Origin of the sequence: Neisseria sp. P0024.S006 (assembly GCF_051956595.1) — a bacterium.
Lineage (GTDB): Bacteria > Pseudomonadota > Gammaproteobacteria > Burkholderiales > Neisseriaceae > Neisseria.
The window spans coordinates 1-229,419 of the sequence record NZ_JBQCXH010000001.1 but is presented as its reverse complement, the minus strand read 5'-3'; the positions used below and the strand labels follow the sequence as shown (position 1 = coordinate 229,419).

Genomic DNA, 229,419 nt, shown 5'->3' with positions numbered 1-229,419 from the left:
AAGGCGACGGCGAGAATGTTTAAAGAACCGTTCGAGGTGTTTACCAATACCGCAGATTTCGGTGAAACCGTTTTGATTGACGGCGTGCCGGTAGCGGTGGTGTTTGACCGCGAATATCTACCCAATAATGGTTTCGGCGTGGTCATCGGCAATGCCGACCCACAGTTAATTGTTGCCGACAGTAAGCTGCCGCCTAATATCAAAGATGCCACCATCACCGCACGCGGTGTGGCGTATTCTGTGGCTGAAATTGATTATGACGGTTCTGGTATGTCGGTTATTCAGTTGAGAAAACAGCATGACAAGCCAGCTTACTGAAATCCGTTCCGCGGCGGTGGCATTGTTGAAGAAACGTTTTCTGCGTGTCTATGACAACCGTGTGACCGCGCCTGCGCATTCGCAGTTACCGTGTGTGGTGGTTTATATCGATGGGCGGCGTAGCGAAGTATTTAACGTGTCGCCTGTTGAATTAAAGCATACCGTACGCTTGGTAACGATGGTTTGTGTGCAGGCTAATGAACAGGCTGATGCGCTTGCAGAAGAAATGCTGGCTGTGGTTGAGCGGTTGTTTTACGCCAACCCAACCCTGCGGCGGTTGGATGTCAACGGCGAGCAGTGCGATATGTTGGCTGATGATTTATTACCCGACAATCTTAATATCGAATATGACGACAGCGGCGAGTATGTTTGCGCATATTATCAGCAAGGTTGGCAGGCTGTGTATCACGAGCAATGCGGCGAGTATGTCGGCGGTGCGGCGGAATATTATCCGCAAGCCGTTATTGTGCAGTCGTTTGCCGATGGCCTGACAGCATCAAACCGCTGGCAGTTGTACGGTACAGATCCCGAAATCGAAGCAGAAGACTTAATCCCGAAAGGCTGAAAATGGCTAATATTATCCAAATCAAGCCGGTGGAAGGTTATGTAGTGACCGACCCGGCAACCATGCAACCGCTGCCCGAAGAAGGCGCATCGGTGGAGTGGTCGAATTACTGGCAGCGCCGCATCAACGAAGGCGCGGTTGAGTTGTTGCAAACAACGGCGAAGAAAGGTGCTAAATAATGGCAATCGCATTTGACCAAATCCCTGGCACTTGGCGTTTACCGGGTGCAAAAACTGAATTTAACAATGAATTGGCCAACCGTGGCGCAACCCTGAAAGCCTTTCGCGGTCTGATTATCGGCCAGATGCTGGCAGGCGGAAAGGCCGAAGCGGGCAAGCTGGTTCGTATTTCGCGTGCAGAACAAGCCGCTGAATTGTTTGGGGCTGGTTCGCAAATCGGTGTGGGTGCGGCCGCATGGTTTAAAAACAACGGCGACTATATCGAAACTTGGGCACTGCCGCTTGCTGATGCGGGTGAGGGTGTGGCCGCTACGGCTAAAATCACTTTTACCGGCACGGCACAGGAATCCGGAGCGATTTACCTGTATATCGGCGGTGTTCGTGTGCCGGTTGCGGTGTTGGTAAATGATACTGCGGACGCACAGGCAACCAAAACTGCCGTCGCTATCAATGCCGCTACTGGCTTGACGGTAAGTGCGGTAGCGGCCGCCGAAGTGGTTACGCTGACAGCGAAAAACAAAGGCGCGGTAGGCAATGATGTGGATTTGCGCATTAATTACTACCCGCTGGACGAGAAAACGCCTGCTGGCATTAAAGTGGCATTTACTCCGTTTGCAGGTGGCACCGGTAATCCGGATTTAACGTCAGCTGTGGCCGCAATGGGCGATTTGCAGTTTGATGCGATTGTTCTGCCGTACACCGATGCTGCTGCGCTGAAGGCAATGGAAGACGAAATGCAAAGCCGCTGGGGTGCGATGCGTGCTATCGACGGCATGTTTTTTGCTGCGTCGGCAAAAGGTTTCAGCGCTTTAACCACGCTGGGCAACAGCCGTAACAGCCCGTTTGCCTGTATCGGCGGCTTGCCGAAAACTCCGTCACAACCGTTTGCCTTGGCGGCTGCTATGGCGGCACAGGCAGCGTTTGCCGCGCAAAATGACCCGGCGCGCCCGTTCCAAACGCTGGAACTGGTCGGCATCTTGCCACCTGCGGAAAACGACCGCTTAACCGAGCAAGAGCGCAATATTTTACTGTTTAACGGTATTTCTACCTACCGCATCAATGCGGGCGGTAGCGTGCTGATTGAAATGTTGATTAGCACCTACAAAACCGGTAAATACGGCCAAACTGACGATAGCTACCTGATGATTAACACCGTCTGGACGCTGTCTTACCTGCGCTACGACTGGAACGCGTACATTGTAAGCAAGTATCCGCGCCATAAGCTGGCTGATGATGGCAATAAGTTCGGTGCCGGGCAGCCCATCATGACGCCAAAGCAGCACAAGGCAGAAATGGTGAGCCGCGCGAAGTTGTGGATGGAATTGGGTTTGGTGGAAAATATCGACCAGTTCACCGCTGACAGCTTCAGCGAACGCAATTTGGCGAACCCTAACCGCTTAGACAGTTTGTTCGTGCCGGATTTGGTAAATCAAATGATTGTATTTGCCAACAAAGTGCAGTTTATCAGTTCATAAACCATAGGCCTGTCTGAAGCATTTTAGACAGGCCTTTAAACAAGGATTAACAACATGGCAAAACAAAACCGCCGTGCCGGTACCATTTTCTTTAAAGTGGGCGGCCGTCAGCTGGATGCCAAGGGCAATTTTACCTATAACTTAGGTAACCCAAAGCGTGAAGCGATTATCGGTGCAGATGGCGTGCATGGATATAAAGAAACTGTGCAGACTGCCTTTATCGAAGGCGAAATCACCGACAGTGCCGATTTGAAGCTGGCTGATTTAACCAATATCGACAGTGAAACCATCACCTTGGAACTGGGGAACGGTAAAACCGTGGTCTTGTCGCAAGCGTGGTTTGCCGGTGAAGGTACGGGCAACACCGAAGAAGCCAACATCGGTGTGCGTTTTGAATCGCGCCTGCCTGCGCAGGAGATTTAAAGCACAATCAGCCGCCTTTATGGCGGCTGTGTGTTGAAATTATCAATAGAGAGTAGATAAATGGAAGAATGTACTATCAAATTAACTGCGCCGATCATGCACGGTCAAAACGAAATTACTGAATTAACCCTGCGCCCCATCACCGGTAAAGATATGCTGGGTATTAAGTTTGAATTTGATACCAGCGGCAAGATGGTTGTGGATGCTGATGCATCGTTTAAGCTGGGTTACAAGCTCACGGGTATCCCTGCGCCTGTTCTGTCGCAAATGATTGCGCCTGATGTGCTGAATTTGTCGATTGAGTTGCAAAGTTTTTTAGCCAGTGGCCAGTGGACTGGCCGGAGCTAGTGGCAACAATTGGCTACACCTTTAAGGGTAGCGCCGGTAATCCGTTGGATTTGGATTTAGACGGCCTGTTGTGGTGGTATGACAGAGCAGTATGGATTAATGAGCAAATATCCGGTTAAAATAACCGTGTTTATTAACTGGATGAAATCATGAGAAAGAATGCTTTAATTTTTGCCGCTTTATTGTTATCTGCCTGTGGACAACCTGCTGAACCGACTGAAAAATCGGTGGAAGCATCTGCACCGCTTCAGGCTGCTGAATCTGAACAGAAAGTTTTGTTTGATGTCCGTGAAATTGTTTTGAAGCCAAGAAAGCAGGTCGAATTGTTTACTGGTGCGGCTTTGGGTGATTGTGAAAACAATAAAAACGGTCTTTCCTGTCATTATGAAAAAGATGGCAGTATTATTGATGTGGTTTATATTAATGGTGTTGCTGATTGGATAACAATCACGAATCCTAAATTTGAGCAGTTGGATGTGCCGTATCAGTTGGGTATGGATTATGAAAAATCTACTTCTATGACGGATGCGGTCATTGAATATAATGGAAAATTTGGTTTTCAAAGCCTAACCGTATTTAAGTCAGGTGCGGCGGTTGATTATGTTTATATCAAAGCAAAAACGCTTTAAAGTTTAGTTCTTAGGGCCGTCTGAAATTCAGACGGCTTTTTGTTTGGATAAATCATGGCTAATGCAAAGACACAAATTGAAGTCACCGTACTGGACAAAGCCAGTCGTGCGCTGGATAAAATTAAGGGTAAGTTCGCAGGGCTGAATAATGGCAAGGTGGGTGAGGCAATGGCGCATATTACCCGTGCAACTTCTCAGTCCAGTAAGATTCTGGGCGCGTATGCGGCTGCAAGTGGTGTGATTGCCGCTGGTGCGGGTGTATTTGCCAAGGGTGTGATGGATACTGCGTCTGAATTTGAGCGGTACGAAACTATTTTGACCACGCTTGAAGGTAGTGCAGAAAAGGCTAAGAAATCTATGGCTTGGATTTCAGACTTCGCCGCCCGCACACCATATGAAATGAATGAAGTGACCGATTCTTTCGTGAAATTGAAGGCTTATGGTTTAGACCCGTTGAAAGATGGGTTGTTAAATTCTCTTGGTGATACGGCGGCGGCGATGGGTAAGCCGGTGATGCAAGTGGTTGAAGCGATTGCTGATGCTGTAACGGGAGAAAATGAACGTCTAAAAGAGTTTGGTATTAAGGCTAGTAAAATCAAAGGTACTAATTTCACGGAATACAGCTACACCGACAAAAATGGTAAGCAGCAGTTGGCGAAAGTGGAATCTAACAACCGTGCGATGATTCAAGCTACTTTGCAAACCATTTGGAATGAAAAATACGGTGGTGCGATGAATAAGCTTTCCGGTACATGGGAAGGCATGATGTCGAATCTTTCCGATCAGTGGTCTAGATTTAAGCTGTTGATCGCACAAAGTGGGGTGTTTGATTTTCTGAAAGACAAGTTAAGCGGTTTTTTGGATAAAGTGAACAAAATGGCCGATGATGGCAGTTTGCAGAAGCTTGCTGAAACGATAGGTCAAAAGCTGGTAACCGGTTTTGAGCGTCTATGGGAGGTTGGCGGTAAGATTTACGATAAATTTGTTGCCATTAACGACTTTTTCGGTGGATTTGAAAATACGCTGACTGCGCTTGGCGTAGTGGCTTTACTGCCATTGGTGGCGGCCATTGCGAATATCGGGGTGGCAATCGGGTCGCTGGTGGTTGCTTTGGCACCTTTGGCTACCGCGCTTATTCCCGCTATTGCAGGTTTCGCGCCGTTTATTTTGGCGGGTATCGCCATCGGCTTGTTGGCCGGTTATATTTGGTCGAACTGGGAACCGATCAGTGGCTGGATTATGGAAAAATGGGCAGCTGTAACCGATTTTTTAAGCGGTGTTTGGGAAAGTATCAAGTCTCTGTTTGCGGCTGGTTTTGATTTGCTTAAGTCGTATTTTCTCAATTTTACCCCGCTGGGTTTGATGATTCAGGCTATGCAGCCGATTATCGGCTGGGTGGTGTCCAACTGGGAAAGCATCAAGGCGGTGTTTTCCGGTGCGATAAGCGCCATTGGGTCGATTTTGTCGTCATTCAATCCGGTGCAGTTTGTGCAGGCGGCGTTTGCGCGGTTGCAATCTTTTATCGGTGGTATTTTTGACGGAATTAAGGCTAAGGCGGCCAGTATCTTGAATCTTTCTCGGGAGGCAGGTCGGGCTGCTTCATCGTTGCCTGCACCCGGTGCGGTTGTTCGTGGTGGCGGTGGTGCAGGTCGTGTGGATGTGAGCATTAACCACAGTAACGTGCCGCGCGGTACTACCATGAAAACTACCGCCAGCAACCGCGTGAATTTGAGCAGTAAACAAGGTTATGCATTCGGCTGATAGGGTTTAGAAATGTCTTGGAAAAACAAATTGCGCCCCGCGTCTTTTCGCGGGGCTTCGTTTGGGGTGGAATCGCACCAAACGGAGCAAGGCCGTCGAACGCAGGTACACGAGTATCCGGGGCGTGATGATCCTTATGTTGAAGACTTGGGATTAAAGGCGGGTACGTTTTCGGTGCGTGGCTTTTGTATCGGTGCGGATTATATGGCTGCCCGCGATAAGCTGCTGGAAGCATGTAACCAGCCGGGCGCAGGACAGTTGGTGCATCCGTATCTGGGCACGCAGAATGTTGTCTGTACGGCGGTATCGCTGTCTGAAACCGCCGATGAAGGTGGCATGGCGCGGTTTGATTTATCTTTTGTGGTGGCGGGTAAGAATCAGTACCCGGCGCAAACAGAAGATTTAATCGGTAGCTTGCTGGAAAAATCCGATTTTCTGGATTCGGCATTAGGCGATTGGTTCAGTGAAGTGTTCAGTCTGAATGGTGTACCGGATTTTCTAAGTGTACAGGCGATAAATGATCTAACCGCGCGGCTCAATAAGCTGTCCGATTTATCCAGTTTGCTGGATTTGGGTAAACAGTCCGAATTTTTGCAGTCGGTAACAGGGTTGCTTGGGTCAGTTAAAAAGCTGGCAAATGTGCCTGCTGATTTGGCTTTTCAGGTCTTGGGTGCCTTCACCCAGCTTTCCGGTGGTTTTGGCCGCCCGTTGGCCGGTATCCAGGCGCTGAAATTGGCGTTTAAGAAGAAGCCGGATTACAGCGCAAAGCGCATCAATGACACGCATTTGTTGGCAGCGCCATTGCAACAGGGGATTAAAAACCGTGAAGCGGTGGCATCACTATTTGAAATTGCGGCATTAAATGCGGCGGTTGCCACGGCAGTATTGATGCCTGATGACGTGCGTATTGAATTGCCGCAAGTCGGCGGCGATTTTTCAGACGGCAAGCCCGGCAGTAGCAACAGCCGGATTGCGGCGAAAAACGAACGCGAAAGCCTGTTTGAAAGTTTGGATGAAGCCATTATCACCCGCCGCGATTTATTGGCATGGATTGATGCGGTTGCGCCAGATGTCCCTGATACGGTTTATTCTGCCTTGCAGGATGTACGGCGTGCGGTAGTTCAGGCAGTACCTGATGCACAAAATGAGTTGCCAAGATTGCGTGAAATCACCCCGAAAGCAAGCCTGCCTGTGTTGGTGCTGGCTTATTCGGTGCATGGTGATGCCGCGCGATCTGGCGAAATGCTGCGGCACAATGTAGTGGCGCATCCGGGGTTTATGCCGGTTGCTCCGCTGCGGGTATTGAGTGATTAAAAATGTCTGAAATCGTATTGCAGGTAAACGGCGCTAACTATGGCGGCTGGACGGGAGTATCGGTATCGCGCAGCATTGAAACCGTGGCTGGGGCATTTGATTTGACGTGTACCGAGAATGTGGGCGGCGATGCGGCGCAATGGCCGTTGCGCCCGAATCAAAAATGTAAGATTTTGGTAAACGGGCAAACTGTGATTGACGGCTACATCGATAAAGTGAGTATAGACGTTTCGGACAGCGCTCACGGTATCGCGGTTTCCGGCCGCGATAAAACGGGCGATTTGGTCGATTGCGCGGCGGTGCATAGCCCGGCGCAATGGCGAAACATCAAGCTGCTGGATTTGGTGAAGATTCTTGTTGCGCCGTTTGGACTTGAAGTGATTTTGGAAACGGTAGCCGATACGCCGTTGGCGGTGTTTAAGCTGGAGCCTGCTGAAACCGCTTTTGCCGCGATTGAACGGGCGTGTAAGTTGCGTGGGGTGTTGCCGGTACAGGCGCGTGGTGCATTAGTTCTTACCCATGTTGGGACCGAACGCACCGCTACGCCGCTGGTTTATGGTGGAAATATTAAGTCCGCTACAGCAGATTTCGATTTTTCCGACCGCTTTTCTACTTATACCGTATCTGGCCAGCGTGCTGGCAATGATACTGATAACGGCAAGGCGGTGGCTCATGTTAAAGAGCAGGTAGCCGATACAGGTATCACCCGTTACCGCCCTTTTGTGAAGCAGGCAGACGGGCAGGCTACCGCTGCCGTGGCAAGGCGTCAGGCAGAGTGGGAAAAGCAGGTGCGTGAAGCGCGTAGCACTACATTGTCTTGTACGGTGGCTGGTTGGACGCAGCAAAATGGCCAAGTTTGGGATATTAACCTGCTTGCGGCGGTTGAAGCTGCGATTTTGGGCGTTACAGGCGATTTACTAATTTCGGCCGTTGAATACAGCTACGATGACAGCGGCGAGATTACTAAAATGGAATTAAAGCGACCTGATGCCTACCTGCCGGACCCGGAGGACGTGAAAAAGGCGGAAGGCAAACCGGAAAAGGCAGTCAAAGCAAAAGCATCGGGTAAGGCAAAGGCCGAAAGTAAAACCAAAACCAAGCCGAAAGGTGGTAAGGCGGCCAAGCGTGGAACAGGAAAAAACAGTGCGGCCGGTGGCTGGGATGGCGGTGGAGCGATGGAGTTGCAGAAAAATGCCGATGGCAGTTATACCGTGGGGAATTGGAAAAAATGATTGAGAAGCTTAAGGCCATGATAGGGCGCTGCATCATTGCGGCGGTTTCAGACGGCCATAAAACCCAGTCAGTGCAAATTGAAGCATTTAGCGGCGATATGCATGACGATGTAGAGCGCTTACAGCAATTTGGCTTTACCGGCGTACCAGTGGTAGGAGCAGAGGGTATTGTGCTGTTTGTGGCGGGAAATCATGATCATCCGGTTTTAATCTGTGCTGAAAATCGCGGTATTCGGGTGAGCGGTTTGAAAGAAGGCGAATCGGCGCAGTATAACAGCAGCGGGCATAAGATCGTGCTTTACCATGACCGCTGCGAAATAAATACGCCGCAATTTGTAGTGAACGCGGAAAGCGAAGCAGTGATTAATGCCCCGCTGATTGAGTTGAACGGTAATGTTATCGGCACGGAATCGGCGGTATTTGCCAAAGAGGTAAAAGATATGGGCGGCGGGTACTCTATGTCTGGTATGCGCAGCACTTATAACGGCCATACTCACCACGAAAATGACGAGCAGTCCGAAACCAATTCGCCTACGCAAACCATGTGAGAAACAAACCATGCTTGGATTAATTCCGTCTGAAATCGGTGGCAGTGATTTGCTGTTGAATGATACCGACTGGTTGCGTTCGGCAGTTTGGATGTCTTTGGGTACCGATGCCCGTGCCAGATCTGATGATGTATTGCCGGATGGCGCAGGGGATAAGCGTGGGTGGTGGGGCGATACCTACCGCCCACAAATTATTGGCAGCCGATTATGGTTATTGAGCCGTGAAAAGCAATTACCTGAAACGCTTGCGCGGGCTGAAGAATATACCCGTGAAGCTTTGCAGTGGCTGATTGATAAAAATATAGCCGAATCAGTAGAGGTGAGCGGCTCATGGGCAGGTGTTAGCCGTCTGAATTTGGCGGTGGCGATAACCAGCCCGGAAGGTCAAATCTACCGATACAGTTATTTATGGAGCGCACAAAATGCCGTTTAGTCGACCAAACCTGAAAGAGATTATTGAGCGCGTCGAAACCGATATAACCAGCCGTACCAGCGAAAACGAATATCCGCAGGCAGGCAGTGTTGCAGGGGTGTTTGCGGCCGCTTTGGGCGGTGCGTCCCATCTGCTGCATGCGCATTTGGATTGGGGTATTAAACAAATGCTGCCGTCCACGGCCACAGGGGAACAGCTTGAAGAGCACGCCCGGATTTGGTTGAAAGTGCCGCGTAAACCGGCAGCTTTTGCCGAAGGTGAAATCACGGTAACGGGTGCGCCCGGCGCGGTATTGCCGGCGGGTACATTGTTTGCCCGTGGTGACGGTATCCGTTTTGTTACAACAGCCGATTTAACTCTGTCTGCATCAAGCGGTGCAGTAACAGTGGCAGCTGAAACGGCTGGAGAAATCGGCAATACAAAAGCCGGTACGGTGTTCACAATGGTATCGCCTGTTTTGGGCATACAGTCATCCGCGCCTGTTGGGTTATCCGGTATTTCCGGCGGTAGTGATGTTGAGAGCGACGCCGATTTGCGTAGTCGACTGATCCGCCGTATCCAAGGGTCGGCGCAAGGTGGTGCGGATTATGATTACGAAACTTGGGCGCTGGAGGTGCCTGGTATTACCCGCGCCTGGGTGTTGCCGCTGCATAACGGCTTGGGTACGGTTTCGGTTGCGGTTGTGCGTGATAACGATGAAAGTATTATCCCAGATGAACGCGAAATCGCGCGGGTGCAGGAACATATCGAAGAAGTGCGTCCGGTGACGGCGCGGGTAACGGTGATCGCGCCTGTGGAAAAGAAGGTGCAATACCGCATCAATCTTGCGCCTGATACTGCTGAGAACAGGGCAGGGGTGGAAGCAGCGTTAAAGTCATTCCATCTGCGTGAATCGTCTATGGGTGGTACGCTGTATTTGTCACGCATTTCTGAGGCAATCAGTTTGGCGCCAAACGAATTTATGCACGTTATGTCAGAACCTGCTAAAGATGTGACCTGTGCACCAAATGAAATCCTGACGTTTGGAGGGGTGGTATGGCCAAGCTGAATCCATATACAGCCGATCAATACCGGCAGCAGCTGATTGCATTGTTGCCGACCGGAGCGGCATGGCAGTTTGAGCCAGGAACGCGGCTTTGGGAGTTTGTCGATGCGTTGGCGCAGGAGTTAGCCCGCATTGATGCGCGTGTGTCAGATATGGTTGGGGAATCCCATCCACGAAACGCTTATGAAATGCTGAACGAGTGGGAGGCGGTTGCAGGCTTGCCTGATATTTGCACTGGGACTTTGGACAGTATTCCGGAGCGGCAACGGGCATTGGTGGCAAAACTCACATCAACCGGCGGTCAGTCAATACCGTATTACTTAAGCGTAATCGAAAATATGGGCTATTCCGGCGCGACGATTGACGAGCCGGAGCCGATGACCTGCAACGATAATTGTGCAGATTATTTGTGGGATGAGAGCAGTATTTTTTGCTGGATAGTCAATATCCCTGCGGATACTGCCATTGAGCAGATGACCTGTGCGGATGACTGTACCAGTTTTTTAAGTAATTACGGCATTAATGCGCTTGAGTGTGTTTTAAACCGCATTAAGCCAAGCCATACCCACGTTAGTTTTCACTACGAATAATTTACTTTTAATCAATAAAGGCCGTCTGAAATTCAGACGGCCTTAGCTTTTGGAGCATAAGAATGAGACGTATTGATACCAGTACCGCCGCACAGGATTTATTCGGCAAAGGTAAGCACGGATGGCGCAACGGCAACCCGCAAGCCGGTGTTCGTCCCACCCAGTTTAATGCGGAATTTGTAAATGCGTTGCAGGAAGAAATTGCAAATGCCATCGAAAATGCGGGTATTAATCTTAATCCCGAAGATAATCAGCAGCTTTTTAAGGCAATTAGTTCTTTGGCTGGTGGCTCAGGGAAAATCGAAAGTGTAGACGCTTTGCGCCAGTTGAAAGGTGAGTATCCTGCGGTATTGTTAAATGCTTATTACACCGGTGGAACTACGGGTGGCGGTGTATTTGTGGCAGATGCTCAAGATAAAACCACTGCTGATAATGGCGGCACGGTTATTGTTGATACGTCTGGTATGCGCTGGAAACGGGTATTTAAAGCGTTAAGCCTTTATGATTTTGGCTATGATAAGTCAAAAAATAATGCTACCTCAATTTTGAATGCTGTGGAAAATGCGGCGATTGGTGTAGTAGTAGATTGCTTAGGATTATCTATCGATACTGGCAATCAATATCCGAAAAATAATAAGTACGCAAACGGTCAATTTGTTATCAATGGCAAAGCGGTTGATGTTCAGTATCAAATCATTCGTAGCGGCCTTGGCCGTTTTATTTCCGGTAGTGGTGCGGCATCTAATCTTAAGTCAAATGAGTGGACAGGTGCTGGATTGGTGGTTATCGGTGAAAAGGCAATGGGACAGGTGGAGCGCTGTGTTTCTGCTATTGCTATTGGCGATCGTTCGCAGGGATTTTCACGTATTAGCCGCGATAATATTTCAATCGGGGCGGATAGTTTGATTAATGTTCAGGCCGATACGGAGTGGTATGACCAGTCCAAAATGTCCGGAACTCGAAACATCGGTATCGGTGGTAATGCAGGGCGCGGTATTACGAGCGGTTATTCAAATATTGCGATAGGACGTAACTCTGGCCAGGGTTTGGGTACTGGCTTTTCTAATATTGCTTTAGGTTCGGCGGCGTTGGCCGGTGTTGGACCAATTGGGCTGAGCGGCGATATTGAAGTTTTTTGGCCGTCGCCAACATCTCGTACCGTGGCTGTCGGCGAATCCGTATTGCAGATGTATCAAGGGCGCGATGCGCAAACGGCAATTGGTGGTGGCGCGGCAAAAAATACAAAGGTCGCCGGAAAAGTAACTGCGTTGGGGGCAAATGCCCTTGAAAACTTGGAACGTAATCTTGCGCCAAACGGTGGTGATGTGCTGTGGAGCGGAACGGAGACGGGTAGTTATATTCAAAGCGGCCATAATATTACGTTGAACTTTGGCAATATTCGAGGCGCTCAAGTCGGTTACTGGGTAGGCATCCGTCTGACTTCAGGCGATGCGGCCACCGTGCAGGGTGATGTTGTACCAGTAGAAGTAACAGCAGCGGCAGGCAACAGTCTCACCATCCGCAGCCCGAAAGAGCTTAACGCATCGGGTAACGCAGAACTTAAATATGTTTATTCGACATCATCGGCGGCCGCGAAAAACGAAGAATTGACAGTAATCGGTACCAATGCACTTAAGAATGCGGTAAGCGGCGCATATACAACAGTAATTGGTGCGGATGCAATGCTGTCCAGTGATAACCCGCAGAAGACGGTGGCAGTTGGTGCTTCAGCGCTGCGGAGTGGAGCACATGTATCTAGCGTCGCTGTTGGGTATTGGTGTGCGCCCACAATTAGCAGTGAGCAAAGTGTATTTATTGGTGATTCATGTGGGTACCGAAACGTACAAGGTGATGTATTAAGCGGAAAAATTACCAATTCCATTGCCATTGGTTATGGTGCGCGTTTGGGTGGAAGTAATGAAATTCAGCTTGGGATGTATGGCCAGACGCTTTATGCACCCTCAGCCGTGAATATTCGGTCAGATGCCCGTGATAAGGCTGATATTGAGCCATTGGATTTTGGTTTGGATTTTGTTCGTAAACTCAAGCCTGTTACAGGGGTTTGGGATCGTCGAGATGCTTATACTGACGAGTTGTTCACAAACCTTCCGCCTCATGAGCGTTCGGAAAAACTTCGTGAGTGGTGGGCAAATCCGTCAAAGGATGGACGTCATAAAGAAAGTCTCCGTCAGCATTGGTTTATTGCTCAAGATGTTGTAGCGCTTGAAGAAGAATATGGCAAATTGCCAATGATTAACTTTAGACAGGATACCTACACAATTGAGTATGAGATGTTTGTCCCAGTATTGGTTAAGGCGTTGCAAGAAATGGCTGATGAACTGGAGAGCATGAAAAAACAAATGCAGGAGTTAAAGAAATGACACGTTGTGTAATTGATTCGGATGGATTGTTTATCGAAGAACAGTATTTTGATGACTGTCGCCAAAGTATTGAAGCTGAAGTTCCTATGCTTGAACAACATCAGGCAGCGAAGTGGGTTGGGGAAGGTTGGGAAATTGTCCCTGATTATCGCGGGTGTATGGTTGTCATTGGTGGTGATGTGCAGGTTTGGAATGAGTTGGGCAACCTTCCTGTCGATGCTGTTTTGATTTGTGCTGATTAGTTTAAGTACACCATGCAGTTGTATGGTGTACTTAAAGCTATCGGTCGATTCAGTGGAGTTTTTATGGCTGATTTAATTCATATCAGGGCGGATATTCCAACAGTAAACATTGAAATGCCAGTCGGAAACGCCCGGCGTTTTGAAGTAACGGTAACGGTGGATGGGCAACCTTTCGATTTATCTGCCGCAGAACTGAAGATGATGGTTGCTCCTAGCGTTGGTTTGGCATTTGAGACTACAGGAAATATTCAGGTAGTCGGCAACGTCCTAACGCTGGATTTCCCGCCTGATTTTTCCCGAGACGCAAAGTGGCGCCGCGCAAAGTATGACATTTTGAATGTATCAACGCGCCACACGTTGATACGTGGCGAAATCTGTTTGCTGGAGGTTGTAACGCGATGACTATATATATGTTTACCCTGTCAGACAAAACGCCGGCGGTCGAAATTGACGTTAAGGAAACGGCAATTGTCCAGGGCGCTGGGCAGGATTTGTACGACCGCGCCAAAAAGGAGCTTGGCTTTACTGGCACTTTTGATGAATTTCTCGCTACATTCAAGGGCGAGCGAGGGGCTGACGGCTTGCCTGGTACGAAAGGCGACACTGGAGCGACAGGCGCAACGGGCGCGGATGGTTTTCCTGGAGCAAAAGGCGAGCGTGGGCAAGACGGCGAGAACGGTAAGTCTGCTTATGAAATCGCGGTTCTGAATGGTTATGTTGGCAATGAGGAGCAATGGCTGGCAAGCTTAAAAGGCCGTGATGGTTCGCCTGGGCGAGATGGACGAAATGGACTTTCCGCGTATGAGCTTGCGGATGGCGAGCTGATGTATGGCACGGTCGAAAAATGGCTAAACTCGCTCAAAGGTGCGAAAGGCGACACTGGGCAGAAAGGTTTAGACGGTAAATCGGCGACTGTTACCATTGGCGCGGTAACGACAGGCGAGACGGCGAGCGTAACCAACACCGGCACGGCGACAGAGGCCGTCTTGAATTTCGTCCTGCCTGCTGGTGGAGGCGGTTATAACGGACTTCACACCGAAATTCGCACTATTCCCGTTACTGTCAACGCTCAACAGATTCAGACGGTCGAGTTTGAGGCGAAGTTTTCCGAAACACCCACGCTTCACGGCCAGCCCGCATTGATGGGCGCTGGTGAAAACCGTTTCCTGTATCTGTTATCCGTAGATAAAAACGGCTTCACTTGTCGCTCAAACTACTTCAGCGCCGGGATTCAAACTATTCATTATGCTGTCACCGGCAAACTTGCGTAACAGGCCATCTTTCAGATGGCCTTTTTTCTTGGAGGTAAAAAATGAGTAACTCACTCAAATGGGTTAAATATATTCTTGAATGGCGTTTTCTTCCTGTACGGTTTCAGCAGTGGTTGTTTGGTACGGGCACGCGTGCGGTTGAATTTGTCAGTGGTTGTTCGATGATTGGTTATGCGTTGGTCTTCGCATTTTCGCCGAACGACATCTATAGTTGGCCAATATATTATAAATTCAAGGATATTTCAGAGTTTACGCTGATATTGGTATTTGGCGGTGTCGGAGTGCTGCAACTGATGGCAATGTACTGGCAGACATTCAAGGGGGAAGTGCTGTCGGGTTATATGCTTTTGGTATCAGCATTTATCTGGTATTTAACGGCGTATGCGTTTTGGGCGGCCTATCCGCCGGCGCATACAGGCATGGTTATTCCGCCTGTCTTGGCGTTCCTTTGCTTACTTGCTGGAAATAACTCACTTAAATTCTTGTTTTCGGAGGTTAAATTCAAACGGAAACAAAAGGGGGAATAATGCACGATTTTTTTCAAATCGGCTATCTGTTCGCGATAGGGGGCGGCGTCATTGGTAGCGTGTGGTCAAGCATGAAAGACCATGACGCACCGGTATCAAGCCTGTTTGAAGCTTTGATTTCGGCGGTTGCGGCGGCGGCAGTAGCGGAACGGTTTTTAATGCTAAACCAAGTATGGACTTGTGCGATTGCGGGCGCATTCATCGGCATCTTGACAGGTCATGCGATGGATACCGTGCAGGCCATTGCCCCGGGACTAATGAAAAAATGGCTCAGAAAAACAGCTAACAAATTTATCGATAGTAAAGACTAGCAAAGGCCGTCTGAATATTCAGACGGCCTTTTTATTTCGAAAGGTAGAATATGACACAAGTAACACAAAATTTTAGTTTGCGTGAATTAACGCGTAGCGAAACCGCCCGACGTATGGGTGTTGAAAACATTCCGACTGAAAAGGAAATGCAGAATATCCGCAAGACAGCTGAGAAGTTGGAAGAAATTCGTGAATACGTTGGCCGTGGCATCATTGTTACAAGCTGTTTTCGCAGCGAGCGTGTGAATAAGTTGGTTGGTGGTAGCCCAACATCGGCACATCGTTTCGGTTCGGCGGCTGATTGTGACGCTATCGGCATGACTTCTTTTGCTTTTGCGCAAAAGCTGATTGAAATGCGTGATGTTGGAAAGCTGGTATTTGACCAGTTGATCTTGGAATTCCCGGAGCGTGGGGATGGTGCATGGGTGCACATCGGTTTCCGACACAATGGTGCCCAACGTAATCAGGTTATGACCTCCGTTAAACGCGGTGGGAAAACCGTTTATTTACAGGGATTGGTGCCATGATTCCGTGGATACTTAAAAACAGAATCATCACGGCCCTAATTGTGTTGGTGGTGGTTTTAGTGTGTTGGCTTGGCTTTGTTTATGGTGTCGCCATTCCTGATGCTGAAAAGCGCGGTGCAGCAGTCGCTACGGCAAAAATCAGCCAAGATTTTGCTGTTGCCCAAGGCCGGCGTGTTGCTGAAACATTGGAAAAAGAACGGGCGCGCACCGCTGAATTTGCTGCGATGCAAGCCAAAATAGAAAAGGAGAGAATCCATGCGAAAACTGTTATTAATAGCCTTCGCAGCGAGCTTGACCGCGTGCAGCAGTACGCCCGAAATCAAGGTGGCCGCCGAAACCTGCCCACAACCGATAGCACCGCCGGCGCATCTGATGAATCAGTTGCCAAAGGCTGGGCATTATTCGGAAAATGCACGGCTGAATATGCTGGAATGGCAGAAGTAGCAGACCAGCAAAGAAATGATTTGGCTGAATGGCAGGCTTATGGCCGTATTGTTTCTGGTGAATGAAAAAGCCCCCTTGCGGGGGCTTGCTCTATAAAAAAAGCGTACTGTATGGAAAGAGTAGGTTAAGAGAAGCTGATATTCAGATTTTTGCCAAGCTTTTCAGCGGCTTTTTCCAAAAAATCAAGTTTTGTATTGTGACGCAAATTCAGTAAGCGGTCAATTTGCGGCATGTGCACGTCTAATCTTCTTGCCATTTCGGCTTTCTTTACATTTTGTTGTACCATTTCATTAAGTAGCAGGATTTTAGCTGTTTCTAATGCCGGTAAAACGACAACATGCTCACCATCATTTTCTGAAGGCAGTGGGACTGCTTTCCTGTCTTCAAAGTATCCTTCTAATGCGCAAATCAGGCCGTCAATCGCTTCGATTTTTGCTGTATCTTCGTCTTCTCCGACTGCGACAGCTTCCGGAATATCTGGGAATGTTACTAATAAAGTACCATTATCGTCTGGCGTTAGAATATAGGGGTAAGCTAACATATAAACCTTTCATAGTAATCCAGTATAGTTATTAGGTAGCAAGCTCCTCCGAGCTTGCTCCTTTTTATTTCTTATTTATTTAAGATCTAAGTCTTTTTTGATTTTTTGAACCAATCCCGTACCGATTTCTTTGCTGCCGTGGTTTGGGAAAACTGATGTTTTATTACCAAGTTTTATTAATTGATGGCTTCCGCGTTTTAGCGTGGTAAACTCTACACCTTGAGAGAGCAGCCATTTCCTGAATTCGCTGTATTTCATCATTCACCTCCTTTCCATACAGTAAGGGTATAATACAACAAAAATGTTGTGATTGCAATACTAAATACAACAATTTTGTTGTATTTAGTATTGCTCAAGATGATTTTACTTTGTGGGTATATATGGGGGTATATAAATTAGTAAAAAATAAAAATGTATTTATATACATATGTTTATTATTGAAAGGATTATCATGATGGAAAATGGTTTTTAACAGATAAATGGTCAAAGGCCGTCTGAAAGTTTCAGACGGCCTTCAATATTAAATATAAACCGAAAAACAGAGAAAATATGAATATCAAACAACTTATCCAAGCCCTGCCCAAAGCCGAGCTGCACGTCCATATCGAAGGGACGTTCGAGCCGGAATTGATGTTTGAAATCGCCAAGCGCAACCGTATAGCGATTCCTTATGAAAATGTCGATGCGGTACGGCAGGCTTATGATTTTCAAAATTTGCAGTCGTTTTTGGATATTTATTATGCCGGTGCCGGCGTATTGTTGCACGAGGCGGATTTTTACGATTTGACCCGCGCGTATATTGAGCGTTGTCGCGAAGACAATGTCGTGCATACGGAAATATTTTTCGATCCGCAAACCCATACTGCGCGGGGCGTGGTATTTGAAACCGTGATTAACGGCATTGTCCGCGCCTGCCGTGAAGCCGGGCAGCAATGGGGCATAAGTACGCGTTTGATTATGTGTTTCCTGCGACATTTGTCGGAAGAAAGCGCATTTGAAACGTTAAATCAGGCTTTGCCTTATAAAGAACACATCATTGGCGTAGGCTTGGATTCGAGCGAACTGGGGCATCCGCCGTCCAAGTTTGAGCGCGTGTTTGCACAGGCGCGGGCGGAGGGTTTGTTGACGGTGGCGCATGCCGGAGAAGAAGGCCCGCCGGAATATGTTTACGAGGCTTTGGACTTGCTGCATGTCCGCCGTATCGATCATGGCGTACGGGCAGAAGAAGACGAGGCATTGATGACGCGTTTGATTAAAGAACAAATGCCGTTGACCGTTTGCCCGTTGAGCAATTTGAAATTGAAAGTATTTCCGGAGATGGCGAAACACAATTTGCGCCGTATGTTGCAACGCGGCGTGTTGGTAACCGTCAATTCCGATGATCCGGCGTATTTCGGCGGCTATATGAACCGCAATTTTGAAGCGCTTGCCGAGGCTTTGGATTTGAGTGCGGAAGAAATCAAAACCTTGTGCGCCAATTCGTTCCGAGCTTCGTTTTTGAGCGAGGCGGAAAAGGAAAAATGGATACGGAAGATTGAAGGTTTTCATGTTGAATCATGATAAAAGGCCGTCTGAAAGTTTCAGACGGCCTTTTATTATGGCGGTTAATAGTCGACTTTAATTTTAGGCGTTTCCTGCGCGGCTTTGTATTCTTCTTCCAATTCAAAGCGCAGCGGATACAAATTCAATTTTTCCATCAGCAGGCGGTCGCCGTCTTCGTCCGGATTGCCCGTAGTCAGCAGTTTGTCGCCGTAGAAAATCGAGTTTGCGCCAGCCATGAAACACATGGCCTGCATGGATTCCGGCATATTGCTGCGGCCAGCGGACAGGCGGACGTAACTGTGCGGCATGGTAATGCGCGCGACGGCGATGGTACGGACAAATTCCGTCCAGTCCAAATCTTCGGCATCGGCCAGCGGCGTGCCTTCCACTTTGACCAACTGGTTAATCGGCACGCTTTCGGGCTGCGGGTCGAGGTTGGCAAGGCTGGCAATCAGGCCTGCGCGTTCGGCGCGGGTCTCGTTCATGCCGACGATGCCGCCGCAGCAGACTTTCAAACCGGCATTGCGGACTTTGCCTAAAGTATCCATGCGGTCTTCGTGTTTGCGGGTGTGGATGATGTCGTTGTAGCGGTCGGGGTCGGTGTCGAGGTTGTGGTTGTAGTAGTCCAGGCCGGCTTTTTTGAAGTCTTCAGCCATGCCGTCTTCGAGCATGCCGAAGGTACCGCACACTTCCATGCCCAAGCTTTTCACCGCGCTGATGATTTCGGAAACGACAGCCACGTCTTTAGGTTTAGGGCCGCGCCATGCCGCACCCATGCAGAAACGGCTGGCGCCGCGCGATTGGGCAATTTTGGCTTTTTCGACGATTTCGTCCACGTCCATCATCTGCTCTTTGCCCAGATTGGTGTTGTGGTGTGCCGATTGCGGACAGTAGGCGCAGTCTTCGGGGCAACCGCCGGTTTTGATGGAGAGCAGGGTGGAGAGTTGGATTTCGCGCGGATTGAAGTTTTGGCGGTGGATTTCGGCGGCTTGGAAAACGAGGTCGAGAAAAGGCAGTCCAAACAAAGCCTCGACATCGCATTTTTTCCAATAACGCGCAGTCGGATGCGGCTTGCGCTCGGTTTGACGGCGCAAGGCTACGGGAGATACGGTCATAGTGTGTTCTTTCGTGTTTACAGCGGCGCAGTGTCGCTGATGGCTTGACTGCCGGCGCAATGACGGCAGCAGCAGGTTTGAAATCAATATAAAAGGCCGTCTGAAACGGCGCAGCAAGTGTAACGCTTTTGATAATGTAGGGCAAATGTTTCAGACGGCCTGAAATATGGTCTGCCCGGGTTTGCTATAATCGCATTTTTAATTTTTCCGTTTTCTTATGAACGCGCCCAAAGCCTTCGCCGTACTCGGCCCGACTGCCGGCGGTAAAACCGCACTGGCCTTAAATATTGCCCAATCGTTGCCGGTAGAAATCATCAGTTTGGATTCCGCGCTGGTGTATCGCGGCATGGATATCGGTACGGCCAAGCCGACTGCCGAAGAGCTTGCCGCCGTACCGCATTATTTGATTGATATTATCTCGCCGCTGGAAAGTTACAGCGCGGCGGATTTTGTCGGCGACTGCGTGCGCTTGGTGAACGAAATACATGCGCGCGGACGCTATCCGCTGATTGTCGGCGGTACGATGATGTATTTCCACGCACTGACGGAAGGTTTGAACGATTTGCCCGGCGCGGATGCGGCGGTGCGCGCACAGCTTCAGGCGGAAAAGAACGAACACGGTCTGGCAGGCCTGTATCGCCGTTTGCAGGAAGTTGACCCGATTACGGCAGGCCGTCTGAAAGCCAATGACAGCCAGCGTATTGAACGCGCTTTGGAAGTCTATCTTCTGACCGGCAAGCCTTTGAGCGAACATTTCACAGAGCAGAAGCAGGCCGCGCCTTTATTGGATTTATGCACGGTTGCCCTGATTCCCGAAGACCGTCATTTATTACACCGCCAAATCGAAAAACGCTTTTTAAATATGTTGGAACACGGTTTCCTCAATGAAATGCACGCCTTACGCCGCAATTATCCGCAGCTACATGCCGACATGCCGTCTATGCGCTGCGTGGGCTACCGTCAGGCTTGGGATTATCTCGAAGGCGAAACCGATTATGAAAGCTTTGTCGAAAAAGGCATTGTCGCCACGCGCCAGCTTGCCAAACGCCAGTTGACCTGGCTGCGGAAAATTCCTTTGGCGCACACGTTAGACCCTTATGCAGACAGCGATTATATTCAGACGGCCTTGGCCTTGGCGCGTCGGCATTTTCAGGAATAATCCATGCTGACCACGCCACCACTCGCGCCTAAAACATTGGCTGCATTAAAAGAATTAGGTATTTACACACTGGAAGATTTGCAAAAAATCGGCGCAGTCCGCGCATTTCTATTGCTGAAAGCATCGGGTTTGACCATAACCAAAAGCACCTTGTGGCAACTGGATGCGTTGGTTTCAGGTGTGGATGTCCGGCATATTTCCGAGGAGAGAAAGACGGAGCTGGGCGAAGCATTAAAAAACCATCCGCCTGTTGCCGTTTTCCCTTCGCAAAACGATATGGAAGCCTTTATGCGGCTGGCAATAGAACAGGCCAGACAATCGGCAGCATTGGGCGAAGTGCCCGTTGGCGCGGTCATCGTATATCAAGGCGAGGTAATCGCAGCGGCACACAATACCTGCATTGGCGACCACAATGTCAGTCACCACGCCGAAATCAACGTGCTTGCCGCCGCAGGAAAAGCCTTGCAAAACTACCGCTTGGAAGATTGCGACGTGTACATCACCTTAGAACCTTGCACCATGTGCGCCTCTGCCTTGATACAGGCACGGGTCGGGCGCGTGATTTATGGTGTGGCCGAACCCAAAACCGGCGCGGCAGGCAGCGTGGTTGATTTGTTTGCCGACAAACGTCTGAACAAGCATACCGCAATTTTGGGCGGCATATTGGCAGAAGAATGCCAAAGCGTATTGCAGGATTTCTTTGCGGTCAAACGTAAGGCCGTCTGAATTTTAGACGGCCTGTCAGCAAAAATACTTTATTTTAAATTTTCGGATTTCCCATGTCAGTCAATCATTACGAAAATTTCCCAGTCGGCTCCATTGTGCTGCCGCGCCGTTTGCGTAAGCCGGTTCACGCCGTTTACGCTTTTGCACGGACGGCGGACGATATTGCCGACGAAGGCAATGCCGAAGCAGCCGAACGCCTGCGCCAACTGGACGAACTAAAGGCAGAGTTAGACCGTATTGCACAAGGAGGGAAACCGCAAACGGCTTTGATGCAGCGTTTGTATAACGAAGCGATTGTGCCGTTTCAATTGCCGTTGCAGCCGTTTTACGATCTGCTGGCGGCGTTCAGTCAGGATGTGGTCAAAACCCGTTATGAAAACTTTGGCGAATTGATTGCCTATTGCCGCTTGTCCGCCAATCCGGTGGGGCGCATTATGCTGCATTTGTACGGGCAAACCGATGAAGTGAGTATGGCGCAAAGCGACGGCATTTGCACTGCCTTGCAGCTGATTAATTTCTGGCAGGACGTGGCGGTAGATTGGCAGAAAGGTCGCGTGTACATCCCTCAGGAAGATTTGCAGAAGTTCAAAGTCAGCGAAGAGCAGATTGCGGCCGGCAAAGCCGACTTTGCTTTTCAACGATTGATGGCGCATGAGTGTCAACGTGCTTTTCAAATGCTGAAGGCCGGCTCGCCGTTGGGCAAAACCCTCAAAGGACGAATCGGTTTTGAGTTGCGCATGATTATTGTCGGCGGCCAGTTGATTTTGCAGAAGCTGGACGGTTGCAAATATGATGTGTTTAACCAGCGGCCGTTGTTGGATAAGAAAGACTGGATGATTATCATCAAACGGGCTTTGCTGAAGAAATAAAAAAAAAGGCCGTCTGAACTTAATGTTTCAGACGGCCTTGATGTTTTCGATTAGCGGTTTTTCAAACGGCTGATACGGTTGTCCAAAGAAGGATGGGTGCTGAACCAAGAGTCTTTGGCATCGCTGGCAATGCCCATTGCCGTCATGGTTTGCGGCAAATCGCTGGGGTTGCCTTTCAAGCGTTGCAGGGCGGCAATCATTTTCGGCGCGCCCACCAGTTTTGCAGCACCCGCATCGGCGCGGTATTCGCGTTGGCGGCTGAACCACATCACAATAATGCTGGCAAGGAAGCCGAATACAACCTGCAAGACCATGCTGACCATGAAATATGTGCTTTGAGAAGTGCTGCCGTCATTGTTGCGCGCCACCATGCTGGAAACGATACGCGCCAAGAAGACGACAAAAGTATTCACAATACCTTGAATCAGCGTCAGCGTTACCATATCGCCGTTGCCGACGTGTGCCATTTCATGCGCCAAAACGGCTTCGACTTCATCGCGGGTCATGTGGTCGAGCAGGCCGGTACTGACAGCGACGAGCGAGCTGTTTTTGGTGGCACCGGTTGCGAAGGCGTTAGGCTCGGGCGAGTTGTAAATGGCGACTTCCGGCGTTTTCAGATTCCATTGGCGGGCTTGCGCTTCAACAGTTGCCAACAGCCAAGCTTCTTCTTCACTTTGGGGTTGGTCGATGACGACGGCGCCGACCGAATGTTTGGCGATGGTTTTCGACATCAGCAGGGAGACAATCGAGCCGCTGAAGCCGACAACTGCGGAATACGCCAACAGGCTGCCGACTTGGTCGGTACTGTTGATGCCCAAGATGGCCAAAACAACACGGATGACAACCAAAACGGCGATATTGGTTGCGATAAACAAGAAAATGCGTTTCACCGATTATTCCTTTTTAGTGTGGTTTGTGAGGTGATTTTTATATGGGCGCATTGTCTCAAAAACTCTATAGAGATGAAACAGCATGATAGGCAAAGGTATGCAAATTCAAAGCAATTGAAGCAAAGGCCGTCTGAAAAGGCAGTCTCAACCAGTGAGAATCGCTTTTCAGACGGCCTTTGATAGGTAAAACTATCTGCCGGCTTCTTTCAGCCAGTTGCGCGGTATGAGGAATTGATTGAGGCGTGCTTCGGGTGAACCTTCTTCCGGCGCATATTGATACTCAAAGCGTACCAAAGGTGGCATGGACATCAAAATGCTTTCCGTGCGTCCGCCGCTTTGCAGGCCGAACAGCGTGCCTCTGTCCCAAACCAAGTTAAATTCGACATAGCGTCCGCGGCGGTAGAGTTGGAAGTCGCGTTCACGTTCCCCATAAGGCGTGTTTTTGCGTTTGGCCACAATCGGCAGATACGCTGTGATATAGCCTTCTCCGACCGCCTTGATAAAATTCAGGCAGGTATCGAAATCCCAGCGGTTTAAATCGTCAAAAAACAGACCGCCCACGCCGCGTGTTTCGTTACGGTGTTTCAAGTAGAAATATTCGTCACACCATTGTTTGAATTCAGGATAAACCGATTCGCCAAATGGCGCGCATACGTCTCGCGCTACGGTGTGCCAATGCACAATATCTTCTTCAAAAGGATAAAACGGCGTCAAATCAAAGCCGCCGCCGAACCACCAAACCGGTTCGGCATTTTCAGGATAGGCAATAAAAAAGCGCACGTTCGCATGGCTGGTCGGCACATAAGGATTTTTTGGATGAATGACCAGCGACACGCCCATGGCTTCAAACGCCACGCCTGCCAATTCAGGACGGTGCGCCGTCGCCGAAGCGGGCATTTTGCTTCCCTTTACATGCGAAAAATTCACACCGGCCTGCTCGAATACCGCGCCGTTTTTCAATACGCGTGTTTCGCCGATGCCCAGTTTCCCCGTCCATGCTTCATGCACAAATTCGGCTTCGCCATCTTCTTGCTCCAACGCGGCGCAGATTTGGTTTTGCAGGGTTTTGAGGAGGGTTAGAACAGATTCTGTGTGCATGATATTTCCTTGATGGTGTTTTGTTATGGGCAAATTTTTGCACAGGCCTATCTTGTAACCAAGCTTCATTCATCAGCAATAGGTTGAAAGGTATCGATGATGCTGCGATACCTTTCAGACGGCCTTGATTTATTCAGTAAAAAAGGTATGTGCGCCCAAATAGTTTTTGGCGTAAAACGGGGTGGAAAGTTTTTCGGTTTTGATGGTTTTGCCGCTGCTGGGGGCGTGGATGAATTCGCCGTTGCCGATGTAGAGGCCGACATGGGAATATTTGTGTGCGCCGCCGGTGTTGAAAAAGACCAGGTCGCCGGCTTTTAATTTGTCATCGGAAATTTTACGGCTGGCGGCGGCCATATCGCGTGCGGTGCGTGGCAGATTAACATTGAGGGCGTTTTTATAGACGAATTGGATCATGCCGCTGCAGTCAAAGCCTGTGGCTGTAGTGCTGCCGCCCCATTTGTAGGGCGTGCCGATCAGACCCATGCTGTGAAGCATTAATTCCTGCGAACCTTGTGTGCGGTCGATATGGGAAATGCGGACAGGTTGGACTTTTCTGGCGGTTGTTTGCGGCTTGTGGGATTTGTGTTTGCCAGTGGTGCCGCAGGAGGCCAACAATAGGCCGGCGGTACAAACAAATAGGGTTTTGCAGATGAGTCGAGACATGATGAATTCCTCCGGCCGCATGATTTATGTTTTCAGACGGCCTCTATAATAATCCTTCTATGGGCAGGATGGACAGGATTTTTGAAGTAACCCGTTTCCAGAATTTGGCTTCTGGTTCTTGTGCGTAAGTTCGTTTTTCACTAGGGTCATACCAGTATAGTTTATTGTAATTGCCAAGCGTTACCTGATAGGCGTAGTTTGGGGTGGTTGTAACGAGGGTGCGCTGCATTTGGCCTGCGATTTCGGGACTTTCGATGACGACACCCATTTCGGTATTGAGCCGTGCGGAACGTGGGTCAAGGTTGAATGAACCGATGAAAATGCGTTTTTCATCCACGATGAATGTTTTGGCGTGCAAGCTGGTGGCGGAGCTACCGGTCAAGCCGCGGTCTTTGGTGGTCGGAACGGCATGATTGGGTTGGAGTTCGTATAGTTTGACCCCGGCTTTGAGCAAGGGCTTGCGGTATTTGACGTAGCCCGAATGGACGGCGGCAACGTCGGTTGCTTGGAGCGAATTGGTCAGGACGGTAACGTCCACGCCGTTGTGTATCAGTTTTTCTATGGCTTTGACACCTGATTTTGTGGGTACAAAATAGGGCGAGACAAGGTAAACGCTTTTTTCGGGTTGCTTGAGGGCGTCTTGCAGGCGTTCGGAAATAGGCGGTTTATGCCGGTCACGGTCTAAGCCTTTGGCCGGATCATCGCTGATCAAGCGTGTGCTGACGCTTTGCCACTCCATAAGGTTGCTCTGCATTTTTTGATAGAGGCTGGAGTGTTCGATGCTTTGGCGATAGCGGATGAGCGTTTGATTTTTATCTTGGTCGGTGTAATTAAGTTCGGCCAGTCCTTTTTGCAGGTTTCCCCGTTTGATGACACTGGTCGCGTTATAGGCGGAATGGCTTGACCAGTAGCGGTCGAAGTCTTGGGAAACTTCGGTTACTACGCGGCCTGTGGCGAGGATATCGAGGTCGGCAAAGATGGTATCGTCGTTAACCTTAAAATATTCGTCGCCGATATTGCGGCCGCCTAAAATGGTGGCACGGTTGTCGGCGGTAAACGATTTGTTGTGCATCCGGCGGTTGAGCCGTGGGAAGTCGGCAATATAGCCGAGTGCACGCCATTTTCTGAAAATAAAGGGATTAAACAGACGGACTTCGATATTGGGATGATTGTCGAGTGCCAGCAGGAGATCATCCATGCCGTTGGTGTTGTTGTCGTCCAGAAGTAAACGCACACGGACACCGCGTTCGGCCGCGCGATGAATCAGGTTGAACAAAAGCTTGCCGGAGATGTCGTTGTGCCAGATATAGTACTGTAAATCAAGGGTATGGTCGGCGGATTCAATCAGGGCAGCTCGGGCGACAAAGGCTTCATGGGCATCGTTCAGCAGATAGATATGGGAAATATCGGCCTTGGAAGGGGTAGGAGGAATACCCAAGGCGCTGTCCAGTCGCGGCGTTGAAGGGATGTCAAGATAACTGCTTTGGGTGCGTTCGTCCAATGATGGCAAAAACGCGGCGCAACCGCCCAATAGCAGGGTATAAAGAAGAGGAAGATGAAATTTCATGGGAAACCGGTACAAACAATCCCTACCTAAATGACATTTAGGCAGGGATTGAATTGAAATTAGGTTGCTTGAATCAGCTTAGAAGGCAACATAATTTGCCGGATTGACCGGTTTGCCGTTTTGACGGATCTCAAAGTGCAACTGGGTGCGGGATGCATCGGTATTACCCATGTGCGCAATGGTTTGACCGCGTTTCACGGTTTGATTTTCATTAACCAGCAGGCGTTGGTTGTGGCCGTATGCGCTCAAGAATGAGGAATTGTGTTGAATGATGACCAAGTTGCCGTAACCGCGCAAGCCTGAGCCTGCGTAAACGACTTTACCGTCTGCCGCTGCAACGACAGGCTGGCCTTGTGTACCGGCAATATCCACGCCTTTGTTGCTGCCGCCGAAGTTGGCAATAACGTTACCGGTAGTTGGACGTTGCCATGTAATGCCGCTGACGTTGCGGCTGCTGCCGGTAGACACGGTCGGTGTATTGGCAGGCGTGCTTGGAGTCGGAGCAGTGGTTGTAGTTGTTGGGGTAGAAGGTTTGCTTGCAGAAGCTGCCGGTGCAACGTAGCCTTCAGGTTTTACGCGCAGGGTTTGGCCAACGCTAATGGTGTTGTCGGCCAAGTTATTCCATGCACGCAGATTGTCTTGGGTAATGTTGTAGCGTTTGGAGATGTTGTAAACGGTATCACCGCGAACGACGGTATGTGTCGCTGCATTAATATCGACAGGCGCATAAGAAGGCGTATAAGTGCCAGTGCTGCCGCTGTTGTACGTTGGAGCAGGTGTACTTGCCGGCGGAGTGTATGGCGCATCTGCCGCAGGGCTGGTGTTGGTATTGTAAGGCGCGGCACCGTAAGGATTGTCAGCAGTAGAGCTTGTTGTTGAACCACCGCTTTGTGTGCCGACGACTACAGGAGCCGGTTGTTGGCTGGCACAGGCTGCAAGTAATAAAACCAAAGCTGCCGATCCGGCATAAGATACACTTTTTTTCAACATGTTAATGACTTTCGTATTCGGGTAATTGTTCTCGTCGGGGCATATCATAATAAAAATATGCTTGTTTCTCAAGTGTTCGGCTGTTAGGGACTGTTAAGGCGTAGGGATTTCTGACCAAAAGGAAGCGGTTTGCTCCATTTGTCCGTAGGCAGTCAAATCGACTTGCAGGGGGGTAATTGTGATGAAGCCGGCCGCGCATTCGCCAAAGTCGGTACCTTCTTCGCTGTCGGAAACATCGCCGACCGGCCCAATCCAATAAATTTGTTCGCCACGTGGATTATACATGGGAACAATGCTTTGTTCATGATGGCGACGGCCGAGCCGTGTTATTTTTATGCCTTGGATATCCTCAGGTGCGACGGCAGGGATATTGATATTCCATAAGATGGGTTTGGAAATAGGGCGTTTGAGAAAGTAGGAAAGCAGCATCCAAGCGGCTTTTTCCGCGGTTTCCCAATAACGGCCGCTGGAATCGGCAAGCGAAAAGGCAATAGCGGGAATGCCCATCAGAAAGGCTTCCGTTGCGGCGGCAACCGTACCGGAATAAAGCGTATCGTCGCCCATGTTTGCGCCGTTGTTAATGCCGGATAAGACTAAGTCGGGTTTGAAATCGGCAAGGGCATGCTGGCCGACATGAATGCAGTCGGTGGGCGTGCCATTCACATAGTAAAACCCGTTTCCCGCCTGTTTCAGTTGTAAAGGGCGGTCTAAAGTCAGGGAATTACTGACGCCGCTGCGATCGCGTTCGGGTGCAACCACCCTGACATTGGCAAATTCTGCACATACTCTTGCCAAAACAGCCAAACCGGGCGCAAGATAACCATCGTCGTTTGAGATTAATATGTTCATGTGACAATATTGTGTCTATCAGTAAGATGGGCGGTATTGTACTGGTTTGCTTGAGCGATTGTCCATGAATCGGCAACGTTTGGGCGGAAAGGATAATAATGAAACATTATGAATTAAACCCCAAAGCTTTATTGGGCGGCGTGATTGCTTCAGACGGCAATCAGGAGATTGTTCAGCTTTCACTGCAGAAGAATAATGAAATTCCGGCATATGAGACGGATGCGATTATTTTGCTTTTGGTTTTAAACGGCAAAGCCGAAATCAAAACGGTGGATCAAGTTTTGCAAACCGAAGGCTTGCAAGTTATCCGACTTGAGCCGATGGAGGCGCACAGCATTCGCGCGTTGTCCGATAACACCAATATTTTGGTTATCAAACAATTGATTCATGAAACCGGTCTCAGCAAACGTTTGAGATTTGGAAGTTGCTGCCTGTAATGCAATAAAGGCCGTCTGAAAAATTTCAGGCGGCCTTTTTAAAATCAACTAGATTTATTTCAAACCTTTTTTCACCAAGTCTTCATAACCGCCATGGTTGGTTACGTTGGTGTAACCGGCTTTTTTCAGTTCGGTCAGCGCGGCTTCTGCTCGGCGGCCGCTGCGGCAGTAGAGGTTGACCGGTGCGTTTTTATCCGGGCTGACGGATTTGATGCGTTCAACGATTTGGTCGTGTGGAATATTGAGCGCACCTTGCAAATGGCCTTCTTTGAATTCTTCAGCAGAGCGGACATCAATCCAAACGCCTTTTGCTTTTGCAGGTTGTGCCGCGCTTTTTTCAACTTTAGGCATAGAGGCAGCGGAAGCGGCCAAAGGAGTGGCGATAGCGGCGGCAAAAAGTACGGCGGTCAGCAGTTTCTTCATGATTCAATCTCCTGTTAGATAGAAAATAATATAATAACTATATCAGTTTAGCATTTCATCAGGCCGTCTGAAAGGGGAGTTGTCTTTCAGACGGCCTGATTTTACAAGCTGATTAGCGCTGGGTTTCTACTGCTTCTAAGGCGCGCAAAGCGTATGTATAAGCAGCACCTGCGTTCAGGGCGATAGCGGTGGCCAATGCGCCGGCGATTTCGCTTTCGGTTGCACCTGCTTTGGCGGCGGCGGCGGCGTGCACGCTGATGCAGCTTTCGCAACGTGTGGTAATGGCAACGGCAATGGCGATCAGTTCGCGTGTTTTGGCATCCAGTGCTTCGGCAGCGGCTGCTTGTTCCAGCGCGCCGTAGGCTTGCAGCATTTTAGGATGGCTTTTGCCCAATTCGCCGAATGATTTTTTTACCAAGGCTGTGTGTTCAGGCCAATCTTTAAACATGATATTTCCTTTCTTGATGTATTCGGATAAGAATCAAAAAATCCTATCCGTTTGTGTTTAGTATGTGTATTATTGCAATAATCAGATGAATTAAATCGTCAAAACATCTCATTTATTGGTAAAAAACACTATGGATATTTTAGATAGACTGGTCGAATTGGCGCAGATAAAGGGCAGTGTGGATGTTCAGTGCCTGTTTCAAGGGGAGTGGTATGTGCGGCATGAGCCCAAGCGTGCGCATGGTTTGGTGCATATCGTAACCGCCGGTTCGGGCTATATCCGAATTGATGGGGAGCAAGAGGCCAGGCTGCTGAGTGCGGGGGATATTATTTTCTTTCCGCGCAGCGTTGGGCATACTTTGAGCAGCGACAGCAGTTGTGAAAATTTCGGTGTTCGCGTGCTGACGGCTGAGAATGGTGCATTTAAAGTCAAGCAAAGTCATGCCGGTGGGGAGGCGGCTTTGCATCTTTTTTGCGCACGGTTTGAATATGAAGCGCAGGCGGATATGATGACGGGACTGCCTGATACCGTTTTATTGAACATCAACCATCCGTCTTTGCAGTATTTGGTGACCTTATTGCAATATGAGAGCAGTCAGGCTTTATCCGGCTCGGTAGCGGTTGTGAATGCATTGGCTTCGGTGTTGCTGGTATTTCTGCTTCGTGCCTGTTTGGAGAAAAATGAGGAAGCGCAATTAAGCGGTTTGCTGAATGGTTGGCAGGATAAACGTTTGCGGAATTTGCTTCAGGCAGTCGTCGAAAAACCGGAAGAAGAATGGAATATTGAGAAAATGACTGCGATGGCCAATTTGTCCCGCGCCCAATTGATGCGGGTATTTAAACAGCAGACGGGAACAAGCCCGCATGCCTTTGTTAACAGCATCCGCTTGCAGCAGGGGGCGTTATTGTTGAAGCAGACGGCGGATTCGGTTTTATCGGTTGCTCTTTCGGTCGGTTTTCAATCGGAAACGCATTTTGGTAAGGCATTTAAAAAGCAATATGGGATATCGCCGGGGCAATATCGTAAAAATGACCGACCTGATGAAGCGGCGGTGCAGGCGGAAGAAATGTCGATTTATTTTATTTGAGCAAATTATAAAAGATAAAAGGCCGTCTGAAAGTGTAAAAATGAAATCTAAGATTTCTAAAACACTTTTCAGACGGCCTCAATTTTAAAACGTATCAATCAAACAGAATTAGTCCAGTTTTTTGAAATGGCGGCGGCGTTCCAACTCGCTCAGGTAGCGTTTACGCAGGCGGATTGATTGTGGCGTGATTTCAACCAGTTCGTCATCGTCGATAAACTCAACTGCGCCTTCCAAAGTCAATTTGATAGGTGTGGTTAGGCGGACGGCTTCATCTGTACCGCTGGCACGAATGTTGGTCAGTTTTTTGCCTTTCAGAGGGTTTACCACCAAGTCGTTATCACGGCTGTGGATACCGATAATCATGCCTTCGTAGACTTTATCGTTTGGAGAAACGAACATACGGCCGCGGTCTTCCAAGTTCCACAGGGCGTAAGCAACGGCTTCACCTTGCTCTTGAGAAACCAATACACCATTGTGTCGGCCGGGCATATCAGGTTTAACCGGAGCATAGTCGTCAAAAACGTGGCTCATCAAGCCGGTACCGCGGGTCAAGGTCATAAATTCACCTTGGAAACCGATCAGGCCGCGTGCAGGAATATGGTATTCCAAACGTGTACGACCGTTACCGTCGCTTTCCATATTGGTCAATTCGCCACGGCGGCGGCCGAGTTCTTCCATGACCGCGCCTTGGTTTTCATCCGGCACATCCACAGTCAGGTTTTCGTAAGGCTCGCATTTTTGACCGTCAATTTCACGGAATACCACGCGCGGTTTGCCGACTGCCAATTCAAAACCTTCGCGGCGCATGTTTTCCAACAAAATGGTTAAGTGCAATTCGCCGCGGCCGGAAACGCGGAAGACGTCGGCATCGGCAGTGTCTTCAACACGCAGGGCAACGTTGGTCAGCAATTCTTTTTGCAGGCGGTCGCGGATTTGGCGGGAAGTTACGAATTTGCCTTCAGTGCCGGCCAAAGGAGAAGTATTGACCATAAAGTCCATGGTCAGTGTCGGCTCGTCCACGCTCAACATCGGCAAGCCTTTAGGGTTGTCTTTGTCGGTAATGGTTACACCGATACCGATGTCTTCGATACCGGAAATAATCACGATGTCGCCGGCTTCAGCTTCCTCCAAAGGTACGCGTTCCAAGCCTTGGAAGCCCAACAGCTGATTGATACGGCCTTGGGCGACTTGTTCTTCATGATTCATGACGGCAACGACTTGGCCGGGTTTGATGCGGCCGTTCAGGATGCGGCCGATACCGAGGCGGCCGGTGTAGTTGTCGTAGTCCAGTTGGGAAATTTGCAGTTGCAGCGTTTCGTCCGCGCTGCCGCTTGGTGCAGGCGTGTGTTTTAAGATGGTCTCAAACAGAGGACGCATATCGTTGCTCTCGTCGGTTTCTTCCAATTTGGCAAAACCGGAGAGGCCGGAAGCATAAACGATAGGGAAGTCCAATTGTTCGTCTGTTGCACCTAAGCTGTCGAACAATTCGAATGTTTGGTCGATAACCCAGCTTGGACGGGCGGACGGTTTGTCGATTTTATTGATGACGACGATCGGTTTCAGACCCAAAGCCAAGGCTTTTTTGGTCACGAAACGGGTTTGCGGCATAGGGCCTTCTTGTGCGTCAACCAACAGCACGACGCAGTCGACCATGCCCAATACACGTTCCACTTCGCCACCAAAATCGGCGTGTCCCGGGGTATCTACGATGTTGATGTGGTAGCCTTCGTATTCGATGGCGGTATTTTTAGCGAGAATGGTAATGCCGCGTTCTTTTTCAAGATCGTTGCTGTCCATGACGCGTTCTTCGACTTGTTGGTTGGAACGGAATGTACCGGACTGGCGCAGCAATTGGTCAACTAATGTGGTTTTGCCATGGTCGACGTGGGCGATGATGGCAATATTGCGGATTTGTTTCATGATAATTTATAAGGTTTAGCTGGTTGCTTAAAAAAAAGATAACTGGCAATTATAGCACGATTCGCAAGTGATGACGGAATGGGTGATTTAAAAAAATAAGGCAAAAGCAGTTGAGAATAATTCATAATTAAATTTGATTGATTTTGCCGGATTATTTGCTTTTATTTATGGTTAACGAATGTAAATGTTTTTGAATAATGCAATGGATTCTTAATACTAATGTCAAAAAAATATTATTAAAAACAGGGGATTAATTTTTCAGACGGCCTTTGGGGTGGGTTAAATTTTTTGATAATTGTTTGTATTTTAAATAAAAAATTTGTCAAAACCGCTACTTGTGCATACAATTCGCTCATTCCGTAACTACACACGAATCTTCATTTCGTGATCGTCAACTTTTAAAAGAAAGAGAAAGAATTATGCAAGGCAACCAAGCAGTTATTGATTACATGAATGAATTGTTGTCCGGTGAACTGGCTGCTCGCGACCAATACTTTATCCACTCTCGTCTGTACTCTGAATGGGGTTACAACAAACTGTTCGAACGTTTGAACCACGAGATGGAAGAAGAAACTACTCACGCCGAAGACTTCATCCGTCGTATCCTGATGTTGGGCGGTACTCCTAAAATGACTCGTGCCGAACTGAACATCGGTACTGACGTAATCTCTTGCCTGAAAGCAGACTTGAACACTGAATATGAAGTGCGCGATGCGCTGAAAAAAGGCATCAAACTGTGTGAAGAAGCTCAAGACTACGTTACTCGCGATTTGATGGTTGCTCAACTGAAAGACACTGAAGAAGATCACGCTCACTGGTTGGAACAACAACTGCGTCTGATCGAATTGGTTGGCGAAGGCAACTACTACCAAAGCCAACTGTAATCTAGCGTATAACATACAAGGAGCTGAATATGAAAGGCGATCGCTTAGTTATTCGCGAACTGAATAAAAACTTAGGTTTGTTGCTGATTACCATTAACCAATACTTCCTGCATGCCCGCATTTTGAAAAACTGGGGCTTTGAAGAATTAGGCGAACATTTCTACAAACAGTCCATCCGCGAAATGAAATCTGCAGACGATTTAATCGAGCGTATTTTGTTCTTGGAAGGCCTGCCTAATCTGCAAGAATTGGGTAAATTGTTGATCGGTGAATCTACCGAAGAAATCATTGCTTGCGATCTGAAAAAAGAGTATGAAAAACATGATGCTCTGGTTGCAGCCATCGCCCTTGCAGAAGAGCAACAAGACTACGTCAGCCGTGATTTGTTGGAAAAACAAAAAGACATCAACGAAGAACACATCGACTGGCTTGAAACTCAGCAGGAATTGATTGGCAAAGTTGGTCTGCCAAACTACCTGCAAACAGCGGCGCAAGAGGACTAAAACACAAACCACTGCCAAATATAGCAGTCCCTGCTCCCATCAACGGCATATCTTTACGGATATGCCGTTTTCTTTTATGAAAATGCTTAAAGGCCGTCTGAATGTTCAGACGGCCTTGATTTTATTTTGTTTTCAAACGGTACAGATAGGTAGTTTCCTTGTTTCTGGCAAATGCCAAAGGATCGGATTCATCAATTGCTTTTTTATGCTGTGGCTTGGTTTTCAGAATATCGACGACATCGAGTGAGGCCGTCTGAAAGCATTGGTTTAGGAAGTCTTTATCGCGTAAATGCAAGTGTTCTGCCAGGTCGGAAATAATCAGCCAGGCTTCGCCGTTTGGATTTAAGTGCTGGTGTACGCCGTTGAGGAAGGCTGTCAACATGGCATTGTTTGGGTCGTAAAGTGCAGTTTCAATGGTGGAGGTCGGTTTTGCCGGCAGCCAAGGCGGATTGCAGACGATAAGGTCGGCACAAGTTTCGGGAAATAAATCAACCGATTGGATGCTGACAGCTTTATCCAGGTTTAGACGCTCAAGGTTTGCTGTGGCGCAGGCAATTGCTTTGGAGTTGGTGTCTGTGGCAATGATGTCGGATATGCCTCGTTTGGCCAAAATTGCGGCAATAACGCCTGAGCCGGTACCAATGTCAAAGGCCGTCTGAATATTGGGAGAGATTGGCGCTTGTGCGATTAAATCCAAATACTCGCCGCGCAGTGGCGAGAATACGCCGAAAGGAACATGGATTTTTCCGTTAAGCTGCGGAATGTCTATGCCTTTTTTGTGCCATTCGTGTGCGCCGATAAAACCCAGCAGTTGATTCAGCGGTAAGAGAAACGGTTTGTCGTTTGGTGTGTCGTAAACATCGCACAGGGCGGCGTAGATGTCGGGTGCGCGTGCATTGTCCAGTTGAAAATTCGGTTGGATTTCAACGGCAAGCATATTGAGCAAACGGCTTTGTTGTGCCTGTTTCATACGGTGGGCATGAAAGGCCGTCTGAATATCGGCAGGTACGCCTTTCTTTTTTTCAGACGGCCTGCGGATACGTTTTTTCATTGCGGCCAAGACTTGCTTGGCATTGTGAAAATCGCCAGTCCAAACGGTTGCAGTTTGCGCGTGGGCATTTTTTAAGATTTCTGCTGCGCCTGCTTCTTGTATGTAAACCGCCTGCTTAGGCGGCTTTTGTGTGCTTTCGTTGCGCCATTCGATGTCGGCGCGGTCGGTAGGGATGGTGTGGGGCATAGTGTGTTTCAAATCGGGGAAATAGGGGATTAGTTTACTATATTTAGGATGTGTTCGGTTTGAGAGAGGCTTTTAATAGTCTAAATTAGACAAAATGTATAAAAATTTCTCAATTTTTAAAATTTACACCAATATTTTGATAAAAATAGATTGTCGTTTTGTCTAAAATGAGTATAATGCAAAACCAGAACACAATAATCTTAATCAGATTTGGACAAGGAACATCATGCAATTAGACATTGACCGTTTGGTTGCCTATTTTGGAGGCGTAAACGCGCTGGCCGAAGCCCTGAAACAGCATGACCCGGAAAATGCTGCAACGACGTCGGCTATCTATAAATGGCGTACACGCGGTTCCCTGCCTTTGGCTCAGTTGCAAAAACTGACCGCTTTGGCGGAAGCGCAAGGCAGACCGCTTGATTTGAATGCTTTTTTACAAAAAAACGAATCTCTGGAGAGAACAGAAATGACACAAACCAACCGCGTTATCATTTTCGATACCACCATGCGCGACGGCGAGCAGTCGCCCGGTGCATCCATGACCAAAGAGGAGAAAATCCGTATTGCCCGCCAGTTGGAAAAGATGGGTGTCGATGTGATTGAAGCAGGTTTTGCCGCAGCCAGCCCGGGCGATTTCGAGTCGGTTAATGCGATTGCCAAAATCATCACCAAATCCACAGTCTGTTCGTTGGCGCGTGCCGTTGAAAACGATGTGCGCAAAGCGGGCGAAGCCGTTTCCCCCGCTCCGAAAAAACGTATCCACACTTTTATCGCCACCAGCCCCATCCACATGGAGCACAAACTGAAAATGAAGCCGCAGCAAGTTATCGATGCGGCGGTCAAAGCGGTGAAAATTGCCAAAGAATACACTGACGATGTGGAATTTTCTGCCGAAGACGCCGTGCGTTCGGATTTGGACTTCCTCGCCAAAATCTTTACGGCGGTTATCGAGGCAGGCGCGACTACCATCAATATTCCCGATACTGTCGGCTACTCCATCCCTTCCGTATGGTACGAGCGTATCAGCAACATCATCAAAAGCGTGCCCAACGGCGACAAAGTAGTCTGGTCGACCCACTGCCACAACGACTTGGGTATGGCGGTTGCCAACTCGCTGGCCGCTGTTCAGGCAGGCGTGCGCCAGGTGGAATGTACCATCAACGGCTTGGGCGAACGTGCGGGCAATGCCAGCCTTGAAGAAATCGTGATGGCGTTGAAAGTGCGCCACGACCTTTTCGGCTTGGAAACCGGCATCGATACCACGCAAATCGTGCCGGTATCCAAACTGGTATCTACTATTACCGGCTATCCGATTCAGCCAAACAAAGCAGTAGTCGGCGCAAACGCCTTTGCACACGAATCAGGCATCCACCAAGACGGCGTGTTGAAACACCCTGAAACCTATGAAATCATGACTGCCGAATCAGTCGGCTGGTCAACCAACCGCCTGACTTTGGGCAAATTGTCCGGTCGCAGCGCATTCCGCAGCAAGCTGGCAGATTTGGGCATCGAGTTGGAAAGCGAAGAGGCGTTGAATGCGGCATTTGCACGCTTCAAAGAGCTGGCGGATAAGAAACGCGAAATCTTTGATGAAGACCTGCACGCTTTGGTGTCTGACGAAATGGGCAATATGAATACCGAAAGCTACAAATTCATTTCCCAAAAAATCAGCACTGAAACCGGCGAAGAGCCGCGCGCCGATATTGTGTTCAGTATTCGCGGTGAAGAAAAACACGCTTCCGCTAGCGGCTCAGGCCCTGTTGATGCCATCTTCAAAGCCATTGAAAGTGTGGCGCAAAGTGGCGCAACCTTGCAGATTTACTCTGTCAATGCGGTAACTCAAGGCACGGAAAGCCAAGGCGAAACTTCCGTCCGCCTGCAACGCGGTGACCGTGTGGTCAACGGCCAAGGTGCGGATACCGACGTGTTGGTGGCAACTGCCAAAGCCTATCTCTCCGCATTGAGCAAACTGGAATTCGGCCAAGCCAAGCCAAAAGCGCAAGGCAGAGGCATGATTTAATGTTTTGAACAAGTAAAAGGCCGTCTGAAAACGTTGTAATACGTTTCAGACGGCTTTTTTATTAGACCGAAGAACCAGCTCGATTATTGAAGTTTCAGCAGCCTATCTTGTTCGACGGACAATACGCCGTTTACCTTTTTGAAATAGGCAATGGCATCTTCAATCTTGGTCTTGGAAGACGGACGAATAGCAATGCCGTTCAGATTTTTGTATTCATAAATCAAACTTGCGCCGGAGGCTTTCACTGCTTTTAACAATGGCGCAGAACCGGTTTGTGCATCATAGAAGATAATCAGGTTTCCGGTAGTATCTTGGGCTTGTTGCTGAGATGGAGTAGCGTTTGATTGAGCAGGAATACTTGGGTTTTGGCAGGCACAAAGCAGGGTGGAGAGTAGGACGAATAGCAGCGTTTTCATGATGTTGATTTAATCAATAAACAAGGCCGTCTGAAAAGCGTAAAACGAAATCTAAGTTTCCTTTTACAATTTCAGACGGCCTTAGTCCGTTATGCTTCAGGCAATTCCATGGCTAGAACGGTTTGTTCTTGTTTGGCACGGAAAGCTGCCAATTTTTCAGCCAATTCAGGATTTTCATTGGCCAAAAGTGAAATGGCAAACAGCGCTGCATTGGCTGCGCCTGCTTCGCCAATGGCAAATGTGGCAACTGGAACGCCTTTAGGCATTTGTACAATCGAAAGCAGGGAATCTTCTCCGCGCAGGTATTTGCTGGGAACGGGAACGCCCAAGACGGGGACGGTGGTTTTGGCTGCGACCATGCCCGGCAAGTGCGCTGCACCGCCTGCGCCGGCAATAATGGCTTTGATGCCGCGTGTGCGTGCGGTTTCGGCGTATTCAAACATCAAATCAGGCGTACGGTGTGCCGAGACGACACGCGCTTCGTATTCAACGCCGAATTCTTTGAGAAATTGTGCTGCCTGCTGCATCACCGGCCAATCGCTGTTGCTGCCCATAATAATGCCGACTTGGATCATGAGGAGTTCCTTTTGCTTGAATGGATTAAGGGTAAAAAATATTCAGACGGCCTTAAGGATGACAAGGCCGTCTGAACGTTTATCTTTGTTTCAGGCTGATTGCAGCGCGTTTTGCCGCTTCGCTGTTGGGGAAGCTTTGCATCAGTTTGCGCCATGTGCTGCGGGCAATGTCTTTTTGTTGCAGTTTGTATTGGCACTGGCCGATGCTGTACATGGCGTCAGGGGCTTGCGGGCTGTTTCGGAATCGATTTGCATAGCGGCTGCCGATTTCGATAACGGATTCGCAGTTGCCCAGACGCTGTTGGCTTTGCAGAAGTAGATACATATTGCGGCGGGCAATTTCGCTGCCGTTGCCGCCGTCGGCTTCTTTCAAAATGGCCACTGCGGCGGAGAAGTTGTTGCGCTGATAGTATTTTTGCGCCTGGTTATAAAGGCGCAGCTCGTTTTGTGCGGCTGAATCTGTTTCAGACGGCACGCCGCCGCCATTGGCCAAATAGTTTATTTTCAGCTTGCGGTCGTCCAAACGCTGGGCTTTGGGTTTGGGAGCTAAAGGGGTTGAACGTTTGATGGTTCGCTGTTGTTCCAATGTGTGCAGGCGTTGATTTAATTCTTCAACGGTGCGTTCCAGTCGGGCGATTTGTATGCCCAAGTGGTCAATCTGGGTTTGTTCGTCCAAGCGCGGATAAGGAATATTTTTTTCAGGCAAAGGCTTGCGCGGAATATCCGGCAGGACAAAGTTGGCATTGTCGGCAGGTTGACGGGGATGGGAAACGGCGCATGATGCGGCCAATAGAGTAAGCGGTAAAAGAAACAGGGAATGTGATAATGTTTTCATCAGATTGTGTCGTTTTATTTTTTTAGCAGCAGTGTCAAACCGTCGCCGATAGGCAGGGTAATGGGGACGATGCGTGTATCGTGCGGTAGGTTTTGGTTGAAATGGCGCAGGATATCCAAGCTGGGCGGATCGTTTTCGGCAGCTTCATTCATGACGCGCCCACCCAACAAGATATTGTCGATGGCAATCACGCCGCCACTCCGTACCAGTTGCAAACAGCGTTCGAAATATTTCGGCGTAGGCGGTTTGTCGGCATCGATAAGCGCCAAGTCGTAGCTTTCCGATTCGCCTTGCGCTATCAAATCGTCCAAAGTCAGCAAAGCCGGCTGCAGATGAAGCGAGATTTTATGCGCTACGCCTGCTGCCTGCCATGTTTCGCGGGCAATATCGGTAAAGGTTACATTGATGTCGCAAGCCGTGATTTTGCCGTCTTCGGGTAGGGCGAGCGCCATGGCGGTGCTGCTGTAACCGGTAAAGACGCCAACTTCCAAATATTTTTTGGCATTCAATAACTTGGCCAACCACACCAACATGGCTGCCTGCTCTTGGGCGATGGCCATCTTTCCCAGACGATGTGATTGGGTACGCTCACGCAATGCGGTCAAAACGGGATGTTCGTGCTGACCGATGCTGTTGAGGTACTGCTGTAACGCCGGATCGGTATTGTGGGTGTTGGTCGTCATATCGATACGGGTTAGTCTTGATAGTAGGTGTAAGGTTTTTTGTTGACTTTGGCCGCTTCAAATTCAGCCTGTTCGGCCGGATTAAGGGTTACATCCCACAGTAAATGGCGGTTTTCGAGGCGTTGCGCTTCTAATTCGGGATGGTCGGCCATGAGTTTGTCGAGGAATTGGGTAGCTTCGGATTTGTAGTGGTACATGATGTTTTGCCTGAATCGTTGTCAGACCGTCATTATAGCCGATATTTTTTGTCAATACGCTAATTAATCGAACTTCCATAAGGTATAATGGCACGTCTTTTTTAGGCCGTCTGAAGCCTTTGCTCAATGTTTTGTTCTTTCTACGGCAGTATATTGTGCAAAGGCTTAAGCCGGACAAGTTTCAGACGGCCTTTTTTATTGTGAAAAGAGCTGCTTATGTTAAAAAAATGGCTGCATAAAGTGTTGCCTAAAAAACACGTCAAGTCGTTGCCCGAAAAGGAGATTATTCCGCTTGAGCAACATGGTATCCATGCGGATATGTTGAGCTTTGCCGCTGAGAAAATTGCCAAACGCCTGCATGAAGCCGGTTTTCAGGCTTATGTTGTAGGGGGAGCCGTTCGGGATTTGTTGCTCGGGGTTGAGCCCAAAGATTTTGATATTGCAACCGATGCCACACCGGAGCAAATCCGTAAAATATTCCGCCGCAGCCGCATTATCGGCCGTCGCTTTCAAATCGTTCATGTGATGATTGGCCCCGAAACTATTGAAGTGACGACGTTTCGCGGTGGCGATAAGGTTCAGCAGAATGCGCAAGGCCGCATTATGAAGGACAATACTTACGGCAGCATTGAAGAAGATGCCATGCGCCGCGACTTTACTTGCAATGCGCTGTATTACGACCCGATTAAAGGGGAAGTTTGGGATTTCCATCAAGGCGTGGCTGATGTTGCCGATAAGAAATTGGTGATGATAGGTAATCCTGCCGAACGCTATCAGGAAGATCCCGTCCGTATTCTTCGCGCCGTCCGTTTGTCGGGCAAGTTGGGCTTTGAAATGGAAGAGCAAACGGCTTTGCCGATTGCCGAATACGCAGGCCGTCTGAAAAATGAGCCGGTGGCCCGTCTTTTTGACGAAATCATGAAAATCCTGTTTTCCGGCCATTCCCGTGCCTGTTTGAAACGGTTGAACGAGTTGGGTATTCCCGAAGGCATCCATCCGCTTTTAGATGCCTTGAAAACTGCCGAAGCAGCCGACAAACGTATGATTATGTTGGCTTTGAAAAATACCGATGAGCGTCTTCGTGCGGATAAGTCCGTTTCTGTCGGTTTTGTATTGGCGGCGGTATTATGGCCGACACTAAACGCTATTTGGCAACGCAATCAAAGCCATGGTCAAAAACCTGTCCCTGCGCTGATGGATGCGATGAACACCATGCGCGATACGGTGGAGAAAGGTTGGGGCGTACCGCAAAGATTCTCCGCAACCATGCGTGAAATCTGGCAATTTCAGCCGCAATTTGACAATATGCGTGGCGCGCGCCCGTATCGTCTGTTGGCTCAAGCCCGTTTCCGTGCCGCTTATGACTTCCTGATTTTGCGTAGCGAAGTTGGCGAGGTTGATAAAGAGATGGCTTCTTGGTGGACAACTTTCCAGCATGCCGATGAGGAAACTCGTCAACAAATGACTGCGGCCAATGAGCGCAAACGTCAGAAACAAAGTGGATCAACCGATGGCAAGCCCAAACGTCGTCGCCGCCGTCCGAAAAAGAAAACCACTGAGGCTGAATAAAATTTAAGGCCGTCTGAAACGATTAAATCTTTTGAGATTTGGCTTTCAGACGGCCTTTTTGTATTTCAATAAAAACCGCAGGTCTTTCAACCTGCGGTTTGCTTTTATGATTTGTTTTCTTCGCTGTCGAGGAAGCTGCGGAGGCGGTCGCTGCGGGTCGGATGACGCAGCTTGCGCAGGGCTTTGGCTTCGATTTGACGGATACGTTCGCGGGTTACGTCAAATTGTTTGCCGACTTCTTCGAGCGTGTGGTCGGTATTCATATCGATACCGAAACGCATACGCAACACTTTGGCTTCGCGCGGTGTCAGGCTTTCGAGGATTTCTTTGGTTACTTCGTGCAGGCTGGTGTACATCGCAGCTTCTGCCGGCGCAACGTTGTTGGCATCCTCGATGAAGTCGCCCAAGTGCGAATCGTCGTCGTCGCCAATCGGTGTTTCCATGGAAATCGGCTCTTTGGCGATTTTCATGATTTTGCGGATTTTGTCCTCCGGCATTTCCATCAGCTCGGCCAGTTTGGCGGAATCAGGTTCTTCACCGGTTTCTTGCAGGTATTGGCGCGAGATACGGTTCATTTTGTTGATGGTTTCAATCATGTGAACCGGAATGCGGATGGTACGTGCTTGGTCGGCGATGGAACGGGTAATCGCTTGACGGATCCACCATGTGGCGTAAGTCGAGAACTTGTAGCCGCGGCGGTATTCGAATTTGTCTACCGCCTTCATCAGGCCGATATTGCCTTCTTGAATCAAATCAAGGAACTGCAAGCCACGGTTGGTGTATTTTTTGGCAATGGAAATAACCAAACGCAAGTTGGCCTGAATCATTTCCTGTTTGGCGGCTGAGGTTTCTTTTTCGCTCAACACCATGTTTTTGTTGATTTCTTTCAACTCTTCAATGGAAATGCGGGTTTCGGTTTCCATATTGGCCAGCTCGGCTTGTTTTTCGAGGATGGCGTGGCGGAAACGATCTAAAGCATTTGCCCATACTCGGCCTTTGGCTACTTCTTTTTCAACCCATTCCAAATCAGTAATGGCAGGTAGGAAGTTTTCGATGAAGTAGTCGCGATCCATGCGGACGCGGTCGATACAGATGTCGCGGATTTCGCGTTCGAGTTTGCGGATATTTTCAACGCGACTGCGCAGGTTGCTGCTCAAATTTTCGATTTGGCGTGTGGCAAAACGGACTTCCAGCAGTTTGTTGGCAATGGCATCGCGGTGTTTCAGGTAGTTGGCGTGTTGGCTGCCGTGTTTTTCCAGCTGCTTGATCATTTTGCCGTATTCGCTCTCGATAAAGGCGAAATGTTCCAACACTTTTTGTTTCAGTTCGGCCAAATGGGCGGCGGACATGGCTTCGGAATCGCTGCCAGAGTCATCTTCATCATCTTCGTCGTCATCTTCGACTTCGCTGTCGGTCTCGCCTTCTTCATCGTCAGGTTTGGCATTTTCCAAATGACCCAGACCCAATTCGTTTAATAAAACTTCATTAGGGTCGATGATGGCTTCAACCACTTCATCCACACGAATTTCGTCGTTGCGGACTTGTTCGATCAAAGCCAAAATCTCAGCAATTGAACCCGGGCAGGCGGAAATGGCCTGCACCATGTTTTTCAATGCATTTTCGATTTTTTTGGCAATGATGATTTCGTCTTCGCGTGTCAACAAATCGACTTGGCCCATTTCACGCATATACATGCGCACAGGGTCGGTTGTACGGCCGAATTCGGAATCTGCGCTGGAAAGTGCTGCTTCGGCTTCTTCAACGGCATCGTCGTCGGTCAGGGCGGCGGCATTGTCGCTCAAGAGGATGTCTTCAGCATCAGGAGCCTGCTCGGTTACCTGGATACCCAAGCCGGAAATCATGCTGACGATGTTGTCGATTTGCTCGGCGTCGGACATATCGTCGGGCAGCGCGTCGTTAATTTCGGAATAAGTGATGTAGCCGCGTTCTTTACCCATAATAATGAGTTGACGCAGACGGGCGCGCTGCTCTTCGATACTCAAGGGACGGTTGTCATCTTGGTCTTGGTATTCTTCGTAGTTTTGGTTTTTAGACATGGATTGCTCTCTAGGTTGATAGGATGCCGACGGTTTACGGTGATGTGGCCGTACCTGAAGGCGGAGCAGAGCTTTTTGTTGTGAAATCAGATTTCACTTTAATACTCTGAGGCCGTCTGAAAATATTACGGATGGAGTGTTCTGCGTGTCATGCTTCGCAGCGTGTGTTTAGATTGTTCAGACGGCCTGAGGGGTTAGTTTTGCTTTGCCGTCAAAAGCGACAGCAATAGTCTTTTTTCATTTTCGGTCAAACCGGTTTGAATACTTTTTTGCTTTAAAGTTTCGATTTGACTGTATTTTAATTCATTTAACAACTTTTTCATGCCAATTTGGAAACTTTCGCAATCTTCTTCGTCATCCCCTTCCATTTCTTCAGAGTGAAGGGTCGATAAAAAGATTTGATTGACGGTTTCCTCATAGGGCGAACCGCGCATATATTCAAGCACTTGTGCCGTTGCCGGAATCGTGGCGTGATTCTTGATGGTTTCGGCCAGATTGGCAAGGCAGGCAAAGTCGCCGCTTAACGCCAGATAATCGGGCAGGTCTATATATGAAGCCCAAGCCGGATTTATCAAGAGGCTGCGTATCTGTCTTTGCACCAGTGTCAGCATGGTTGGCTGCTTGACAGAAATGGGCGGCAGTTTGTAACTTTTTTGTTTGACGTGCCGCTTCGGCGCTTCTTGTCCGAGTAACTGGGCGAGGTTGTCAGGATCAATACCCACCAACTCGCTGAGTTTTTGTTTCAGGAGATAGCCCAATGCCGGCGCGGTAATTTGCGCTAAAAGCGGAGAACTGGTTTTGACCAATTCTGCTTTGCCTTCTTGCGTATTGAGGTTGAGGCCGTCTGAAAGATGTTCCCAAAAGTATTCCGATAGGGGCTTGCTTTGGTTTAACAAGGCATCTTCAAATTGCGTCTTACCGTAGGCGCGGATGTAGCTGTCGGGGTCGTGTTCTTCGGGTAAGAATAAAAAATGCAGCGATTTATCATCTTTTAATTGCGGCAATGCATTTTCCAGCGCGCGCCAAGCCGCTTTACGTCCCGCACTGTCGCCATCAAAACAAAAATAAATACTGTCTGCCTGACGCATCAGGATTTTGACGTGTTCCGCCGTGGTTGCCGTACCTAAAGCCGCTACGCCGTAGCCGACGCCGAACTGAGCCAATGCGACCACGTCCATGTAGCCTTCGACCACCAAAATCCGTCCGGCCTCTTTTACGGCAGCACGCCCTTCATATAGTCCGTAAAGGTTTTTCCCTTTGTCAAACAAAGGCGTATCCGGCGAGTTCAGGTATTTGGGTTTGGAGTCGTCCAATACGCGGCCGCCAAATCCGATAACCTGCCCACGCGGATTACGGATAGGGAACATAATCCGATGGCGAAAGCGGTCGTAATGTTTGCCTTCGTTGTTGATGACCATGCCCGTATCCACCAATGCAGTATTAGGATAGGGTTGGAACACTTGCGCCAAAGGCTGCCAACCGTCAGGCGCATAGCCTAAACCATAATGCGCGATGACTTCCGCACTCAAGCCGCGTTTGTCTAAATAAGCCTTCGCTGCCGGATTGAATTTCAACTGTTGCGCATAAAAATCCGCTGCCGCTGCCGTTGTTTCTTCCAAAGTCTGCTGTTTTTTCTTACGGTCGGCACGGATTTCGGGGTTGTCTTCCTGCCCGCGAACTTTAGGCACCGTCATGCCCACACGGTCGGCAAGAAACTGTACCGCCTCCGGAAACGACAGCCCCTGATGTTCCATCACGAAACCAATTGCCGAACCATGCGCCCCGCAACTGAAGCAATGGTAAAACTGCTTGGTCGGGCTGACCGAAAACGACGGCGTCTTTTCCTTGTGAAACGGACAGCAGGCCATATAGTTCGCCCCGCCTTTCTTCAGCGGAACCTGCTCGTCGATAATATCGACAATATCGACTTTGGACAAAAGCTCGTCAATGAAATCAGATGGAATCATGGCTCGGCAGAAGAGGATGGACGGAAAACATTTCAGACGGCCTTATAAACAGACAAAGGCCGTCTGAAAATGGAATTTCGAATGAGGGTCGAAATGAGTTTTGTATTATAGCAAATTGTTGTCATATATGTGTCCTATCCTTTTGAGGTAGAGTATTAATCATCGTATTTCATTCGTAATTAAGATGGATATGATGTCGCTAAAGCAAAGGCCGTCTGTAAGATATTCAGACGGCCTTTGCTGTTGTCTTATTTTGCGATTCAGTTGCGCTTTCATGGTATGAATATGATAATGAACACATATTCCAGATTTTAGAAAGCTAGTTTCTTATGAAAGATTTTGCCCACTTGCTCAACCATCCCGATATTTCCTTTTCTCTGATTCCAGATGCTATTAAAGTTGATAATCCTGCAACAGGTGAGGCTTTGGCGTTTGTCCGTAAGACTGATTCAGACGGCCTGAAGCTTTTGATTCAAAAGGCGGAGGCGGCACAAAAATTGTGGGCGGCAAAAACTGCGTTGGAACGCGCCGATGTGTTGTGGCGTTGGTATTTCTTAATTAAGGAAAACAAAGAAGAACTGGCGCGCATCATGACGATGGAGCAGGGCAAAAGCCTGACCGAGGCGCGCGGCGAAATCGATTATGCGGCTTCGTTTGTGCGCTGGTTTGCGGAAGAGGCGCGGCGGATTGACGGCGATGTGCTGACAAGTGTGAAAGCATCGCAAAAACTGGTTGTGTTGAAACAGCCTATCGGTGTTACCGCTGCGATTACGCCGTGGAATTTCCCGTCCGCAATGATTGCGCGTAAGGCTGCACCTGCTTTGGCGGTGGGCTGCGCGATGATCGTCAAACCTGCATCGCTCACGCCTTTGAGTGCGTATGCGTTGGCCGTACTGGCTTATGAAGCGGGTGTGCCTCAGGATTTATTGCCTGTTGTCAGCGGTCATGCTTCGGAAATCAGCCATGAATTTGCTACGAACCCGACCGTGCGCAAAATCAGCTTCACCGGCTCGACTGAAGTCGGCGCGAAAATTTTTGCCGACAGCGCGGCGGACATTAAAAAACTCAGTTTGGAACTGGGCGGCAACGCGCCGTTTATCGTGTTTGACGATGCCGATTTGGACAAAGCCGTCGAAGGCGCGCTCGCCAGCAAGTTCCGCAACAGCGGCCAGACCTGCGTCTGCACCAACCGCGTTTACGCTCAATCCGGCATTTACGACGAATTTTGCCGCAAATTAAGCGAAAAAGTAGCCGCGCTCAAATTGGGCAACGGCTTGGATGAAGGCGTCAACCAAGGGCCGCTGATTGAGGAAAAAGCGGTAGAAAAAGTTGAGCAACACATCGCCGACGCATTAGCTAAAGGTGCAAGTTGTCTGACCGGCGGTAAACGCAGCGCGTTGGGAGGAACGTTTTTCGAGCCGACTGTTTTAAGCGGCGTTACGGCGCAAATGGCGGTGGCGCGCGAAGAAACCTTCGGGCCGTTGTGTCCAGTATTCCGTTTTGAAACCGAAGCCGAAGTCATCGCGGCTGCTAACAATACAGAATACGGTTTGGCAGCTTACCTTTTTACCTCCGACACCGCCCGTCAATGGCGCGTCGGAGAAGCCTTGGAATACGGCATGGTCGGCATCAATACGGGCTTAATCAGTAATGAAGTAGCACCGTTTGGCGGTGTGAAACGCAGCGGTTTGGGACGTGAAGGCAGTAAATACGGTGCGGACGAGTATTTAGAATTGAAATATTTGTGCATTGATGTAGCGGAATAAGGCTGCACAGTAAAGGCCGTCTGAAATTTGGTTTTCAGACGGCCTTTGTTTTAGAGTAGATCCTGGATGGCTGAACGTTCTTCTTCCAATTCGGCCAGTGTGGCGGCAATACGGTTTTGGCTGAATTCGTCCGACAAGTCCAAGCCTTGGACGATGCGGTAGCTGCCTTCGTCGCAAATGACGGGGAAGCCGAAAACCAAACCTTCGGGAATGCCGTAAGAGCCGTCTGACGGAACGCCCATCGTTACCCATTTACCGCTGCTGCCGAGCAGCCAGTCGCGCAGGTGGTAGATGGCGGCATTGGCGGCGGAGGCTGCGGATGATGAGCCGCGCGCGGCGATAATGGCGGCACCGCGTCCGGCGATTTTCGGCATGAAGACTTCGGTGTTCCAGTCGGGTTCGGTAATCATGTCTTGGACGGACTCGCCGTTGCTGGTGGCATAGCGGTAGTCGGCGTACATGGTCGGGCTGTGGTTGCCCCAGACGCACATTTGCTCGATGGAAGTAATCGGGCGGTTGATTTTTTCGGCAATTTGGCTGACGGCGCGGTGGTGGTCGAGACGCATCAGGGCGGTGAAGTTTTCCGGCGGGATATCGGGTGCGGACTTCATGGCGATGTAGGCGTTGGTGTTGGCGGGGTTGCCGACGACGAGGACTTTGACGTTGCGATGGGCAACTTTGTTCAACGCCGCACCTTGTATTTTGAAAATTTCGGCGTTGGCGTGCAGCAGGTCGGCGCGTTCCATGCCTTGTGTACGCGGGCGTGCACCAATCAAGAGGGCGATGTCGGCATCTTTGAAGGCGACTTCAGGATCGTCTGTGGCGAAGATGTCGGCTAAGAGGGGGAAGGCGCAATCCTGCATTTCCATAATCACGCCGCGCAATGCTTGTTGCGCCTGTGGCAGGTCAAGCAGTTGCAGAATAACGGGTTGGTCGCGTCCGAGCATGATGCCGCCGGCGATACGGAAGAGGGTGGCGTAGGCGATTTGCCCTGCCGCGCCGGTTACGGCGATTCGGACGGGTGGCTTGAGGGTCATATTTTTCCTTTTGAAGTCGTTGTTTTACTTGGTTTTCGGATTATAGCAGTATTATGTGCCGAATGATGTAGGAAGGCCGTCTGAAATTTGATTTTCAGACGGCCTTAAGTATTTGAAAAGATTATTCGTCGTTTTTCTTGTCAGCTTGTTCTTCGGCAGCTTCATAGGCTTCGACGATTTTTTGCACCAAAGGATGGCGGACAACGTCTTCGCTGGTGAAGGTGTGGAAATACAGGCCTTCTACGTCGCGCAGTTTTTCGCGTGCATCTTTCAAGCCGGATTTGATGTTGCGCGGCAGGTCGATTTGGCTGATGTCGCCGGTAATGACTGCTTTGGCACCGAAGCCGATACGGGTCAGGAACATTTTCATTTGTTCGGGGGTGGTGTTTTGCGCTTCGTCCAAAATGACATATGCGCCATTTAAGGTGCGGCCGCGCATATAGGCCAGCGGCGCAATTTCAATCAAACCTTTTTCCATCAGTTTGGTCACGCGGTCGAAACCCATCAAGTCATAAAGCGCATCATAAAGCGGTCGCAGGTAGGGATCGACTTTTTGTGCTAAATCGCCCGGCAGGAAGCCTAATTTTTCGCCTGCTTCGACTGCAGGGCGCACCAAAACAATGCGTTCGATTTGGTGTTTTTCCATGGCATCGACGGCGGCGGCAACGGCAAGATAGGTTTTGCCCGTACCGGCCGGGCCTAAGCCGAACACGACATCGTGGTTGAGCAAGGCGCGGATATAGCCGTTTTGGCGCGGTGTGCGGCCGCCGATGCTGCCGCGTTTGGTGCGGAAATAGTATTGTTGGTCGTGGTGTTTTTCTTCGTGTTTCTCATCTGCGGTTTTGGCTTCGACGGCCGCGAGGCTGATGGCGTTGTCGTCCAAGTCGCCTTTTTCTGCGGCTTCGGCAAGCGACAGCAAGGCACGACGACCGGCGTGTGCCAGTTCGCCCATGAAGGTGAAATGTTCGAAGCGGCGGCTGATTTGGATATCAAGGGCTTTGCCTAAGGCTTCAAGATTGCTGTCGAGCGCGCCGCACAGGCGTTGCAATACGGTATTGTCAATTTCTTCAAACTGCAGATGGACGGTGTGGGTCATATCGGTTTCCGTAATAAATCTATTTTTCCGTATTATACCCTTGTTCAGACGGCATGCTTTATAATACGTCGCTTCTTTTTAATAAACCGTTTCAATTAAAATGAATCACACTGCTTCTCCCCAATCTGAATTTCTGCGTGGTATCAAAGAAACCTCGCCCATGTTGATCGGTCTGTTGCCGTGGGCGCTGATTTTGGGTATGCAGGGTGGGCAGAAGGGCATGAGTTGGCTGGAAATGCTGCTGATGACGGGCATGAATTTTGCCGGAGGTTCGGAATTCGCCGCAGTCAATTTGTGGGCAAATCCTTTGCCGATTCTGCTGATTGCAACGGTAACGTTTATGATCAATTCGCGCCATATTCTGATGGGTGCGGCGATTGCTCCGTATATGAGGGATATGCCGCTGAAAAAGGCGATGCCCGCGCTGTTTGTAATGTGTGATGAAAGCTGGGCAATGGCGTTTGCTGAAATTCAAAAGCGTAAGGCGGCAGGTTTACCTGCGTTCAATATGCCGTTTTATGCCGGCGTGTGCTTTATTTTGTATGTAACTTGGATTGGTTTTGCGGCATTTGGCGCGGCAGTCGGTCCGATGTTCGGCGATGTAGCTGCTTGGGGCTTCGGAATGGCGTTTCCTGCGGTGTTTTTGGTGTTGCTGCGCGGTATGTGGAAGAGCTTTGCGGCTTCACGCCCTTGGTTTGTCAGCCTGATTGTGGCGTGCGCAATCTATTTGACCGTGGACGGCGCATGGTATGTTCCGGCCGGAGCGTTGTCGGGTTTGTTGGCGGCGTATTTGTGGGGAGAGCAAAAATGAAGGATTTGTTGTCGCTGCAATCGTTTCTGCTGTTTTTAAGCATGTTGGCCGTTACCTATTCAACCCGATTAATCGGCTTTTTTGCATTGCGCAACCGTACGTTGAGCCGTCGCGCGCAAGTGGTGATGGAGGCCGCGCCGGGTTGCGTGTTGATTTCTGTGATTGCGCCTTATTTTGTGTCGGACAAACCGCATGAGCTGATTGCCATTGCTTTGACGGTATTGGCCGCCAGCCGGTTTTCGATGTTGGTGACGGTATTAATCGGCGTTGGTACTTCGGGCATACTCGGTTATTTGATGAAATAAAAAATTTTCAGACGGCCTTACTTGTTATAATGGCCGTCTGAATTTTTTGATAAAGCAAAAACATGGCAAACCAACGACTCATCTATGGCTTTCACGCCGTCAATGCCCGTTTGTGGCAAAACCCGAAATCGATTACCGAACTCTATATCCAAGAGGGCAAATCCGATGCGCGCACCCGCGATGTATTGGATAAAGCGGCCTCTGAAAACGTACGCGTGCATTTTGCTGATGCCGACCGCCTGAATGCCATCAGCAAAGGGGCGCGTCATCAGGGCGTGGTCGGGTTTATCGATGCTTCCAAAAACCATGTTCACTTGGAAGATGTATTGGAAAACCTGAGCGAACCGCCGTTTTTGCTGGTATTGGACGGCATTACCGATCCGCACAACCTCGGCGCGTGTCTGCGTACTGCCGATGCGATGGGTGTACATGCCGTGATTGCACCTAAAGACAAAAGTGCCGGCCTGAATGCGACCGTCAGCAAAGTTGCCTGTGGCGCAGCGGAAACTGTGCCGTATATTACTGTAACCAATCTTGCCCGTACTTTGCGTGAGCTGAAAGAATACGGCATTTGGATTGTCGGCACGGACATGGGCGGCGACTCTGACCTTTACCACTGCGACTTGCCCGACAGTGTGGCCTGGGTAATGGGCAACGAAGGCGAAGGCATGCGCCGTCTGACGCGCGAACATTGCGATATGCTGGTATCGATTCCGATGTTTGGCACAGTTGAAAGCATGAACGTTTCCGTCAGTGCAGGCATGGTATTGAGCGAAACCCGCCGTCAACGCGTGTTGAAATCGGAAAAATAAAAAGTGTAATTAAAAGGCCGTCTGAATGTTTTTCAGACAGCCTTTTTCAGGTTTATTCTTTAACCAAAGGACCTGATTGCTTTTCATTACCGGCGGCAATGCGTACCAATTGGAGAAATTCCGATTTCAGCTCAAACGGATCATCACCTTGGACTTGCTGTACCATTTTTTCAATGTCGCTCCAGCCAAGTTTGCCGTTGTATTCGCCGCCGCGCAGGGCTTGGGCATAGGAAGCCGCGGCAAGGGCGAGCAGGGTGTCTTTATCGGCTTGCTCCAGCGGTTTGCTACCAACGGGAATTGCTTGTTCCATCAGCTTGCTGTCTTTTGCCCCAGGCAGTTTGTAGCGTACTTTGACAAAGGCGTATTCGTTTTTACTGCCTTTGGCGGCCGGGGCTTTTTGATAGCGTGATTCGTTCAGCCAACCGTTTTTGCCTGCCGGAATGATTTCATAAATGGCGGTCACGCTGTGGCCTGAGCCGATATCACCCGCATCTACTTTGTCATTATTGAAGTCTTCATTGCGCAGGGTGCGGTTGGTGTAGCCGACCAAGCGGTATTCTTTGACGGTGGCAAGATTGAATTCAACTTGGATTTTGACATCCTGCGCAACGGTGGCGAGTGTGGAGGTCAGCTGCTGTTGCAGGACTTTTTTCGCTTCTTTTTCGTTGTCGATGTAGCTGTAATTGCCGTCGCCTGCATCGGCAATTTGTTCCATCATGTCTTCGTTGTAATTGTCCGTACCGAAGCCTAGCGTACTGAGTGAAACGCCGGTTTTACGTTTTTCGGCAACCATGGATTTGAGCGTTTCGGTATCAGATACGCCAACGTTAAAGTCGCCATCGGTCGCCAGCAGGATGCGGTTGATGCCGTTGGGTACAAAGGCCTTTTGCGCTTCTTCGTAGGCCATGCGTAAAGCGGATTCACCCGAAGTCGAGCCTGCGGCTTTCAGCTTGTCGATGGCCTTCAGGATGGTTTCTTTATCTGAACCTGATGTGGGCGGAAGCACCAGCTCTTCGCCTGATGAATAGGTAATCAGGGTAACTTTGTCCTGCGGGCGTAATTGTTGGGTCAAGATACGCAACGTTTTTTGAACCAACGGAAGTTTATTTTCTGCAGCCATACTGCCGGATACGTCCACGAGGAACACAAGATTGGCGGGCGGCAGGTCTTTCTTTGCCGTGTCTTGTGCTTGAATGCCGATTTTGATCAGCTTGGCTTCCGGTTGCCATGGAGAATCAATGGTTTCAGTGTGAACGGCAAATGGGCGGCCATCAGTAGGCAGTGGATAGTTGTAAGGGAAATAATTGACGATTTCCTCAATGCGCACGGCATCTTTGGGCGGCTGTTTGCCGTTGTTCAGAAATCGGCGGACGTTGGCGTAGCTGCCGGTATCGACATCAATGCTGAATGTGGAAACAGGTTCTTGAGCAACGGATTTAACCGGTTGGTCGGGTTGGTCTTGGTAGCGTTCGGTGTTTTGAACCTTGACAGCAGGTATTTTAACCTTCTGTATGGCAACAATTTGGCTTTCCTTGAATCCTAGAGAGGGACCAAAAGAGGGATTTGAGTATTCTTTTGATTCAGAACACGCGGTTAAAGCTGCCAAAGTGAGTATGGAAACGGTTTTTAGGAAAAAACGGGGCATGATTCGAGCTCCATAGAAATATCTCTTGCTGATTGTTGAAAGTGTTGATGGCAGTGTATTGGCAGATTCAACGAGAGCGCAGAGTCACTTTTTATTTAGATTTTAATGTGTGAATAGTGGGTTAAGTTTAAATCAGGACAAGGCGGAGCAATGCGGTACTGGTCTAAACTTAACCCACTATGTTTATGACTTAGGCAAGATTTTGTCGGGCTGAGACGATTTTGTAAAGGCCTCAGCCCCGATTTATCTTACATTAACTTTTCTTTCTGCGACGTTCGCCAGGCAGCAGCATATCCGCCCATTTGATGATGTTGGCGACTTCTGCCGGATTGAGTTCGTAGAACTGGCCGCGTTTGAGGCGGTTTGGCAGGCCGATAGGGCCGAAGCCTACGCGGACGAGGCGGCTGACGGTCAGGCCTTGGCTTTCAAAAATGCGGCGTACTTCGCGGTTGCGGCCTTCTTTGATGACGACGTTGTACCATTTGTTTGCGCCTTCGCCGCCTTGTTCGTAGATGCGTTCGACTTTTGCCAAACCGTCTTCGAGCATGACGCCTTCTTCGGTCAGGATGCGCATTTGTTCGGTGGTCAACTCGCCCAATACGCGCACGGCGTATTCGCGTTCGACTTCAAAGCTGGGGTGGGCAAAGCGTTGAACCAGTTCGCCTGAAGTGGTCAGGATCAAAAGGCCGCTGGTATTGATGTCCAAACGGCCGATGGCCACCCAGCGGCTGCTGGCTGCTTGCGGCAGGCGGTCGAAAATGCTGATGCGGCCTTGCGGATCGTCGCGGGAAACGATTTCGCCTTCTTGTTTGTAGTAGAGGATGATGCGCGGCAGGCGGTCGGCCCATTTGAGTTTGATGATGCTGCCTTTGACGGTAACGTGGTCATCGGGCGTAACTTTTTCGCCCAGTTGGGCGACGCGGCCGTTGACCGTTACCCAGCCGTTGCTGATCCATTCTTCCATTTCGCGGCGTGAGCCGACGCCGGAAGCGGCCAGGACTTTTTGCAGGCGCTCGGGTTCGAAGCGAGAAAGGTCGCTGCGGCGTTCTTTCAAATCGCGGGCGTGTTCCATGATTTTTTGGTTGGGGTTGCGGACCACCAGTTTTTTGGCTTTGGCGGCACGTTGTTTTGGCACGGTATTTTGAGCTTTAGGGCCGTCTGAAACTTTTTGGCCGTAAGGTTTGCCTGATGTTTTGCGTTCGTTGTCTGGACGTTTTTTATTGGCAAAGGATTTGGCCGGTTTGGAAGGTTTTTTGGCGGTAGATGATACGCCGTCGCGCCATTGGCGTTTGCTGGAAGGCTGTTTGGACATGATTTTTCCTAACTCGCTTGACAAAGCGGTTCTTCTGCGGCGGTTGCGGCAGGGGTTGGATTGGGGGAAAAGGCCGTCTGAAAATCAGATTCAGACGGCCTGCCGATGAAAGGCTGTATTGTAACTCAACCAGTAAATTTTTGTTTGAAAATCCGAAAATTATGGCGAAAGGCGTTCGCGTATCCAGTTGCCGTCAACCAGGCGGTATTGGATGCGGTCATGCAGGCGGCTCGGGCGGCCTTGCCAGAATTCGATACGGTCGGGAATAACGAGGTATCCGCCCCAATGCGGCGGGCGGGGAACATGCAGAGGATGTTTGACGCCGACGGCTGCGGCTTTGGCCACTAAAACGGCTTTGCTGGAAATCACTTCGCTTTGTTCGCTTGCCCATGCGCCGATACGGCTGGTGTAGGGGCGGCTTTCAAAATATTCGTCCGAAGCGGCGGCGTCGAGTTTTTCGATGCGTCCTTCAATGCGCACTTGGCGCTCGAGTTCCGGCCAGAAAAAAGTCATGGCGGCAAAAGGGTGTGCCGTATAGGAGCGGCCTTTGCGGCTGTGGTAATTGGTAAAGAAAACAAAGCCTTTGGGGTTGACTTCTTTCAGCAGCACCATGCGGCTGTTGGGTCTGCCGTCTTCACCTACGGCGGCAACGTTGACCGCAGTCGGCTCGTTGACTTCGGCGTGAATCGCTTCGTTCAGCCATTGCTCGAATTGGACAATCGGGTCGGCATGGCACTCGGCTTCAGAAAGCTCGCGTTTGCTGTAATCTTCGCGGATATTGTGCAGATCCATGATTTTTCTCCTTAGGTCTGACTGAATCATACTCCGTTTTTTCAGACGGCCTCAAGGGCATTGTGTATAATCGTAGCCCTTTCCAATATAGAACAATACGGAGTTCTGTCATGCAAACCGAAGTCGAACTGAAAATCTTAAATCCGAAAATGGCCGATTCCCTGCCTGCATATGCAACGCCTGGTTCTGCCGGTTTGGACTTGCGTGCCTGCCTGGATGAAGCCGTTGTGTTGCAGCCGGGTGATGTGTATCTCGTGCCGACCGGTTTGGCGGTGCATTTGGCCAACCCTGCGTATGCAGCCGTTTTGTTGCCGCGTTCCGGTTTGGGTCATAAACACGGTATTGTTTTGGGTAATTTGGTCGGTTTGATTGACTCGGATTATCAAGGCGAATTAAAGGTTTCTTTGTGGAACCGTGGTAAAGAAGCGTTTACCATCGAGCCGATGGAGCGTATCGCGCAAATGGTGATTGTGCCGGTTGTCCAAGCTGCGTTTAAGGTTGTGGACGAGTTTGCCGCCAGCGAGCGCGGTGAAGGCGGATTCGGCAGCACCGGCAAAGCCTGATGATTTGAAAGGCCGTCTGGAACAGGATAAATTGAAATATTTGATTTCGGTTTGCCGTTGTTCAGACGGCCTTTTTGTTGTGCCAACCTTTGCATAATTACACACAAGATTGCATTTTTATATCTTGTCTGTATGACCGGCGCACCCAATAATACAGGCCGTCTGAAACCTTTACGGAGCGTTGTTATGTCCCGTCCTTCACTTTTTCTGCCTTTATTTTTGATTATCTTTGGCGCAGTTTGGTTTTTACGCGCCACGGATATTTTGCCTGCAACATCGACAATGATTGCCGGTGCATTAATTATTTTGGGCTTTGCCGTGTTGATTATGGACGGCATCAACAAACAGTCCATCGTTTCCGGCCCGATGCTGGTTTATATCGGTACAGCTATTTATCTGCACATGAGCTACTGGATTTACCTCTCGCCGTTGCTGGCCATCGGCATGGTCGTGTTGGGTTGTCTGCTGTTACTCTCGCGCAGCGATATGATTCCTGAGAAACACACAAAATAGAAAGATGAGAGATTTAGGTTTTACCCTATAAAGGCCGTCTGAACAATGGTATAATCCGCCGATTCAGACGGTCTTTTTTATTGTGGTTTAAATTTGAAATTTACCCTCCCGGCCGCACCGTTTTCTTACATTTTGCAAAGTTTCCGCCATGACTCAAGACAAAATCCTCATCCTCGACTTCGGCTCGCAAGTTACCCAGCTGATCGCCCGCCGCGTGCGCGAAGCCCACGTTTACTGCGAACTGCATTCTTTCGACATGCCTTTGGAAGAAATCAAAGCCTTCAACCCGAAAGGCATCATCCTCTCCGGCGGTCCTAATTCTGTTTACGAATCCGATTATCAAGCCGATACCGGTATTTTTGATTTGGGCATTCCGGTTTTGGGCATTTGCTACGGTATGCAATTTATGGCGCACCACTTGGGCGGCGAAGTTAGCCCGGGCAACCAACGCGAATTCGGTTATGCGCAAGTTAAAACCATCGACAGCGAGCTGACACACGGCATTCAAGACGATGCGCCAAACACGCTCGACGTTTGGATGAGCCATGGCGATAAAGTTTCCAAACTGCCTACCGGCTTCTCCGTCATCGGCGATACGCCGTCTTGCCCGATTGCCATGATGGAAAACGCTGAGAAACAATTCTACGGCATCCAATTCCACCCTGAAGTGACCCACACCAAACAAGGCCGCGCGCTGTTGAACCGCTTTGTCTTGGATATTTGCGGCGCACAACCAAGCTGGACCATGCCGAACTACATAGAAGAAGCCGTTGCCAAAATCCGCGAACAAGTCGGCAGCGACGAAGTGATTTTGGGTTTGTCCGGCGGCGTGGACTCTTCCGTAGCGGCGGCGCTGATTCACCGTGCCATCGGCGATCAACTGACCTGCGTGTTTGTTGACCACGGTCTGTTGCGTCTGAACGAAGGCAAAATGGTGATGGATATGTTTGCTCGCAACTTGGGCGTACGCGTGATTCACGTTGATGCCGAAGAGCAGTTTTTGGCGAAACTTGCCGGCGTGACCGATCCAGAGAAAAAACGCAAAATCATCGGCGCGGAATTTATCGAAGTATTTGACGCTGAAGAGAAAAAACTCACCAACGCCAAATGGTTGGCGCAAGGTACAATTTACCCCGACGTAATCGAATCCGCAGGCGCGAAAACCAAAAAAGCCCACGCCATCAAATCGCACCACAACGTCGGCGGCCTGCCTGAAAACATGAAACTCAAGCTGCTTGAGCCGTTGCGTGATTTGTTCAAAGACGAAGTACGCGAACTGGGCGTCGCTTTGGGTCTGCCGCGTGAAATGGTGTACCGTCATCCGTTCCCGGGCCCTGGTTTAGGCGTGCGTATCTTGGGCGAAGTGAAAAAAGAATACGCCGACTTACTCCGTCAAGCAGACGATATTTTCATTCAAGAATTGCGCAATACTACCGACGAAAACGGCACATCTTGGTACGACCTGACCAGCCAAGCCTTTGCCGTATTCCTGCCTGTAAAATCCGTCGGCGTAATGGGCGACGGACGCACTTACGACTACGTCGTCGCGCTGCGCGCAGTCATCACCAGCGACTTCATGACCGCACACTGGGCAGAACTGCCGTACTCGCTACTCGGCCGCGTGTCCAACCGCATCATCAACGAAGTCAAAGGCATCAACCGCGTGGTTTATGATGTCAGCGGCAAACCACCTGCCACGATTGAGTGGGAATAATCCCTAAATAATAAAGGCCGTCTGAACAGATATTGTTCAGACGGCCTTTTTTGCACTGATGAGCTTGGTTAACGCATACAATGAAATCAATCAGCAAACTTTCCGTTAGCGGTTTAAGCAAATATCTTAATCAATACGGCCGAATTTGCCGCTTTTGAAATCGCTGATGGCTTGTCGGATTTCTTCGGCAGTATTCATCACAAATGGGCCGTAGCCGACTACGGGTTCATCAATCGGAACGCCGGAAAGCAGCAAGATTTTGACTTCTTCGCTACCGGCTTTTACGCGCACTTTACCGCCGGTTTGCTCAAAATTGACCAATTCTCCGGCTGTCGCCTGTTCTTTGTCATTAAACGTCACCGCTCCGCGCAGGACAACCATAGACAGATTGTGATTGTCGGGTACTTCCAATTCGACTTCTTTATCGGCATGGAGCACAATATCCCAAACATTCATTTCGGTGAACGTGTCCGCCGCGCCTTTTACGCCGTCATGTTCGCCTGCAATCAGACGTAAGTAGCCGGCTTCGTCGGGAAATTCGACGACGGGAATATTTGCTTTGGCAAGATGCTGATAGCGTGGCGGCGTGTTTTTGTCTTTGGCGGGCAGGTTGACCCAAAGTTGGACCATTTCAAAGAGTCCGCCTTTTTTGCTGAAGTTTTCAGAGTGGAATTCTTCATGAATAATGCCTGAACCCGCGGTCATCCATTGCACGTCGCCTTCGTAAATAATGCCGCCTCCGCCGCTGGAGTCGCGGTGTGCTACTTCGCCGTGGTAGGCGATGGTAACGGTTTCAAAGCCTTTGTGCGGATGTTGTCCGACACCGCGCGGACCGTGCGTTTCGTTGGGTGCAAATTCATACGGTGCGGCATAGTCCAGCATCAGGAACGGGTTGGTGCCGCGGTCGTCAGCCATGTGGGAGAACAAAGGTTGCACGAGGAATCCATTGCCTACCCAGTGTTGGCCGTCGGCTCGGTAGATTTGTTTGATGTTGCGCATGATAAAGTTCCTTCTTTTTATGGCCGTCTGAAGCCTTTCAGATGGCCTTTTGTTACAGAATGCTTGTATTATAGGGGGTACAAACTTTATAACAAGTACGCACATTTTTTATACTGTTGTTTGGAGATTTTGTATGTCGGAAACAGAACACGCACACGGCTCTTGCTGTCCGGTTGTCAATACTTTGGATATTATCGGCGGTAAATGGAAGGTATTGATTTTATATTATTTAAATGAAAAAACCCGACGTTTCAATGAGTTGCAGCGTTTGCTTGCGGGCATTACCCAGCGGATGTTGACGCTGCAGCTGCGCGAATTGGAAAACGACGGTATCGTTCATCGGGAAGTGTATCCGCAGGTACCGCCGAAGGTGGAATACTCGCTGACTGAGTTTGGGCGGACGCTGATGCCTGTGATCGAAGCAATGCACCGTTGGGGCGAGCAATATGCTGCGGAATGTGTGAAACATCAAAAGTAGCCGTAGGCTTTTATGGTTATGATATTGATAAAGGCTTTAAGGCCGTCTGAACAGGCGTGATTCATGGTTTCACGCTTATTCAGACGGCCTTATTCTTTAGGGACTAAGCCCAATCAAAATTGATTTTTCAATTCACGCAAAGCGGCGAAGACTTCGAGTTCGCTGTTTAATTTTCGTCCGCTCAATTCTTCGGCGCGTACCCGAACTTGGGGCAGGTGTACGCGGAAAAACGGATTGACTTTGCGTTCGTGCGCCAGGCTGACAGGCAGTGTCGGCGTGTGTTCGGCTGTGGCCAAGGCCGTCTGAATATCGGTGTTGTCCGGCTCGATATGTTGGGCAAAGCGCAGGTTGGAGGTGGTGTATTCGTGCGCCGGATAAAACAGCGTTTCTTCGGGCAGTTGGTTGAATCGGTGGAAGCTGTCGTAAAGCTGCTCGATTGTGCCGGTGAATACGCGGCCGCAACCGGCGGAGAACAAGGTATCGCCGCAGAAAACGTGCAGACCGTCTGAATTTTCCAACAGATAGCTGATGTGGTGGTCGGTATGGCCGGGAGTAGCCCAGACGGTAACCAAGCCTTCACCAAACGGGAACTGCGTGCCTGCTGTGACGGTATGCGTCGCCACGTCGATGTCGCTTTCGCCATAGATTGGGGATTCTAAGAAGCCGTTGTGCAGCGCTTTTGCGCCGCCGATATGGTCATGATGAGGATGGGTAATCCATGTTTGCGCCAGCATCAAGTGGTTGTGAACAAGGAATTTTAAGACCGGCGTGGCATCGGACGGATCGACGCAGACGGCATGGTTGCCTTCTTGAATCATCCAGATGTAGTTGTCGTTTAGGGCTTGGATTGGTGTGATTTTCATATGCTTTCTTCTGGTTTGGGGTTTCAGACGGCCTCTAAATAATCTTTGATATTCGGGCTTTGGCCGAATACGGCTTCATGGGCTTGCTGGATGCTCAGTCGGTTGAACAGCAATCTTTGGGTTTGGTCGCCGTCGATAATCCGCACTTGGCCTTGCAGTTTGGGCGCGTCGTGATGAAAGGTGTTTTTAAACGCGTGCCAACGGTCAGCTTGCAGATGGACGACGGCAAACATATCGTGCGAAATATTGACGCCGACGCTCAATAGCTTGGTCGAGGCTTGCAGGCAGAAACTGCTGTCGCCAAACAGGCACAGCCCCGTGTTTTCCGGATAGCGGAACAATTCGATTTTCACGGCTTCGGGTTCGGCAAAGATATTGCAAAACAACCGTTCAAACAACGACGGCTGCGCCACGCCTTCGCTCAACATACCGTAAAGCCCGCCCAGCCAATCGACATAACCGAGAAAAGTGAAACGGTAGTCCTGCATAATGGCTTCGATGCGCTTGGGATCGCGTTTGCTGATCAAGCGGACAAATTCAAAACCGACTTCCGGCAGCAGCGCCCGAAGCGTTTGGTGCAGGCGGTGGACAAACAGGTTTTTATGGTTGTGCGGATTGCGCAGAATACCGAGGAATTTCAGCCGCAATATCCGCCACAAGGCATCCGGTACTTTGACGGTGTCGGCATTTGCCGTAGGTGTTTTCAGACGGCCTGCAGGCAGGGTACGCAGGTGGTTGCAGGCATCTTCGTAGCCGCTTTCATGACGGTTGAACCAGCTTTCCAGATTGTATTGGTTGGCGGAGTCTTCGACAAAGGTCAGTGTATAGAGGTTTTTTGCCGCCAAATTGCCGATGATGTTAACGCTTATCGCTTCGCTGCGGTTTTGTTCTTTGCCGCGGGCTTTTTCGCCAGGATGGAACATGGACAAAGACAGCTTGTAAACATTCTGATTTTGCGGGCTGACCTGCGGATTATGCGCGTGCTGCCGTTGCTCGGTCTGGGCGACGAAGTGGTGCTCCTTAGTCGGATTCGCGGTCAACAGGGCGTAAGGCTTTTCGCCACATTCGGGAAATTCGCAATCGCTGAGGATAAAGGCTTGTCGAGTCATAATGTCGGGAAAGACCGTCTGAATATGTCGATTATAGTTTAAAAGTGGGAATTATACAGAAGGACGGCGACGGGTTTGGTCTTTATACGCAAAAGGACGCAAAAAGGTCGTCTGAGAACGGATATAGCGAGGTTCGCTAAATCGTTTTCAGACAACCTTAAATCAACGGACTGTTCAACACTATTTATTCTTCTTTTTGGAAAACATGGTTGCGGTGATACTCGAAATATTTTTCGCTTTCAGGTTCGATTTTTAATTTCATATCGCGAGAAATTCCAAGCCGCTCTTGATTTTCCGAATCGATTGTCGGGCTGATTTTTATCGTACCGTCGGTATCAAACGTAATCAGACCGCTATCGAATAATGCGTCGACATTGGGTGCGAGCATCAGACCATTGAAGGGATCTAACCTCTCTTCATTATTGCACTTGCTCCAAGGTTTGATATGGCTGGCAATAAGTAAAGACCGAACATCTAGGCCTGTTAGCGGGCAGTTCGGATACAGTTCGAGTAGTTTTTGCCGGAATCTGCCTTGCCCTTGACGAGCTTTTATTAAGGTTTCGATTTCAGTTCGCTTTTCTGGGTCAGTCTTGGATGATAAACATTTTTTGAGTTCGTCTATATCAGATTTTAAGGATAGGGCAGAAGCTGCCTGAAAATTTTGTATTCCTGTGAGCTGTTCTACCGGTAATCCTTTTTCCTTACAGATTCTGCATGGATTTAGCCCTTTTTGATATTTGACCCAGCTCCATTGTTCAAGTTCTTCAATTGAGTTTGAGCAAACTTTGAAATATTTTCCAGTTGTGCGCCCCGGTCTTTTATTCAGTTGGCTACAATTAGCAAAATGTATTTTGGGAAAATCTTTATAAATCTTAGAAGGGTCTTTAGTTTGATCTATATTTAATACAAATCCATTTGAGTTTTCTTCAATCCATTCAATAAATTCATCATCATTCGGCCTGTTTTTAAAAATTACTATGTCAGACATAAGCCTCTCCAAATCTTTTCTATAAATTCAATTAAGTTTGTTTGTATATATAGGTTCGGGACAAAAAATCTAGGCTGTCATTCCCGCGTAGACGGGAATCCAGAAGTTTGGATTTGCAGTAATTTTTAAATATTTTTGAAATGCAGAGGTCTGGATTCCCGCCTGCGCGGGAATGACGGCGGTTGGTTCGGTCTTCATACGCATTGGTTCGGTCTTATACGTAAAAGAATATATAAAGGTCGTCTGAAAACAGATATAACAGAATCCGCTAAATCGTTTTCAGACGACCTTTTCTTTAAACCTGAATCAAATCAAGCTTTTCATTAGCCCAAAGCTTTTCTTGCACCGGCAAAGAGGCGGTACCAGCCGGACAGTTCCGTCCAGTCTTCCGGTTTCCAGCTCATTTGTGCGGCACGGTACACGCGTTCCGGATGCGGCATCATGATGGTAACGCGGCCGTCGGTGTTGGTCACACCGGCGATGCCTTGCGGCGAGCCGTTAGGGTTGAGCGGATAAGTTTGGGTCACTTGGTTTTGACCGTCCACATATTGCAGCGCAATGCCCAAATCGGCAGAAATATTGCCGCCGTGAAGCGCGAAGTCGGCGCGGCCTTCGCCGTGGCTGACCACGACAGGCAGGCTGGAGCCTTGCATTTCATTCAGAATCAGCGACGCAGATTTTGGAACATGAACCATGCTCAGGCGCGCTTCAAACTGTTCGCTCAAGTTGCGTTTGAATTTAGGCCATGCTTCTGCGCCCGGGATAATCTCGGCAAGGTTGCTGACCATTTGACAGCCATTGCACACGCCCAATGTCAGCGTGTCCGGGTCGGCGAAGAAGGCGGCAAATTGGTCGCGCAGAGCAGGGTGGAACAGAATCGATTTCGCCCAACCTTCGCCCGCACCGAGTACGTCGCCGTAGCTGAAGCCGCCGCAAGCCGCCAGCATTTTGAAGTCGGCAAGGTGGACGCGGCCTGCCATCAGGTCGGACATATGTACGTCGTAGGCATCGAAACCGGCGCGGGTAAACGCGGCAGCCATTTCGATTTGTCCGTTTACGCCCTGTTCGCGCAGGATGGCGATTTTGGGTTTCGCGCCACTGTTGATAAACGGCGCGGCAATGTCTTCTTTTACGTCAAACTTCACGTCGGCAAACAATGCGCTGCGGTCGTTGTCGCTAATCAGGGCGAACTCGCTGTCTGCGCAGGCAGGGTTGTCGCGCAGGCGTTGGATGGCGTGGCTGGTTTCCTGCCATGCGCGTTGCAGGTCGGCGCGGTTTTGTTCCAATACGATGCCTGCTTGGTTGCGGATAACAATTTTCTCGTCAGTACCGATGGTGGCAACGGTATGCAGTGCCAAATCAGCTTCTTTAAACAAGGCTTCTACTGCCGCAACATCTTGTTTGGCGATTTGAATCACTGCGCCCAGCTCTTCATTGAACAATGCGCAGATGCTGGCTTCGTTGACATCGGTTTGATTGGCAACCAGTGAGGTCAAATCCACGTTCAAGCCGCATCGTGCAGCAAACGCCATTTCCACCAACGTCGCAAACAAACCGCCGTCGCTGCGGTCGTGGTATGCCAAGAGTTTGTCTTCGGCGACAAGCTGCTGAATCACGTTGTAAAACGCTTTCAGACGGCCTGTGTCGTCCAAATCAGGCGCATCGCCGGTCATGTTGTTATAAACCTGACCGAATGCCGAGCCACCCATGCGCGCTTTGCCGAAGCCCAAATCGATAAACAGCAATACGCTGTCTTCGACGTTTTTCAACTCAGGCGTAACAGTCTTGCGTACGTCTTCCACTGGCGCAAACGCAGAAATAATCAGGCTTAGCGGCGAAACGACGGATTTTTTCTCTTCGCCGTCCTGCCAAACGGTTTTCATCGACAGGCTGTCTTTGCCTACGGGAATGCTCAAATCCAATGCCTGACAGGCTTTAGAAACCGCTTCGACGGTGCGGTAGAGTTTTTCGTCTTCGCCTTCGTTGCCGCACGCCGCCATCCAGTTGGCGGAGAGCTTGATGTTGCCGATATCGCCGATGTTGACTGCCGCGATGTTGGTAATGGCTTCGCCGACGCACATTCTGCCCGAGGCAGGTGCGTCAAACAGGGCGACGGTCGGTTTTTCACCCATAGACATCGCCTCGCCGCGATAGGTGTTGAAGCCCATCATGGTCACGGCGCAGTCGGCTACCGGAGTTTGGTATTTGCCGACCATTTGGTCGCGGTGGGTCATGCCGCCGACGCTGCGGTCGCCGATGGTAATCAGGAAGTTTTTGGCGGCTACGGTAGGCAGGCGCAAAACGCGGTAGGCGGCTTCGGTAATGTCGATATTGCCGGCGTTAAACGGTTTTTCAGACGGCGTAACTGTTTTGTCGGTACGCGTGGTTTTGGGCGGTTTGCCGAGTAAAACGTTCAATGGCAAATCGACAGGATTGTTGGAGAACAAATCGTCGCGCACTTTCAAATGGCCGTCGTCGGTCGCCGTGCCGACCACGGCAAACGGACAGCGTTCGCGTTCGCAGATGGAGCGGAAGATGCCCAAATCTTTCTCCAAAATCGATAATACATAACGCTCTTGCGATTCGTTACACCAAATCTGCAATGGGCTGAGGCCGTGTTCTTCCAGCGGTACTTCGCGCAGCTTGAATACCGCGCCGCGTCCGGCATCGTTGACCAATTCGGGGAAGGCGTTGGACAAGCCGCCCGCGCCGACGTCGTGGATGGAGATAATCGGGTTCTTATCGCCGAGCTGCCAGCAGCGGTCGATGACTTCTTGCGCGCGGCGTTCGATTTCGGGATTGCCGCGTTGTACGGAGTTGAAGTCCAAAGACGCGTCGTTCGTACCGGTATTCATGGAGGAAGCCGCGCCACCACCCAAGCCGATAAGCATACCCGGGCCGCCCAGTTGGATCAGCAATGCGCCTTCGGGGATTTCGTCTTTGTGCGTCTGCTGAGCCTGAATGCTGCCCAAGCCACCGGCAATCATAATCGGTTTGTGGTAGCCGCGAACTTGGCCGTCAAACTTCTCTTCAAAGGTGCGGAAGTAGCCCAAGAGGTTCGGGCGGCCGAATTCGTTGTTGAACGCTGCGCCACCGATCGGGCCTTCGATCATGATGTCTAAAGGGGAAGCAATATGGCCGGGTTTGCCGTAGGCTTGTTCCCAAGGCTGCTCCAAGCCAGGGATATTTAGGTTGGAGACGGTAAAGCCGGTCAAGCCCGCTTTCGGACGCGAACCTTTGCCTGTTGCGCCTTCATCGCGGATTTCACCGCCCGCACCCGTTGCCGCACCCGCAAACGGTGCGATGGCGGTCGGGTGGTTGTGCGTTTCCACTTTCATGATGATATGCGTGTCTTCCTCGTGGAAACGGTAGCCTTGGTTTTCCGCCGCATTCGGATAGAAACGCTCGATTTTCGCGCCTTCGATCACGGACGAATTGTCTTTATAGGCAACGACCGTGCCTTCGGGATGCGCGTTGTGCGTGTCGCGAATCATGCCGAAAAGCGATTTTGGTTGTTTTTCGCCATTGAGGATGAAATCGGCGTTGAAGATTTTGTGGCGGCAGTGTTCGCTGTTTGCCTGCGCGAACATCATCAGCTCCACATCGGACGGATTGCGGTTTAAAGCCTGATAGTTTTCAACCAGATAATCGATTTCGTCGGCTGAAAGCGCCAAGCCCATTTCGGTATTGGCTTTGACCAATGCCTCTTTACCGCCGCCCAATACATCTACGCTGGAGAAGGTTTCCGATTGGATGTGGTGGAACAGTTGCGCCGCTGCATCGATGTCGGTCAACACGCTTTCGGTCATGCGGTCGTGCAACAGGGCTGCCCATTGTTGTTTTTGCCCGTCGGTAAGCGCACCTTCCAGCCATACGGCCATGCCGCGTTCGATACGCTCAATACCTTCCAAACCGCAGTTTTCGGCGATATTGGTTGCTTTGGAAGCCCAAGGCGAAATGGTGCCCAAACGGGGCGTTACCAAAAATAAATGCAAGCCCTCGCGCGCTTTGGGCGTTTGTTCAACGCTTTGCGCCGCCAGTAAGGCTTGCAGTTTTTCGACTGTCGCGGCATCAAGTGCTTTTTCGCTACCGACAAAATACCAAAATTCGCTGCTTAATTTGACTTCGGGCAGGCCGAGTGCGGCTGCTTTTTGAAAGAGTTTTTCAACACGGAAATCGGAAAGGGCGGTTACACCGCGCAAGGGCAGAACAACAGACATGGATTCAGCTCACAAAATGCAGTTGGGGAATTCGTTATTATACCTGAAAAATGCGATTTTGCTTGTGAATTTATACTTAAAATGTTGACAATTTTTACTTATGAACAGAAGGCGGAAGAAGCCGTCTTTCCGTCCTTTTGTTTATTTTATATCTGATTATTCAGTTATTTTTGTTTATTTTTGAAGGATTGGGCGAAATGGGGTCGGATAGGTGCGACGACATAAAGTGAGGATTATTGGATGGTTGTTTGTGATTTTTTGCTGACAATAAGGCCGTCTGAAACCTTGTTTTCAGACGGCCTTGCCTTATCCTTTTCTTTTGTTTCCCAGCATATCCAGCAGACCTGCCAGATTGCTTTTTCCTTCTTCCTTGCTCACAATCGGCTCGCCGCCTTTGCGGCCTAAAATCTTGATGTCTTCCTGCGGCATTTCGTCTATGAAACGGCTCGGCTCAGGGAATTGCCATGTGCCTTGCTTTTTACGTTTGAGGCAGTGGGTCAGTGTAAGCTGGCGTTTGGCGCGGGTAATGCCGACATACATCAGGCGGCGTTCTTCTTCGACATTGTCTTCTTCGATGCTGTCGTTGTGCGGCAAGATACCTTCTTCGCAACCGACAAGGAAAACGTAGGGATATTCCAAACCTTTGGAAGCGTGCAGGGTGGAGAGTTTGACGGCATCGACTTCTTCTTCGCCCTTACCTTCCAAAAGCGTCATCAGAGCGATGGTTTGGGCAAGCTCGATGATGTTTTTGCCGTCTTGTTCGCCTTTGCGTTCCAGCCAGCCGGTCAGGTCGGTAACGTTGCGCCATTTGATTTCGCCTGCTTTGCCTTCTTCGTTGGCCAACAGGTGGTTTTCGTAGTCGATTTCTTTCAGTAGGTTATGAATAAGCTCGCCTGCTTCGCTGGTTTCGGCTTTGGTTCGATAGCTTTCAATCATATCCATGAAGGCTTGCAGGTGTTGGCGGTTGGTATGGTTCAACAGGGCAAGTGCTTCTTCGGTTTGCGCGGCTTCATATAGGCTGCATTCGTGTTCGTGCGCGTAGGTGTTGAGTTTGCCCAACGTTACATCGCCGATGCCGCGTTTGGGTGTGGTAACGGCGCGCAAGAAGGCAGGATCGTCGTTGGGGTTGGCAAGCAGGCGCAAATAGGACAAAACGTCTTTGATTTCGGCTTTGTCGAAAAAGCTTTGCCCGCCGGAGAGTTGATAAGGAACGCGCGCGCTGCGCAAGGCTTCTTCAAAAATCCGCGCCTGATGGTTGCCGCGGTATAACACGGCGAAATCGGCGTATTGGGTTTTGTCGCCGCCGACCAGTTTCTGCTTGACGATTTGGCTGACAACCCAGTCGGCTTCGTGCTGCTCGCTTTGACAGGCAACGACTTTGACAATTTCGCCTTCGCCAAACTGAGACCAAAGTTTTTTGGTGAACAGCTTGGGGTTGTTTTCGATCACTTTGTTGGCGATTTTGAGAATCCGCGCAGTGGAGCGGTAGTTTTGCTCCAGTTTGATGACTTTCATCTGCGGATAGTCTTCCTGCATTTTGCGCAGGTTTTCCATGTTTGCGCCGCGCCATGCGTAGATGGACTGGTCGTCGTCGCCGACGGCGGTAAACATGCCTTCCGCGCCGGTCAAGAGCTTCATCAGGGTAAATTGGCAGGTGTTGGTGTCCTGACATTCGTCAACCAACAGATAACGCAGCCGCCGCTGCCATTTGTTGCGCGCTTCGCTGTTTTGCTGCAACAGTACGGCGGGCAGGCGGATTAAGTCGTCGAAGTCCACCGCCTGATAGCTTTGCAGGGTTTCCTGATAGCTCGCATACACGCGCGCGATTTGTTCTTCCCAAGCGTTGGAGGTCGTCTGAAGTACGTCTTCGGGCGTTTTCAAATCGTTTTTCCACAGGGAAATCTGATGCTGCGCTTTGAATAAGGCTTCTTTTCCCGTACCGCCCAAAAGTTCGCCGATGATTTTCGCGCTGTCGGTGGAATCGAGGATGGAAAAGTTTTTTTTGTAACCGATATGGTTCGCCTCTTCGCGCAGAATTTTCATGCCCAAAGAGTGGAACGTGCAAATCGTCAGCCCGCGCGTTTGCGACTTGGGCAGCATTTTAGAGACGCGCTCCTGCATTTCCGTGGCAGCTTTATTGGTAAAGGTAATCGCGGCGACGGTATGCGGCAGATAGCCGACATTGACAATCAAATGCTTGATTTTTTGCGTAATCACGCCGGTTTTGCCGCTGCCTGCGCCGGCAAGGACGAGCAGGGGGCCGCCTAGATATTTGACCGCGGCTTGCTGTTGTGGGTTGAGTTTCATTGAAGGGGAAGACGGGTAATGTGGGGAGCAATTATACAATAAGGCCGTCTGAAATTTTCAGACGGCCTTGGGCGTTTTTTAGAGTAAACCTTATGCAAAATATTTCAATTTGCCTTTGAAGTCTTCCAGTTTTTCGTAGCCTTTTTGCGCCATGATGGCTTTTAATTCAAGGGAAACCCGTTCAAAAATGTCTACGCCTTGCTGGTGTAGCGCCGTGCCGATCTGCACCATGCTGGCGCCGCACAAGATGTGTTCAAACGCATCACGGCCGCTGTAAACGCCGCCTGTTCCAATGACTTGGATAGACGGATCCAGTCTTTGATAGAACGCGTGGACATTGGCAAGAGCGGTCGGTTTGATGTATTGGCCGCCAATGCCGCCAAAGCCGTTTTTCGGGCGGATGACGACGGATTCATCTTCGATATACATGCCGTTGCCGATGGAGTTGACACAGTTGACGAATTTTAAGGGATGGCGGTTGAACACTTCCGCCGCTTGATCGAAATGGACGATATCGAAATATGGCGGTAATTTGATACCTAAAGGTTTATCGAAGTAGCTGAAGGCTTCGCTCAAAATCCGCTCGGTGGTTTCAAAATCATAGGCGATTTGCGGCTTGCCGGGGACGTTTGGGCAGGAAAGATTGAGTTCGGTAATGCCGTTGAACCCGCTGTTTTGCACTTTTTTTAACAACATATGCGTTTCATCGGGCGACATACCGACCAGCGAGAGGAAAAAAGCCCTTTTGGGATGAGACTCTTGAAGGGTAAGCAGGTAATCCAGATAGTAATCAATGCCTTGATTCGGCAATCCCATCGAATTGATACTGCCGAGAGGAACATCATGATAGCGTGGCTCGGGGTTGCCTTGACGCGGGGTAAGCGTTGCGGTTTTGGTAACGAAAGTGCCTGCCGAAGACTGTCTGACGGCTTCCAATTCCTCAACAGTCATACACGCCACGCCTGCCGCATTCATCAGGCAGTTGTCAAAAGAAAAACCGGCGATTTGGGTTTTCAACGATACCATCTCCTGCTCCTTTTCTTCGCAAAATCAAAATGTTTGACAAGCGTAGCACGAAGAGGCAGTACGATTTTTAACAAACATCAAATGACAAAGCATGTAGGCGGATGTTGTTTTCAATATTGAAAAAAGGCCGTCTGAAAAACTTAAACGGTCTTTCAGACGGCCTTCGCTAAGCTGTCGGCTGATTTGGCTATTGGGTTTTAAAAATCAGGCCAACCATTCGGCTAAGGCCGCTTCAAAACGTTTCAAGCCTTCGGCCATGTCTTCATCGTTCAGCAGCAGGCTGGGGGCGAAACGCACCACATTGGCACCGGCAACCAGTACCATCAGGCCGTGTTTTAAAGCGGCGGCGGTAATTTCCGATGCCTTGCCTTCGTATTTGTCTGCCAACACGCAGCCAAGCAGCAAGCCCATGCCGCGGACTTCTTTAAATACGCCGGTCTTTTCGCCTATTTCACGCAAGGCTGTCTGAAGTTTTTGGCCTTGTTGCTGAACGTGTGCCAATGTTTCGGGCGCATTGATGATGTCAAACGCACGGCTGCCGACCGCACACGCCATCGGATTGCCACCGAAGGTTGAACCATGTGTTCCGGGGCCGAAGGTTGGGGCGATTTTATCGGTGGTCAGTATCGCGCCAATCGGGAAGCCGCAACCCAAGGCTTTGGCAGAGCTGAGAATATCGGGTGTCACGCCGTAATGCTCGTAGGCAAACAGTTTGCCTGTATGGCCCATGCCGGTTTGCACTTCGTCCAAAATCAGCAAGGCGCCGTGTTTGTCGCACAAACGGTGCGCGGCTTGCAGATATTCTTGGGTGGCAGGCAGGATGCCGCTTTCGCCTTGAATCGGCTCGATAATCACGGCGCAGGTTTTGTCGCCGACGGCTGCTTCCAATGCGGCAATATCATTAAATGGAACATGGGTAATATCTGACGGCAGCGGCGCGTAGTCTTTGCTGTATTTGGGCTGGCCACCGACGGATACGGTAAACAGGGTGCGGCCGTGGAAGCTGTTGAGGCAGGAGATGATTTCGGTTTTGTGTTCGCCAAAATGATCGCGGCCGTATTTGCGCGCCAGTTTCAACGCGGCTTCATTGGCTTCTGCGCCGGAATTGCAGAAAAACACTTTATCGGCAAAGGTGTTTTCGACCAGTTTTTTAGCTAATTCTTGCGCCGGTTGGGTGGTGTAGATATTAGAAATGTGCCAGAGTTTTTGCGATTGTTCGGCCAAGGCCGCGACCAAATCGGGATGACAATGCCCCAGCGCGTTCACTGCAATACCGCCTGACAGGTCAATGTACTCTCGTCCTTCGGTATCCCAAACCCGGCTGCCGAGCGCACGTTCCGGAATCATGGGGGCGAATGAGAAATTGGGCGTCAGGTAGTTTTGCATGTTCTTTTCCTTTTGATATTGTCAACAATTTCTTGAATTATGCGCCTATTGATTGAGAGATTCAATATGGCAATCAGGCCGTTTGAAAACTGGCTTTCAGACGGCCTAATGCTTATTTATGCTTGATTTCCCAGCATTGATGGATTTTTTTGTTGCGGAAATCGTCGGGAACGGACTGTTTGGAAATGTCTTTGACGGCGTATTGTTCCGATACCGAGTTGTCCAAGACGAAGCTGCGTAAGTTGTTGGAGAAGTACAAAATGCCGTCTGAAGCGAGCAGGTTCATTGCGTCGTCAATCAGCTTTTTATGGTCGCGCTGGATGTCGAGGATGTCGAGCATCTTTTTGCTGTTGGAAAAGCTGGGAGGATCCATGACGATCAGGTCGAACTTTTTGCCTTTGTCTGCGGCGTTTTGCAGGTATTGGAACACGTCGGCGCGGACGATTTTGTGTTGTTCGGTGTCGATGCCGTTGAGTTTGAAATTGCGTTTCGCCCAATCGAGATAAGTGTTGGACAAATCGACGGTTTCGCTGGATGCCGCGCCGCCGGTGGCGGCATAGACGGTGAAGCTGCCGGTGTAGGAAAACAGGTTGAGGAAGCGTTTGCCCGCCGCGGTGTCGCCGACTTTTTTGCGCGTGTTGCGGTGATCGAGGAAAAGGCCGGTGTCGAGGTATTTGTCGAGGTTGACCCAAAACTTGCGGCCGTTTTCCGTGATGACGAAATCGTCGCCGGTTTTGCCGGTTTTTTCGTACTGTTGCAAGCCTTTTTGGCGTTCTCGGCGCTTGAGGTGGATTTGTTCGGGCGCAAAACCGGTCACAAAACCAATGGCTTCCAATACTTCGGCAAGCCATGCTTCGTATTCTTCAGGCTGCATCAGCCAGCCGGTATCGTATTCCTGAAGGTGGATTTGGTTGCCGTAAACATCGACGGCAAAGGGAAATTGGGGAATATCGCGGTCGTAAATGCGCCAGGCTTCGATGCCGTTGCGTTTGGCCCATTTCATAAGATGTTTGATATTTTTGCCCAAGCGGTTGGCAAATGGGGTAATGTCGGTCATGGTTTCAGACGGCCTTATTGGGGAAGTTTCCAGAATTGATCAGCAGGGACGTAGGCGTGGCGGTCAAGCATATAGAGAATTGTATCGTCAGGCGCAACCATGGTGGCGCGGTCAGTCTTGCCTTTAAAGGGGAACACGATTCGTGCTTCTGAGGCGTTTTTGATGTCGATACCGTAGCTGGTTCTGCCGCTTTCTAGTTTGTATTGGTTTTGAGTGTATTCGTAAACGGTTTCTTTGCCTTTTTCGTCTTTGACGGTAAAGCTTTTTTCGGCAAAGGTGATTTCGGCTTTGCTACCGTCGGATGCAACGGCCTTCCATTCGCCGCGATAACTCTCCGATCCGCTGCACGCGCCGAGCAACAAAGCGGCAGCAAGTGCAGGTAATAAGGCGGCAGTTTTGAAAAACTTCATGTCGGATTCATCCGTGCTGATTCAATAAAACGGCATTATAGCTTGATTTTGCAGTTGCAGCCTGTTTTGCTTGACCTGGGCAGTTTTCTCCTTTATTATCCGCCGTTCGCCTTTTGATACGAAGCCATCGTCATCCAACCTAAACCGCCGTTTCGGGCGCGTTTCTTTTATTGCTTGCATATTTGCAAAGCCTTTTCTGTGCAGGTTGTCGTCGATGTTAACCACAAGCAAGATGCTTGCGACAACCCTGTAACTTCACATTTCCCGTATCGTTACTTTCCTTTGCTTCAGGTCGTCTGAAATTGTTCAGGCGTGCGCGTTGTTGTCTCTTTAGGATAGCCATGTCTATTAAATTTGCCGATTTGAACCTTGATAAAAACATTTTGTCTGCGGTACGCAGCGAGGGTTACGAAAGCCCGACACCGATTCAGGCGCAAGCGATTCCGTTTGCTTTGGACGGCCGCGACATTATGGCTTCTGCACAAACCGGTTCAGGCAAAACCGCCGCCTTCCTGCTGCCGACGTTGCAGCGGCTGACCAAGCGCAGCGAAAAACCGGGCAAAGGCCCGCGCGCTTTGGTGTTGACGCCGACCCGCGAACTGGCGGCGCAAGTGGAAAAAAACGCGCTGGCGTATGCTAAAAATATGCGTTGGTTCCGTACTGTCAGCATTGTCGGCGGCGCATCTTTCGGCTACCAAACCCGTGCTTTGAGCAAACCGGTTGACCTGATTGTGGCTACTCCGGGCCGTCTGATGGACTTGATGCAGAGCGGCAAAGTTGATTTTGAACGTTTAGAAGTGCTGATTCTGGACGAAGCCGACCGTATGCTGGACATGGGCTTTATCGACGACATCGAAACCATCGTGGAAGCGACACCGAGCGATCGTCAGACTTTGTTGTTCTCCGCCACTTGGGACGGCGCGGTGGGTAAACTGGCGCGCAAACTGACCAAAGACCCTGAAACCATCGAAGTTGAGCGTGTGGACGATCAAGGCAAAATCGAAGAGCAACTGCTGTACTGTGACGATATGCGCCATAAAAACCGCCTGCTCGACCACATCTTGCGCGATGCCAATATCGATCAATGCGTGATCTTCACATCCACTAAAGCCATGACCGAAGTCATCGCGGATGAATTGTACGAAAAAGGTTTTGCCGCCAACTGCCTGCACGGCGATATGCCGCAAGGCTGGCGTAACCGCACGCTGATGGACTTGCGCAAAGGCCGCTGCAAAATTTTGGTTGCCACCGATGTAGCCGCACGCGGTATCGATGTGCCTACCATTACCCACGTTATCAACTATGACTTGCCAAAACAGGCAGAAGATTACGTTCACCGCATCGGCCGTACTGGCCGCGCAGGCCGTACCGGTATTGCGATTACTTTTGCCGAAGTGAACGAATATGTCAAAGTACACAAAATTGAAAAATACATCGGCCGTAAATTGCCTGAGCTGACCATTGAAGGCATGGAGCCGACACGCAAACGCAAATCTGCCGGCGGCAAACCGAAAGGTAAAGGCGGCTGGGGCGATCGTAAATCCGGCGGTTGGCGCGGCGATAAGAAACCGGCTAAAGAAGGTTTCGGCGGTAAAGCTCGTGGCGAAGGTCATAAAAAAGACGGTTTCAAGAAAGATGGCTTTAAGAAAGACGGTTTCAAAAAAGCTGACGGTTTCAAAAAAGGCGGCGAAGGCTTTAAAGGCAAGCGCAAGTCTAACGACAGCTTTGGCGGCAAACACAAAAGAGGTTGATTTTTTCAATCTTAAGGCCGTCTGAAAAAGACATAAGGGCGTGTGAAGACACGCCCTTTTTTATGGTTTCAAGTTTTCGCGTATAAAAAAGCGTGGGATTGGTCCCACGCTTTTTTTCAGACGGCCTTCTTACAAAGCAGCCAATACGGCATCGCCCATTTCGGAGCAGGAAACCAGTTTGGTACCTTCTTCGTAAATGTCGCCGGTACGCAAGCCTTGTTGCAGTACTTTTTGTACGGCGTTTTCAACTTGTTGCGCGCGGGCTTCGTCGTTCAAGCTGTAACGCAGCAACATGGCGAGGGATAAAACGGTTGCCAGCGGATTGGCTTTGTTTTGACCGGCAATGTCTGGAGCGGAGCCGTGAGACGGTTCGTACAGGCCTTTGCCGTTTTCGTCCAAAGAAGCGGAAGGCAGCATACCGATGGAGCCAGTCAGCATGGAGGCTTCGTCAGAGAGGATGTCGCCGAAGATGTTGCCGGTGGCAATCACGTCAAATTGTTTGGGCGCGCGTACCAACTGCATGGCTGCGTTATCAACGTACATATGGGAAAGCTCGACATCAGGGTATTCTTTGCCGATTTCTTCAAAGATTTCGCGCCACAGTTCTGTGGTTTCCAATACGTTGGCCTTGCCGACGGAGCAGACTTTTTTGCTGCGTTTTTGGGCAGATTGGAAGGCAACGTGGGCGATGCGGCGGATTTCGCTTTCGCTGTATTTCATGGTGTTGTAGCCTTCGCGTTCGCCGTTTTCCAAAACACGGATGCCGCGCGGTTCGCCAAAGTAAATATCGCCGGTCAGTTCGCGTACGATAAGGATGTCGAGGCCGGCGACGATTTCCGGTTTCAAAGTAGAAGCATTGGCCAGCTCTTTATACAAAATGGCAGGGCGCAAATTGGCAAACAGATTCAAGTCTTTACGGATGGCCAACAAGCCGCGCTCAGGGCGCAGCGGACGGTCGAGATTGTCGTATTGAGGAGAACCGACTGCACCAAGCAGGACCGCATCGGCTTTGCGGCAAAGGTTTTGCGTGAATTCTGGATAAGGATGGCCGTATTCGTCATAGGCTTCGCCGCCCAAAGGCGCGTATTCGTAGCTGACATCCAAACCTTGTTCGATAAGTTTGTCGAGTACGCGGACGGTTTCTGCAACGATTTCAGGGCCGATGCCGTCGCCGCGCAAGATAGCGATATGTTTGGTCATTTATAACCTCTTTCTAAGTAAAAGTAATTTATAAATATGTGGATAGAATTTAAGTTTTTGCCAGTTTTTTCATAACCTCTATTCTAATTTTCATAAAGTTATTTAAATCTTCTGAAACTCCTTCTTCCCCATAAAATCTCATACTATCAATACCATTTTCAGGAGTTAAATTTAATAATTTTCTTAGTTTTGATATATATTGTGGATCAAAATCTTCTTTTCCATTTTTCCCTTTCTTTTTGACTGTAACCCCTTTTATTGTTTTATTAGTATCTTGATTCCTAATCTTACAAACTTTGCCATAGTCAATAAGGGTAAAACCAAACTCATTTAATATTGCTTCAAGTTTCCTGAATTTTAGTGGTCTATCTCCTTTACTTTGAGTACGAGAAAATTTCTCAAGTTGTTCTGCTATGATAGCAACCTCATCAATCCTATTTTCACAAATCTCATGAGCGGCAACACGTCTTGTAAATTCATATAGTTCTTCATCTGAGCATCGTTCAATTAGAATGCCAAATTCTCCTAAATAATAAATTGTGGATAATAAAGCCGTTCTTTTATTGCCATTATGAAATGGGTGATTGTTAATTATACTATGAAATAAAGCAGCTCCCTTTAAGTAGGGTGAGTCATACTCGGGATTTAAGTCAGGGCGACTTGCTGCTGATTCAATGCCTCCCCTATTTTTTATGCCAGGAGGCTGAATTGGATCTTCTAGATCTTTAAAGTAATTAGTTAAGTAATCATGTATATAAATAATTGTATTTGTATTTATCATTTATTAATAACCTAGTAATTTAAATAAATCTATTTAGATAGTTACGCTTTCAGACGGCCTTAAATCAATTTGCTCTGAAAACGCTGATTGTACCATTATGGTACTGGTAAAGCTGGGTAGAAATCGCGTAGGCAGAGTCTTCAAATGCCTGCAGGACGATATTCGCCATCGCCTGCAAAGCCTCTTCATCGGACGGGCTGCAAACGAGCAGGGCGTTGCGCGCTGGGACTGCAAAAACAGGATTGGCCGGCAGCATAGGATCATCTTTAAGTACTTCGTCTAAAAGCAAAATCAGGGAAGCATCATAGTCGTTGTCCAAATGGATTTGAGCCAATGACCAACCTTCGGCATGATGAATTTGGACAAGTCCATTCATCCGTTGGCGCAAATTATCCATGGCGGTACGATATAAGGCGTCTTCATCTTCAATACCGGCCTCTTCCATATGCTCACGATTGAGCGTATGCATGGATTCTTCCGTATCTACCATATAAAGCACCATGATATCGCCCGCAATCGGTTTGTATACCAGATAATCGGCAGGTTCGGCTTCGTCCGTATTTGTAATCAGTCTGGCGTTTTCCAGATAAATCGTATTTTTAATCGTCGGGAGAATTTGTTGTGCTGAAACACTGGCATCAGTATCTTGAATCTTATCGATAACCGCTAAATTGGCAGCAACAATAGCTTCCAAGGCCTCGGGATTTTGCAGATAACTTGTGTAATGGTTGCTCAAATATGTGCTGAACGATGCTTCATCGTCTTCGGAAAAATGGACGATGATAGGCGAAGACGTAATAGTTTCGCCCCAGTCGATTTTTGCCTCAAGATGCAATTCTTCTTGAATGCGACGAGCAAAGTATTCGACAAATTCCTGCCAAGTCATTAATTTAGGTTTGGAGCGGAACAACCTGCTGAAAAAAGACATATTTTGTCCTGAATAAGGGGATAAGACCGTCTGAAAAATTATAGACGTTCGGTTTCAACACGGATTTTAAAAACAACTTTGCGTATGTTTGCCCTGTCGCCAACCAATGGGGCATGCGCATCATTCGGGAAAAATAGCGCAAATTCGCCTGGCTCCAAGGTCAGCCAGGTTTCAGGCTCGCAGTCGAAAAACTCGATATCGCGCTTTTCGTTGTAGCCTAAACCGTTTTTCAGACGGCCTCTGTCTATCCAGCCATATGTTTCGCTGCCATCAATCGGCGTTTGAATATCAATATGTTTTAAGTGCGCTTCAGGCCGGGCTTCTCCCTTCGTCCTCATCGGCTCGCTACCGATAAAAATACGGATATTGGGATTCTCACATGGCACTTGGCCGTCCGGCAGCTTGGCAAAATCCAAGGTTTGCAACAGATGGAAGGCTTCGGCAAAGTCGGGATGCAAGGCAGCGTAGCGGGTGGCATTGCTTATGGTGTCGGTAATCATGGTGTGGTTAGGTAGAAATTAAACTTCAGGATGTGAAGAATACGTTTTAAGGACGCTTTATTGGGATTCTGACAACAAGGCCGTCTGAAAAGGCTTTTTATGGAGTTGTGTTTTGCAGATCCAAAGTGGAAGCATAATGTTCCGCGATAGGAATATGTTTGCGGCTGACTTGGTTTATATCGCTGCCTTCTTCAGTCCATAAAAACGGAAAGAACGTGTAAACGCTGTCGCCATTCAAATCACGGATTTCTTTGCGCCAATTTTCCCAACGCAGGTTTTCGTAAAACAACTGCAAATCGCCGGTCAATGCCCAATTTAAGAAGTCACCATAACCTTTACCGCAATCTTCCCATTCCAAGGTATCCGGCGGCAGGTAGAAAACATTACCTACTTTGCCATCTAATCCCCCACCATTAATTGCAAAGTAGCCGCCCGCGGCATCATCGGCAAACAGATAATAGGGAGCAGGGCCTGCTGGCTCGGATTGTGTGCGGCCCAGATTCCAACTTCCCAAACCACGGGGTAGCTTCGTACTGCCGGAACCCAGTATCCGCAACCAGCCGTCATCAATTAGGATGCCGCCGGTTTCATAAACGACAGCACCCATAAACGAACGTATCGTTACTTGGGTTTTGACAAGTTCTTCCTGTACCTTTTCAAGTGTACGAGGCAGGACTTCAACGCTGTTTGTCGCTTCCGCAAGCCACTCTTGAATCAATGGCCATGCAGGGTCTTGGGTTTGGATTAATTCGTCGAATGATCTCATGGACTATCCCAAAACATTCAGTAAAGGCCGTCTGAAACACTTAAATTTTTCAGACGGCCTTTGGTATATCAACCGTTAAACAGCCAAGGCTGGCTTTGGCGGCGTTTTTCTTCGAAATCGCGGATTTCGTCGGCGTGTTGAAGGGTCAGGCCGATTTCGTCCAAGCCGTTTAAGAGGCAGTGTTTGCGGTGTTCGGTAATGTCGAATGTGAATGTCTCGCCACTAGGAGTGGTCACGGTTTGCTCGGCAAGGTCGATGGAGAGTTGATAGCCTTCGTTGGCTTCAACTTCTTTGAAAAGCTGGTCAACCTGTTCTTCTGTCAAAACGATAGGCAAAAGGCCGTTTTTGTAGCAGTTGTTGAAGAAGATGTCGGCAAAACTGGGGGCGATGACGGCGCGGAAGCCATAGTCGTCCAATGCCCAAGGGGCGTGTTCGCGTGAAGAGCCGCAACCAAAGTTTTTACGCGTCAACAGGATTTGCGCGCCTTGATAGCGTGGTTGGTTTAGGGAGAAATCCGGATTTAACGGGCGTTTGCTGTTGTCCATGCCCGGTTCGCCGTGGTCGAGGTAACGCCATTCGTCAAAGGCATTAGGGCCGAAGCCGCTGCGTTTGATGGATTTTAAAAATTGTTTGGGGATGATGGCGTCGGTATCGACATTGCTGCGGTCGAGCGGGGCGACGATAGCAGTAATTTTGGTAAAGGCTTTCATGTCAGATTCTTATAGTAATAATGGGAAATTTTATGGCTATTCGGCTTAGCGCGTGCTGTGCAAACCGATTCGGTTGCCTTCTGTATCTTCGATAAATGCGGCAAAGCCGTTGGCAATGCGGAATTTCTCTTGTAACAGTTTGCCGCCTGCTGCAACGGCTTTTTCTGCGGTTTCGGCACAATCCGGGCAATTGAAGAAAATGGTCGTTCCACCGTGGCCGGGTTGGGCATTGCTGTCGTGCCAAATCATGCCGGCCGTGCCGTGTTGGGTGTAATCGGCCGGAAAAATGATGAAACGGAATCCGTTGCCGCCAACGTCTTGCAAGGGCTTGTCAAATACGGATTCGTAAAAGGCCTTAGCGCGATCCAAATCTTGAGCGTGGATGCCGAACCAGCTTGACGGATTACTCATTGCTTCTTCTTTCGCAGGGAATCTTAGGATGTCTGAATAGTAGGGAAACAGGCCGTCTGAAACGGATTTCAGGAGGATCAGACGGCCCACCTTACCGAATTATTCGGTAGCTGCTTCAATTTTGTTGCCGACATGGCTGACGCCGCGGCCTACTGCATTGCCGCCTTTTTTAACGGCTTCTTCAGTTTTATCGGCTACGCGTTCAGCGGTTTCTTTGGTTTTGTCGGCTACACGTTCTGCAGTTTCTTTGGTTTTATCCCAGTTGCGGTTGGTGTCTTCTTTTGCGCCGAACCAAGTGCTGGAACAAGCGGTCAGGATGAAGGCTGCGGCAGCCAATGCAAACAGTTTTTTCATAGTAGATTCCTTTCAAGGTATCGATTGATTGAGAAGGTTTTCAAACGTTTTGCGCAATGGGAAAACTTAATTGGGCAATGTATTGTTTCAGACGGCCTGATGAATAAAGGCCGTCTGAACATGTTTTAAGCCATAGTGCGGATGTCGGTAAAACGGCCGGTTACCGCGGCTGCGGCTGCCATAGCCGGGCTGACGAGATGGGTGCGTCCGCCGTTGCCTTGACGGCCTTCGAAGTTACGGTTGGAAGTGGAGGCGCAACGTTGTCCCGGGGTCAGGCGGTCGGCATTCATGGCGAGGCACATCGAGCAGCCCGGTTCTCGCCATTCAAAGCCGGCATCGATGAAAATTTTGTCTAAGCCTTCTTTTTCGGCTTGTTCTTTAACCAAGCCGGAGCCGGGAACGATTAACACGCGTTGTACATTGTCCGCTTTTTTGCGGCCTTTGGCGATAGCGGCGGCTTCACGCAAATCTTCGATACGGCTGTTGGTACAAGAGCCGATAAAGACGATATCGACGGGGATTTCGTTTAATGGCGTACCCGCTTCCAAGCCCATGTATTCTAGGGCGCGTTCCATGCCACTGCGTTTGACCGGATCGGTTTCTTCGGCAGGGTTCGGCACTTTGCCGCTGATGTCCAAAACCATTTCGGGCGATGTGCCCCAGGTTACTTGAGGCTCGATGTCTTCGGCTTTGAAGTGGTATTCCTTATCAAAAACTGCGCCTTCGTCAGACACCAGCGTGCGCCAGTATTCAACGGCTTTGTCCCATGCTTCGCCTTTAGGTGCGAAAGGTTTGCCTTTTACATAGTCGATGGTGGTTTGGTCGACGGCAACCATGCCTGAGCGCGCACCGGCTTCAATCGCCATATTGCACAAGGTCATGCGGCCTTCCATAGAAAGGCTGCGGATGGCTTCGCCGCCAAACTCGATGGCGTAACCTGTACCGCCGGCCGTACCGATTTGGCCAATGATATAAAGCGCTACGTCTTTAGCGGTAACACCGGGTTTCAGACGGCCTTCAACGGAAATCAGCATGGATTTGGATTTTTTTGCGGTAATGCACTGGGTTGCCATGGTATGTTCGACTTCGGAAGTACCGATACCGTGAGCCAATGCACCGAATGCGCCGTGGGTAGAGGTGTGCGAGTCGCCGCAAACGACGGTCATGCCAGGCAGGGTGGCACCTTGTTCCGGGCCCATAACGTGCACAATGCCTTGGCCTTTATCCATGAACGGGAAGTAGGCGAGTGCGCCAAACTCTTTGATGTTTTTGTCCAAAGTATCGACTTGCAGTTTGGAAATCGGGTCTTGGATACCTTTGTCCCAGTCGCCGGTCGGGGTATTGTGGTCGGCGGTGGAAACCACGCTGTCGATACGCCAGAGTTTGCGGCCGGCCATTTTCAAGCCTTCAAATGCCTGCGGGCTGGTAACTTCGTGAACCAAATGACGGTCGATGTAAAGCAGGACAGTGCCGTCTTCTTCTTCGCGGACGACGTGGCTGTTCCAAAGTTTATCGTAAAGGGTTTGTGCGCTCATGATGAGTTTCTTTGCTAATTGGTAAGTATGAATGATGGTTTGTGTTTATGGGCGGATTTTAGGCTTTTTATAGGGGCTGTGCAATAGAAATTTGTCCAATTTTTAAAATTTGTCGTAAAGTTTCAAAAATTCTTATCGAGAATTAGACAAATTGTAGAATTGTTGACAAAAAGATGCATTTTATCTGAAAGAATGCTTGTCGAAATGCACTAAAAAGTTCTATCATTCTCACTCAATATCCACATTTACCAAGAGGTATAGAGAATGAAATTACCGGTTCTGGCTCCTGAGTACCTGACTCAATTTCAGGAATTCGAGAGAAAAATTCTTGCCAATCATGCCAAAATCGAAGCATGGTTTCGTTCGCATTGGAACGAACACCGTCCGCCGTTTTATGGTTCGGTTGACATCCGCAATGCCGGTTACAAAATTTCATCTATCGATATGAATTTGTTTCCGGGCGGCTTCAATAATTTGAATCCAAACTTTATCCCGCTGGCGGCGGTTGCCGCGCAAGATGCGGTACAGCGTGCCTGCGAAACGGCCAAATCTGTATTGATTATTCCTGAAAACCACACACGTAACACATTCTATCTGCAAAACGTTTACGCCCTCAGCGAGATTTTGCGTTCGGCAGGATACGAAGTGCGCTTGGGTAGCTTGAATCCTGAAGTGACTGAGCCAACCGAGTTTGAAACCGCATTAGGCGACAAAATTTTGCTTGAGCCTTTATTGCGTACCCGTGAGCGTGTACATCTTGCAGACGGCTTTTCGCCTTGCGTTGTTTTGTTGAATAACGACTTGTCCGCCGGCGTTCCCGATATTCTCAAAGGCATCAGCCAAACCGTATTGCCGCCATTGCACGGCGGTTGGACGACTCGCCGTAAAACTGAGCATTTCGGTGCATACAACCAAGTTGCCGCCGAATTTGCCAAGCTGATTGACGTCGATGAATGGCAGATTAACCCGTATTTCGAAAAAATCGGCGGTTTGGACTTCCAAGAGCGCGAAGGCGAGGACGCGTTGGCAGGCGCGGTAGAGCGCGTATTGGCGAAAATTCAAGCCAAATACGATGAATTGGGTATTACCGACCAGCCTTTCGTGATTGTCAAAGCCGACGCAGGCACTTACGGCATGGGCGTGATGAGTGTTAAATCCGCCGATGAAGTTCGCGGATTGAACCGTAAAAACCGCAATAAAATGGCAAAAGTCAAAGAAGGTTTGGAAGTCAGCGAAGTCATTGTCCAAGAAGGTATTTATACCTATGAAACCATGAACGGCGCCGTCAGTGAACCTGTCGTGTATATGATGGACCGTTTCGTCATCGGCGGCTTCTTCCGTGTACACGAAGGACGCGGCGCGGATGAAAACCTCAACGCCGGCGGCATGGTGTTCGTCCCGCTGTCCAACAGCATTCCCACCGGCAGCGGCGACAACTCCCAAGAAGCCCCCGAAGCCTGCAAACGCGTATTCGAACAATGGGATTCGCTCGGTATGCCACGCTCCGAGAAAGACTGCGACGTGGACAACGAACACAACCGCCTCTACGTTTACGGCGTAATGGCACGCTTGTCCTTACTCGCCGCCGCATTAGAGTTGGAACAAACAGCGCCTCAAGCCTAATAAAACATTAATCAATGTCATCAGGCCGTCTGAAAATCAGTTTTCAGACGGCCTTTTATGTCTGTACAATCCATTCAAACCAATAAACATGATTTCTTTTTATGAATAAACCAGCCAATCCTGTTGAGACAAACGACAATCTGCAAGAGCAGGCCATGCAGCGCAGCAATACGGATAATGCGCCGCGTTCTGCCATTCATCAAACCTTATATTCCGCCGATACCTTTGTTCAGCATGATTATCTTGCCGGAAAGGCTTTGCCCGATATTGCACACCCGCAAGAAGGCCAAATCAACTGGCTGCATTTTGTCGGCATCAACGATGCTGCTTTGCTCAAACACGCGCTTGAGCCTTACGGCATCCATGAGCTGGTTATTGAAGACATTCTCAGCCGCAAGCAGCGTCCGAAAATCGAAGACTACGGCAACTATGTGTTTACTGCCGCACAGGTTTACCATTACACCACCACAGGCAAGCTCCATTCCGACCAAGTGTATGTGATTATCGGCAAAGATTTTGTGTTGTCTTTCCAACAAAAACCGCTGGGCTTGTTCAGCCAGCTGCGCCGGCAGATGCACGAAAATCCGCACGACATTTTGAACAAAAACACAGCGTTTCTGGCGTATTGCCTGCTTGACCGCATTGTGGACGACTATTTTATCGTTTTGGAATCGTACAACAACCGTTTTGAAACCATAGACAAGTCCCTGTTTAAAAATGAAAACAGCGATATTCTCAGTAAGATTCACCGCCTCAAGCGCGATGCCGTCCGCCTGCGTCGAACGCTTTTGCCCTTGCGCGATGTGTTTTACCAGCTGGCCGTACGCGGCGATTTCGCCATTTTCAAAGGCGAATCGACCGTCTATCTGCGCGACGTGTACGACCACAATATGCAGCTTATCGAATCGCTTGATGCCTCTCGAGATATGGTGTTGAGCATGATGGACATTTATCTTTCTTTCCAATCCAACCGCATGAACCAGCAAATGCGCGTGTTGACGGTTATTACCATCATCTTCATGCCGCTGACCGTCATCACCGGCATCTACGGCATGAACTTCGACAATATGCCCGAGCTGCATTGGCATTACGGCTATTTCATGGTTTTGGGTGTGATGCTGTGCATCATCATCTGCCTGTTGATATTCTTCTCCCGTAGAAAATGGCTATGATCATGTGTGTCAGATTGAATTTTTCCACTCAAAAACGGTAGAATCAAAATTCCTTCAAAACATGCCGTCTGAAATAACAGGCGGCCTTAAAAACAAACCACTTCAAGAGGCCAAACCATGGAACAAGTACGCCAACTTCCTTCTCACGAACTCATCATGTCCGAACTGATGATGCCGGATACGGCAAACTTCAGCGGCAACGTCCACGGCGGCGAATTATTACGCCTGCTCGACCAAGTCGCTTATTCCTGCGCCAGCCGATACAGCGGCAACTACTGCGTTACCTTGTCTGTCGATAAAGTTTTGTTTAAAGAGCCTATCCATGTCGGCGAACTGGTAACCTTTTACGCCAGCATCAACTACACCGGCCGCACTTCTATGGAAGTCGGCATCCGCGTTGAAGCGCAAAACATCCGCACCGGCGAAGTGCGCCATACCAACAGCTGCTACTTCACCATGGTTGCCGTAGAAGACGGCAAACCGGTTGCCGTACCGCCATTGGAAATCAATACACCGCGCCAACGCTGCCGTTATGAAAAGGCCAAAAAACGCAAAGCGTTGAGCCTTCAGGCTTCCAACGAAGTTTCTTGCAGCCTTTAAATGATTGCTTAGAAAGAATAAAGGCCGTCTGAAACCCTGTTTCAGACGGCCTTCACGCAAAAGCCATAAACCGCTTGTTTTGTGGTAAAATCAAAAAGATTTTTGCCATAAGAAATTACAGATAATCATGACCGACGCAACCATCCGCAACGACCATAAATTTGCACTCGAAACCCTGCCTGTCAGCCTTGAAGACGAAATGCGCAAGAGCTACCTCGATTACGCCATGAGCGTGATTGTGGGTCGAGCCCTGCCGGATGTCCGCGACGGTCTCAAGCCGGTACACCGCCGCGTGTTGTACGCGATGCACGAGTTGAAAAACAACTGGAATTCCGCCTATAAAAAATCGGCGCGTATCGTCGGCGACGTTATCGGTAAATACCATCCCCACGGCGATACGGCCGTTTACGACACCATCGTCCGCATGGCGCAAGACTTCTCCATGCGTTATGTACTGATCGACGGTCAGGGCAATTTCGGTTCCGTTGACGGATTGGCCGCGGCAGCCATGCGTTATACCGAAATCCGCATGGAAAAAATTTCCCATGAAATGCTGGCGGATATTGAAGAAGAAACCGTCAACTTCGGCCCCAACTATGACGGCAGCGAACATGAGCCGCTGGTGTTGCCGACCCGTTTCCCAGCATTGTTGGTAAACGGTTCATCCGGTATTGCCGTCGGTATGGCGACCAATATCCCTCCACACAATTTGGGCGATACCATCAATGCCTGCCTGCGTTTGTTGGATGAGCCTGAAACTGAAATCGACGAGCTGATTAACATCATCCAAGCGCCCGATTTCCCGACCGGCGCGACTATTTACGGCTTGAGCGGCGTGCGCGAAGGCTATAAAACCGGCCGCGGCCGCGTGGTCATGCGCGGTAAAACCCATATCGAGCCTATCGGCAAAAACGGCGAGCGCGAAGCCATTGTAATCGATGAAATCCCATATCAAGTAAACAAAGCCAAGCTGGTTGAGAAAATCGGCGAATTGGTGCGCGAAAAAACGTTGGAAGGCGTATCCGATCTGCGCGACGAGTCCGACAAATCCGGTATGCGTGTTGTAATCGAATTAAAACGCAATGAAAATGCCGAAGTTGTTTTGAACCAACTCTACAAACTGACCCAGCTGCAAGACAGCTTCGGTATCAACATGGTGGCCTTGGTTGACGGCCAGCCGCGTTTGCTGAACCTGAAACAAATTCTGTCAGAATTCCTGCGCCACCGTCGCGAAGTCGTTACCCGCCGTACCCTGTTCCGCCTGAAAAAAGCGCGTCATGAAGGCCATATTGCCGAAGGTAAAGCGGTGGCCTTGTCCAACATCGACGAAATCATCCGTCTGATCAAAGAATCTGCCAATGCGCCGGAAGCCAAAGAAAAATTGCTGTCCCGCCCATGGCGCAGCAGCTTGGTTGAAGATATGCTCAGCCGCACGGATTTGGACCTGCACATGATGCGCCCTGAAGGCTTGCCTGAAAATTTGGGTCTGCACAGTCAAGGCTATTATCTGAGCGAATTGCAAGCCGATGCCATCCTGCGCATGAGCCTGCGCAACCTGACCGGCCTCGATCAGGAAGAAATTGTCGGCGAATATAAAAATCTGATGAGCAAAATCATTGATTTCGTGGATATTCTTTCCAAACCTGAACGCGTTACCCAAATCATCCGCGAAGAATTGACAGACATTAAAGCCAACTTCGGCGATGAGCGTCGCAGCGAAATCAATCCGTTTGGTGGCGATATTGCCGATGAAGACCTGATTCCGCAGCGCGAAATGGTCGTTACCCTGACTCATGGCGGCTACATTAAAACCCAGCCGACTACCGATTATCAGGCGCAGCGTCGCGGCGGTCGCGGCAAACAGGCAGCGGCCACCAAAGACGAAGACTTTATCGAAACCCTGTTTGTTGCCAACACGCATGATTATTTGATGTGCTTCACCAATTTGGGTAAATGCCATTGGATTAAGGTTTACAAACTGCCGGAAGGCGGCCGTAATAGCCGCGGTCGTCCGATTAACAACGTTATCCAATTGGAAGAGGGCGAAAAAGTCAGCGCCATCTTGGCCGTCCGCGAGTTCCCGGAAGACCAATACGTCTTCTTCGCCACTGCACAAGGCATGGTGAAAAAAGTCCAGCTGTCTGCGTTTAAAAACGTCCGCAGTCAAGGCATCAAAGCCATCGCGCTTAAAGAAGGCGATTACTTGGTCGGCGCAGCGCAAACCGGCGGTGCGGACGATATTATGTTGTTCTCCAACTTGGGCAAAGCCATCCGCTTTAACGAATATTGGGAAAAATCTGGCAGCGACGAAGCAGAAGATGCCGATATCGAAACCGAAAATGAAGATTCAGACGGCATGGATGATGAAAATGCCGAAAACGCATTGCCAAGCGGCAAACACGGTGTCCGTCCGTCCGGTCGCGGCAGCGGCGGCCTGCGCGGTATGCGCCTACCGACCGATGGCAAGATTGTCAGCCTGATTACTTTCGCCCCTGAAGCCGAGCAAAGCGATCTACAAGTATTGACCGCTACGGCAAACGGCTATGGTAAACGTACGCCGATTGCCGATTACAGCCGTAAAAACAAAGGTGGCCAAGGCAATATCGCCATCAATACCGGCGAGCGCAACGGAGATTTGGTTGCCGCGACTTTGGTCAGCGAAACCGACGACCTGATGCTGATTACCAGTGGCGGGGTCTTAATTCGTACCAAAGTTGAGCAAATCCGTGAGACCGGCCGTGCTGCCGCAGGTGTCCGCCTGATTAATCTGGATGAGGGCGAAACCTTGGTCAGCTTGGAACGCGTGGCTGAAGAGGCTGAAGATGAAGCCGCTTTGGAAAGCGATGCAGCTGAAAACCAAGTGGTAGAAACTGAAGATACTCCGTCTCAAGAATCTTAAACGTCAATGAAAAAGGCCGTCTGAAAAGTTTTCAGACGGCCTGCTTATTCCAAAAGAAAATCCCGTGAGCGCAACCGAACCGTTCGATTTACCTCTTTTTCTGAAAAATCTGCCCAATCTACCGGGCGTGTACCGTTTTTTTGACGAAGACAATAATGTTTTGTATGTCGGCAAAGCGGTCAATCTCAAGCGGCGCGTTTCCAGCTATTTCCAAAAAAACGACCATTCTCCGCGCATCGCATTGATGGTAAAACAGGTTCACCATATCGAAACCACCATCACGCGTTCCGAAGCCGAAGCGCTGATTCTCGAAAACAACTTCATTAAAGCCTTGTCGCCGAAATACAATATCCTTTTCCGCGATGACAAAAGCTATCCTTATTTGATGCTCAGCGGCCATCAATATCCGCAAATGGCGTATTACCGCGGCACGCTGAAAAAGCCTAATCAATATTTCGGCCCGTATCCCAACAGCAACGCCGTGCGCGACAGCATTCAGGTGTTGCAAAAAGTTTTTATGCTGCGTACCTGCGAAGACAGCGTATTCGAGCATCGCGACCGTCCTTGTCTGCTGTACCAAATCAAACGCTGTACCGCGCCTTGCGTCGGCTACATCAGCGAAGAAGATTATCGCGACAGCGTGCGTGAAGCCGCGACTTTCCTTAATGGCAAAACCGACGAACTGACACGCACCTTGCAACACAAAATGCAAACCGCCGCCGCGAATTTGCAATTTGAAGAAGCTGCCCGTTACCGCGATCAAATCCAAGCGCTCGGCATCATGCAGAGTAATCAGTTTATCGACAGCAAAAATCCGAACAACCCCAACGATATCGATTTACTTGCGTTGGCGGTTTCAGACGGCCTGGTCTGTGTGCACTGGGTCAGCATACGCGGCGGGCGGCACGTCGGCGATAAAAGCTTTTTCCCCGACACCAAAAACGATCCCGAGCCAAACGGACAAGATTACGCCGAAGCCTTTGTCGCCCAACACTATCTGGGCAAAAGCAAACCCGACATCATCATCAGCAACTTTCCCGTTCCCGATGCGCTGAAAGAGGCTTTGGAAGGCGAACACGGCAAGCAGATGCAGTTCGTGACCAAAACCATAGGCGAACGCAAAGTCTGGTTGAAAATGGCGGAGCAAAATGCACAAATGGCGATTGCACAACGCCGACTACAACAAAGCAGCCAGCAACACCGCATCGACGAACTGGCCAAAATCCTCGGCATGGATTCAGACAGCCTCAACCGCCTTGAATGTTTCGATATCAGCCACACGCAAGGTGAGGCTACTATTGCGTCTTGTGTTGTGTACGATGAACAAAACATCCAGCCTTCGCAATACCGCCGCTACAACATCACGACCGCCAAACCCGGCGATGACTACGCCGCTATGCGCGAAGTGTTGACGCGCCGTTACGGCAAAATGCAGGAAGCCGAAGCCAACGGCGAAGCCGTCAAATGGCCGGATGTCGTGTTGATTGACGGCGGTAAAGGGCAAATCGGCGTAGCCGTATCGGTATGGGAAGAACTCGGGCTGCACATCCCTCTGGTCGGTATCGCCAAAGGCCCAGAACGCAAAGCCGGTATGGAAGAACTCATATTGCCTTTTACCGGCGAAGTTTTCCACCTGCCGCCCAACAGCCCGGCTTTACATTTATTGCAAACCGTACGCGATGAATCGCACCGCTTTGCGATTACAGGCCACCGCAAAAAACGCGACAAAGCACGCGTTACCTCCTCACTCAGCGAAATCCCCGGTATCGGCAGCAAACGCCGCCAAGCATTGCTCACCCGATTCGGCGGCCTGCGCGGCGTGATTGCAGCCAGCCGCGAGGATTTGGAAAAAGTGGAAGGTATCAGCAAAGCCTTGGCGGAAACCATTTACGATCATCTGCACTGATTGGCTTGAACAGCAAAAAGGAACAATATGAAATCTGTCATCATCAAAAATATCGAGATCGGCAAAGGCCTGCCTAAAATTGCCGTACCGCTGGTGGCCGCCAATACGCAGGAATTGGCGCAGGCTTTGCACGTATTGAAAGAGACGGCTTTTGACATTATTGAATTTCGTGCGGATTTTTTTCAAGAGGCGCTTGATGCCGAATTTATTGCCGAGCAATTAGGCATTGTCCGACAGGCTTTTCCTGCCAAGCCTTTGCTGTTTACGTTTAGAAGGGCGCAAGAGGGCGGCAATACGCCTTGTTCGGACGACTATTATTTTGAATTATTGGAAAAAATTATCTGTTCCAAACAAGCCGATATTATCGACATCGAGCTTTTTGCCGAGGAAAGCGGCGTAAAACAAACCATTGCTTTGGCGCATGAGTATCAAGCTGCCGCCTTGCTTTGCAATCACGATTTTCAAGCCACGCCGTCTTTGGCAGACATTACAGGCCGTCTGAAAATAATGGCCGAGTGGGGCGCGGATATCTGCAAAATTGCCGTTATGCCGCAATCGCCGCAAGATGTATTGACTTTATTGCAGGCAACATATGATGTTTCACAAATTATCGACCGCCCGATTATTACTATGTCCATGGGTAAAACCGGAGTTGTCAGCCGCTTGGCCGGCTCGACTTTCGGCTCGGCTGTTACCTTTGGTGCAGCACAAAAAACGTCGGCGCCCGGCCAAATTGATGCCAACGAATTAAGGAAAATCTTGGCAATTTTGGGATAGTTTAATTATTAATATTCAAGGCCGTCTGAAAAATATTTTTCAGACGGCCTGATTTTTTTGAATTTATTTCTTTTAATTTTAAATAAAACCTGTAACAATGGGCTTCCTATTTTAATAACTAGAGGAGAAATAAAATGACTACTACTACTACTAAAGAAAACCTGGCGAACCCAGGTCCAGTAGGCTTGTGTGGCTTTGCATTGACAACTTGGCTGCTCAGCCTGATTAACGGCGGCTTTTTTACTGCTCAAGAGGGTGTCGGCTTAGTTTTGGGCATGGCTCTCGCCTTTGGTGGTATCGCCCAAGTTATTGCCGGTATGTTTGAGTTCAAGAAAGGCAATACGTTTGGCTTTACCGCTTTTATCAGCTATGGCGCCTTCTGGTGGACATGGGCTTTGTTTACCATCTTTTTTAAAGGTGAAACAGCCCCGGCATTTATCGGCTGGTATCTTTGCGCATGGGGTATGTTTTCGCTGATGATGTTTGTGGCCACCTTGACCAAGCCTAAAGTATTGAGCGGTATTTTCTTTTTCTTGACACTGACTTTCTTTGCCCTGGGCATTGGCGATGGCATGGAAAATCATAGCATCGTCCATATCGGCGGTTGCTTAGGCTTGGTAACTGCACTTGGTGCGTTCTACTTGGCAGCGGCAGAGGTCATCAACGAATCTTTCGGCAAGACGGTTTTGCCGATTGGCGAACGTAAATAAGGTTGCTTAAACAAAATGCCGTCTGAACAGTGGAAATGAAATTAAAGATTTCGGCCACAATGTTCAGACGGCATTTTTTATTTGTCTTCAAATAAATCGACATCAAATAAATCCGGCTCTTTGATGCGCTCACGACAATCAAGCTTGATGTCTTCAGTAACCCGGCAGCAGCACGGCAAAATTTCTCCGGGCGCGACAAAAGCGAGTGGAAAATTATCATAAGAGACTTTCCCATCCAAGATTTTAACCCGGCATGAACCGCAATAACCGCTGCGACATTGGTATTCAACTTCGTGTCCAGTGCGCTCCAAGCCCTCCAATAAGGTTTCGCCTTGTTGGAGTTGGAAGGTTTTGTCGTGTGTGCTAATGAGTACCATGTGTGTTTTAGGGCATAGAGGCCGTCTGAACAATGTTTCAGACGGCCTTAAATATATAAATTCAAATAATCAAGCCTTTTTCCCACAAGGCCAAAACGACATGAAGCTGGCTGTTATATTTTTTTTCATTACCCACAATTTCGCGCCAGAAAACGGATTTTTTCTGATTTGCCCATTCGGGATCATTTTTTAAAAGGCTGACCGCTGCAACGGCATATTCTCCGTTTTTGGAATGCTTGGTTTTGACTTTTTCCGGGTTGATTCCTTTAACCAACCCCGCACGACACAATCCCAAAAATGCATTCTTTGGGCATCCTTTTTTTCTAATTGACTCCTTGATGGGAAATGATGCCGCAATCTCTGTCCAAGCTTGTTCCATATCTTCATATTTAGAATATGATTCAACTGCTTTTACCGCAATGTCGCCATAAATCTTCATTTTTGGTTATACCTTGAGGATTGAAAAGAGATTTTCAGACGGCCGGTTACGCCCAAAGGCCGTCTGAAACGCGGTTTACAGCTCGAAATCGCCCAAATCGTCCGCGCTGACTTCCGAATCAATCTGACCGATTAAGTAAGAAGAAATTTCCACTTCCTGCGGCGCAACCTGTACATTGTCAGAAGACAGCCATGCGTTGATCCAAGGAATCGGATTTTGGGTCGCACCTTCAAATCCGGCAGGCAGGCCAACCGCCTGCATACGCAGATTGGTAATGTATTCAACGTATTGAGCCAAAATTTCTTTATTCAGGCCAATCATTGAGCCGTCTTTAAACAGATAGGCAGCCCATTCTTTTTCCTGCTCGGCTGCTTTTTTGAAGAGTTTGAAACACTCCTCCTGCAATTCATTCGCGATTTCCGCCATTTCAGGATCATCGGCACCGGCACGCATCAGGTTGAGCATATGCTGGGTGCTGGTCAAATGCAGGGCTTCATCGCGGGCAATCAGCTTGATGATTTTGGCGTTGCCTTCCATCAATTCGCGCTCGGCAAAGGCGAACGAACAGGCGAATGAAACGTAGAAGCGGATGGCTTCCAATACGTTGACGCACATCAGGCAGAGATAGAGTTTTTTCTTCAACTCGCGCAAAGATACGGTAACAAGCTTGCCGCCGATATTGTGCGAACCTTCTCCCAACAGATTGTAATACTGAGTGTATTCAATCAAATCATCGTAATAGCAGGCAATGTCTTCAGCACGGGCGATGATGTATTTGTTTTGCACAATATCATCGAACACGACTGACGGATCATTCACGATATTACGGATAATATGAGTGTAGCTGCGCGAGTGGATGGTTTCACTGAAGCTCCACGTTTCAATCCACGTTTCCAGCTCGGGAATAGACACCAAAGGCAAGAACGCAACATTCGGGCTGCGGCCTTGGATCGAATCGAGCAGGGTTTGGTATTTCAGATTGCTGATGAAAATATGTTTTTCGTGTTCGGGCAGATTGGCGTAGTCGATACGGTCGCGCGACACGTCGATTTCTTCCGGGCGCCAGAAAAACGACAGTTGCTTTTCAATCAGTTTCTCAAATACTTCGTATTTCTGCTGGTCATAGCGGGCGACATTTACCGGCTGACCAAAAAACATCGGCTCTTTAAGTGCGTCGTTTTTAGTCTTGGAAAAAGTACTATATGACATAGATAAATGTTCGCATGACATTGTAGAAATCCTTTAAATATAAAAAAACCAGCCCGCAGTTAAAAAACTGCGAACTGGTTATTATAACCGATTACCGTAATGGTGGTCGGCGAAAATGCTTGCGAACATGTTCGAAGTTGCCATTACGGAAACGACGATAAGCTCTTACAGGAACAGTTTTCCCGCGCATTCAAGCTCCCTTCGTAAAACACAAAGTGTATTTTTTATGTAGAAAACTAAACTCTACAAAAAATAAACACTTATATTGAGCTCACGAGAATTAGCTTGTACTAACCTTAAAATCGCAGTATCATTCGAATTCTAGCAATAAATCTAATGAAATCATACGATTGAGTTAGGTCTTTAGGTTTCTCATGAATGACCTAAAGAAATTTTTAACGTATTGGCGTACGTTAAAAATCTTTCAATAGCTTGATACATTGGCGTGTATCAAGCTATTTTCATTTTTTAGAAAACTTCTTATGTTCAGACGGCAGTTTAAATGCAAAAGGCCGTCTGAACTCCTTCTTTATCAAATCTTACAAGCCCCACCAGCGCAGCCGTCATCTTGAATATCGGCCTGCGTATCGTCCGCGCCGTCGCGGGTGTTATGGTAGTACAGGGTTTTGACGCCGTATTTGTAGGCGGTCAGCAGGTCTTTGAGCATTTGTTTCATGGAAACTTTGCTGCCTTCAAATTTGTTCGGGTCGTAGGCGGTATTGGCGGAAATCGATTGATCGACGAATTTTTGCATTACGCCGACGAGTTTCAGGTAGCCTTCGTTGCCGGGAAGCTGCCACAGGGTTTCGTAGGCATCTTTCAGGGTTTCAAATTCCGGTACGACTTGTTTCAAAATACCGTCTTTTGATGCTTTAACGCTGACCAGGCCGCGTGGGGGTTCGATGCCGTTGGTGGCGTTGGCAATTTGCGAGCTGGTTTCAGACGGCATGAGTGCAGTCAGGGTAGAGTTGCGCAAGCCGTATTTAACGATGTCGGCGCGCAGGCTTTCCCAGTCGTAGTGCAAAGGCTCGTTGCACACGGCGTCCAAGTCTTTTTTGTAGGTGTCGATAGGCAGTTTGCCTTGCGAATAAACGGTTTGATTGAACAGAGGGCATGCGCCGTATTCTTTGGCAAGGTTTACCGATGCTTTGAGCAGGTAATACTGCATGGCTTCAAAGGTACGGTGGGTCAGGCCGAGCGCGGAATCGTCGCTGTAACGTACGCCGTTTTTTGCCAGATAGTAGGCGTAGTTGATGACGCCGATGCCGAGTGTACGGCGGTTCATGGTTGCGGTGCGTGCTGCTGCAACCGGATAGTCTTGATAATCCAACAGGGCATCAAGTGCGCGTACGGTCAGATCGGCGAGTTCTTCCAGTTCGTCCAAGTTGTTCAACGCGCCCAAGTTGAAGGCGGACAAGGTACATAGGGCGATTTCGCCGTTCGGATCGTTGATGTTGTCCAAAGGTTTGGTCGGCAGAGCGATTTCCATGCACAAGTTGGACTGGTGCACGGGCGCGACGCGTGGATCAAAAGGGCTGTGCGTGTTGCAGTGGTCAACGTTTTGGATGTAGATACGACCGGTACCGGCGCGCTCCTGCATCAGGGTGGAGAACAGTTCTGTTGCCGGCAAAGTGCGTTTGCGGATGTTTGGATCTTGCTCGTATTGGGTGTAGAGGCGCTCGAATTCGTCTTGATCGGCGAAGAAGGCATCATACAAACCCGGAACTTCATTCGGCGAGAACAGGGTAATGTTGCCGCCTTTAATCAAGCGGGTGTACAGCAGGCGGTTGATTTGTACGCCGTAGTCCAGCTGACGGATACGGTTGTCTTCTACGCCGCGATTGTTTTTCAATACCAACAGGCTTTCGGCTTCGATATGCCACAAGGGGTAGAACAAGGTTGCCGCGCCGCCGCGTACCCCGCCTTGCGAGCAGGATTTAACGGCTGCTTGGAACATTTTGAAAAACGGAATACAGCCGGTGTGTTGCGCTTCGCCACCACGGATTTCGCTGCCCAAGCCGCGGATACGGCCGGCGTTGATGCCGATGCCCGCACGTTGGGAAACGTATTTCACAATTGCGCTGGTGGTGGCGTTGATGGAATCGAGACTGTCGTCGCATTCAATCAATACGCAGCTTGAGAATTGACGGGTAGGCGTGCGCACGCCGCTCATGATAGGCGTAGGCAGCGATACTTTGAATGTGGAAACGGCGTCGTAAAAGCGTTTGACGTAATCCAAACGGGTCTCTTTCGGATATTTACTGAAGAGACACATGGCCACCAAAATGTATAAAAATTGCGGCGTTTCATAAATTTGGCGGGTAACACGGTTTTGAACCAGATATTTGCCTTCCAGCTGTTTCACGGCAGCATAAGAGAAGGTCATATCGCGACTGTGGTCGATATAGGCGTTCAGCTCGTCGAATTCTTCGCGGCTGTAATCTTCGATGATGTGGCGATCGTATTTGCCTGCTTCGGTCAGTTTTTTAACGTGATCGTAGAGGTGAGGCGGTTCGAACTCGCCGTAAGCGATTTTGCGCAGATGGAAAATGGCGAGGCGGGCAGCCAGATATTGATAATCAGGCGTGTCTTGTGAGATCAGGTCGGCCGCGGCCTTGATGATGGTCTCATGGATGTCGTCGGTACGGATACCGTTGTAAAACTGAATATGTGATTTGAGCTCGACTTGCGATACGGAGACGTTTTGTAAGCCTTCCGCCGCCCAAGTAACAACACGGTGGATTTTGTCTAAATCGATATCTTCCAAGCGTCCGTCGCGTTTGGTTACTTTAATATTCGTTGCTGCATTCATTATTCAGTCTTCCCATTAAAAAACACAAGATACGGTATTTGATTGCTTTGAACGGCACAATATAATGTATTTTTCTTTGTTTAACTAGACTTGACAATGCGCTTTTTTCGGGGGTTGATTAAAGAGGGGAATGGCTCAGGCTAGGTTTTATGTGGGTTTGTGGCGGTCAGGCATTATTTTGTGTTTGCATCACATTTGTTTAAAATTTTTCTAGAGGCTTATGAAATAAAGAAATTTATATTCAGGTTTCGTCTAAATGGAAGGAGTGTTAAATTTTGCAAAGCAAGTAGTATGATGTAGTAATTAACCACATTTTTGTCATGTAAAAAATGGGCGTTTTGCCGGTGCCCTGGCGAAACATATAATGGAAAAACTATTTAGGAGGCGAATCATGTTAATGTTGAAAAATTTAGGTTCCGCACTGACGGCGGTTGCCGTATTGAGCTTGGGTACTTATTCTGCCGAAGTTGCGGCCAAACCGCATGGCCATCATGTGAGCAAACACCAGCAGGCAAAGAAAAACAAATTGCATCCTGCTTGTAAGAGATACCTTGAGCGCCGTGCCGCTTGGTATCGCTACAAAGGCAATAAGGCCGAGTTGAGGGAAAACCGTAAAGCGGCAAAAGCGTTCCGCGGTTTGTCTTATGCCGAGCAAAAAATTCAATGCCAAGCTGCTTATCAGGCATTTGATGATTTTGATCACGGCAAATTCCGCCGCCGTTAATCGTCTGATTTAAACAAAGGCCGTCTGAATGTTTCAGACGGCCTTTGATATTTATTTCTCAACAATGATTTTGTTTTCGGCTTGAGGCTCGTATTGGGTGGATTCATCACCGTAATACAACACGCCCAGCTTGATGGGGATGCGGCCTTGCGATTTGCGGTGGGCATTGGAGTCACGCAGGGAGTAGGCGCAACCGCAATATTCTTGTTGGTAGAAATGCTCGCGCTTGCTGATTTCAATCATGCGTGCGCTGCCGCCGCCTTTGCGCCAGTTGAAATCCCAATAAACCAAGTCATCGTACGGCTCGGCAGCGCGATGGCCGCAGCCGTTAATTTGTTTCATGTCTTTCCAGCGTGAAATGCCCAGTGAGCTGGTGAAGACATGAAAGCCGTTTTCATGGGCGTATTGCGCCGCTTTTTCAAAACGCATGTCGAAACACATGGTGCAGCGGATACCGCGTTCGGGTTCGAATTCCATGCCTTTGGCTTTGGCGAACCATTCTTTACGGTCGTTTTCGTAGTCATCGTCTTTATCGACAAAAGGGATGCCAAATTTGTCCGCAAAGCGCATATTTTCTTCTTTGCGCAACATATATTCTTTGTGTGGATGGATATTGGGGTTGTAAAAATAAATGGTGTATTCGATGCCGCTGGCAAGCATGGCTTCCATCACTTCGCCGGAACATGGGGCGCAGCAGGAATGCAGCAGGACTTTTTTATGGCCGCCGGGCGGAACGAGAATAGGGCGGTCAATATCGGTAACGATAGGCGTGGTTTTTTCGGTCATGGTTGTATTCTGTTTTTGATATTTTTTCAGACGGCCTTTATCTCTGAGGCCGTCTGAAGGGGTTGAAATCTATTTGTCTATTTTAACAGAGCAATACTTTATGGAACAGTTTGTTACTGCTTTTTCTTTTCGTTCAATGGCTTGAACTCTTGTTCATCCAGAGGCGGGGCTGCGAAGATGGTGTCTGGATTGGGGTGTGCCGCAAATTCTGCCAGCAGGTTGCGATAGTCCAGCGACTGCTTCATCAGTTCGGCCGCGGCGGTGCGCAGGTTGTCCACATCTTCTGGTGGCAGATAAAAACTGGTCGGAATGTTCAATACTTTTTCCCTCAACTCGGAAGGAGGGAGGTCTTTGAGGTTGAGGCTGACGAAGGAGAAGCTGATGCCGTCGGTTTGTTTGTCTTTATTCCACTGATCGACGAAGGCACGGAAACGGCGCAGGGATTCTTGCGAGTTTTGGTCAATGGGGATATTGACGATGGAGGAGACGACGTCGCGGAAACCGGGAACGGCCGCAGTTTTGTCCAAATTGCTGCTGACTTGGTTTTGCGCATTGACGTTGATGACGACGATATGGCGGATGTTGTTTTGCAGGATTTTGTTTGTCAGGATTTTTTCCGGGTACATTTCCGTCATATCCAAAAGGCTACGCATACCCAGATTGTCGGTCAGGCCGCCGTCTATCAGGTGGATGTAGGGTCGGTTTTTCCCGTCTGCGTATTTTTGGAAGCGCTCGTAAAATTCTTTTATGGTGCGGCTTTGTTGTCTGCCTGTTTCGCTGTCGTCTGCATCTTCGATTTTGATCGGCGGCGTGTAGTTGCAGCGTCCGCCGTTGTTGTTTAGGGTGATCGGTGCAAAGACCATGGAGACGGAACTGGATGCGGCGACGGCGCGGGCAAGTCGCAAGTCGCCCAAGTCGATACACATCGGGTCGAAATATTCCTGCGTGAAATTGAAACGCTCGCCTATGCCCATATCGGTGGCGGAAATGATGGCAAACGGGCCCTTGGCATTTTTTTCCAAATCGCGGAAAGTGGTTTTGCCGAAAAGGTAGTTTTCAAACTGCTCCTGCAACAGATCGCCGCGTCCGTATTCAGGCGAGGCCAGTCGGGGCAGGTTGGACATGGAAAACGCTTGTTTGACGACTTGGCGTTGGAAGTTTTGGTGTAGGAAACGTTTATAAAACAAGGGAATGGTTTCTTCGCCCTTGAGTGCAAAATAAGCTGCCAAAACCGAGCCGCCGGATACGCCGACCACTACATCGACATTCGACATCAAAGACTGTTTTTTGCCTCCGATAGTAATCTGCTGCTTATGAAGCTGCTCCAACACGCCATAACCCAAGGCCGCCGCGCGCGTACCACCGCCGGAGAACATCAACACAATAAGCGTATCGTCTTCGTCGTTGCGCTGAAGCCGGCTGGTTTCAAAGCGGTAGCCGCGTTGCAGGTCGACCGTATCAATACCGGCGATAGGTTGATATTTTACCAGCGAGCAGGCGGATAATAGGGCTGCGGAGAGCAGGGAAAGGGCGGATTTAAAAGGGAATTTCGGCATAAACACAGGAAAGTCGGTTATTCATTCAAAACGGATTATAAAGGTTTTCAGACGGCCTTTATAGAAGGTAGACTTTCAGACGGCCTTTTTGCATCGATTTTCCGTTATAATCGACACAATCTTTATCTTTCCAAACCCTTATGGCGCAACCAAACCGCATCAACCACGAACCTATCTTTCTGCTTGCCTCCGCCCCGTGGCGCGAGAGCAGCTTGTGGGTGGAGGCTTTCAGCCGCCGTTATGGGCGGGTGGCTTTGTTGGCCAGAAGCGCACGCAAACGGCAGAGCGAGTTGCGCGGCGTGTTGGTGCCGTTTGTGCCGGTGAGCGCGTCTTGGTATGGCTCGCAAGAGTTGAAGACCCTGCATCGCGCCGAATGGATAGGCGGTTGGCCGCAGCCGCAGGGCAGGGCTTTGTTCAGCGGATTGTATGTGAACGAGTTGATGCTGAAATTGACCGTCCGCGAAGATCCGTTGCCCGAGCTTTACGATGTTTTGGCGGAAACCATGAAAACCATTTGTTGCGAGGCCAACCACATTGCCGCTTTGCGCCGTTTTGAATGGATGCTGTTGACACGCTTGGGCTTTGCCCCCGATTTGTTCCATGACGGCAACGGCAATGAAATCAATGGCGAAGAAACGTATTGGCTCACACCTGAAGAGGCTGTGGTTCCCCTGGCCGAGGCCGACCGTTTCTATGCGCTTAATAAGGGCGTTGCCGTATTGGGCGCGACGTTAATCGATTTGAGGGAAGGTAGTTTCGTTCATCAGGAAAGTCTGGGGCAGGCTTTGAAAGTAACGCGACTTTTGATTGACAACCTTCTCCCCGAGGGCATCAAGTCTCGGCAGGTTTTGCAACAGTTGCAGCAGTTTGGTTTGGGCAGTTGAATTTTTCAGACGGCCTGTGAATATGAGCAGGCTCAGGCCGTCTGAAACTTTAAAGAAAGGACATTATTATGTTGTTAGGTGTAAACATCGACCATATTGCCACCGTCCGCAATGCGCGCGGTACGATTTATCCCAGCCCTGTCGAGGCGGCGCTGATTGCGGAAACCCACGGCGCAGATTTGATTACCATGCACTTGCGTGAAGACCGCCGCCATATTAAAGATGCGGACGTGTTTGCTGTTAAAAACGCCATCCGCACGCGCCTGAATTTAGAAATGGCACTGACGGAAGAAATGCTGGAAAACGCGCTCAACGTGATGCCGGAAGATGTGTGCATCGTGCCTGAAAAACGCCAAGAAGTAACCACAGAAGGCGGTTTGGACGTATTGGCGCAACAGGATAAAGTGGCCGAGTTCACCAAAATCCTGACCGACGCTGGCATCCGCGTGTCCTTGTTTATCGATGCCGACAACGCGCAAATCCAAGCCGCTTATGATGTCGGCGCACCCGTTATCGAGTTGCACACCGGTGCGTATGCCGATGCACACGGCCACGCCGAGCAGATGAAACAATTCGAGCGCATTCAAAACGGTGCGCATTACGCCAGCGATTTGGGTTTGGTCGTCAATGCCGGACACGGCCTGACCATTCACAACGTTACGCCGATTGCTCAAATTCTCGCCATCCGTGAGTTGAACATCGGTCATTCGCTGATTTCCCAAGCACTCTTCCTCGGCTTGCCAGAAGCGGTCCGCCAAATGAAGGAAGTCATGTTCAGAGCCAGAATGCTGCCTTAAGGGCATCAGTCATACCGGCTAAGGCAATTTGCTTTGACCGGTAGCCGCATTTTCAGACGGCCTGACTATTTACACAAGGAGCAGACCCATGATTTACGGAATAGGCACGGATATTGTTTCCCTCAAACGCATTATCCGCCTGAACAAAAAATTCGGAATGGCATTTGCGCAACGCATTCTCAGTCCGGAAGAGCTGTTGGAGTTTCCGCAGGCAGGCAAACCGGTCAACTATCTTGCCAAACGCTTTGCCGCCAAGGAGGCTTTTGCCAAAGCCGTCGGGACGGGCATACGCGGCGTGGTGTCCTTCCGCAATATCGGTGTCGGGCATGACGCATTGGGCAAGCCTGAATTGTTTTTTGCACCGGCTTTGAGCAAATGGCTGGAAGAGCAGGGCATCCGCGGCTGTCATTTGAGCATGAGCGATGAAGAAGATACCGTCATGGCTTTTGTCATTGCGGAAAAATAAGGCCATTTAAGTATTCTGGAATAGAACATCCTTTTCAGACGGCCTGAAGGGTTAGATATTTGTTGAAGGTCGGGCGTATAAGCCCGACATCGTTTTTTTTACGCACAAATCGGCAGGTATCACTGCCTGCCGCATATTAAGAATAATCTCATGATGACTGAAGACACACGTCCATTGGTGCAGGTGGTTGCCGGAATTTTGCTCGACAAAAACGGCCGCTACCTGCTCAGTTCCCGCCCGGAGGGTAAACCGTATGCCGGTTATTGGGAATTTGCCGGCGGCAAGGTTGAGGTAGGCGAAAGCGATTTTCAAGCCTTGCAACGCGAGTTTGAAGAAGAACTCGGTATCCGTATCCTTGCCGCTACGCCGTGGCTGACTAAAGTCCATTCCTACGAACACGCACATGTACGCCTGCATTTTTTATGGGTGGAAGCCGACCAATGGACGGGCGAAATCCAATCGAGGGAAGGGCAGAAATGGGCATGGCAAAAGGCAGGGGATTTTACCGTTGCGCCGATGCTGCCTGCCAATAGCGCATTGTTACGCTCCCTATCCATTCCGCGCCGGCTTCAAGGCCGTCTGAAAAGCGGCTTCAGTGGTCAAAACAGTATGGGCGAATATCATGTTGCGCCATATGGATTGGCTCATCAAACCGCATCTGCCGTATTGCTGGAATTTGCCGATTGGCAACAAGGCAAGCTGCAAGAAGCGTCCGGCGTGTGGCCAATCATTGAAAATGCTGAACAATGGCGGCAGGTGCAAAATGCGGATGCCGTTGTTTGGAAAGTGGCTGACGAAGCGGCTGCCGGGCAAGTTGCCGATATTTTGGCGCAAGGCGTGGCGATGCCGCTGATTGTGGCAGCTCCGGAAAGTCTGGTTTCCATTTATCGCGAACAGTGGCAGAGCATGGGTGCGCATGCCGTTTTGACCGATAATGACATTGAGGCCGTCTGAAATGAGTAAAAATCAAAAGCTTTTGATTGCCGCTGTTTTACTGATTGTGTTTGCGGCGGCCAAACTGCTGCTCTTGGATTGGTGGCAGCAACAGCAATCAAAAACAAAAGTAGTCGAATGTAATTTAATACAGGGCTGCGTCCTGCCTGACGGTTCAAAAGTGCGTGCAACATCCATCAATGCGCACGAGCCGTTTGATATCGTGATAGAGAATGTTCCGCAAAATACGGGCGCGGTCAGTATCAGTTTCAGTATGAAAAACATGGACATGGGCTTCAACCGCTATAATCTGGCGCAACGATCTCCGCAAAGCTGGCAGGCTTTGCAAATCCGCTTGCCGTTTTGTGTCGAGGGCCGCCATGATTACACTGCCGATATTACCGTCGGCAAACAGACTTTTCAGACGGCATTTAGCGCGAAGTAGCCATCCGATAGAGGCCGTCTAAACGGCCATAAGCTAAAAAAATCTAATTTTTTTGATAACGTATTTAAAAATACCTTATAAATGAATCAATTATAAATTATTTTTTGATGGATTGTTTACAATCATTCTGACTATAAACCAAAAATACAAAACGGACAGAAGCCAGGCTACATCAGGGTTTGATGTAGCAGGGACTGTCCGTTTTTTATGTTTGTTGCTAAAGAATCATTTATTAGTAACTGAATTTTTTATAAAATTTTTGAAAAAAGTGTTTGACAAGACCTGTTTTATTTTTTAAATTTGTTTCCATAAATAAAAACTACATCGCACTACAAAGGAACATCATCATGAATCTGTATCAAACCACTCTCTCTTGTTATAGATTTTCTCCCCTCTCCGCCGATCCCGTCGTCGTCTGCTTATTGCCAGTCGCGGCGGTCTGAAGGCTCTCAACCCGAATCCAGTTTCCGCATTTCCACAAACACTTCGGGTTTTAAAACTTCTTGTCCCCGTTTACATTCATATACTGATTAATAATACTTAAAAAACAAATACCTCCGCTTCAGCCTTATTGTATTCAATAGTTTTGATAACTATTTGTTTTTATTAATTTTAAATTTTTAGATGGTTGATAATGGAAATTTTACAGGCCGTCTGAAAACAGTTTTTGAAACGATTGTTTCTTTTTAAACGGTTCGTTTCTGGTTTGGAGAAAACCGAGCCGTCCGATTGATACTGATAAAAGTCTATAAAGGAGAAATATGATGAGCCAACACTCTGCCGGAGCGCGTTTCCGTCAAGCCGTGAAAGAATCGAATCCTCTTGCCGTCGTCGGTTGCGTCAATGCTTATTTTGCGCGATTGGCCACCCAAAGCGGTTTCAAGGCGATTTATCTGTCCGGCGGTGGCGTGGCAGCCTGTTCTTGCGGTATCCCTGATTTGGGCATTACCACAATGGAAGATGTGCTGATCGATGCGCGGCGGATTACGGACAATGTGGATACGCCTTTGCTGGTAGACATTGATGTGGGTTGGGGCGGGGCATTCAATATCGCGCGTACGATTCGCAACTTTGAACGCGCCGGCGTTGCAGCGGTTCACATCGAAGATCAGGTAGCGCAAAAACGCTGCGGTCATCGTCCGAACAAAGCCATTGTTTCTAAAGATGAAATGGTCGACCGTATCAAAGCTGCCGTCGATGCGCGCATTGATGAGAACTTCGTGATTATGGCGCGTACCGATGCGCTGGCGGTGGAAGGTTTGGATGCCGCCATCGAATGCGCCCAAGCTTGCGTGGAAGCTGGTGCAGACATGATTTTCCCTGAAGCCATGACCGATTTGAAAATGTACCGCCAATTTGCAGATGCAGTGAAAGTACCTGTATTGGCCAACATTACCGAATTTGGTGCAACGCCGCTTTATACCCAAAGCGAGCTGGCTGAAAACGGTGTATCGCTGGTGCTGTATCCGTTGTCATCGTTCCGCGCCGCAAGCAAAGCCGCTCTGAATGTTTATGAGGCGATTATGCGCGACGGCACTCAGGCGGCGGTGGTAGATACCATGCAAACCCGTGCCGAGCTGTACGAGCATCTGAACTATCATGCCTTCGAGCAAAAACTGGATAAATTGTTTCAAAAATGATTAACCGCTTTCAGACGGCCTTTCAGCAAATCCGCATTGGCCGTCTGAAAAAATAAAACCCATAAAAATACAAAGGAGAAATACCATGACTGCAACTACGCAAACCCCGACTTTCAAACCTAAAAAATCCGTTGCGCTTTCCGGCGTTGCGGCCGGTAATACCGAATTGTGTACCGTCGGCCGTACCGGCAATGATTTGAGCTATCGCGGTTACGACATCTTGGACTTGGCACAAAAATGCGAGTTTGAAGAAGTCGCCCACCTGCTGATTCACGGCCATCTGCCCAACAAATTCGAGTTGGCCGCTTATAAAACCAAGCTCAAATCCATGCGCGGCCTGCCTATCCGTGTGATTAAAGTGTTGGAAAGCCTGCCTGCACATACCCATCCGATGGATGTGATGCGTACCGGCGTATCCATGCTGGGCTGTGTTCATCCCGAACGCGAAAGCCATCCGGAAAGTGAAGCGCGCGACATCGCCGACAAACTGATTGCCAGCCTCGGCAGCATCTTGTTGTATTGGTATCAATATTCGCACAACGGCAGACGCATTGACGTTGAAAGCGACGAAGACACCATCGGCGGCCATTTCCTGCACCTGTTGCACGGCAAACGCCCAAGCGAATCACACATCAAAGCCATGCACGTTTCACTGATTCTGTATGCGGAGCATGAGTTCAACGCCTCCACCTTCACCGCCCGCGTGATTGCCGGTACAGGCTCTGATATGTACTCCAGCATTACCGGTGCAATCGGCGCGTTGAAAGGTCCGAAACACGGCGGTGCGAACGAGGTGGCTTACGATATTCAAAAACGCTACCGCAATGCCGACGAAGCCGAAGCCGACATCCGCGAACGCATCGGCCGCAAAGAAATCGTGATTGGTTTCGGCCATCCGGTTTACACCATTTCCGACCCTCGCAACGTTGTCATTAAAGAAGTGGCACGCGGTTTGAGCAAAGAAACCGGCGATATGCGCCTCTTTGACATTGCCGAACGCTTGGAGAGCGTGATGTGGGAAGAGAAAAAAATGTTCCCGAATTTGGACTGGTTCTCCGCCGTTTCCTACCAAAAATTGGGCGTACCGACCGCTATGTTCACACCGCTGTTCGTAATTTCCCGTACAACCGGTTGGAGTGCACACGTTCTCGAGCAACGCAAAGACGGCAAAATCATCCGTCCGAGCGCAAACTACACAGGCCCTGAAGATTTGGCATTCGTGGAGATTGAAAACCGCTAATACGCGTAACAGCAGGGTGGGCCGCCAGCCCGCCCCATCTCGAAATGCCGTTTGAAAACAATGAATAAATTAAGTTTTCGTTTTTCGACGGCCTAGTGCAGTATGCGAGAGAGAGAGCCGGCCGTTTGGAAAACATGCTGCTCTGCTGTCGTCATTCCCATACAGGCAGAAATTCAAAAGTTGAAATGTTCTGCTGTAAAGAGTGCTGAAAAATTTAAGTTTGGATTTCCGTCTATACGGGAATGATGGTAGCGGAGCAGCAATTTTTTTTCATACCGCGAATAGATTTCAGACAACAAGCAATAAAACAGAATTTATGGTTTCAGACGGCCTTAAGGTCCGAATCAACAGGCCGTCTGAAACCCAAAACCAAAAAAAGAATAGATTTTAGGAGAACCGACATGACTGCCAACCAACGCTACCGCAAAGCTTTACCCGGTACGGATTTGGAATATTACGACGCGCGTCAGGCGTGTGAAGACATCAAACCAGGCTCTTACGACAAGCTGCCTTATACAAGCCGTATCTTGGCTGAGAACTTGGTCAACCGCGCAGACAAAGTCGACCTGCCTACGCTGCAAAGCTGGTTGGGTCAGCTGATTGAGGGAAAACAGGAAATCGACTTCCCTTGGTATCCGGCGCGCGTGGTGTGTCACGATATTCTGGGTCAGACAGCGTTGGTGGATTTGGCAGGCCTGCGCGATGCGATTGCTGAAAAAGGCGGCGATCCTGCCAAAGTGAATCCTGTGGTGCAAACCCAGCTCATCGTCGACCACTCTTTGGCCGTTGAATGCGGCGGCTACGACCCCGATGCCTTCCGCAAAAACCGCGAAATCGAAGACCGGCGTAACGAAGACCGTTTCCACTTTATCAACTGGACAAAAACCGCCTTTGAAAATGTGGACGTGATTCCGGCGGGCAACGGCATTATGCACCAAATCAACTTGGAAAAAATGTCGCCCGTCGTCCAAGTCAAAAACGGTGTGGCGTTCCCCGACACCTGCGTCGGTACAGACTCCCATACGCCGCACGTCGATTCATTGGGCGTGATTTCCGTAGGCGTAGGCGGTTTGGAAGCCGAAACCGTGATGTTGGGTCGTGCCTCCATGATGCGCCTGCCTGATATCGTCGGCGTTGAGCTGACCGGCAAACGCCAGCCGGGCATTACTGCCACCGACATCGTGTTGGCACTGACCGAATTCTTGCGTAAAGAGCGCGTGGTTGGCGCATTTGTCGAGTTTTTCGGTGAAGGTGCAAGAAGCCTGTCGATCGGCGACCGCGCAACCATTTCCAACATGACGCCGGAGTTCGGCGCGACTGCCGCGATGTTCGCTATTGATGAGCAAACCATTGATTATTTGAAATTGACCGGACGCGACGACGCACAAGTGAAATTGGTAGAAATCTACGCCAAAACCGCAGGCTTGTGGGCAGATGCCTTGAAAACCGCCGTTTATCCGCGCGTATTGAAATTTGATTTGAGCAGCGTAACGCGCAATATGGCAGGCCCGAGCAACCCGCACGCGCGTTTTGCCACCGTCGATTTGACGGCAAAAGGGCTGGCGAAGCCTTACGAAGAGCCTTCAGACGGCCAAATGCCTGACGGAGCAGTGATTATTGCTGCGATTACTTCCTGTACCAATACTTCCAATCCGCGCAACGTTGTCGCCGCCGCGCTCTTGGCACGCAATGCCAACCGTCTTGGATTGAAACGCAAACCTTGGGTGAAATCTTCGTTTGCCCCGGGTTCAAAAGTAGCCGAAATCTATTTGAAAGAAGCAGGTTTGTTGCCTGAAATGGAAAAACTCGGCTTCGGTATCGTCGCCTTCGCCTGCACCACCTGTAACGGCATGAGCGGCGCGCTGGATCCGAAAATCCAGAAAGAAATTATCGACCGCGATTTGTACGCCACCGCCGTATTGTCGGGCAACCGCAACTTCGACGGCCGCATCCACCCGTATGCGAAACAGGCTTTCCTCGCTTCGCCCCCGTTGGTCGTTGCCTACGCGCTGGCAGGCAGCATCCGTTTCGATATTGAAAACGACGTACTCGGCATTTCAGACGGCCGCGAAATCCGCCTGAAAGATATCTGGCCGACCGACGAAGAAATCGATGCCGTCGTTGCCGAATATGTGAAACCGCAGCAGTTCCGCGACGTGTATGTACCGATGTTCGACACCGGCAAAGCGCAAAAAGCCCCGAGCCCGCTATACGACTGGCGTCCGATGTCCACCTACATCCGCCGCCCACCTTACTGGGAAGGCGCATTGGCAGGGGAACGCACATTAAGAGGTATGCGTCCGCTGGCGATTTTGCCCGACAACATCACCACCGACCACATTTCGCCCTCCAATGCGATTTTGGCGGCGAGTGCGGCAGGCGAATATCTGGCGAAAATGGGTTTGCCCGAAGAAGACTTCAATTCCTACGCCACCCACCGCGGAGACCACCTCACCGCCCAACGCGCTACCTTCGCCAATCCGAAACTGTTTAACGAAATGGTGAGAAACGAAGACGGCAGCGTACGCCAAGGTTCGCTCGCCCGCGTTGAACCCGAAGGCCAAACCATGCGCATGTGGGAAGCCATCGAAACCTATATGAACCGCAAACAGCCGCTCATCATCATCGCCGGCGCGGACTACGGACAAGGCTCCAGCCGGGACTGGGCGGCGAAGGGCGTACGGTTGGCGGGCGTGGAAGCGATTGTTGCCGAAGGCTTCGAGCGTATCCACCGCACCAACTTGATCGGTATGGGCGTGTTGCCGTTGCAGTTCAAACCGGGTACCAACCGCCACACCCTGCAACTGGACGGTACGGAAACCTACGACGTTGTTGGCGAACGTACACCGCGCTGCGACCTGACCCTCGTGATTCATCGTAAAAACGGCGAAACCGTTGAAGTTCCGGTTACCTGCCGTCTCGATACCGCAGAAGAAGTATTAGTATATGAAGCCGGTGGCGTGTTGCAACGCTTCGCACAAGACTTCTTAGAAGGAAATGCAGCGTAAGGTAAATCGGGCATAGTTAAAATGTCCGGGCTACGCTAAAAAAGGTTTTCAGACGGCCTCGAATGTTTGAGAGGCCGTCTGAAAAAACCATACTAAAATACAAAGGAGAACCCGAAATGCCGCAAATTAAAATTCCAGCCGTTTACTACCGCGGCGGTACATCTAAAGGCATTTTCTTCAAACGCACCGATCTGCCGGCCGCTGCGCAGGAAGCAGGCGAGGCACGCGACAAAATCCTCTTGCGCGTACTCGGCAGTCCCGACCCTTACGGCAAACAGATAGACGGTTTGGGCAACGCTAGTTCGTCCACCAGTAAAGCCGTGATTTTGGACAAATCCGAACGCGCCGATCACGATGTCGATTATTTGTTCGGACAAGTTTCCATCGACAAACCTTTCGTTGATTGGAGCGGCAACTGCGGCAATCTGACCGCCGCCGTGGGCGCATTTGCCATCGAGCAAGGTTTGGTCGATAAATCCAAAATCCCTTCAGACGGCCTGTGTACCGTCAAAATCTGGCAGAAAAACATCGGCAAAACCATTATTGCCCATGTACCGATGCAAAACGGCACAGTTTTGGAAACAGGCGATTTTGAGCTTGACGGCGTAACGTTCCCGGCAGCCGAAGTACAAATCGAATTTTTAGATCCGGCCGACGGCGAAGGCAGTATGTTCCCAACCGGCAATTTGGTTGATGAAATTGATGTGCCGAATATAGGCCGTCTGAAAGCCACGCTTATCAATGCCGGTATTCCAACCATTTTCCTGAATGCCGCAGATTTGGGCTACACAGGCAAAGAGTTGCAAGACGACATCAACAACGATGCCACGGCACTGGAAAAATTTGAAACCATCCGCGCATATGGCGCGCTGAAAATGGGCTTGATCAGCGATGTATCCGAAGCCGCCACCCGCGCCCATACTCCGAAAGTCGCTTTTGTCGCCCCTGCGGCCGATTACACCGCTTCAAGCGGCAAAACCGTCAAAGCTACCGACATCGATTTATTGGTACGCGCACTGAGCATGGGCAAATTGCACCACGCCATGATGGGCACCGCTTCAGTTGCCATCGCTACCGCCGCCGCCGTGCCAGGTACGCTGGTCAACCTTGCAGCCGGAGGAGGAGCGCGTAAAGAAGTTCGTTTCGGCCATCCGTCAGGTACGCTGCGTGTCGGTGCAGCCGCCGAATGTCAGGACGGACAATGGACAGCCACCAAAGCGGTTATGAGCCGTAGCGCACGCGTGATTATGGAAGGACAAGTCCGAGTGCCGGAAGATTGCTTTTAAGTTTTCAGACGGCCGCAGCCTTAAACAAGGCCGTCTGAAAACCAAATAAGCAAATTTTAGTCAGGTAGCGATACCTGCAATGGAGATTAGGGTTGGGCATGAAGCCTGACTAAACACCAAACCAAAGGCAATCTGGAAAGCTCTCAAATGTTCGTGCTCTTTTCAGATGGCCTGAAGCCAAAAAAAAACAATCAAAAATTCAAAGGAGAAACACCATGTCCAACCAACTCATTCTTGTGCTGAACTGCGGCAGCTCTTCGCTCAAAGGTGCCGTTATCGACCGTAAAAACGGTAAAGTTCTCTTAAGCTGTCTCGGAGAACGTTTGGGTACGCCCGAAGCAGTCATTACGTTCAGCAAAGACGGCAAAAAATGCCAAACAGCCTTGACCGGGCGTAACGATCATGCCGGTGCCGTAGGTATGCTGTTGAAAGAGCTTGAAAAACACGGCCTGCACGACCGCATTAAAGCCATCGGCCACCGCATTGCCCACGGCGGCGAAAAATACAGCGAATCTGTTTTGATCGACCAAGCAGTAATGGACGAACTCAATGCCTGCATTCCGCTCGCTCCGCTGCATAACCCTGCCAATATCAACGGTATTTTGGCTGCGCAAGAGCACTTCCCGGGCCTGCCCAATGTCGGCGTGATGGATACTTCGTTCCACCAAACCATGCCGGAGCGCGCCTACACTTACGCCGTTCCACGCGAATTGCGTAAAAAATACGCTTTCCGCCGCTACGGTTTCCACGGTACCAGTATGCGTTACGTTGCCCCTGAAGCCGCACGCATCTTGGGCAAACCGCTGGAAGACATCCGTATGATTATTGCCCACTTAGGCAACGGCGCATCCATTACCGCCATTAAAAACGGCAAATCCGTTGACACCAGTATGGGCTTCACGCCGATCGAAGGTTTGGTAATGGGTACACGTTGCGGCGACATCGATCCGGGCGTATACAGCTATCTGACTTCCCATGCTGGTTTGGATGTTGCCCAAGTTGATGAAATGTTGAACAAAAAATCAGGATTGCTCGGTATTTCTGAACTTTCCAACGACTGCCGCTCTTTGGAAATCGCGGCGGACGAAGGTCATGAAGGCGCACGTTTGGCTTTGGAAGTAATGACTTACCGCCTTGCCAAATACATTGCTTCGATGGCTGTGGCTTGTGGCGGCGTTGACGCACTCGTGTTTACCGGCGGTATCGGCGAAAACTCGCGTAACATCCGTGCCAAAACCGTTTCCTATCTTGATTTCTTGGGTCTACACATCGACACCAAAGCCAATATGGAAAAACGCTACGGCAATTCAGGCATTATCAGCCCGACCGATTCCTCTCCGGCTGTTTTGGTCGTTCCAACCAATGAAGAGCTGATGATTGCCCACGATACGGCTCAGTTGGCCGGCTTTATGGAAGAAGCAGGCTAGGGCGAAGATTCCCCTAAATCATAAACAATAAAAAGTGCGGATTCATCATCCGCACTTTTTTAATTACAACTCAATCAAGCCACTTGGGTTTGATGTTCGTCGCCGTTGCGCTCACGAACAGCGCCCAAACGGTAAACGGTTTCGCCTTGTTCGCTTAAGAATGCTTGTACCGCATCGGCATCTTCTTTGGCAATGATAACGACCATACCAATACCGCAGTTGAAGGTACGGTACATTTCTTGGGTTTCCACATTGCCTGCTTTTTGCAGCCATTGGAACAGTTTAGGCAATTCCCACGCTTTGGCATCGATTTGTGCGACGGTATTTTCAGGCAAAACGCGAGGTACGTTTTCGGTAATGCCGCCGCCGGTAATATGGGCCATGCCTTTAATGGTAAATTTTTCCAAAGCGGCAAGGATAGGTTTCACATACAGGCGGGTAGGGGCGATGATGGCTTCGCGCAAGGTTTTGCCGTTGTCGAATTCCGCGTCCAAATCGGGATTGTCGCGCTCGATGATTTTGCGTACCAAAGAGTAGCCGTTGGAGTGTGCGCCGTTGGAAGCCAAGCCCAAAACAACGTCTCCGGCCTGAATACTACGGCCGTTAATCACGCGTTCTTTTTCAACCACGCCGACGGCAAAACCGGCCAAGTCGTATTCGCCTTCGGGATACATGCCCGGCATTTCGGCAGTTTCACCGCCAATCAAAGCGCAACCGGATTCTTCGCAACCTTGGGCAATACCTTTAATCACATCAGTCGCGCGGGCAACGTCCAGCTTGCCGCAAGCGAAATAGTCCAAGAAGAACAAAGGTTCTGCACCTTGAACCAAAATATCGTTGACGCTCATGGCAACCAAATCGATGCCGACGGTATCGTGTTTGTCCCAGTCGAATGCCAGTTTCAGCTTGGTGCCGACACCGTCCGTACCGGAAACCAATACCGGATTTTTGTATTTTTTGCCGATTTCGACCAAAGCGCCGAAACCGCCCAAATCACCCAACACTTCAGGGCGCATAGTACGCTTGGCAAAAGGTTTGATGTTTTCGACCAGTTGATCGCCTGCGTCGATATCCACGCCTGCGTCACGATAGCTCAAAGAAGTGCTCATTGGATTTCCTTATTCGGGTATGGGTAGATTGTCGGAGCGTATTTTATCTTAAATTAGAGGATTCAGGCTGAATTTTTTGGCGTTATTGTTAACAATTTTATTTTGCCTTGATTGGTGCCGCACTTTCAGACGGCCTTTGTGAATCTGTTATACTGCTTATTTATTTTGAAAACCTTAAACATTAATTGGGAAATACCTTTTTATGTATCAAAAGAAAGAGCGTGGCGCAAAACCGTGGGTAATTATGGCTTGCGTCGTTGCAGCCTTTATTTGGCTTTTATATGCCTTGGGCGATGTTTTGACGCCGTTTATCGTGGCCGCCGTTTTGGCCTATGTTTTGAATCCCTTGGTCGAATGGCTGCAATTGAAGCGTATCCGCCGCGCACCGGCCTCCATGATTATTATGGCGTTTGCCTTGCTGGTATTGCTGTCGTTAGTGCTGATTATTGTGCCTATGTTGTTGAACCAGTTTAACAATCTGGCCGAACGCCTGCCGCAAATCGTGGGCTTTGTTCAAAACAAACTGCTGCCGTGGCTCAACAGCGTCAGCGGGGATTATATTCAAATCGATCAAGAATCGATTATTGCATGGTTGCAGTCGCATACGGATGAGTTGAGCAATACGCTCAAAGCATGGATTCCCACCTTGATGCGTCAGAGCGGCAACGTGATCAGCGGCGTCAGCAATTTGGTATTGCTGCCTTTACTGCTGTATTACTTCTTGTTGGATTGGAAACGCTGGTCTTCCGGAATCAGCAAACTGGTTCCACGCCGTTTTATCGAGACCTACACGCGTATCAGCAGCAATATGGACGAAGTATTGGGCGAATTTCTGCGCGGTCAGCTGATGGTTATGCTGATTATGGGTTTAATCTATGGCTTGGGCTTGATGCTGGTCGGTTTGGATTCCGGTTTTGCCATCGGTATGATTGCCGGTATTTTGGTGTTTATTCCGTATTTGGGCGCATTTACCGGCCTTTTGCTGGCCACAGTTGCCGCGCTTTTGCAGTTCAACACATGGCAGGACTTGTTGATGGTCTGGGCCGTGTTCGGTGTCGGACAATTCTTGGAAAGCTTTTTCATTACGCCTAAAATCGTTGGTGACCGCATTGGTTTGTCTCCGTTCTGGGTAATTTTCTCGTTGATGGCTTTCGGGCAACTGATGGGCTTCGTTGGTATGCTTGCCGGCCTGCCGCTTGCCGCCGTTACGCTGGTTCTGTTGCGTGAAGGTGCATCTGCTTATTTCGGCAGCCATTTCTACAAACATAAATAAATCGATCATTAAGGCCGTCTGAAATGCAAGTTTCAGACGGCCATTAATAACAAAGGAAGTCTATATGTTAGCCATCATCGGCGGCAGCGGCTTGACCAAACTGCCAGAGCTCGAAATTACCGAACGAAAAATCGTCCGCACTCCATACGGCTTAACCAGCAGCCCTATTTTATTCGGCAGGTTGGGGCGTTTGGACATTGTTTTCCTTGCCCGACACGGCTTCAGCCATACCATCGCGCCGCATGAAATCAACTACCGCGCCAATATCTGGGCGCTACACTCTTTAGGCGTAGAAAACATCATTGCCATTTCTTCAGTCGTCGGCATCAATCCTGATTTTGAAAACGGCAGCCTGGTATTGCCGGACGATTTGATCGACTATACCTATGGCCGTAAAGATACTTTTTTTGAAGGCCAAGAATGTCCGGTTGTCCATACTGATTTTTTCAACCCTTATTGCGATGAATTGCGACAAGAATTATTGAATATCACGAAAGCGCACAATGTGCCGATTTACGACTCAGCCGTTTATGGCTGCCTGCAAGGCCCGCGCCGTCCAACCCGCGCAGAAATCGCCCGTTATCGCCGCGATGGCGTAGATGTACTCGGGATGACCGGTATGCCAGAAGCCGTTTTGGCCAGGGAACTAAAAATGGCCTATGCCCACTTTTGCAGCGTCAGCAGTATTGATTGTTTTGATAGCGTAGTAGGGAATGCGGGCTGTGATGAACAGACTTCTATTGCGATGACGAAAATCCGACAATTATTGAATGGTTTGTAACTGATAATGCCGTCTGAAATGATGTTTTCAGACGGCATTGTTTTATTTAAGAAGCCGTTTCACGCGCCCAATGGGGTAGGGAGGCTTTTTGTTTGCGGAACGAGGCAAGTTGCATGCCCCGACATTTTTCAAAAATCAATTCGACCCCGCTTTGTAGTTGCAAAATTAAGTTGGTATGCGTTTCCGTTTTAATAAAATCGATATTGCGTTGCACCAAGCGTTGAATGACGGCATATACATCAAGGCAGCCATTTGCAAAAAACCACGGATTCAACTTTACCCAACGGCCGCCGCTTAAGGCAGCATCAGGCTGAAAATCAGCACGAATCTGTGTCAGCCGATTATCGGAGAAATGCAGCTCGATATCGCCATAAAGCCAAATATTCCAGCCTTTTTGTACCAACAAGCCTTTAGGGACGCAATCAGGCGCAGGGAACATCTGCAAAATAGACTCCGCAGATTGTCCGATTTCCAAATAATCAAATCGGCCGGTATACAAAAAATCATAAATATCAACGGCAATAGGAAAGTGGTAACGCATGGCAATAACCATAGAAAAGCAATTAACCAAGCTATCTTAAACTTAAAATATAATGAAATCAATTCTTATTACTATTTATTCAATATAAGAAAGGCCGTCTGGAATTTCAGACGGCCTTGTAGCTTTGATTTAAACCGATACTTGGTTTACTCAGCCTTTAAATCAGCCACGCATTGCTTATCGCGTGCCTCAAAAGCTTCCGCGCCACCCAAGAGCTTGAGTTGCTCCTCAGGGCTGATTTTGCCGAAGTTTCGGATTTGCTCGTCAGAGAGTTTGCTCAAAGGCTGATCCCACATGCAGACACAATAGTCTTGAGCCAATTTCTCGTTTTGCGCATCCAAACCTTTTGCTTTCAAATCAGCTTGCCATTTTTCAGCAAAAGGAATGTTTTTCACGCAAGATTCCACCACATTTTGTTTCATCTGCGGCTTGTTCATGGCGCATTGTGAGAGCAGGGCGGTCAGAGCCAGCAAAGACAAAATTACCCATGCCCAAATGCGGATGGTACGGATTTTTGCCTTGGCTTTCTTTCTAGCCGCCAGTTGTTCTTCAGACGGCCTGTCTGTTTGTTGCTCAGTCATGCAGGCTTTCCATGCGGATCATGGTGATCGGAGCATCTACGCAGCTCAGTGCCTCAATCGCTGCGATAGCACGTTTGACATTACGTTCCACAGTTGTGTGAGTCAAAATCACGATTTCGGCAGTACTTTGATCAATCACACCTTTTTGAATCAAAGCCTCGATAGAAACATTTTCTTTAGCCAAGAGGGCGGCAATTTGACCCAAAGTACCCGGCTCGTCGGTTGCTTGAACGCGCAGATAGTAGCCGCTGGTAATTTCATCCATAGGCAGAATATTTTGCGCTCGAACTTGTGAAGGTTGGAATGCCAAGTGAGGGACACGGTGGTCAGTTCCTGCTTCAATCAGACGGGCAATATCAATAATATCGGCAACCACGGCAGAAGCAGTCGGCAATGCACCGGCGCCTGCACCATAATACAAGGTTTCACCAACCATATCGGCATTGACACGGACGGCATTCATCACACCGTTTACATTAGCCAACAGACGGCTTTCAGGAATCAGAGTAGGGTGTACGCGCAACTCAATGCCTTTGTCGGTTTTACGGGTAATGCCCAACAATTTGATACGGTAGCCGAGTTCTTCAGCATATTTGATGTCGCGGCTGTCGAGTTTGCTGATGCCCTCCAGATAGCAGGCAGAAAAGTTCATCGGCGTACCAAATGCCAATGCACTCATAATCGTAATTTTATGGCCGGCATCATGACCTTCGATATCAAAAGTAGGATCAGCTTCAGCATAGCCCAAAGCCTGAGCTTCTTTCAGTACGTCTGCAAACGCACTGCCTTTTTCGCGCATTTCAGTCAGAATGAAGTTGCTGGTACCATTAATAATACCGGCGATACTGCGAATTTGGTTCGCAGCCAAACCTTCACGCAAAGCCTTGATAATGGGGATCCCGCCGGCAACAGCAGCTTCAAACTGCACCATGACATTTTTTTCTTCCGCCAAAGGGAAAATTTCATTGCCGTATTCAGCCAGCAGTTTTTTATTGGCAGTAACAATGTGTTTGCCGTTTTCAATCGCTTTCAATACCGCATCTTTGGCAATACCGGTACCGCCAAACAATTCAACAACAACATCAACATCTTGATGTTGAACCAGCTCAAACGGATCTTTGATAAAAGCAGCATTCGGGCAAATTTGTTTGGCTTTTTCTTCGCTCAAATCGCAAACAGCAGAAATACGGACTTCACGTCCCAAACGGCGGCTGATTTCCGCAGCATTGTCCTGCAATACAGTAGCCGTACCGCCACCGACTGTACCCAAACCTAAAAGACCGATATTTACTGGCTTCATTGTGTCTCCTTTTGAGCCGATACTTTAAAATAATCACGAAAAACCAAGGCTTGTTATAATCGCTTGCAATCGTCAATTCAGAGCAAAACATCAATGCACAAGGTCAAACATTGAATCCTACCTGATATTGCTTGATTTTGCACCTTTTTTTGCAAGTTTCCAGAGGCCGTCTGAAAAATTGTTCCGCCATAAAAACAGGAATTACCATGAAAATTACAGAAAACCATCTCGCCGAAGCCACATCATTTTTTTCACCCTCGCAAGGTGTATTGCAAATTGGTGAACAAACATACTCAAAACCTATTTGCTGGCAAGATGGCAAAATTAGCATCATTCCTCAAGCGACCATCGGAGAATTAAACGAACAAATTTTTTTATCTGCAATTGAAGCAGCAGAAAACCGTCCTGAAGTCATCATTATCGGTACCGGAGCGAAACAACAATTCATACATCCCAAAATTGCCGCAGCCTTATCAGCCTACGGAATCGGCTTCGAATGCATGAACACAGCTTCAGCTTGCCGAACTTTAGTTTTACTGCAAGGCGAAGGCCGAAGCACATGGGCTTGGTTGTGGCTATAAGTGAATTGTAGAAAAGCCTTTTGATCAATCAGTCTAGATTCGCATAATTTATATTATGTTAAATTCATAATACTAGTATTTTAGCCTGCTAACTCCTGTTTTGCTCAGTAGTTCAATCACTTACAGAATTCAAAAGTAAAAGGTCGTCTGAAATTTTTCAGACGGCCTTTTATTTATATCTCCCAGTCTTTTCTCAGCAAATCCTTTATTGTTTGATCGGCTGCTAATCAATTACCTACTCCAACTTTAACAATGGAAAGTGGGCAATCTACTCAATCCGTTTATGCCGTACCAACGCTATACGTTTCGCACTTGCTGTCCGCTTGGCCGACAATAGCAGCAACGGCGGCGGCCAAGCCGTTGCGCGTCATGTATTTTTGTGGAATTTCTTGGGCGTTTTGTGTCAAGGTATAGGCATTACTTTCGCCATCGGCAAGGCCGCAGGGGCGTAAAATGGTCCAATTTAAACCGCTTTTTTTGAGATAGATTTCGGCTTCTGTTTTGGCGCGAACAGCTTCGCCGAGTGCTTGTTTGAACGGCTCGCTCATTATGTTCCATTGTTCGCCGCAACCCATGCTGGTAATCAGTACAAAGCGGGCTTGCGGATTGGCGGCTTTCGTAGCGGCAATAATGTTGATATTGCCCAACGCATCGCTGCGGATGCCCTCTTCGTTTTTACCACCGACAAAACTGATCACGGTATCGGGACGGTATTGTGCCAACGCTTTATCGAGTGCGTCGGCATCAAGTGCATCGGCGACGATGGTTTGAATATTGTGTTCGGCAAAAAAGCTGTCTTCAGACGGCTTTCTCAATATGGCGACGGCATCGGCTGAATTGGTCAATGTACGGATATAGGCGCGGCCGGATGGGCCGTTGGCTCCGAAGATGAGTTGCATGTTTGGGGTTCCTTTGTATGGTAGATGTTTGTTGTTAGAAAATCCGCTCCTCTATGCAACAAGGAACGGATTATCAGGCCGTCTGAAACCGTTTAAGCGGCATCAAACAATTTGCGCATGGCTTCGATTTGGTGTTGTTTCAACTCGCCTGCTTCATCGCGGCCGACAAAAATTTTAAACATGGCGCCGCCGTTGCGGTTGATAAAGTTGAGCGAGCAAGTAGCTTTACCCATAAACGGGCGTTCCAAAAGGTAGATGGAGGCGCAGTTTTCGTAATAGATATGACCGTGTACGCCGCCGTCGGTTTCGGGATGGTCAAAATTGTAGAAACCGCGGCCGACTTTGCCGCCGGGCAGTTTGCCGCTGACTTCGACGATGGCGTCGGGGGTGTGGGCGATGAAGGTAACGGATTCATCCCATGCTGCGATGGCTTGGAGAATTTCGACAATGCGGCTGCCTTCGGTTTGGCGCACGTTCTCTTCAGGCAGGCAGCGGATAACGTCTTCAAAACTGCATTGGTTTTGCGCGGCCAGCATTTCCAGCACTTGGCCGGGATTTTTTTCTAATGATTGGCGCAACATGGTTTGTTGTTCGGCTGAAAGTTTTTGCATGGTTTGATCCTTTTCTTGAGTCGGAAGAGTGAGCATGAGTTTGCGGATAAGGGTGGGCGACCAATAACGGCCGCTGGTATTCAAACGGATCAGGCCGTCTGAATCGGGTTCTTTAAAAAGCTGCATTTCCTGCCATTGGGCAATCAGCTTTTGCGCTGCTTTGTTGCCGTCGAACAATGATGGATTCAGACGGCCTGTTTCAATATCGTGCTGGACTTTGCTGAGAAGTGCTTTATTTGGGCTATGACCGCTCATAAATGCGATGTTTTTCTCGCCTTTCGGCGTGGCAAGATAGCTCTCTAAATCGCCCTGCACCTGATAGCTGAAACCGCCGAAGTTACCACCGGCGCCGGAGCCGAACGCCAAACAGGAAATATCGGATTTGATCAGGGTATTGTAGCGGTTGCGTTCGCCGCGGCCGGGATAGGCGAAGTGGCTGTTACTGACCTGTTCCCAGCCTTTTTCCAGCAGTGTTTCAACCGTGTAGGCATATTGGTCTGCCTGAATATCGAAACCCGGTGGTGTCGGAAATGCACCTTTTTCAATCATGCGGTTGATAGGCAGCATGGGATAAAGGTTGAACGCGTATGTATCCAAACCGGACAGCGGCAGCTCGGCGGCGCGGGCAATATCGTTTTGCCAAACTTCATCGGTTTGATTGGGTAAGCCGAACATCAAATCGGCCACAATCACGGCATCGAGTTCGCACAATTTTGCCAAATATTCAAACGCCTCGTCGCCACTGTGTTTACGGCCAAGACGGCGGCGGATGGCGGTATTGAAGGTTTGCACGCCGATGGAAATGCGGTTGGCCCCGGCTTCGAGACAAGCCTGTACTTTTTCCAAATCGAAATGGCTCATGCGCCCTTCGATGGTGAACTCGCAGTCTTCGGCAAGCGGCAGATATTGGTAGCAGGCACGAATCAGGCGGACGAGGTCTTCCGTAAGCAACGCGGTCGGCGTACCGCCCCCGAAATAAACGGCTCGGATTTTGCCCTTGCCTGTACGAACTTCGGCTTCAGCGGCCATTTCTTCGATAATTTTGTCGGTGTACACGCTGCTTTGGCTGTCCTTCCACGCATTACGGTAGAAGCCGCAAAAAACGCAATGGTTGGCGCAAAATGGAATATGCAGATAAGCAAGCGCATCCACATCGGTGGCATGGGGAAGCTTTTTCTTCCAAATGTTCTGCCACTGGGGACGCGGCATTGGAACGCCGCCCCAAACGGGCATTAATGCCTGACGTTCGGGAAATGCCTTGGGCGCGGATTGTTTCGGAGTCCAAACAAGCTGCTGTACCATGATAGTGATTAATAAAAATTATTAATAAGATTTATATATTAAATAACCATCATCATTTTCTTGTCAATATTTTTGTGTAATTAAAAATCAGTATTATTTTAAAATATTGTATTCTATAAATAATAAAATATATTTCTATTTGATGAAAATCGGCATTTTACTTGTGAAATGCGCAAAATTTGGTTCTTCAAGTCGGGAACATCCTCCCATCTCGTTTTATTTTTGAACGATAAAATAAATTTTCTTTATCGTTTTTCAGACGGCCTGTTGGCGCTCAGCTTCTGAAATAAAACCCTGCCTCATCTTCGCAACGGCGTATCTGCCAACCGTAAACCGATTCAAGCAAATCAGGGCGCATCACTTCTCCCACCTTGCCTGATGCAACTACTTTTCCCTTATTCATCAAAATAATATGTTCTGCATAACGCGCAGCGAGGTTTAAATCGTGTAATACCATTATTGATGAGGCACGGTTTGAATGCCCGACCAAATACTGCATCAGGCGGTGTTGATGGCGGATATCGAGATGGTTGCACGGTTCGTCTAAAAGCAAGACTGGCGCGTTTTGCAACAGGGCGCGGATGATGTTGGCGCGTTGCTGTTCGCCGCCTGAGAGCTTGCCGATGCGCTTATCCACCAAGACCGTCAAATCAAAATAATCGAGCAACTCGTCCGCCCATTCATGGTTCAGACGGCCTTTTTGTACGAATGACGCCAACGCAATGTATTCACGTACGGTCATCGGCATGTTGTAACGGCCATGCTGCCCGACCCATGCCACCCTGCCCGTGCGGATTTGCGGCGCAACGGCCTCATCGAAAAGCGTGATTTCCCCCTGCCCTGTTTGCCCGATTAAGGCCCGCAGCAAAGTGGATTTGCCCGCACCATTCGGACCGATAATGACGGTCATGCCTGAAGGTATATCCAGTTGGTCGATTTCAAGCAGGGTTTTGTCTTGGACGCGGACGGAGAGATTACGGATTTGAAATAAGGTGTGCATGGCAAAAGATATGGGCAATGAAGTTTCAGACGGCCTATTCAGGCATCAACGGCTTTTCAAAGGCTTGATAAACAAATACATAAAAAACGGTCCGCCCAATAAGGCAATCACGATACCGACCGGCAGATCGACAGGGTATGTCAGCCAGCGCGCCGCTCCGTCCACCACCATCAAAAACACTGCGCCCAACCAAGCCGACAGCGCAATCAGTTTGCGGCGGCTGCCGCCGACGGTTTGCGCCAGTACATTGGGGATCATCATGCCGAGAAAACCGATGATGCCCGAAAGCGATACCGCCGCCCCCGTCATCAATGCCGCGCCGATTACGGTTTGTACACGCAATGTCCCGACCGACACCCCCATACTGGCAGCCGTGTCTTCTCCCGTCATCAAAACGTCCAGCCGCCTGCCTGCGGACAGCAAAATCAGAAAACCGGGCAACATGACCGCGATTGCCGCGACAGGCGATGAGAAACCAGCTTCGGCAAGGCTGCCCGACAGCCATGTGGTCGCGCTGCGCAATACCAAATCGTCAGATAAAAACAAAATCATGCTGACCACCGCGCCCGAAAACGCGCTCAACACAAACCCCAACACCAGCAATCCCAAAGTACCGCCGCCGAGCAGTTTGTGCACCGCCAAAATTAGCAGGCACACACCCAATGCACCGAGAAAAGCCGCCGCCGGCACACCCATCGCGCCACCGCCCAAAGCCAATAGCACAATCACGCCCAAGGCCGCACCGCCCGATGTCCCGATCAAACTCGGATCGGCCAGCGGGTTCTCAAATAAAGCCTGCAATGCCGCCCCCGAAGCGGACAAACCGGCTCCGACCAAAAGCGCGGTATAGATGCGTGGTAAACGAATTTGGCGGACGGTTTCATCCATCGCCAGCGGCGACTCCCACGCGCCAAAACCGATGCCGCAGCACAAATAAACGGCGGCGGCAGTAAGCAGCAGGCAGAGGGTAAGGGTATGCGGTTTCATGACATCATGCGGTTCAAGCGGATTGAGGAACGGTTTCAGACGGCATTTTTAAGACAGCCGTTTTGCCTCCTCAACAAGAAGGAACACATCAAGGCCGTCTGAAAACAAAAATCGGGCAGTTTTTTCAAATCAGGCGCGTTTATTTCGCCAAACCGTGCAAACGCTGAATCACTTGCGGCGTATCCAGCCCGTAACGGAACATATCGTTGGCCTTCCACAAATAAATTTTGCCGTTTTTCGCGGCAGGCAAGCCGGCGATTTCGGGACGTGCGGCAAAGGTTTTGACGTTGCCTATCATGGCAGTGTTGTGGTCGGCAATAATGATGATGTCGGGTTTGGCCGCAATCCATGCCTCACGCGTCATCGGTTTGAGGCCGTCAATGGCGGCTGCGGCATTGATACCGCCGGCACGGCGGATGATTTCGTCAGCAGCAGTATTCTTGCCCGATACGATGCGCCCGTCGTAGCTGAAGAGGTAGCGTTTGCCGCTGGAAGGCTGCTGTTTCATATCCGCCTGCCACTTGCTGGCCAACCTGTCCGCCTGTGCGCTTTTGCCGATAAGCTGACCGATGTTGCGGATACTTTGCGGATAGGCGGCAATGCTGTCGTCGGGTGCGACATTGACGGCTTTAATGCCTACTTTTTGCAGGTGGGCAAAAATATCGGCAGGCTGCGCCATCCATGAACCGATGGCAATGTCGGGTTTGACGGCTACAATCGGTTCAACCGTCAGACGGCGATGAATGCCGATACTGGGCTTGTTTTTCAACGCCGGATTTTGAACGGTCTGATCGCGGCCAACGATTTCGTCCAACGCGCCGAGCGCGGCAACAATGTCTGCCGTATCGGGGGTTAATACAACGATGCGTTGCGCGTGTGCAGTGCCGGCCAACGAAATAAACGCGGAAAGCAGGAGGAGTTTAAGTTTCATTGTTTTTCCTTGTCGAATGCTTTCAGACGGCCTGCTCGCTTTCTCAGGCAGTCTGAAAACGGTTGAATCACATTAGAACTTCAGTTGTACAGTTGCGGCGAAATTGCGGCCGCTTTCGGTGTACAAGTCCATCACGCTTGAGCGGCTCATGCCGGCAACATCTGCGTGCTGCCAGTATTTTTTGTTGCCGACGTTATAAATGTTTGCACCGATTTCGAGGTTTTTAAACGGCTTATACCACGCGCCGACATCCCATACGCCGTAACCCGGCGCTTGGAAAACAGTGTCGCTGCTGACGCGGCTGTGTTTTTTCAACCAGCGCAGCTTGGTGCCGACACCCCATTTTTCCTGCGTGTAATCCAAACCCAAAACGCCGTTGAGCGGATAAGCAGAATCCAGAGGCGTGCCGTCCTGCTGCTTGCCGCGCATCCAAGCGATGCTGCCGGAAACCTGCCAGCCCGGCAGGAATTTGTAGGCGGCAGAGGCTTCTGCGCCGTAGGTTTTGACCCTATCCAGGTTTTGATATTGGTACTGGATAATTGGGCGGCCGCCTATAATGGAAGTACCGACTTCGGTGCGGTCGATGAAGTTGCGGTAACGGTTGTAGAACGCGGTAACTTGCGCGCGGGCGCGTTCGTTTTTGAACTTCATGCCCAGTTCGAAGCTGTTGGAGCGTTCAGATTTGAGATTCGCATTCGGGATGACGGCATAGCCGTAGGTCGTATTGGCAAACGCCATGGTCGCGCTGTCAAACGGCGGCGTACGGAAGCCTTGGGAATAAGTAGCAAAGCCGGTGAACTGCTCACCCATCGGTACGCTCAGGCGCAGGCTGGGCGTGAGCGCGGAATCGCTGAAGCGTGTCGCTGTTCCGCTGGGGTTGGCATTGAGATAGGCTTGATCGGTCGAAGTGTTCAGCTTGTCTTTTTCGTAACGCAGGGCCGGGGTCAGGACGATTCCGTTACCGAAAGTCAGGCTGTCTTGGGCGTAAACGCTAAACGTTTTGCGCTTGCTGTCGGGGAAGGTTTTATTCGGATAGGTGCTGCCTGCATAGACTTTGCTGACGGCGCCGGTCAGGTTGTCCACTGTCAGGCTGTCACGCGGACGGGCGGTTTCAGTGTGTTTGTATTCGGCACCGGCAACGACGCTTTGTTTGACCGCACCGTCAAATTCCCACACGCCGCGCCCGTTCAGCCCGCGTATGGTCTGATTGAAACCGTAGTCGGAATAACGGGTCGAGTTACCTAATAGACGCGCGCCCATGCGCGTCATGCTGATATCGACGGTATCGTCTTCTGTACGCAGTTTTTGCTGATAGGCAATCAGGTTTGCTTCTTTCAGACGGCCTTCGCCAGTGTAGCGGTAGCCTGCTTCGATACGTTGACGGCGGATGCGGTCTCGGGCGTTGCTCTCAGATGTTGCGATGGTTACCGGCCCGCGCGATTGCGAACCCAAGCCGTTTGCCAATACTGTATCGTTGGCGTGGTAATACTGTTCGTACAAAGTTTCAAAGCGGTGGTGTTCGTTGCCGATATTGCCTTTCGCCAAGATATTGTAGGCATTGTTTTTCTGCGGGTTGGTAGCCGTACGCGCAGTCGAGTAGCTGGTATCGCTGCCCATGTTTTCGGTTTCATGACCTTGGCGGCGCGTCAGCATCAGCAGACCTTCGGCGTTTTCATGGAAACCTGCCACAGTCGCCGTAACCCCATGGCTGCGGTCGCGGCTGCGGTAGCCGTGTTTCAAACCGAAATGACCGCGTTTGCCTTCATCGACGAAATCACTCGGAGAAAGCGTCACCATGTTCACCACACCGCCGAGCGCGTCGCTGCCGTACAGCGCTGAATAAGGGCCTTTGACAATATCGACCTGCTTGAGCGTGTCGCTTTCGACCATATCACGCCCCGAAATCGCGCCGTTGGAGCCGCCGCCTGCATAAGATTCGGGAATACGCACGCCGTCCACCATCATCAGAATGCGGTTGCCGTCTATGCCCCGGATATTAATGCCCGCATGGCCACGGCGGTTGTTGTCAGACGGCACGCTGACGCCGGGTTCGTACATTACAATATCGTCCAAATTCTGCGCCGAGGCTTGATTCAAGGTTTTGCGTCCGATAACCGACACATTCGGCGCGGCTTTATCCAAGGTTTGCACATTACGGTCAGCCGTGACCACCACAGGCTCTATTTCGGCCTGCTCTACCGGCATCTGAGCCGCATATAAATGTCCGGAAAAAACTGCCCCTACTACACAGGCAATCGCTTTCTTTTTCATTACATAACCTTATTATTTGAATAAAAATGGTTTTTATTTATAAAACAAATAGGCGGTTTTTGCAAGTTTAGAAACCGTAAGACAGCACTAACAACCATTTCGAATCGCAAAATATAGTATGACGCAGCTAAATCAGTAATTCATGAACCAGGGGCAAAGTGCCCGACCTCGTCGGCGTAGAAAACCCATCCGCCATCTTGACCAAAAATCTCACATCGACAATTGGGAAGCCGACACCTTCATCGGCAAAAATCAGAAAAGCTCATCGCCGAAAAAACATTTAGCTTACGAAACGCCAAGTATTTTATTTTTAAATATGTTCCAACCACTGGTGCCCGAGTGTTGCATTTGAAATCCGAATCAAAAGCTATCTGAAATTTTCAAACAAGTTTTTATTTGTTCCTCTTATCCCTCATCCTTCTATTTACTTCAAACTCAAAAAACATATCCATATTATTAAAAATTAGTTAGAATTTCACAAAATTATAAATAATAATCAAACTTATTTACATACATTCAGTCAGAGTGTAATCGCATCTATTTTCGGTCTGTCTTGTTCAGACGGCCTTAGCAATCAAGCTATATGGATACATTCTATGCAACCGATCAAAATTACTACCCTCTCCGCCTGTATCGCCGCCATTGGTTTTGCACCTACCGTTTATGCTGCAGATAATTCGACAGTTATTCTCGATACCATCACTGTCAAAGGCACGCGCAATAAAGACGAAATCGGTAAAAACCGAGTTTATGCCCGCGAAATCGTCAATCTTTACAAAGGCAAAAACGAAGTTGAAACCTTCAAAGGCAACACCGTATCCGACCTTTTAAGCGGTATGTCCGGCGTGTACAGCGGCGACGCGCGCAACAGCGGCGCGCTGGATCCCAATATACGCGGCGTGCAGGGGCAGGGACGGATTCCCGTTACCATCGACGGCACCGAGCAGGCGATTACCGTCTGGCGCGGCTACGCAGGCGCAAACAACCGCAACTACGTCGACCCCAACATCATCAGCAGCGTTTCCATCGAAAAAGGCCCTTCGTTCAGCCGTGATATGAAAAGCGGCATAGGCGGCTCCGTCGCCCTGAAAACCATCGATGCCGACGATATTGTCCCCGAAGAGCAGAAATACGGATTTGAAGTGAAGGCGGAGGCTGCCAATAATTCCATCACAAGGCGTGAGAACGCTTATGAACATTCAGTCGATTATCGAACCTTGCCTGTTCCCGCAGTAGCAACAGGCGGTATTTGGCGTTCGTTTTTTGACGATACCGACCGAATCGACCAGCGTTTCAACGGACGCAATAAATTTGGGGAGGATAAAGCCTACCGCATTGCCGCCGCCACCAAGCAGGACAATTTCGATGCCATGCTCGCCTATGCCTACCGCAGTAAAGGCAATTATTTTTCCGGCAAAAAAGGGGCGGAACGTTACGGTTATATCGGTCCTTGGACACAAGAAACTTTAGACGAATTAAAACGTCGTCAAGAAGAAGCCGCTGCCAAGGGCGAAAAATTTTACGGCAGTGAAAACATGCTGGGCGCGCCCGATATTGCCCGTATCGGACTTTTTTATCATCCGGGCGGAGAGGTAACCAATACTTCGCTCGAAACCAAATCATGGGTAGGTAAAACCACCTTCCGTCTGCCGAACCGCCAAACGCTCAAATTCGGCCTGCGCCATACCGATTCCACGTTCGGCGAAATCATGCCTTCGCGCATTATCGGCCCCATCAGTTGGGATGCGTCCGTCCTCAACAAAATTGCCGAATGGCCGCAGGCATGGGTAAAACAGCGTTCCTACAATATCGACTATTCGTGGAAGCCCGAGGGCAGCCGTTGGATAGATTTCGATGCCACGCTTTGGACAACTCGCACCAATTCCAAAACCAATACCGCAGGCGGCTCGCCCGGCGATACCGTTTATGAGGACAACAAATTTCAAATAGCATGGGATGAGTACGACAGATGGCAAAAAGCTACGCCCGAAGAACGTCGAGAATTGCTGGATGCAGGCTTTGAAGCCCCAAAACCGCCCAAACCCGAAACGCCCAATACCAACGGACGCTTCAACACCATTGAAGGCAATGCCTATTACGCCCGTAACAACCGTACAGGTTTTCAATTCTCCAACCGTATGAAATTGAACGACAAACTGTCGTTGACCTTGATGGGCGATTTTCAAAACGAAAAACTGACGTCGCGCAATGATTTTTCAGACGAGCTGGAGCGGGGAGGATACGACAAATATCGTGAAGAACTCGAAAACAGCACCATCAGGGCAAATTATGAATTGAACCAATATGGCGTACCTCGAAACGGCAAGCGGCGTGAATACAATCTGGGCTTCAATTTCCGCTACGAGCCGTTCCGCTGGCTGACGTTGACGGCGGGAGGACGGTACACGAATTTCCAGCTTTAGGACAAAAGCAAACGCTTGGAAAGCGGTAAGAACAAATATGGTCGCCCGCTGGAAATGAACAGGGGGATGAAATATTCGGTCGGCAGGGTGGCGACTCCGCAAGAATACGCGGATTACAAGGCAATTGACGATGCGTTGGCAGACGGCAGTTTGGATTGGGGAGACTTATATGCCAAAGATGAATATGCAGAACAATTGAAAAAATATAAGCAGATTTCGCTAAACCAGTTCAGCGTCAATTCACAATTTATTCCGACTTTGACAGTTGAACGCGAAAAATGGGTCAATCCTAATGAAAAGGTGGATTTCTATTGGTTGAAAGACGATAAAGGTCGTCTGAATATGAAAGACCATCCCCTTACCAACGGCAGCATTCCCGATCTGCACGCTCAAGTTCCAAACCCTGTTTATGATCCCACCATTCCCGACAGCCCCCAATTCGTGCCCAAATATTACGGTGTCGATGGTGCTGTTTATACAACACCAATGACCGAAGCAGAGAGACAGAGGGCAATGAAGCAGAAAGGCAGCGGTTGGGTTCCCGCATTTTCCGCCACCGTCCATTTTACCGACTCCAGCCGCGCCTATTTGCGCTATACCGAAACCCTTCGCTACCCCAGCATTTTTGAAGGGACTTACGGCTTTTCTACTGCTGCCGGTTCATTCAACCGCATGGGCTATGGCTGGCGGCCTGAACACGCCAAAAACTGGGAAGTCGGCTACATTCATGATTTGACGGGACTGTTACCGAAAATGAAAAAAGCGGATTTCCGCATTAACTACTTCCATAACAAGACCAAAAACGTTATCGACAGGGATGACAATCTCGAATTCGAACAATTCGACAGGCAAATCCGCAGTGGTGCCGAGCTGTCCACCCGCTTCGATACCGGACGCGTTTTCGGTAGCCTGAACGTATTCCGCAGTCTGAAAAACAAAATGTGCGACGAAACCTTCCAATGGTCGTCTGTAACAGTGGGAGATGTCGATGCAACATATTTTGCCGAAACAGGCAAAACCATGAGCCGCCCTGTCTGCAATCACGGAGGTTTGAGCGATTCGGGCTATCTGGCAAGCGCGCTCCAACCGCGCTGGTCGATAGATGCCGAATTGGGCAGCCGCTTTCTTGCCAACAGGCTGGAAACAGGCGTGCGCCTTCATTACCACAGCCGCGTCTATGAAAACCGCAACGATGCATGGCAGCCTCACTACAACATATTCAATCAATATAGGGGAACTAATCATAAACCCCAATATAACGATATGCGCTGGCAGCCTGTTGCGGTATGGGATGCCTACCTGCGCTACAAAATCGGCAAGAACCTGACTGCCGAACTGGTGGGCAGCAACCTGACCAACCGCTACTACCTCGACCCGATGAGCCGTTCTTACCTGCCTGCACCAGGTAGAACCATCAGGATAGGGATTACGGGCAAGTTCTAAAATAGTTTCTAGATTCAATTATCGAAATTCTGATATTAGCAAAATATAAATTCTCAGGAATGATAATAATTTATTTTTCTATTTTATAAAATAGGAACATACTTACCTTACTTTTCCAAGAGGGTAGATTTGTAAGTTTGATTCAGATTCTTCTTAAGAAAATTCGTTGATTTTGTAAATTTTTATTTTGGAGTGAATTATGAAACTCGTAAAAACCGTTGCGGTATTGAGTGTTGCGTTTGCCGCTTCTTCTGCGTTTGCTGCCAATCCAGCTTCAGGCTTCTCTTTAAATAATGTAAAAGGGGTTAAGCATATTGTCCCGACAGTGGAGACTAACCAAAACGACGCGAATTTCGGTAAAGCAGCCATTAATGTGGTTGACTCAAATGCAAAAACGACAAATAAAAATGGTCTTGCTAATAATCAGCCTGTTTCTTTTGCTAAAATTGATGCGACGGCAAATCGATTTTTTGTCAAAACGTTCGCTCACAGCATTTTGGGTAAAGACAAAAACGGCGTTACGGTCGCGAATCTGTACCGTATGAAAGGTATTGTTTGGGACAATATTCCAAGAATGCCCGACCATTCCCATTTAGGCCGTTTATCTTATTCCAAAGTCGGTAATATGGATGTTTACTTCGGCGACTGGTCTGCCGTTCCTTCCGGTGCGGCTGTCGGTACAAAAGGTACGAATTACACCGCCTTCTACAGCGGCACGGGTCGAACCACCAATCTGCCGACTACGGGTACTGCCACTTATACGGTCAAAGGTATCAACCAATACCACGCGCAAAATTCTGCCGTCTTGAACGGTACGCTGACAGCCGACTTTAGCAGCAATAAACTAAGCGGCAGTTTGAAAAACTCCGGTTTGACTATTGCCATTAACAATGCCGCTATCAAAACGGCTGAGGCTTCATTCTCAGGCAATGCTACGGCAAACGGAACAGCAGGTGCAACGCGCGGCCACTTCTTCGGCAACCAAGGCGCGGCGATTGCGGGTGTGGCTGAGTTTGGTCGAAACCATGCCTATAACACTGCCTTTGGCGGTACGAAAACCGGCAAATAATGAATCATAATGCGATAAGGCGGACGGTTTTTGTCGTTTCCCATTCCGTCCGTCTATAAAACACAAATCATCCGACACACAATACACATCGTACAGGGCCGTTCGGAAATATCGGGCTTCGCAATGCGTTTAAGCCGGTATTTTCCGAACGGCCCGTGAGTTTGAAGGCGTGCTGTTTCGATGGGCTTGAGAAGCTCATTTTCAGACGACCCGGCAGGTGCTTTCATTCAAATAAACAATGCTCTTGCTCGGTAAAGATGAAATGTCAGCTTTTCTTTGAAAAGGTCGTCTGAAAAACAAAGCCGTCCGACACACAGGAAAGAATTTTATGAAACGCCTTTTGCTCCTTCCTTTTTTTATCAGCCTGCTGCCCTACGCGTTTGCCGACGACAGGGAAGACCGCTTCATGCAGCTCAAACAGGGGACGGAACTCCGCCGCGCGCAGCAGGAAAGGAACGAAGCGGACAATACGGCGATTGTGTTCAGCGCGGGAGAAATGCAGGATGGCGAAGATTTGGCGTTGTCGCTGATGAAGGCGGTCAACGCGCAAAACGAAGAGGAAACGGCTCAGCTGTTGGACATTTATCGCCGTCAGGATGTTTACGATCCCGATATAGTGCTGTTTGCCGAGGCCAATCAGGCGGTGTTCCGCGACGATTTGAAGGCCGCGCTGGCGAAATACCGCGAGCTTTACCGCCAAAATCCCGAATTTCTGCGCGGCCGCCCGGATTTGGCGCGGCTGCTGTTTATAGACAAACAAAACAAAGAATCGGCGGCATTGTTCGACGGCATCGATATTCCCGAAGTGCCCGCCGTCAATGAGAAAATCAAAGTGTTTGCCGACGCATGGACTGTTTGGCAAACAATGAATAAAATCTGAATTGTCAATTCTAGAATATGGAACAATCAGATGAAAGGTCGTCTGAAGTCGGTTCAGGTGACATTGTTGTCTTCAGAAAAATAATGTCTTACCTAAAAATTTAGTTCTAATTGTTTTAGTGTGATAGAATTATCCAAATTTTAGGTAAAATTTACTGAAAATAGCTTTGTCTTGAGGTTTAGCCCATGTTAATTCAATTTATCTCAGAAAATTTTCGCTCCCTTAAAAAGGAGCAAACCCTGTCCTTAGTACGCAGCTCAGGAAATGAAATGCCTGACAATTTTTTCCAGACTACCGCTGCGGCAACCCCAGAATTATTAAAATCTGCGGTCATTTATGGTGCTAATGCTTCTGGTAAATCCAATGTTATTAAGGCATTGGGATCTATGCTTCATATTATTCAAAATTCGTTTAGTAAAAAGATAAATAGACCCATTGAAACGGAAAGTTTTTTATTTGATGCGCTTTCCCGTAATGAACCGACACTTTATGATATTTCTATTATTGTTCCACTGACAAATGAAGAAGGTAGTTTGCAAGAAACTCGGGTAGATTACGGATTCGTTGCCGATAAAAATATGGTTTATGAAGAATGGTTGAGCGTTTACCCCAAAGGAAAAGAGCAGAACTGGTTTCATCGTGAATACAAGCAAGAAAAATCTGACTACGATTGGAAAATGTCCACCTACTTCAAAGGAGAAAGAGAAAGCTGGAAAAATCAAACCCGTCCGGACCAGTTGTTTTTTTCTAGCGCAGTTCATTTGAATAGTGAACAATTAAAACCGATTTATGAATCACTTTCAGAAGAAATATTAATAGTTCGTACTGATAGAATTAGCAATGAACTATCTAAATCATTATGCAAAAATTCAGATAAAGAAAAAACTATTTTAATTTCTCTGCTTAAATCTGCAGGTATTGAAGTTGATGATATTACTTTTAGAAAACCTAAAATTCGACATGAAGATTTTCCAAAGGAACTCCCTGAGATTGTAAAAGATAAAATTCTTAAAGAAATAGAAGAGGCAATTGTTGCCAAAACCGAAACATTCTTTGTATATTTTGATGGTACTGACAATCCACCAGAAATTCCTTTACATGAAGAATCAGACGGGACTCAAAAATTATTTGAATTTGCCGGACTGATTTTAGCTGTTTTACATAATGGAAATGTTTTAATAATTGATGAATTAAATAAAAGTCTACATCCTGATTTAGTACGTTTCTTGGTTAAGTTATTCAACTCTCCACTCAATAAGAAAAATGCTCAGTTAATTTTTACAACGCATGAAACTTCTGTATTAAGAAAAGATTTGCTGCGTCGTGATCAAATTTGGTTTTGTGAAAAAGAGGAGGATAGAGGAACTCATTTATATCCATTAACCGACTTTAAGCCCCATATTAACCGCGAAGATATTGAAGAATATTACCTTCATGGTCGTTATGGTGCAAAACCTATGATTAGTAATTTTGAATTTCCCAAGGATTTTTGGGAGAGTGAGTAATCATGTCAAGACGTAAAAACCGTAGTTTGGAGCGTGAAGAACCAAAAAAGGAAGCCTATGACTTGGTTTTAATTGTTTGCGAAGGAGAAAAGACAGAAAAGTTTTATTTTCGCAGCCTGATTAAGTTTGAAAAGTTATCATCAGTAAACATTAAGATTATTTCAGGAACGGGGTCAGACCCAGTTTCAGTAATAAAAACTGCCCTAAAGGAAGTAGAGGATCAAAAGGAATATCTGCCTTTTAATAAGGTTTATTGTGTAGTAGATAGGGATGAACATAAGAATTTCTCTAATGCTGTGAACATGATTAAAGATAAGAATCTGGAACTTATTATTTCTTATCCCAGTTTCGAATATTGGTATTTGTGCCATTTCAAATATTCTCGGGCTCCAATAACACGAAGTGGTACAAGAAGTTCGGGGGATAACTGTGTTGCTACTTTGAACGCTGAATGGAAAAAGGTATTTGGCAATGAGTATGAAAAAAACACAGAAAATCTATATGAAATTTTACATGATAAGCTAGAAATAGCGTTAAGCAATGCCGCAAAATCGTTGAAGGCTGCTGAAAGTGAGGAGGAATCAAATCCTTCTACAAAAGTCCACATATTGGTAGATTATTTAAGAAAACTTAAGATTTGAGATTCTGCAAAATCCAAAATGGACAAACTCAACGCCCTAAAATACTTCTGCTCCGCCGCCGAGACCCTGCAATTCCGCGAGATCGCGCTGCGCCTGTCCGTTTCGCCGCAGGTGGTAACGCGTGTGATTGCCGAATTGGAACAACACCTCGGCGAACAGCTTTTTACCCGCAACACACGCAATATCCACCTGACCGAGTTTGGCGCAGCCTTCCTGCCGCGCGCGCAGCAGCTCCTTGCCGACAGCGAAAACCTGTTTTCTGCCGCCAGAGAAAAAGACGAGATACGCGGCATCGTCCGCATTACCGTACCGCAGTGGAACGATAACGGCCGCATACTCGCCCGCCTGCTGGAAAAATGCGCCGACTATCCCGAACTTTATATCGATTGGCGCAGCAACGACGCCAAACTTAACGCGGTGGAAAACCAACTCGACATCGGCATCCGCATCGGGACACAGGCGGAAGATTTGATGATTGTCCGCAAAATCTGCGACACCACCGACAAAATCGTCGCCTCCCCCGCCTATCTCGCCCGCCACGGCACGCCGCAAAGCCTAGACGAATTAACCGGCCGTTTCCCCGCATCGTCGCTCATTAACGCCAACACCAACCGCCCGTGGGGCTGGCCGCTCAACGCAGAAATGCACGTTTTTCCAAAAAACATCCGTTTCATCACAGACGACCCTGCCAACGAACTCGCCGCTGCGCTGGTTAGGCTGCGTTGCCGCCTATATCCCAGAACATCTGTGCCGAACCCACCTGCAAAACGGCAAACTGGTGGAACTCTTCCCCGAAATCCCGCGCCGCCCGTGGCAACCCTATATCTACTGCCCGCAACGCACAGTAACTTCCGGGCGCGTGTTAAAGGTGTTCAACTGGCTGACGGAGGTGTTGCTGGAAATGTATGATAAAGAGGCTACCTAAAAATCAAGAAGGCTCAAGCGACATTCATCGTCTGTTTCCGCTTGCCTTCAGGTCGTCTGAAAACTACATTTGGAAATTCAAACCGATGAAGATAAACCCTGAAAACGGCAGCATCATCCTGCCGGACTGCAATATTATTAGTGCACGAACCACGCTTGATGACTGGATTGCATGTTTCCCAAAATCAAGCCCGAATCATCTGCAAACGGGAATAACATTTTTCGGTTTGTCATTTACCAAGCAATCCGAACAATACACCCTTACCGCCCGGTTCGAGCAGCAGCGGCTGGAGCGCTTATCCATATTCTTCTACCCGATAGGCGAGGACAATAGCTGGACAGCATGGTCGGAGGAGCGCGAATTGCAACGCAGAAAACAATTTGATCGATGGCTGGATAAGCAGCTGGGCGATGCCCCTTGCTCCATTGAAACATCGGCAGCAGGCAAATGCCGCCGATTTACATGGGGCAATGCGGGCGCGTATTACTACAATAAAGACGGCAGTACGATGATCGTCATCAGTTATTGCTGAACGCCTTTCAAAGGATACCCCATGCACTACCGATCGCTCAACGCCGTTCTGGAACAATACAGCAGCAGCCTGCCCCACCATCCCTCCTCCCCAAACAGCCTCGCCCTGCATATCGACCGTCAAACGCAAGGCTACCTGAAACTCCATACACCCGACGGCATCAGCCTGACTTATCAGGACGAACCCGTGTTCTGGTCGTTCTTCAGCCACGATTTATACGACGCTTACCTCATCCGCAGCTACGCCGAAAGCTGGCAGGCATACCAGCCCGTCGCAGATGGACAAGCATTCCAAGCCGTACCGTCCCAAAGGCCGTCTGAACGCCCCTACTCCGAAGCGGGTATCTTTTCAGACGACCTTCAAAACACATTCAGCCGCCCCACCCTGCAAGCGTTCAACCAACACCATCTAGGCATTCTCCGCAACGATACCGACCTGCGCCGCGCTATCGCCCAACTGAGGCTTTGGAAACAAAACCAAGCCGAGCCGCACACCGTGTCCGAATACGAAAACCGCAACCTGCTCGAATGCAGCCTCACCGTCGCCCAAGCCGCATACAGGCGGAGACAGACTATCGGAGCACATTTTAAAAGTGATTGTTAAGGCTGATAGTGAAAACTTTTCTCCAATAAATAAAACGTCATTGACTGAAAAAGAAAAGGTTCACACATGATTAAGGAAAGATTGAAAGAAAGTAGGAGAAACGGTGGAAACTAAAATGCAGGGATTGACAGTAGTTATAAGTGATAATAACTAATCAACAATGGTCTTTGCATTTTGTGGAGAGAAAAAAGCTAGGATTAATGAAATAAGACCATCTGAACAGTTTTGAATAAGTTCAAACAAAGTTGGCACAATTCACTATCTTTACCCTACTCTATTTCACCAGGCTACAATTAATGGTAAGGTTACAGTAAAATTAACCAGCCGAATTTCTATTAAAACCTATTGATTTTATACTAAAAATTGGAGTACTATGAGCACTCTTTCTAGAGTATCATTAATTCTCATTTGACATATAGGAACAAAAAGCGAAATTTGTAGAAGAATAGGGAAAAGGAAAATAATTTATATTATGTTAAATTAAATTGATGGTATTTTAGTCTGATAATTTCTGTTTTCTCTACTTAACATATTCAAAGGAAAATAAAGCAAAGGCCGTCTGAAAAACTTAGACGACCTTCTGTTTCTCTTACGACAAAGTTATACCTCGTGTCTGTGATTGCGCCACTTGTCTTTGTTGCTCATCATATTCAAATTGCCGCGTAGCTTGTTGAATTTGATTCAAACTTTCTACTGCTGGTATAGATGCAGATTCATTTATATGCATTCCAACACGATTTAGATGGGGGTTGAGCTCACCAATTAGATATTGACCTCTTTGCACACTGAACAGAGTGGCATTAGTCATTCCTTGTGATATCCCTGAAGCAGTAAGAGCCATTACGGAATTTTGGAATTTTTCTTTATCAATAGGCAAACCGTTTTTCTCATGGTAAGCGGTCATATGCCCTTTGACAGAATCAAAAAGTTTTTGTGCCTCAGGTGGAAGAGATTGTGGGTTAAATGAAGCAACTGTCTGCATAAAATTGTACTGCTCTTCCTTATCATTCCAAGACATCAGGTTCGGATCTTCATTATTTTTCCGGACCTTATGGTACATTTCTTGGGTTTTGCTTAAACCTTTGCCTATCTTATGTAACGTGTTACGGTAGTCATTAACATCATCCCTATAATCAGTTATCAATTTTTTATTGCGTTCTGCCAATTCCAAAGCAGGCTGATAATTGCGTTCTGAGAGTATTGAATTAATACCGGTAAAATTAGCAATACCGTGTGACCACAACAGAGATCCAGCAGCTGGTGAAACAGTTTCCTTTAAGTAAGGTATACCGCCGTGATTACTGTACCCATTAAGTTTCAGCATAATTAATTCTTTTTCTTTAGCTAGAATAACCATTTTACCGTAATGAGGCGATGCAGCTGATACCGCATCTGACGCCAATGAGTAATTGATTACTTTATCCCCCCCTTTGGGAATCCCATTTAAAGATGCTGCACCATAGGCGTTAAAGGTAACTCCCTCCTGCTTGAAACGATAAGATTGAATTTGAGCTAACGTTCCACCTAAGGAATGACCAACTTGTGTGATTCTAGGGGTGTTATACTCAGGGTGATCATCGTGAAATTCCTTAGCTGCTTTTAGCGCTATCCTAGTCAGTTTTGCGGCATCTTCTGCCTGGATATTGGCCTTATGTATAACCATTTTCAGATCAACTTTGGCATCCATCAGAGATGACGTCCCCCTATGGGCGACAACAATCTCATTGGTACGGACATCTTGATAAACTACACCTTGGTAGTCTGTTGTCGGATTTTTGTGGACAGCTAGGACTCTATAATGATTTCCACCAATAAGTAAGGTTTTATTAGGAGGGGTAACCACACGGTTTTCATAGGAATCTTGTGCAAGGTCGGCATGTTGTTGTTTGCTTAGTTGGCTCATGGTTTAATTTCCTCTAAAGTAACGGTAATACTAAAAAAATCATTGTCATTATGAGGTCCCGGTCCATAACCTTCCAAAGTATTTTCTCCAAAATCAGGGGCTATTCTTTCATCTGGTAAACCGTCTTCATTTTTATGATACGGATACCCTCGCTTCCAATAATATTTGGTCAGTGTTTTTTCTTTTTCAAGATTTTCCATTACATCGCTGATATTGAATTCAGTTTCTTCCTTTTTACCTGTCGCCTTAAATGAAGCTCCAAAATTTTCAGGTTTCCATTGGCAGACACCTTCTCCAAAATAATCTTCATCCAGTACAGCATCAGCATAGAAGAGTACTTCGTATTCATCATGTCCAACCAAATTCATTTTGATTGGAATATTTTTTTCAGGAGATGCCTTTGCGCCTGCCAACCGACTAATGGTATAAGAGCAATTTCTTGCTGCATAACCAATATACATATCATTTATAGGTTTCATCGGCCCCGGTGCATTATTAATCTTAACCTTGACCCTGTATGGTTGTTTCGGCTCGGGGTTCAATTTGAAACGTGCTTCTGTTTGTTCTTGGACACTCATATTATTTCTCTCCGTACAAGCATTTAGGCTAAAAGTTGACAATAAAGCTGCAGATAGCAGCAGGATAAAAGGTTTCATCAGTAAAATCCTTATTCAATATCATGAGCAAATTAAATATTAATTTAAGATAACTTGATCAGGATACATTCTGTTTGATGCTTCAACGCATTTACCACATTACTCTAAATAGTGGTTATTGAATTATATTATAACAGCATCCAGACATCTTAACTAAGATAATGCTGAAAGGTGGATAAATAGTGATTAACGGAAAGAATACTAAATAAATATTAGGATTTAGGCAACTCAAAACTTTACTACGCCCCGTTCTATTAAGTCCCAATCAGTGATAGAGCGAGATAAAGGTACTTGGTCATACTAAGCTTCCTGCTCTTTACCCTATTCTACTACTTAACAATTAAGAAGTAGAATTACAGTAAAATTAAACAGTCTAATTTCTCTTAAAAACTATTGATTATATAATAAAATTTAAAGTACTATGCACATACTATCAGTATTATTAATTCTCATTTGAAAGATAGAAACAAAAAGCGGAATTAGTAGAAAAATAGGAAAAAGGAAAATAATTTATATTATGTTGAATTTATAATTTATTTAGATGGCCTCATCAATCAAGCGATCCTACTGATCGACTCGACCGCTCATGAAATATCTGCGCTATCTTCAATGAAATGAAATGAAATGAAATGAAATGAAATTAGCAAACATAGCTCAAATGGCTTAATTGGGGAAGCTGCTTATAAAAAATCCCCTAAATATTCTCAGTGATAATTTAGAGGATTCTTATAAAGGTTTTAGGTCAGAAAATATATCTTTTTAAACCCTTTATCAAGTTTTGATAGGGTTAAAATCAATACCTGTAATATAACGTTGTCCAGAATAAGCCTTAATATGTACTACAATATCAATGGTTTGCCTGAGTAGATTTTTTATAACTTCAAACTCTAAACCACTTCCTTCCGGTGATGCCTTTACCATTAGTGCCAGCTGATCCCAAGTCTGTTCAGTACTACCAGCATGACAACTTGTAATAGATCCTGGGTGTCCAGATGCACAATTTCGAATAAAATAAAACGATTCGTCTCCTCGTAACTCGGCCAGAATAATTCTATCTGGTTTCATACGTAAACAGGACTCCATGCAACTTTTTGCTGTGATATTTGAACTACCTTGTCCACCTTTTGAGTAAAGTAAATGAACTACATTCTCATGTGGAATAAATAGTTCCCTAGCATCTTCAATACTGATTAGTCTCTCGCTTAAAGGAATATGATTAACTAACGCTTTCATGAAAGTAGTCTTACCGCTACCAGTTGCACCTGAAACAACAATATTTTTTTTATACTCAACGGCTTTTTTAAAAAATTCCTCGTAATTCCGATTATTTTTCAGTTCAACTAATTCCTTATCTTGAGGAGACAATTCTCCATTTAATTCAATAATCTGACTAAAGAAACCATCTTTGCTATACTGGCTTAAGCTCTTAGTATGTTTTGATGGTAGACGGATTGTAATTGAAGCTTTTCCTGCATCACAGGCAGGAGGAATTACAAATTGTGCCCGTTGGCCTGTTGGAAATGTTAATGACACCATTGGCTCTGCTTCTGTAATTCGTTGACCAGTATTACTTTCATTAACAACAGCTGTACAGAACTGACGTGCCCTATCAAAGTTTAGCGTATCTACTTCTACCTTTTTCCAACCTCGAGAAGTCTCAAGAAATACCTCTCCCGGCCTATTAATACAAATTTCTGTAACATCAGGATCTTTCAGGAAAGAGGTAATTCCCAATACTTCGTATTGATAATCTAAGAAATCTGCTGAAATTGTTGAGTTTAATTCATCCATGTTTAAAATAAGTTTATTCAAAAATTTAATTACAATATATTTGAACTTTAGGTGTATTTTTCATTTTAGCCTAAGAAATACTCAGCCCTCTGGCTTGTGTTAACTGCTTTTGTTGTGTTTCTAATTCAAATTGCTGAGTTGTTGCTTGTACTTTAATAATACTCTCCTCTATCGGAGTAACCGCAGCTTTCTGCATATCCACCGAAGCAGTTCTTAATTCAGGAGCCTTATCACCAATAAGAATATGCCCATTTTCTTTAATATTAATGAGAGATGCACCTCTCATCTTGTTTGCGTACCCTTCAGCAGCCAGTGCCATAGCAATATTATCTAAGCTTCTTTCATCGTAGATAATATCTTTTTTATTACAGAATTCAGTAAAAATTTTTTTACTCTGCTGATAGATATTTTGGGCATGTTGTGGGATTGCTTCCAAATTCAAAGGCTGATTAGTGTACATATCATCCCCATTGCTAGGAGCTGGAGCATGAGCCATGTTGGTATTCCGAGGTTGACGCAAAATCTTAATACCATCTATTCCCGTAGCAGAATGTACTCTAATAACATCATTATATTGGCCTGTTTTTTGTTCTTTTAAATGAATTCCTAAATCACCATTTTTGAAATTTTCAATTTTGAGACCATTTACATCTAATGTCCCTGTATTTCTATCCCATTCATATACCATTCTAGAACTGCGGTAAACAAAACGGTCTGGCTTAGATAAATCGCGTACACCACCCTGTAATATATGGCCATTTAATGACACTTCACCCTTGCCGTCTGAATCTCGGATAATATCTGAATTGTCAGCACGATATTTGTCATGTCCTTTACCACCAAATAATTTATCTCTTCCGGAATTACCGGCTAAAACATCATTACCATTACCACCAATTAATACATCATTACCACTACCGCCTAATAAAATGTCATTTTGATTAGTACCTTTTAGAATATCATCACCGGCATCTCCATACATATATGCACCACTTTTTAAGAAAGTCTTAGATCTGCCTATTAATAAACTATCACGACTATATGATCCATCAGCAACGACTTTATTGTTACCCTTATTTCCAAAAGTGTCATAATTTGCCATATGTTTAACAAATACTTGTTTATCTTCCGGCCTTAAGAATGCCTCAGAAAAGTCTTTGGCAAAATTGGTACGAGTATCCAGGAAATATTCAATATCAGTTTCATAATAAGTCATTCCGATCGATCCAGTTCCATTACTTGGGTACATGCCATACATATTCTGACGAGCAATTAGATCTTTAACCTCTCCAAAACTCTTACCTTTAACGTATGGGTAAAGATCACCACTAATTCCTGTACTATATGCTCTACCATTATATCTTTCTTCGTAAGCGACCATACGCGCTTCGTTAAAGATCGCCTCAGCTTCTCCATAGCCTCGTGCTTGAGCATAAGCCTTAGCAGTATTGTAGTAACTCGCTGCTTTAGCTTGATGTTTACCTAATGCATGTCCTACTTCATGAGACATTATTCTAGCGGTACTGTATCGGAAACCTTGTTCAAAATGAATACTTCTATTTTCAGGATCATAATACGCTCCTTCACGGTTTTTTGGAGCAGGTTTAATATGCCCCCCTTTACTAGTGAAATGGTTAATTTGCTCCACTAATTCTGAGTTTTGTCTTATTCTATCTAGCTCAGACATTTGATTATTGAATCTTATTTTATGAAAACCAAGCGTCATCAATTCTGCTTCTGCTCTTTTATTCAGTATAATCTTTGACATTCTAAAATTCCTTATGGCATTGGGCTCATTTTAAGATTGCTACAAAACTCTAAAGCTAAAATTGCACCTCCCCCAGAATTAGTAGCAATTATTTCACGGCCTGATTCTCTCCAATAGTAATCTAGTCTTTCTTTTATTAAATCATTATCTTTTCTTTTGGCTGAATATTCAAAATCTAAATACGAACCTTCAGGCATTTTATGTGTCATAGGTTTTGGAAAAAAATTAGGAAATGCATTTTCAGGAAATATGCTACCTATTTTATCTAGGTGCTCTTTTGTTTGAGTAATATATAAACTAGATTTAATTTCAGTATGCATGAAAACGACATACATACCTATAGGTGAATTAATATCTTGATTATGTTGCATATCATCATATGCCTCAATTACGGGTATTTGCCAAATCTCTTGTAATTCACTTGCATACATCGTATAAAGGCAGTCATCTTTAAATGCCGTATCATACATCTGCTTAATTAAATCATCCCGATTTTCCACTTTGTGCAACATACTTCGGCAACGATTGCGCACCTGTTCCATAGTTGTTTCCTGTTGTATATTTTGTGTTTTAGAAGAATCCTTAATATTTTTATTGCTAATCTGAGGAGTACAGGAAGTCATCAAACATACTGTTAATATGGCTGTAATTGCCGATAGCTTCATATAAATTCCTTTTTAGTCATTTTGCAAATTTCATTTTCAGACGGCCTCAAACTTTCATTACTATTACCGTTTTCCTTTTAACGAGGCAACCTTTACTGACCCCATCAATCGTTTGGTAAATGTCCCATCTTGGTAATAACGGATTTTCCCTACTTGCGCTGGATGTGACATACCTTCGTAAAGGATAATCTCCTTATCTTGGCTCATTGCCTTTAACTCTTGCGGCAACATCAGTGCGCGACGTTCTTCGCTTTCCGATACACTACGTTCTCGTCCACGGCTGACATTTTTTCTTTTCACTGTGGTATAACCCAGCATTTCAGAGTATTCGTTTGCATCCTGCTGTTCTCTAGGAGTATAGATGATTTGCAAAGCATGGTTAGTGATAATAGTACGCGCATATTCTTTGCCATAAACAGCATCCAGCTGGGCGACTGATTGGATAATCGGAAATAGGCGAATGTTGTAACCTGCCATATAGCTGACGGAATGAGCAATAATTTCAACTTTACCAATACTTGTGAACTCATCCATCAATAGCATACATTGATGTTTCAAATCTGGGTTGTCCTGAGGTAGCTCTTTCGTATTCTGGTTGATAAGTTGAGAGAAAAATAGGTTAACAATGACCCTTGATTCAGCAAGTTTATTGGGAAGAATGCCGATATAGATGGTCATTTTCTTTTTACGTACGTCAGTTAACAGAAAATCATCAGCTGAAGTAGCGGAATCAATGACGGGATTAATCCATGGGTTTAAAGGTTCTTTAAATGTCCCCATGATAGAACCGAAAGTTTCTTTTTCTTGAGAAATTAAGCCAGAAAAAGCTGTTTTTGTAGCCTCACTGAGATATGGTTGTTGCGATAAAGATGTAAAATACTCCTTAAGCTCTGTTCCATTACCTGATGAAAGGCGGTATATTTTTCCTAATGTACAGGCTGGCTCATTTTCTTTGCCCTCCACAGAAAAATCAGCCATTGCTTCATGCTCATCAAAACAATAAAGTGAAAATGCCAAAAATGCATTTCTTGCCTGCGCCACCCAGAACTTATCACGACTATCTCCATCCGGATACAACATTGCAGCTATCGACATCAAGTCTGACACTCGTTGGTCCGGATCGGAAGAAACGTAGGTAAACGGATTCCAACGATGCGTCCTACCATCTTCGGCAAATGGATTAAATAGATATACTTCCTGGCCTAGCACCTCTTTGCGGTAGCCACTAGTCAAGTTGAAGTTTTCCTGTTTAATATCCAATACTACTACCGATCCTTTATAGCTTAATAGATTCGGTATTACGATGCCGACACCTTTACCAGATCGAGTTGGAGCCGCTAATAAGGCGAATTGCTGGCCATTGTAATGTAATAATTTACCGTTGTATTTACCAACAACAATTGAAGTATCTGTCTGTTTAAAAAATCCAGCTTTTGACAAATCAGCCATTCCGGCAAATCGTGCCTCTCCATGAAGACTTTGTGAGGCAGTACGCCAAATGGGAATTAAACCAATCAGACCAATCAAAAAGGTTAAACCAAATCCAATAATTCCTGAAGTTTTAATCTGTAACGAGTATTTGGCAACTTGAGGAATATCTAATGTATTATAGTATTTAAACCATGTTGTGAGCAGCAAAGGGGTTTTATCTAAGCCTAACCATTGCAGTAGGATAAAACCTGATAGATAACAACCCAATAACAAAGAGATTAATAATAGAAATACCGTAACAATAGATTTGTTTTTTAGAGTCATTATAATGCCTGTAAGTTAAATAATTGAATTATTTTGAATTTTTATTTAAGATGTAAATTTTCAGATAGTTTTTAGTATCTTGCATTTAAGAAAGACTATTCTTAAGACCAACGAGCGAATTCTTATGCTATCTTCTCTATACAAACTCTTATATTCTCATTTAATCATAGAGAGTTATCGACAGCAGCATGATAAAGATTTTATCCATAATTCCTCCTTATTATAAGGCCTAATAATTAGGCCGTCTGAAAAAATAGACGGCCTTTTATGGTTACTGCATTACCGAACTGAAATCAATATCCTGGGCAGTATAAATATTAATCAAAGTACCTTGATTTATTGTTACTGTATTAGGACGAGCATTATTTCGTTCAAGCTGATTGATAGCCTGTTGTTTCAATGTATTGGCTGTCTCACTTTCATAAGGGTTAGTAGTAGTTGATGTCATGGTTGAAACCGTTTGTCCTTGTGGACCATATTCAGTAGCAGCATATTTAAAAGCATCTGAAATCATACTAATCAATAAAGCCGATGCCAAACGTGATCCCCAGTGAGACTTAAATTTACCGACATGACCTGCTGCACCAAGATTATCTACTCCAGGAGATTCCAGTGTTACATCGATACCATCGGGTGTTATAACTCGATTCCAAATGACCTCCATCCGTGGGCCAGTAGGGTTACTGGAACCATATTGCCCCATTACTTTTGAACCTTTCGGCAATAAGAGATATTTTCCACTTGCAGAATATACAGGTTCAGTAATGATACAAGATGTAAATCCTTTTACCTCAGAAATAATTTTAGTTTCTAATACACAACGCAAATAAGTCCCTTGTTGAAGCAACTTATCCCTATTATGCATATAACGGACAGCATTAGCCTGAGCTGTACTTACTCCCGACTCTTTTTGAGCAGCCTCCCCGTCCTGAACAAATGCAGAATTCATATTAGCATACATATCTCCTGCTGGAATAATCGGCTGTATAGGAACATTAGGAGTTGTTGGAGTTGTTGGAGTTGATGGAGTTATAGGTGGCAAGGTCTCCACTACTGGTGGAGTAGTTACTTCTATTGTTTTTGTATTCGATGTATTATCCGTTTCTAATTCGGGCTTTTTGTCTTCTGCTAAATCAATTGAAGGGGGTTCCGTAACTTGAGGATCTGGAGCAGGTAAATCTGGTACAGTAACTACCTGAGGACGTTCTGGAGGGGGAGCTTCATCAGAACCACTAAATTGATGATAGGCAAATGCCCCTAGTCCAGCTAACCCAAAACCTGCAGCTACAATAAACGCAATAGCTTTTTTGTTGACTGTACGGTCAACAGGAGCATTTAGTTGAGGAGCATTCTCCTCAAGTCCCGCCAATTGTTCTTGTTCGTATTGACTTGAATATAAATTTTGTGATGATTCACTATCTTTGTGATGTTCATTATTTAGCTTATCAGACATTCTTAATTCCTTTTTAATCCAACTACATCATTTCCATGTCTCAAAACTAAGAATGGATAAGTCCCATGGACAATAACTACATTACCTTCAACATTACTGTTTAAAACAAACTCAGCTCCTTTCTCTGATTTTCTGCCATAAATAGTAGGAAAATCACCTGTGAACTTGCCCTTATTCAAGTAGATATAGGTAAATCTGCCATCATCATAGACTTTTAAAGGAACTAGCCAACGAGATTTTTCATTTGCAGCCACATCATAATTAGTATTATAGATTTTAGAAGAATCATATTTCAGGCTATAACCAGCCAAAGTACTAGCACGAAGACTGAAATCCGTAGAATCGGGATATCTGAATTTAACTTGATAATTTACCCCTTTGTCTGAAGCTTCTGACAAATTGCCAACAACATTCTTCAAAACCTTAAGCTCAAAAATATATTGGTGAGCCTGAGTACGAACAATAAGATTAGTATCAACTGCATCAGCCTTTGGACGCAGATAAAATACATTTTCTCTACGTACCAAATCCCATCCACCACTTAGGCCTGCACCAAAATCTTTAACCTTTTCACGAGAATCAAGTTCAATTTGTGTGACTACGCCTTGTGCCGTATGAACGGGATAAGTTGTATTTTCTTGAAACGTATACTCTTGAATAGCTGCAGCATAGACGCTTCCTTGCAACAAACATGATACTGCTGTTGCTAAAAACATTTTTCTTAACATTATTGATTTCCACTTTCAACAGATATAGGGGAAGCATTAGGAACATCATTATCTACAGATGTAGGAGCTTCTGACTGGGGCTGGGGTACACTTTGTACTTGTTGCTGAGCCTGGCTTCCAGATGATGTTCCTGCAGAAAGATAATCTGAAGATAAATCTTGAACAGGTGATTCACTAGCATCAGGATCAACACGATAAGACAATACCTGGAATCCCAGGGGATTTTTTAACCTATACTTTTCATCCATCTTCAAATTGCTATTATAAGTATAGGTCAGAGTAGCAACATTGCTATCCATAAATCTTGATATGCCAGTACTCTTATTTAATAAAAATCTTTGGAATCTTACTGTTGCGCTAGCATCACGACCATCGGCCTTTCCACTATTATTAAGGACGATACTCAAAATCTTAACGCGAATTGACTGAGCAGACCCATAAAGATTAAATGGGCTATTCGGATTACTTTTATTCATCAGATTGCGATAGCTGTCAGATACCCCTGCAACCGACATAGAATAAACTGTAGCCCAGTCATTATCATAAATAATCTGACTATCAAAAGATTCTCTAGCAATAATAAAGTGAGAAATATTACTCTTATTTACTGCTTCATTTTTAGTAATATCTAAATTATTCCAATCACCGGCTAGTTTAGCAACAGTAGCTTGTCCCGTATAGACATCAGCCATAACAAGATAAGGTTCTTTTTCTTTCAGCGGCAAAATATAAAATAATCCGCCAAGTAGACACAAAGAAGAGAAGGTAGAAATACCGGCAACAATCCATGCCCTTTTCTCACTTTTTTTGCGGATATCGACCAAGGTCGTTTCAAAATCCAAAGATCTTTTTACAGCCTTTTGGATATTGCCATCAGTACTATTTTTACTTGATTTGAACATATATTTCCATTTTAATCTTGAGTTTTTACATCAACTTTTGCTGATCTCTCATGTTTTTTCTTCCCACTGTTTTTCACAGCAACATCCATTTTCTTATGCGCCATAATGACACCATTTTGAACATAGAAAACCATCCCTTTATCTTCATAAAGTTTAGATAATTCACTCAAGGCATTATCAAGCTCGGTATTTCGTATTGTTGATACTTTCTTATACAAAGTAAAATCAAGCGTATGGTCATAAACAACAGGCATCTTTGCCTCTTCTCCCCAACGCTCCAACAAACCTTTTACAGTTGTATCAAGTTGTGTTACTTGATAAACATGAGGTTTGACAAGAGGAATCTCAGTTACCTGATCAGGTAATTCATTTAATGGCTTCCATGAACTTGGGAAATCTGGAGCAGACTGATTTGCACAACCTGCCATTAGCGCGCCCACACTAGCAGACAGCAACAGCGTTCTTAAAAGAAACATACATAGCACCTTATAAAACAACTTAAGTTACAACCAAAGCGTCTTAATTAAAAATGAAGAAAAGACAATTCATGTTTGGTTATTTTTATTGGTTAAAATCTTGTTAATTATTTTAATCTGTGCTAAATTTCACGTCAATACAAATTCATATTTCCATCTCAACATCATGTTTTTTTCCTGCGCCGACTTAGCTGTTCCGCATGATATTATGCATCATGTCGTGAGAGTTGAATCCTCAGGCAACCCATACGCCATAGGTGTTGTAGGCGGACGCTTACAAAGACAGCCTAAAAATTTAGCTGAAGCAGTCGCTACTGCTAAAATGTTGGAACAAAAGGGATTTAACTTCTCCTTAGGATTAGCTCAAGTTAACCGTTACAATTTAAAAAAATACGGGTTGCATTCCTACGAACATGCATTCCAGGTGTGCCCAAACGTCAAAGCAGGCTCGCACATATTGCGAGAATGCTACAATCGTGCAAAAGACTGGGGTAAATCTTTCAGCTGTTATTATTCCGGTAACTTTGTAACCGGTTATAAGCATGGCTATGTGCAAAAAATTTTTTCATCCATGGGGAAAGGGAGAGCAATCCCACAAAATGCCATTCCAGTCATTAGCAATACTGTGAATACCCCTCGCTCTATGGGTCAAATGCCAGCACAACAAGCTAACCGCCCAAATTTGACAGTTACCGCTAATCCACAACCACACTCGGCTACTGTCTCTAAAAACCAACATTCCCTACAAGATAATAGTACTGCACAAGCGAAAAGCAATACTTATAAAGATAGCGCAGCAGTCTTTTAGATAGTTTTTTTCCACATCAACCTGTAATAAACATAGGAAATTTCAAATGAAAAACACTCAGATTCAAAAAAAATCCCGCTTTACCGCTGAAAACGTTGCCACAGCAGCATTTGTTGCTGCAGCATTTTTAGCACCGACTGTAGGTATGGCAGCCGATGATTTTACTTCAGCTTCTGGTGGTGCCTGTAAATTCATTAAAAACATCCATACCGTATTGAACTTAATGTCCGTTGCTGTTGTAACCATCGCCATTATCTTTGCCGGTTACCAAATTGCTTTTGCACACAAACGCATTTCTGACGTCGCTCCTATTTTAATTGGTGGCGTACTGATTGGTGCGGCCGGCCAAATCGCAAAAATGCTGGTTGGTAATGCAGACTCTTGCTCTGCAGGTACAACTGCGGCAATGCTCCAAGTATTGCAATTTTTTGCATAATTAACACCATGCAGAAAAACATCGTTTTTCGAGGATGTACGCGTCCGGCGACCTTTCTCGGTGTACCCTATATACCTTTCTTTATAGGAGCTGGCTCAGGATTATTGATGGGAATGTACTTCAATATGTTTTTTTTATTGACTATTCCCTTCATCATCCTGATTATGAGGCAGATGGCAAAGCGGGATGATATGATTTTTCGTTTTCTAGGTTTACGTCTGAAATTTAGACTTAAAGCCAGAAACCGAGAGGAGTTTCCTGATACGTGGTGCTTCTCGCCTAATGAATACCGCAACAATCCTCCCAAACAATGACAACAAAACATCCGACAGACATCTTTGTCTGTCGGACGATTTCAACACAAAAAACAAATAAAATGTTTACTCCTGACGCATCAATCAGTCAATTCGTATCCCTCTCCACCCATGTTTCCCCAACCATTATTAAAACCACTGGTGGGGACTACCTGACAACATGGCATCTATCCGGCCTTCCTTTTGTGGGTCGAGAAGAATGGGAGCTCGAACACAAACACAACACATTTAATCGTTTACTCCAATCCTTACGCGCTCCGGACTATGTCAATGTTGCCTTCTGGGTACATGACATTCGCCGCCACCGCGGCATCGATTTGCGCCCAAAATTCCAAGAGTCTTTCAATCAAAGCCTCTCCGACCGCTATTTTTCCCGACTTTCTAAAGAAAAGCTCATGAACAACGAGCTTTACTTGACCATGATTTACCGTCCCGTTGTTGACGGCAAAAAGTTTGTTGATAAATCAGGCAATATCGATCGTCTGAAGGCCGAACAGGAACAAGCTATCGGTACGCTAAATGAATTAGCAACCAACCTTGAAGCCGTCCTCAAAGACTACCACCCCTACCGACTCGGTATGTACGAAGGCAAAAACGGTACTGTATTCTCAGAAACACTCGAACTTTTCGGTTACATCCTTAACCGTGTAAACGAGCCGGTTCCCGTACTGCCCGCTCCTGTTTACAACTACTTACCCCTTAGCAGACATCTTTTCTCTGCCAAAACCGGCGACTATATCGTCCGTACCCCTGAAGGTAAAAATCACTACGGTGCCATACTTAACCTTAAAGAATACCCTGACGGTACCTATCCCGGCGTGCTTAACGGGCTCAAATATTTGGATGTCGAATACGTTATCACTCATAGTTTCAGCCCCATGAGCCGATACGACGCCATGAAAACCCTTGAGCGTACCCGTGGCATGATGATCTCTTCCGGCGATAAATCCTTTACCCAAATTGCAGAACTTGATCATGCAATGGACCAACTCGCATCCGGCAATTTCGTTCTTGGCGGCTACCACTTCAGTCTTGCTATCTATGCCGACAGCCAAGAGCAGCTTTCCCAAAACATTGCCGCCGCCCGAGCAGAGCTTTCCAATGCAGGTTTTGTAACAACAAAAGAAGACTTGGCCGTCTGCGCCGCATATTATGCCCAACTTCCGGGTAACTGGAACTACCGCACCCGCATCGCCAATCTCTCATCGTTAAATTTCTTGGGTCTCTGCCCACTACACAATTTTGCCGCCGGCAAACGTGAGGGCAACCCATGGGGACAATGCGTTACCGTTCTTCAGACGACCAATGGCCAGCCCTATTACTTCAACTTCCATGCAACCCTCGAAGGCGAAGACTCCGAAGGAGAAAAAGCCATTGCCAATACTATGGTTATTGGTAAGTCCGGTACAGGTAAAACAGCCCTTATCAACTTCCTCCTCAGTCAGGTACAAAAATACGATCCCAAACCCACTATCTTTTTCTTCGACAAAGACCGTGGTGCTGAAATTTTCGTCAGAGCCTGCGGCGGTGCTTATATGGCACTGGAAAGCGGCCAACCTACCGGCTTTAACCCTTTCCAATGCGAAAATACAGAGGCAAATGTCCAATTCCTCTGCGGCCTTATGAAACAACTGGGAGGCAAAGCGCACTACTCTGCCGCAGAAGACGACGACGTCCTGCGCGCCGTTCGGGCCATGCTCGACACTCCGCCGGCGCTACGCAGCATTTCCAACTTCCAAAAATCTCTGCCCAATACAGGCGATGACTCCCTCTATGCCAATATCCGCAAATGGACCCGCGGAAACAGCCTTGGCTGGGTTTTTGATAACCCTCAGGACAAAATCGACTTCAGCGGAGCCAATATTATCGGCTTCGACTACACCGATGTGATTGAAAACCCTCAGGTACGCGATCCAGTCATCGGCTACCTTATCCACCGAATGGAAGAGCTTATCGATGGCCGCCGCTTCATCTACATCATGGACGAATTCTGGAAAATCCTTGATGGCGAAGGCGGTTTGAAAGAGTTTGCCAAAAACAAACAAAAAACCATCCGTAAGCAAAACGGTATGGGTATCTTCGCTACCCAGTCACCGGAAGACGCCCTCAAAAGCGATATTTCCGCCGCACTGATTGAGCAGACAGCTACCATGATATTGCTGCCAAATCCGAATGCAGATAAAAAAGACTATATCGACGGCTTGAAACTGACCGACTCAGAGTTTCAAGTAGTCAAAGGCCTGGATGAGCGTAGCCGCTGCTTCTTGGTCAAACAAGGTCATGCGTCAGCTGTTTGTCAGCTTAATCTGCGTGGATTTGACGACGAATTGGCTGTCATCTCCGCCAGTACCGACAACATCGACATCATGGACGGCATTATCAAGAAAACGGCCGAACGCCTTGGCATTGGCATCGATGCTGTGAAACCAGAAGATTGGTTGCAGACCTTCTACGATGAGCGTAAAGGTTCCGGCAAGAAGTCGGCTACTAATATGATGCGTAATGCAGATTAAGCCGATTTGACTAAAAATGAGATAGGGTTATCTAAAGACAGTAAGTCTTCAGGCAACCCTAAGACAGAAAATTTAAATATTTTAAAATTAACCAATTTGAAGAAAGATTGAATAGTAATGAAAACTAAAATAAAACGGATAATCGCCTCAGTTTTGGTGGGGGCGACAATGCTTACTTCCATGCCGATAGCTAATTCATATGTATTGCCTGTTGTTGATGGGGCCAAAATGATGCAAGATGCTATCAACTGGGCGATGGATGCGGCAGACCGCGCCATGACACTATCTCACTGGGCAGAGCAGCTGCAAAACTGGCGTACCCAGTTGCAACATTGGGTACGCGGTCAAATGGAACAGATTCCAGAATTGAAAGCTCTACTCGATAAAAAAGAAGAAAACGCAATCAAAAAAATGTTCCAAAACCGTAAGGATCGCTGTAATAGAATTGCTAACCAAACATCAAAAAATTTATGTATTGGTACAGTAACTCTTGAAGAGAAAAAATTCTCACTTTTAAGAGAGATGGAAACAAAAATTAATGAGACCTTTTCAGAAATAAATAAGACTTCGATTAAAAAACAAAATTCCAATGCCCAAGGACAAAGTAATACGGCAGCCTCTGCCGAAGCTGAAGTCATTGCGAAATTGCAGCAGTTGGAAATCAAACTAAAAAATTACCAATCAGCAATAAACTCTATCGACCAAATGCTTGATCAATACAAATGGGCAAGGGTGAATCTGACCAAAGACCAGCTCTCTGGCTCGAACAACAGCAACCTGACCAAAGCGTCAGCTTCGTTCGTTTTACAAAGTAAGGTAAAAAAATTCCACGATGAAGCAAAAGCAAAAAGAGCCATCAGCACTGGCTATAAACTCCGCTAATTTTAATGTTATTTTGACCCAAACTATTTAACAGGAAAACATCATCATGATGGATCTTCTCCTTTATTCCAGTATTCGTGACTATATCTATGCACGAATAAGCTTTTTTACTGAACATGTATTGTCTAAAAACCTAACGCTTGTTTTTACCATTATCGTTGCCTTATTGACTTTATGGATAATGATCCAAGGTTATCTGATTGCAACCGGCAGAAGCCAGGAAGGACTGAAAGGCTTTGTGTACGGTCTCGGCAAGACCTACCTCATTGTAGCCGTTGCACTGGGTGTGGCGGCCGGCGGCGATTTCAGCGTACGGGTTCTGACCGATACTCTTTCAGACGGCATTTCCCAAATCATGACCGGCGACAGCGATGTCGGCAGTAAGTGTCTGACACAAGACAGTAAATCCATTATTGGCTGCCGAATAGACCAAAACCTGACGGCAACCCAAAGCATGATGGGCATACTTGACGGTATCGATACCGCCGACAGCGAATATCTCGAAGGGAAAGTGACACAGGCAAGATGGTTTGTCGGCGTCGGTACCGCAGGGCCTGCCATCGTAGCAGGTACCATGCTGATCATGTTCCGCATCGCCATGGCTCTCTTTATCGGCTTTGCGCCCATCTTTATTTTATGCCTTCTGTTCAAAAAAACAGCACCCCTGTTTCAAAAATGGCTATACTATGGACTGGCAACCATCTTTTCCAGCGTGATGCTTGGCGTCATGGCGGAAATCTCTATGGATCTAGTAGGCAATATCGCCATTACCGATGCAGTATCCAATATTGCTTCGGCACTGATCGGTGGAAACGTCGGCGGTATTATGCAGACAGTTACCCAACAGCTGGGCTTGGGCCTGATGCTCTCTACCCTATTGATTACCGTACCGCCTATGGCAGGTGCCTGGTTTAACGGCATGATGGCTGGTTTCAGCGCCTACTCAGTCATTGGCAATGGAAATCGCCAAGAAGTTCCTCCGCATTTGGATGGTGGGGCAAGTCAACGGGCTAATTATAATGTTCAAAATAAAATTGACGATCTTTCCAATGATGCAAGAATAGAACCTAGTCAACGAAATATGTGGACAACCGGTGGCAGCCAACCTGGAAGCACAACCACTGATACCATAAAACAGCCTGGTCAGCCGCGTTAAAAAGATGACAAACCTTAGTATTATTGCAATAGTAGATGTGTAAAGGTTCAAATAACCAACAAATTGGACTTAAAATGAAAAAATTATTTTTTGTATTGTTAGGGCTGACAAGCTTGAATATCTATGCAGCAGATCCTACTTATGATGCAACAAGAGGTGCATTACAGAATGACCCTAGCTTGTGTCAATACGGATACAACCCTAATTGTGGTTCGGCTAGTTACCGCCAACAAAGACGACCTACGGAAATCATTAATATCAATGTCCCTTCAAAATACGGGGCTTGGGCAGCTAATCCTAAAACAGGCATATCAGGAGGGGCACTCGATATGGATTCACTTGCAGCTGCTAAAAGACAAGCGATCAGAACCTGTGAAGAAGGGGGAAGAAATAAACCGTGTAAAATTTACGCTTGGGTCCGAAATGGTTGTCTTGCCGTTGCCCAAGATCAAAATGGTACGCTTTTTTTTGGATCAACTGCTCCTGGTCTTGCTGAAGATGAAGCCTTGAAAAAATGTCAAAAGAATAAAAAAGCACAATGTAAAATTATTGCTTCAGAAGGCTGTTCGATGCCTAGATTTTAATAGACAAAGGCCGTCTGAAATTTCAGCTACTTCCCTTTCAAACTCCATTCAATAACAGAGTAAATTATGAAATTCATTTCAACAATTATTGCCTTGGTAATGGGCTTTTCTTCAGTTACCACTATGGCTGCCAATCCCCTCAATCCTCCGAAAATGGGGGGTGACGAGCGTTTGGCTTGCGAAGCGCTTATGTGCTTGGTCAATCCGGCATCTCAACCATCTGAATGTCAATCTGCTTTGAAAAAGTTCCACTCTATCAAGCATAAACATGGACACGATACGATTACCGCACGACGCAATTTCCTAAAAAAATGCCCTGCTCAGGATCGTTCTGGTTTTGATGATTTTATTGATTCAATTATCAAATAATTTTTGCTCATTAAAGAAAGGCCGTCTGATATTCAGATGGCCTTATATTTTAAGGGCCGTCTAGAATTCAGATCACCCTTTCTTTTACAAAGAGCCGCCAATTTACAAAGCCTTTTCAAATCGCCCTCAAAATCCAACCACTTTTTCTATCCAAATTGTTTACATTAAAACTTACAGGCTTAATCTCATCTTTTCCGATATAGGTTGTAGCTTTTATATAGGCATAAATGCCGTCTGAAACAACTTGACACCATCTGCAAAGTGGCTCGAACAAATAAAGAATGGTTCATTTTGTTCAGATTTTTCCCTTTTTATCCCACCAAAACTGATGTCATACTGAGCGAACCTGCAATCAAACTATCATTGAAAAATGTAATCTTGTCTTGCGGTTCGCGTAATGCCATGATGTACAGCAACGGTAAGTAATGATCCGGCGTTGGTACAGAAAACTCGGCCTTTTCGCCTAGCTGATCATAATGCACCAAAGTTTTATCATCTCGTGTCGCAATCGCCTGATTGACCGTTTCACGGAACGCAAACGCCCAGTCATACCCTGCACCGATTTGATCAATATGCTCCCAGCTTATCGCTCTTAGATTATGCACAATATTGCCGCTGCCGATAATCAGCACGCCTTGTTCACGCAAGGCAAATAATTTTTTCGCCAAATTGAAATGCCATTCTGCCGACTGCAAACGGTTAAGGCTAAGTTGCACCACAGGAATATCGGCATTGGGATAAAGAAATTTCAACACTGCCCAAGCGCCATGATCAAAACCACGCGTTGGGTTCAGCTCGACCTTTTCCGGCTGTAATAATGACTTCACTTGCGCCGCCAACTCAGGCGAACCGGGCGCAGGATATTGCACTTGGCTGAGCTCTTCAGGAAAGCCGTAGAAATCGTAAATCATTTCAGGATGTTCACCAGACGTAACCTGCAAACGACTGCTGTACCAATGCGCTGAAATCATCAAAATGGCTTTTGGTTTGGCAAACTTTTGCGTAATTAGGCTGAAATTCTGATTGAACGGGTTTTCTTTATCTAAGGCATTCATCGGGCTGCCATGCCCGACAAACAATACAGGCATTTTTTTCATGGTTTACTCCTCGTTATTTGATACAGCGGATTGTACGGACAAATTTTTATTCAAAAAATACCGGTTTATGAATAACATCTTTTCCTCATAAGAAATCATGACTGATAAGGTTTGAAGATTCTGAGAGAATATATAGAAGAAGGGGTGATTCAAAAGGCCGTCTGAACATTTTATTTCAGACGGCAAAAAAATTTCTTTATTTCTGTATTGACAGAAATAAAAGATAAAAATAGAATACCATCACTATGAAACTGAATCCGACCACTGAAAAATTTATCCTCCATTGGGGCGAAATGGGTACCAAATGGGGGGTCAACCGTACCGTTGCGCAAATTCACGCCCTGCTCTATATCTTGGGCAGACCGATGAATGCCGAGGAAATTACCGAAACGCTCGGCGTAGCGCGCTCCAATGTCAGCAACAGTATTAAAGAGTTGCAAAATCTGAGACTGGTGCATACCGTGCATATCTTGGGCGATAGGCGCGATCATTTTGAAACTTCGGATGATGTCTGGACTTTATTCCGCACCATTGCTGAAGTGCGTATGCAGCGCGAAATAGAACCGACGCGGCAATTTTTGCAAAGCCTGATCGACAGCCCTGAATTTAGTCAGGAAAATGAAACTGCCAAGCAGAGAATCCAACAAACCCATGATTTCATCAGTACGCTGACCGTGTGGGCAAATGAAATGCTGAAGCTTTCTACTTCAACCATGGTAAAAATTTTGAAAATAGGCGCTGGAATACAAAAATTTTTCCGATGATGGCAATGGACTTGTTCTCAATAAACATAGCCAATCCTATTTAGGATACGGAAACATACTCATGGCAGCCTTGCATGGGCATATTTATCTGAAGCTTGATGTTCTTTGGTAGATTTTGAATCACTGGATATGGATTTCCCACCCAAAGAAACAATCCCGGAGCCTATTTAAAATTTTTTGCCCTATAATTTCTCTTTTAACAGAAATTATAGAAATTACAGACTAATTATATATTTGAACCAAAACAAAATAGGAAACCAGCATGTCCGACAACACTACGCACACCCTACCCGCCTACCTGTCTTACTCGATGGGGCTGCTATGGCTGTGGAGCGGTACCCAACCTCTGTTTTTCGTGCCTGAAATGTCATTGGATTTGCTGCATTCGGTCGGTATTCCCAATCCGTTGCAATGGCCTACATTAATCGCCGCTTCTCTGCTGGACATTGGTTTTGCTTTTTTATGCTTCAGCCGCCTTCGTTCCCATTCCTCAGTATGGCTGCTGCAATTGATAACCGTCGCGGCATACAGCCTGATCATTGCTTTCAGACTGCCCGAAATGTGGGCTCATCCATTTGCACCTTTGTTAAAAAACCTGCCGATTATGGCTACTTTGTTTTTCCTGTATCAATCCGTAGGAGATAAAAAATGAACACTTATTTAATTGTTAAAACCCTGCATATCATCTCGGCTACCTTAATGGTCGGCACCGGTTTTGGTACAGCGTTTTACCTCTTTTGGGCAAACCGCAGCGGTTCGGTTGCCGCGCAGTCGGTCGTCTCGCATTGGGTCATTAAAGCAGATTGGTGGTTTACAACCCCCGCCGTCATTTTCCAACCATTGTCCGGCTTATGGATGCTGTATGAACGCGGCTACACTGTTGCCACCATGCTGGAACAAAATTGGGTATGGATGACGCTGGCCTTATACATTTTTTCAGGCATTTGCTGGCTGCCTGTTGTTTGGCTGCAAATCCGCATGGCCAAGATTGCCGAAAAAGCGCATAAAGAAAACGCAGACACCATTCCGGAGCCCTACTGGCGTTATGCCAGACGCTGGGAATTGCTCGGCTACCCTGCCTTTTGCGCCACTATCGTGATTTACTTCCTGATGGTGATGAAACCGATTTAAAGATTTTCAGACGGCCTCAGCAATAATATAAAGAAAAACATATGAACATCATCATTTTCGGAGGCAGCGGCTTCATCGGTAGCCGTACCGCTCAGATCCTCAAAGAACAAGGTCACCAAGTTTGCACGCCCGACCGCCGCGCCTTCGATTTTCTTCATCCCGACGAAACCGCCGCACACCGTTTATTGGAAGGGCAAGATGTCCTCATCAACTGCATCGGCATCATGAGCCGTCATGCCGAAATACTCGAAACCGTACACCACCACACGCCCAAACAGCTCGCTGCATGGGCAAAAGTAGCAGGCATAAAACGCTGGGTGCAACTATCCGCACTGGGTGCCGACCCATCTCAATCCATCAACTTTGTCGGCAGCAAAGGACGTGGAGATGATGCCGTCGCCCAAAGCGGCATACCGATTGCCATAGCCAGACCATCCGTCGTTTACGGGCGTGGGGGAATCAGCTGCGAACTGTTCATCAAATTAGCCCGCCTCCCTTTGCTTCCCCTGCCGGAAGGCGGCCGCTTTCATTTGCAGCCCGTCCATCTTGCCGATGTTGCCGAAGGCTTGGCAAAACTTGCCACCCAAACCGACACTGACCACAGCATCATCAATATGACCGGCAGCCAAACCCTGACCTTGGCGGAATACCTGACCACTCTCCGCCAAACCCTGCACCACAAACCGCCGCAACATATCCTGCCCGTTCCCCTGCGCCTGATTGACCCTGCATTGCCGTTGGCCAACCTCCTCAGCAACGGCATCATCAGCCATGACAGCTTTGCCCTGCTCAAGCAAGGTTCATGCGCCGATTATTCTGATTTTGCAGCTTTATTGGGAAGAGAACCTTTGGCAGCTGAAAACTTTGCCGACTGCCTATAAATCGGCTGATAACTGTTTAACCTTAAAATCAAGAAAGAAAGACCGTCTGTTGTTCAGACGGCCTATTCAGACATTGCTATTGACGGGTTCTAGCATCAATAAAGGTATGTTATAAGTTTCCATTTAGGAATTTGACACTATGCCGTTTCGTGCAAACTTGCTTGTCTTTAGACACACAGTAAGCATAAACAAAAAATGAAAAAAGGTGGGTAAATGCCCACCTTCCAAACCCATATTTTGCAATTAGCCAAATACTTTTTCCAAGTGGGCTTGGTAGTCTGCCAAGTACTGTTCAACTTGCGGATTTTTAATCACATCGTTACATAAGAATGTCGGCAGACGGGTCAATCCGATGAACTCGTTGAGTTTGTGGAAGTGCATGTATAAAGCATCCACGCCTTTTCCTTCGAAGAAATCGCCTTCACGGGTAAACGCTTCAATTGGCGCATTCCAAGTAAGTGAAAGCATGTGTTTTTTGCCTTGTAACAAACCGCCAGTGCCGTAGCCTTCGGTTGGATTGACACGATGACGACCATCACTTTGATAAAGCTTGCCGTGTCCCGTGGTGAATACTTCGTCTATGTATTTTTTCACTGTCCAAGGCTCGTGCATCCACCAACCTGGCATCTGCCAAATCACAGCATCCATCCATAAGAATTTTTCGATTTCTGCTTCAACATCATAGCCGGCATCAATCACGGTTTCTTTTACATTGTGTCCAAGTGCGGTCAAAACTTCTTTCGCTTTTTTATGAAGCGTGTGGTTCAACTCGCCATGTGAATGTCCGAAATCTTTACCGCCATCCAATAATAAAATATTCATTTCACTCTCCTAAACCAGGCAATTCTAACAAAAGGGGGCTGCTATTATGCCGTTTTAGCCTTTATTTTGAAAATATGGCCGTCTGCACATCTTAAGCCATGCAATGCAAAATCAGAATATCCCGTGAATTTTTTCGGTCAACTGTCTTACGAGGATTTGTTCGTAGATAATTTGAACTTAGGTAGACTAAATGACCTAAAAGAAACAGCCAATAGGGAAAAGCTAAAATTTATTGCAACGAGAAACGTATCATTCTTCCGAATACACGGATTGAATAATTTATAAGGGGACTGATTACAAGATAGTTATTACCTATTAAAAGATATTAAATAATCATCAATTTAGCATATCTCTACCTGAACATTAGTCCCCTTACCTACCCAACTACAAAGGCTGAGCCAAATCGTTTTCCGTGTTGTAGCTGATAAAATCCTGCTCATGAGGGAAAGGAACGACCCGTGCGCGTTGCTGCTGCAACCAGCCGCGTATGCTGCGCATTCCTGAATAAAGGTATGGCACGGTACTTTGTAGGATTTGCGGACGGATAAACATCACGCTGTAATGCGGTCTGGACGGGGTTTCAACGTAAAATGCATTACACAACGGTGTGCGTTTGGCGATGGTCTCAAACTGGGAAACCAAGTTTTCAGGCAGGCGGGGCATATCGCAGGAGACGATAAGCAGCCAGTCTGCAGTAGCAATTTGCAAATCGTTGGCGGCGGTACACAAGGCGGCTAAAGGGCCGTAATGTTGCCATTGGCGCGCATCGGAGAAAACGTGCGCGCTGCGTTGGGCGTAGGATTCGAGATTGCGGTTGGCACTGATGGCGATATGGCTGACTTGCGGGCGGATTTTTTCGATAACGTGGTCTATCAAGGCTTTGTTGTGCCACTGCACCAACCCTTTATCGACACCTCCCATCCGGCTTCCCTGCCCGCCGGCCAATATCAGTGCAAAAATTTTCATTTTGGTAGTCCTTTGCAAAGCAGAGTGTGTAAGTGTTATTCGCGATGTTGTATTTATGGAATAAGTTTTAAGGCTTCAGGCCGTCTGAAACCTGGTTTTGTGATTTAATTCACTTAAGATGAATTTTATCATAACATGATTTTACATTAAACCCCTGTTTTTTCTTATCATAACCATACAATTATTTTAGACAGGTTGTTTATAGGCCAAAAGAATGATATTTTTATAAGATTATCGGATTAGTCTTCCTGCGTGCTTTATGCGTTTATTCTCCGGATCTTCAGACGGCCTGAGCCTGTCCTCGCGTTTAAAACTGCTGACTGTATTATGGGTCGGCTCGGCTTTTTTATCGATTGCCTTTACCCTGCTGCTTTCTTGGCGTTTGGAAAACGCGGCCAAAACGATTGAAGATGCGGGCAGCTTGAAAATGCAGGTGTATCGCTTGGCTTATATGGCAAGCGTCCGTACGCCCAATGCACAAATTGACAACCAAATCAAAGAATTTGAACGTACGCTGGCCAATGTAACGCAAAGCGATGCCATTCATCCGCTGATTCCGTCACAAATGCCGTTGGCTTACGATTTGATCCAATCGATGCTGTTGATTGATTGGGAATCCAACATCAAGCCTTCTTTGCAACATTACGAGCGGCCGACCCAAATCGGCCTGTACCGTTTTGCCGGCAATATCGAGCTGTTTTTACAGGCGATGGAAAACGCCAACGAGCAAAATACTTTGTGGCTGCGCCGTTTTCAAATGGCGATGATGCTGATGATTTTAGTGGCTGCCGGCTTGATGATTGTTTGGCATTATTCGTGGATCATCCGGCCGCTGGAAAAATTACGCGACGGGGTGGAAACCATCAGCGAAGGCCGTTTCGGGGTACAAATCGATACAGACCAAATTCGTGAATTCGCCCAAGTCAGCAAGGGTTTCAACCAAATGAGCCGCCGTCTGAAAACGCTTTATACGGATTTGGAGGGACAGGTTGCCCAACAAACCCAAGATTTGGCCCGGCAAAACCGTGATTTGACCCTGCTCTACCAGACTACGCGCAACCTGCACCAAACCTTTACGCCGCAACAGGCCGCAGAAGAATTCTTGGCTCAGATTCTTCCAGCGTTTTCCGCCTTGGGCGGTACGGTTTATCTTTCCGATGAAGAACGCAAACGCTCTGACTTGGCGGCAAGCGTTGGTGAAACCGAAGAGGGAAATCGTGTAGAATTCCCAATCGTTTACCAAGACGAACAGCTCGGTGTATTGGCCCTGTATTTTTCAGACGGCCATATGCCCAATGAGCAAGATGAAAAATTGTTGCAGACTTTAAGCGGGCAGCTGGGGATTTCCATCGCCAACAACCGCATGGAACAAGAACGCCGCCTGCTTGCCGTCTTGCAGGAACGCAACTTGATTGCACAAGGTTTGCATGACAGCATTGCACAAGCCCTGACCTTTTTGAATTTGCAGGTGCAAATGTTGGAAAGCGCGTTTGCTTCAAACCAACGCGAGCAGGCTGAAGAAAACATCAGCTTCATTAAAGACGGCGTGCAGGAATGCTATGAAGACGTCCGCGAGCTGCTGATGAATTTCCGAACTAAAATCAGTAATAAAGATTTTCCTGAAGCGGTAGAATCGCTGCTGGCGCGTTTTGAACGGCAAACCGGTATCCCGGTTGATTTAAAATGGCAGGACGATGGACAGGCATTGAATTATGATGAACACTTGCAAATCATCTTCATCTTGCAGGAAAGCCTGTCCAACATCCGGAAACACGCGCGTGCGCAGCATGTCAGCGTCGAAATTGCCAACCATGGCGATTTTGTCATGAAGATTCAGGACGACGGCGCAGGCTTTAATCAAGAACACTTATCAAACCGGCCTTCAGGCGAACATGTCGGCTTGGGCATTATGCAGGAACGTGCCCAACGGATTAACGCACAATTGGCCATTACATCGCAGATTGGGCAAGGTACGGCAGTGATGCTGACTTTGCCGCAACAAATGAGAACAGCATCATGACGATTAAAATTACCCTTATTGACGACCACACCCTGTTTCGCAGCGGCATCAAAGCCCTGCTCTCCCGCCAGCCCGATTTTGAAGTCGTCGGCGAAGCTTCAGACGGCCTGGCCGGCGTAAAAATGGTCGAACAGCTTAAGCCTGACGTAGTTTTGCTGGACTTGGATATGCCGGTCATGAACGGCCGCGAAGCACTGGCTCAAATTTTGAGCATCAATCCGCAACTGACCGTCATCATGCTGACTGTTTCCGAAGACAGCGACGACTTGACCGAATGTATGCGTATGGGTGCAAAAGGCTTTTTGCTGAAAAACATCAACGCTGACTTCCTCTTGGAAAGCATCCGTAAAGCCGTTGATGGCGACAATGTCTTCTCCCCTGAAATGACCAGCCGCTTGGTGCAATCGCTGATTTCCCCTTCTCCTTCCCGCTCCGACCACCTGCTGGCTCAGCTGACCCCGCGCGAAATGGAAATCTTGGGCTACCTTGCCGCCGGACACAGCAATAAAATCATTGCCCGCCATTTAAACTTGGCTGAGTCTACCGTCAAAGTGCATGTTCAAAACCTGTTGCGCAAGCTGAATCTAAGCAGCCGCGTTCAAGCTGCGGTTTATGCGGTGCAACACAAAGTACCGCAACCGGAATTGTCTTAAAAAGGCCGTCTGAAACCTGAAACCTTGTTGTAGAAAGGTTTCAGATAAAGCGTTTATTCGCTATAATCACGCCGATTTGTAAGCAGGGTTGTCTGATTTTTCAGACGGCCTTTTTATTTGATTTTTCACTGATTTAAAACAATATGTCTGAAAACATTCCAGAAAATACGCCCGAAAATACCGTTCCAGAAGAACACAAACGCAGCATCCGCAGTTTCGTTTTGCGCCAAGGCCATATGACCGCGGCCCAACAGCGCGCCATCGATACGATGTGGCCGCAATTCGGTGTGGACTTCCAAGAAGCCCCTTTGGATTTGAACCGCGCTTTTGGACGGGATAACCCTAAAGTTTTGGAAATCGGTTTCGGTATGGGCGTCGCAACGGTGGAAATCGCCAAACGTTTGCCTGATACTGACTTTTTAGCGATTGATGTTCACGGCCCGGGCGTCGGTAATATCTTGAAGCTGATTGAGGAAGAACACATTTCCAATATCCGCGTGATGCGTCATGATGCGGTGGAAGTGGTGGAAAAAATGCTGGAAGACAATTCTTTAGACGGTATTCATATTTTCTTCCCTGACCCTTGGCACAAAAAACGCCACAATAAACGCCGCTTGGTACAAGTGCCGTTTGTTGAAAAGCTGCTGCCCAAACTCAAAAGCGGCGGCTATGTCCACATGGCGACCGATTGGGAAGAATACGCCGTGCAAATGCTGGAGGTTTTGAGCAGTTTCGACTCTTTGCAGAACACAGCTGCCAATTACGCCCCTACGCCTGATTATCGTCCTGAAACCAAGTTTGAAGCCCGAGGCAAGCGATTGGGTCATGGCGTTTGGGACTTGGTGTTCCGTAAAAAATAATTCAAAACTTAAAACACAAGGCCGTCTGAAAAGTTTCAGACGGCCTTTTATCTTACTGATTAAGCCAGGAAAAGTTTATAGGCCGGATTGTCGGTTTCTTCTTTATAGACATAACCCAAGCTATCCAAGAAGTCGGCAAAAGCCTCATTGTCGCTTTCCGGCACATCGATACCGACCAAAATACGGCCATAGTCTGCGCCATGGTTGCGGTAATGGAACAAAGTAATATTCCATTCGGCACGCATATGGTTCAAGAAACGGGACAACGCACCCGGGCGCTCAGGAAATTCAAAGCTGACCAAACGTTCGTTGGCTACTTTTTCCGTACGGCCGCCGACCATGTAACGGATATGGATTTTGGCAATTTCATCATTGGTCAAATCGACATTGGGCAAGCCTGCTTCAGTCAGTTGTGCGCTGATGACGGCCAAGTCTTGCGCACCGGCGGTTTGCAAGCCGACAAAAATATGCGCATTTTTATCGCTGCCGTAGCGATAGTTGAACTCAGTAATGTTCCGGCTTCCCAACAAATTGATAAACTTCAGGAAGCTACCCTTTTCTTCGGGAATGGTAACGGCGAAAATGCCTTCGTTGCCCTCGCCCAGCTCACTGCGCTCTGAAACGTGGCGTAAGCGGTGGAAGTTCATGTTGGCGCCGCTGGTAACGGCAACCAGGTTTTGGCCTTGGATATTGTTTTTCGCAACGTAAGCCTTCAGGCCGGCAAGTGCCAATGCGCCCGCAGGCTCGGTAATGCTGCGCGTATCGTCAAAAATATCTTTAATCGCGCCGCACAACATATCCGTATTGACCGTAATAATCTCGTCCAGCAGCTCTTTACACAGGCGGAAGGTTTCATCACCGACAACCTTGACCGCCGTGCCGTCTGAAAACAGGCCGACATCTTTCAAATGTACGATTTCCCCTGCTTCTACCGATTGCTTCATACAGCAAGAGTCATCGGTTTGCACGCCAATCACTTTAATCTCAGGGCAAACCTGTTTAATAAATGCCGCTACGCCTGCTGCCAAACCGCCGCCGCCAATCGGAACAAAAATCGCATTGATATTGCGGTGTTGGCGGAGAATTTCCATGCCGATGGTTCCCTGACCGGCAATCACATCCGGATCATCAAACGGCGCGATATAAGTCAGCTTTTCCTTTTCAGCCAACTCCATCGCATAATCATAGGCATCATTGTAAGACACGCCTTTCAATACCACTTCGCCACCGCGGCTCTTTACCGCGTCAATTTTGATTTTGGGCGTTGTCTCCGGCATCACGATGACGGCGCGGCAACCCAAATATTGCGCCGACAAAGCCACACCCTGCGCATGGTTACCCGCGCTGGCAGCAATCACGCCGCAATCCAAGGCTTCTTTCGGCAGCTTCGCCATTTTGTTGTACGCACCGCGGATTTTGAACGAAAACACCGGCTGCAAATCTTCGCGCTTGAGCAAAACCTGATTGTTCAGACGGCCTGACAGACTGCGCGCCAAGTCCAAAGGCGTTTCTATGGCCACATCATAAACGGAAGCGGTCAAAATACGGGTCAGATAATCGGAAAGAGGAAGAGGATGGTTCATGGTATTCAGTGTTCTAAATAAATTGTCATTCGGCCGAATCGGCCTGAGGAAAAAGTTAAAACCATACCCCTGAGGCCGTCTGAAGGCAAGAAAAATCTTAGCAAAGCCTGAATGAAACGGTATAATGTCCGCTTACTATCTATTTAGTATGCCAAACTGTTTACTCAATAACAGTATCCACCCATATTCAAATTTACAAAATGATGAAAAAAACGCTACTTAGCTTAATTTTTGCTGCCCTCCTGAATACCCACGCCCTTGCCGCCGACCCGGTTGCCTCCGCACCTGCCGTACAAGGTGAGGCACAGCCGCAGCCATTGTTGCACAGCATCAACAGCCCGACAACGCCGCCGGAAATCGCGGCGACCGCCTACATCGTTACCGACCTGCACAGCAAGCAAACCTTGGCATCCAACAATGCCGACGCGCCTATCGAACCTGCCGCGTTGACACAAATGATGACTGCCTACCTTGCCTTTAAAGCATTAGAAAACGGTACACTTGAAGCAAGCCAAATGCTGACCGTTTCCAATGCCGCATGGAAAGTCGAAGGTTCGCGTATGTTCCTCGACCCCAAAGTGCCTGTCAGCGTCAGCTCCTTAATTAAGGGGACAACCATCCAATCGGCCAACGATGCCGCCATCACCCTTGCAGAAGCCATCGGCAACGGCTCCATCGATGAATTCGTCAAACAAATGAATGAAGAAGCCAAACGCTTGGGCATGAAGCACACCCACTTCAACAACCCGACCGGCATTTCTTCTAACGGCCATGTTTCAACCGTTGGCGACCTGGCCATTTTGGCAGCCGCACTGATCAACGACTATCCAAAATACTATCCTTTGTTTGCAAACAAATCTTTCAAATACAATAATATCGAGCAGCCCAACCGAAACCTTCTGCTCTATCGCGACAGCAGTATCGACGGTTTGAAAACCGGCTATTCTGAAGGCGCAGGCTATCACCTTGCTGCTTCCAGCAAACGCAACAACCGCCGCATCGTTTCCATTCTTGCCGGTGCAGAATCCACCGAAGCGCGCGCCAGTGAAAGCAGCAAACTGCTCAACTGGGCGTTGCAGGCATTTGATACGCCCAAACTTTATAACGGCGGAGAAGTAATTTCCCAAGTCAAAGTTTACAAAGGCAGCACCAAAGCCGTAGACATCGGTTTCTTGGACGATGTTTACATTACCATCCCCCACGATACCGGCAAAAACGTCAAACCAATCTTAGAAACACTTCAGCCCGTCCTCGCCCCAATTGAAAAAGGCCAAGTATTGGGCAAACTGAAAGTCATGAAAGACGGCAAAGTCATTGCCGAAAAAGACGTCGTCGCGCTAAACGGTGTGGAAGAAGGCAGCTGGCTGCGCCGTATGTGGGATGCGATTGAGTTGTGGTTTAAAGGTTTATTCAGTTAATTCTCTTCTAAACAATCAACCATAACAAGATAAGCAACAAAAAGGCCGTCTGAAATCTGTTTTCCAGTTTTCAGACGGCCTTTATTCAGCCTAAAAGACAGCTAATTAAATGATTCCAGCGTTGGCGGCAGATGCTGCGTCATCGTGAACATCAGCCGTATTGACAGACGAGTAGCTCATGCGCTCAGTGTGCGTATTGACGGCTGACAAATGACTGATATTGCCGTTACCTGACAATCTACCCATCACCTCTTGCAGGCTCAATGTACCTTCATCGAAACGGAAGGTATCAATCACAGCATCAGTTTTACCGGAAACGAATTGGTCATTGATGGTTATGCTGTCCCCTTCTGATCCCTTGATGGTAATTTTCCAATCAGTATTGCCTCGAACATCGGTGGCAACATCAATGTGCAGGTCATTAACAGAGATATTTTGGCCGAATTGCAACGCATTGTGTTCGCCCACATTATCGATAATCGTATCCTTACCTTCTCCAAGGCTGAAAACATAAGTATCGGCACCCTTGCCGCCAACCAAGTAATCGGTTCCTTGTCCGCCGAATAAAACATCGTCGCCATCACCGCCATTCAAACGGTCATCGCCACTTTCTCCCCATAAGGTATCGTTGCCATTACCTCCATGTACAGAATCATTACCTATACCGCCATTAAGACGATCGTCTCCATCATAGCCGAAAATGACATCATCGCCTGAATCACCGTTAATCGTATCATTACCCAAACCACCTCTGATCCGGTCATTGCCATCGCCGCCACTGACAAGAGCATGGCTGCTGTCCGTAATGGTTATGATGTTATCCTCCCCTAAATGAAGCGAGGCTTGGGTAAGACTGTGATCATCTACTTCCGCTACATTTTTTGCAGAATTATTTTCTGCTACCGAAAGGCTGTGATTATTTTCGATGGTCAATGTAGTCTCGTTTACAGACTCCGGAATATTACCTTCTTTAGGATTACGGGTTTTGGTAATTTCTTGCTCGGAAAGATTATTCACAATAGTGTTATTTTCAATTTTGATATTGTTGAGTTCTCCCAAAATATCTTTTTCGGGAGTAGCATAATCCCTGCCTTCTTCCAAATCGATAGAACCTTTAACACGACCATATGTGTCGGCATTAGTCCCGTTGTTTACCAGTAAGTTATCGTGAACGGAAATACCCGTATCATTGAAATCAAAATTATGGCTGTTTTTGAATACAGTGTTTAAGCGTACGCCACCCCAATTGGCATTATCTTTGATAAGGTTATTGGCTACTTCATGACCTTTACCGCCAAAGATACCAATACCTGCTGCACGCCAGCCTAATTCAACGGTATTATTCAAAAAGCGGTTATTTTCAGCAACATGGGCATTAGTATTTTCATGAATGCTCGACCATGTTGCTAAGCCATCATCACCATTGCCACGGATATTGGAATTGATAACGGTGGAATTGCTGGTCCCTTGGGCAAAGTTAACGCCATCTGCCAAGTTATTGCGAATAGTAGCATTAGAAATAGTCAAACCATCAGTGTAGTGCATATCAGATGCTGGGGCATAATCACCAATCCAGGCACCTACTTCAAAATGTTCAATTTTGATATCGTGAATCGATGAACCGTTACCCAAAGTACCGGAAATACCTTTATAGTTCGCGCCTTCGTTATAGCGAGAAGTTAAATCCGAATCCATGGAAACATTTCCAAAATCAATTTTGTTGGTGCCGTGTTCAAACACGATACCACCGCCACCTATTTTAGTACTGGTAAAATGCAATTTAGTGTGCCATTGGCCTGCTCCGCTAATTTTTACACCTTCAGGCGCGTAAATGTGCAGTTGTTCACTAAAATCAAATTGACCTTCAGGAATGTAAACAGATTTTTTAGATGCTTTGGCAGATTCAATTGCAGCCATGAATGCTTGGTAATCATCCGAGCCATCATTGGCGACTGCGCCAAAATCAGTAATGCTGACACTGTTTTCAGGCTGTTTAATAGCATCCGGTGCCTTTTCCAAATCAACCAAGTCAATGCCTACGGGCGTGCTGTCGATATTAGTGATGGTAACCTTATCCCCTACCTTGATATTGGCCTCTTTAAATAATTGGCTGACTTCGTCAAATTGGAAGCGGGCAAGCCTATCTGCCGCAGGCGTATCATGAACTTTAATATCGCCATTCGGATGATATGTATAGTTATCCAAATATTGCCAGTTGGATTTGGAAGATAAATCCAAAGTCCCGATCACTGTATTATTGACTTTGACTTCTACTTTACCGCTTTCACCGTCAGGAACGGTATAACGGACGGTTACGGCATTGGCATCTGCTTGTGCAATAAATGAGACAGATGCATTAGTCGGCAAATCAACATATGCCTGACCACTTGCTTCACGGGCAGTTGCGTGTTCTGCCTCTGAAGAAGGGGCATTTTTAACAACACCGTTTTTCAGTTCACCTTGTTCTGCCTCATAAGTCGTATAGCCAAGTTTGGCACCATATTGAGAGGCATCGGGTACTGCTTTTTTAATGTTTACCATTTAATATATTCCTTCAAAAATGTCGTAATATTGAATTATTCTTTTGCAAAAAAGCTTTTATTAGTCATAATTTTGGCATAAAAGTTCAATATGCTATTGTTTAATTTTGAAAAGAAAATGCCGTCTGAAAATATAGAAATTTTCAGACGGCATCTCAATGCCTTATTAGATTGTGGGTAAAGATTTAAGCCAGGCTTTTTTCTCCAGATAGCTTTCAATTGCCTGTTTATATTCAGATGCATCATTCAATCCAATGATTCATATGGATATTTTCTTCTAGCAAGTACATACTATCTAGAACCTTAATTTACTGTGACTTATCCTTTTGCCATGCTTTGTATGAACGAATGGCTAAAATCAGGCAGGCAATCCAAATTATGCCCAAGAAGCCCCAAACACCGGTTGCGCCAAACTCATTAAATAACCAAGCCACTGCTCGGCCTTTACGAGAAGCATGTTCAGTGTCGACAACATTTACAGCGTCTCCAAGCGTAATGTACCAGCCCAGTACAGGCAATATGATTAGTGCAAACAGGTTTTGCAGTAGTTTTTTAAGGTTTGCATTCATGCTATTTCCTACACAATTCCTTTTTTCTCCAGATAGCTTTCGTAATCGCCCAAGTAGTGTTCATATCCGCCTTTGCCATCCAATTCAATGATTTGGGTAGCCAGTGAAGATACAAACTGACGGTCGTGCGAGACGAAAATCAGCGTACCGTTGTATTTTTCCAGCGCCATGTTCAAGGATTCGATGCTCTCCATGTCCATGTGGTTGGTCGGTTCGTCCATGACCAAGACATTGGGTTTCAACAGCAACAGTTTGCCGTAAAGCATACGGCCTTTTTCACCGCCGGAGAGAACCTTCACTTTTTTCACGACATCGTTGCTGCCGAAGAGCAAGCGGCCCAAAGTGCCGCGGATGACTTGTTCGTCATCGCCTTCCTGACCCCATTGACGCATCCATTCAGTCAAATCCATATCGACGTCGAAGTCGTTTTCATGGTCTTGCGGATAGTAGCCGACACTGGCTTTTTCCGCCCATTTGATGGTGCCTTCGTCCGGCAACAGGCCGTCTGAATATTCGGGGTTGTATGCGCCGGCCAAGAGTTTCAGCAGGGTAGATTTACCTGCGCCGTTCGGGCCGATGATGGCGAGGCGTTGGCCTGCTTCAAGGATGAAGTTCAGGTTTTTAAACAACTGGGTTTCAAAACGTTTGGCCAGTTTTTCAACTTCCACTGCCTGACGGTGCAACTTGGCTTTTTCATCGGCTTCAAAACGGATATACGGGTTTTGACGGGTAGAAGGTTTGACTTCGACCATTTCCGATTTGATTTTGTCGGCCTGCTTCAGACGGCTGGTTGCCTGACGGGCTTTGGATTTGTTCGCAGAGAAGCGGGCGACAAACTCTTGCAGCTCTTGCAGTTTCTCTTTTGCCTTGGCGTTGTCTTTCAGGGCGCGCTCACGCGATTGGGCGGAAGCGAGCATATAGTCGTCGTAGTTGCCCGGATAGATGGTGATAGTGTTGTAGTCCAAATCCGCCATGTGGGTGCAGACTTCGTTCAAAAAGTGACGGTCGTGCGAGATGATGATCATGGTGGAGTCGTATTGGTTCAACACGCCTTCCAACCAGCGAATGGTATTGATGTCCAAGTTGTTGGTCGGTTCGTCCAAAAGTAATACATCAGGTTTGGAGAACAGGGCTTGCGCCAGCAATACGCGCAGCTTGAAGCCCGGAGCGACTTCCGCCATGGTCGCATTGTGCAAATCTTCGGAAATACCCACGCCGCTCAACAGCTCGGCGGCGCGCGCTTCGGCGGTGTAGCCGTCGTATTCGGCGAACTTGGCTTCCAGTTCGGCGGCTTTCATGTAATCGTCTTCGGTGGCTTCGGGGTTGGCGTAAATCGCATCACGCTCGGTCATCGCCGCCCACATTTCCGTATGACCCATCATCACCACGTCCAGCACGCGCATGTCTTCGTAGGCAAACTGGTCTTGGCGCAATTTACCCAAACGCACGCCGTTTTCAATCGCTACTTCGCCGGCAGTCTGTTCCAAATCGCCGCCGAGGATTTTCATGAAGGTGGATTTGCCTGAGCCGTTGGCGCCGATCAAGCCGTAACGGTTGCCTTCGCCGAATTTGACGGATACGTTTTCAAACAGCGGCTTTGCGCCGAACTGCATGGTGATGCCGTTGGTAGAAATCATTATTCGTAAAACCTTTATAAATAGAATGTTATAATCGGACGCGATTGTAGCATATTTTTGCAAAGACCTCAGGATTGAGGCCATGGCAAATGTGCCCAATACCCGATGCAAGATGAAAACAGGCAACGCTTCGCGCCAAAACGCGTTGCAGTCAGCATCTCAGGCCGTCTGAAACGGAGGAACGATATGGAAACGCACAAAATCTATTACGCAGTGATTATTTTGGTATGTGCCGCCTCCATGCTGCTCAGTCCGTTTTTCTATATCCGCCGCACGCGCTCAGGCGCTGAATTGCGGCGCGCGCCCAGACAGTGGAAACCCATCCTCTTCGCCAACATCATCATGATTGCGGCTTTGTTTGTTTGGTGGAAATGGTTTTAAGGAAAAATAAAAAATGAACAAACTTTGGTTTAGCACATTACTGCTCGCTTTGACAACTGCGGTTTCTGCCGCGCCTATTTTTGAATGTACCGATTCTGCCGGCCGCAAAGTCTATACCCAAGCCGGCGGCAAAAACTGTAAAGCCAGCAATATCGGCAAACCGTCCGTATATACTTCTGCACCTGTTTCAACACCGGCAACGTCGATTTCCCCCAGCAAAATCGAGCAGGCGGAAGAAGCTGTCGCACCGGTCAATCCGGCTGACGTCGGCGCGGCCAAGCGTGCTTTGGATACTGCTAAGAAAAATTTGGAAGAAGGCAAAAAAGTGCGTTATGGCAATGAACGCAACTATGCCCGCTATCTCGAACGGATCAACGGTTTGGAAAAAGCCGTCCGCTCTGCTCAGGAAAACTACGAAGCAGCGCAACGCCAGCCTGCCTCTCAAGATCCTGTTGCCTATTGATCCTTACCACACCAGCAAGGCCGTCTGAAATTTGATGTTCAGACGGCCTTTTCATGTCTTCAATATAACAAAATCGTCTTTATACCAAACAAAGCATTCTTTCCAGTTTCCAGACGGCCTTGTTAAAGTAAGCGCGTATTAAATTTTGACGGTTGCCATTATGTTGTTACTCAAAACGCCTTCTGTATTGCCGGGTTTCAAGCTCAGCCTGGGTTTGACGGTTTTATGCCTGTCGCTTTTGGTGGTTTTGCCGTTTGCCATGATGGCGGCCAAAGCGGCGGAAATCGGCTGGAGCGGATTTTGGAACACGATTACCGAACCCAATGTCTTGGCGGCTGTCTGGCTGAGCTTGCGAATGTCATTTTATGCGATGTTGACCAATATCGTATTCGGTACATTGGTTGCCTGGGTATTGGTGCGCTATGAATTTCCGGGCAAAGGATTAGTAAACGCTTTGGTCGATTTGCCGTTTGCGCTGCCGACGGCGGTAACAGGCATTGCGTTGGCAACCCTATATGCGCCCAATGGCTGGATAGGCCGTTTTTTCGAGCCTTTGGGCATCAAAATCGCCTTTACACCTACCGGCATCTGGATTGCGCTGATTGTTGTCAGCCTGCCCTTTATCGTCCGCGCCGTGCAGCCGGTATTAGAAGAATTATCGGGCGAGTATGAAGAAGCGGCGGCAACTTTGGGCGCAAGCCGTTGGACTACGTTCCGCCGTGTCCTTTTGCCTGAAATCACGCCGGCCCTGTTGACCGGCGCAGGCATGATGTTTGCCCGCTCTACCGGCGAATACGGCTCGGTCATTTTCATCGCAGGCAATATTCCGATGGTGTCTGAAATCCTGCCCTTGATTATTACCGGCAAGCTGGAGCAATACGATGCTCAGGGCGCGTCTGCCGTTGCTCTGTTTATGCTGATGATTTCGTTTGTCATCCTGCTGATTTTAAACATTATGCAATGGACTTTAAGCCGCCGCGCCGGAGCGAGGGTTTAACAAACAACAGGCCGTCTGAAACATTAAGCAAACATTTTTCAGACGGCCCAAACAGATACAAGAATAAATCGAGACTACCCTACCATGAAAACCCATTCCACCAATCCAAATTTGAGCGAACCGCGTTGGCTGCGCGTATTGCTGACCGCTACCGCCTTGGGCTTTCTGCTGCTGATGCTGGTCGTGCCTTTGGTTGCCGTATTCTATGAAGCCTTAAAAGGCGGTTGGGATCTGTACCTGCAATCTCTGACCGATCCCGAAGCATGGTCTGCCATCAAATTAACGCTGATTACCGCGCTGATTGTCGTTCCCGTCAATGCCGTCTTGGGCGTGGCGATGGCGTGGCTGTTGACCCGCTTCGACTTTCACGGCAAGCAGTTGCTGACTACCCTGCTCGATTTGCCGTTTTCCGTATCGCCCGTGGTAGCCGGTTTGATGTTCGTCTTATTGTTCGGTGCACACACGGCGTTGGGCGGCTGGCTCGAAACGCAAGGCATACAGATTATCTTCGCCATTCCCGGCATTATTTTGGCAACCCTGTTCGTTACCTTCCCCTTTGTCGCGCGCGAAATCATTCCTTTAATGCAGGCGCAGGGCGACAGCGAAGAACAAGCCGCGCTGATACTCGGCGCAAACGGCTGGCAGATGTTTTGGCGCGTTACCCTGCCCAACATCAAATGGGCGCTGCTCTACGGCATCATTCTTACCAACGCCCGCGCGATGGGCGAGTTCGGCGCGGTCAGCGTGGTATCGGGGCACATTCGCGGCGAAACCAACACCATCCCGCTTTTGGTCGAAATCTTCTACAACGAATACAACTTCACCGGCGCATTCGCCCTCTCCGGAGTATTGGCACTTTTAGCCTTGGCCACCTTGCTGGTGCAAAACATCATTACCAAATTACAAGATAAAAAACTCGCCGCCGCCGAAAGGAACGCAGCATGAGCATCACTATTCAAAACTTAAACAAACACTTCGGCAGTTTCCACGCGCTGAAAAACATCAACCTCAACGTCCCCACCGGCAAACTTGTTTCCCTGCTCGGTCCTTCCGGCTGCGGCAAAACCACGCTCCTACGCATTATCGCCGGACTGGAAAACGCCGATGGCGGCAATATCCTCTTTGACGGCCAAGACGTCACCGCCAAGCATGTGCGCGAGCGCAAAGTCGGTTTCGTGTTCCAACACTACGCCCTCTTCCGCCACATGAACGTGTTTGACAACGTCGCCTTCGGTTTGACCGTATTGCCCAAGTCCGAACGCCCGTCCAAAGAACAAATCCGCACCAAGGTCGAAGAATTGCTGAAACTCGTGCAGCTCTCCCACCTCGCCAAATCCTATCCGCACCAACTCTCCGGCGGCCAACGCCAACGCATCGCTCTTGCCCGTGCGCTTGCGGTCGAACCGAAACTCCTGCTCTTGGACGAACCCTTCGGCGCGCTGGATGCCAAAGTGCGCAAAGAATTGCGTACCTGGCTGCGCGACATTCATCACAACCTAGGCGTAACCAGTATTTTGGTCACACATGATCAAGAAGAAGCCCTCGAAGTTTCCGACGAAATCGTCGTCATGAACCACGGTAAAATCGAACAAACCGGCAGCGCCGAAGCCATTTACCGCAAACCAGAAAACGCCTTCGTTACCGAGTTCCTCGGCGAAACCGATGCATTTGAAGGACGCATCGAAAAAGGCATCTGGCATTACCACGGTTTCGAATGGAAATTGGACACGCAATACAAATGGCAGGAACAAACCGCCATCGGCTATATCCGTCCTCACGAATGGCAGCTTGCCGCCGAAAACGAAACGCCGATGATTCGTGCCAAAATCGAAAAAATCCACGCCGTCGGGGCATTGACGCATATTCTGGTGAAACACGACAAACAAGACGTGCATATCACGCTGGCAGGCAGCGATGCCGCGCGTTACCAAATCGCCGAAGGTAAAGAATTGAACCTGATTCCGAAACAGGTTTATGTCTTCTCTCAAAACGAACTGATTGAATATTCGATTTGAGACCAAATCATAAGGCCGTCTGAAAATCTGCTTTCAGACGGCCTTTTATCTTATTTAAACCTGCCAATCAATCGGCTCTAAATCATTTGCCTGCAAATAAGCGTTTGCCTGCGAAAAATGTTTGCAGCCGAAAAAGCCGCGATATGCCGACAAGGGCGAAGGATGCGGCGCGGTCAGCACCAAATGACGGTTGCGGTCGATAAACGCGCCTTTCTTCTGCGCATGGCTGCCCCACAGCATAAAGACCAAATGCTCGCGTTCCTTATCCAATTGTCGGATGACTTCATCGGTAAACGCCTCCCAACCGAAGGTCGCATGAGAATGCGCCACACCGGCACGGACAGTCAACACCGTGTTCAACAGCAACACGCCCTGTTCCGCCCAATGCTGCAAATAGCCGTGTTGCGGAATCTGAAAGCCCTCAATATCCGTCGCCAGCTCTTTATAAATATTAACCAGCGACGGCGGCACCGCAATTTCGGGTTGCACGGAAAATGCCAAACCATGCGCCTGACCCGCGCCGTGATACGGGTCTTGTCCCAAAATCACTACTTTTACATTTCCGAATTCAGTCGTCCGAAAAGCATTGAATACATCGCGTTCAGGCGGATAAACGGTTATCCCTGCCTGCCTTTCATGGCGCACCTTCTCCAAAATCGTTTGAAAATACGCCTTTTCTTTTTCCGCACCAATTGCCTCGTGCCAAGTCTGCATTATTTGCCGCTCCATTTTTGAATGAACTTATTATAAAGGATATGCCGCATAACGATATGGTTTGTTGCCGCTGCCGGACTGAAGATTATCGACAGCAACAAGCCTAAAGCGTCATAATAGCGTTCTGACTCAGGCCGTCTGAAAACCCGATACGGCTTTTCAGACGGCCTTTTTATATCGTTCGATTTTTATATGAATACACAAACTATCAAAACCTATCTTGTCGGCGGCGCCGTCCGCGACCATCTGTTAGGCCTGCCCGTCAAAGACCGCGACTGGGTAGTCGTCGGTGCAGATGCGCAAACCATGCTGGCTCAAGGCTATCAACCTGTCGGCAAAGATTTTCCCGTCTTTCTCCATCCGGACAGCCACGAAGAATACGCCCTCGCCCGTACCGAACGCAAAACTGCCAAAGGCTATGCCGGATTCAGCTTTCATGCCGATAAAGACGTTACGCTGGAACAAGACCTGATGCGCCGCGACCTGACCATCAATGCCATGGCTCAGGATTCAGACGGCACGATCATCGATCCCTTTGGCGGACAACAAGACTTGGCGGCCGGTATCCTGCGCCACGTTTCGCCTGCCTTTGCCGAAGACCCCGTGCGTATTTTGCGTATTGCCCGTTTTGCCGCGCGTTATGGTTTTCAAATTGCCGATGAAACCATGTCGCTGATGCGGCAAATGGTAGAAAACGGCGAAGCGGATGCCTTGGTTGCCGAACGCGTCTGGCAGGAGCTGGCCAAAGGCCTGATGGAGAAAAATCCGCGCCGAATGATTGAAGTTTTGCGCGAATGCGGCGCACTCAAAGTTTTGCTGCCCGAGCTTGATGCCCTTTTCGGCGTACCGCAACGCGCCGACTATCATCCCGAAATCGACAGCGGTATTCATACGCTGATGGTTGTACAACGAGCCGCAGAAATGAACCTCTCCCTCGCCGAACGCTATGCCGCCTTATTGCACGACTTAGGCAAGGCAAAAACACCGGCCGATATCCTGCCGAAACACTACGGACACGACGTCAACGGCGTCGAACCCGTCCGCGAAGTCAATCAACGCCTGCGCGCCCCCAAACACTGCGCCGAGCTTGCCGAACTAGTCTGCCGTTGGCACATCATGCTCCATCAAGTCGGGCAGTTCAAAAGCAAAACCATTTTGAATGTTTTGAAAAAAACCGATGCATTCCGCCGCCCCGAACGTTTTCAGACGGCCTTAAACGTCTGCGTGGCCGACAAACAAGGCCGTCTGAATCTTGAAAACACGCCTTATCCGCAGCGTGAACACTGGCTGGCCTTACTTGAGGCCGCCAATCAAGTAGATGCAGGCAAAATTGCCGCCGAGTGCCGCGCACAAGGGAAAGCCCATTTAATTGCCGAACAAATCGATCATGCACGCTTAGCACAAATTACACCGCTGCAAAAAGCGTATCAGGCTGAAAAAATAGGAGGCTATTGATGGCATCTTCGCGTTATAAAATCGAGCGCATGCCCGACGGCATTACCGTATCAGCACGTGTGGTACATGACTCGCAGGAAATCGGCTTTACCGCTCTATTTCTTATATTTTCCTTTGCTCTTACATGCATCGCGCCGTTTTACCTTGAAGAGCATTATTTCACTGATCCAATAATAATTCTTACCCATATACTTTTTACTTTCTACCTAGTCGGCTCACTAATTTACGGCCTTCTTTGGCAACTTTTCGTACGTGAAAACATCAAGATCCGTAACCATACGCTGTCTCATGGTTATACCTTGTTCTCCATTGGGCGTTGGCGTAGTTTCTCGTTGTCAGAAATCTCCGAATGGCATTCTCGTGACCATATTCCCCAAGCTCCTGTTGCACAAGGAAGGAAACAGAGGTTGCCAAACGAAAACCTATACCAAAATGGTATGAAACGAAAAATTCACAATATCCCCAATATTTTACGTATCCAAAAATGTGTACAAGGCGCATGGTCTTTCGATTATCAGGGAAAAACCATACGCATCAGTGATTTTTTTGATAGCCGCGATTTTCAGGCAGTCAATACTGAATTGAACAGATTTATCCCCGCATCCGCCAAAGCCCGTCAACTTTCAGACAACCTTTGAAACAGCCGCAACAATATCCGCTATAATCCGCACCTTGACCATCTTATTTCAACAATAAAAATTATGACTATCCAGACCGATTTACTTCACGAAAAAATCAGCAACGAAGATTATCAACGCCTCATTGTCAAACACAGCGAATCTTTCAGCGACGGCGAAATCCGCCTATTAAACGAAATCCTTGAAAAATTCCGCTTTGATGTCGTACAGGCACAGGCTTTGGCGCAAGCCGTCATGCAGCAGGTGCGCTTCGATCCAAACGACTACCATATCGACAGCGACGATGAGGATACAACCGGCATCTGTCCGCACTGCATTAATCCGCCCATGCCGCCTCTGCGCGATTATTTGGTTTGGCGCGAAACACGCGGCTAAAAATTTTCCTAATCGATTTTGATAAGTTACTAACCATTCGCTATCGAACCAGGCCGTCTGAACAGGTGTCATCGTTACATTTGTTCAGACGGCCTTTTGTAAATAAATGTTCATGACTAGGATAAATCAGTATAATCTGCGCCGTTTGAATTTTCTCCGGAGCTTTTATGGACCAGCTTAAAACAGCAGTAGCCGGTGCGCAGATTTTGTTTGTCGCATTCGGTGCCATGGTGCTTGTGCCGCTTCTGACGGGACTGAACCCGGCTTTGGCATTATTGGGCGCAGGCTTGGGCACTTTGTTGTTCCAATTGGTTACCAAACGTAAAGTGCCGATTTTCCTCGGCTCTTCTTTTGCTTTTATTGCGCCGATTATCTACTCCATCGGCGAATGGGGCCTGCCTTCTACCATGTTCGGTCTGTTTGCGGCGGGTTTCATGTACTTTGTCTTTGCCGCGCTGATCAGATGGCGCGGTCTGGATGCGGTACACAAGTTGTTGCCGCCCGTGGTTATCGGCCCGGTGATTATGGTAATCGGCTTGTCCGTGGCCGCAGCAGCCAGCAGCATGGCCATGGGTCAGGCAGATGGAAAACAGGTCATCGACTATATCGACTCGCTGATTCTGTCCGGCTTTACCTTTGCGGTAACCGTCATTGTTTCCGTATTCGGCAGCAAAATGATGAAGCTGATTCCGATTCTGATCGGCGTGGCTTCCGGCTATGTATTGGCTTTGATCATGGGCTTGGTAGATACCAGCGCCATCATCAACGCTCCTTGGTTTGCCGTCCCTCATTTTGAAACGCCTCAAGTCAACTGGCAGGCTGCCTTGTTTATGTTGCCCGTTGCCATCGCCCCGGCCATCGAACACATCGGCGGCATTATGGCCATCGGTAATGTAACCGGAAAAAACTACACCAAAGACCCAGGCTTGGACAAAACCCTCGCCGGCGACGGCTTGGGCGTGTGCGTGGCCGGTTTGATCGGCGGCCCTCCTGTAACCACTTACGGCGAGGTAACCGGAGCGGTGATGATTACCAAAAACAGCAACCCCGTCATCATGACTTGGGCAGCAATTTTTGCGATTTTCATGGCGTTTTTCGGTAAATTCAACGCGTTTTTGGCTTCGATTCCTATGCCGGTTATGGGCGGCATTATGTTGCTGCTGTTCGGTACTATCGCTTCTTTGGGCATCAAAACATTGATTGATGCGAAAGTCGATTTGATGCAGCCGAAAAACCTGGTTATCGTCAGCTCCGTATTGACCACCGGTATCGGCGGCATGATTATCAAAGTAGGTACTTTGAGCTTCGCCGGTGTAGGTTTGTGCGCCGTATTGGCCATTATCCTGAACTGTGTTTTGCCCAATACAAAATCAGAAGAAGCATAAATAGTTTGCTCATAAACTCAAAGGCCGTCTGAAAATAAGATTTCAGACGGCCTTTTGATCATTACGCTTTATACAATGAAAAATGCCAGAGACTTAACCATCTCCGGCATTTTTGAATAAGGTGGCGAGCCGAACCCCCGGCACTGGCTCATCAGAGTGGGCTGCTGGCTTCCGCCCCTGACCCGGTGTTCCGAATTACCATGCGGGGAGACCCGCCGTAGAAGAAACGCATTATAGCGGTTTTACAGAAAAACTCAAGCGATAAAATCTGTCAGGCCGTCTGAAAACCAGTTACACGTCAAGATTGTAAACAATATGTTTCAATTAGAAATCATTCCCATTGAAATGTTTATTGTCTTTTACATTGAAAAATATCGAAAATTACACTACATTAACACTTCATGCCATCAAGAAGAAATCGTATTTTTCAGACGGCCTTTAATATAAAAACATTATACCTATCAACGGAACTCAACCATGACCACGACTACCGCCCCGCAGCGTATTCGGGAAATTCCCTACAACTATACTTCCTACACCGACCGCGAAATCATCATCCGACTTTTAGGCAACGAAGCATGGCAAATTTTACAAGACCTGCGAGGCCAACGTAAAACAGGACGTTCGGCGCGGATGTTGTTTGAAGTGTTGGGCGATATTTGGGTGGTCGTGCGCAATCCATATCTGGTTGATGATTTGCTGGAGCATCCGAAACGCCGTACCGCACTGGTGCGGGAAATGCGCCACCGGTTGAACGAAATCCGTAAACGCCGCGATGACAATCCGCAAGTCGATGTATTGGTTGCGGCGGCGGAAAAGGCGGTCGAGCGTTTTGACGGCAGCTTTGACGAAACGCGCCAAAAGCGGCGGCAGATTTTGGAGCGTTTGAGCAAAATCACCAAGCCGCACAATATTATGTTTGACGGGCTGGCGCGGGTAACGCACGTTACCGATGCGACCGACTGGCGCGTCGAATATCCGTTTGTCGTCGTCAATCCCGACATGGAGGCGGAAGTCGCGCCTTTGGTGCGCGCCTTAATCGAGCTGGATTTGGTCATTATTCCGCGCGGCGGCGGCACGGGTTATACCGGTGGCGCCGTACCTTTGGATGCGATGAGCGCAGTCATCAATACGGAAAAGCTGGACAAGCATCGCGGCGTGGAATTTGTCGAACTGGCGGGCTTGGACGGCAAACATCCGATTATCCATTGCGGCGCAGGCGTGGTAACGCGGCGGGTGGAAGAAACCGCGCATCAGGCGGGTTTGGTGTTCGCCGTCGATCCGACTTCTGCCGACGCGTCCTGCGTGGGCGGCAATGTGGCGATGAACGCGGGCGGCAAAAAAGCCGTGCTGTGGGGGACGGCGCTGGACAACCTCGCCTACTGGCAGATGGTCAACCCGCAGGGCGAATGGCTGCGCATCGAGCGCGTGCGCCACAATTTCGGCAAAATCCACGACGAAGAAACTGCCGTGTTCGACGTTCACACGCTGGATTCAGACGGCCTCAATATCGTTAAGACCGAACGCTTGGAAATCCCTGGCCACAAATTCCGCAAAGTTGGTTTGGGCAAAGACGTTACCGACAAATTCTTGAGCGGCCTGCCCGGCGTGCAAAAAGAAGGTACGGACGGCATCATCACCAGCGTCGCCTTCGTGTTGCACAAAATGCCGAAATACACGCGCACCGTGTGTATGGAGTTTTTCGGCACGGTCGCCACTGCAACGCCCTCTATCGTTGAAATCCGCGATTTCCTGCTCGCCCACGACAGCGTGCGGCTGGCGGGTTTGGAGCATCTGGACTGGCGTTATGTCCGAGCCGTCGGCTACGCCACCAAAGCGGCGGGTAAAGGGCGGCCGAAAATGGTCTTGCTGGCGGACGTGGTTTCAGACGACGAAGCCGCCGTAGAGGCCGCCGCCGAACACATCTGCGAACTTGCCCGCGCCCGCGACGGCGAAGGCTTTATCGCCGTGTCGCCCGAAGCGCGCAAAACCTTCTGGCTCGACCGCAGCCGCACCGCCGCCATCGCCAAGCACACCAACGCCTTTAAAATCAACGAAGACGTAGTGATTCCGCTGGAGCGGCTGGGCGAGTATTCGGACGGTATCGAACGCATCAACATCGAGCTTTCCATCCAAAACAAACTCAAACTCTGTGCTGAATTAGAGCAATATCTGTCCGGCAAACTCCCCATCGACAAAATGGGCACAGACCTGCCGACTGCCGAACTTTTAGGCGAACGCGGCAAACACGCCCTTGCCCACGTTTCCGCCGTTAAAGAACGTTGGGACTGGTTGCTCGCCAATCTCGATACGCCGCTTGCCGACTACAAAGCCCGCTACGGCGCAACCGTCCATGCCGCGCCCGAAGCCAAAGACGACGAGAGCTGTTTCACCGCATTCCGCGACTTCCGCCTGCGCGTGTCCGTCAAAGAAGACGTAATGAAACCGCTCGCCGAAATCTTCAGCGGCAAAACTGACACCAAAATCATCGAAGGTTTGGGCAAAATCCACGCCAAAACCGTGCGCAGCAGAGTCTTCGTCGCCCTGCACATGCACGCCGGCGACGGCAATGTCCACACCAACATCCCCGTCAATTCAGACGACGCCCAAATGCTTCAGACGGCCTACCGTTCGGTCGAGCGCATCATGAAACTCGCCCGCTCACTCGGCGGCGTGATTTCCGGCGAACACGGCATCGGCATCACCAAGCTCGAATTTCTGACCGATGAAGACTTGCAGCCGTTTTGGAACTACAAAAACCAAGTCGATCCCAAACACACCTTCAACCGTCACAAACTGATGAAAGGCTCGGACCTACGCAACGCCTATACGCCGTCCTTCGAGCTTTTGGGAGCGGAATCTCTGATTATGGAAAAATCAGACCTCGGCACCATCGCCGATTCCGTCAAAGACTGTCTGCGCTGCGGCAAATGCAAACCCGTCTGCTCCACCCACGTTCCGCGCGCCAACCTGCTGTACAGCCCACGCAACAAAATCCTCGGCGTGGGGCTCTTGACTGAAGCCTTTTTATACGAAGAACAAACCCGCCGCGGCGTTTCCATCAAACACTTTGAAGAACTTATGGACATCGGCGACCACTGCACCGTGTGCCACCGCTGCGTCAAACCCTGCCCGGTCAACATCGACTTCGGCGACGTAACTGTAGCCATCCGCAACTACCTTGCCGACTCCGGCCACAAACGCTTCGCGCCTGCCGCATCGATGGGTATGGCATTTTTGAACGCCACCGGCCCGAAAACCATCAAAGCCTTGCGCGCCGCCATGATACAGACCGGCTTTCCCGCGCAGAACTTTGCCTACAAAATCGGCAAGCTTCTTCCGATTGGCACTAAAAAGCAAAAAGCCGAACCGAAAGCCACCGTCGGTACCGCCTCAATCAAAGAACAGGTTATCCACTTCATCAACCGTCCTTTGCCGAAAAGCGTGCCTGCCAAAACTCCGCGCTCCATGCTGGGTATAGAAGACGACAAGAGTATTCCTATCATCCGCAATCCAGCTTCTCCGGAAGATGCTGAGGCCGTGTTCTACTTCCCCGGTTGCGGCTCTGAGCGACTGTTCAGCCAAATCGGACTCGCCGTCCAAGCCATGCTTTGGCACGTCGGCGTACAAACCGTCCTGCCGCCCGGCTATATGTGTTGCGGCTATCCGCAAGACGCAGGCGGCAACAAAGCTAAAGCCGAAGAAATGAGTACCAACAACCGCGTCGCCTTCCACCGCATGGCAAACACCCTCAACTACCTCGACATCAAAACCGTCGTCGTCAGTTGCGGCACCTGCTACGACCAGCTCGAAAAATACCGCTTCGAAGAAATCTTCCCCGGCTGCCGCATCATCGACATCCACGAATACCTGCTCGAAAAAGGCGTGAAACTGAACGGCGTGAAAGGTCAGCAATACCTCTACCACGACCCCTGCCACACACCCATCAAAACCATGAATGCCACCCAAATGGCAAGCAGCCTCATGGGGCAGAAAGTCGTCTTAAGCGACCGCTGCTGCGGCGAATCCGGCATGTTCGCCGTCAAACGCCCCGACATCGCCACCCAAGTCAAATTCCGCAAACAGGAAGAAATCGAGAAAAACCTCAAAGAGCTGCCGCAGGGCGAACCCGTCAAAATGCTCACCACCTGCCCGGCCTGCCTGCAAGGCCTGAGCCGCTACGCCGACGATAACGACATGCCTGCCGACTATATCGTCATCGAAATGGCGAAACATATCCTCGGCGAAAACTGGCTGGACGAGTTTGTGAAAAAAGCCAACAACGGCGGCGTGGAGAAAGTGTTGCTCTAAGGACTTAGACAAAAACTTTGGGCTATAATAAAGGCCGTCTGAAAATCTTTCAGACGGCCTCTTTATTCAAAAGAATCAAGATAAAACAATCAAATCAATCGCTTTTAAAAATAGCGATGCCACACCAGCGACATTCAATAAAAAATAAAACCTGAGGCTTTTATCCCCCAGGTTTTATTTTCAAGCCTTATACTTTTTCTTGCTGACGTTTTCTTTCTGCCATCATCTCATGCAATGTTTGTTTGGCAGGTTTCATCGGAACATGGTTATTGGTCCAGCTTAACTGCTTGCTTGGCGTCAATGCACGGAATTTGGTAGCAGCCCAGCCAAATGCTCGATAAGCCTTACTGCCGCTGAAAATGCCGTTAAAGGTTCGCCATGCCATTTGCTCGCCGAAGGTATGCGATGCGCCTTGACCGCGGATAGGATGAGGAACGGCTTCTGTTGGCGAACGTTGTGCTTCAACGCGCAGACGTTGCATTTGTTCGGTAATCGGAATGCGTACCGGGCAAACTTCAACACACGCGCCGCACATGGTACAGGCAGTCGGTAGATCGCGTGTCGCATCCAAGCCTAACAAATGCGGAGAGATAATCTCGCCAATCGGACCGGGATAAGTCGTACCGTATGCCGCGCCACCGATACGGGTGTAAACCGGACAGTGGTTCATACACGCGCCACAACGGATACATTGCAAGGTGCGGCGCATTTGGTCTTCTGCATACGCTTGGCTACGGCCGTTGTCGAGCAGTACCAAGTGCATTTCTTGAGGACCGTCCAGCTCTTCGCTACGGCGAGGGCCGGTAATCATATTGAAATAAGTGGTAATGTTCTGACCGATGGCGGAGCGTGGCAACAGGCTGTACAAAGGCGGTACATCCGACAGCTTCGCAACCACTTTTTCAATACCGGTAATAGCGATGTGCACGGGCGGCACGGTGGTGCTCAAGCGGCCGTTACCTTCGTTTTCCACCAGGCACAAAGTGCCTGTTTCTGCAACGGCAAAGTTCACACCGCTCAAACCGACATCGGCAGTGCTGTAAATATCGCGCAGTGCTTTACGGGCGAAGCCGGTCAGTTGGTCCACGTTGTCAGTTAACGGCGTGCCGAGGTTTTGATGGAAAAGTTCGCTCACCTGCTCTTTGGTCTTGTGAATGGCAGGCATCACGATATGGGTCGGCTTCTCGCCTGCCATTTGGACGATAAATTCGCCCAAGTCGCTTTCAATCGCTTTGATGCCCCGGTCTTGCAGATAATGGTTCAACTCAATTTCTTCGCTGACCATAGATTTGCCTTTCACCATCAGCTTACCGTTTTTATCGGTAATGATGTTGTGAATGATTTGGCAGGCTTCGGCCGGTGTTTCCGCCCAGTGGACTTTAACGCCCAACTTGGTCAGGTTTGCTTCTAATTGTTCCAATAATGCAGGCAATTTGGACAAAGAACGCTGACGGACGTGTTCACATAAATCCCGCAGGCTTTGCAGCTCTTCTTCATCTGTCAAAACAGCTTTGCGCTTGGTCATCAGCATATCCATCGCCGTACGCAAGCTTTTACGCAGAGGCTTGTCTTGCAAAGAAATCGCGGCGTTTTGCTTGAACGTTTCCGGCTTCATATGGAATTTAATGGTTTGAGAACTCATGCTTTTTCCTCCAAATCGGCAGGGGAAATGTGATCAGGCAGGATGGCCAAAACCACCAAATCGCGCGGGCCGTGTGCACCATAGGCCAAAGTCAATTGGATATCGGCAGTCTTAGACGGGCCGGAAATCAAAATAACGTTGGTAGGCATACCTTTTTCTACCAGTTTTTCGCCTTCAACAGCATTATGGAATTCATTGTACATTTTGCTGGTGTCAAAAAGGCAGAAATGCACAGGCGGAACCAAACTCAAACTACGCGGCTCCAGAGGACTGGATTCCAGCATAATCGTACCGGTACGGGCAATACCGCATTTAGAGCCGCTAAATCCGGCCTCAATATCGGCAAAGAATTCGTTTTTCCAGTCGTCGATTTTTCGCTCAAAACCGTGCGGTTCGATATCGGTATCGGCCAAAGCTGCACGAGCCAGCTGGCCGTGTTCTGTTTCCAATGGCAATAGAATATTTTTCAAACCTTTGCCTTCGGCTGCTTGGCGGAATACTTGTGGCCAATTGGTTTTGGTAACCCAATAGATTTCTGTTTTGACGGCACGCATGGCAGCCGCCCAATGTTTCAAGCGTTCGACATCGTTTGCCCAAGATACGCCCATTTCACGGTAATAATCGAAAACCGGCGGCTCTTCCATCGGTAAGGCATCGGCTTTTTTCAATTTCGCCAAAATATTTTCGCGCGCGCTCATGCTTTACCTCCGGTGCGTTCCAACAGGAAGGATGCAATGTGTTTCGGACGTGGCATATTCGGTTCGTCTTTGGCAATTTTGCCACCGATATTCATCATGCAGCCGCAGTCTGCACTAATGATTTCGGTCGCGCCGGTTTCTTTCAGTGCGGCAACTTTGTCGGTTACCATCGCGCCGGAAATATCTGCTTGTTTGACAGAGAATGTACCGCCAAAACCGCAGCATTCACTTTCATGGTCGTGAACGATACGCTCAACATTTTCCATGCCGTCAATCAGCTGCCAGCCTGACAAATGGACATTCATCTCACGACGCGCCGCGCAAGAAGTATGAACGGCCACTTTAACCGGCTCGCCTTTATCTTCAGGTTTGTAACCAATGGCCAGTAGGAAGTGGGTAAATTCAATGATACGGTTGGCGCAATCAGTGGCTTTTTGTTCGTACTCGGTACCTTTGAACAAAGTCGGCCAGTGGTGTTTCATCATGCCGCCGCAAGAACCGGACGGTACGACAATCGGCCAATTTTCCGGGAATAAATCCAATTGGGCTTTGGCCACATCAAAAGCTTCTTTCGGATGGCCGGACGAATAGGCAGGTTGGCCGCAGCAGCTTTGCTCCATTGGATAATGGACGCGGATGCCTTGTTGCTCGATTAAGGTGATGGCATCCATACCCGCTTCCGGCATAAAGATATCGAGAACACAAGTACCGAAGAAATAAACATCAGTCGGCTTGCTGTCGTATACAGTGATTTGTGGTGGTTTGATTGTGCTCATTTTTTTAGAACGGGACAACCCGTTTTCTTGTGTAAAAATTAAGATGGGTACTTTAAGTAATTGCTTGTAACGGGTCAAGTCTAATTTTAAAAAATAATATTAAACAAGCATGACAAATCAGACAGAGGGCTTTCCCTTATTAACTTGATAATCTACATAATAACCACTATCGATAAGATGAATCATGGATTCATTCAATAATAAACAAGCATTTTTTTGAGTTTCTTCTTTGCAATAAGATACTCTGCCAACCATACAATCTTGATTTACATCAGAAGTCATGAAAATAATCGATATTTCCCAAATTTCGAGAAGACAGATGACCCTCTATGCCGTGCTTATGTTTCAGACGGCCATATGAGAACAAAGGATATCTAAGGCAATAAAAATAAAAATTTTTCTTAAAAGTTCAGGCCGTCTGAAACATGACTGAGGCAAAAGGCCATATTCTTTTTATTCAACCTTACTTTCAATCAAAATCAAATACTTGAAAAATCCTGTTCATTAACCTTGAAAACCCTATGCACACTCAAGCACTTCCAGTATCATTAAGTCAGTTTCTTGACGCAAAATTACAGTCTTGGCCGCCCATAATCGGCATGGATTTGCAAAAGAAGTGAAACCAAGCTTCAAAACAATTTCACCTTAACTTCGGAGTAGGCATTATGTTGACCCAGACTCAACAGGTTGATTTGACCTTGCATCACCTTAAAGAACGCACCCTATCGATATACACTCCCGAACAGCGTGCAAGCATCGAGGCATCTGAAGACTGGAAACAGTTTGACAGACGGCTTGAAGAACACTTTCCAAAACTGATGCACGAGCTGGACAACGTCTACAACAACAACGAAGCCGTCCTCCCCATGCTGGAGCAACTGATTGCCCAAGCATGGCAAAGCTATTCCCAACGCAACTCATCTTTAAAAGATATCGATATCGCGCGCGAAAACGATCCTGACTGGATTTTGTCCAACAAACAGGTTGGCGGCGCGTGCTATGTCGATTTGTTTGCAGGCGATCTGCAAGGCTTGAAAGCCAAAATCCCTTATTTCCAAGAGTTGGGCCTGACCTATCTGCACCTGATGCCCCTGTTTAAATGCCCTGAAGGCAAAAGCGACGGTGGCTATGCAGTCAGCAGCTACCGCGATGTCAATCCGGCTTTGGGTACGATAGACGACTTGCGCGATGTCATTGCCGCTTTGCACGAAGCAGGCATTTCCGCCGTTGTCGATTTCATCTTCAACCACACTTCCAACGAACACGAATGGGCAAAACGCTGCGCCGCCGGCGACCCGCTCTACGACAATTTCTACTACATTTTCCCTGACCGTTGGATGCCCGACCAATACGACCGCACCCTGCGTGAAATCTTCCCCGACCAACACCCGGGTGGCTTCTCCCAACTGGAAGACGGACGCTGGGTATGGACAACGTTCAATTCCTTCCAGTGGGACTTGAATTACAGCAACCCGTGGGTATTCCGCGCTATGGCAGGCGAAATGATGTTCCTGGCCAACTTGGGCGTTGATATTCTGCGCATGGACGCCGTTGCCTTTATTTGGAAACAAATGGGCACAAGCTGCGAAAACCTGCCTCAGGCACACGCTCTGATTCGTGCATTTAACTCCGTCATGCGTATTGCCGCCCCGGCCGTGTTCTTCAAATCCGAAGCCATCGTTCACCCTGACCAAGTTGTCCAATACATCAGCCAAGACGAATGCCAAATCGGTTACAACCCGCTGCAAATGGCATTGTTGTGGAACACGCTTGCCACGCGCGAAGTCAACCTGCTCCATCAGGCATTGACCTACCGCCACAACCTGCCCGACCACACTGCATGGGTCAACTACGTCCGCAGCCATGACGACATCGGCTGGACATTTGCCGATGAGGACGCATGGCAGTTCGGCATCCACGGCTACGACCACCGACAATTCCTCAACCGCTTCTTCGTCAACCATTTTGACGGCAGCTTCGCGCGCGGTGTACCGTTCCAATACAACCCAAGTACAGGCGACTGCCGTGTCAGCGGTACAGCTGCAGCATTGGTCGGTTTGGCTCAAAATGACCCGTATGCCGTTGACCGCATCAAACTTTTGTACAGCATCGCCCTGAGTACCGGCGGTCTGCCGCTGATTTACTTGGGTGACGAAGTGGGTACGCTCAATGATGACGACTGGTCGCAAGACAGCAATAAGAGCGACGACAGCCGCTGGGCACACCGTCCTCGTTATAATGAGGAGTTGTACAAGCAACGCCATGACAGCTCGACCACTGCCGGTCAAATCTTCCAAGGTTTGCGCCATATGATTGCCATCCGCCAAAGCAACCCGCGCTTTGACGGCGGCAAGTTGGTTACCTTCAATACCAACAATAAACACATCATCGGCTATATGCGCAACAACGCACTATTGGCATTCGGCAACTTCAGCGAACATCCGCAAACCATCAGTGCGCATACGCTGCAAGCCATGCCGTTTAAAGCACACGATTTGATCAGCGGTCAAACCGTTTCCCTGAATCAGGATTTGGTACTGCAACCCTATCAAGTCATGTGGCTTGAAATTGCATAAGCCGAAATTTTGATACACCACTCAAGGCCGTCTGAACAAATCAGCGTTCAGACGGCCTTTTAAGAAACTAAGATGTATTTTGTATTTTGGGCAGTTTCGCTTAGAATGCATGCTTTAATACCAGATGACACACTAAAAATCAGGAGTAAAAATCCATGTTGAAAAAATTCGTACTCGGCACCATCGCTGCAGTAGTTTTGGCTGCTTGCGGCGGCGAAAGCAGCAACTCAGCTTCTTCTACACCGGCCCAATCCGGCGCGGCCTCCGGCTCACTGATTGAGCGTATCAACAACAAAGGTACCATCACTGTCGGCACAGAGGGCACTTACGCACCCTTCACCTACCATGATAAAGACGGCAAATTGACCGGCTACGATGTCGAAGTTACCCGCGCCGTTGCCGACAAATTGGGCGTAAAAGTCGAATTTAAAGAAACACAATGGGACTCCATGATGGCAGGTTTGAAAGCCGGCCGTTTCGACGTGGTTGCCAACCAAGTCGGCCTAACCAGCCCTGAACGTCAAGCAACTTTTGACAAATCCGAGCCTTACAGCTGGAGCGGTGCTGTATTGGTTGCACGCAAAGACAGCAACATCAAATCCATCGACGACATCAAAGGCGTGAAAACCGCACAATCCCTGACCAGCAACTATGGCGAAAAAGCCAAAGCGGCAGGAGCTGAACTTGTACCGGTAGACGGCTTGGCGCAATCCCTGACCTTGATTGAACAAAAACGTGCCGATGCAACTCTGAACGACGAATTGGCGGTATTGGACTACCTGAAGAAAAATCCGAATGCCGGCGTGAAAATCGTTTGGTCTGCACCGGCTAACGAAAAAGTCGGCTCCGGCTTGATTGTCAATAAAGGCAACGATGAAGCATTGGCTAAATTCAGCACAGCCATGAACGAACTGAAAGCCGACGGCACGCTGAAAAAACTGGGCGAACAATTCTTCGGAAAAGACATCAGTGTTAAATAATTTCCTTGCCTCTCTGCCGTTTATGACGGAAACACGCGCTGATATGCTCATCAGCGCGTTTTGGCCCATGGTCAAAGCCGGCTTCGCAGTATCTTTGCCTTTGGCGATCGCTTCTTTCGTTATCGGCATGATTATTGCCGTAGCAGTTGCTTTGGTGCGGATCATGCCCTCCGGTGGTGTTTTCCAAAAATGCTTGCTGAAGCTGGTAGAATTTTATATTTCCGTCATTCGCGGTACGCCGCTTTTGGTGCAGTTGGTCATCGTATTCTATGGTTTGCCTTCCGTCGGCATCTATATCGATCCGATTCCTGCCGCCATCATCGGCTTTTCGCTCAATGTCGGCGCATACGCTTCCGAAACCATACGCGCGGCAATCTTGTCCGTACCTAAAGGCCAATGGGAAGCCGGTTTCTCCATCGGTATGACCTATATGCAGACGTTCCGCCGCATTATCGCGCCACAGGCATTCCGCGTTGCCGTACCGCCTTTGAGCAACGAGTTTATCGGCTTGTTCAAAAATACCTCGCTTGCCGCCGTAGTAACGGTAACCGAGCTTTTCCGTGTTGCCCAAGAGACAGCAAACCGTACTTATGACTTTTTGCCCGTTTATATCGAAGCCGCATTGGTTTATTGGTGCTTCTGCAAAGTGCTGTTTATGATTCAGGCGCGCTTGGAAAAACGCTTTGACCGCTATGTCGCCAAATAAGGAGTTGTCATGATTAAAATCCGCAATATCCATAAAACCTTTGGCGAAAATACCATTTTGCGCGGCATCGATTTGGATGTCGGCAAAGGACAAGTGGTTGTTATCCTAGGCCCGTCCGGCTCGGGCAAAACCACGTTTTTACGCTGTTTAAACGCTTTGGAAATGCCTGAACAAGGTCAGATCGAGTTTGACAACGCACAGCCGTTAAGCATCGATTTTTCCAAAAAACCAAGCAAACACGATATTTTGGCACTGCGCCGCAAGTCCGGCATGGTGTTCCAACAATACAACCTCTTTCCGCACAAAACTGCGTTGGAAAACGTCATGGAAGGGCCGGTTGCCGTACAAGGCAAGCCTGTCGCCCAAGCGCGTGAAGAGGCTGTCAAATTGCTTGAAAAAGTCGGTTTGGGCGACAAGATCGACCTCTACCCCTACCAGCTTTCCGGCGGTCAACAGCAGCGCGTCGGTATTGCCCGAGCATTGGCGATTCAGCCTGAACTGATGCTGTTTGACGAACCGACTTCCGCGCTTGACCCCGAATTGGTGCAAGATGTTTTGGATACCATGAAGGAATTGGCACAAGAAGGCTGGACCATGGTTGTCGTTACTCATGAAATCAAGTTTGCCTTAGAAGTGGCAACCACCGTCGTCGTGATGGATGGCGGCGTTATTGTCGAGCAAGGCAGCCCGCAAGATTTGTTTAATCATCCCAAACATGAGCGGACACAAAAATTCCTGCGCCAGATCCGTGCGGACAATGCCGACCTTTAAAATTAATTGAAACGACAGACAATTTGAAAGCATTTCCGACTGTCATTTCATAAAGGCCGTCTGAATAAGTGAAATAGAAATCGCTGATTTCGTTTTCATACTTGTTCAGACGGCCTTTTATATGTCTTTTCAGGTAAAATAACGCCTTTCGTTTTACTTATCTCCTTACCCGCCATCATGATAGAAATCAAAAAACTCACCCTGCAACGCGGTTTGAAAGTCCTACTCGAGAAAGCCGATGCCGTAATCAACCCCGGCCAACGCGTTGGTTTAATCGGTAAAAACGGTACGGGAAAATCCAGCCTGTTTGCGCTGATAAAAGGTGAAATCACTCAAGATGGCGGCGAAATCCTGATTCCCAAAACATGGCGTCTTGCTTCCGTCTCTCAAGAAACGCCTGATTTAGATATTTCCGCTTTAGACTACGTTTTGCAAGGCGATGCCGAATTGCAGGCTTTTCAGACGGCCTTAGCCCAAGCAGAAGCGCAAAACGACGGCATGAAGCAAGCCGAATATCACGCCAAACTTGAAGAAATCGATGCCTATACCGCTCCGGCACGCGCCGCCAAACTGCTTAACGGCTTAGGTTTTGCACAAGAAGAACATATCCGCCCCGTCAAATCCTTCTCCGGCGGCTGGCGTATGCGCCTCAACCTTGCCCAAGCGCTGATTTGCCGTGCCGATTTGCTGCTTTTGGACGAACCGACCAACCACTTGGATTTAGAAACCGTATTGTGGCTGGAAAACCATCTTGCCTCCCTGCCCTGTACGCAAATCATCATTTCCCATGACCGCGACTTCTTAAATGCCACCACCACGCAAACCATCGAGCTGTCGCAACAAAAACTGACCCAATACGGCGGCAATTACGATTTCTATCAAGCCGAACGCGCCCAACGTCTGGCGCAACAACAAGCCGCCTACGTCAAACAGCAGGCGCAAATCAAGCATCTGCAATCCTTTATCAACCGTTTCAAAGCCAAAGCCACAAAGGCCGTACAAGCCCAAAGCCGCATGAAGGCATTAGCCAAGCTCGAGCGCATCGCCCCTGCTCATTTGGATAGCGAGTTTTCCTTTGAGTTTGCCAATCCGACCCACCTGCCCAATCCATTATTGAAACTCGACCATGCCGACTTGGGCTATGGCGACAAAACCGTTTTGCACGATATCACCTTGTCTCTGGAAAGCGGCGCACGTTACGGCCTATTGGGTGTTAACGGCAGCGGTAAATCCACATTTATCAAAGCATTGGCAGGAAAAATCGATTTGCTTTCCGGCAGCATCGTCCGCTCTGAAAAACTCAATATCGGCTATTTTGCCCAACACCAACTGGACACATTACGTGCAGACCAAAGTCCGGTTTGGCATATCCAACAGCTTTCGCCCGAAGTCCGCGAACAGGAAATCCGCAACTTTTTAGGCGGTTTCAACTTTGTCGGCGATATGGCGGTTCAAAAGACCGAGCCCTTTTCTGGCGGCGAAAAAGCGCGGCTTGCCCTTGCCATGATTATCTGGCAAAAGCCTAATCTGCTGCTGCTTGACGAGCCGACCAACCATTTGGACTTGGATATGCGCCACGCCCTGACACTTGCCCTGCAAAGTTTCCAAGGCGCATTGATTGTCGTATCGCACGACCGCAGCCTGCTTGAAGCGACTACCGACAGCTTCCTATTGATTGACAAAGGCCGTCTGAACAACTTCGACGGCGATTTGAACGACTACCGTCAATGGCGGTTGGCACAAGAAAACGCCGCAACAGCCCCCGCTGCATCTGCACAAAGCCAAAGCCGCAAGGACACCAAGCGTATCGAGGCACAAATCCGTCAGGAAAAAGCCAAACGCAGTAAACCGATTCAGCAGAAAATCGACAAAGCCGAAAAAGAAATCGCGCGTTTGACTGATATTCAGACGGCCTGTGAAGCATTTTTGGCACAAGAATCTGCTTATTCAGAAGAAAATAAACCCAAATTGCAAGAGACACTCGCACAATTAACAGAAACTAAAGTAAAATTAACGCAACTGGAAGAAAACTGGCTGCAATGGCAAGAAGAGCTTGAGCAAATCCAAGTTGATGTCGAAGCCGAGTTTTCCCAATAAAAATAGAGCCATCAGGCCGTCTGAAATAAAACACAATACGGAAAAACATGACTTCAATTATCAAACAAGCCGGATACTTCCTCGTATCCTCTTTCGTCTTGGGCATTTCTCTTCACGCAGCCGCCGCAGTTTATTCCTGCGGCAACGGCAGCTATACCTCCGAGCCCAACTCCTCTTGCGCACATGCCCAATTGCCTAAAATCAGCGGCCATCAAGGCAGCGGTTATCATCTCAACATCCGCAGCCTCAATGCCTCTGATGAACGCGTCAATGCAAAACCCAAGAAAAAGAAGCGCACGGAAAAATCGGATAAACAAGAGAAAAAAGCCGACAAACCGAGCAAAAACAAAAACAGTGCAAAAGCCAAAAAACAGCAGCCCATGCCGTCTGAACAAGAATAAAATGCTCAACTGCAACGCATCAGCCCTACCTGAATCATGAAAAAATATCTGCTTACCCTATCCCTGCTGCCGCTTGCTGTTTTCAACAGCCAAGCCTATGCCGCAAAAATCTACACTTGTGAAATCAACGGCTCGATTGTCTATACCTCACGTCCAAGCGGCAACTGCCAAGCCGTCAACGATTTGCCGATTGTCGGCAAATACAGCAGCAGCCGATACGATGCCCCGGTCAGCGATGCGCCTACACTCAACGCGCCGACATCACAAACGGCTCCGGCAAAAAGCAAAAATACGGCGGCAAAATCCAACCATAAAGCAACGCCTAAACCTGCCCCTGTCCGCACCGCTTCTGAAGCGGCTCCTCCTCCGGTTCCCAAATCCTCCGGCGTCAACAGCCGCCGCTCTATTTTGGAAACTGAGTTATCCAATGAACGCGCGGCTTTGGCCGATGCCAAAAAGCAACTGAGCCAAGCGCGGACAGCCAAAGGCGGCAGCGTCAATCAACAGGCCATCAGTACGCTGCAAGGTGCGGTTTTGGATAGGGAGAAAAACATTCAAGCCCTCCAGCGCGAACTGGGCAGAATGTAAGTTCAAATCAATCAAAACATCAGGCCGTCTGAACAGGTGGAAACGAAATCCAAAATTTTCGTCACGCCATACAGACGGCCTGAATCCCATAATGATTACGCCCGTTTCAATTTCTCGTGTCTGGTAAATACGGTATAATTTGCCCTTTACGCACATTACCTCCGGTCTTTTCAGCCGGCCTTTATCTCATGACTGCAAAATCTTCTAAAACCCAAACAAAAAAACGTGCTTCCACCAAACCGGCTACCAAACCGACCACACGCAAATCCGCCAAAACACAAACTCAAGCCGACAATAAAGTCTCCCAACGCCTGAAAGCCGCCAAAGAGCTGCAAAAAAACGAAGAAAAAAAAGCGCGCCCCGAACATGTCGTCAACTTGATTAATGATGCCTTATGGCTGTTTGGTTTGGTTATCACCATTTATCTGGCCATTTCCCTGGCCAGTTTCAGCATGGACGACCCTGCATGGTCGCGCAGCGTTCCCAAAAGCCATGATGTTGCCAACCTCGGCGGACTTTTTGGTTCCTATCTTTCCGATGTCGGGTATTATTTGTTCGGCCTGTCATTTTGGTGGTGGATCGTCGCCTCTTGCGTTTTCCTCTACAAAAACTTCCGCCCCATGAAAAAGCAGGAAAACCATAAGCCCTACAATCACGGCGTAGCCGCTTTGGCATTGTTCCTCCTGCTGGTGTGCAGCCCGATTATCGAGCACTTCCTGTTTGACAACGCATTGAGCGAATCCCTTCCCGTCGGTGCCGGCGGCTTGGTCGGCTTATTGGCCGGCTCAGGCTTGGCTTGGCTGCTGGGCAAATCAGGCAGCCTGTTGATTATGCTGGTGATGTTGCTGTTGTCCATTTCCCTGCTGGCTCAGGTGTCATGGTTGGAAGTCATGGCCAAATCCGGCAGCCATGTGGGCGGCCTGTTTGGCAGCTTGATGAAAAAATTGTCTCAATTCAAAAATAAAAAAGAAGACGTCAGCGCCGAAGCTTTGGAAACCCAAAATACGCGCCGCATGGTTAAAGAAGCCAAAACCATTACCGCTACTCCGGTTGCTCCGTTGGCCGGCAGCAGCAGCAACCGTAAAACCGTTGCCGTGTCCGTTGCACCGCCTCCTAAAATCCAAACTTCCCTGTTTGACGATACCGAACCTAAAAACAACGGCGAATACCACAAACCCAATATGAACCTGTTGCGTATGCCGTCTGAAGAACCGGTTGCCGTCAATCCGGATGAATTGCAACAGACTGCAGAATTGATTGAAACCAAACTGGCTGAATTCGGCATCGGCGTACAGGTTGTTTCCGCCACTTCCGGCCCCGTGATTACCCGTTACGAAATCGAACCGGCACAAGGTGTCAAAGGCAGCCAAATTGTCGCCCTGTCCAAAGATTTGGCACGCTCGATGTCCCTGCAAGCGGTACGCATTGTTGAGACCATTGCCGGTAAAAACACTATGGGGATTGAATTGCCCAATGAGAAACGCCAAGACGTCATGTTGAGCGAAATCCTCTCTTCGCCCGTGTTTACCGATGCCAAGTCCAAACTGACCGTTGCCTTGGGTAAAGATATTGCAGGTACGCCTGTGGTCGGCGACTTGGCAAAAATGCCGCATCTTTTGGTCGCAGGCATGACCGGATCGGGTAAATCTGTCGGCGTAAACGGCATGATTATGTCCATGCTCTTCAAAGCCACGCCCGACGAAGTCCGATTCATCATGATTGACCCGAAAATGCTGGAATTGAGCATTTACGACGGCATTCCACACCTGCTCTGCCCGGTTGTAACCGATATGCGCGAGGCAGGACAAGCGCTAAACTGGTGTGTTGCCGAAATGGAAAAACGCTATCGCCTGCTCTCACACGCCGGCGTGCGTAATCTGGACGGCTTCAACCAAAAAATTGAGCAGGCCAAAACAGCAGGCAAGCCATTACTCAATCCGTTCAGCTTAAATCCTGACGATCCTGAGCCGCTGGAAAAACTACCGTTGATTGTGGTCGTCATCGACGAGTTGGCAGACTTGATGATGACCGAACGCAAATCCGTTGAGCAACAAATCGCACGCCTTGCCCAAAAAGCGCGTGCGGCAGGCATCCACATGATTGTCGCCACCCAACGCCCAAGCGTTGATGTGGTTACCGGTCTGATTAAAGCCAATATCCCGACACGCATGGCCTTTACGGTTCAAAGCAAAATCGACAGCCGCACCATTCTTGACCAAATGGGTGCAGACGAATTGCTCAAATACGGCGACTCATTATTCCTGCAACCTGGCAGCGCAGAACCGACACGCCTGCAAGGTGCGTTTGTTTCCGATGATGAAGTGCATCAAGTCGTCAATTTCATTAAAGAACAAGCGCCGACCAATTATGTGGAAGGCTTGCTCAGCGGTGAAGCGGCCATCGAAACCACCAATATTGTCAATCCGAACGCCAACAGCGATGAACTGTTTGACCAAGCCGTTGCCTTCGTATTGGAAAGCCGGAAGACTTCCATCTCCTCCCTGCAACGCCAATTGCGCATCGGCTACAACCGCGCCGCCAATTTAGTAGATGCGCTTGAAAATGCCGGTGTGCTTTCTCCGGCAGATGTCAACGGCAGCCGACGGATTCTGGCGCAAAAAGACCAGCTTTAAAAAAACAATGTCAAGGCAAAAAGGCCGTCTGAAAAGAATTTCCCACTTTTCAGACGGCCTTTTTATGTTATTCGTGAAACATTGTGTTATACTAAGCAGCTAAATTTTGACCTTATGCATATTCCCGAAATCCTTCGGGGGATTAAGCAGAAGGATAACCGTTTAACACAACAAATTTAAGGGCTTACGATGAGCGTAACTGTTGAAACTTTAGAAAATCTGGAACGCAAAGTAGTATTGTCTCTGCCTTGGTCCAAAATCAACGCAGAAACTGAGAAAAAACTGAAACAAACCCAACGCCGCGCAAAAATTGACGGCTTCCGTCCGGGTAAAGCACCGTTCAAAATGATTGCCCAAATGTACGGCGCAAGCGCACAAAACGACGTTATCAACGAATTGGTACAACGCGAATTCTACGATGTTGCCGTTGCTCAAGAATTGAAAGTTGCCGGTTACCCACGCTTTGAAGCCGTTGAAGAACAAGACGATCAAGAGTCTTTCAAAGTTGCCGCTATTTTTGAAGTCTTCCCCGAAGTAACCATCGGCGACCTGTCTGCCCAAGAAGTAGAAAAAGTAACTGCAACCGTTGGCGATGCCGAAGTTGACCAAACCGTAGAAATCCTGCGCAAACAACGCACCCGTTTCAACCATGTTGACCGCGAAGCCCAAAACGGCGACCGCGTCATCATCGACTTCGAAGGCAAAATCGACGGCGAACCTTTCACCGGCGGCGCGTCTAAAAACTACGCTTTCGTATTGGGCGCAGGCCAAATGCTGCCTGAATTCGAAGCCGGTGTTGTCGGCATGAAAGCCGGTGAAAGCAAAGACGTTACCGTAAACTTCCCTGAAGACTACCACGGTAAAGATGTTGCCGGTAAATCTGCCGTATTCACCATCACCCTGAACAACGTTTCTGAAGCTACTTTGCCTGAAGTTGATGCTGACTTTGCTAAAGCTTTGGGTATTGAAGACGGCGACGTTGCCAAAATGCGTGAAGAAGTGAAGAAAAACGTTGGCCGCGAAGTTGAACGCCGCATTGGTGAACAAACCAAAGAATCTGTCATGAACGCCCTGCTCAAAGCGACTGACTTGCAAGTTCCTGTTGCTTTGGTCAACGAAGAAGCGGCCCGCTTGGCAAACGAAATGAAACAAAACTTCGTTAACCAAGGTATGGCTGACGCTGCCAACTTGAATCTGCCTTTGGATATGTTCAAAGAACAAGCAGAACGCCGCGTTGCTTTGGGTCTGATTTTGGCTAAATTGGTTGAAGAAAACAAACTTGAGCCAACTGAAGACCAAATCAAAGCCGTTGTTGCCAACTTCGCTGAAAGCTACGAAGATCCTCAAGAAGTTATCGACTGGTACTACGCAGAGCCTTCCCGCCTGCAAGGCCCGACTTCTTTGGCCGTAGAAAGCAACGTTGTTGATTTCGTTCTGAGCAAAGCCAAAGTAACTGAAAAAGCGCTTTCTTTTGACGAAGTAATGGGCGCACAAGCTTAATTGCTCTAAGGCCGTCTGAAACAGACAATCAAAAGCACCGAAGCGCTTTAAATGGCTTTGGTGCTTTTCCATCATTAACAGGAGACAAAAATGTCCTTCGATTTCAATAACTACCTTGTCCCTACCGTTATCGAACAAAGCGGTCGCGGCGAGCGCGCATTCGACATCTACTCACGCCTTTTGAAAGAGCGCATCGTTTTCTTGGTCGGCCCGGTAACAGACGAATCTGCCAATCTGGTTGTCGCGCAACTGCTGTTTTTGGAAAGCGAAAACCCAGATAAAGATATCTTCTTCTATATCAACTCTCCAGGCGGATCGGTTACTGCCGGGATGTCAATTTACGACACCATGAACTTCATCAAGCCTCATGTTTCTACCTTATGCTTAGGCCAAGCGGCAAGCATGGGCGCATTCTTGTTGTCTGCAGGCGAAAAAGGTAAACGCTTTGCCCTGCCCAACAGCCGCATCATGATTCACCAACCGCTCATCAGCGGCGGCTTGGCCGGTCAGGCTTCCGATATTGAAATTCACGCTAAAGAGCTGCTGAAAATCAAAGAGAAACTGAACCGCTTGCTTGCCAAACATTGTGATCGCGATTTGGCCAACTTGGAACGCGATACCGACCGCGACAATTATATGTCTGCCGATGAAGCCAAAGAATACGGTTTGATTGACCAAGTTTTGGAAAACCGCGAATCTCTACAAGCCTAATCTTTATTGGTTTAAATCAAAGGCCGTCTGAATGTATATATTCAGACGGCCTTTCTTCAATCCTACTTCGTATTGTCTTTATTATTCACTTGAACCGGATACAGCAAAATCAAAGGGTTGGCTTTTACTTGGTTCCAAAAGCTTTTCAGTAGATTGCGTATACTGCCCAAACGCGTACCGCGGGAACGGAGCGCAACAGCCAAAGCCAAAGAAAAGCTGACCACTAAATTTACCATACCGATTGCCAATACGCTTGCCAAGCCGAGTATAAACGTAAATACATCTGCATGGTCGCTGATCGCGGCATAACCTAAGTTTGCCGAAGAAAACGCCACATGACGAATATCCAGCGGCAAGCCGAAAAGATGGCCAAAATAGCCTGTCATGCCTAAAAGCATACCGAAAATAAAATTACCCATAAGCGAACCATAATGCTTATGAATATAAGCAGCCAACCGACGGCGCGGCTCCGGAGGCATGATTTTTCGTAAAAACGGATTAAACGGCAGGCGCTGACGCAGGTTCAGATAATCGGAACGATTGTCAAAAAAGCCGGCAATAATACCCGAACAAAACAACCATACGCCGGCAATAGCGGCATACCATAAGGTCGGTTGGGTAAAAATCTCAATGGATTTGAACTGATAGGCCGTAACTGCCTCATTCAGCAAGGGCTGACCATGCGTATGGGCATAGCCCAAAGCAATCCCTGCCGCCAACAATACCGCAATCGATACATTGCCAAACACGGCGACACTTTGCGAACGGCACACGTCAATCAGCAGTTTAGCCAATTTATTGTCCACCGCTTTGCTGCCTTCATTCGAGTCCACCTGTTCGGCAAAGCTCGCTGCCGTCATGGCAGGCTGCTTGGTTGCAACAGTGCAATGCAGCATATGAATCAGCATAAAGCCCAAACCATAATTGAGCCCGGCCAAGAATGCAGTAGTAAATTCGCCGAACCCCAAAGACGCAATATGGATTTTATTCAATGCCATCAAAGCAATAATTACGCCGCCGCCTGCTGCGGAATAAAACATTTTGAAATATTCGCTACGGTTGCGCGTAATGTAATGCTCGCCATGATGGCTTTTATTTTCCGTAATACTGCGTGCCAGCATTCGGATACTGCTTTTACGCAAGTGGCTGGTGCTGTATTGCTCCACCGCCGCATAAATCATCGCATTCATCAGATTGACAGTTAAGCGGGTGCGGCTGGTTTCGATTTGAATATTGGTCAACAATTTCAGGCGGTCTATGGTTTGTTGCAGGCGTTCGAGCAAGTGGGCAACTTTTACTGACGAACCAGACCCGGCTCCGGTACCACGACGGCGCAAATAGTCAATTTGATTTTCACACTGGTCAAACATAACCTCCAAGTGCGCCGTGTCATAAGTTTCTTCACTATGGCGATAATGTTCCACCATCTTCGCAACTTCGCGCTGTAAAGCGACAAATGCAGAATCCGCTTCCAACAAACGGGGGGCAATCCGTATTAAATCCGGCTCAATCGCTTCGGAAGCAATCCAGATAGACAACATTTCTACCGCACGCAAACGTGCATCTGTCAATTGTCGGCTGGCCGTCTGGAGCAAAGCGGGATCCGCCTTAGCCAACAACAATTCATACATGCCCAGCCATTGTCGCAAACTCAGTGTTTGCAACCATTTATCATCGTTTTCAGAATGAAAAAGATACAAAAATACTTCGCGTAAGTTGGAAAAATCTTTATAAGACGGACTGAACCGCTCATAAATCCGTATGCCCATTTCTCGGGTAAAACTATGGCGCGAGAAAATACCCAGCTTAATCAGCGCAGGATAAATGTGAACTTTAGACAGCCAAGTATAAAAGCGCAGGCTGAATTGATGGCATAAAGCATCGTCTTGTTTTAACGTAGATAAAATCAAATCAAAACGTTCGGAGGCCTTCTTTTTGCCTCCCCGGCGCAAAAATTTGATTAAGGCATTGAGGATAAGAACAAAGTCGGTATCGTTTAAGCGTTCCGACAAAATAATGTGAAGATTTTGATTAGTCAGTTTTTGCATTGTAGTATTATTACATTAAATTAGGTATTTAGCAAGAACCTTGGTAAACAAGTCGGATTATAGCGCATTCTTTATTGTAAGGCGGCGACGGCTTTTGCACAATTTCGCGCCAGCTTTTGCACTTTGTGAGATTTTAAAATTCTGTCAGCTTTTGCACAAGAAAGCCCGTTTAAAGATGATTTAAACGGGCTTTAAATTTAACTAGCCATTCCACTCTTCGACATACAAGTAAACGGAATAGGATACGTCGATTTTAGGCTTATCATAGTTGGTACGAATGGATACACCTTTGCCGTCTTTTGCACAAATCGCATGATTGAGAAACAAGACTACCAGGTTGTTATGCTCAAGAGAAAGCGTGACACGCGGGTCTTTATAGGTATTAGCGAAGGTAACTTTAGTCCATGTATACCCGCCATCAGCCCACATTTCCTGCGTTAAATGGATTTTCTCGCATTTCTTCATACCTAAAAGGCTTCGCAGCTCAGCGATTTCTGTTGCCTGTTTAAATTGTTTTTCGGCGACTGCTTCCAATTCGGCAATCTTCGCCCGCAATGCAGACACTTCTGCTGAAGCGGCCGCGCCCGCAGCTGCCGTTTTTGCGGCTTCCAAATCAGCGGTAACGGCAACAATTTTCTTATGCAGTGCTTCAATTTCCTCACTTTCTTCTGCTTTGGAAACTTCGGTACGCAATGCTTGAAGTTGCTCTGACAATGCGGCGACGGTTTGGTCTTTCTCTGTCAACCGCGTTAGAACGGATTCAAGATTTGCGCGCTGACTAGCCAATTCTCTCGCATGATTAGACAGCTCTTCTTTACTCGCTTCCAAAGCCAGCAAACGGCCTTCTAGTGAGCCTGCCTGCTCGATAGCACGTTGTGCAACATTCAATCGCTCTGACAATGCGGCAATCTCTTCACTCTCTTCGGCATCTTTGACAGCCGCTTCCAAACGCGTGATTTTAACGGTCAAATCGGCAATAACTTTTGAATCGACGGCAGTACCTGTTGCTGGCTGAACAATGATTGCCTGACCACTCACATCAATGGATACTGCCTCTTCATGAATCACGCCGTCTTCCACGCCAAGTTCTACACGGCTAATTGACGGCGATACCGTCACAACGCCGCGCAGATAGGTTTTAACGATATTACCGGTTACTGCGCGTAAGTCATATTCAGCACGGCTCCAAGTAATATCGGCAGTCAAACTTGCCGGGAAAAGCAACCAAACATCACTGCCATCAATAGAAATTGTCGGCTGGATGATTGAGCCGTCAGTAGCTCGGATATCCATGACAAATTTGCTCAAAGATAGATCAAGCGGCTTATTTTCGGCTGTCAAGGACACTTTAAACAGGTGCGTGTCACCACGATAAAGCGTGAAATATTGTGTTTTCGGCTGCATTTCAGACGGCCTTTCTTTTACCTTGTGACAACTCTGCCAAGTCAACCGGCGAACGTAATGACGGCTCGGTCACTCCCATTACCTCACCGCACCATTCTGAGCAGAACCATTTATCTGCAGACTGCCTCAAAAAACGACGGAAAAATGATGTCACGCATAACACACCTAATAAATCATAGCGTTTCCCCTTAGTGTTGCCCCACAAAGAAAACAGACGCTCTAGTACAATTTGTTGATTATCCAGCGCAATCAAATCCCATTTTTCGACAGACAACGGCATACGTTTGCAGCGCACACCGCCATCACGAAAAGATGATGAATAGCAGTCAAAAAGGCCGTCTGAAAACGCTACTGGCACCGCAATTTCACAGTGAGAATATTGACCGCCGGTAACTTTGCGTATTACCCATTCGACAATGCGGAAAGCTAAGTCCTTGGGTGTTTTTATCGTCTTGCGGCCTTTATATAAAGCCAAATAGACTTTTGCCATTTTCAGACGGCCTCCGGCAAGGAGAATGCAATCTCGATTTTATCCAAATCAGATTGTTTTTTAGCAGCCTCAATCTTGCTTTGCAGCGCTTGGCGCTGGCCTGCCACATGGGCGGCAAGTTGCTCATAGGCCAGCGTTTTACGCAACGCAGCAGCCTTAAGCGTATCAGCCGGGATACCACGAGCTGTGGCAATACCGTCAAGCACAGGCGTTGACGCGCTTTTATCTAACTGCCAAGCTTTTGCTTCGGAGGCCTGAATTGACCAACTTGCAAACTCAAATTCAGGTACGCTGTCGATGCCGGCATGCTTATTAATAAAAGCCTGTGCGGCAGCATTTAATGCAACGAGTTTTCCGGATTTTACGCCGTCAATATTTGCCGATTCAGGCGGGGTCAGGTTGATGCCATCGGGCAAATCACCTAACTTATCCCACACCTGCTCTTGCTCACCGACAAAAACTACGCATCCGCGATAGTCGGGAATTATCTGCCAACCTTGCCCATCCCACTGGGCAGCCTGATATTGTGCGAGATCAGGCATTTCAGCTTCGATGCTGGCGCGCCCGTCATCAAAATATTGCTCCTCTACGAACAAGCCGTCTTGGTCAATCACGCATCTTGTCATTTTTTAACTCCTCAATCTGCTTCTTAAGGTCATCAATTTGAGCAGACATTTCTTGAATCGCTTTTGTTAAAACGGGCACAAATGTCTCGTACTCAATTGTGTAAGTGTCCATCCTGCAATTCACCATCGGCAGTTTGCCGTACTCAGCTTCTAATGCAGCAACATCTTGAGCAATAAACCAATGCTGGATGCGGTCTTCTTTGTAGCGTCCGTCTTTGGTTGGGGCCCGCCACCACTCCCGCAGTTTTTCTGCGCGCTCTTCCGGCGGCAAATCGGTAAAAAGTTCGTCGGTATAGGCGTCTCGTCGGTCATATACTCCAGTTACCGGTCGCAGCTTTTTAACAAAATCCAAACCGATATCCAGTGGTGCGATATCCGTTTTGTCGCGGGCATCCGAACGAATATTTACCGCTGTCGGGGCGTACAATGTTTGTCCCGACCCGCCAAGCTGAATCTCGTTACTTCCATTGATTCGCGCACCGTAACCAATCGCAATGGCATTAGTTATTTTCCCGCTTAAAACATTTCCCTGAACATTTCGATATCCTGCTGAATCGCCAATAAAAACGCACTGCTCACTACTAATAGTAGGCGCGCACCAATATCCCACAGCAACACTTGAATAATGCGTTCCATTTCTGAATGATGATGCCCCAACCGCTACAACTTTTTGGGGGTTACTGCTTGTCACCATGGCATCTGCACCAATAACAGTAGAATATGCACCGCTGACTGCATCTTTCAGTGCATTCGTACCAATCACTGTTAACTCTTCATTCTTCGCTGCCGAAGATGATGACGAATAGACATATTTAAGCTCCGCCACTCCTGATGCGTTAAGTTCTTTAGGACTACGGACTTTAATACTACTTTCTGTTACTTCAACCACTTCAGCAGGCACTACATCACCCTGAACTGTCTTGGCTTCGCCTGAAGTGAGGCGGATTCCCACCCAATAACCGACTTCTGCGCCGCGAATATTTCCAAATGTCAAAGTAATATTACTGCCGCTTTGGGTATAATTTCCGCTCTCAGTGCCAGTCCATAGCACATCGCCTCCATTCGGAGCGCTGGTTCGTTCTAAGTTCTCTAACGCCGAAGCACCAATCGCGGTCACTTTTTCAGCTTTTTTTGTATTTTTTGCAGCACCTCCACCGATTGCGGTTTGCGCAGCTCGTCCTTGGTACATCTGTAAAACAGATTCGCCGATAGCTACGGTGCGAGATGTTGGGGACGGCCAAAATACTTCAATATCGCCAGTCAGTCCTATTGGGGCAACACCGGCCAACGCTGCCGAACCTAATACCACATTCGAATAGCCAGTTCCCAGCCCTTGACCTGAATTTCTGCCGATTGCTACATTTGAAAAGCCGCTAGTGATGCCGCGCCCAGCATTACCGCCGATACCGATGTTGCGCGTGCCGGACATCTTAGACTGGTCGTACCATTCCGTTTCGGCCTGTACATTAATAAGACTGTCTGGGCCAATAGAAATATTGTCGCGACTAATACGGGAAAAACCTTGTGAACGATCACCAATTGCGATAGCTGAAACACACTTTTCAGTTTGATTCATTGCACCTTCGCCAATCGCTACAATTCCAGCACCAGTCCACTCATTCGATTTAATGTTCTCAGCGGCCCCTGAGCCAGAAATGAATCGACCGATACCGCTTCTGATAGGCTGGTATTGAACATCGACAGTTTTGCCGTTAATCACAAACTTGCCGTTTGTGTATTTGTTTTTTTGCGGGTAGGTATTACCCGTATCAATTGACAAACCCAAGCAGTCGACAACAATGCCAAGCGCGGCGGCTTCAGCGGCATTTAAAGTTGCTAGTGCATTGTTTTTGCTGGCTACATAGCCAAAATCATGCAGGTTAAGCATCCCTGAAAACACACGCTTCCAGCGCGTGCCGTCGGTAGAAACAATAACGGTACAACCGTTATCAGCGGTAGATTTATCTGCTTTATCCGCCACAAACACGCCGCCGCCCACTGTTGTATTGGGGTGATAGGCATTAACGTTTACATAACCATCACCGCTGTATTTACGCAAAGCCTCAATACTGGCCACTTGAGAAGCATTGGCGGCCAGCGTTTTAATAGCTGATAAGACTTGGGCATGGTCGGCTTTGTTAGGCTCAATGCCAACCGCGTTTAAAATGCTGTACAACTCGCCTTGCAATTGATTTAACCACCATGCAGGCACGGGCGTACCGGGCGTGCGGCGGTCGCCGTCAATAAATTGCTTACTCGGGGTTTGGATTAAGTCCATTTTTATACCTCTTCTTCATACTCAAAACGGCAATAAGTCCATGCCGGTTTTAATTCTTCGAACATTGTTTCGATAATCGGGTCGGTGTATACACTGATGCGGTCGCCCGCACGGCTTTGTCCGGCTCTGAAAATATAGGCGGTGGCTTTTCCGTCGGCGATGTCGACGCACCAACGCCAAATAGCATCTTCAGTATTCAAACAATCTCCCGCACAGCTTTCACCGGCACGGAATTGGTCTTCTTCATAAATGTTTACGGTGTAGCCTGCCGATTCAGCAATGGCAGTAAAGTAGGCAATGCTCAAACCGCCCAAGGCGTTGAGTTTGGCCAGCACGGCATCAGTACGTTGTTGGGTATTGGCTCCGGCGGGCGGGGTGATGGCCAGCAGCTCTTCCCAGCGGTACAGGTAATCGTTTCCCGCGTCAGGGAACGGCGCATTTCTCACTCCTTCCGCATGATCGGCCACAATATCAAACACACCCGCTTCAGCTTTGATTTCTGCCGTATCTCCTACGGTGTCGTAGCTGACAGGCGGGCGCATGGCGGCAAGTAAGGCTTGATGGCTCACGTGGTGTACTCCACGCTAATACTGCCAGCACGCAGCCAGTAAATATCTTCGGCACTTTCCCGGGGCTTGATATTGCTCACGGGTGTGGTTAAGACACGGTCACGCACGCCGTACACTTCGCTGATTAAGGTTTCCAACTGGCTTTTAATTAGGGTATCGCCGGGCTTTAAAGCATCAAAATAGGCATTCACAGCTGATTTGATGGCAGCGGTGGCCGTTTCGGTATCCGTGCCGCTGCTTAAGGTAATGGTGACGGCCACATTTACGGTCTGGATACTGGGTGCAAGGGCTAAAAAACCGTTTTTACGGGTAACAGGTCGTACCGCATCGACATGAGCTTGTACGGCGGCCAGTGTTTCCGCGCTGGGAATACCGTTTTCACCCAAAATAACGGCATCGACAAAGCCGTTGCCACGACGTAAAGGGTAGATAAATGCATCAACCACACCCGGCACTTCCAAGCACCAATTGCGGAAGTCGTATTGGTTACCGCCCGCAGCAGGTCGGCGCAGGCGTTCTTCATATCGTGCCAACAGGCTCTCATCGCTTTCGGCATCTGTACCGCCAACCATCGTTAGCAAGACGGCAGAACTGTCAATCCCCGCAGGTACGCTTTGCAGCGTAGCCGCGGTTTCGGCGGTTTGATTTTGAGCGCTACCCGAAACAGTGGCGATAACGGCTATCTCGGTGCTTCCAAGCGTACCGATAACGGCAGATTCGGCGGCTAAATACACCTTATCGCCCACATTGATTTGTTGGCCAACAGGCACCGTTGCACCGACCGCGCCGCGAACACGCACCTTACCGCCCGCAAAGGTGGCAGTTTTTCGGTAAATCCCATATTTGGCAGCGTGTTTTTCGAGGTAGGCACTGTCGGCGGTATCGGCAAACGCTTGACGCAAAATCCACTCTTGATGCTGGTATTGGCCTTCACCCACAGCAGCAATAGCGGTAGCACGTACATGGTTGTCGCTGCCTGCGTGCACATGGGCGGTAGGGTTTTGGTTTTGTAGGTCGCGCAGATAATTGGCGCGGATTTGCTCGAAATTAAGTGCTTGCGTCATATCACGGCCACTTTGTGACTAAGGGTTACGGTATCGCCTGCGGCATCGACAGCTTCAATATGCAATTTCAGCCAGCCGCGCTGCGGTGTGGATGTGGTTACTTGGATGGATTGGGCGCGTTTAGACTGAAGCACAGGCTGTAATGCTTGCTCGGCGTATTGCTTGGCCAGAACTTCAATGCGCTTTAAATGCTTTTGGCGGCGTAATTCGTGCAGGCGGCTGCCGAGCGTGCGGTCTGCCCAGTAACTGCCCAAGGGCGTTACCAAGCGGATATACAGCTCGTTTTCGATGGATTGGGCGGATTGGTTGACCACATAGCCGCCCGTTTGTGGGTTGAGTAAAGCGTCCATACCTGAATTTTCGGATATGGACGCTCTTTCTTTGAGTGGATTGATGTCAGACAAATATAGAAAGGCCGTCTAAAAACCCAATAAGGATTCTTAGACGGCCTTTAAAAGCAGTTTAAATGACTTCTCCGGTTTCCGAACCGTTGGTCTCAGTGTGTTTGTGGGTGCTGCCGACATCTTTACCGTTGTTGGTTAATGCGCCGGTAGTATTCAAATCGCCGATCATATCCACGTTGCCGATAAATGTCGTACCGCTACCGCCTTGCACGGCCATACCTCCATTGCCGTTGATTTGGCCTTGCGCGGTTACTTGAGCAGAGCATTTCACATTATTTGCTGTAATATCTACACCGGCAGCAGCTTTAATATTTACACCGCCTGGAGCTTTAATATTCAGCATTTCGCAGTCTATTTCGATAACCCGGCCTTTCTTTAACACTATCTTGGCACCGTCGGCGTTATAAACAGCCGTTTCGCCATCAGACAAACCGGTAATGCGGTACGCGCCGTTTGTCGTGGTAACGATAATACCGTGGCTGGTTTTACCGCCCAAGGGCACAACAACGCAATCACTGCCGGCAGGCGGATTGCTGGTAAAGCCGAAGTTTTCGGCATGCTCCAAGTCTTGCACGGTTTCGCCGTCCAAGCCTTCGACTTGAATTTTTTGCACACCGCCACCTGCCTGGACTCTGGCAACCTTTCCGCGAAAGGCTTGCCGGACTGTGTTAAACGCCTGTTTGATACGCTTATCTATGGTTTTAATATCCATTTAAATAACCTGCAACTCCTGTTTTGGCTTTTTAGCCTGACGGCGTTTCTTCGGCTTGACTGGCGTTTGGCCGTTGGCTTTTCTATTTTCTGACGGCTTGTGTGCAGTTTTCTTGCCATCTTTTTTGCCTGCGCCTTGTTTTTTCTTAGGCGGATCGGCATCCAACACCCATGCACCGTCTTCTTTAAGCGTTAATACGGTTTCCGTGCCTTGGCCTCTGCCTCCGACAAAGGTACGCGCCATCAGGAAATACACCGCGTCGATGCCGTCCGGTTCGCTCAATACGTTGATTCGCTGACCCGGTTGCCATAAAGTACCGTCATCGGTTCGGTGTCCCTGTACCACCGCCGTGATGGTCAAGCCTTCCAAGCGGCTGTCCGCCAGGCGTTTCTTTGCTTTACGTTCCGCTTCCGCCTGACTGTCAACATCAGGCTCTGTCACAATTAAAGGCCGGCTCAGCTTAAGGGATTCATCTTTCACCGTCGCTTTGATATTGTGCTTGCCGGTATGACTTTGCCCCAATACCGTGACCTCACTGTACCGAGCGGCCATATTGCGCTCGACTTCCAAGCTCTTGATATTGTTATTGTTGCCGCTAACCCGTAAGACCAACTCGGCAACAGGTGCCGTGGTGTAGTCAGGACCACCGACAACCAACGTGCCGTCAGGCTCCATCCAAGGCCATACACCGTTGGCTTCGGCATATTGCGTCAAGGCATCCCATGCACGGCTTCCAGGCTCGATTTGAACTTTATGGGTTTTATTGGTTTTGGCTGCATCGATACGGATTTTTGACAAACCCAAAGGCTTGACGATTTTTTCAATAATTTGGTTTAAATCCATATCCTGCGCATTAAACAACGGCGCAGAACAGTCCAACAGGATACCTGCATCATCACGGCCTTGAATGGTCAGCGTTTTATTGCCTTTCCCCGTCGTAGTGTGCACACGGTCGATACGGCCGCTTAATACCGTATCCCCACCGACACGGACTTCTACTTTATCGCCTTCTTTTACTGCAGTCGGGACTGCATCTACCGGACGGCCAAGCGTGACTGAAAAGTCATCGGCGGGGGTGAGCAGGTCAGAAACGATGTCGTAGTTCGTCCATTGCCCATGAGTTTTGCCGTTAATCATCAGAGTGACGGTATTATTTGGCGTAGGCATTTAACACCTCTCCTTTACTGAGAAAGTTCGGATGACGGATTTGTGGATTCAGACGCAACAACTCGCCAAAACGGCTGTAATCGCCATACCATTCAAACGCCAACAGATGCAGGCTGGTATCACGTCCTACAATTTTCTGCACTAACGGAGGACGCATATTCAAAACGGCAAAAGCCTGTTTTTGCAGCTTGTGCGCCGTATCACGCAAACTTTCAGTCAGTTCGGCGGCAGTTTCAAGATATGGTGTTTGCGGCAACAGGCCGGCAGCCTCAATGCGGCGATACACCTCATCAGCACTGTCTGCTGGTGTTTGGTACAACCTTAGCAGGGAATAAGCCATCTTCTCGGCCTTTGTCTCATCTGCCAACATCATCGCCAAAATACGGTTTGCGGCCAGCGTGCGTTGCAAAGCAGCATGGGTATCGGATAATAGGCGTGAGATTTCCACGGGTGTCAAAGTTGGCGCATCAATTTGTGTTGCCAGAATATCTGCGGCCTGTTCTGCCAAAGCACACGCTCCAACAGTTGCGGTGAACGCTGTGAAAGCAGCGACATCTTCAACCTTTGCACGCTGAATCAAATCGATTGCCGAAACGCTGCCTTCTGTCCCGCGACTTACCTGCCACGGCGTAGTGGCGGCTTTTGACACTCCGCCAACCATATCGCGCCAGCCATCCAGCCCACTTTTACCTACGACGTGCATATTTGCCAACACACCGAATACTGATTTCAACTCGGCCACCAATACGCGCGGGTTGTTAAGAAGATTCATGGAGCCGGTGAATACGCCGTTTACCTGACCATACATAACGCCGACTGCCGTCAATACTGTGGCATGAAATGCGTTCCAACGGCTTTGCGCCTTCTGAATCTTGCCCAAGGCCGTCTGAAATACTTCAAAGCCCTGCCATGCTGCCAAATCTGCCAGCCAGTCGATTTCATCGGCCAGTGCAGACGGCAATTCACGGTCAAAGAACGGGGCGGCTTTGACACTTTGCTTAAAGGTCATCCGCACCGTACAGTAATCGGGATTTTCTTCATTATGAGCGGCTTCAAAATCAGCCACCACGCAATCGGGCACGCTGCCGTAAATCGGGTGGATCAATTCGCCCGCACCAGTCTCCCGCAAAACACCTAACAGGCTTTGCAGCCTGCTTTCATAAGCATCCCCCCACAATACCGCCGTCAGGCTCATATCCATTGCCGATACGCCCGTGTCCTCAATATCCGAACCCTGAACAAACGGGTATTCGTGTTCGGCTAAGGCGTGCGTGCCACGCAACGTATCATCGATTACATCAAAGCCGACACCCTTGAAACTGGCATCAAGCAAAGTATCTTTCCAACTCATCACGGATCCTTAATTTTTAGCTGCCGCACGCGCCGCCGCTTGATTGATATAGGCCATAATATTGCCGTTTTGAACGGTGACTGTAACAGGTATCGGCTTACCTGCCGCCGCCTGCATTTGCGCCGCCGCCGCAGTCATCTGGGAGGCCGCATTGGTAAGCTGGGCGGTTGCAGCCTGATTTTCAGTTGCCGCTGTGACATACTGTTGGCTGGCTTGCTGATTGGTTTGTGCGGATTGACTGAGCTGCGCCATACTCTCTTTGAGAACAGGGCTGTCGAGCGGAGAGTTATTCCCACCTAATTCCTCCCGTTTTCTCATGTATTCGTTTTTGGCAGACGACATAAAATCAGGCAAAAACGACTGCAAGCGGTCGGCGAAGGCCACCAACGGTTTACTCCAGTCGTCATATTTATCTCGTTGCGCCGCCAAATGTGTTACGCCGCCCATAGCGGCCAACGGAGCAGCACCTAAAGTAAAGGCCCCCATTGAGCCTGTAGAAGGCAGAAAACGGCCGGCACCGGCAACACCTTGACCGCCTTGGAAGAACCGCCATCCGCCGCTTACCATTGAGCTTGTCCCCACAGTTGCGGATACTGCCGCAGCCCCTTGACCCGCCGCCACCGCTGTCTGCGCGGCTTCCTGATTACCTCTGGCCCAGTCGGCAATACCTTTAAGCTTATTGGCCACCATGTCGGTAAAGCTTGAGAATGCGCCATATTCAGCTTCGCTGTATGCCGTTTTGAGCTGTTCTTTTTTGAACCCGGAGCCTTCGGCCACAAATTGATAAGCCCCATCTACTGCACCGGTGGCGTTGGCTTGTCCTTGCTGCAGTCGTGCGGCTTCTTGCTTGTTGTTGATGAGAGAGAGCAACGCCATCAAGGCTTGGCGGTCTGAAACCAACTGGCCGACAGCCGTACCGTCAACCAAAGCTTTCTGGTTTTCCAGTAAAGCCAACTTAGCCTCATCACCTTGCGCTGCGGCCATCTGCTTCATTAAGGCAGCACTCTTTTCATCTTTCTGCACAATTTCACTGACAATATCGACCAATGCGTCCAGCGAGTTCATGCCTGCAGCCTGACGCTTATTCATACTGGCCGTGAAGTCAAAACCCTCTTGGCCGTTAATGTCGATTTTCTTTGCCTTAGTAACGATGTCCTGACTGCTGATTTTCGCCAGCAGATTGACCAGGTTGTTACCGGCTTCGTCTGTACTGCCTGCAGTCATAAACGCCAGTTGGTTTGCATTTAACAAACTGCTGAAATTATCCAGTGTCGCGCCCATACCTGCGGACTTCATTGCTGCCAACTGTTGCGGCAACCATCGCGCCATGTCTTTCAGCTCAAAACCTCCATCCGCGCCCGATTGCATGGCTCGGTCAAGCAAAGCAGGAATATCGGCTTCTTTAAACCCTGCCTGCTTCGCTTTGGTCACAATATTGGCAATATCATCGGCATCGGCATTGGCGGCCAGTGCTGTTTTCATTACGGTTGGCAACATCTGCTTCACGGCAGCATCACTCAACGAACCGCTGGCCACCATGGTATTCATTGCCTGCAAGGCTGCTTCCTTAGATGTTCCGCCAAGATAAGCGGCATCGTTTACCGTTTTATTAATTTCCTCCATGCCGGCACGTTTTTCTGCCAAAGTCTTGCCTGCATACATGGTATTGGTCGCGTGACGCAGCTCCGTGTCATAGTCCATTGTCCGGTTGACCGGCTGGGCCAACACATAACCGCCGGCCATGACACCGGCGGCAACCGAAGTCGCACCGCGCGCCAAACTTTTACCTCCTTGGATCATTCGGTTGAAACGGCTGCCGCTGTTCATTTCGGCATTTAACTCACGAATACGGCTGCGCGTCTGTTGAGCGGCTCGCGCCAGTTCATTGTGCGAAGCACGGCCGCTTTTGGCCATTGCGTTGTAGGCCGCTTGAGTACGTTGGATTTCACGGCGGATTTCACGCTCTGTGCGAATGCCCAAGCGGGCGGCAGCTGCATGCATCAGCTGTTGTTGCCTGCCGGAAGATGATGCCGCACGGCTTTGAATCTGCATCGTACGGTTGGCCTCGGTCGCCAAGCGGCGCAGGCCGACACTTGCGTCATCTCGGAACTTGGCAACTAATTCGATTGTATTACGGCTCATTTTTTCTTCCGTTTACTGATAAAGGTTTGAGTGTGTCCGCCAGATGCAGATGGGGTTGAAGTTTTGGCAGACGGCGCAAACCAGGGCAGCACCACGGGAGCGGCACGGCCACGGTCAATCAAATCGGCCTGTTTGAGCCATCCATCAAGCTCCGGCTGAGTCATCTTGCCGATATCGTCGGCAGAGATACCGTAACTCCCCAGCTTTAAGACTGCGTATCGGTAGCGGTCGGCACGGGCTGAACGGACAGACGCTTTTTTGCCAGCAGCTCTTGGGCGAAATAAAGCGCGTCAAAATCGGTGGAGACCAACTCATCGGCCAAGAAGTCGAGCGTTAAGGCATCAGGCTGAATCGTACCGATATGGTCGAGAGAGGCTGAATAGGCTGCCAACATACGCGCCTGACCCTCCAGCGTTGGGTCAATAGCCATATCTTCGCGCACGGTCAGCAGATGCATGGAAAAATCACGATGGACAGCGCCGTCAACAGAGATACCGTACTTCAGACGGCCTGAAACGGTTTTCAGGTCAGAAGAAATAACCAGCTCATACTCTTTTGCGGCATGTTCGAGCTCTTTGGAAATTGAAGACATAATAAAAGCCTCTAAACGGTTAATCGGATAAAAATCCAATTATCGTTTAAAGGCTATTTAAACCGTCTTTAACAGGTGTCAGTTTCGGATGGCTTACTCAATCACTTTACGGGTTGCAAAGCCGGTCACATCAATGACCAATTCATTGTCCACCGTATAGCTTTCACCGGCTTCCTTCGCGCAAAAACCAAGATAGGAGGTTGGGCGCGCACCATTGATATCAGGGACCAGCGAGATTTTTGCGTCTTCGATTTTATCCCAATCGATAACCGTACCGTCTGTCGGCACGACGGCGGTAAAAGAAATATCATACTGGCCGACACCGCGCGTAAAGCCTTTGACGCGGCGTGTGCGGTTCATGGTTTTAACTTCTTTTTTGCCTGTGATGTTTTTCACATCAATCTTGGTGACCTCCACCTCGGTCGCACCGACATACAGCGTTACGCTGCCTACATATTCTGTACTCATGTTCTTTCCTTTTTACAGATACAGGTCGATAACCATGCCTACTTGGTGCAGGCCGTTAACCACATCGGACGGCACGCGGCAGTTGAGCATGCCGGTGTTTTGTGCATCGCGTTCCACAATCAGGTTGGCCAAATTGTTTTCAACGTCTTCGACGATTTCCAATTCTTCGCATTTCATCAACACGTCGATCAATTCGGAGCGGACACGGGCAATGGTGCGCTCGGTCATTTTGTCGCGCGGGAAACGCAATGCAATACGGTCGGCACACGCGCCTGATACATAAATCAATGTGCGTACGGTAGTCATATCGAGCAGACTTTCGTCTGCCGTGCCGTTGGCAGTTTTGGTATAAGTCGAAATAGCGCGGACGATTTGGGCGGATGTGCCGTCTGGGCTGGTTTCAATAGGAGTAACGCCGTTGTAGAGCGCGTTTTCCTGTTCGGTACGCATAGTCTTGTCTGCACTGTCGCACACACCGACGCCATTGAGCTTCAGGGTATTGAGCGGACGAGCCGGGTCTTCCTCGCTGGCCACAACGGCCGCAAACGCGGCTGCCAGCTCACATGGCAGGCTAGGCGTTTTACGATACCAGGCCGAATACAGATAACCGCTGTTCAGACGGCCTGCCTGTGTCGTTGTTTGCGCCAATGCACCGGTTTGGCCATAAATACCCAATGCCCAGCGTTTTTCTTCAGGCGCACCGACAGTTTCCAAATGTGTGCGCAACTTCAAGAGGTTCGCCTCATCGGTACAGCCTACCGCAATCAAATTATGGCCTTCGGCAATCACTGCATTCAACGCAGGGCCGATATCGGCATCGGCGTCACCGCCGCTCATTGCCTTGACCGCAACGGTAATCCCTTCGGCGGTATTGCCGGTACGGATACGGATATGGTTGCCGTGCGTGCCTTTATTTTTAGCCGTCAGCGTTACCAAGCCTTCAGAGGCTGTCGCCGTTACCGGCAATGATGTTTCGGCATCAATGGCGGCTTTGACGGCAGCGGCTACGGTTGCGGCAGTTGCATTGGCGGCGACACCGACGGTCAGCGTATCGGCATTGCCGATGTTGACGCGTAAAACGCCTTGCGTATCGGCAGTGCCTGTAATCGTGATACTGCCGGTGGCCGCAACGCCTGCTTCATTGTCGGCAACGGTAATCAGGCTCAAATCTGCATATGCGTAAGCCTTGATAGCGGCCAATGCCATCAAATGCGCCTGAGAGCCGGCACCATACGCAGCTGCGACATCGGCCGCAGAATAGATATTTGCCAGCGCAGTCAGCTTGCCCGCCTTGGGATTGCTGTGTTGCGCAATCAGCAGCACACGTTGCTTGTTGGTTGGCAGGTTGCGTACAGCAAGCTTGGTGTTCCATTCGACGTAAACGCCCGGCTTACGCGTACTGGTCTGAATTTTGTCGAAACTGACGTTTGCGGAAGTCATGATTTGTTGCCTTTCGGGTTGTCCTCAACAATAACCAAGTCGCCGTAGTGAATACAGCGCAGGTAATACGCGGCATTCGGCACTTCGACCGCTTCTTGGTCGGTAATATATTCATGTGGCTTTCCTGCCATAGGTACTTGCAGACCTGTGGCGGCACGAACTTTAATGGTTTCAGTCATGTTTTACCTCGGTTTTAACGGTGGCCGCCATATCGGCGGGTTGGTTTGGTTTTTTGGGCGGGATACGCAGCTCAAGGTTTGCGCCTTTCAAGTCAGGATGTTCTGGATCGGTACAGCCGTAGTATTCGGATACGTCGGCATATACTTGCGCCTGTTGAGCATCTGAAACCGTAGGCCGTGGCCAATCGCCGTCTCGCAGTGCGTCTTCAAACCAATGCGTTTCAAAATCCAGCGCAAATACGCTGATTGCGTCCAACTCCATTTGTTTAGAAAACAGGCTTTTTGCTTTGCCCGGCTTCAGACGGCCTATACACAAACCCATAGTCTGATTGATCAGCAACAGGCGCACGGCCTGCATCAGCCGGTAAGTGCCGACATCGTTTCGGTGTAAACCGCCGAAGCGGCTGTCCGCCTCGCTGCCGCTGGCACGGTCGCCGACCAAGACAGTAAAGTGACCAGTAACTTGGTAGCGTGTACGGCGCGTATCATGGGGCTCGCTATCGGTAATGCCGGCAAACATGACCCAAACAGCGGGGAACTGGTTAACCACTTGAGCCAAGCCTTCGCCGTCAAATTCGCCACCGTAGGTATGCACACCGCTGACCATTTGGCCAAGGCCGTCTGAAAGACGCTGTTTGATGGCTTGTTCAATAGACGCTATCACGGCCGAACACCTTTTCCTTGGCGGCAAACATCACCGCATCACCTTGCACGGTCGGCTTAGGGTCGGCATTTTCAGCCACACCCAAACCAGCCTTGCCTGATGCCACCAATTTAAGATACGCAATCGCCGCCTCATATCGGTGCACCATATCCTCCGTCAGCTGGCGCTTGCCCGTTGCCAAACGGTAAACGGCAATGTCGCAGCAATAAAGGCTCAACAGGCGCACAGGGGCAGGCAACGGCAATTCATAGCGCGATGCCAGATAGCCGTCGATTTCGGCGGAGGCATCATCCAAACCTTGTTGCGCAATTTCGGCATTCACGCTTCCCAAGCGCGTCAGGTCAGTCAGACCTGCAATCGTCGGCTCGGTATAACGCGCCACCAAATCGGCAACCGTTGCGTAAGCCATTAATCCTGCTCCACAGGCAAGGCTTCACAAACAACAGCCATCGGTTCGGCCAGCAGGCGCTCCCACGCTTCGGGCTCGAAATCGGCACGTTTCACAAAGGTAAAATGCGGTTGAACGTGATACCCGCTGCGCCAAAACGCATGGCCATGTTTGGATTTGATGGCAACGACTTCGGCATCTGCCGCCGCTTCACCGCCTGCCTGATAGCGTTCTTGCGTTTCTGCCGCTTCAACGGCAGGGCTTGCGGCCTGTTCCAATTGAGCTTCCAATTCGGCGATACGCACACGTGCAGCTTCAAGCTCGACGTTCAATTTTTCGACTTCAGCCTCAAGAAACGCCTGCAACTTAACGTCTTCGGGGTTTACATCCACAGTTGCGCCAACCGCTTGCTCGGTTTTCTCATCTTCGTTTTTTACTTTTGCCATTTCTTATCCTTTCGGCGGGCAGAGCCCGCCTATCTAAAGGGTTACAGCAACCAAGGAGATACGATTACCTTGCATTTGCCTTTGTTCGGGTTGTACGCACCATTCGCCAGGCGGTCGCCTTCCACCAATTCTTTAGCGGCGTTTTCCAAAGACGGAGGAACCAGCAGTACATTCGGGCGGATACCCAGCGGTCGGCCGCCGTCGCCTTTCAGGCTGACCATTGCGTTGTAAGCCTTTTCAAAACCTGCGGCATCCAGTTTTTCTTGCGACTTGGCCGCCATTTGCCAGAAGCCCAAACCAACATTACAACGGCCGTCCACGCCGTAGCGGTATTCGTTGCGCATAAATACGCCTTCGTCGGTAGCGGCGGTCATGGCAGTGAACTGCTTAGGTTTGCGTTCCTGATAAATCAGAGGTTTCAGGGCGCGTGATGTATCCAGCAAATACCAAGCGGCTTCGGTACCGGCAAAAATATTGGATACAGTGGTTGATTGACCGGTGCCATCGACTTTTTCATATACCGGGTGGTCGTTGTCGAAGAAGTTCTGACCGTCATAACACAACGTAGCGTGCGCGTTTTTCAGCAGAGCAAATACCAATTCGTCAGGATGAACGGCGGAAGCACGGCCCATCTCGGTCATCATCGGCGCGTAAATGCCGACATTGTCGTCTTCGATGTCGTTGCGGTTGACCTTGACCGAACTTTCAAAATGCTTGTTGGTGATGGCATAGCCGTGCGCCTTCATATCTTGGAATACGCGGTCGCCCACCCATTCGCGGAAGGCAGGCCATTGGCCGAGCCAACCGTAAGTATTGGAAGCCGTTGAAGACGGGATGACGGTGGCGATTTCCTTGTATTGGCTGTCCGCCATTTTCAGGCCGTCTTGGAAGTTTTTCTTAAAGCCGGTAAACAGCGCTTTCAGTGTATCTGGAGTGATAATCATGCTTTAATCCTTGTTTAAAGCCTTATTTGGCTTTTTGATAATCTTCGGCTGAAATGCCCAATTGATTGGCCACTTCGATTTCTTCCGGAGTCAACGCAGGCTCACCGCCATCCGCGCCTTTGCCACCGGTTTGTGTTTTACTCAACGCGGCCAATTTCAAACTGCCTTCCATCAGATTCTTAAATGCCTCTGGGTCTTTGGTAGCCAGTTGTCGTGCCGATGCTTCTTGATGCGGCAGCAGGCGGCCGTCTGAAAGAGCGGCACGGATCAGGCCGTCTGAAGTACCGCCCACTTCCATTGCAATCACTTTCTTGCTCAACGCGGCCACTTGGGCTTTCAGTTCGGCAACTTCGTCGTCTTCGGCATTACCGCCTTGCGGATTGTCTTCGGGCTTGCCGGCATCGCCTTTACCGCCTTCGCCGCCTTGCGGTTCGTCTTTGTGTTCGGCCAGTGCTTCGGCCAGCGTTTTACCGCCCAGCTTTTCTTGTGCTTCGGCCAAAGCCGCTTCAATGGCTTTATCGTCGGCATCTGCCGCCAAGCCCAAGAGCTTGATTAAAGCTTCCTTGTTCATACTTGTTTCCTGTTTTGGGTTGATAGAGTTTTGGCGGCTCAATGCAGCCAGAGCCATGCCGTCCAGTGCGGGCGAATTGGTCAACGCCACACTGTGCAGCCCGCGTACATTGCCCAATGTGTCGTATTCGAGTACCGGCGACAGATAGCGGTATTCGCCGCTGTCTATCATGTCTTTTGCGCGCTGTGTCCATTTCACTTCGCCCATCAGACCGCGATCGTCATCCCACACATATTTGCTGATCCAACCGGCAGCAGGATTTTGCTGTCCGGTTTCTGCGGCTTTAAGCGTGGCGTGTTCGTAGTCCACAACAAGGTCTGTTTGTCCGGCATCAAAAGCGGCAATGATTTGCTGTGCCAAAGATGCAGTCATCGTCCAGTGCGCCACGCCCGTATCGGTGCGTCCGTCAACCGGTGCAAATTGACCTTTGGGTACGATTTTGATTAGGCCGTCCGTACCTCCGACTTTGGCGGCAGATAAGGCGGCAAGAAAGGTTTTTGTATCCATTGCCGAATCATGCGCCATCAAGCCGGCACAAGAGGCTGAATCACTGTCAGTAAGGGATAAAAATGAGAAATAGCGGAGAATGGAAAAGAGAGTATGTTTAAAACCGTTTCAGAAGCCTTTTAAGCCCCTCGCAGATTGATTTAAACGTTTCGGGAAAGGGTAGATAAGGGAAAGATATATAAAAGCCGTCTGTGTGCAATTTCAGACGGCTTTTGTTTTAATTGCCGAGAGCGGCATCCAAATAATCATTTACCGCATCGACTAAAGCCTGTTCGTCGTCAGGTTGAAGAACCATAAACGGACGGGCAGGAATCTTACTGCCGGGGTGATTGACGCGTTTGGCAAACCGTCCGCCGAATTTTAAGGCTTTGCCGTTTTTCGGCAATATCGTATGCGGTGCAGTTTGTCCGCCGAAGTTATGAATGGCCGCATATTCCACATTGGTACCGACCACGGCTTCCGTGGTCGTACTGTTCTGCGTAATCGAATTGCGCAAACGCCCACTGGCCTGTAACAGCCCCGATCCCTCACGCGCGGACGGATACTTGCGCGGAGCCCACGCGGGGCGACCGCCTGCCTCGAAGTTGTCCAGCACAGCGTTGCGCATGATGCGGGCAAGCTGCGTCATCAATGGCTGGGTATTGCTTGTACGTTGCGCAATGGCGTTTAAGCTGTTTTGCAACGTGTCTGTGTTGATTTTTATCTCAATCATCAGTATATTATCCTTAATACCAAGTTGTCGGCGGGTCGCCAACTGGAATGGCCTCGGTGGTTTATCCGCTGTTTTATCCTGTTCGAATCAGGCAAAGCCGCCAACTTGGTTATTTCTTCCAGATTAATTCATATCTGTCATTTTTATAAATATCCCCATCTTCAGCATAATTCCCTGTATTAACCATATTGACGGCAACCGCTTCTTTTTTGCCGGTATAGGGGTTTCTTGCCTTAGCCTGATAATCCACAGTCACAACCAATTTCCCTTTGTTATTCACTCCCGGATACACAAACAACAGAAACTGCTGGCCATCGGCATTGCGGCCTGCCGTGCCAATGAGTATTGCCTCCGGATCTTGCAGCTGTTCTGGCAGGTCTTTCCAAAATGCCAAAGGCAACGGCTTATTTTTACTGTTACGCATCGCGTGTAATATTCGCTCATCACTCATCGCGATCACAGCCGATTGCGGATAGACATTCTTTGCGGCCAGAGCTTCTAATACCGACGGAGCCAACGCTCCGATATACAGCATTTCACCCCTGGCAAATTTCTCCATATTTACCCGATCAACCATTTCCGATGCTTGTTTAGATATGGCTGCCCTCCATTTTGGCTCTTTTAAAGCTTCCTGAATCGCCACACTTGCCAGCTTCGGCGGTAAATCCACCGCACGCTGCATCTGCAACTGCCCCAAGTTGGCCAAATGGCTTTTACCCACATTGTTCTGAAAACCTGCATCAGCATAAAAGCGGCTGCCGTCGGCCAGCTTCACCGCCTTGGCCGGGCGGGTATCGCCCTTGCGGTTGACCACCACTTCCGTATCTTCCAGTTGTGCCTTTTGCGGCAACAGATTGCGCCGCTTCAAGTCACGGTCTGAAAACGCCCGTACGGTACAGCGGCAGTTGAAGCCGTTGGGAGGATAGAAGTAATCCCAAAACGGGTCGTCGATGTGATACACCGCACCATGCGCCGCAGCGTGGCTTTGCCGGGTACGGCTGTCAAGAATGGCCGAATACTGCAACCAGGGCGCAGAGTCCCGACCGTCTTCAAGAGCCTGCCAATGCCCGGCCATATAGGCCGACTGCATTTGCGTACGGAAAATAGTTTCCAGGCGGTGTACAGTAATGCCTTTACCGTCCACTTCGCCGGTGTTTATATGCACGATGTCGCCATCTTTCAGCAGTTGCCAATCATGCTGTTTCAGTCGGCCTACCACATCATCACGGAATTTCTCAAATGACGTACCGTTTTTCAGGCTCTCGTACAAAGCACCGTGGATTTGCGCGGCAATATCCTGCTTGTGAATGCCCGCAATCGCCCGTGCCTTAGCCTGCGCTTCGTTCCACGTTACTTTCCAATCGGACGGCACATTAAAGCCCAGTCCCTCAAAATACTTGACGGCCTGTTCAGGCTCAAGGCCGAATGCGTAGCTCAAATCAGCCATTCATCCGTCCCCATAAGTCCGACACAAAAACCACACGCGCCAAGGCCGTCTGAAATTGCTCGGCAGTCAGGTCGGGATAAACGCGCAGCAGGCGCTCCTGCACATCCTCATAACTGTCGCCCTCGGCCAAAGCCTGGCCCAAGCCGCGCAAAAACGGCTCAATCATTTCAGGCAAGGCCACCTTGCTCAAGTCCGCATTATCCAAATCTGCCTGCGCCGTGCCGACAATCTCGCCAGTTTTACTCAAAGCCACACGGCGGTAGCTTAGAGAAGCGTTTTTTAAATCCGTTTTAACGTCGGTTTGAAAAGCCAATACCGGCTCGTCTTCGGAAGCCAAAGGAATGGCTAATTTTTCCTGCGCCCACGACAACGGAATCTTCATGCCGATTTTCACCAATTTAGGCAAAGAGTCGGAGTACACCGTCAAATCTTCAGGCAATTGCGTATCGAACACAAAGCGCGGCAGACGTGAAACATCGACATTGCCTTTATTGAGCTGCAACAATGGCAGGATCAATTGGCGCGTCAATGTGCCGGCCAGTTGTTTGGCATCGGACACCAGCAAATCATGGCGCACCTCGTTATGGATTTGCCCCAGCGCATTGGTAGCAGTCTTGCCGTCAGCCTGGCTGGTCAGCGTGCCGCCTAAAATCGCTTTTGAAGACGTTTTATCCGCCCAATCAATCATTGCCTGAAATGGATCCGCACTGCCATTGGCCGCGTTGAGCAGCTCAATCTGCATGGTTTCAGGAATAATCCCCGCCGCGTTATGGCCGATTTCGCGCACCGCATTCAAAAGGGTGAGCTTATCTTTGTCGTCCGCACCGGAGGCATATTTACCGATTCGGGTCGGCAGGCCGTAAATCTCCAAAAACTCGGCCAAATCACGCACCGAGTAATTCTTGAACAAATAAGGCCACACCAGCGTGCGCATCAAACCGCTTCTTGCCAAAATACCCGAACGGCATCGGTGCTTATGGACAATCCAGCCTAAATCCCACAGCTTTTCGCCATCTGGGCTGCCGTCTTTGCGCAATAACACCTCATCCATTGCATTGACCTTAAACCAAGCCTGCGGACGATGATGGAATGCCTTGGGCAACCATAACGAACCAAGGTTTTCCCATTCAATTTCCACGCAGGAGAAGCCGTGTCCGACCGCATCCAAAAGGTCAAACATCATATCCTCTAAATCGGTCATCTGATTGAGCCAGCCATCAACCTCTTCGGCCAGCTTCCGTTCCGCTTCGCTGCTGTTCGGAGGCGGAACAATATTCCAATCCAAGCCGATTACCGCGCGCTTGCGTTTGCTCATCTCCGAAAAGATATGGCCGTCCTTCTCCTCAATATCGACAAAGAGTTCGGACTGCGCCTGAATATCGCCGTTTTCCGCATCTTCCAAAATCCGATGGAGCGACTGCGGAGTCAGCCCTTTGCTCGGATGCTCATGGGTAGTGCGGTTTTTAACGATATCCGCCGTTTGGGATTGTTTATCGGGCGTTTTAGGTGCGGCTTTACTAAACAACGCACGGAGTAGGTTTTTCATGACGTAAAAAAGGGCAAGTTAAACTTGCCCCATTTTCAGCCGTGCCACTCCTTAGCAGGCTGTATCCCGTGTCAGTTTTACCATGCGCCGCTCCCCTTCCGTCCGGACAAACCGTGCTCTCTAGGCACGGCAATATAGCCGCCGACAGTCGCGCTGCTTTGAACCAAACCCCACAGCATATGCACCGCATCGGGGCCGTCGTCATGGTCTGCCATCGGAAAATGGCGGAATTGGTCAATCAGTGTGCTTTGACTGGCGTGCAAACGGATTTGACCGTTTTGCATATACGGCTGCAGGCTTTCAATACGGAGCAACTTGTCCGCACTCGGCTTGATACCGCGTGCCGGAATCGGGATACCGGCAGCCGCGCCGCGTTTGACCAGCTCAGTCTTTAAAAACTCCTGAAACTGCACCGTCTCAATGCCCCACAGCACACAGCGGTACCGCCGTTGCAGTTCGATAATGTCGGAAATAATCTTGTCCGGCAGGCGTTTCTTAATCAGAGCCTCCACCACATCCAACACACCCGTGCGGCGGTTGTACCCGCCGATACACAACGCAGACGGGTCACGGCTGTTTCCGGCCTTGCCCAAACTCGGGTCGCACGCGCCATAGAAAATCCAATCCGAATCACGGTTGACCCAAAAATTCAGGCTGTTCGCAAACGGCGCGGCATCACCGGCAACAGGGTCGTTTTGATACTCGCTGTCAAACGTCGCATGACCGTCACGGGCGCGGATTTTCATCAATGCCAATACGCCGCGAGCCGCCCAAGAAGTGACCGCGCCGCGCTCCATCTCGTCCTTGTTTGCCTGATAAAACGCCTCGGCCACCGTCTCGCCGTCGTTTCGGAAAAGTTCCTCCCAGCGGTCCCACAAATCCATGCGGTCGGGCCAGCGTTTCATCGCCTTAAACTTAATACCGTGCCAAAACGGATTATTTAAAGTGCGGTTAAGTACGCTGTCGTAATGCAAAATCGTGCCGATATAGATCACATCGTATTTCTGACCAACCCCGCCCAAAGGCAATACAGTCTTAGTCAGCCACGCATTGAGCTTGTCGCGCTGTTCCGGGTTGCGGACTTGCTCGTCATTCTCAATATCGTCCAAAACAGTTAAGTCAGGACGGTATGGGCCGTGACGCAAACCGCGCAGCTTTTTACCGCTACCGGCCACTTGCACCTTAACGTCATTGGCCGTCACAATCGTACCGGCCTGCCATACACGGCCTTGCCCGCAGACTTCTGGGAAGTCGGTTTTCAGCCGCGGATTAAACTCAAGTTCTGCCTTAATGGCCTCCAGCATCGGATACGCTTGGTCGATACTGTCCATTACGATGACCGCATAATGTTTTTGACCTGTCACAATACACCACAGCGTAAACAACTGAGTAACCTGCGTCGATTTACCCTCGCCACGCGGCGCACCTACCGCCTCATTTTCCCCTTTAGGGGAGCGGATAATCTCCGGTAGACGGCTGAATAAGAACTCATGCAGTTCGGATTTTTCAGGGGAGCGGATATAATGTGGAAAGTAGGTATTGACGAAATACTCGTAACCGCCTACCGGGTCAAATACCTTGGCACGGCGTGCAGCAATAGCCTTGGGCGACGCATCAAAGCCGTCCACTTCCGCTTCGATGACTTGGCGCAGACTGGCGGCCAGTTCGGCAAGGGATTTGAGGAATTCTTTATTTTTCATATGGAGCGCTCAAAATGGATTGGTTAGACAGAAACCTGCAACACGAAATATTAAAAGAGCTTAATAACATTTATCCTGATAGCAAGACATATGAATATTGGATAGATGCCGCTATTGCTCAAGTTGTAGGAGTTATAGAAACAGTAGGAGAGGCAGAACTATATATTGCAAAGCGATCAGCAAATCTGCGATATTTGGCAGAACATGGTTTGGTTGTTTGCAACGATAAGAATTTAAGCGCTACCGTTAAAATCACGGCCAAAGGCATAGATTTCCTTACCGATGATGGTGGTCTATCCGCCATTCTTGGTGTTGTCACGGTCAGGTTGCACAGCGACACCATTCAAGCCTTACTGGATGCCAAAATCAACGAAGCAAACATCCCTCCGGAAGAAAAAAGCAGACTAAAGGGCATCTTAAGCAAAATGGGAGATGTCGCATTGGCGAAATTTACCGAGAAAGCCATCGACGCTGTTACATCTCCTCAAATTATCAATCTGCTGCAAAGTTTATAAAGAAATACAAAGGGTCGGGTTTGATAAGCCGACCTTTTTTCAGACGGCCTTGTAATAGTGAACGACAGGTTTTTTTAGCGGTTTGGGATAAACCTTGAAACAAAAAGGAAGTGGCTCTCCCGTTTTCATTTCATGCATGGCGGACATAAAGTAAAAAAACTGGTCGGCCAGCCAAAACAACGGCTCCAGCTTATAGCGTGGTGCGACTGCAGGAGTTTCACTTTCCCAATCGGCAATCCAAATCGGGCAAAACAAAAACCAGCCCTTATGTGTATATTCGACTTTCAACTTATCCAAACTTCTTCTCCACTTCCGCCCCAAACGGCTCCAATACCTCCACAAAGGCAGGCAAATGTTTGGGGTGTTTTTCTTGCACAAACGCCATCAAGAACTCAATCAATTCCAAAGCCGTCGCCAGTTTTGACGTTTCCGGCATCACGCGGGCATTGGCTGATACGGTTTTCGTAAACGCATCGGCCAGGCTGGCCAACAGCTTCGCACGGTCCGATGGCGGCAAATCTTCGGTACTCGAATCCTGCAGCATTGTCATCGTGCTGTTGTACTGCACCATAAAACCGGCCAGCATCGCACGGCTCAAATCCTCAATACCGCCGCCGGCCAAAGTGTAGGCGGCGCGCATCTTATCCCAGTCGTCGCCTTTTTCCTTATCCGCACGTTTCCACGCACGCGCAGTGGCCTGCGGGATTTCGCACATCAAGGCCGCCGTTTCCAAAGTTTGCTCGCCGCTCACATAGAGCCGGCGTAACTTCTCACGGATTTCTTGCGGGTGAGCCATAATTACAGTCCCATTTTCGCTTTAAGCAATTCCCAGCCGACCGTAATCACGCCGCCGCCCAGTGCGCCAAATGTAATGGCCGTGCGTTTCGTGTCTTGGCGGATTTGTGCAATTTCCGCCTGCATTTCCTTCTGATTTTTCAGAGTCTGATCAGTCTTGTTTTCAATACGCGCCAAGGCTTCCAAAATCGGGTCGCTCATGATTTGTCCGCTTTCCTGTCTAATTTTTCATTCATTTTTTCAAGTTTGTCTTCGATGCGCTCCAAAGACGCTGCGATATTTTTGCGGTCGGCTTGGGCGTCCTGCTTGGTGTGATAAGAGAGCTTGACCGCGTGCAGCTCCTCTTTAAGGTCGTCGATACGCTTGTCCGCCTCTTTCAGACGGCCTGAAATGCCGTTGACCCAAAACCAAAATGCCGCCGTTGCAATCGGCCAAAGAGTTTTAAAACCAAATTCAAAGTCCATTTAAAACCCCTTTAAACCGGCACATCGCCAAATACGATACGGATGGAGTAGCCGTCAGGATGACGACTTGCCACTTCAAATTTGCCATCTCCTGAAAGAATCAGGTAATACGGCGACACCGCAGAATAGACAGCCGCTTGCGCGTTGCCGTCAAACTCCACACAAAAGGTCGTCTGAAAATCCTTATCCATGCGTACAGCGTACTCAATGCCGGCCTTATCCAACAGGTCGGAAACATGAATGACAAACGGCTCTTGTTCGCGTGCGCGGCTCAATCCCAGCTCTAAATCCGCATGGCGGCAGGCGACCGTGCGTTGTACCAACTCACGATAAGTCGTCATCGCGCGCCCTCCGAACCGTCAACTTCTGCTTGACTGTTGACCCAATCGCGCCACGCCTGATTTTGGTTTTCCAGCTCCGAAACATAGCCGCCAAACTCGGCGGCGTGTTCCAACAGCGTGGCCGTCTTGCCGTCCTTCGGCGGACTCGGGCGTACCGGAGCGACCATCAACGCAGCAGGTGGCGTCGGCATGACCGCCTTTTCGACAACCTTAATTTCCGTAGCCGAGGGCGCGGTTGTAGAGCTGCAGGCCGTGATGGCCAAAGCCGTCAATACAATTACCGCTTGCATTTTTACGGTCTTGAGTAAGGACATCTTCGATTTCCTTTTTATTTTCCGTTTTCAGACGGCTGACTTCCGCCTGTTTTTTCGCCAAAGCCATGCCGACGGCGTGCGCCTTGACTTCATATTTTTTAGCTTCCTCACGCGACTGTTCCAATTCGCGCGCATAGTTTTGAGCCGACAACAGCAGGGCTTGCGCTTTGTCTTTTTCCATTTTCTCAATGACCGCTTGCTGCTTCGCAAATGCCGACTTGTAGCCTTGATGGTGCGACACAGCCAAGCCCGTGCCGATAAGTGCGATGATGGCAATCGGTTGCCAGTTATTCGCCAGCAGTTTCACGAGATTCATTCTCGACCTCCTGACGTTTCACG

At 48.6% G+C, this 229,419-nt stretch carries 219 protein-coding genes, 1 other RNA gene and 5 pseudogenes; 108 read left to right on the top strand and 117 right to left on the bottom strand.

Translation table 11 applies throughout. The features are described 5' to 3' along the window. The 22 genes from ACTHUF_RS01125 to ACTHUF_RS01020 all read left to right on the top strand — a co-directional run. Window positions 1–318 (top strand): head-tail joining protein (locus ACTHUF_RS01125; protein WP_440406757.1); only part of this gene is annotated, 318 nt, incomplete at its 5' end. Further along, window positions 299–883, top strand: coding sequence for a hypothetical protein (locus ACTHUF_RS01120; RefSeq protein ID WP_234395569.1), 585 nt, complete (start codon window positions 299–301; stop codon window positions 881–883). The genes ACTHUF_RS01125 and ACTHUF_RS01120, both read left to right, overlap by 20 nt. A gap of 2 nt (window positions 884–885) precedes the next feature. Then, on the top strand, window positions 886–1,062 hold the full coding sequence (locus ACTHUF_RS01115; protein ID WP_107696872.1) for a DUF2635 domain-containing protein: 177 nt from the start codon (window positions 886–888) through the stop codon (window positions 1,060–1,062). Then, the gene (locus tag ACTHUF_RS01110; RefSeq protein ID WP_107696871.1) at window positions 1,062–2,537 is read left to right on the top strand and encodes a phage tail sheath subtilisin-like domain-containing protein; all 1,476 of its coding nucleotides are present in this window, start codon (window positions 1,062–1,064) and stop codon (window positions 2,535–2,537) included. The genes ACTHUF_RS01115 and ACTHUF_RS01110 overlap by 1 nt, the downstream gene beginning before the upstream one ends. 54 nt (window positions 2,538–2,591) lie before the next feature. Beyond that, window positions 2,592–2,960: a phage tail tube protein gene (locus ACTHUF_RS01105; RefSeq protein ID WP_049343649.1), complete on the top strand. Its 369-nt coding sequence runs from the start codon at window positions 2,592–2,594 to the stop codon at window positions 2,958–2,960. A gap of 60 nt (window positions 2,961–3,020) precedes the next feature. Further along, window positions 3,021–3,308: a phage tail assembly protein gene (locus ACTHUF_RS01100; protein ID WP_107696870.1), complete on the top strand. Its 288-nt coding sequence runs from the start codon at window positions 3,021–3,023 to the stop codon at window positions 3,306–3,308. Window positions 3,309–3,457: 149 nt separating this feature from the next. After that, on the top strand, window positions 3,458–3,937 hold the full coding sequence (locus tag ACTHUF_RS01095; RefSeq protein ID WP_107696869.1) for a hypothetical protein: 480 nt from the start codon (window positions 3,458–3,460) through the stop codon (window positions 3,935–3,937). 54 nt (window positions 3,938–3,991) lie between these two features. After that, window positions 3,992–5,698, top strand: coding sequence for a tape measure protein (locus ACTHUF_RS01090; RefSeq protein WP_440406753.1), 1,707 nt, complete (start codon window positions 3,992–3,994; stop codon window positions 5,696–5,698). A 12-nt stretch (window positions 5,699–5,710) separates the two neighbouring features. Further along, window positions 5,711–7,012 (top strand): DNA circularization protein, encoded by a 1,302-nt coding sequence (locus ACTHUF_RS01085; RefSeq protein WP_107696867.1) that lies wholly within the window; start codon window positions 5,711–5,713, stop codon window positions 7,010–7,012. 2 nt (window positions 7,013–7,014) lie between these two features. Continuing rightward, window positions 7,015–8,244 carry a phage baseplate assembly protein gene (locus tag ACTHUF_RS01080; protein ID WP_107696866.1) on the top strand — a complete coding sequence of 410 codons (1,230 nt, stop codon included), beginning with the start codon at window positions 7,015–7,017 and terminating at the stop codon, window positions 8,242–8,244. After that, a complete protein-coding gene (locus tag ACTHUF_RS01075) occupies window positions 8,241–8,792 on the top strand; it encodes a phage baseplate assembly protein V (protein ID WP_049343639.1) in 552 nt (183 codons plus the stop codon). The genes ACTHUF_RS01080 and ACTHUF_RS01075 overlap by 4 nt, the downstream gene beginning before the upstream one ends. A 10-nt stretch (window positions 8,793–8,802) precedes the next feature. After that, on the top strand, window positions 8,803–9,225 hold the full coding sequence (locus tag ACTHUF_RS01070) for a phage GP46 family protein (protein WP_107696865.1): 423 nt from the start codon (window positions 8,803–8,805) through the stop codon (window positions 9,223–9,225). Continuing rightward, complete coding sequence (locus ACTHUF_RS01065) at window positions 9,215–10,273, top strand: baseplate J/gp47 family protein (RefSeq protein WP_107696864.1); 1,059 nt, start codon at window positions 9,215–9,217, stop codon at window positions 10,271–10,273. The genes ACTHUF_RS01070 and ACTHUF_RS01065 overlap by 11 nt, the downstream gene beginning before the upstream one ends. Beyond that, window positions 10,261–10,860, top strand: a complete 600-nt coding sequence (locus ACTHUF_RS01060; RefSeq protein ID WP_049343635.1) for a YmfQ family protein — start codon at window positions 10,261–10,263, stop codon at window positions 10,858–10,860. Before ACTHUF_RS01065 ends, ACTHUF_RS01060 begins: the two co-directional genes overlap by 13 nt. A gap of 62 nt (window positions 10,861–10,922) precedes the next feature. Beyond that, a complete protein-coding gene (locus ACTHUF_RS01055; RefSeq protein WP_440406750.1) occupies window positions 10,923–13,241 on the top strand; it encodes a tail fiber domain-containing protein in 2,319 nt (772 codons plus the stop codon). After that, complete coding sequence (locus tag ACTHUF_RS01050) at window positions 13,238–13,483, top strand: hypothetical protein (RefSeq protein ID WP_107696862.1); 246 nt, start codon at window positions 13,238–13,240, stop codon at window positions 13,481–13,483. Before ACTHUF_RS01055 ends, ACTHUF_RS01050 begins: the two co-directional genes overlap by 4 nt. Window positions 13,484–13,546: 63 nt before the next feature. Beyond that, window positions 13,547–13,885, top strand: a complete 339-nt coding sequence (locus ACTHUF_RS01045; RefSeq protein WP_159068722.1) for a hypothetical protein — start codon at window positions 13,547–13,549, stop codon at window positions 13,883–13,885. Between the two features lie 8 nt (window positions 13,886–13,893). After that, window positions 13,894–14,754: a hypothetical protein gene (locus tag ACTHUF_RS01040; protein WP_440406747.1), complete on the top strand. Its 861-nt coding sequence runs from the start codon at window positions 13,894–13,896 to the stop codon at window positions 14,752–14,754. Window positions 14,755–14,795: 41 nt separating this feature from the next. Beyond that, complete coding sequence (locus tag ACTHUF_RS01035) at window positions 14,796–15,281, top strand: hypothetical protein (RefSeq protein ID WP_049349560.1); 486 nt, start codon at window positions 14,796–14,798, stop codon at window positions 15,279–15,281. Then, a complete protein-coding gene (locus ACTHUF_RS01030; protein WP_049343631.1) occupies window positions 15,281–15,592 on the top strand; it encodes a hypothetical protein in 312 nt (103 codons plus the stop codon). Before ACTHUF_RS01035 ends, ACTHUF_RS01030 begins: the two co-directional genes overlap by 1 nt. Before the next feature lie 50 nt (window positions 15,593–15,642). Continuing rightward, window positions 15,643–16,119, top strand: a complete 477-nt coding sequence (locus ACTHUF_RS01025) for a D-Ala-D-Ala carboxypeptidase family metallohydrolase (RefSeq protein WP_049343629.1) — start codon at window positions 15,643–15,645, stop codon at window positions 16,117–16,119. Next, window positions 16,116–16,628 (top strand): hypothetical protein, encoded by a 513-nt coding sequence (locus ACTHUF_RS01020; protein WP_107696860.1) that lies wholly within the window; start codon window positions 16,116–16,118, stop codon window positions 16,626–16,628. Before ACTHUF_RS01025 ends, ACTHUF_RS01020 begins: the two co-directional genes overlap by 4 nt. A gap of 59 nt (window positions 16,629–16,687) precedes the next feature. On the opposite strand, the gene ACTHUF_RS01015 is transcribed toward ACTHUF_RS01020, so the two are convergent. Both ACTHUF_RS01015 and ACTHUF_RS01010 read right to left on the bottom strand, forming a co-directional pair. Then, window positions 16,688–17,104 (bottom strand): type II toxin-antitoxin system HicB family antitoxin, encoded by a 417-nt coding sequence (locus ACTHUF_RS01015; protein WP_063067803.1) that lies wholly within the window; start codon window positions 17,102–17,104, stop codon window positions 16,688–16,690. A gap of 75 nt (window positions 17,105–17,179) precedes the next feature. Next, the gene (locus ACTHUF_RS01010; RefSeq protein ID WP_234395568.1) at window positions 17,180–17,365 is read right to left on the bottom strand and encodes a type II toxin-antitoxin system HicA family toxin; all 186 of its coding nucleotides are present in this window, start codon (window positions 17,363–17,365) and stop codon (window positions 17,180–17,182) included. 288 nt (window positions 17,366–17,653) lie between these two features. On the opposite strand from ACTHUF_RS01010, the gene ACTHUF_RS01005 reads away from it, so the two are divergent. Further along, window positions 17,654–18,664, top strand: a complete 1,011-nt coding sequence (locus ACTHUF_RS01005; RefSeq protein ID WP_315094806.1) for an adenosine deaminase — start codon at window positions 17,654–17,656, stop codon at window positions 18,662–18,664. 44 nt (window positions 18,665–18,708) lie between these two features. On the opposite strand, the gene bioB is transcribed toward ACTHUF_RS01005, so the two are convergent. Beyond that, window positions 18,709–19,761: a biotin synthase BioB gene (gene bioB / locus ACTHUF_RS01000; RefSeq protein WP_070814209.1), complete on the bottom strand. Its 1,053-nt coding sequence runs from the start codon at window positions 19,759–19,761 to the stop codon at window positions 18,709–18,711. Between the two features lie 217 nt (window positions 19,762–19,978). Between bioB and miaA the strand changes: the two genes are divergently transcribed. The 3 genes from miaA to hpnC are packed head-to-tail and all read left to right on the top strand — an operon-like array spanning window position 19,979 to window position 22,515. Continuing rightward, window positions 19,979–20,920, top strand: a complete 942-nt coding sequence (gene miaA / locus ACTHUF_RS00995; protein WP_315094809.1) for a tRNA (adenosine(37)-N6)-dimethylallyltransferase MiaA — start codon at window positions 19,979–19,981, stop codon at window positions 20,918–20,920. Between the two features lie 3 nt (window positions 20,921–20,923). Then, on the top strand, window positions 20,924–21,646 hold the full coding sequence (tadA, locus tag ACTHUF_RS00990) for a tRNA adenosine(34) deaminase TadA (protein WP_440406743.1): 723 nt from the start codon (window positions 20,924–20,926) through the stop codon (window positions 21,644–21,646). A 53-nt stretch (window positions 21,647–21,699) separates the two neighbouring features. Then, the gene (hpnC, locus tag ACTHUF_RS00985) at window positions 21,700–22,515 is read left to right on the top strand and encodes a squalene synthase HpnC (protein WP_314058821.1); all 816 of its coding nucleotides are present in this window, start codon (window positions 21,700–21,702) and stop codon (window positions 22,513–22,515) included. A gap of 50 nt (window positions 22,516–22,565) precedes the next feature. Here hpnC and htpX read toward each other — a convergent pair whose 3' ends face one another. The 6 genes from htpX to surE form a co-directional block, all read right to left on the bottom strand. Next, the gene (gene htpX, locus ACTHUF_RS00980; protein WP_070849897.1) at window positions 22,566–23,405 is read right to left on the bottom strand and encodes a protease HtpX; all 840 of its coding nucleotides are present in this window, start codon (window positions 23,403–23,405) and stop codon (window positions 22,566–22,568) included. A 189-nt stretch (window positions 23,406–23,594) separates the two neighbouring features. Beyond that, a complete protein-coding gene (hemF, locus tag ACTHUF_RS00975; RefSeq protein ID WP_315094816.1) occupies window positions 23,595–24,503 on the bottom strand; it encodes an oxygen-dependent coproporphyrinogen oxidase in 909 nt (302 codons plus the stop codon). A gap of 129 nt (window positions 24,504–24,632) precedes the next feature. Continuing rightward, on the bottom strand, window positions 24,633–25,166 hold the full coding sequence (locus tag ACTHUF_RS00970; protein WP_036491269.1) for a C40 family peptidase: 534 nt from the start codon (window positions 25,164–25,166) through the stop codon (window positions 24,633–24,635). 43 nt (window positions 25,167–25,209) lie between these two features. Continuing rightward, entirely contained in the window at window positions 25,210–26,733 is a 1,524-nt protein-coding gene (locus ACTHUF_RS00965; RefSeq protein WP_315094818.1) for a phospholipase D family protein, read from the bottom strand. A gap of 78 nt (window positions 26,734–26,811) precedes the next feature. Continuing rightward, entirely contained in the window at window positions 26,812–27,723 is a 912-nt protein-coding gene (locus tag ACTHUF_RS00960) for a peptidoglycan DD-metalloendopeptidase family protein (RefSeq protein WP_049343617.1), read from the bottom strand. Window positions 27,724–27,816: 93 nt separating this feature from the next. Continuing rightward, on the bottom strand, window positions 27,817–28,572 hold the full coding sequence (surE, locus tag ACTHUF_RS00955) for a 5'/3'-nucleotidase SurE (protein ID WP_315094820.1): 756 nt from the start codon (window positions 28,570–28,572) through the stop codon (window positions 27,817–27,819). 98 nt (window positions 28,573–28,670) lie between these two features. Between surE and ACTHUF_RS00950 the strand changes: the two genes are divergently transcribed. Further along, a complete protein-coding gene (locus ACTHUF_RS00950; protein WP_315094822.1) occupies window positions 28,671–29,009 on the top strand; it encodes a hypothetical protein in 339 nt (112 codons plus the stop codon). Between the two features lie 54 nt (window positions 29,010–29,063). Here the strand turns inward: ACTHUF_RS00950 and ACTHUF_RS00945 are convergent, their stop codons facing one another. Together ACTHUF_RS00945 and ACTHUF_RS00940 are read right to left on the bottom strand one after the other, a co-directional pair. After that, window positions 29,064–29,432 carry a rhodanese-like domain-containing protein gene (locus ACTHUF_RS00945; protein ID WP_003746517.1) on the bottom strand — a complete coding sequence of 123 codons (369 nt, stop codon included), beginning with the start codon at window positions 29,430–29,432 and terminating at the stop codon, window positions 29,064–29,066. 112 nt (window positions 29,433–29,544) lie between these two features. After that, on the bottom strand, window positions 29,545–29,880 hold the full coding sequence (locus ACTHUF_RS00940) for a carboxymuconolactone decarboxylase family protein (protein ID WP_315094825.1): 336 nt from the start codon (window positions 29,878–29,880) through the stop codon (window positions 29,545–29,547). A gap of 130 nt (window positions 29,881–30,010) precedes the next feature. Between ACTHUF_RS00940 and ACTHUF_RS00935 the strand changes: the two genes are divergently transcribed. Further along, window positions 30,011–30,967, top strand: coding sequence for a cupin domain-containing protein (locus ACTHUF_RS00935; RefSeq protein WP_296117560.1), 957 nt, complete (start codon window positions 30,011–30,013; stop codon window positions 30,965–30,967). Window positions 30,968–31,075: 108 nt separating this feature from the next. Here the strand turns inward: ACTHUF_RS00935 and typA are convergent, their stop codons facing one another. After that, window positions 31,076–32,887, bottom strand: coding sequence for a translational GTPase TypA (gene typA, locus ACTHUF_RS00930; protein ID WP_003746523.1), 1,812 nt, complete (start codon window positions 32,885–32,887; stop codon window positions 31,076–31,078). 419 nt (window positions 32,888–33,306) lie between these two features. On the opposite strand from typA, the gene bfr (ACTHUF_RS00925) reads away from it, so the two are divergent. Further along, window positions 33,307–33,771, top strand: coding sequence for a bacterioferritin (gene bfr / locus ACTHUF_RS00925; protein ID WP_036491023.1), 465 nt, complete (start codon window positions 33,307–33,309; stop codon window positions 33,769–33,771). A gap of 29 nt (window positions 33,772–33,800) precedes the next feature. Next, entirely contained in the window at window positions 33,801–34,274 is a 474-nt protein-coding gene (gene bfr, locus ACTHUF_RS00920) for a bacterioferritin (RefSeq protein ID WP_049349525.1), read from the top strand. Window positions 34,275–34,395: 121 nt separating this feature from the next. On the opposite strand, the gene ACTHUF_RS00915 is transcribed toward bfr (ACTHUF_RS00920), so the two are convergent. Further along, a complete protein-coding gene (locus tag ACTHUF_RS00915) occupies window positions 34,396–35,511 on the bottom strand; it encodes a methyltransferase (protein WP_440406738.1) in 1,116 nt (371 codons plus the stop codon). 226 nt (window positions 35,512–35,737) lie between these two features. On the opposite strand from ACTHUF_RS00915, the gene ACTHUF_RS00910 reads away from it, so the two are divergent. After that, the gene (locus ACTHUF_RS00910; protein WP_440406736.1) at window positions 35,738–37,531 is read left to right on the top strand and encodes a 2-isopropylmalate synthase; all 1,794 of its coding nucleotides are present in this window, start codon (window positions 35,738–35,740) and stop codon (window positions 37,529–37,531) included. A gap of 83 nt (window positions 37,532–37,614) precedes the next feature. Here the strand turns inward: ACTHUF_RS00910 and ACTHUF_RS00905 are convergent, their stop codons facing one another. From ACTHUF_RS00905 to ACTHUF_RS00885, 5 genes are all read right to left on the bottom strand, one after another. Continuing rightward, window positions 37,615–37,947 (bottom strand): hypothetical protein, encoded by a 333-nt coding sequence (locus ACTHUF_RS00905; RefSeq protein WP_440406734.1) that lies wholly within the window; start codon window positions 37,945–37,947, stop codon window positions 37,615–37,617. 89 nt (window positions 37,948–38,036) lie between these two features. Continuing rightward, the gene (gene purE / locus ACTHUF_RS00900; RefSeq protein WP_440406732.1) at window positions 38,037–38,522 is read right to left on the bottom strand and encodes a 5-(carboxyamino)imidazole ribonucleotide mutase; all 486 of its coding nucleotides are present in this window, start codon (window positions 38,520–38,522) and stop codon (window positions 38,037–38,039) included. Window positions 38,523–38,601: 79 nt separating this feature from the next. Further along, the gene (locus ACTHUF_RS00895) at window positions 38,602–39,357 is read right to left on the bottom strand and encodes a tetratricopeptide repeat protein (RefSeq protein WP_440406730.1); all 756 of its coding nucleotides are present in this window, start codon (window positions 39,355–39,357) and stop codon (window positions 38,602–38,604) included. A 14-nt stretch (window positions 39,358–39,371) separates the two neighbouring features. Further along, window positions 39,372–40,040: a class I SAM-dependent methyltransferase gene (locus tag ACTHUF_RS00890; RefSeq protein ID WP_070838069.1), complete on the bottom strand. Its 669-nt coding sequence runs from the start codon at window positions 40,038–40,040 to the stop codon at window positions 39,372–39,374. Window positions 40,041–40,051: 11 nt separating this feature from the next. Further along, complete coding sequence (locus tag ACTHUF_RS00885; RefSeq protein ID WP_003746542.1) at window positions 40,052–40,237, bottom strand: DUF3460 family protein; 186 nt, start codon at window positions 40,235–40,237, stop codon at window positions 40,052–40,054. Between the two features lie 216 nt (window positions 40,238–40,453). Here ACTHUF_RS00885 and ACTHUF_RS00880 point away from each other — a divergent pair, with 216 nt between their 5' ends. Continuing rightward, a complete protein-coding gene (locus ACTHUF_RS00880) occupies window positions 40,454–41,806 on the top strand; it encodes a polynucleotide adenylyltransferase PcnB (protein WP_440406728.1) in 1,353 nt (450 codons plus the stop codon). 104 nt (window positions 41,807–41,910) lie between these two features. Here the strand turns inward: ACTHUF_RS00880 and rpoD are convergent, their stop codons facing one another. Both rpoD and dnaG read right to left on the bottom strand, forming a co-directional pair. Then, complete coding sequence (rpoD, locus tag ACTHUF_RS00875; protein ID WP_440406726.1) at window positions 41,911–43,863, bottom strand: RNA polymerase sigma factor RpoD; 1,953 nt, start codon at window positions 43,861–43,863, stop codon at window positions 41,911–41,913. Between the two features lie 194 nt (window positions 43,864–44,057). Then, window positions 44,058–45,830: a DNA primase gene (gene dnaG / locus ACTHUF_RS00870; RefSeq protein ID WP_315094842.1), complete on the bottom strand. Its 1,773-nt coding sequence runs from the start codon at window positions 45,828–45,830 to the stop codon at window positions 44,058–44,060. A gap of 329 nt (window positions 45,831–46,159) precedes the next feature. Between dnaG and ACTHUF_RS00865 the strand changes: the two genes are divergently transcribed. Then, window positions 46,160–47,596, top strand: coding sequence for an NAD-dependent succinate-semialdehyde dehydrogenase (locus ACTHUF_RS00865; RefSeq protein ID WP_315094844.1), 1,437 nt, complete (start codon window positions 46,160–46,162; stop codon window positions 47,594–47,596). A 50-nt stretch (window positions 47,597–47,646) separates the two neighbouring features. Here ACTHUF_RS00865 and ACTHUF_RS00860 read toward each other — a convergent pair whose 3' ends face one another. Both ACTHUF_RS00860 and ACTHUF_RS00855 read right to left on the bottom strand, forming a co-directional pair. After that, entirely contained in the window at window positions 47,647–48,633 is a 987-nt protein-coding gene (locus ACTHUF_RS00860) for a malate dehydrogenase (RefSeq protein ID WP_315094846.1), read from the bottom strand. Window positions 48,634–48,754: 121 nt separating this feature from the next. Next, entirely contained in the window at window positions 48,755–49,729 is a 975-nt protein-coding gene (locus ACTHUF_RS00855; protein WP_315094848.1) for a PhoH family protein, read from the bottom strand. Between the two features lie 100 nt (window positions 49,730–49,829). On the opposite strand from ACTHUF_RS00855, the gene ACTHUF_RS00850 reads away from it, so the two are divergent. The 3 genes from ACTHUF_RS00850 (at window position 49,830) to rlmB (ending at window position 51,657) form a co-directional block, all read left to right on the top strand. Then, window positions 49,830–50,540, top strand: a complete 711-nt coding sequence (locus ACTHUF_RS00850) for an AzlC family ABC transporter permease (protein WP_440406723.1) — start codon at window positions 49,830–49,832, stop codon at window positions 50,538–50,540. Continuing rightward, window positions 50,537–50,845: an AzlD family protein gene (locus ACTHUF_RS00845; protein ID WP_003680717.1), complete on the top strand. Its 309-nt coding sequence runs from the start codon at window positions 50,537–50,539 to the stop codon at window positions 50,843–50,845. The genes ACTHUF_RS00850 and ACTHUF_RS00845 overlap by 4 nt, the downstream gene beginning before the upstream one ends. Window positions 50,846–50,907: 62 nt before the next feature. Further along, entirely contained in the window at window positions 50,908–51,657 is a 750-nt protein-coding gene (gene rlmB / locus ACTHUF_RS00840) for a 23S rRNA (guanosine(2251)-2'-O)-methyltransferase RlmB (RefSeq protein ID WP_004520319.1), read from the top strand. A 52-nt stretch (window positions 51,658–51,709) separates the two neighbouring features. On the opposite strand, the gene ACTHUF_RS00835 is transcribed toward rlmB, so the two are convergent. From ACTHUF_RS00835 to pdxH, 3 genes are all read right to left on the bottom strand, one after another. Further along, window positions 51,710–53,302 carry a vWA domain-containing protein gene (locus ACTHUF_RS00835; RefSeq protein WP_440406721.1) on the bottom strand — a complete coding sequence of 531 codons (1,593 nt, stop codon included), beginning with the start codon at window positions 53,300–53,302 and terminating at the stop codon, window positions 51,710–51,712. 253 nt (window positions 53,303–53,555) lie between these two features. Next, entirely contained in the window at window positions 53,556–54,614 is a 1,059-nt protein-coding gene (locus ACTHUF_RS00830) for a pseudouridine synthase (protein ID WP_315094862.1), read from the bottom strand. Window positions 54,615–54,773: 159 nt separating this feature from the next. Next, a complete protein-coding gene (gene pdxH / locus ACTHUF_RS00825) occupies window positions 54,774–55,406 on the bottom strand; it encodes a pyridoxamine 5'-phosphate oxidase (RefSeq protein ID WP_049335246.1) in 633 nt (210 codons plus the stop codon). 110 nt (window positions 55,407–55,516) lie between these two features. On the opposite strand from pdxH, the gene dut reads away from it, so the two are divergent. The 3 genes from dut to guaA all read left to right on the top strand — a co-directional run bounded on the left by dut (window position 55,517) and on the right by guaA (window position 58,196). Continuing rightward, entirely contained in the window at window positions 55,517–55,969 is a 453-nt protein-coding gene (gene dut / locus ACTHUF_RS00820) for a dUTP diphosphatase (RefSeq protein WP_003680707.1), read from the top strand. Between the two features lie 186 nt (window positions 55,970–56,155). Further along, on the top strand, window positions 56,156–56,482 hold the full coding sequence (locus ACTHUF_RS00815; RefSeq protein ID WP_036493628.1) for a hypothetical protein: 327 nt from the start codon (window positions 56,156–56,158) through the stop codon (window positions 56,480–56,482). Between the two features lie 148 nt (window positions 56,483–56,630). Further along, window positions 56,631–58,196 carry a glutamine-hydrolyzing GMP synthase gene (gene guaA, locus ACTHUF_RS00810; protein ID WP_150540490.1) on the top strand — a complete coding sequence of 522 codons (1,566 nt, stop codon included), beginning with the start codon at window positions 56,631–56,633 and terminating at the stop codon, window positions 58,194–58,196. Window positions 58,197–58,322: 126 nt separating this feature from the next. On the opposite strand, the gene ACTHUF_RS00805 is transcribed toward guaA, so the two are convergent. Then, on the bottom strand, window positions 58,323–59,195 hold the full coding sequence (locus tag ACTHUF_RS00805) for a pirin family protein (protein ID WP_315094866.1): 873 nt from the start codon (window positions 59,193–59,195) through the stop codon (window positions 58,323–58,325). Between the two features lie 133 nt (window positions 59,196–59,328). Between ACTHUF_RS00805 and ACTHUF_RS00800 the strand changes: the two genes are divergently transcribed. Then, window positions 59,329–59,673, top strand: coding sequence for a helix-turn-helix domain-containing protein (locus ACTHUF_RS00800; RefSeq protein WP_315094867.1), 345 nt, complete (start codon window positions 59,329–59,331; stop codon window positions 59,671–59,673). 113 nt (window positions 59,674–59,786) lie between these two features. On the opposite strand, the gene gloB is transcribed toward ACTHUF_RS00800, so the two are convergent. From gloB to ACTHUF_RS00745, 11 genes are all read right to left on the bottom strand, one after another. After that, window positions 59,787–60,536 carry a hydroxyacylglutathione hydrolase gene (gene gloB / locus ACTHUF_RS00795; RefSeq protein ID WP_440406717.1) on the bottom strand — a complete coding sequence of 250 codons (750 nt, stop codon included), beginning with the start codon at window positions 60,534–60,536 and terminating at the stop codon, window positions 59,787–59,789. A 23-nt stretch (window positions 60,537–60,559) separates the two neighbouring features. Then, entirely contained in the window at window positions 60,560–61,645 is a 1,086-nt protein-coding gene (locus ACTHUF_RS00790) for a hypothetical protein (protein WP_440406715.1), read from the bottom strand. Between the two features lie 184 nt (window positions 61,646–61,829). Continuing rightward, window positions 61,830–62,633 (bottom strand): HNH endonuclease, encoded by an 804-nt coding sequence (locus ACTHUF_RS00785; protein ID WP_440406713.1) that lies wholly within the window; start codon window positions 62,631–62,633, stop codon window positions 61,830–61,832. Window positions 62,634–62,702: 69 nt separating this feature from the next. After that, complete coding sequence (locus ACTHUF_RS00780) at window positions 62,703–62,831, bottom strand: hypothetical protein (RefSeq protein ID WP_440406711.1); 129 nt, start codon at window positions 62,829–62,831, stop codon at window positions 62,703–62,705. 125 nt (window positions 62,832–62,956) lie between these two features. Further along, entirely contained in the window at window positions 62,957–66,853 is a 3,897-nt protein-coding gene (gene purL, locus ACTHUF_RS00775) for a phosphoribosylformylglycinamidine synthase (protein WP_440406709.1), read from the bottom strand. Window positions 66,854–67,159: 306 nt separating this feature from the next. Continuing rightward, window positions 67,160–69,160, bottom strand: a complete 2,001-nt coding sequence (gene rep, locus ACTHUF_RS00770; protein ID WP_440406707.1) for a DNA helicase Rep — start codon at window positions 69,158–69,160, stop codon at window positions 67,160–67,162. Window positions 69,161–69,250: 90 nt separating this feature from the next. Beyond that, window positions 69,251–70,186 carry a dihydroorotate oxidase gene (locus ACTHUF_RS00765; protein ID WP_440406705.1) on the bottom strand — a complete coding sequence of 312 codons (936 nt, stop codon included), beginning with the start codon at window positions 70,184–70,186 and terminating at the stop codon, window positions 69,251–69,253. A 204-nt stretch (window positions 70,187–70,390) separates the two neighbouring features. Then, window positions 70,391–71,572 carry an aspartate aminotransferase family protein gene (locus ACTHUF_RS00760; RefSeq protein WP_440406703.1) on the bottom strand — a complete coding sequence of 394 codons (1,182 nt, stop codon included), beginning with the start codon at window positions 71,570–71,572 and terminating at the stop codon, window positions 70,391–70,393. A 112-nt stretch (window positions 71,573–71,684) separates the two neighbouring features. Then, window positions 71,685–72,629 (bottom strand): class I SAM-dependent methyltransferase, encoded by a 945-nt coding sequence (locus tag ACTHUF_RS00755; RefSeq protein WP_315094880.1) that lies wholly within the window; start codon window positions 72,627–72,629, stop codon window positions 71,685–71,687. A gap of 14 nt (window positions 72,630–72,643) precedes the next feature. Further along, a complete protein-coding gene (locus ACTHUF_RS00750; protein ID WP_315094882.1) occupies window positions 72,644–73,039 on the bottom strand; it encodes a glycosyl transferase in 396 nt (131 codons plus the stop codon). Window positions 73,040–73,060: 21 nt separating this feature from the next. Beyond that, on the bottom strand, window positions 73,061–73,264 hold the full coding sequence (locus ACTHUF_RS00745) for a hypothetical protein (protein ID WP_315094884.1): 204 nt from the start codon (window positions 73,262–73,264) through the stop codon (window positions 73,061–73,063). A 116-nt stretch (window positions 73,265–73,380) separates the two neighbouring features. Between ACTHUF_RS00745 and ACTHUF_RS00740 the strand changes: the two genes are divergently transcribed. Next, the gene (locus ACTHUF_RS00740; RefSeq protein ID WP_440406700.1) at window positions 73,381–74,790 is read left to right on the top strand and encodes a DEAD/DEAH box helicase; all 1,410 of its coding nucleotides are present in this window, start codon (window positions 73,381–73,383) and stop codon (window positions 74,788–74,790) included. A 129-nt stretch (window positions 74,791–74,919) separates the two neighbouring features. On the opposite strand, the gene leuB is transcribed toward ACTHUF_RS00740, so the two are convergent. The 9 genes from leuB to leuC all read right to left on the bottom strand — a co-directional run bounded on the left by leuB (window position 74,920) and on the right by leuC (window position 81,975). Then, the gene (leuB, locus tag ACTHUF_RS00735; protein ID WP_004520344.1) at window positions 74,920–75,990 is read right to left on the bottom strand and encodes a 3-isopropylmalate dehydrogenase; all 1,071 of its coding nucleotides are present in this window, start codon (window positions 75,988–75,990) and stop codon (window positions 74,920–74,922) included. Between the two features lie 49 nt (window positions 75,991–76,039). Then, window positions 76,040–76,771, bottom strand: coding sequence for a type II toxin-antitoxin system death-on-curing family toxin (locus tag ACTHUF_RS00730; RefSeq protein WP_440406698.1), 732 nt, complete (start codon window positions 76,769–76,771; stop codon window positions 76,040–76,042). Window positions 76,772–76,835: 64 nt separating this feature from the next. Further along, entirely contained in the window at window positions 76,836–77,699 is an 864-nt protein-coding gene (locus tag ACTHUF_RS00725; protein WP_440406696.1) for a DUF1444 family protein, read from the bottom strand. A gap of 38 nt (window positions 77,700–77,737) precedes the next feature. Next, window positions 77,738–78,199 (bottom strand): YhcH/YjgK/YiaL family protein, encoded by a 462-nt coding sequence (locus tag ACTHUF_RS00720; RefSeq protein ID WP_440406694.1) that lies wholly within the window; start codon window positions 78,197–78,199, stop codon window positions 77,738–77,740. Window positions 78,200–78,296: 97 nt separating this feature from the next. Continuing rightward, a complete protein-coding gene (locus ACTHUF_RS00715) occupies window positions 78,297–78,965 on the bottom strand; it encodes a DUF2625 domain-containing protein (RefSeq protein WP_440406692.1) in 669 nt (222 codons plus the stop codon). A gap of 68 nt (window positions 78,966–79,033) precedes the next feature. Then, on the bottom strand, window positions 79,034–79,675 hold the full coding sequence (gene leuD, locus ACTHUF_RS00710; RefSeq protein ID WP_315094893.1) for a 3-isopropylmalate dehydratase small subunit: 642 nt from the start codon (window positions 79,673–79,675) through the stop codon (window positions 79,034–79,036). A gap of 45 nt (window positions 79,676–79,720) precedes the next feature. Next, the gene (locus ACTHUF_RS00705; RefSeq protein ID WP_049349466.1) at window positions 79,721–80,086 is read right to left on the bottom strand and encodes a VOC family protein; all 366 of its coding nucleotides are present in this window, start codon (window positions 80,084–80,086) and stop codon (window positions 79,721–79,723) included. A 99-nt stretch (window positions 80,087–80,185) separates the two neighbouring features. Then, entirely contained in the window at window positions 80,186–80,440 is a 255-nt protein-coding gene (locus ACTHUF_RS00700; RefSeq protein WP_222571518.1) for a hypothetical protein, read from the bottom strand. 125 nt (window positions 80,441–80,565) lie between these two features. Then, entirely contained in the window at window positions 80,566–81,975 is a 1,410-nt protein-coding gene (gene leuC / locus ACTHUF_RS00695) for a 3-isopropylmalate dehydratase large subunit (RefSeq protein WP_003746610.1), read from the bottom strand. A 264-nt stretch (window positions 81,976–82,239) separates the two neighbouring features. Between leuC and gshA the strand changes: the two genes are divergently transcribed. The 7 genes from gshA (at window position 82,240) to ACTHUF_RS00660 (ending at window position 91,662) form a co-directional block, all read left to right on the top strand. Next, window positions 82,240–83,598, top strand: a complete 1,359-nt coding sequence (gshA, locus tag ACTHUF_RS00690) for a glutamate--cysteine ligase (RefSeq protein WP_315094897.1) — start codon at window positions 82,240–82,242, stop codon at window positions 83,596–83,598. Between the two features lie 101 nt (window positions 83,599–83,699). Further along, window positions 83,700–84,770, top strand: a complete 1,071-nt coding sequence (gene corA / locus ACTHUF_RS00685) for a magnesium/cobalt transporter CorA (RefSeq protein ID WP_049349460.1) — start codon at window positions 83,700–83,702, stop codon at window positions 84,768–84,770. A gap of 117 nt (window positions 84,771–84,887) precedes the next feature. Then, the gene (locus tag ACTHUF_RS00680; protein ID WP_049349458.1) at window positions 84,888–85,370 is read left to right on the top strand and encodes an acyl-CoA thioesterase; all 483 of its coding nucleotides are present in this window, start codon (window positions 84,888–84,890) and stop codon (window positions 85,368–85,370) included. 127 nt (window positions 85,371–85,497) lie between these two features. Then, window positions 85,498–88,269 (top strand): DNA gyrase subunit A, encoded by a 2,772-nt coding sequence (gene gyrA, locus ACTHUF_RS00675; RefSeq protein ID WP_440406688.1) that lies wholly within the window; start codon window positions 85,498–85,500, stop codon window positions 88,267–88,269. A gap of 64 nt (window positions 88,270–88,333) precedes the next feature. Beyond that, window positions 88,334–90,175: an excinuclease ABC subunit UvrC gene (gene uvrC / locus ACTHUF_RS00670; RefSeq protein WP_440406686.1), complete on the top strand. Its 1,842-nt coding sequence runs from the start codon at window positions 88,334–88,336 to the stop codon at window positions 90,173–90,175. Window positions 90,176–90,202: 27 nt separating this feature from the next. Next, on the top strand, window positions 90,203–90,952 hold the full coding sequence (gene aroD, locus ACTHUF_RS00665) for a type I 3-dehydroquinate dehydratase (protein ID WP_315094907.1): 750 nt from the start codon (window positions 90,203–90,205) through the stop codon (window positions 90,950–90,952). Between the two features lie 134 nt (window positions 90,953–91,086). Then, on the top strand, window positions 91,087–91,662 hold the full coding sequence (locus ACTHUF_RS00660) for an acetate uptake transporter (protein WP_440406683.1): 576 nt from the start codon (window positions 91,087–91,089) through the stop codon (window positions 91,660–91,662). A 77-nt stretch (window positions 91,663–91,739) separates the two neighbouring features. On the opposite strand, the gene yfaE is transcribed toward ACTHUF_RS00660, so the two are convergent. The 4 genes from yfaE to nrdA form a co-directional block, all read right to left on the bottom strand. Beyond that, the gene (gene yfaE / locus ACTHUF_RS00655) at window positions 91,740–92,039 is read right to left on the bottom strand and encodes a class I ribonucleotide reductase maintenance protein YfaE (RefSeq protein ID WP_314552610.1); all 300 of its coding nucleotides are present in this window, start codon (window positions 92,037–92,039) and stop codon (window positions 91,740–91,742) included. A 61-nt stretch (window positions 92,040–92,100) separates the two neighbouring features. Continuing rightward, window positions 92,101–92,478, bottom strand: coding sequence for a DUF6979 family protein (locus tag ACTHUF_RS00650; protein ID WP_314552612.1), 378 nt, complete (start codon window positions 92,476–92,478; stop codon window positions 92,101–92,103). Between the two features lie 75 nt (window positions 92,479–92,553). After that, window positions 92,554–93,687 (bottom strand): class Ia ribonucleoside-diphosphate reductase subunit beta, encoded by a 1,134-nt coding sequence (nrdB, locus tag ACTHUF_RS00645; protein ID WP_314552614.1) that lies wholly within the window; start codon window positions 93,685–93,687, stop codon window positions 92,554–92,556. Between the two features lie 532 nt (window positions 93,688–94,219). Further along, window positions 94,220–96,499, bottom strand: a complete 2,280-nt coding sequence (gene nrdA, locus ACTHUF_RS00640; RefSeq protein ID WP_440406680.1) for a class 1a ribonucleoside-diphosphate reductase subunit alpha — start codon at window positions 96,497–96,499, stop codon at window positions 94,220–94,222. A gap of 391 nt (window positions 96,500–96,890) precedes the next feature. On the opposite strand from nrdA, the gene ACTHUF_RS00635 reads away from it, so the two are divergent. Further along, complete coding sequence (locus ACTHUF_RS00635; RefSeq protein ID WP_039862332.1) at window positions 96,891–97,223, top strand: hypothetical protein; 333 nt, start codon at window positions 96,891–96,893, stop codon at window positions 97,221–97,223. Window positions 97,224–97,274: 51 nt separating this feature from the next. Here ACTHUF_RS00635 and ACTHUF_RS00630 read toward each other — a convergent pair whose 3' ends face one another. Beyond that, window positions 97,275–98,009: an epoxyqueuosine reductase QueH gene (locus ACTHUF_RS00630; protein WP_004520363.1), complete on the bottom strand. Its 735-nt coding sequence runs from the start codon at window positions 98,007–98,009 to the stop codon at window positions 97,275–97,277. A gap of 113 nt (window positions 98,010–98,122) precedes the next feature. Then, complete coding sequence (locus tag ACTHUF_RS00625; RefSeq protein WP_440406678.1) at window positions 98,123–99,565, bottom strand: patatin-like phospholipase family protein; 1,443 nt, start codon at window positions 99,563–99,565, stop codon at window positions 98,123–98,125. Window positions 99,566–99,705: 140 nt separating this feature from the next. On the opposite strand from ACTHUF_RS00625, the gene recO reads away from it, so the two are divergent. The 10 genes from recO (at window position 99,706) to ACTHUF_RS00575 (ending at window position 111,691) form a co-directional block, all read left to right on the top strand. Then, on the top strand, window positions 99,706–100,449 hold the full coding sequence (gene recO / locus ACTHUF_RS00620) for a DNA repair protein RecO (protein ID WP_107867332.1): 744 nt from the start codon (window positions 99,706–99,708) through the stop codon (window positions 100,447–100,449). 68 nt (window positions 100,450–100,517) lie between these two features. Continuing rightward, window positions 100,518–101,246, top strand: a complete 729-nt coding sequence (gene pdxJ, locus ACTHUF_RS00615) for a pyridoxine 5'-phosphate synthase (protein ID WP_440406676.1) — start codon at window positions 100,518–100,520, stop codon at window positions 101,244–101,246. An 88-nt stretch (window positions 101,247–101,334) separates the two neighbouring features. Continuing rightward, a complete protein-coding gene (gene acpS / locus ACTHUF_RS00610; protein ID WP_440406674.1) occupies window positions 101,335–101,712 on the top strand; it encodes a holo-ACP synthase in 378 nt (125 codons plus the stop codon). A gap of 153 nt (window positions 101,713–101,865) precedes the next feature. Further along, on the top strand, window positions 101,866–102,666 hold the full coding sequence (locus ACTHUF_RS00605) for an NUDIX domain-containing protein (RefSeq protein ID WP_440407108.1): 801 nt from the start codon (window positions 101,866–101,868) through the stop codon (window positions 102,664–102,666). Window position 102,667: 1 nt separating this feature from the next. Further along, window positions 102,668–103,090, top strand: a complete 423-nt coding sequence (locus ACTHUF_RS00600) for a hypothetical protein (protein WP_440406672.1) — start codon at window positions 102,668–102,670, stop codon at window positions 103,088–103,090. A gap of 764 nt (window positions 103,091–103,854) precedes the next feature. Continuing rightward, window positions 103,855–104,730 carry a methylisocitrate lyase gene (prpB, locus tag ACTHUF_RS00595; RefSeq protein ID WP_440406670.1) on the top strand — a complete coding sequence of 292 codons (876 nt, stop codon included), beginning with the start codon at window positions 103,855–103,857 and terminating at the stop codon, window positions 104,728–104,730. An 85-nt stretch (window positions 104,731–104,815) separates the two neighbouring features. Next, window positions 104,816–105,970, top strand: a complete 1,155-nt coding sequence (prpC, locus tag ACTHUF_RS00590; protein WP_315094919.1) for a bifunctional 2-methylcitrate synthase/citrate synthase — start codon at window positions 104,816–104,818, stop codon at window positions 105,968–105,970. Window positions 105,971–106,371: 401 nt separating this feature from the next. Further along, complete coding sequence (acnD, locus tag ACTHUF_RS00585; RefSeq protein WP_315094921.1) at window positions 106,372–108,978, top strand: Fe/S-dependent 2-methylisocitrate dehydratase AcnD; 2,607 nt, start codon at window positions 106,372–106,374, stop codon at window positions 108,976–108,978. A 116-nt stretch (window positions 108,979–109,094) separates the two neighbouring features. Then, window positions 109,095–110,264, top strand: coding sequence for a 2-methylaconitate cis-trans isomerase PrpF (gene prpF / locus ACTHUF_RS00580; RefSeq protein ID WP_440406667.1), 1,170 nt, complete (start codon window positions 109,095–109,097; stop codon window positions 110,262–110,264). A gap of 215 nt (window positions 110,265–110,479) precedes the next feature. Next, entirely contained in the window at window positions 110,480–111,691 is a 1,212-nt protein-coding gene (locus ACTHUF_RS00575) for an acetate kinase (RefSeq protein WP_311457626.1), read from the top strand. A 74-nt stretch (window positions 111,692–111,765) separates the two neighbouring features. Here the strand turns inward: ACTHUF_RS00575 and purM are convergent, their stop codons facing one another. After that, entirely contained in the window at window positions 111,766–112,800 is a 1,035-nt protein-coding gene (gene purM, locus ACTHUF_RS00570) for a phosphoribosylformylglycinamidine cyclo-ligase (RefSeq protein WP_003686290.1), read from the bottom strand. 202 nt (window positions 112,801–113,002) lie between these two features. Between purM and ACTHUF_RS00565 the strand changes: the two genes are divergently transcribed. Next, complete coding sequence (locus tag ACTHUF_RS00565; RefSeq protein WP_440406664.1) at window positions 113,003–114,073, top strand: AI-2E family transporter; 1,071 nt, start codon at window positions 113,003–113,005, stop codon at window positions 114,071–114,073. Between the two features lie 64 nt (window positions 114,074–114,137). Continuing rightward, window positions 114,138–114,854: an S-methyl-5'-thioinosine phosphorylase gene (locus ACTHUF_RS00560; protein ID WP_440406662.1), complete on the top strand. Its 717-nt coding sequence runs from the start codon at window positions 114,138–114,140 to the stop codon at window positions 114,852–114,854. A 46-nt stretch (window positions 114,855–114,900) separates the two neighbouring features. On the opposite strand, the gene ACTHUF_RS00555 is transcribed toward ACTHUF_RS00560, so the two are convergent. The 3 genes from ACTHUF_RS00555 to ACTHUF_RS00545 all read right to left on the bottom strand — a co-directional run bounded on the left by ACTHUF_RS00555 (window position 114,901) and on the right by ACTHUF_RS00545 (window position 117,276). Then, window positions 114,901–115,395: a hypothetical protein gene (locus tag ACTHUF_RS00555; RefSeq protein WP_049328665.1), complete on the bottom strand. Its 495-nt coding sequence runs from the start codon at window positions 115,393–115,395 to the stop codon at window positions 114,901–114,903. 146 nt (window positions 115,396–115,541) lie between these two features. Further along, entirely contained in the window at window positions 115,542–115,976 is a 435-nt protein-coding gene (locus tag ACTHUF_RS00550) for a hypothetical protein (RefSeq protein ID WP_440406660.1), read from the bottom strand. Continuing rightward, entirely contained in the window at window positions 115,969–117,276 is a 1,308-nt protein-coding gene (locus tag ACTHUF_RS00545) for a homoserine dehydrogenase (protein WP_440406658.1), read from the bottom strand. Before ACTHUF_RS00545 ends, ACTHUF_RS00550 begins: the two co-directional genes overlap by 8 nt. Window positions 117,277–117,482: 206 nt before the next feature. Here ACTHUF_RS00545 and ACTHUF_RS00540 point away from each other — a divergent pair, with 206 nt between their 5' ends. Next, window positions 117,483–117,857 (top strand): Mth938-like domain-containing protein, encoded by a 375-nt coding sequence (locus tag ACTHUF_RS00540; protein ID WP_440406656.1) that lies wholly within the window; start codon window positions 117,483–117,485, stop codon window positions 117,855–117,857. Between the two features lie 281 nt (window positions 117,858–118,138). Here the strand turns inward: ACTHUF_RS00540 and ACTHUF_RS00535 are convergent, their stop codons facing one another. From ACTHUF_RS00535 to ACTHUF_RS00510, 6 genes are all read right to left on the bottom strand, one after another. After that, entirely contained in the window at window positions 118,139–118,756 is a 618-nt protein-coding gene (locus ACTHUF_RS00535) for an NAD(P)H-binding protein (protein ID WP_440406654.1), read from the bottom strand. A 92-nt stretch (window positions 118,757–118,848) separates the two neighbouring features. Then, on the bottom strand, window positions 118,849–120,669 hold the full coding sequence (gene hutW, locus ACTHUF_RS00530) for a heme anaerobic degradation radical SAM methyltransferase ChuW/HutW (RefSeq protein WP_440406652.1): 1,821 nt from the start codon (window positions 120,667–120,669) through the stop codon (window positions 118,849–118,851). A gap of 274 nt (window positions 120,670–120,943) precedes the next feature. After that, window positions 120,944–121,669 carry an ABC transporter ATP-binding protein gene (locus ACTHUF_RS00525; RefSeq protein ID WP_222571277.1) on the bottom strand — a complete coding sequence of 242 codons (726 nt, stop codon included), beginning with the start codon at window positions 121,667–121,669 and terminating at the stop codon, window positions 120,944–120,946. Window positions 121,670–121,714: 45 nt separating this feature from the next. Beyond that, on the bottom strand, window positions 121,715–122,656 hold the full coding sequence (locus tag ACTHUF_RS00520) for a FecCD family ABC transporter permease (protein WP_440406650.1): 942 nt from the start codon (window positions 122,654–122,656) through the stop codon (window positions 121,715–121,717). Window positions 122,657–122,795: 139 nt separating this feature from the next. Then, window positions 122,796–123,587, bottom strand: coding sequence for a heme/hemin ABC transporter substrate-binding protein (locus ACTHUF_RS00515; RefSeq protein ID WP_440406648.1), 792 nt, complete (start codon window positions 123,585–123,587; stop codon window positions 122,796–122,798). A gap of 72 nt (window positions 123,588–123,659) precedes the next feature. Continuing rightward, window positions 123,660–125,858, bottom strand: coding sequence for a TonB-dependent hemoglobin/transferrin/lactoferrin family receptor (locus ACTHUF_RS00510; protein ID WP_440406646.1), 2,199 nt, complete (start codon window positions 125,856–125,858; stop codon window positions 123,660–123,662). A 146-nt stretch (window positions 125,859–126,004) separates the two neighbouring features. On the opposite strand from ACTHUF_RS00510, the pseudogene ACTHUF_RS00505 reads away from it, so the two are divergent. The 9 genes and pseudogenes from ACTHUF_RS00505 to ACTHUF_RS00465 all read left to right on the top strand — a co-directional run. Beyond that, a pseudogene (locus tag ACTHUF_RS00505) lies at window positions 126,005–126,123 on the top strand (IS30 family transposase); the annotation flags it as partial. A gap of 331 nt (window positions 126,124–126,454) precedes the next feature. Further along, window positions 126,455–129,724, top strand: a pseudogene (locus ACTHUF_RS00500) (TonB-dependent receptor domain-containing protein). Between the two features lie 199 nt (window positions 129,725–129,923). Beyond that, window positions 129,924–130,793, top strand: coding sequence for a Slam-dependent surface lipoprotein (locus tag ACTHUF_RS00495; protein WP_295701312.1), 870 nt, complete (start codon window positions 129,924–129,926; stop codon window positions 130,791–130,793). Window positions 130,794–131,121: 328 nt separating this feature from the next. Continuing rightward, window positions 131,122–131,640, top strand: a pseudogene (locus ACTHUF_RS00490) (surface lipoprotein assembly modifier); the annotation flags it as partial. A 218-nt stretch (window positions 131,641–131,858) separates the two neighbouring features. Beyond that, a complete protein-coding gene (locus tag ACTHUF_RS00485) occupies window positions 131,859–133,178 on the top strand; it encodes an AAA family ATPase (RefSeq protein ID WP_039851061.1) in 1,320 nt (439 codons plus the stop codon). A 2-nt stretch (window positions 133,179–133,180) separates the two neighbouring features. Continuing rightward, window positions 133,181–133,819: an RloB family protein gene (locus tag ACTHUF_RS00480; protein ID WP_009174877.1), complete on the top strand. Its 639-nt coding sequence runs from the start codon at window positions 133,181–133,183 to the stop codon at window positions 133,817–133,819. An 18-nt stretch (window positions 133,820–133,837) separates the two neighbouring features. Further along, the gene (locus ACTHUF_RS00475) at window positions 133,838–134,728 is read left to right on the top strand and encodes a LysR family transcriptional regulator (protein ID WP_440406643.1); all 891 of its coding nucleotides are present in this window, start codon (window positions 133,838–133,840) and stop codon (window positions 134,726–134,728) included. A 101-nt stretch (window positions 134,729–134,829) separates the two neighbouring features. Next, window positions 134,830–135,276: a hypothetical protein gene (locus ACTHUF_RS00470; RefSeq protein ID WP_314552779.1), complete on the top strand. Its 447-nt coding sequence runs from the start codon at window positions 134,830–134,832 to the stop codon at window positions 135,274–135,276. Between the two features lie 258 nt (window positions 135,277–135,534). Beyond that, window positions 135,535–135,879 (top strand): annotated as a pseudogene (locus ACTHUF_RS00465) (L-aspartate oxidase); the annotation flags it as partial. Window positions 135,880–136,468: 589 nt separating this feature from the next. Here ACTHUF_RS00465 and ACTHUF_RS00460 read toward each other — a convergent pair. From ACTHUF_RS00460 to ACTHUF_RS00415, 10 genes are all read right to left on the bottom strand, one after another. Then, the gene (locus ACTHUF_RS00460) at window positions 136,469–137,782 is read right to left on the bottom strand and encodes a lipase family protein (protein ID WP_440406641.1); all 1,314 of its coding nucleotides are present in this window, start codon (window positions 137,780–137,782) and stop codon (window positions 136,469–136,471) included. Then, the gene (locus tag ACTHUF_RS00455; protein ID WP_239667758.1) at window positions 137,779–138,438 is read right to left on the bottom strand and encodes a hypothetical protein; all 660 of its coding nucleotides are present in this window, start codon (window positions 138,436–138,438) and stop codon (window positions 137,779–137,781) included. Before ACTHUF_RS00455 ends, ACTHUF_RS00460 begins: the two co-directional genes overlap by 4 nt. A 771-nt stretch (window positions 138,439–139,209) precedes the next feature. After that, window positions 139,210–140,229, bottom strand: coding sequence for a P-type DNA transfer ATPase VirB11 (virB11, locus tag ACTHUF_RS00450; RefSeq protein ID WP_315093470.1), 1,020 nt, complete (start codon window positions 140,227–140,229; stop codon window positions 139,210–139,212). 70 nt (window positions 140,230–140,299) lie between these two features. Beyond that, window positions 140,300–141,997, bottom strand: a complete 1,698-nt coding sequence (locus ACTHUF_RS00445) for a calcium-binding protein (protein ID WP_314552648.1) — start codon at window positions 141,995–141,997, stop codon at window positions 140,300–140,302. Window positions 141,998–142,008: 11 nt separating this feature from the next. Then, window positions 142,009–142,662, bottom strand: a complete 654-nt coding sequence (locus ACTHUF_RS00440) for a hypothetical protein (RefSeq protein WP_239667757.1) — start codon at window positions 142,660–142,662, stop codon at window positions 142,009–142,011. Window positions 142,663–142,725: 63 nt separating this feature from the next. Continuing rightward, window positions 142,726–144,417: a type IV secretory system conjugative DNA transfer family protein gene (locus tag ACTHUF_RS00435; RefSeq protein ID WP_049349713.1), complete on the bottom strand. Its 1,692-nt coding sequence runs from the start codon at window positions 144,415–144,417 to the stop codon at window positions 142,726–142,728. Window positions 144,418–144,688: 271 nt separating this feature from the next. Beyond that, complete coding sequence (locus ACTHUF_RS00430) at window positions 144,689–145,870, bottom strand: TrbI/VirB10 family protein (protein WP_315093474.1); 1,182 nt, start codon at window positions 145,868–145,870, stop codon at window positions 144,689–144,691. Window positions 145,871–145,872: 2 nt separating this feature from the next. Then, window positions 145,873–146,598 carry a TrbG/VirB9 family P-type conjugative transfer protein gene (locus ACTHUF_RS00425; RefSeq protein ID WP_440406637.1) on the bottom strand — a complete coding sequence of 242 codons (726 nt, stop codon included), beginning with the start codon at window positions 146,596–146,598 and terminating at the stop codon, window positions 145,873–145,875. Beyond that, window positions 146,598–147,500, bottom strand: coding sequence for a virB8 family protein (locus ACTHUF_RS00420; RefSeq protein ID WP_049349707.1), 903 nt, complete (start codon window positions 147,498–147,500; stop codon window positions 146,598–146,600). Before ACTHUF_RS00420 ends, ACTHUF_RS00425 begins: the two co-directional genes overlap by 1 nt. Before the next feature lie 11 nt (window positions 147,501–147,511). Further along, window positions 147,512–147,976 (bottom strand): hypothetical protein, encoded by a 465-nt coding sequence (locus tag ACTHUF_RS00415; RefSeq protein ID WP_049349706.1) that lies wholly within the window; start codon window positions 147,974–147,976, stop codon window positions 147,512–147,514. Between the two features lie 100 nt (window positions 147,977–148,076). On the opposite strand from ACTHUF_RS00415, the gene ACTHUF_RS00410 reads away from it, so the two are divergent. The 8 genes from ACTHUF_RS00410 (at window position 148,077) to ACTHUF_RS00375 (ending at window position 155,038) form a co-directional block, all read left to right on the top strand. Continuing rightward, window positions 148,077–148,784, top strand: a complete 708-nt coding sequence (locus ACTHUF_RS00410; RefSeq protein WP_314552654.1) for a lytic transglycosylase domain-containing protein — start codon at window positions 148,077–148,079, stop codon at window positions 148,782–148,784. Between the two features lie 46 nt (window positions 148,785–148,830). Next, entirely contained in the window at window positions 148,831–149,220 is a 390-nt protein-coding gene (locus ACTHUF_RS00405; protein ID WP_049349704.1) for a TrbC/VirB2 family protein, read from the top strand. Window positions 149,221–149,228: 8 nt separating this feature from the next. After that, window positions 149,229–149,534 (top strand): type IV secretion system protein VirB3, encoded by a 306-nt coding sequence (locus ACTHUF_RS00400; protein WP_036490852.1) that lies wholly within the window; start codon window positions 149,229–149,231, stop codon window positions 149,532–149,534. Between the two features lie 62 nt (window positions 149,535–149,596). Then, a complete protein-coding gene (locus ACTHUF_RS00395; protein WP_315093480.1) occupies window positions 149,597–152,047 on the top strand; it encodes a VirB4 family type IV secretion/conjugal transfer ATPase in 2,451 nt (816 codons plus the stop codon). Between the two features lie 117 nt (window positions 152,048–152,164). Continuing rightward, a complete protein-coding gene (locus tag ACTHUF_RS00390; RefSeq protein ID WP_239667755.1) occupies window positions 152,165–152,929 on the top strand; it encodes a hypothetical protein in 765 nt (254 codons plus the stop codon). A 46-nt stretch (window positions 152,930–152,975) separates the two neighbouring features. After that, entirely contained in the window at window positions 152,976–154,085 is a 1,110-nt protein-coding gene (locus ACTHUF_RS00385) for a type IV secretion system protein (RefSeq protein ID WP_440406633.1), read from the top strand. 74 nt (window positions 154,086–154,159) lie between these two features. Next, complete coding sequence (locus ACTHUF_RS00380) at window positions 154,160–154,669, top strand: DUF4189 domain-containing protein (protein ID WP_440406631.1); 510 nt, start codon at window positions 154,160–154,162, stop codon at window positions 154,667–154,669. Window positions 154,670–154,735: 66 nt separating this feature from the next. Then, window positions 154,736–155,038, top strand: coding sequence for a TrbM/KikA/MpfK family conjugal transfer protein (locus ACTHUF_RS00375; RefSeq protein ID WP_371492956.1), 303 nt, complete (start codon window positions 154,736–154,738; stop codon window positions 155,036–155,038). Between the two features lie 311 nt (window positions 155,039–155,349). Here ACTHUF_RS00375 and ygiD read toward each other — a convergent pair whose 3' ends face one another. Beyond that, window positions 155,350–156,135 carry a 4,5-DOPA dioxygenase extradiol gene (gene ygiD, locus ACTHUF_RS00370; protein ID WP_440406628.1) on the bottom strand — a complete coding sequence of 262 codons (786 nt, stop codon included), beginning with the start codon at window positions 156,133–156,135 and terminating at the stop codon, window positions 155,350–155,352. Window positions 156,136–156,380: 245 nt separating this feature from the next. On the opposite strand from ygiD, the gene ACTHUF_RS00365 reads away from it, so the two are divergent. From ACTHUF_RS00365 to ACTHUF_RS00350, 4 genes are all read left to right on the top strand, one after another. Further along, entirely contained in the window at window positions 156,381–156,899 is a 519-nt protein-coding gene (locus ACTHUF_RS00365; protein ID WP_063068990.1) for a GbsR/MarR family transcriptional regulator, read from the top strand. Between the two features lie 262 nt (window positions 156,900–157,161). Beyond that, a complete protein-coding gene (locus tag ACTHUF_RS00360; RefSeq protein WP_293202858.1) occupies window positions 157,162–157,551 on the top strand; it encodes a DoxX-like family protein in 390 nt (129 codons plus the stop codon). Then, window positions 157,548–158,030, top strand: a complete 483-nt coding sequence (locus ACTHUF_RS00355; RefSeq protein WP_063075737.1) for a DUF2269 family protein — start codon at window positions 157,548–157,550, stop codon at window positions 158,028–158,030. The genes ACTHUF_RS00360 and ACTHUF_RS00355 overlap by 4 nt, the downstream gene beginning before the upstream one ends. Window positions 158,031–158,071: 41 nt before the next feature. Further along, on the top strand, window positions 158,072–158,911 hold the full coding sequence (locus ACTHUF_RS00350; protein WP_440406625.1) for an NAD-dependent epimerase/dehydratase family protein: 840 nt from the start codon (window positions 158,072–158,074) through the stop codon (window positions 158,909–158,911). Between the two features lie 243 nt (window positions 158,912–159,154). On the opposite strand, the gene ACTHUF_RS00345 is transcribed toward ACTHUF_RS00350, so the two are convergent. Both ACTHUF_RS00345 and mobA read right to left on the bottom strand, forming a co-directional pair. Continuing rightward, window positions 159,155–159,733: an NAD(P)H-dependent oxidoreductase gene (locus tag ACTHUF_RS00345; RefSeq protein ID WP_315093496.1), complete on the bottom strand. Its 579-nt coding sequence runs from the start codon at window positions 159,731–159,733 to the stop codon at window positions 159,155–159,157. Window positions 159,734–160,117: 384 nt separating this feature from the next. After that, entirely contained in the window at window positions 160,118–160,699 is a 582-nt protein-coding gene (gene mobA, locus ACTHUF_RS00340; protein ID WP_036490834.1) for a molybdenum cofactor guanylyltransferase MobA, read from the bottom strand. A gap of 259 nt (window positions 160,700–160,958) precedes the next feature. On the opposite strand from mobA, the gene ACTHUF_RS00335 reads away from it, so the two are divergent. The 3 genes from ACTHUF_RS00335 (at window position 160,959) to trmB (ending at window position 164,232) form a co-directional block, all read left to right on the top strand. Then, window positions 160,959–162,719, top strand: coding sequence for a histidine kinase (locus tag ACTHUF_RS00335; RefSeq protein ID WP_293206440.1), 1,761 nt, complete (start codon window positions 160,959–160,961; stop codon window positions 162,717–162,719). Further along, the gene (locus tag ACTHUF_RS00330) at window positions 162,716–163,372 is read left to right on the top strand and encodes a response regulator (protein ID WP_003746785.1); all 657 of its coding nucleotides are present in this window, start codon (window positions 162,716–162,718) and stop codon (window positions 163,370–163,372) included. The genes ACTHUF_RS00335 and ACTHUF_RS00330 overlap by 4 nt, the downstream gene beginning before the upstream one ends. A 143-nt stretch (window positions 163,373–163,515) precedes the next feature. Next, window positions 163,516–164,232: a tRNA (guanosine(46)-N7)-methyltransferase TrmB gene (trmB, locus tag ACTHUF_RS00325; RefSeq protein WP_440406622.1), complete on the top strand. Its 717-nt coding sequence runs from the start codon at window positions 163,516–163,518 to the stop codon at window positions 164,230–164,232. A gap of 59 nt (window positions 164,233–164,291) precedes the next feature. On the opposite strand, the gene ilvA is transcribed toward trmB, so the two are convergent. After that, window positions 164,292–165,815: a threonine ammonia-lyase, biosynthetic gene (ilvA, locus tag ACTHUF_RS00320; RefSeq protein WP_049323279.1), complete on the bottom strand. Its 1,524-nt coding sequence runs from the start codon at window positions 165,813–165,815 to the stop codon at window positions 164,292–164,294. A 200-nt stretch (window positions 165,816–166,015) separates the two neighbouring features. Between ilvA and ACTHUF_RS00315 the strand changes: the two genes are divergently transcribed. Beyond that, complete coding sequence (locus ACTHUF_RS00315; protein WP_440406620.1) at window positions 166,016–167,233, top strand: D-alanyl-D-alanine carboxypeptidase family protein; 1,218 nt, start codon at window positions 166,016–166,018, stop codon at window positions 167,231–167,233. A 105-nt stretch (window positions 167,234–167,338) separates the two neighbouring features. Here ACTHUF_RS00315 and ACTHUF_RS00310 read toward each other — a convergent pair whose 3' ends face one another. From ACTHUF_RS00310 to ACTHUF_RS00300, 3 genes are all read right to left on the bottom strand, one after another. Next, window positions 167,339–169,774, bottom strand: a complete 2,436-nt coding sequence (locus tag ACTHUF_RS00310; protein WP_440406618.1) for a calcium-binding protein — start codon at window positions 169,772–169,774, stop codon at window positions 167,339–167,341. Window positions 169,775–170,081: 307 nt separating this feature from the next. Beyond that, window positions 170,082–170,342 (bottom strand): hypothetical protein, encoded by a 261-nt coding sequence (locus tag ACTHUF_RS00305; RefSeq protein WP_204788047.1) that lies wholly within the window; start codon window positions 170,340–170,342, stop codon window positions 170,082–170,084. 8 nt (window positions 170,343–170,350) lie between these two features. After that, a complete protein-coding gene (locus ACTHUF_RS00300; RefSeq protein ID WP_003746799.1) occupies window positions 170,351–171,979 on the bottom strand; it encodes an ABC-F family ATPase in 1,629 nt (542 codons plus the stop codon). Between the two features lie 186 nt (window positions 171,980–172,165). On the opposite strand from ACTHUF_RS00300, the gene ACTHUF_RS00295 reads away from it, so the two are divergent. From ACTHUF_RS00295 to ACTHUF_RS00275, 5 genes are all read left to right on the top strand, one after another. Next, the gene (locus ACTHUF_RS00295; protein ID WP_036491242.1) at window positions 172,166–172,360 is read left to right on the top strand and encodes a hypothetical protein; all 195 of its coding nucleotides are present in this window, start codon (window positions 172,166–172,168) and stop codon (window positions 172,358–172,360) included. Window positions 172,361–172,373: 13 nt separating this feature from the next. Further along, window positions 172,374–172,823, top strand: a complete 450-nt coding sequence (locus ACTHUF_RS00290; RefSeq protein ID WP_315093511.1) for a DUF4124 domain-containing protein — start codon at window positions 172,374–172,376, stop codon at window positions 172,821–172,823. Window positions 172,824–172,983: 160 nt separating this feature from the next. Further along, on the top strand, window positions 172,984–173,820 hold the full coding sequence (gene cysT, locus ACTHUF_RS00285) for a sulfate ABC transporter permease subunit CysT (RefSeq protein ID WP_004520580.1): 837 nt from the start codon (window positions 172,984–172,986) through the stop codon (window positions 173,818–173,820). 84 nt (window positions 173,821–173,904) lie between these two features. Beyond that, window positions 173,905–174,765: a sulfate ABC transporter permease subunit CysW gene (gene cysW, locus ACTHUF_RS00280; RefSeq protein WP_440406615.1), complete on the top strand. Its 861-nt coding sequence runs from the start codon at window positions 173,905–173,907 to the stop codon at window positions 174,763–174,765. Beyond that, on the top strand, window positions 174,762–175,835 hold the full coding sequence (locus ACTHUF_RS00275; protein WP_315093515.1) for a sulfate/molybdate ABC transporter ATP-binding protein: 1,074 nt from the start codon (window positions 174,762–174,764) through the stop codon (window positions 175,833–175,835). The genes cysW and ACTHUF_RS00275 overlap by 4 nt, the downstream gene beginning before the upstream one ends. A gap of 54 nt (window positions 175,836–175,889) precedes the next feature. Here ACTHUF_RS00275 and ung read toward each other — a convergent pair whose 3' ends face one another. After that, complete coding sequence (gene ung, locus ACTHUF_RS00270) at window positions 175,890–176,549, bottom strand: uracil-DNA glycosylase (RefSeq protein ID WP_315093518.1); 660 nt, start codon at window positions 176,547–176,549, stop codon at window positions 175,890–175,892. 192 nt (window positions 176,550–176,741) lie between these two features. Here ung and ACTHUF_RS00265 point away from each other — a divergent pair, with 192 nt between their 5' ends. The 4 genes from ACTHUF_RS00265 to ACTHUF_RS00250 all read left to right on the top strand — a co-directional run bounded on the left by ACTHUF_RS00265 (window position 176,742) and on the right by ACTHUF_RS00250 (window position 180,402). Then, complete coding sequence (locus ACTHUF_RS00265; RefSeq protein ID WP_315093520.1) at window positions 176,742–178,004, top strand: multifunctional CCA addition/repair protein; 1,263 nt, start codon at window positions 176,742–176,744, stop codon at window positions 178,002–178,004. Then, window positions 178,004–178,642, top strand: coding sequence for a hypothetical protein (locus ACTHUF_RS00260; protein ID WP_315093522.1), 639 nt, complete (start codon window positions 178,004–178,006; stop codon window positions 178,640–178,642). The genes ACTHUF_RS00265 and ACTHUF_RS00260 overlap by 1 nt, the downstream gene beginning before the upstream one ends. 63 nt (window positions 178,643–178,705) lie before the next feature. After that, entirely contained in the window at window positions 178,706–179,017 is a 312-nt protein-coding gene (locus tag ACTHUF_RS00255) for a hypothetical protein (RefSeq protein WP_003679235.1), read from the top strand. Window positions 179,018–179,184: 167 nt separating this feature from the next. Continuing rightward, on the top strand, window positions 179,185–180,402 hold the full coding sequence (locus tag ACTHUF_RS00250; protein ID WP_315093526.1) for a uracil-xanthine permease family protein: 1,218 nt from the start codon (window positions 179,185–179,187) through the stop codon (window positions 180,400–180,402). 120 nt (window positions 180,403–180,522) lie between these two features. Here ACTHUF_RS00250 and ffs read toward each other — a convergent pair. Continuing rightward, window positions 180,523–180,619, bottom strand: an RNA gene (gene ffs / locus ACTHUF_RS00245) — signal recognition particle sRNA small type. Between the two features lie 260 nt (window positions 180,620–180,879). Between ffs and ACTHUF_RS00240 the strand changes: the two genes are divergently transcribed. Then, window positions 180,880–184,713 (top strand): DUF3683 domain-containing protein, encoded by a 3,834-nt coding sequence (locus tag ACTHUF_RS00240; protein WP_049349779.1) that lies wholly within the window; start codon window positions 180,880–180,882, stop codon window positions 184,711–184,713. 187 nt (window positions 184,714–184,900) lie between these two features. Here the strand turns inward: ACTHUF_RS00240 and ACTHUF_RS00235 are convergent, their stop codons facing one another. Genes ACTHUF_RS00235 through ACTHUF_RS00225 form a run of 3 tightly spaced genes read right to left on the bottom strand, consistent with a single transcriptional unit; the run spans window position 184,901 to window position 187,829 of the window. Beyond that, window positions 184,901–186,355: a LutB/LldF family L-lactate oxidation iron-sulfur protein gene (locus ACTHUF_RS00235; protein ID WP_315093529.1), complete on the bottom strand. Its 1,455-nt coding sequence runs from the start codon at window positions 186,353–186,355 to the stop codon at window positions 184,901–184,903. Beyond that, window positions 186,352–187,053 (bottom strand): lactate utilization protein C, encoded by a 702-nt coding sequence (locus ACTHUF_RS00230; RefSeq protein WP_315093531.1) that lies wholly within the window; start codon window positions 187,051–187,053, stop codon window positions 186,352–186,354. Before ACTHUF_RS00230 ends, ACTHUF_RS00235 begins: the two co-directional genes overlap by 4 nt. Beyond that, window positions 187,050–187,829: a (Fe-S)-binding protein gene (locus ACTHUF_RS00225; protein WP_315093533.1), complete on the bottom strand. Its 780-nt coding sequence runs from the start codon at window positions 187,827–187,829 to the stop codon at window positions 187,050–187,052. The genes ACTHUF_RS00230 and ACTHUF_RS00225 overlap by 4 nt, the downstream gene beginning before the upstream one ends. Before the next feature lie 665 nt (window positions 187,830–188,494). Here ACTHUF_RS00225 and ACTHUF_RS00220 point away from each other — a divergent pair. From ACTHUF_RS00220 to clpP, 10 genes and pseudogenes are all read left to right on the top strand, one after another. Then, window positions 188,495–190,405, top strand: a complete 1,911-nt coding sequence (locus ACTHUF_RS00220) for an alpha-amylase family protein (RefSeq protein ID WP_315093535.1) — start codon at window positions 188,495–188,497, stop codon at window positions 190,403–190,405. A 155-nt stretch (window positions 190,406–190,560) separates the two neighbouring features. Beyond that, complete coding sequence (locus tag ACTHUF_RS00215) at window positions 190,561–191,385, top strand: amino acid ABC transporter substrate-binding protein (RefSeq protein WP_440406610.1); 825 nt, start codon at window positions 190,561–190,563, stop codon at window positions 191,383–191,385. Further along, complete coding sequence (locus ACTHUF_RS00210) at window positions 191,375–192,091, top strand: amino acid ABC transporter permease (protein ID WP_083325003.1); 717 nt, start codon at window positions 191,375–191,377, stop codon at window positions 192,089–192,091. The genes ACTHUF_RS00215 and ACTHUF_RS00210 overlap by 11 nt, the downstream gene beginning before the upstream one ends. A 9-nt stretch (window positions 192,092–192,100) precedes the next feature. After that, on the top strand, window positions 192,101–192,862 hold the full coding sequence (locus ACTHUF_RS00205) for an amino acid ABC transporter ATP-binding protein (protein ID WP_070850486.1): 762 nt from the start codon (window positions 192,101–192,103) through the stop codon (window positions 192,860–192,862). A 177-nt stretch (window positions 192,863–193,039) separates the two neighbouring features. Next, window positions 193,040–194,959 carry an ATP-binding cassette domain-containing protein gene (locus ACTHUF_RS00200; RefSeq protein WP_315093540.1) on the top strand — a complete coding sequence of 640 codons (1,920 nt, stop codon included), beginning with the start codon at window positions 193,040–193,042 and terminating at the stop codon, window positions 194,957–194,959. Between the two features lie 47 nt (window positions 194,960–195,006). Continuing rightward, window positions 195,007–195,360, top strand: coding sequence for a nucleolar protein (locus ACTHUF_RS00195; RefSeq protein ID WP_315093542.1), 354 nt, complete (start codon window positions 195,007–195,009; stop codon window positions 195,358–195,360). Between the two features lie 36 nt (window positions 195,361–195,396). Beyond that, window positions 195,397–195,948, top strand: coding sequence for a hypothetical protein (locus tag ACTHUF_RS00190; RefSeq protein WP_070850491.1), 552 nt, complete (start codon window positions 195,397–195,399; stop codon window positions 195,946–195,948). A gap of 293 nt (window positions 195,949–196,241) precedes the next feature. Then, a pseudogene (locus ACTHUF_RS00185) lies at window positions 196,242–198,581 on the top strand (DNA translocase FtsK); the annotation flags it as partial. Window positions 198,582–198,770: 189 nt separating this feature from the next. Next, the gene (tig, locus tag ACTHUF_RS00180; protein WP_315093546.1) at window positions 198,771–200,081 is read left to right on the top strand and encodes a trigger factor; all 1,311 of its coding nucleotides are present in this window, start codon (window positions 198,771–198,773) and stop codon (window positions 200,079–200,081) included. A 90-nt stretch (window positions 200,082–200,171) separates the two neighbouring features. Next, on the top strand, window positions 200,172–200,792 hold the full coding sequence (clpP, locus tag ACTHUF_RS00175; RefSeq protein ID WP_315093548.1) for an ATP-dependent Clp endopeptidase proteolytic subunit ClpP: 621 nt from the start codon (window positions 200,172–200,174) through the stop codon (window positions 200,790–200,792). A gap of 62 nt (window positions 200,793–200,854) precedes the next feature. On the opposite strand, the gene ACTHUF_RS00170 is transcribed toward clpP, so the two are convergent. From ACTHUF_RS00170 to terL, 26 genes are all read right to left on the bottom strand, one after another. Continuing rightward, window positions 200,855–202,840 (bottom strand): site-specific recombinase, encoded by a 1,986-nt coding sequence (locus ACTHUF_RS00170; RefSeq protein WP_440406606.1) that lies wholly within the window; start codon window positions 202,838–202,840, stop codon window positions 200,855–200,857. A gap of 201 nt (window positions 202,841–203,041) precedes the next feature. Next, window positions 203,042–204,244, bottom strand: a complete 1,203-nt coding sequence (locus ACTHUF_RS00165; RefSeq protein ID WP_440406604.1) for a hypothetical protein — start codon at window positions 204,242–204,244, stop codon at window positions 203,042–203,044. Window position 204,245: 1 nt separating this feature from the next. Then, window positions 204,246–204,734, bottom strand: coding sequence for a hypothetical protein (locus ACTHUF_RS00160; RefSeq protein ID WP_063069147.1), 489 nt, complete (start codon window positions 204,732–204,734; stop codon window positions 204,246–204,248). A 2-nt stretch (window positions 204,735–204,736) separates the two neighbouring features. Next, window positions 204,737–205,360 (bottom strand): hypothetical protein, encoded by a 624-nt coding sequence (locus tag ACTHUF_RS00155; RefSeq protein WP_440406602.1) that lies wholly within the window; start codon window positions 205,358–205,360, stop codon window positions 204,737–204,739. Next, the gene (locus ACTHUF_RS00150; RefSeq protein ID WP_440406600.1) at window positions 205,341–207,638 is read right to left on the bottom strand and encodes a tail fiber domain-containing protein; all 2,298 of its coding nucleotides are present in this window, start codon (window positions 207,636–207,638) and stop codon (window positions 205,341–205,343) included. The genes ACTHUF_RS00155 and ACTHUF_RS00150 overlap by 20 nt, the downstream gene beginning before the upstream one ends. A gap of 2 nt (window positions 207,639–207,640) precedes the next feature. Next, window positions 207,641–208,207 (bottom strand): YmfQ family protein, encoded by a 567-nt coding sequence (locus ACTHUF_RS00145; RefSeq protein ID WP_004520434.1) that lies wholly within the window; start codon window positions 208,205–208,207, stop codon window positions 207,641–207,643. Further along, window positions 208,204–209,271 (bottom strand): baseplate J/gp47 family protein, encoded by a 1,068-nt coding sequence (locus ACTHUF_RS00140; RefSeq protein ID WP_239661351.1) that lies wholly within the window; start codon window positions 209,269–209,271, stop codon window positions 208,204–208,206. The genes ACTHUF_RS00145 and ACTHUF_RS00140 overlap by 4 nt, the downstream gene beginning before the upstream one ends. Continuing rightward, complete coding sequence (locus ACTHUF_RS00135) at window positions 209,268–209,621, bottom strand: phage GP46 family protein (protein WP_004520436.1); 354 nt, start codon at window positions 209,619–209,621, stop codon at window positions 209,268–209,270. Before ACTHUF_RS00135 ends, ACTHUF_RS00140 begins: the two co-directional genes overlap by 4 nt. Window positions 209,622–209,733: 112 nt before the next feature. After that, entirely contained in the window at window positions 209,734–210,387 is a 654-nt protein-coding gene (locus ACTHUF_RS00130) for a phage baseplate assembly protein V (RefSeq protein ID WP_440406597.1), read from the bottom strand. Then, the gene (locus ACTHUF_RS00125; RefSeq protein WP_440406595.1) at window positions 210,388–211,554 is read right to left on the bottom strand and encodes a phage baseplate assembly protein; all 1,167 of its coding nucleotides are present in this window, start codon (window positions 211,552–211,554) and stop codon (window positions 210,388–210,390) included. Beyond that, window positions 211,538–212,905 (bottom strand): DNA circularization protein, encoded by a 1,368-nt coding sequence (locus ACTHUF_RS00120; protein WP_440406593.1) that lies wholly within the window; start codon window positions 212,903–212,905, stop codon window positions 211,538–211,540. The genes ACTHUF_RS00125 and ACTHUF_RS00120 overlap by 17 nt, the downstream gene beginning before the upstream one ends. A 9-nt stretch (window positions 212,906–212,914) precedes the next feature. Then, on the bottom strand, window positions 212,915–215,047 hold the full coding sequence (locus tag ACTHUF_RS00115) for a phage tail tape measure protein (RefSeq protein ID WP_440406591.1): 2,133 nt from the start codon (window positions 215,045–215,047) through the stop codon (window positions 212,915–212,917). Further along, entirely contained in the window at window positions 215,044–215,211 is a 168-nt protein-coding gene (locus ACTHUF_RS00110; RefSeq protein ID WP_263339393.1) for a hypothetical protein, read from the bottom strand. Before ACTHUF_RS00110 ends, ACTHUF_RS00115 begins: the two co-directional genes overlap by 4 nt. A gap of 41 nt (window positions 215,212–215,252) precedes the next feature. Then, complete coding sequence (locus tag ACTHUF_RS00105) at window positions 215,253–215,639, bottom strand: hypothetical protein (protein WP_440406589.1); 387 nt, start codon at window positions 215,637–215,639, stop codon at window positions 215,253–215,255. A 93-nt stretch (window positions 215,640–215,732) separates the two neighbouring features. Next, a complete protein-coding gene (locus ACTHUF_RS00100; RefSeq protein ID WP_004520443.1) occupies window positions 215,733–216,107 on the bottom strand; it encodes a hypothetical protein in 375 nt (124 codons plus the stop codon). A 12-nt stretch (window positions 216,108–216,119) separates the two neighbouring features. Beyond that, entirely contained in the window at window positions 216,120–217,547 is a 1,428-nt protein-coding gene (locus tag ACTHUF_RS00095) for a phage tail sheath subtilisin-like domain-containing protein (protein ID WP_440406587.1), read from the bottom strand. Next, the gene (locus ACTHUF_RS00090; RefSeq protein WP_004520445.1) at window positions 217,544–217,726 is read right to left on the bottom strand and encodes a DUF2635 domain-containing protein; all 183 of its coding nucleotides are present in this window, start codon (window positions 217,724–217,726) and stop codon (window positions 217,544–217,546) included. The genes ACTHUF_RS00095 and ACTHUF_RS00090 overlap by 4 nt, the downstream gene beginning before the upstream one ends. After that, window positions 217,719–218,390: a phage protein Gp37 gene (locus ACTHUF_RS00085; RefSeq protein ID WP_440406585.1), complete on the bottom strand. Its 672-nt coding sequence runs from the start codon at window positions 218,388–218,390 to the stop codon at window positions 217,719–217,721. The genes ACTHUF_RS00090 and ACTHUF_RS00085 overlap by 8 nt, the downstream gene beginning before the upstream one ends. After that, on the bottom strand, window positions 218,374–218,799 hold the full coding sequence (locus ACTHUF_RS00080; RefSeq protein WP_004520447.1) for a gp436 family protein: 426 nt from the start codon (window positions 218,797–218,799) through the stop codon (window positions 218,374–218,376). Before ACTHUF_RS00080 ends, ACTHUF_RS00085 begins: the two co-directional genes overlap by 17 nt. Then, window positions 218,799–219,224, bottom strand: a complete 426-nt coding sequence (locus tag ACTHUF_RS00075) for a hypothetical protein (RefSeq protein ID WP_440406583.1) — start codon at window positions 219,222–219,224, stop codon at window positions 218,799–218,801. The genes ACTHUF_RS00080 and ACTHUF_RS00075 overlap by 1 nt, the downstream gene beginning before the upstream one ends. Before the next feature lie 41 nt (window positions 219,225–219,265). Next, window positions 219,266–220,168 carry a Mu-like prophage major head subunit gpT family protein gene (locus ACTHUF_RS00070; protein WP_107737791.1) on the bottom strand — a complete coding sequence of 301 codons (903 nt, stop codon included), beginning with the start codon at window positions 220,166–220,168 and terminating at the stop codon, window positions 219,266–219,268. Window positions 220,169–220,190: 22 nt separating this feature from the next. After that, window positions 220,191–221,246: a phage protease gene (locus tag ACTHUF_RS00065; protein WP_440406581.1), complete on the bottom strand. Its 1,056-nt coding sequence runs from the start codon at window positions 221,244–221,246 to the stop codon at window positions 220,191–220,193. A 217-nt stretch (window positions 221,247–221,463) separates the two neighbouring features. Then, a complete protein-coding gene (locus ACTHUF_RS00060; protein WP_440406579.1) occupies window positions 221,464–221,958 on the bottom strand; it encodes a phage virion morphogenesis protein in 495 nt (164 codons plus the stop codon). Window positions 221,959–222,067: 109 nt separating this feature from the next. Beyond that, the gene (locus tag ACTHUF_RS00055; RefSeq protein WP_440406577.1) at window positions 222,068–223,405 is read right to left on the bottom strand and encodes a phage head morphogenesis protein; all 1,338 of its coding nucleotides are present in this window, start codon (window positions 223,403–223,405) and stop codon (window positions 222,068–222,070) included. Further along, complete coding sequence (locus tag ACTHUF_RS00050; RefSeq protein WP_440406575.1) at window positions 223,398–224,951, bottom strand: DUF935 domain-containing protein; 1,554 nt, start codon at window positions 224,949–224,951, stop codon at window positions 223,398–223,400. The genes ACTHUF_RS00055 and ACTHUF_RS00050 overlap by 8 nt, the downstream gene beginning before the upstream one ends. A gap of 77 nt (window positions 224,952–225,028) precedes the next feature. Beyond that, on the bottom strand, window positions 225,029–226,651 hold the full coding sequence (terL, locus tag ACTHUF_RS00045) for a phage terminase large subunit (RefSeq protein WP_440406573.1): 1,623 nt from the start codon (window positions 226,649–226,651) through the stop codon (window positions 225,029–225,031). Window positions 226,652–226,665: 14 nt separating this feature from the next. Between terL and ACTHUF_RS00040 the strand changes: the two genes are divergently transcribed. Then, window positions 226,666–227,166 carry a hypothetical protein gene (locus tag ACTHUF_RS00040; RefSeq protein WP_063069166.1) on the top strand — a complete coding sequence of 167 codons (501 nt, stop codon included), beginning with the start codon at window positions 226,666–226,668 and terminating at the stop codon, window positions 227,164–227,166. Window positions 227,167–227,205: 39 nt separating this feature from the next. On the opposite strand, the gene ACTHUF_RS00035 is transcribed toward ACTHUF_RS00040, so the two are convergent. Genes ACTHUF_RS00035 through ACTHUF_RS00005 form a run of 7 tightly spaced genes read right to left on the bottom strand, consistent with a single transcriptional unit; the run spans window position 227,206 to window position 229,396 of the window. Continuing rightward, window positions 227,206–227,463, bottom strand: coding sequence for a hypothetical protein (locus tag ACTHUF_RS00035; RefSeq protein ID WP_153068315.1), 258 nt, complete (start codon window positions 227,461–227,463; stop codon window positions 227,206–227,208). Continuing rightward, on the bottom strand, window positions 227,456–227,962 hold the full coding sequence (locus ACTHUF_RS00030) for a DUF1804 family protein (protein WP_004520456.1): 507 nt from the start codon (window positions 227,960–227,962) through the stop codon (window positions 227,456–227,458). Before ACTHUF_RS00030 ends, ACTHUF_RS00035 begins: the two co-directional genes overlap by 8 nt. Window positions 227,963–227,964: 2 nt before the next feature. Beyond that, the gene (locus ACTHUF_RS00025; protein WP_002219313.1) at window positions 227,965–228,162 is read right to left on the bottom strand and encodes a hypothetical protein; all 198 of its coding nucleotides are present in this window, start codon (window positions 228,160–228,162) and stop codon (window positions 227,965–227,967) included. Beyond that, window positions 228,159–228,425, bottom strand: coding sequence for a hypothetical protein (locus tag ACTHUF_RS00020; protein ID WP_296186679.1), 267 nt, complete (start codon window positions 228,423–228,425; stop codon window positions 228,159–228,161). Before ACTHUF_RS00020 ends, ACTHUF_RS00025 begins: the two co-directional genes overlap by 4 nt. Before the next feature lie 11 nt (window positions 228,426–228,436). Continuing rightward, window positions 228,437–228,766, bottom strand: a complete 330-nt coding sequence (locus ACTHUF_RS00015; protein WP_293194066.1) for a hypothetical protein — start codon at window positions 228,764–228,766, stop codon at window positions 228,437–228,439. Further along, on the bottom strand, window positions 228,763–229,080 hold the full coding sequence (locus tag ACTHUF_RS00010) for a hypothetical protein (protein ID WP_440406569.1): 318 nt from the start codon (window positions 229,078–229,080) through the stop codon (window positions 228,763–228,765). Before ACTHUF_RS00010 ends, ACTHUF_RS00015 begins: the two co-directional genes overlap by 4 nt. Further along, window positions 228,977–229,396, bottom strand: a complete 420-nt coding sequence (locus ACTHUF_RS00005) for a hypothetical protein (protein WP_440406567.1) — start codon at window positions 229,394–229,396, stop codon at window positions 228,977–228,979. The genes ACTHUF_RS00010 and ACTHUF_RS00005 overlap by 104 nt, the downstream gene beginning before the upstream one ends. Between the last annotated feature and the right edge of the window lie 23 nt (window positions 229,397–229,419).

What these genes read in the sequence shown, in the direction of transcription:
- ACTHUF_RS01120 (WP_234395569.1), top strand. Translation starts at nt 299, where the DNA reads ATGACAAGCCAGCTTACTGAAATCCGTTCCGCGGCGGTGGCATTGTTG.
- ACTHUF_RS01115 (WP_107696872.1), top strand. Translation starts at nt 886, where the DNA reads ATGGCTAATATTATCCAAATCAAGCCGGTGGAAGGTTATGTAGTGACC.
- ACTHUF_RS01110 (WP_107696871.1), top strand. Translation starts at nt 1,062, where the DNA reads ATGGCAATCGCATTTGACCAAATCCCTGGCACTTGGCGTTTACCGGGT.
- ACTHUF_RS01105 (WP_049343649.1), top strand. Translation starts at nt 2,592, where the DNA reads ATGGCAAAACAAAACCGCCGTGCCGGTACCATTTTCTTTAAAGTGGGC.
- ACTHUF_RS01100 (WP_107696870.1), top strand. Translation starts at nt 3,021, where the DNA reads ATGGAAGAATGTACTATCAAATTAACTGCGCCGATCATGCACGGTCAA.
- ACTHUF_RS01095 (WP_107696869.1), top strand. Translation starts at nt 3,458, where the DNA reads ATGAGAAAGAATGCTTTAATTTTTGCCGCTTTATTGTTATCTGCCTGT.
- ACTHUF_RS01090 (WP_440406753.1), top strand. Translation starts at nt 3,992, where the DNA reads ATGGCTAATGCAAAGACACAAATTGAAGTCACCGTACTGGACAAAGCC.
- ACTHUF_RS01085 (WP_107696867.1), top strand. Translation starts at nt 5,711, where the DNA reads ATGTCTTGGAAAAACAAATTGCGCCCCGCGTCTTTTCGCGGGGCTTCG.
- ACTHUF_RS01080 (WP_107696866.1), top strand. Translation starts at nt 7,015, where the DNA reads ATGTCTGAAATCGTATTGCAGGTAAACGGCGCTAACTATGGCGGCTGG.
- ACTHUF_RS01075 (WP_049343639.1), top strand. Translation starts at nt 8,241, where the DNA reads ATGATTGAGAAGCTTAAGGCCATGATAGGGCGCTGCATCATTGCGGCG.
- ACTHUF_RS01070 (WP_107696865.1), top strand. Translation starts at nt 8,803, where the DNA reads ATGCTTGGATTAATTCCGTCTGAAATCGGTGGCAGTGATTTGCTGTTG.
- ACTHUF_RS01065 (WP_107696864.1), top strand. Translation starts at nt 9,215, where the DNA reads ATGCCGTTTAGTCGACCAAACCTGAAAGAGATTATTGAGCGCGTCGAA.
- ACTHUF_RS01060 (WP_049343635.1), top strand. Translation starts at nt 10,261, where the DNA reads ATGGCCAAGCTGAATCCATATACAGCCGATCAATACCGGCAGCAGCTG.
- ACTHUF_RS01055 (WP_440406750.1), top strand. Translation starts at nt 10,923, where the DNA reads ATGAGACGTATTGATACCAGTACCGCCGCACAGGATTTATTCGGCAAA.
- ACTHUF_RS01050 (WP_107696862.1), top strand. Translation starts at nt 13,238, where the DNA reads ATGACACGTTGTGTAATTGATTCGGATGGATTGTTTATCGAAGAACAG.
- ACTHUF_RS01045 (WP_159068722.1), top strand. Translation starts at nt 13,547, where the DNA reads ATGGCTGATTTAATTCATATCAGGGCGGATATTCCAACAGTAAACATT.
- ACTHUF_RS01040 (WP_440406747.1), top strand. Translation starts at nt 13,894, where the DNA reads ATGTTTACCCTGTCAGACAAAACGCCGGCGGTCGAAATTGACGTTAAG.
- ACTHUF_RS01035 (WP_049349560.1), top strand. Translation starts at nt 14,796, where the DNA reads ATGAGTAACTCACTCAAATGGGTTAAATATATTCTTGAATGGCGTTTT.
- ACTHUF_RS01030 (WP_049343631.1), top strand. Translation starts at nt 15,281, where the DNA reads ATGCACGATTTTTTTCAAATCGGCTATCTGTTCGCGATAGGGGGCGGC.
- ACTHUF_RS01025 (WP_049343629.1), top strand. Translation starts at nt 15,643, where the DNA reads ATGACACAAGTAACACAAAATTTTAGTTTGCGTGAATTAACGCGTAGC.
- ACTHUF_RS01020 (WP_107696860.1), top strand. Translation starts at nt 16,116, where the DNA reads ATGATTCCGTGGATACTTAAAAACAGAATCATCACGGCCCTAATTGTG.
- ACTHUF_RS01015 (WP_063067803.1), bottom strand. Translation starts at nt 17,104, where the DNA reads ATGTTAGCTTACCCCTATATTCTAACGCCAGACGATAATGGTACTTTA.
- ACTHUF_RS01010 (WP_234395568.1), bottom strand. Translation starts at nt 17,365, where the DNA reads ATGATGAAATACAGCGAATTCAGGAAATGGCTGCTCTCTCAAGGTGTA.
- ACTHUF_RS01005 (WP_315094806.1), top strand. Translation starts at nt 17,654, where the DNA reads ATGAATATCAAACAACTTATCCAAGCCCTGCCCAAAGCCGAGCTGCAC.
- bioB (WP_070814209.1), bottom strand. Translation starts at nt 19,761, where the DNA reads ATGACCGTATCTCCCGTAGCCTTGCGCCGTCAAACCGAGCGCAAGCCG.
- miaA (WP_315094809.1), top strand. Translation starts at nt 19,979, where the DNA reads ATGAACGCGCCCAAAGCCTTCGCCGTACTCGGCCCGACTGCCGGCGGT.
- tadA (WP_440406743.1), top strand. Translation starts at nt 20,924, where the DNA reads ATGCTGACCACGCCACCACTCGCGCCTAAAACATTGGCTGCATTAAAA.
- hpnC (WP_314058821.1), top strand. Translation starts at nt 21,700, where the DNA reads ATGTCAGTCAATCATTACGAAAATTTCCCAGTCGGCTCCATTGTGCTG.
- hemF (WP_315094816.1), bottom strand. Translation starts at nt 24,503, where the DNA reads ATGCACACAGAATCTGTTCTAACCCTCCTCAAAACCCTGCAAAACCAA.
- ACTHUF_RS00970 (WP_036491269.1), bottom strand. Translation starts at nt 25,166, where the DNA reads ATGTCTCGACTCATCTGCAAAACCCTATTTGTTTGTACCGCCGGCCTA.
- ACTHUF_RS00965 (WP_315094818.1), bottom strand. Translation starts at nt 26,733, where the DNA reads ATGAAATTTCATCTTCCTCTTCTTTATACCCTGCTATTGGGCGGTTGC.
- ACTHUF_RS00960 (WP_049343617.1), bottom strand. Translation starts at nt 27,723, where the DNA reads ATGTTGAAAAAAAGTGTATCTTATGCCGGATCGGCAGCTTTGGTTTTA.
- surE (WP_315094820.1), bottom strand. Translation starts at nt 28,572, where the DNA reads ATGAACATATTAATCTCAAACGACGATGGTTATCTTGCGCCCGGTTTG.
- ACTHUF_RS00950 (WP_315094822.1), top strand. Translation starts at nt 28,671, where the DNA reads ATGAAACATTATGAATTAAACCCCAAAGCTTTATTGGGCGGCGTGATT.
- ACTHUF_RS00945 (WP_003746517.1), bottom strand. Translation starts at nt 29,432, where the DNA reads ATGAAGAAACTGCTGACCGCCGTACTTTTTGCCGCCGCTATCGCCACT.
- ACTHUF_RS00940 (WP_315094825.1), bottom strand. Translation starts at nt 29,880, where the DNA reads ATGTTTAAAGATTGGCCTGAACACACAGCCTTGGTAAAAAAATCATTC.
- ACTHUF_RS00935 (WP_296117560.1), top strand. Translation starts at nt 30,011, where the DNA reads ATGGATATTTTAGATAGACTGGTCGAATTGGCGCAGATAAAGGGCAGT.
- typA (WP_003746523.1), bottom strand. Translation starts at nt 32,887, where the DNA reads ATGAAACAAATCCGCAATATTGCCATCATCGCCCACGTCGACCATGGC.
- bfr (WP_036491023.1), top strand. Translation starts at nt 33,307, where the DNA reads ATGCAAGGCAACCAAGCAGTTATTGATTACATGAATGAATTGTTGTCC.
- bfr (WP_049349525.1), top strand. Translation starts at nt 33,801, where the DNA reads ATGAAAGGCGATCGCTTAGTTATTCGCGAACTGAATAAAAACTTAGGT.
- ACTHUF_RS00915 (WP_440406738.1), bottom strand. Translation starts at nt 35,511, where the DNA reads ATGCCCCACACCATCCCTACCGACCGCGCCGACATCGAATGGCGCAAC.
- ACTHUF_RS00910 (WP_440406736.1), top strand. Translation starts at nt 35,738, where the DNA reads ATGCAATTAGACATTGACCGTTTGGTTGCCTATTTTGGAGGCGTAAAC.
- ACTHUF_RS00905 (WP_440406734.1), bottom strand. Translation starts at nt 37,947, where the DNA reads ATGAAAACGCTGCTATTCGTCCTACTCTCCACCCTGCTTTGTGCCTGC.
- purE (WP_440406732.1), bottom strand. Translation starts at nt 38,522, where the DNA reads ATGATCCAAGTCGGCATTATTATGGGCAGCAACAGCGATTGGCCGGTG.
- ACTHUF_RS00895 (WP_440406730.1), bottom strand. Translation starts at nt 39,357, where the DNA reads ATGAAAACATTATCACATTCCCTGTTTCTTTTACCGCTTACTCTATTG.
- ACTHUF_RS00890 (WP_070838069.1), bottom strand. Translation starts at nt 40,040, where the DNA reads ATGACGACCAACACCCACAATACCGATCCGGCGTTACAGCAGTACCTC.
- ACTHUF_RS00885 (WP_003746542.1), bottom strand. Translation starts at nt 40,237, where the DNA reads ATGTACCACTACAAATCCGAAGCTACCCAATTCCTCGACAAACTCATG.
- ACTHUF_RS00880 (WP_440406728.1), top strand. Translation starts at nt 40,454, where the DNA reads ATGTTAAAAAAATGGCTGCATAAAGTGTTGCCTAAAAAACACGTCAAG.
- rpoD (WP_440406726.1), bottom strand. Translation starts at nt 43,863, where the DNA reads ATGTCTAAAAACCAAAACTACGAAGAATACCAAGACCAAGATGACAAC.
- dnaG (WP_315094842.1), bottom strand. Translation starts at nt 45,830, where the DNA reads ATGATTCCATCTGATTTCATTGACGAGCTTTTGTCCAAAGTCGATATT.
- ACTHUF_RS00865 (WP_315094844.1), top strand. Translation starts at nt 46,160, where the DNA reads ATGAAAGATTTTGCCCACTTGCTCAACCATCCCGATATTTCCTTTTCT.
- ACTHUF_RS00860 (WP_315094846.1), bottom strand. Translation starts at nt 48,633, where the DNA reads ATGACCCTCAAGCCACCCGTCCGAATCGCCGTAACCGGCGCGGCAGGG.
- ACTHUF_RS00855 (WP_315094848.1), bottom strand. Translation starts at nt 49,729, where the DNA reads ATGACCCACACCGTCCATCTGCAGTTTGAAGAAATTGACAATACCGTA.
- ACTHUF_RS00850 (WP_440406723.1), top strand. Translation starts at nt 49,830, where the DNA reads ATGAATCACACTGCTTCTCCCCAATCTGAATTTCTGCGTGGTATCAAA.
- ACTHUF_RS00845 (WP_003680717.1), top strand. Translation starts at nt 50,537, where the DNA reads ATGAAGGATTTGTTGTCGCTGCAATCGTTTCTGCTGTTTTTAAGCATG.
- rlmB (WP_004520319.1), top strand. Translation starts at nt 50,908, where the DNA reads ATGGCAAACCAACGACTCATCTATGGCTTTCACGCCGTCAATGCCCGT.
- ACTHUF_RS00835 (WP_440406721.1), bottom strand. Translation starts at nt 53,302, where the DNA reads ATGCCCCGTTTTTTCCTAAAAACCGTTTCCATACTCACTTTGGCAGCT.
- ACTHUF_RS00830 (WP_315094862.1), bottom strand. Translation starts at nt 54,614, where the DNA reads ATGTCCAAACAGCCTTCCAGCAAACGCCAATGGCGCGACGGCGTATCA.
- pdxH (WP_049335246.1), bottom strand. Translation starts at nt 55,406, where the DNA reads ATGGATCTGCACAATATCCGCGAAGATTACAGCAAACGCGAGCTTTCT.
- dut (WP_003680707.1), top strand. Translation starts at nt 55,517, where the DNA reads ATGCAAACCGAAGTCGAACTGAAAATCTTAAATCCGAAAATGGCCGAT.
- ACTHUF_RS00815 (WP_036493628.1), top strand. Translation starts at nt 56,156, where the DNA reads ATGTCCCGTCCTTCACTTTTTCTGCCTTTATTTTTGATTATCTTTGGC.
- guaA (WP_150540490.1), top strand. Translation starts at nt 56,631, where the DNA reads ATGACTCAAGACAAAATCCTCATCCTCGACTTCGGCTCGCAAGTTACC.
- ACTHUF_RS00805 (WP_315094866.1), bottom strand. Translation starts at nt 59,195, where the DNA reads ATGCGCAACATCAAACAAATCTACCGAGCCGACGGCCAACACTGGGTA.
- ACTHUF_RS00800 (WP_315094867.1), top strand. Translation starts at nt 59,329, where the DNA reads ATGTCGGAAACAGAACACGCACACGGCTCTTGCTGTCCGGTTGTCAAT.
- gloB (WP_440406717.1), bottom strand. Translation starts at nt 60,536, where the DNA reads ATGAAAATCACACCAATCCAAGCCCTAAACGACAACTACATCTGGATG.
- ACTHUF_RS00790 (WP_440406715.1), bottom strand. Translation starts at nt 61,645, where the DNA reads ATGACTCGACAAGCCTTTATCCTCAGCGATTGCGAATTTCCCGAATGT.
- ACTHUF_RS00785 (WP_440406713.1), bottom strand. Translation starts at nt 62,633, where the DNA reads ATGTCTGACATAGTAATTTTTAAAAACAGGCCGAATGATGATGAATTT.
- ACTHUF_RS00780 (WP_440406711.1), bottom strand. Translation starts at nt 62,831, where the DNA reads ATGAAGACCGAACCAACCGCCGTCATTCCCGCGCAGGCGGGAATCCAG.
- purL (WP_440406709.1), bottom strand. Translation starts at nt 66,853, where the DNA reads ATGTCTGTTGTTCTGCCCTTGCGCGGTGTAACCGCCCTTTCCGATTTC.
- rep (WP_440406707.1), bottom strand. Translation starts at nt 69,160, where the DNA reads ATGAAACTCAACCCACAACAGCAAGCCGCGGTCAAATATCTAGGCGGC.
- ACTHUF_RS00765 (WP_440406705.1), bottom strand. Translation starts at nt 70,186, where the DNA reads ATGGTATCGTTGAAAACCCAAATCGCCGGTTTTTCTTTTGACAACTGC.
- ACTHUF_RS00760 (WP_440406703.1), bottom strand. Translation starts at nt 71,572, where the DNA reads ATGCAAAACTACCTGACGCCCAATTTCTCATTCGCCCCCATGATTCCG.
- ACTHUF_RS00755 (WP_315094880.1), bottom strand. Translation starts at nt 72,629, where the DNA reads ATGACCGACATTACCCCATTTGCCAACCGCTTGGGCAAAAATATCAAA.
- ACTHUF_RS00750 (WP_315094882.1), bottom strand. Translation starts at nt 73,039, where the DNA reads ATGAAGTTTTTCAAAACTGCCGCCTTATTACCTGCACTTGCTGCCGCT.
- ACTHUF_RS00740 (WP_440406700.1), top strand. Translation starts at nt 73,381, where the DNA reads ATGTCTATTAAATTTGCCGATTTGAACCTTGATAAAAACATTTTGTCT.
- leuB (WP_004520344.1), bottom strand. Translation starts at nt 75,990, where the DNA reads ATGACCAAACATATCGCTATCTTGCGCGGCGACGGCATCGGCCCTGAA.
- ACTHUF_RS00730 (WP_440406698.1), bottom strand. Translation starts at nt 76,771, where the DNA reads ATGATAAATACAAATACAATTATTTATATACATGATTACTTAACTAAT.
- ACTHUF_RS00725 (WP_440406696.1), bottom strand. Translation starts at nt 77,699, where the DNA reads ATGTCTTTTTTCAGCAGGTTGTTCCGCTCCAAACCTAAATTAATGACT.
- ACTHUF_RS00720 (WP_440406694.1), bottom strand. Translation starts at nt 78,199, where the DNA reads ATGATTACCGACACCATAAGCAATGCCACCCGCTACGCTGCCTTGCAT.
- ACTHUF_RS00715 (WP_440406692.1), bottom strand. Translation starts at nt 78,965, where the DNA reads ATGAGATCATTCGACGAATTAATCCAAACCCAAGACCCTGCATGGCCA.
- leuD (WP_315094893.1), bottom strand. Translation starts at nt 79,675, where the DNA reads ATGAAAGCCTTTACCAAAATTACTGCTATCGTCGCCCCGCTCGACCGC.
- ACTHUF_RS00705 (WP_049349466.1), bottom strand. Translation starts at nt 80,086, where the DNA reads ATGAGTAATCCGTCAAGCTGGTTCGGCATCCACGCTCAAGATTTGGAT.
- ACTHUF_RS00700 (WP_222571518.1), bottom strand. Translation starts at nt 80,440, where the DNA reads ATGAAAAAACTGTTTGCATTGGCTGCCGCAGCCTTCATCCTGACCGCT.
- leuC (WP_003746610.1), bottom strand. Translation starts at nt 81,975, where the DNA reads ATGAGCGCACAAACCCTTTACGATAAACTTTGGAACAGCCACGTCGTC.
- gshA (WP_315094897.1), top strand. Translation starts at nt 82,240, where the DNA reads ATGAAATTACCGGTTCTGGCTCCTGAGTACCTGACTCAATTTCAGGAA.
- corA (WP_049349460.1), top strand. Translation starts at nt 83,700, where the DNA reads ATGAATAAACCAGCCAATCCTGTTGAGACAAACGACAATCTGCAAGAG.
- ACTHUF_RS00680 (WP_049349458.1), top strand. Translation starts at nt 84,888, where the DNA reads ATGGAACAAGTACGCCAACTTCCTTCTCACGAACTCATCATGTCCGAA.
- gyrA (WP_440406688.1), top strand. Translation starts at nt 85,498, where the DNA reads ATGACCGACGCAACCATCCGCAACGACCATAAATTTGCACTCGAAACC.
- aroD (WP_315094907.1), top strand. Translation starts at nt 90,203, where the DNA reads ATGAAATCTGTCATCATCAAAAATATCGAGATCGGCAAAGGCCTGCCT.
- ACTHUF_RS00660 (WP_440406683.1), top strand. Translation starts at nt 91,087, where the DNA reads ATGACTACTACTACTACTAAAGAAAACCTGGCGAACCCAGGTCCAGTA.
- yfaE (WP_314552610.1), bottom strand. Translation starts at nt 92,039, where the DNA reads ATGGTACTCATTAGCACACACGACAAAACCTTCCAACTCCAACAAGGC.
- ACTHUF_RS00650 (WP_314552612.1), bottom strand. Translation starts at nt 92,478, where the DNA reads ATGAAGATTTATGGCGACATTGCGGTAAAAGCAGTTGAATCATATTCT.
- nrdB (WP_314552614.1), bottom strand. Translation starts at nt 93,687, where the DNA reads ATGTCATATAGTACTTTTTCCAAGACTAAAAACGACGCACTTAAAGAG.
- nrdA (WP_440406680.1), bottom strand. Translation starts at nt 96,499, where the DNA reads ATGAATGCAGCAACGAATATTAAAGTAACCAAACGCGACGGACGCTTG.
- ACTHUF_RS00635 (WP_039862332.1), top strand. Translation starts at nt 96,891, where the DNA reads ATGTTAATGTTGAAAAATTTAGGTTCCGCACTGACGGCGGTTGCCGTA.
- ACTHUF_RS00630 (WP_004520363.1), bottom strand. Translation starts at nt 98,009, where the DNA reads ATGACCGAAAAAACCACGCCTATCGTTACCGATATTGACCGCCCTATT.
- ACTHUF_RS00625 (WP_440406678.1), bottom strand. Translation starts at nt 99,565, where the DNA reads ATGCCGAAATTCCCTTTTAAATCCGCCCTTTCCCTGCTCTCCGCAGCC.
- recO (WP_107867332.1), top strand. Translation starts at nt 99,706, where the DNA reads ATGGCGCAACCAAACCGCATCAACCACGAACCTATCTTTCTGCTTGCC.
- pdxJ (WP_440406676.1), top strand. Translation starts at nt 100,518, where the DNA reads ATGTTGTTAGGTGTAAACATCGACCATATTGCCACCGTCCGCAATGCG.
- acpS (WP_440406674.1), top strand. Translation starts at nt 101,335, where the DNA reads ATGATTTACGGAATAGGCACGGATATTGTTTCCCTCAAACGCATTATC.
- ACTHUF_RS00605 (WP_440407108.1), top strand. Translation starts at nt 101,866, where the DNA reads ATGACTGAAGACACACGTCCATTGGTGCAGGTGGTTGCCGGAATTTTG.
- ACTHUF_RS00600 (WP_440406672.1), top strand. Translation starts at nt 102,668, where the DNA reads ATGAGTAAAAATCAAAAGCTTTTGATTGCCGCTGTTTTACTGATTGTG.
- prpB (WP_440406670.1), top strand. Translation starts at nt 103,855, where the DNA reads ATGAGCCAACACTCTGCCGGAGCGCGTTTCCGTCAAGCCGTGAAAGAA.
- prpC (WP_315094919.1), top strand. Translation starts at nt 104,816, where the DNA reads ATGACTGCAACTACGCAAACCCCGACTTTCAAACCTAAAAAATCCGTT.
- acnD (WP_315094921.1), top strand. Translation starts at nt 106,372, where the DNA reads ATGACTGCCAACCAACGCTACCGCAAAGCTTTACCCGGTACGGATTTG.
- prpF (WP_440406667.1), top strand. Translation starts at nt 109,095, where the DNA reads ATGCCGCAAATTAAAATTCCAGCCGTTTACTACCGCGGCGGTACATCT.
- ACTHUF_RS00575 (WP_311457626.1), top strand. Translation starts at nt 110,480, where the DNA reads ATGTCCAACCAACTCATTCTTGTGCTGAACTGCGGCAGCTCTTCGCTC.
- purM (WP_003686290.1), bottom strand. Translation starts at nt 112,800, where the DNA reads ATGAGCACTTCTTTGAGCTATCGTGACGCAGGCGTGGATATCGACGCA.
- ACTHUF_RS00565 (WP_440406664.1), top strand. Translation starts at nt 113,003, where the DNA reads ATGTATCAAAAGAAAGAGCGTGGCGCAAAACCGTGGGTAATTATGGCT.
- ACTHUF_RS00560 (WP_440406662.1), top strand. Translation starts at nt 114,138, where the DNA reads ATGTTAGCCATCATCGGCGGCAGCGGCTTGACCAAACTGCCAGAGCTC.
- ACTHUF_RS00555 (WP_049328665.1), bottom strand. Translation starts at nt 115,395, where the DNA reads ATGCGTTACCACTTTCCTATTGCCGTTGATATTTATGATTTTTTGTAT.
- ACTHUF_RS00550 (WP_440406660.1), bottom strand. Translation starts at nt 115,976, where the DNA reads ATGACTGAGCAACAAACAGACAGGCCGTCTGAAGAACAACTGGCGGCT.
- ACTHUF_RS00545 (WP_440406658.1), bottom strand. Translation starts at nt 117,276, where the DNA reads ATGAAGCCAGTAAATATCGGTCTTTTAGGTTTGGGTACAGTCGGTGGC.
- ACTHUF_RS00540 (WP_440406656.1), top strand. Translation starts at nt 117,483, where the DNA reads ATGAAAATTACAGAAAACCATCTCGCCGAAGCCACATCATTTTTTTCA.
- ACTHUF_RS00535 (WP_440406654.1), bottom strand. Translation starts at nt 118,756, where the DNA reads ATGCAACTCATCTTCGGAGCCAACGGCCCATCCGGCCGCGCCTATATC.
- hutW (WP_440406652.1), bottom strand. Translation starts at nt 120,669, where the DNA reads ATGGTACAGCAGCTTGTTTGGACTCCGAAACAATCCGCGCCCAAGGCA.
- ACTHUF_RS00525 (WP_222571277.1), bottom strand. Translation starts at nt 121,669, where the DNA reads ATGCACACCTTATTTCAAATCCGTAATCTCTCCGTCCGCGTCCAAGAC.
- ACTHUF_RS00520 (WP_440406650.1), bottom strand. Translation starts at nt 122,656, where the DNA reads ATGAAACCGCATACCCTTACCCTCTGCCTGCTGCTTACTGCCGCCGCC.
- ACTHUF_RS00515 (WP_440406648.1), bottom strand. Translation starts at nt 123,587, where the DNA reads ATGAAACTTAAACTCCTCCTGCTTTCCGCGTTTATTTCGTTGGCCGGC.
- ACTHUF_RS00510 (WP_440406646.1), bottom strand. Translation starts at nt 125,858, where the DNA reads ATGAAAAAGAAAGCGATTGCCTGTGTAGTAGGGGCAGTTTTTTCCGGA.
- ACTHUF_RS00495 (WP_295701312.1), top strand. Translation starts at nt 129,924, where the DNA reads ATGAAACTCGTAAAAACCGTTGCGGTATTGAGTGTTGCGTTTGCCGCT.
- ACTHUF_RS00485 (WP_039851061.1), top strand. Translation starts at nt 131,859, where the DNA reads ATGTTAATTCAATTTATCTCAGAAAATTTTCGCTCCCTTAAAAAGGAG.
- ACTHUF_RS00480 (WP_009174877.1), top strand. Translation starts at nt 133,181, where the DNA reads ATGTCAAGACGTAAAAACCGTAGTTTGGAGCGTGAAGAACCAAAAAAG.
- ACTHUF_RS00475 (WP_440406643.1), top strand. Translation starts at nt 133,838, where the DNA reads ATGGACAAACTCAACGCCCTAAAATACTTCTGCTCCGCCGCCGAGACC.
- ACTHUF_RS00470 (WP_314552779.1), top strand. Translation starts at nt 134,830, where the DNA reads ATGAAGATAAACCCTGAAAACGGCAGCATCATCCTGCCGGACTGCAAT.
- ACTHUF_RS00460 (WP_440406641.1), bottom strand. Translation starts at nt 137,782, where the DNA reads ATGAGCCAACTAAGCAAACAACAACATGCCGACCTTGCACAAGATTCC.
- ACTHUF_RS00455 (WP_239667758.1), bottom strand. Translation starts at nt 138,438, where the DNA reads ATGAAACCTTTTATCCTGCTGCTATCTGCAGCTTTATTGTCAACTTTT.
- virB11 (WP_315093470.1), bottom strand. Translation starts at nt 140,229, where the DNA reads ATGGATGAATTAAACTCAACAATTTCAGCAGATTTCTTAGATTATCAA.
- ACTHUF_RS00445 (WP_314552648.1), bottom strand. Translation starts at nt 141,997, where the DNA reads ATGTCAAAGATTATACTGAATAAAAGAGCAGAAGCAGAATTGATGACG.
- ACTHUF_RS00440 (WP_239667757.1), bottom strand. Translation starts at nt 142,662, where the DNA reads ATGAAGCTATCGGCAATTACAGCCATATTAACAGTATGTTTGATGACT.
- ACTHUF_RS00435 (WP_049349713.1), bottom strand. Translation starts at nt 144,417, where the DNA reads ATGACTCTAAAAAACAAATCTATTGTTACGGTATTTCTATTATTAATC.
- ACTHUF_RS00430 (WP_315093474.1), bottom strand. Translation starts at nt 145,870, where the DNA reads ATGTCTGATAAGCTAAATAATGAACATCACAAAGATAGTGAATCATCA.
- ACTHUF_RS00425 (WP_440406637.1), bottom strand. Translation starts at nt 146,598, where the DNA reads ATGTTAAGAAAAATGTTTTTAGCAACAGCAGTATCATGTTTGTTGCAA.
- ACTHUF_RS00420 (WP_049349707.1), bottom strand. Translation starts at nt 147,500, where the DNA reads ATGTTCAAATCAAGTAAAAATAGTACTGATGGCAATATCCAAAAGGCT.
- ACTHUF_RS00415 (WP_049349706.1), bottom strand. Translation starts at nt 147,976, where the DNA reads ATGTTTCTTTTAAGAACGCTGTTGCTGTCTGCTAGTGTGGGCGCGCTA.
- ACTHUF_RS00405 (WP_049349704.1), top strand. Translation starts at nt 148,831, where the DNA reads ATGAAAAACACTCAGATTCAAAAAAAATCCCGCTTTACCGCTGAAAAC.
- ACTHUF_RS00400 (WP_036490852.1), top strand. Translation starts at nt 149,229, where the DNA reads ATGCAGAAAAACATCGTTTTTCGAGGATGTACGCGTCCGGCGACCTTT.
- ACTHUF_RS00395 (WP_315093480.1), top strand. Translation starts at nt 149,597, where the DNA reads ATGTTTACTCCTGACGCATCAATCAGTCAATTCGTATCCCTCTCCACC.
- ACTHUF_RS00390 (WP_239667755.1), top strand. Translation starts at nt 152,165, where the DNA reads ATGAAAACTAAAATAAAACGGATAATCGCCTCAGTTTTGGTGGGGGCG.
- ACTHUF_RS00385 (WP_440406633.1), top strand. Translation starts at nt 152,976, where the DNA reads ATGATGGATCTTCTCCTTTATTCCAGTATTCGTGACTATATCTATGCA.
- ACTHUF_RS00380 (WP_440406631.1), top strand. Translation starts at nt 154,160, where the DNA reads ATGAAAAAATTATTTTTTGTATTGTTAGGGCTGACAAGCTTGAATATC.
- ACTHUF_RS00375 (WP_371492956.1), top strand. Translation starts at nt 154,736, where the DNA reads ATGAAATTCATTTCAACAATTATTGCCTTGGTAATGGGCTTTTCTTCA.
- ygiD (WP_440406628.1), bottom strand. Translation starts at nt 156,135, where the DNA reads ATGAAAAAAATGCCTGTATTGTTTGTCGGGCATGGCAGCCCGATGAAT.
- ACTHUF_RS00365 (WP_063068990.1), top strand. Translation starts at nt 156,381, where the DNA reads ATGAAACTGAATCCGACCACTGAAAAATTTATCCTCCATTGGGGCGAA.
- ACTHUF_RS00360 (WP_293202858.1), top strand. Translation starts at nt 157,162, where the DNA reads ATGTCCGACAACACTACGCACACCCTACCCGCCTACCTGTCTTACTCG.
- ACTHUF_RS00355 (WP_063075737.1), top strand. Translation starts at nt 157,548, where the DNA reads ATGAACACTTATTTAATTGTTAAAACCCTGCATATCATCTCGGCTACC.
- ACTHUF_RS00350 (WP_440406625.1), top strand. Translation starts at nt 158,072, where the DNA reads ATGAACATCATCATTTTCGGAGGCAGCGGCTTCATCGGTAGCCGTACC.
- ACTHUF_RS00345 (WP_315093496.1), bottom strand. Translation starts at nt 159,733, where the DNA reads ATGAATATTTTATTATTGGATGGCGGTAAAGATTTCGGACATTCACAT.
- mobA (WP_036490834.1), bottom strand. Translation starts at nt 160,699, where the DNA reads ATGAAAATTTTTGCACTGATATTGGCCGGCGGGCAGGGAAGCCGGATG.
- ACTHUF_RS00335 (WP_293206440.1), top strand. Translation starts at nt 160,959, where the DNA reads ATGCGTTTATTCTCCGGATCTTCAGACGGCCTGAGCCTGTCCTCGCGT.
- ACTHUF_RS00330 (WP_003746785.1), top strand. Translation starts at nt 162,716, where the DNA reads ATGACGATTAAAATTACCCTTATTGACGACCACACCCTGTTTCGCAGC.
- trmB (WP_440406622.1), top strand. Translation starts at nt 163,516, where the DNA reads ATGTCTGAAAACATTCCAGAAAATACGCCCGAAAATACCGTTCCAGAA.
- ilvA (WP_049323279.1), bottom strand. Translation starts at nt 165,815, where the DNA reads ATGAACCATCCTCTTCCTCTTTCCGATTATCTGACCCGTATTTTGACC.
- ACTHUF_RS00315 (WP_440406620.1), top strand. Translation starts at nt 166,016, where the DNA reads ATGATGAAAAAAACGCTACTTAGCTTAATTTTTGCTGCCCTCCTGAAT.
- ACTHUF_RS00310 (WP_440406618.1), bottom strand. Translation starts at nt 169,774, where the DNA reads ATGGTAAACATTAAAAAAGCAGTACCCGATGCCTCTCAATATGGTGCC.
- ACTHUF_RS00305 (WP_204788047.1), bottom strand. Translation starts at nt 170,342, where the DNA reads ATGAATGCAAACCTTAAAAAACTACTGCAAAACCTGTTTGCACTAATC.
- ACTHUF_RS00300 (WP_003746799.1), bottom strand. Translation starts at nt 171,979, where the DNA reads ATGATTTCTACCAACGGCATCACCATGCAGTTCGGCGCAAAGCCGCTG.
- ACTHUF_RS00295 (WP_036491242.1), top strand. Translation starts at nt 172,166, where the DNA reads ATGGAAACGCACAAAATCTATTACGCAGTGATTATTTTGGTATGTGCC.
- ACTHUF_RS00290 (WP_315093511.1), top strand. Translation starts at nt 172,374, where the DNA reads ATGAACAAACTTTGGTTTAGCACATTACTGCTCGCTTTGACAACTGCG.
- cysT (WP_004520580.1), top strand. Translation starts at nt 172,984, where the DNA reads ATGTTGTTACTCAAAACGCCTTCTGTATTGCCGGGTTTCAAGCTCAGC.
- cysW (WP_440406615.1), top strand. Translation starts at nt 173,905, where the DNA reads ATGAAAACCCATTCCACCAATCCAAATTTGAGCGAACCGCGTTGGCTG.
- ACTHUF_RS00275 (WP_315093515.1), top strand. Translation starts at nt 174,762, where the DNA reads ATGAGCATCACTATTCAAAACTTAAACAAACACTTCGGCAGTTTCCAC.
- ung (WP_315093518.1), bottom strand. Translation starts at nt 176,549, where the DNA reads ATGCAGACTTGGCACGAGGCAATTGGTGCGGAAAAAGAAAAGGCGTAT.
- ACTHUF_RS00265 (WP_315093520.1), top strand. Translation starts at nt 176,742, where the DNA reads ATGAATACACAAACTATCAAAACCTATCTTGTCGGCGGCGCCGTCCGC.
- ACTHUF_RS00260 (WP_315093522.1), top strand. Translation starts at nt 178,004, where the DNA reads ATGGCATCTTCGCGTTATAAAATCGAGCGCATGCCCGACGGCATTACC.
- ACTHUF_RS00255 (WP_003679235.1), top strand. Translation starts at nt 178,706, where the DNA reads ATGACTATCCAGACCGATTTACTTCACGAAAAAATCAGCAACGAAGAT.
- ACTHUF_RS00250 (WP_315093526.1), top strand. Translation starts at nt 179,185, where the DNA reads ATGGACCAGCTTAAAACAGCAGTAGCCGGTGCGCAGATTTTGTTTGTC.
- ACTHUF_RS00240 (WP_049349779.1), top strand. Translation starts at nt 180,880, where the DNA reads ATGACCACGACTACCGCCCCGCAGCGTATTCGGGAAATTCCCTACAAC.
- ACTHUF_RS00235 (WP_315093529.1), bottom strand. Translation starts at nt 186,355, where the DNA reads ATGAGTTCTCAAACCATTAAATTCCATATGAAGCCGGAAACGTTCAAG.
- ACTHUF_RS00230 (WP_315093531.1), bottom strand. Translation starts at nt 187,053, where the DNA reads ATGAGCGCGCGCGAAAATATTTTGGCGAAATTGAAAAAAGCCGATGCC.
- ACTHUF_RS00225 (WP_315093533.1), bottom strand. Translation starts at nt 187,829, where the DNA reads ATGAGCACAATCAAACCACCACAAATCACTGTATACGACAGCAAGCCG.
- ACTHUF_RS00220 (WP_315093535.1), top strand. Translation starts at nt 188,495, where the DNA reads ATGTTGACCCAGACTCAACAGGTTGATTTGACCTTGCATCACCTTAAA.
- ACTHUF_RS00215 (WP_440406610.1), top strand. Translation starts at nt 190,561, where the DNA reads ATGTTGAAAAAATTCGTACTCGGCACCATCGCTGCAGTAGTTTTGGCT.
- ACTHUF_RS00205 (WP_070850486.1), top strand. Translation starts at nt 192,101, where the DNA reads ATGATTAAAATCCGCAATATCCATAAAACCTTTGGCGAAAATACCATT.
- ACTHUF_RS00200 (WP_315093540.1), top strand. Translation starts at nt 193,040, where the DNA reads ATGATAGAAATCAAAAAACTCACCCTGCAACGCGGTTTGAAAGTCCTA.
- ACTHUF_RS00195 (WP_315093542.1), top strand. Translation starts at nt 195,007, where the DNA reads ATGACTTCAATTATCAAACAAGCCGGATACTTCCTCGTATCCTCTTTC.
- ACTHUF_RS00190 (WP_070850491.1), top strand. Translation starts at nt 195,397, where the DNA reads ATGAAAAAATATCTGCTTACCCTATCCCTGCTGCCGCTTGCTGTTTTC.
- tig (WP_315093546.1), top strand. Translation starts at nt 198,771, where the DNA reads ATGAGCGTAACTGTTGAAACTTTAGAAAATCTGGAACGCAAAGTAGTA.
- clpP (WP_315093548.1), top strand. Translation starts at nt 200,172, where the DNA reads ATGTCCTTCGATTTCAATAACTACCTTGTCCCTACCGTTATCGAACAA.
- ACTHUF_RS00170 (WP_440406606.1), bottom strand. Translation starts at nt 202,840, where the DNA reads ATGCAAAAACTGACTAATCAAAATCTTCACATTATTTTGTCGGAACGC.
- ACTHUF_RS00165 (WP_440406604.1), bottom strand. Translation starts at nt 204,244, where the DNA reads ATGCAGCCGAAAACACAATATTTCACGCTTTATCGTGGTGACACGCAC.
- ACTHUF_RS00160 (WP_063069147.1), bottom strand. Translation starts at nt 204,734, where the DNA reads ATGGCAAAAGTCTATTTGGCTTTATATAAAGGCCGCAAGACGATAAAA.
- ACTHUF_RS00155 (WP_440406602.1), bottom strand. Translation starts at nt 205,360, where the DNA reads ATGACAAGATGCGTGATTGACCAAGACGGCTTGTTCGTAGAGGAGCAA.
- ACTHUF_RS00150 (WP_440406600.1), bottom strand. Translation starts at nt 207,638, where the DNA reads ATGGACTTAATCCAAACCCCGAGTAAGCAATTTATTGACGGCGACCGC.
- ACTHUF_RS00140 (WP_239661351.1), bottom strand. Translation starts at nt 209,271, where the DNA reads ATGACGCAAGCACTTAATTTCGAGCAAATCCGCGCCAATTATCTGCGC.
- ACTHUF_RS00135 (WP_004520436.1), bottom strand. Translation starts at nt 209,621, where the DNA reads ATGGACGCTTTACTCAACCCACAAACGGGCGGCTATGTGGTCAACCAA.
- ACTHUF_RS00130 (WP_440406597.1), bottom strand. Translation starts at nt 210,387, where the DNA reads ATGGATATTAAAACCATAGATAAGCGTATCAAACAGGCGTTTAACACA.
- ACTHUF_RS00125 (WP_440406595.1), bottom strand. Translation starts at nt 211,554, where the DNA reads ATGCCTACGCCAAATAATACCGTCACTCTGATGATTAACGGCAAAACT.
- ACTHUF_RS00120 (WP_440406593.1), bottom strand. Translation starts at nt 212,905, where the DNA reads ATGAGTTGGAAAGATACTTTGCTTGATGCCAGTTTCAAGGGTGTCGGC.
- ACTHUF_RS00115 (WP_440406591.1), bottom strand. Translation starts at nt 215,047, where the DNA reads ATGAGCCGTAATACAATCGAATTAGTTGCCAAGTTCCGAGATGACGCA.
- ACTHUF_RS00110 (WP_263339393.1), bottom strand. Translation starts at nt 215,211, where the DNA reads ATGACTCAGCCGGAGCTTGATGGATGGCTCAAACAGGCCGATTTGATT.
- ACTHUF_RS00105 (WP_440406589.1), bottom strand. Translation starts at nt 215,639, where the DNA reads ATGTCTTCAATTTCCAAAGAGCTCGAACATGCCGCAAAAGAGTATGAG.
- ACTHUF_RS00100 (WP_004520443.1), bottom strand. Translation starts at nt 216,107, where the DNA reads ATGAGTACAGAATATGTAGGCAGCGTAACGCTGTATGTCGGTGCGACC.
- ACTHUF_RS00095 (WP_440406587.1), bottom strand. Translation starts at nt 217,547, where the DNA reads ATGACTTCCGCAAACGTCAGTTTCGACAAAATTCAGACCAGTACGCGT.
- ACTHUF_RS00090 (WP_004520445.1), bottom strand. Translation starts at nt 217,726, where the DNA reads ATGACTGAAACCATTAAAGTTCGTGCCGCCACAGGTCTGCAAGTACCT.
- ACTHUF_RS00080 (WP_004520447.1), bottom strand. Translation starts at nt 218,799, where the DNA reads ATGGCTTACGCAACGGTTGCCGATTTGGTGGCGCGTTATACCGAGCCG.
- ACTHUF_RS00075 (WP_440406583.1), bottom strand. Translation starts at nt 219,224, where the DNA reads ATGGCAAAAGTAAAAAACGAAGATGAGAAAACCGAGCAAGCGGTTGGC.
- ACTHUF_RS00070 (WP_107737791.1), bottom strand. Translation starts at nt 220,168, where the DNA reads ATGATTATCACTCCAGATACACTGAAAGCGCTGTTTACCGGCTTTAAG.
- ACTHUF_RS00065 (WP_440406581.1), bottom strand. Translation starts at nt 221,246, where the DNA reads ATGGATACAAAAACCTTTCTTGCCGCCTTATCTGCCGCCAAAGTCGGA.
- ACTHUF_RS00060 (WP_440406579.1), bottom strand. Translation starts at nt 221,958, where the DNA reads ATGATTGAGATAAAAATCAACACAGACACGTTGCAAAACAGCTTAAAC.
- ACTHUF_RS00055 (WP_440406577.1), bottom strand. Translation starts at nt 223,405, where the DNA reads ATGGCTGATTTGAGCTACGCATTCGGCCTTGAGCCTGAACAGGCCGTC.
- ACTHUF_RS00050 (WP_440406575.1), bottom strand. Translation starts at nt 224,951, where the DNA reads ATGAAAAACCTACTCCGTGCGTTGTTTAGTAAAGCCGCACCTAAAACG.
- terL (WP_440406573.1), bottom strand. Translation starts at nt 226,651, where the DNA reads ATGAAAAATAAAGAATTCCTCAAATCCCTTGCCGAACTGGCCGCCAGT.
- ACTHUF_RS00040 (WP_063069166.1), top strand. Translation starts at nt 226,666, where the DNA reads ATGGATTGGTTAGACAGAAACCTGCAACACGAAATATTAAAAGAGCTT.
- ACTHUF_RS00030 (WP_004520456.1), bottom strand. Translation starts at nt 227,962, where the DNA reads ATGGCTCACCCGCAAGAAATCCGTGAGAAGTTACGCCGGCTCTATGTG.
- ACTHUF_RS00025 (WP_002219313.1), bottom strand. Translation starts at nt 228,162, where the DNA reads ATGAGCGACCCGATTTTGGAAGCCTTGGCGCGTATTGAAAACAAGACT.
- ACTHUF_RS00020 (WP_296186679.1), bottom strand. Translation starts at nt 228,425, where the DNA reads ATGGACTTTGAATTTGGTTTTAAAACTCTTTGGCCGATTGCAACGGCG.
- ACTHUF_RS00015 (WP_293194066.1), bottom strand. Translation starts at nt 228,766, where the DNA reads ATGACGACTTATCGTGAGTTGGTACAACGCACGGTCGCCTGCCGCCAT.
- ACTHUF_RS00010 (WP_440406569.1), bottom strand. Translation starts at nt 229,080, where the DNA reads ATGTCCTTACTCAAGACCGTAAAAATGCAAGCGGTAATTGTATTGACG.
- ACTHUF_RS00005 (WP_440406567.1), bottom strand. Translation starts at nt 229,396, where the DNA reads ATGAATCTCGTGAAACTGCTGGCGAATAACTGGCAACCGATTGCCATC.